Raw genomic sequence first — 223678 nt, 5'->3', positions numbered from 1 at the left:
TACTGTTCGATCCGCATCAGGTAGACATCGTCGATCCCACGGGCATCGCGTTCCTCCAGCAGGTCAAAATAGACCTTGCCGGAACACATCACGACCCGCTTGATCTTGTCGTCCTTGACCAGCTTGGTGTCCGAATTGCCGTGCTGTGCGTCGTCCCACAGCACCCGGTGGAAGCTGGAACCGGTGGTGAACTCTTCCGCCTTGCTGACCGCCAGTTTGTGGCGCAGCAACGATTTCGGCGTCACCAGGATCAGCGGTTTGCGGAAGGTGCGGTGCAGCTGGCGGCGCAGGATGTGGAAGTAATTCGCAGGCGTCGTACAGTTCGCCACGATCCAGTTGTCCTGACCGCACATCTGCAGGAACCGCTCCAGTCGTGCGGACGAGTGTTCGGGCCCTTGCCCCTCAAACCCGTGCGGCAGCAGGCAGACCAGACCGGACATGCGCAGCCATTTGCTTTCGCCAGAACTGATGAACTGATCGAACATGATCTGGGCCCCGTTGGCGAAATCGCCGAACTGCGCCTCCCACAGGGTCAGCGCGTTGGGCTCCGCCAGCGAGTAGCCGTATTCGAATCCCAGCACCGCATATTCGCTGAGCATCGAGTCGATGACTTCGTAATGCGACTGCCCTTTGCGGACGTTGTTCAGCGGGTAATAGCGTTCCTCGGTTTCCTGATGCACAAAGCCGGAATGGCGCTGGCTGAAGGTGCCGCGCGTTGCGTCCTGCCCAGACAAGCGCACCGGATAGCCCTCGGTCAGCAGGGACCCGAAGGCCAGCGCCTCGCCGGTGGCCCAGTCGAACCCGGTGCCGCTGTCAAACATCTTTTTCTTGTGGTCCAGCAGCCGCGCCACGGTCTTGTGCACCGCGATATCCGCCGGCGCGTGGGTCAGGGCATTGCCGATCTCGGCCAGCGTTTCCGGAGTGATCGCGGTGTCGCCGCGCACATATTCCTCTTTGCTTTTGTCCATGTGGGACCAGCGCCCGTCCAGCCAGTCAGCCTTGTTGGGCTTATAGTCCTTGCCGGCCTCGAACTCGTCATTCAGATGCGCCTGGAAGGCGGCCTTCATGTCCTCGATCTCGCCTTCGGGGATCAGCCCGTCTTTGACCAGACGCTCGGTATAGAGGCTCAGCGTGGTCTTATGGGTCTTGATCTTCTTGTACATGATCGGGTTGGTGAACATGGGCTCGTCGCCCTCGTTATGCCCGAACCGGCGATAGCAGAAAATGTCGATGACCACGTCCTTGTGGAACTTCTGGCGGAACTCGGTCGCTACTTTGGCGGCATGTGTCACAGCCTCAGGATCGTCACCGTTCACGTGGAAAATCGGGGCCTCGACCATCAGCGCGATGTCCGTGGGATAGGGGCTGGAGCGGCTGAAATGCGGTGCGGTGGTGAAACCGATCTGGTTGTTGACCACGATATGCATGGTGCCACCGGTCTTGTGCCCGCGCAGCCCGCTCAGGCCGAACCCTTCAGCCACTACGCCCTGACCGGCAAAGGCCGCGTCACCGTGCAGCAGAATGCCCATCACAGCGGTGCGGTCCTCGTCCTTCAACTGATCTTGCTTGGCGCGGACCTTGCCCAGCACGACAGGGTTCACCGCCTCAAGGTGGCTTGGGTTCGCGGTCAGCGACAGATGCACGCTGTTGCCATCAAACTCACGGTCGCTGGAGGCGCCGAGGTGATATTTCACGTCGCCCGAACCGTCCACATCCTCGGGCTTGAAACTGCCGCCCTGGAATTCGTTGAAGATGGCGCGATAGGGCTTGCGCATCACATTGGCCAGAATGTTCAGACGACCCCGGTGCGGCATGCCGATCACGATGTCCCGCACACCCAGCGCACCACCGCGTTTGATGATCTGCTCCATCGCGGGGATCAGGGCCTCACCCCCGTCCAGACCAAACCGCTTGGTGCCCATATACTTGACGTGCAGGAATTTTTCGAAGCCTTCCGCCTCGACCATCTTGTTCAGGATCGCCTTGCGGCCCTCCTTGGTGAACTGGATTTCCTTGCCATAGCCTTCGATCCGCTCTTTCAGCCACGCGGCCTGCTCGGGATTCGAGATATGCATGTATTGCAGCGCGAAGGTGCCGCAATAGGTTCGCTTCACGATATCGACGATCTGCCGCATTGAGGCCATCTGCAGCCCCAGCACGTTGTCGATAAAGATCGGCCGGTCCATATCGGCGTCGGTGAACCCGTAGGTCTTTGGGTCCAGTTCAGGGTGCGTACTGGCCGCGCGCATGCCCAGCGGGTCCAGATTGGCGGCCAGATGGCCCCGGATGCGGTAAGCCCGGATCAGCATCAGCGCCCGCAGGCTGTCCAGCACTGCGCGCTTGATCTGGTCGTCGCTGACCTCGACGCCCTTGGCGGCAGCCTTGTCCTTGATCTTCTTGCCCGCTGCCTTGGCGTCGATCTCGGCCCATTCCCCGGTCAGCGCTCCGGTCAGATCATCCGCTGGCATCGGTGGCCAGTCGGTCCGCGCCCAGGACGGGCCTTCGGCCTCGCGCTGGATGTCGGGTGCGGCATCACCCATGGCCCGGAAAAACTCGGCCCAGGCGGCGTCTACGGCACCGGGGTCCCTGGTGTACTGGGCGTAAAGCTGCTCCAGATATTCGGCATTATGCCCCTGCATAAAGCTTGAGGCATGAAAGGCAGAGTTGGGCGTGTGTTCGGTCATTGGGCTACCTCATATGGGTTGGGACCGTATTGGTTGGTGCCTGGCTGGCTGGGGCGGGCCAGCCACCACAGAACCAGGAGGGGCGACACAAACAGGACAAGCAGTGTCGGAATGACGATCAGCAGCGTGGCGCGGGTGAACAGGATGTCCAGATTGCCGCCATGCTGGAAATGGGACGCAAGGCCGATGCCAAAGATCAGGACCGCGCCGGCCCCGACGATCAGCAGGATCGGCAGCAGAGCATAAAGCCCGCTGCGCCCGGTATCATGCATCCGCCGCCACGCGACGGCCAGATGCGGGAGGAACACGATCAGGGTCACAATGCTCTGCACAGGTGCCGCGGACGTGGCGGTGACGGATTTCACCTCATCGCTCTGGCTGACCGAGACTTGTGTGAAGAACCGCGCGTCGATGACCCCGGCGATAAAGCTCCAGATCACGACGAACAGAAAAAAGAACCAGTATTCGGGCCGCGAGGCACGACCCGAGAAGGTGAGGAACTTGGAGAAACAGGTACGGATGGCGTCAGAGAAGGTCATAGTTTGGCCTCCAAAGGGTTTGGTCCGTACTCATTTATTCCGGGTTCTGATGGAGTCGTTCCCCACAAGATGATTACGAGAAGTGCAAGCAATGAAAGTATGAGCTGTGGCACGCCCAAAAAGAACGCAACTATCAGTGCCAAGGGAATTGAGATCATGCCCAGAAAACCCGCGAAAAACGTCAAAGCAGGTCCGAAGAAAAAAGCTAGGAAAAGTGCCAGCAAAGCGTACCAGGCAGGAAAACCGATATCATGTACTCTGCGCAATAAAACTGAGGAGAAAGGGATAAGTAGCACAAGGGAAACAACGAGGCTCAGTAGTCCCGGGCCGTAGTGGATCACCGTAGAAACTTCACGAGATTTTTCGCCAGTGAACAAGTCAGTAGTAATGGTTTCACGTTTGTACGCTATTGGATCAAGGACGAATAAATCGAAAGCTATGGTGCCCACCAATACAACCAGTATCGGCACCGCATACTTCCAGTAGTCCGAGCGGGATGCCCGCCCGGAAAAAGTAAGTAGGTGTGCAACGCTGGCTTTCATAGCTTTCGACGACTTCGATTACCCAATCGCTTCCAGCACAGCCTCACCCAGCTGCGCCGGGCTTTCGGCTACGACAATACCGGCCGAGCGCATGGCTTCGATCTTGTCCTCGGCACCGCCCTTGCCACCGGCGACAATTGCGCCCGCGTGGCCCATGCGGCGGCCCGGAGGGGCTGTGCGGCCAGCGATGAAACCGGCGGTCGGCTTTTTGCGGCCTTTCTTGGCCTCATCCGCCAGGAACTGCGCGGCTTCTTCTTCGGCCGAGCCGCCGATTTCACCGATCATGATGATCGACTCGGTCTCGTCATCGGCCAGGAACCATTCCAGCACGTCGATATGTTCGGTCCCCTTGATCGGGTCGCCGCCGATGCCGACGCAGGTGGACTGGCCCAGACCCACATCGGTGGTCTGTTTGACGGCCTCATAAGTCAGAGTGCCCGAACGGGACACAACGCCGACCGAGCCGCGCTTGTGGATGTGGCCCGGCATGATGCCTATCTTGCAGGCGTCGGGCGTGATGACACCGGGGCAGTTCGGGCCGATCAGGCGCGAGCTTGAGCCTTCCAGCGCGCGTTTCACCTTCATCATGTCCAGAACCGGGATGCCTTCGGTGATGCAGACGATCACTTCCATCTCGGCATCGATCGCTTCGAGGATCGAGTCCGCCGCGAAGGGCGGCGGTACATAGATCACCGAAGCGTTGGCTTCGGTCACATGCTTGGCCTCGTGGACCGAGTTGAATACGGGCAAGCCCAGATGCTCCATCCCGCCTTTGCCGGGGGTCACGCCACCGACCATCTTGGTGCCATAAGCGATGGCTTGTTCGCTGTGGAATGTGCCCTGCGAGCCGGTAAAGCCCTGACAGATCACTTTGGTATTTTCGTCGATGAGGACTGCCATTTTAGGAGTCTCCTGAATTTGCCGCGCCGTGAGCGCGAGTGTTAAGCCTCCGAGGCGATAACCGCCCCTCCAAGTTTTTTTCCTTCGGCTTTGCCGCCATGGGAGTGATGCAAACGAATGACTTTAAATCGTTCCGCGCCATTTGATTGGACAAACACGGATTCGACTTTGGCACGGCGCATGGATTTTTCGATTTCGGCCATCGCATCCTTCCAGTGATCGAAGAATCCCAAGTCGCGGTAGAGGTTGCCGGATTGCCTGATCAGCGCTGCCGAAACAGGACCATCTTTCAAAGTGCAAACTTCACGCATTTGGGAAACGTAAATTGTGTCTGTTCGATTTGGATCGGCCAGCCGGTTTTCCTTCACCACAAAGACCACAATGACCAATGCTGCGAAAGCTAACAGGGCGATGGCTTCTCCCACTCCCATGTTGGATTAACCCTTAACCGCCTTCACGATCTTCTCGGCACCGTCTTTCAGGTTGTCCGCCGCGATCACGTCCAGGCCCGACGTATTGATGATCTCTTTGCCTTTCTCGACATTCGTGCCTTCCAGACGCACGACCAGCGGAACCTGCAGGCCGACCTCTTTCACCGCGGCCACAACGCCCTCGGCGATGACGTCACAGCGCATGATGCCGCCGAAGATGTTGACCAGAATGCCTTTGACCTGCGGGTCCGAGGTGATGATCTTGAAGGCCTCGGTCACTTTCTCTTTGGTCGCACCGCCACCTACGTCAAGAAAGTTGGCAGGCTCAGCCCCATAGAGCTTGATGATGTCCATCGTCGCCATCGCCAGACCGGCGCCGTTGACCATACAGCCGATCTCACCATCCAGCGCGATGTAGTTCAGGTCGTATTTGGAGGCTTCCAGTTCCTTGGGATCTTCCTCGGTCGTGTCCCGCAGTTCGGCGATGTCGGGGTGGCGGTAGACCGCGTTGCCATCAAAACCGACCTTGGCGTCCAGCACTTTCAGGTCGCCCTTGTCCGAGATGATCAGCGGGTTGATCTCCAGCATCTCCATGTCCTTCTCGACGAAGGCGTTATAGAGCTGGCTCATCAGCTTGACGCATTGCTTGACTTGCGCGCCTTCCAGGCCCAGCGAGAAGGCGATGCGGCGGCCGTGATAGGGCTGATAACCCGTCGCGGGATCGACCGAGAAGGACAGGATTTTCTCGGGCGTGGCTGCGGCCACCTCTTCGATGTCCATGCCGCCCTCGGTCGAGCAGACAAAGGAAATGCGGCTGGTCTGGCGGTCCACCAGCAGCGCCAGGTAGAGTTCGCGTTCGATGCCGGACCCGGCCTCGATATAGATGCGGTTGACCTGCTTGCCCGCGGGGCCGGTCTGGTGGGTAACCAGCGTGCGGCCCAGCATCTTCTTGGCTTCCTCGGCCGCTTCCTCGACCGATTTGGTCAGACGGACGCCGCCCTTTTCACCGGCGTCGACCTCTTTGAACGAGCCCTTGCCGCGGCCACCCGCGTGGATCTGTGCTTTGACAACCCACAGAGGGCCGTCCAGTTCACCGGCTGCGGTTTTGGCTTCCTCGGCGCGCAGAACCGCGCGACCTTCGGAGACCGGAGCGCCATAGCTGCGAAGAAGCGCTTTGGCCTGATATTCGTGAATGTTCATCGAAACTGTCCCGTCTGACTACGATTACATCGTTATAGGGGGGTCTAGGGGACAAGGTTAAAGGCTTTTTTGATGATCGGCGGGTTTTTCACGAAGATTTTCAGTATTTGTGATCACAGCTTTTTGGGGTGTGATCACAAAAACGACGGGCGTTCCGGCTTGATTCGATCATTCACCGGCAGGGGCACAAAAGACATTCAAATAAGGCGTTTGCGACGTTTGCGCCAACATCCGCGACCCGGATCGCACTGAAACAGGGCGAAGGGCAAAAGAAAACCGGCCCGCAACGGGGCCGGTTCAATAACTTCGGCGCGAAACGTTTAGCCGAGCGAGCTGTCGATGCCCTTGCACGCCTCAATCAGGCCCTTCACGGCATTGACCGAGTTGTCGAAACCGGCCTGCTCCTCTTCGTTCAGGGTGATGTTGACGATCTTTTCGATGCCGCCGGCGCCGATCACCGTGGGCACGCCCACATACATGCCGCTTACACCCAGCTCGCCATCGCAGTAGGCGGCGCAGGGCAGGACGCGCTTTTGGTCTTTCAGATAGGCTTCGGCCATTTCGATGGCCGAGGTGGCCGGCGCGTAATAGGCCGAGCCGGTTTTCAACAGGCCGACGATCTCGGCGCCACCGTCACGGGTGCGCTGCACGATTGCGTCCAGTTTGTCCTGCGTGGTCCAGCCCATTTCGACCAGATCGGGCAGCGGGATGCCGGCAACGGTCGAATAGCGCACTGACGGCACCATGGTGTCGCCATGGCCACCCAGCACAAAGGCGGTAACGTCACGCATCGACACTTCGAACTCTTCCGCCAGGAAGTGGCGGAAACGGGCCGAATCCAGAATGCCCGCCATGCCGCAGACCTTGTTGTGCGGCAGGCCCGAGAATTCACGCAGCGCCCAGACCATCGCGTCCAGCGGATTGGTGATGCAGATGACGAACGCATCGGGTGCGTTGGCGGCGATGCCTTCGCCGACCGATTTCATGACCTTCAGGTTGATGCCCAGCAGGTCGTCGCGGCTCATGCCCGGCTTGCGGGGCACACCGGCGGTCACGATGCAGACATCCGCGCCTGCGATATCGGTATAGGACTGGGTGCCCTTCAGCGTGGCGTCGAACCCTTCGGCGGGACCCGATTCAGCGATGTCCAGCGCCTTGCCTTCCGGGATGCCTTCGGCGATGTCGAACAGAACGACGTCACCAAGTTCTTTCATTGCTGCGAGGTGGGCGAGCGTGCCGCCGATCTGACCTGCGCCGATCAGCGCGATCTTGGGTCTGGCCATTTGGAATATCTCCGGTCGGTTTTGAAATCGCGGTTTTGCTAGTCCTTTAAGCCGCATCGCGCAAGGGTCCTGCAACGCGGCATGCGACCGCATACCGTTTGCAACGGTAACGGTGATTGCGCTAAACGGCCTGAGAGACAAGCCTAAAAGCCGGACGTTGCATGTTCGAACTGAACCTGATGTTTTTTGCCGTGGCGATCCCGGCCGTGATCTTTGCGGGTATCTCGAAGGGCGGGTTCGGCTCGGGCGTGGCGTTTGCGTCTTCGTCGATTCTGGCTCTGATCCTAAACCCCGGTCAGGCGCTGGCGCTGATGTTGCCGATCCTGATGGTGATTGATGTAGCCACCCTTGGCCCCTACTGGAAACGCTGGAGCTGGCCGGATTCGCGCCTGCTGATCCTGGGTGCCGTTCCGGGGGTTGCACTGGGGGCCTGGCTGTACCGCGCCACGGATGACGATCTGCTGCGGCTTCTGATCGGAGGAATATCGGTCGGATTCGTGATCTGGCACGTGGCACAGACCCGGGGTTGGGTGCGCGGATTTACCACCCGTCTGCCGCCTCCGGCCGGGCTGTTTGCCGGGCTGGTCGCGGGGTTCACCAGTTTTGTAAGCCATGCAGGCGGCCCGCCTGCCGCCGTTTACCTGTTGTCACAACGCCTGACGAAGACCGAGTTTCAGGCGAGTACCGTTTTGGTCTTCTGGGTCGTGAATGTCGCGAAATTTGTGCCTTACGCCTATCTGGGTCTGTTCACATGGCACACAGCCCTGGCGGATCTGCTGTTGACCCCGTTCGCGATCCTGGGCGCGTGGCTGGGCGTCCGGGCGCATTTCATGCTGTCCGAACGCCTGTTCTTTGCCATTGCCTATGTGCTGCTGACCCTGACCGGTAGCAAGCTGATCTGGGATGCGCTGACCTAAGCATTGGGCGGCAGCGCCTCGGCCATGTCCTCATAAGCCTGTCCCGAGGCGACAAGGCAGGTCATCCCGTCGGGCAGAGTCACCGTGATCGTCCAACTGCCGCTTTGGTCCGAGGCGTACACCTCCATCACCGCGCCCTGACGCGCGATGCCGATGCCCCGGCGCGTTTCGCCATAGGTTTCAGCCAGCCGCTTCACCACATCCGCACGTGGGGCGCAGGTTCGGGCGTGCACCTGCTGCGCGGCCAGAACCATGATCCCCAGGCCCATCGTCATCTTGAAAAACGTCTTTTTCATCCGCGCATCCTTTCCGATTCCATCTGGCCATCAGGGTGCGGGCCGCGGACCGAAATCCCGTTAAGGCAACGCGCGTTGCGTCCTGAATTGGGTGAATGCTGCGCTGCGGCGATTTTGCGCTTGAACTTTCCGGTAAAAAATGCCCCATTCCGCGCAATAATATTTCAAAGGGAAAGATCAATGGACCCCCGTCAGCGCCCCTATCGTTCGGTTCTCTATATCCCCGGTTCCAAGGACCGGGCGCTGGACAAGGCCCGCACCTTGCCGGTGGATGCGATCATCTTTGACCTGGAAGATGCGGTTGCGGCAGACGAAAAGGACAACGCCCGCGAAACGCTCAAGGCGGCGCTGGCCGCTGGGGGTTACGGGGCGCGGGTCAGGATTGTGCGCATCAACGGGCTGGACACCGAATGGGGGCGCGCAGATGCCGAGGCCGTGCGCGGGATGGACGCCGATGTGGTTTTGCTGCCCAAAGTGAACTCTGCGGCTGATGTGGATGCGCTGGCCGCGATCACTGGCGATACCCCGATCTGGGCGATGATGGAAACCCCGCGCGGGATGCTGAACGCCGCCGAGATTGCCGCGCATCCGCTGATGGCGGGTTTTGTCATGGGCACCAACGATCTGGCCAAGGAATTGCAGACCCGGTTTCGCCCTGATCGCCTGCCGTTGATGACCTCGCTGGGTCTGTGTTTGCTGGCCGCCAAGGCCGAAGGGTTGATCATCGTCGATGGTGTCTACAACGCCTTCAAGGATAGCGACGGTCTTGCCGCTGAATGCGCGCAGGGTCGTGATATGGGGTTCGACGGCAAAACCCTGATCCACCCTGCGCAGATTGACATCACCAATACAGCCTTTGCGCCATCCGACGCCGAGATCGACCTTGCCAGGCGCCAGATCGCCGCCTTTGAAGAGGTCGAGGCGCAAGGGCAGGGGGTCGCAGTTGTCGACGGCAAGATTGTCGAAAACCTGCACGTTGCAACGGCCCGCGAAATTCTGGCAAAAGCAGAGGCGATTACAGCTTTGCAAGCGGGGTAAGCCAGCATGGGCTTTGTTCTTCTGATTTTGGGTGTGGCGCTGTGGTGGGCCGCACATCTGTTCAAACGCGTGATGCCCGAGCGGCGTGCCGCTATGGGCGACGCGGGCAAGGGCGCGGTTGCGCTGTCGCTGGTGGTTGCGATTTTGCTGATGATTTTCGGCTATCGCAGCGCGGATTCCTTCGATACGATCAACTTCCCTCCGGCCCTGCAGCACATCAACAATCTGCTGGTTCTGATCGCGATCTGGATGATGAGCCCCGCCGGAACCAAGGGACGTATCCTGAACGGTATGCGCCATCCGATGCTGCTTGGGTTTGCGCTTTGGGCCTTTGCGCATTTGCTGGTCAATTACGATCCGGCCTCGCTTATCCTGTTTGGCGGTTTGCTGGCCTGGGCCGTGGTGGAAATGATCACGATCAACCGCTCGGAACCCGACTGGACACCCGGCGCGCCCGGAACCTATGGCAAGGACGCCATGTTCTTCGTGGGGTCGATCGTTCTGTTGGGCGTCATCGGGTATATCCACGGGCTGGTCGGCCCGTCGCCGTTCCCCTCGTAAGGAACTGACAACATGACACAACTCTACCGTCTGCTGACCGAAGAGGACACATCCGCCTTCTGTCACAAAGTGTCGGATGCGCTGGCAAAAGGGTGGTCGCTTTATGGCGATCCGTCCTATGCCTATGACGCCGCCAGTGGTGTGATGCGCTGTGCGCAGGCCGTGACCAAAGAGGTTGAGGCCGAGTATTCCCCTGAAATGAAACTGGGACAGCAATAATGGCAAAAACCAATCCCGGCCGCTTTTTCGAGGATTACACCGTCGGTCAGGTGCTGCATCACGCGGTGCCGCGCACCGTGACCAACGGAGAGCGGGCGTTGTACCATGCGCTCTATCCGGCACGGCATGCGCTGTATTCCTCGGACGCGTTCGCCCGGAATTGCGGCCTGCCGCATAGTCCAATCGACGATCTTGCGGCCTTCCACGTGGTCTTTGGCAAGACCGTGCCGGATATCTCGCTGAACGCGGTGGCCAATCTGGGTTATGCCGAGGGGCGCTGGCTGAAGCCGGTTTATCCCGGTGATACGCTGCGATCCGAATCCGAAGTGATCGGTCTCAAGCAGAATTCCAACGGCAAGACCGGCGTGGTTTGGGTGCGCACCCGTGGTCTGAACCAGCGCGACGAGGTTGTGATCGAATACGTGCGCTGGGTGATGGTGCGCAAATCGAACCCCGACGCCCCGGCACCGGCAACGGTCATGCCTGATTTGAATCCGGCGCTCGACCCGCAGGATTTGGTGGTGCCAGAAGGGTTGAACTTTTCGGAATACGATTTTGTCCAGTCTGGCGAGGCGCATCGTCTGGGCGATTACGAAATCGGGGAAACCATCGACCATGTCGATGGCGTCACCGTGGAAGAGGCCGAGCATATGCTGGCCACGCGCCTGTGGCAGAACACGGCCAAGGTGCATTTCGACCTGACCTTCCGCCCCGACGGGCGGCTGATCTATGGCGGTCACGTGATCTCGATGGCGCGCGCGCTGTCGTTCAACGGCCTAGCAAACGCACAAATGATCGTGGGGCTGAACGGTGGCGCCCATGCGAACCCGTGTTTTGCAGGCGATACCATCAAAGCCTGGTCCGAGGTTCTGGACAAGGCCGAGACCGCCGTGCCCGGCGTTGGTGCCATTCGTCTGCGGTTGGTGGCCATCAAGGGCGGCGAGCCGTTTTCGCTGAAGAATGCGGATGGCCGATACATGCCTAACGTGTTGCTGGACCTTGATTATTGGGCCTTGATGCCGATTTGATAACCGTCGGTGACATTCATTTGAACGCAGCCTGCCACATTCATGCTAGGCTGTGCTCATGGTCCTGCTTCGCTCTGCCGTCACTTGCCTGTTTCTGACCCCGCCCGCCATGGCGTGCGACCTTGCACTGGCCTTGGCGGTGGATGTGTCTGGCTCCGTCGATTCGACGGAATACCGAATCCAGATGGACGGTCTGGCCTCCGGTTTGCGCGACCCGGTGGTGTCCGAAGCGCTGTTGCGCGGGCAGGCGCGTCTGATGTTGGTGCAATGGACCGGATCGTCGCGGCAGAAGGTCACGATTCCCTGGACCCATATCGACAGTTTCGACACGCTGGATCGTTTTGCCGATCAGGTTGCCGCTGACCCAAGGGTCTGGCGCAACTTCTCCACGGCCATCGGCGAAGCGCTGGAAATGACCATGTCCAGTTTTGATGCCGTCGCCGAGTGCAAGCGCCACCTGATCGACATCTCGGGCGACGGGGTATCGAATGAAGGGGTGGAGCCGTCCGAAGTGCACGGTGTTCTGCGGACCCGGGGGGTGACCGTGAACGCCATCGCCATCGAAGAAAGCGAACCTGACCTGACCGCTTATTTCTTTGAAAACGTGATCGTGGGCGAGGGCGCATTTGTGGTTTCGGCCACAGGATTTGCCGACTATCCAGAGCGCATCCGCAAAAAGCTGTTGCGCGAAGTCACCCAGCAAACAGCCGGCATAGACTAGCCTTGCCAGAGATTCGGTGCTGTCGGCGCTAACACCGCGGCGGCGCATTTTCTTTTGTGATCACGACAATATTTTGTGTGATCACATTCAGGCAATATCCGGGATTTTGCGCCAATTATTGGCTTTTTTGCAATTGCAGCACGTGACAGAGGGGCAAAAACAAGTAAAACCTTCGGAAGCCAACCGAAAAGGAGCCGCCATGGCCGATGTCAATCGGGGCAACCGCCCGTTATCGCCGCACCTGTCGATCTACCGTCCACAGCTGACCTCGGTCACGTCCATCCTGACGCGGATCACCGGAAACGCGCTGATCGTAGCAGCCCTGCTGATCGTCTGGTGGTTTCTGGCCGCAGCGACGTCACCAGAGGCTTTCGATCGCGCGAACTGGTGGCTGACCTCGGTACTGGGCGATCTGGTGATGGCGTTTTCGCTTTGGGGTCTGTGGTATCACACGCTGGCCGGTGTCCGACATCTGATCTGGGACAATGCGGTCGGGCTGGATTTGCCCACCGCGGAAAAGCTGGGCTGGGCGGTTGTGATCGGTTCAGTCCTTCTGACCCTGATCACCCTGCTGATCGTTGCGTGAAGGAGGCCTGACATGCGTTTTCTGACAGACCGCAAACGCGCGACCGGCCTGGGTTCGGCCAAGGCGGGAACGGCTCATTTCTGGCGGATGAAGGTCAGTTCGGTGGCTTTGCTGATCCTCGTTCCGCTGTTCATCTTCACATTCGGCCCGGTTCTGGGTCAGCCCTATGACGTGGTGCTGGACTATTACGCGCGCCCGTTCCCGGCCATTGTTGCCGCGCTGACGCTGGTGATCGGATTCAAGCACTTTGCCGAGGGCGCTCAGGTTATGCTTGAGGACTATGTCCACGGCACCATGGAAAAGGTGCTGATCATCCTCACCACCTGTCTGTCTTACGGTGCGGCAGCGGCTGGCCTGTTCGCCATCGCGCGCATCGCCCTTTAATTCCCGGAGCTGAAAGAAATGGCTGCATACGAATACGAAACGCATGAATATGACGTGGTCGTTGTCGGCGCCGGCGGGGCGGGTCTGCGGGCCACGCTGGGCATGGCGGAACAGGGGCTGCGCACTGCCTGTGTGACCAAGGTTTTCCCGACGCGTTCGCACACCGTCGCTGCACAGGGCGGTATCGCCGCATCGCTGTCGAACATGGGCCCCGACCACTGGCAGTGGCACATGTACGACACCGTCAAGGGCTCGGACTGGCTGGGGGACACCGACGCGATGGAATACCTCGCGCGGGAAGCTCCCAAGGCCGTTTACGAGCTGGAACACTATGGCGTGCCCTTTAGCCGGACCGAGGAAGGCAAGATCTATCAGCGCCCCTTTGGCGGCCACACGACCGAGTTCGGCGAAGGCCCCGCGGTACAGCGCACCTGCGCCGCTGCGGACCGAACCGGCCATGCGATCCTGCACACGCTGTACGGTCAGTCGCTGAAGAACAACGCTGAGTTCTACATCGAATATTTCGCCATCGACCTGATCATGTCCGAGGACGGACAGTGTCAGGGCGTCGTCTGCTGGAAGCTGGACGACGGCACGATGCATGTCTTCAACGCCAAGATGGTGGTTCTGGCCACCGGCGGGTATGGCCGGGCGTATTTCAGCGCGACCTCGGCCCATACTTGCACCGGCGACGGCGGCGGCATGGTGGCCCGTGCGGGTCTGGCGCTGCAGGATATGGAATTCGTGCAGTTTCACCCGACCGGCATCTATGGCTCGGGCTGCCTGATCACCGAAGGCGCGCGGGGTGAGGGCGGATACCTGACCAACTCGGAAGGTGAGCGGTTCATGGAGCGTTATGCGCCCCAGTACAAGGACCTGGCGCCACGCGATTATGTCTCGCGCTCGATGACCATGGAAATCCGCGAAGGGCGCGGCCATGGCGACGACGGCGACCACATCCACCTGAACCTCAGCCACCTGCCGGCTGAGGCGCTGGCGGAGCGTTTGCCGGGCATTTCCGAATCCGCGCGCGTGTTTGCCGGGGTGGACGTGACGAAAGAGCCGATCCCGGTTCTGCCGACAGTTCATTACAATATGGGCGGTATCCCGACGAACTATTGGGGTGAGGTACTGAACCCGACCGCCGACAACCCGACCGCAGTGGTGCCGGGGCTGATGGCCGTGGGCGAGGCCGGATGTGCTTCGGTGCATGGCGCAAACCGTCTGGGCTCCAACTCGCTGATCGACCTCGTGGTGTTTGGACGCGCGGCGGCAATCCGCGCGGGCAAGGTCGTGGATGCGGACGCGGCGAATCCGGTACTGAACCAGGTCTCGGTTGACAAGGCGTTTGATCGGTTCGATGCAGTCCGCAATGCCAGCGGCGCGGTTCCGACCGCCGATCTGCGGCTTGAGATGCAGAAGACCATGCAAGAGGACGCGGCCGTGTTCCGGACCGCCAAGACCATGGCCGAAGGCGTCGAAAAGATGACCGCAATTGCCGCCAAGATGGATGACCTGAAAGTGTCTGACCGGTCGCTGGTCTGGAACAGTGACCTGATGGAAACGCTGGAACTGACCAACCTGATGCCCAGTGCGCTGGCCACCATCGTCGGTGCCGAGGCACGCAAGGAATCCCGCGGTGCCCACGCGCATGAGGATTTCACCGAACGCGATGACGAAAACTGGCGTGTCCATACCGTCTCACGGGTCGAAGGCAACACGGTTGAACTCAGCTATCGCCCTGTGATCACGGATCCGCTGACAACAGAAGACGAAGGCGGCATCAGCCTGCAGAAGATTGCGCCAAAGGCGCGAACGTTCTGATCAATTCCGCAGGCCATTTTTTTGGAAATGGCCTGCGTTCGTTAGACTGTGATTGCCTGCGAAATTCCTGATACAATTACGCTGTGATATAGGTGTGAATGTAATCCTGTGCATCTGCTTCGGAAATCGCTTTCCGCTGGGCCAGAATATCAAGAATTTTGATGCTCACATCTGTGAAGCAAAATACACCCTCGGACAATATGGCCATACGTTTCAGCTCGACAGTGCCGATCTTCTCTGGCTCAGATAAGTCCCGAAGGTAAACGATGTCACCGTCCAGCATTTGCGAGGGTTTGAAATCTGTCAGCAGGCCGGACCATTTCGATACTACCAAACGATTTTCGATATGGGCGAAGCTGTGCGGAACCAGCCCAAAGTTTCTTAAGGACATATCTATTTCACCGAAACCGGGTTGATCTTCATAAAGCGGAAAGAACGAAACCTCGGTTTGTACTGCAACGACATTTTTGAGGGTAGCTTTTCCTGACCCGAATACGGACAGCTCGGCACCCTGAATATCGATTTTCAGAAAATCCACCCGACCGAGATCCTGAATTTCATCCAGTTTTTGAGTCTGGATTTCCATCGTACCAATTTGCCGGGCCGCTCTGCGCAACCCTCTCAGGTGTCGCAGCGTTGCATCACGGAGGCGCAGTAGCGACGTCAGGCCAGACCCTTTGTAGATGTTCAGGGTTGCCGGCCCTCCGTCGCCGACAGCAGTATTGAAATACTGCTCGTTCGGTCCTTTTTTCCGGATCAGGTCGTGCATGGTTTCTTCTTGCGGCTCAAAACCGATGACATCGCAGTTTCCCGAGGCAAGAAGATCTCGATAGGGCGCGTCATGACGCATCGGATTGGCGCCAACATCGGCGACACGAACCAAATCGGGAAGGTCAAGAAGATTATAGAGAGACGAGATTCTGGAATTACGTTCCTGGTTCACCGACAAGCTCCTTCAGGGTGTTGGCGAGCATTTGGCTAACGTTCTCAGGGTGCCGCTCGATGGCAAAATCGAAACAGGCCTGCCGTTTTTCGGACAGTTCCTTATCGGTCATCTGCATCACGTGACGCAGCATTCGTATCAGACCCCGTGCGGTATGAGGTTCGTAAAGCAGATCATGGCAAGCCTCAGGTGTGGTGTCCCGATGCGCGGCCGTGTCCGGAGCTATGATTGGCAGCCCGAAACTGAGGGCCAGCATGGCGGTGCCGGACGTGAAAGTTGTCGTCGATGGCAGGACATAGGCATGCGCGTCGGAAAATACGGCAGGTATGTCCTGATCCGGGATGCGGTCGGGGGTGACAGTGACCTTCGGGTTGCTCTGCATCTGGCGCATCAGGTGGCGCCCGGGCCAGAACACCCGGCCAACCACCGACAAATGAAAGTCATAACCCCGGTTCACCAGCTTTTTTGCGGCGTGTTCCAGCCGCTCAAGCTCGCGGTTTCCGCGCATGGTTCCAAAGGTCAGGAACCGGGTAAAATCGCGATGCGCCATTGGGCGATTGATCGTTGACTCTTCGGGCTCATAGACACCCAGATAGCTGGGATGCGGGATCAGCCGGATTTTATCCGGGTCTGCGCCATAAACCTCGATCATATGCTGCCGGGCGTGCGGCGTGTGCACATGAATCAGATCGACCAGATCGGAAAGCTGCTGCCGAACGGCGCGAAAGCCGTCGCTCTGGCTGGTCCGGGAATGTGCGAACCGATTGTGAATGGTCCAGATGACGCGCCCGCCCTGATCCTGAAACCCCTTCAGCTGGTCCCGCGCACGCAGAAACCCCTGATCCGGCGGTGCGCCATCTTCATCCGGTATGCGAAAAAGCCGGTCGTCCCAATGGAGGTGAACTATGTCATTCTCGGACCGGAACTCAGGTCTTCCAAAGCTGTTGATTTCCGCGTTTCGCGCCGCCGCCAGCGTGAATTCCGGCGCGCAGGACATGTACATCATGTTCTGATACGGGTTTTTTGTGCCGTAGGGGATGTTGACGACTTTGCTTGGCATTCACTGTCCTGAAACCGGCCCAATCTGATTTCGATCGGGCAAGGTGGGCTCCCATTACGCGGTGGGTTCGTGAAGGGGATTTTGCCCAATTTTCTTGACTGTTTTCAAGGTAAAACGGTTGGCTTCCGGGGTCTCAGCGTGTATCCATTTACGGGAATTTAGCGAGGTCGGAAATGGTACAACTCACCCTGCCAAAAAATTCCCGGATCACCACCGGTAAAACCTGGCCCAAGCCGGAAGGTGCCAGCAACGTTCGCAAGTTTCAGATCTATCGCTGGAACCCCGACGATGGGCAGAATCCCCGGGTGGATACCTATTTCGTTGATATGGACAATTGCGGTCCGATGGTTCTGGACGCGCTGATCAAGATCAAGAACGAGATCGATCCGACCCTGACCTTCCGCCGGTCCTGCCGCGAAGGCATCTGCGGGTCCTGCGCGATGAATATCGACGGGATCAACACGCTGGCCTGTATCTACGGCATGGATGAGATCAAGGGTGATGTGAAGATTTACCCGTTGCCGCACATGCCGGTCGTCAAGGACCTGATCCCCGACCTGACCCATTTCTACGCGCAGCACGCCAGCATCATGCCGTGGCTGGAAACCAAGACCAACCGGCCGGCGAAGGAATGGAAGCAGTCCATCGAAGACCGTAAGAAGCTGGATGGTCTCTATGAATGCGTGATGTGCGCCAGCTGTTCGACGTCGTGCCCCAGCTACTGGTGGAACGGCGACCGCTATCTTGGCCCCGCCGCGTTGCTGCATGCTTACCGCTGGATCATCGACAGCCGGGACGAGGCCACGGGTGAGCGTCTGGACGATCTGGAAGATCCGTTCAAACTGTACCGCTGCCACACGATCATGAACTGTGCAAAGACCTGCCCGAAGGGATTGAATCCGGCCAAGGCGATTGCAGAGATCAAGAAGATGATGGTCGAACGGGCGGTCTGATCGCCGGGCTTTGCAACCAGCGCATAGCGTGAATGCGGAAAAATGCCATGCGCTGATCCCTGTTCGGACCTATCTTTCGGACAGGGAGGGGTGATGAAACCGAAACGGAATCGCTCCGATGCAGGCACGAAATTCTGAAAACAAAACACCTGCGGCTGAAGCCCTTGAACTGCTGGAACAGGCATGGGCCTATTACAGCCCGGAACAAAAGCGGCCGACCACGCAGCGCGAACCCGACTTGTTCGAATACGCAAACGCCGCCTGATCCGACCTTCCGAATCTTGCAAATCCGAACCAAAGCGGGCAATGCATCGGCATGCCCGTTTTGTTGCTCATACTGGCCGCCGGAGTGTTCGCCTTTTTTCTGTGGCGGGCGCGTTCATCGTCCTTGACCCGGGATTGCCGCTGGCGGCAACACCGAAAGGAAGGGGTCTGGGTCTGCGCCTTTTGCGGGGCGCAGCAGGAAGGGGCCGATACACCGACCCGCTGCCTGCGCAGCCCCTAAGGGCGACGCCCTCAATCAGCTTTTAGGCGGCCTCCGAAAAGGCCGCGTGCAGTGCGATTTCGACCATATCGCCAAAACTGCTCTCGCGCTCGGATGACGGCAAAGCCTCGCCGGTCAGCAAATGGTCGGAGACAGTGAGCACGGCCAGAGCCCGACACTTGTGACGCGCCGCCAGAATGTAAAGCTCGGCGGCTTCCATCTCGACCCCAAGAATTCCGTGCCGGACCATCTGTTCATTCAAATCCGGACGCTCATCATAGAATACATCGGACGAGTAGATCCCGCCGACATGCGTGGGTGTTCCTTTGGCCGCCGCGGCCCGAGCAGCGGCCTGCAGCAAGCCCCAATCGGCGCAGGGGGCAAAGTTCATCTCCTTCATGATGCCGCGTGACGGTGTGCTGAGCGTTGTTGATGTCATCGCCAGAATGACATCGCGGACCTTGATGCTGTCCTGCATTCCACCGCAGGACCCGATGCGAATCAGAGTCTTCGCCCCGAAATCCCGGATCAGTTCGTTGGCATAAATCGACAGGGACGGCATGCCCATGCCGCTGCCCTGAATTGTAACCGGATTTCCCTTCCAGATTCCGGTAAAACCCAGCATTCCGCGCACGTTATTGACCAGTTTTGGCTGGTCCAAAAACGTCTCTGCCGCCCATTTTGCCCGATACGGATCACCGGGCATCAATACGGTTTCGGCGATATCGCCTTTTTCGGCGCCAATATGAATTGTCATTTCGAAACCAATTCCTGTCAGATTTCCAAATCAGAAATATCCGCGCCCGATTGCAGAGCATCGTGAATCCACTGCGGTTTGCGTCCGCGCCCTGACCAGGTCTGTTCCGGGTTCGCGGGGTTTCTGTATTTCGCACTTGTTTTCAAACCCTTAGGGCCTTTGGTGCCTTCGCTCGACAATTCGGAAAGCGAGTACCCGAATTCAGCGGCCGCTTTTTCTGCCGCTTTCAAAGCTTCCTTACGCTCTCGTTTTTCGGCGCTTCTCAGCGCCCTTTCAACCTGATCGCGCAATTCAAGAAGTTCTTTGCGCGACATTTTGTCTAGGTTGATCGCCATTTTATTCTCCAATTCGAAATTTGACATCGGCGGACGCGTCTTCACCGTAATTCTAATTTCGGCAATTATCTATCCCTTTCGTTAAAGGAATAGAGGCAGAGAAATCAATTGATCGTGCGAAAGTTACTCCGCCGCGAGGGTCTGCGGATCAACCAGCGTGACGATATCCCCCATGATCGCGTTCAGTTCAAAATTCTTGGGGGTATAAATTTTGGAAACACCCATCGCCTTCAGCTTGGCTGCGTCGTCGTCCGGGATGATGCCGCCGACAACCACCGGGACGTTGTCCAGCCCGGCCTCGCGCAGGCGGGTCATGACATCCTGCACCAGCGGGACGTGGCTGCCCGACAGGATCGACAGGCCAATCACATGCGCCTTGTCCTCGATTGCGGCGGTCACGATTTCCTCGGGCGTCAGGCGAATTCCCTCGTAACTGATGTCCATGCCGCAGTCGCGGGCGCGAAAGGCGATCTGCTCGGCACCGTTGGAATGCCCGTCCAGACCGGGCTTGCCGACCAGGAACTTCAGGCGGCGGCCCAGCTTGTCGCTGACCGCGTCCACCGCTGCACGCAGGTCGTCCAGACCTTCGGTTTTGTTCGATACCGAGCCGGACACGCCGGTCGGGCCGCGATAGGTGCCGTAGACCTTGCGCATTTCCTCTGCCCATTCACCGGTAGTGACGCCGGCCTTTGCCGCGGCGATTGAGGGTTCCATCACATTGGCCCCAGATTGCGCCGCCTGCCGTAGCGCGGCCAGAGCCGCTGATACGGCTGCGTGGTCGCGTTCCGCACGCCATGCGTTCAGCCGGTCGATCTGTTCCTGCTCTACCGCCGGATCGACGACCATGATGCCGCCGTCCTCGGTCTGCAATGGCGAAGCTTCGCCATCTGCCCATTTGTTTACGCCAACTACAACGGTTTCGTTCCGCTCAATCCGGTTCAGGCGTTCGGCGTTTGAATCGACCAGACGAGATTTCATGTATTCGATCGAGGCGACCGCGCCCCCCATCGAATCCAGATTTGCCAGTTCGGCGCGGGCGCCCATTTTCAGTTCTTCGACCTTGGCGTCCACAGCCGGATTGCCGTCGAACAGATCTCCATATTCCAGCAGGTCGGTTTCATAAGCCAGAATCTGCTGCATCCGCATCGACCACTGCTGATCCCACGGGCGCGGTAGGCCGAGCGCCTCGTTCCAGGCGGGCAATTGGACAGCCCGGGCGCGCGCCTTTTTCGACAGGGTCACGGCCAGCATCTCGATCAGGATACGGTAGACGTTGTTTTCCGGCTGCTGTTCGGTCAGGCCGAGCGAATTCACCTGAACGCCATATCGGAATCGACGGAATTTCGGGTTTTCCACGCCGTAGCGCTGTTGTAGGATTTCATCCCAAAGGTCGACAAATGCGCGCATTTTGCACATTTCGGTAACAAACCGAATGCCCGCGTTCACGAAGAACGAAATCCGCCCGCAAAGGGCTGGAAAATCCTCAGCCGGGACGCGGGGGCGCAATTCGTCCAGAACGGCAATGGCGGTGGCCAGCGCATAGGCCAGTTCCTGTTCAGGCGTCGCACCGGCCTCTTGCAGGTGATAGGAACACACGTTCATCGGGTTCCATTTCGGCACGTTGGAATAGCAATACTCGGCCACATCCGCGATCATCTTCAGCGACGGTTTCGGCGGGCAGACATAGGTACCTCGGCTCAGGTATTCCTTGATCAGATCGTTCTGAACCGTGCCCTGCAGCTTGGAGATATCCGCGCCCTGTTCTTCCGCCACAGCGATATAAAGCGCCAGCAGCCAGGGCGCTGTCGCGTTGATCGTCATGGAAGTGTTCATCTGTTCCAGCGGAATTTGATCGAACAGAACCCGCATGTCGCCCAGATGCCCGATCGGCACACCGACTTTGCCCACCTCGCCGCGCGCCAGCGTGTGATCGCTGTCATAACCCGTTTGCGTCGGCAGATCGAACGCCACGGACAGCCCGGTCTGCCCCTTGGCCAGATTGCCCCGGTACAGCGCGTTCGAGGCTTTGGCGGTGGAATGACCGGCATAGGTTCGGATGAGCCAGGGGCGATCTTTCTGCGTCTGCGTCATGGCGGAGCCTCGTGTTTCGAGTGGGCAACAAAATTACGTACAGGGGTTCTAAAGCGCAATTTTTGGGACATGTCAATTCGCTGCGTCGCGGCATAGTGGGTTCTTCTGTTTGTAGGACGAAACGTTTGGTGGCAGGGTGCGGGGCATGACCCAGACCGTGGAGCTTCCGCTGTGGCTGTTTTTGCTGATCGTGGTGTTTGCCGCGGTCACATTTGCCTCGCATTTCCTGTTTCCTTCGGTGAGATGGTTTTTCCGCCGGCGCCTTGAACGCGCGGTGAAGCGCCTGAACACTCGCCTGCAGCGGCCGATTCAGCCTTTCAAACTGGCGCGGCGTCACGACATGATCCAGCGGCTGATCTATGATCCGCAGGTCGGACAGGCCGTACAGGCCCACGCGCAGGAGACCGGAATTCCCGAGGCGGTCGCCTTTGAGCAGGCCCGGCGTTACGCCCGCGAGATTGTGCCATCCTTTTCCGCAGTGGCCTATTTCAGTATCGCAATCCGGTTGGCCCGGATGCTGAGCAATGCGTTTTATGACGTGCGGCTGAGTTACAAGGACGAGGACGCGCTGAAGGGCATCGACCCGGACGCGACGGTCGTTTTTGTCATGAACCACCGCAGCAACATGGATTACGTTCTGGTTACTTATCTGGCCGCACAGCAATCCGCCCTGTCTTACGCGGTGGGCGAATGGGCCCGAGTCTGGCCGCTCAGCCGCCTGATAAGGGCCATGGGGGCTTATTTCATCCGGCGCAAGTCAGGCAGTGATCTGTATCGTCAGGTCCTGGCGTGTTACGTCCGCCACGCGACCGAGGCAGGCGTGACACAGGCAATGTTCCCCGAAGGCGGGCTGAGCCTGACCGGGGCGTTGGGGCGACCGAAACTGGGCCTGCTGAAATATATCATCGACGGCACCGCGCAGGATGGGCAGGATGTTGTGTTCGTTCCGGTCGCGCTGAATTATGACCGCGTGCTGGAAGACACGATTCTGACCAAGGCCGCGCTGGGAACGCAAAGACGGTTTCGCGCCCGTATCGGGGTCATCACCAGATGGATCCTCAAGCAGATCGCGCGACGGCTGGTCGGGCGGTACAAACGGTTTGGGATGGCCTCGGTCCGGTACGGTCAGCCGATTTCGCTGCAGACTTTCCGCAAAGCGCATGAGAAGGACCTGATGACAGACCTGGCCAGGGATCTGATGGCCGGGATCGCGGCGGAAATTCCACTTGTGCCAGGTCCTGCGGCATGCTGGCTGCTGCGCGAAAAGGGGGAAATGCCCGAAGCGGAGGCTGTTGAGGTGATCGCCAATCTGATGCGACGTGACGGAATTTCCACAACCCCGGACCGCGAACCTGTCCGGGCCGCCATAGATCAGCTGGTCGAGCGTCGCATTCTGAACCGCAGCGGCGGAGTATTATCCCTGTCAGGTCAAAGGGTTGATCTGCTAGATTTTTACGCAGCCTCGGCGCCGCTGAACGCAAAGCAGGTCATTGCTGCGACTGCGAAAGAAATTTCTGCATCCGCAGGGTCATAAAATTACAAAATGACGGCGAAATCTATTGCAATATTTCTTTTAGCCCAATATCTCATCCTTAATGCAAGCGATTCTGCATCGCGGCAAAGGTTTAAGAGACAAGGAGGCCAACATGGCTTTGGACACCGACAGCGGCATCGCGTCGTACGAGGCACCGGAAAAAGACCTCTATGAAATGGGTGAAATCCCTCCGATGGGGTTCGTCCCCAAGAAAATGTACGCCTGGGCCATCCGCAAAGAGCGTCACGGCGAACCCAACACGGCCATGCAGCTGGAAGTGGTGGATGTACCCAAGCTGGACAGCCACGAAGTGCTGGTTCTGGTGATGGCGGCCGGCGTCAACTACAACGGCGTCTGGGCGTCGCTGGGCAAGCCGATCAGCCCGTTTGATGGCCACGGTCAGCCGTTCCACATCGCCGGTTCCGACGCATCGGGCATCGTTTGGGCGGTTGGCGACAAGGTGCGCCGCTGGAAAGTCGGCGATGAGGTTGTGATCCATTGCAACCAGGACGACGGCGACGACGAGGCCTGCAACGGTGGCGACCCGATGTATTCGGACAGCCAGCGGATCTGGGGCTATGAGACGCCGGATGGCTCGTTTGCCCAGTTTACCAATGTGCAGGCGCAGCAGCTGATGCCGCGCCCCAAGCACCTGACTTGGGAAGAAAGCGCCTGCTACACGCTGACGCTGGCCACCGCCTACCGGATGCTGTTCGGGCACGAGCCGCATGACCTGAAGCCGGGTCAGAACGTTCTGGTCTGGGGCGCGTCGGGCGGTCTGGGGTCTTATGCGATCCAGCTCATCAACACCGCGGGTGCAAATGCGATTGGCGTGATCTCGGACGAAAGCAAGCGCGACTTCGTCATGGGACTGGGCGCAAAAGGCGTCATCAACCGCAAGGATTTCAACTGCTGGGGTCAATTGCCCACGGTCAACACGCCGGAATACGCCGAGTGGTTCAATGAGGCCCGCAAGTTCGGCAAGGCCATCTGGGACATCACCGGCAAGGGCGTGAATGTCGACTTGGTGTTCGAACACCCCGGCGAAAGCACTTTCCCGGTGTCCACGTTTGTGGTGAAAAAGGGCGGCATGGTTGTGATCTGCGCGGGCACCACCGGCTATAACCTGACCTTCGACGTGCGCTATATGTGGATGCACCAGAAACGCCTGCAGGGCTCGCATTTTGCCCACCTCAAACAGGCATCCGCCGCGAACCAGTTGATGGTCGAGCGCCGTCTGGATCCCTGCATGTCCGAGGTGTTTTCCTGGAGCGACCTGCCCGAGGCGCATATGAAGATGATGCGGAACGAACATAAGCCCGGCAATATGTCGGTTCTGGTTCAGGCCCCGCGGACGGGAATGCGCACTTTGGAAGAGGTTCTGGACGCGCGCGGGTAATTCACCAGAAAAAATGATCCAGCGCCCGCGAATCGCCCTGTCGGTTCGCGGGCGCTAAGTTTTTGGCGGCGATGTTAAATTTTTCAATGGGTTACAGATCGCACCCCCGCTGTTTTTGGGGAGTAGAAACCAGTGAATAGGCTAAAAAATACCTTACATGCTATGGTTGTGTTAACCCTTCGTTAACCGTTTCGGAGAGACCCTGATGGCGCAGAATGAGTGGATACTGGACGTTTTGTCGGACCTCAACGCCTTCGCTGTTGAGAACGGTTTGATCGCGCTCGCCGAGCAGCTGGATGACACCAAGCTGATCGCCGCCGCCGAGATTGCGTCCATGCAGACTGAGGTACGGGCGCCCGCGGATGGGAATAAATCTCGATATGGGCCAGGTCCTGGAGGACTTGGAAAACACCAGCACGCTTGACGAATTAAGCGACGTTGCGGTCCGGTTGCGGGATCGGCTGCAAATTGAACATCTGATTTACCATTGGGTCGACGGTGCCGGCGATCAATACGGCTATACGACCTATCCCGACGCCTGGGCCGCACGTTATCAGGAAAGAAATTACCACCGAATTGATCCGGTCATATTGGGGTGTTTCCAACGGTTCCACCCGGTGGATTGGAAAACGCTGGACTGGTCCGGCAAAGTGGCGAAAGCCTTCTTGCAGGACGCCCGCAGCCACGGGGTCGGCAATCAGGGGTATTCAATCCCGATCCGCGGGCCGAAAGGACAGTTTGCGCTGTTCACGGTCAATCATTCCTGCGACGACGCCAATTGGCAGAAGTTCATCGAAGCGTATGGGCGCGAGTTGATCCTGATCGCCCATTTCTTCAACCGAAAGGCCCTGGAATTCGAAAGCAACCGGCAACCGGACGCCGCGCGTGGTTTGTCCCCGCGAGAGGTGGACGCCATCACCCTGCTGGCCCTTGGTTATAGCCGGGCGCAAGTGGCGCATTCTCTGTCGATCTCGGAACATACGCTACGGGTCTATATCGAAAGCGCCCGCGCTAAACTTGGGGCGCAGAATACCACCCATGCCATCGCCACGGCGTTGAGCAGAGGATTAATAGTGGTTTAAGGCCCGCGCGCCCTCCGAACCGGAAATTAACCATGACTTTGTACCCCCTTCGTTCCTGCACAGGACGACAAGGGGAAAAAAGTCATGTTGCGCTATCTTTATGCCGACGAGCTGCACAAGTATCCGGAATTGGCCAAGGGGATGTTCCGCGACCGCGCGGACCAGTTCAAAACCCGACTGGGATGGGATGTTCACGTCAATGACAGGGGAGAGGAACGGGATCAGTATGACGATCTCAACCCCCTGTATGTCATTTGGGAGGAAGAGGATGGCAGCCACGGCGGGTCCATGCGCATTCTGCCGACCACCGGCCCAGTTATGGTAAACGAGGTGTTCGGGCACCTGACCGGCGGCCGTCCGATCCATAGCCCGCTGATCTGGGAAGTGACCCGGTTCTGCCTGTCGCGCCGGGCGAGCCCGCACACGGCCGGAGCCATCATGCTGAGCGGCGGTGAGGTGATGGAGGGGTTCGGCTTGACCCATATTGCCGGGGTGTTCGACTCACGGATGATCCGGATTTACCGCCTAATCGGGTCGTCGCCGGTTGTTTTGGGCACCGAAGGGGCGGGGCGCGATCAGATTTCGGTCGGGTTGTGGCCTTATTCGGCCGACGATTGCAACCGCGTGGCTGAACGCGCCGGCATCCCGCGTGAGCTGTCCCGCCTGTGGTTCAAAACAGCGTTTGGGACGGGGCGGCAGCACCGGTTCGCCCTGTCCGCGTAATCGTCGGAAAACAAAAATCCATATCTGGTGATAGCTGGCGCGGCCCTGTAGGGTCGCGCCATGTCATTGCCCCCAGTCACCTTCTCCGATGATCAGGCCGCCGCGTATGACAGCATCGCCGAGATGCTGAAAACGGCCGGTGTCGATCTGGACGACGATGCCCTGCTGAAACTGCCGGGCAACGGAAAATCCGGCGTTATGGCGGTGATCGGCAAGGCGGGGTCGGGCAAAACACTATTGCTGGCGGAATTGTACAAGGCGCTGGCCGAAACCGGCGTTCAGATCGTTTCCGGCGATTTTGAAAGCCGCAAAGCGCGGGAAAAGCGCAGCCTGGCCATCCTTGCCCCCACCAACAAGGCCGCCAGTGTTCTGCGCCTGCGGGGCGTGCCGGCGACGACCATTCACCGCATCCTCTATACCCCGGTCTATGACCCGGAATACGAACGGATCGCCGAATGGCTGGCCGGCAATGATGAGCGCCCCGAGATCGATGGCCTGACGGACGAGGCGCTGGATCGTGCGGCTGCGTTTTATCAAAATAACAAGTCGATCCCCGGTGCCTTGGCCGCTGCCGGGCTGCGCGGATCGGATTTCATCACCGGCTGGAAACGCCGGGATGAGCCGCTGGACATCGGGTTCGTCGACGAAGCCTCGATGCTGGATGACCGGCAATTCGAAGACCTGCAGGAGATCTTTCCGACCCTCCTTTTGTTCGGTGATCCGGCGCAGCTGGCCCCGGTCAATCAGTCGGGCAGCATGGTGTTCGACGGGCTACCCGAACCGCGCAAACAGGTATTGCACCGGGTCCACCGACAGGAGGCCGACAACCCGATTCTGGATCTGGCCCATGCTCTGGCCGATCCGCAGATGGGGTTCGAGGATTTCGAACGTCTGGTCGAGCAGACCGCGCGACAGGACGACCGCGTCATCTGGGGGCAGCGGGTCGAGGTTGATCTGATGGCCCGCAGCCCGGTTCTGGTCTGGCGCAACGCCACGCGTATCCGCCTGATCCAAGCCTTCCGACAGGTGCATGGCGCGCCGGAAACCGAATTGCTGGAAGGCGAGCCGCTGATCTGTGATGGCATTGAACTGCCACTGAAGCACCGCAAGAAACGTCTGGACCTTGAGGCGCGCGGGCTGATCAAGGGCGCGCAGGTCATCTATCTGGGGCCGGGGCGCAAGCCGGGTTTTTCACGCCTGCACGTGATGGGGGCCGAAGACCCGCAAGTCAGCGCCGCGTCCATCGTCAAAATTGAAAAACCGGATGAGGAAGAGCCTTTCATTCCCTATGCCGCACGCATGGGCGCGACCTTTCTGCACGGCGCCGCGGTGACCATTCACAAGGCGCAGGGTTCGCAATGGGACACGGTTCAGGTCTTTGCGCCGGACATTTACGCCGCCGCTCGGATGGGCCGGACCGAGGCGGGGCAGCCGCTGTGGAAACGCCTGGCCTATGTGGCCATCACACGCGCGCAGGAACGTCTGATCTGGGTGGTTCGTAATCGGCTGGCCAAGCCCACCCATCCGCTGCGCGTGGACGATCTGCGGGCAGCGCCGGTGGCCTCGCTGACATTGGAGGCGGAGGAGATATGAATTCCATCATCGTAACCGGCGCAAGCTCCGGCATCGGAAAGGCCACGGCAGAGCTGTTTTTGTCCGAGGGCTGGACGGTGGGTTTGCTGGCCCGCAGCGCCGACAGGCTGCATCAGATGGCATCCGGCCACGAAAACGCAATCGTATTGGTCGCGGATGTGACCGATGCGGATGCGGTTCAGACCGCCTTCGCGACGTTTCAGGATCATACGGGCCGACTGGATGTTCTGTTCAACAATGCAGGCATTTTCGCGCCTGGCGGCACGATTGACGAGATCGCGCTAGAGGCTTGGTATCAGAGCGTCAACGTGAACCTGAACGGCATGTTCCTGTGCGCACGAGCGGCGTTTCGCGCCATGCGGCACCAATCACCGCAGGGCGGGCGGATCATCAACAACGGATCGATTGCCGCGCATGTGCCGCGTCCCAATTCGGTCCACTATTCAGCAACGAAACATGCGATAACCGGCCTGACCCGCAGCCTGTCTCTGGATGGGCGCGATTTTGGGATTGCCTGCGGCCAGATTGATATCGGCAACGCCCGAACGCAGATGGTTCAGGGGCTGGTGGACGCGGCAACCGCCGCCGGGCAGCAACCTGATCCGACCATGGCTGTTGAAGATGCGGCGCGTTCGGTGCTGCACATGGCCAGCCTGCCGCCGGAAGCCAACGTACAGTTCATGACCATTATGGCGACCACGATGCCCTATATAGGCCGGGGTTAGCGATCAGTTTTCGCGCAACAGGCGGAACGCGGTCGATGCGCCCCATCCGGCCGCAATTGCAATGACCAGCGACATGAGCCCGTACCAGACCGGTTGCTGACGCGACATGTTGTAAAGGAACCGCTCCAACCCGACCTTGCGCACGTCGATTGTGGTCTGGAACTGCGATATGACCTCACCGCCACGGGTCAGGAATATCCGGGCGACATAGTCACCCTCGGTCAGGTCGGCGGGCATTTCGATCGAGGTGCGGAACAAGGTCTGTTCGTCCACGGCCACCGTGTCCTCGCGGATCGAGTAGAGCCCCTCGTCTTCGCGGATACGCACAACGGCATCGGCAAAATCCTGTGCGCCGCGGATATGCATGGCCGCGCCAACCGAACGGATCGCCCGCTCGATCGAGATCCGGTTTCGCAGGTCTTCGGTGTCGGTCAGGATATCGTCCAGCGGCGCGCTGGTCGCCACCGCGTAGAAGCTGGGGGCGAGGTCGACCAGAACGCTGTCGGTATTGACCCAGATGCCCAGCTTTCGCGACTTGCGCCGGACGGTCACCGGGCTGGACGGTCCGGCCACGGCCACGATCACCTCAAGCGGCGGCCCGGACGGGATTGGCGTTTCGCGTTTCACCGCGCCAAAGATCAGGATTTCCGAGCCGTCGAAATTGGCGGTGATGGCAACCCGATCCTGGCTGAGGCCCAGAACGACCTGTTCTTCCTCGGCCAGCGCCGGGGTGCAGCACAAAAGCAATATCAGAAGCAGACGTCTCAGCATGGTCAGTGCCCCCCGCCATTGCCAAGCGAGTAGAGTTCCGACGGTTCCAGCAAAAGGTCGAGGGCGAGCTTACCGCAGACCACCAGCACGAGCGCGGCCAGCAATACCCGCAATTGCTCGGCCGGCATCCGTGAACCGATCACGGTTCCGATCTGGGCCCCGACAACACCGCCGACCAGCAACAGAACGGCCAGAACGATATCGACCGTATAGTTGGTGGTGGCATGCAACATGGTGGTAAAGGCGGTCACGAAGATGATCTGGAACAGCGACGTACCCACCACGACCTTGGTGGGCATGCCCAGCAGATAGATCATCGCGGGCACCATGATGAAGCCGCCGCCGACACCCATGATGGCCGACAAGACCCCAACGCAAAGCCCGACCAGCATCGGCGGCAGAACCGAGATATAAAGGCCCGACGTGCGAAAACGCATCTTGAACGGCATCGCATGAACCCAACCGCGCTGGCGGCGTGGTGCCGGCCCCGTGCCCGGCCTTTTGGACTTGCGCAGGGCATTCAGGCTTTCGACAAACATCAGGCTGCCGACGACGCCAAGAAAGACGACATAGCACAGCGTCACCAACAGATCGACCTGACCCAGGCTTTTGAGGTAATTGAACACCACGACCCCAAGCGCCGCGCCGATCAGGCCGCCGCTTAGAAGGACCGTCCCCATTTTGAAATCAACGGTCTTTCGTCGGAAATGCGCCAGAACGCCCGAAAAGGACGAGGCCACGATCTGATTGGCTTCGGTCGCAACGGCGACAGCAGGCGGAATGCCGATGAAAAACAGCAGTGGTGTCATCAGGAACCCGCCACCGACGCCGAACATGCCTGACAGGATACCGACCATCCCACCCAGCCCCAGCAGAAGAAAGGCGTTCACAGAGACTTCGGCGATAGGAAGGTAAATCTGCATATTGAATTACCGGATGAGGCTGGCCGGAACGCGCAAAGCGCACCGCCCGGCCCCATGACATAGTGGTGAGGCTTTGATGTGGCGCGCGGGCGAAATACCCTGTGGCCGCATGGCGAAAATCGATCTGCCTTGCAGGGCGCGCGCAGTGCCGCGGGCAGTCAGATCAGGCTTGTCAATGAAATGCGCCCCGTATCCGGGGCGGTCCTGTGCTGCGATCACCCTGACTCGGGTTGGCCTTTGGCCGGCTATCACAGGAAACACATTCATACCTCTTTAGAACGGTTGCGGCATGCAAAATCAACTCTGCATGCCGCTCTGCAGCGAACAGGACTGAAATCAGTCTGAAACTGGACCTATCAGCGTTCTTTCACATAGGGCTCGCCCCCGGCGCGCGGCGGGATTGCCTTGCCCACGAAGCCGGCCAGAATGACGACGGTCAGGATATAGGGCAGGGCGTCCATGACCTGCACCGGGATCACCACACCGCCCAGATCGATGTTCTGGAAACGCAGCGCGACTGCCTGCAGCAGACCGAACAGCAGACAGGCCCACATCGCATGCCACGGCCGCCATTTCGCAAAGATCAGCGCGGCCAGCGCGATGAACCCGCGTCCAGCGGTCATGTCTTTGACGAAACCCGCCTGCAGCGCGGTCGCCAGATAAGCCCCGGCGACACCGCAGAGTATGCCGCAGATCGCAACAGCGGCAAAGCGCAGGCCCACAACCGATACGCCCGCGGTATCCACTGCGGCGGGGTTTTCACCCACGGCGCGCAGGCGCAGGCCGAACCGCGTCCGGTACAGGATCCACCAGGTCGCCGGAACCATCAGGAACGCGATGTAAACAAGGATGGAGTGACCCGAAAGCAACTCGGAATAAATCGGCCCTATGACCGGCACACCGCTTAACGCTTCAGCGAAGGGAAAGTTGATCGGCGTGAACCGTCCGCCGCCAAACAGCGATGGCGTGCGGCCGCCCTGCTGGAACCAGCTTTGCGCCACCAGAACCGTCATGCCGGCCGCCAGAAAGTTGATGGCGACGCCCGAGATCAGCTGATTGCCCCGGAACGTGATCGAGGCCAGACCATGCAGCCCGGAAAGCAGCAGGGACGAGGCGATCCCGGCCAGAAGACCCAGCCAAACCGACCCGGTCACCGCCGCGACGGCTGCCGAGAAAAAGGCGGCCATCAGCATCTTGCCTTCAAGCCCGATGTCGAAAATACCGGCCCGTTCCGAATAAAGCCCCGCAAGGCAGGCCAGAAGCAGCGGCGTGGCCAGACGGATGGTCGAATCGAGGACCTGAATGAGTGTTACGAAGAACTCCATCACTCTGCCCCCTTCCGCAGGTTGAGGAACAGTCTCTCAAGCGGCATCCGCACCATGTTGTCCAGCGCCCCTGTAAACAGGATCACCAGCGCCTGAATGACGACGATCAGCTCGCGCGGGATTGATGTCCACAGCGCCAGTTCAGCGCCGCCCTGATAGAGGAAGCCGAACAGGATCGCCGCCAGGAATACGCCGAACGGATGGGACCGGCCCATCAGCGCCACGGCGATGCCGATAAAGCCCGCACCTTCGGTGGAGTTCAGAACCAGCCGCTCTGCCTCGCCCATCACATTGTTGATCGCCATCAGACCGGCCAGCGCGCCCGAAATCAGCATTGCGATGATGGTGATGCGGACCGGAGAGATGCCGGCATAGACCGCACCGGTTTCGGAAAGGCCGTATGCACGGATTTCATAGCCCAGCCGCGTCCGCCAGATCAGAGCCCATACGATGACGCAGGCCAGAATGGCCACAAAGAAAGAGATATTGGCCGGCGCGCCGCGGAACACCGCATTTTCGGCGGTCGAGAACATCGACTGGAAGGTCGGCAGATGTACGGTTTCGGCGAAACGCGCCGTTGCCGGGTCCTGTGACCCCTGCGGACGCATCACGTTAACCAGCATGTAGTTCAGAAGCGCCGCGGCAATAAAGTTGAACATGATCGTTGTGATCACGATATGGCTGCCGCGCTTGGCCTGCAGATAGGCCGGGATCGCAGCCCAGGCCGCGCCGAACAGCATCGAGGCCGCACAGGCAGCCAGCAGGGCGATGCTCCAATGCGGCCACGGCACGTACAGACAGACGATGGCGACGCCAAGGCCACCCAGCATCGCCTGACCTTCACCGCCGATGTTGAACAGCCGGGCGTGAAACGCCACCGCCACCGCCAGCCCGGTGAACATGAAATTGGTCGCGTAATAGAGCGTATAGCCCCAGCCATAGGTCGACCCCAGCGCGCCCGTCACCATCAGGTTTACGGCTTCGGCCGGGTTTTCACCGATGGCGAGGATGACCAGCGCCGATAGAATTGCGGCCAGTATCAGACTGATCAGCGGGATCAGAACGACATCGGCCCATTTGGGCATTTTATCCATGGTTCACGCGGCCTCTCCCGCAACGCCGGCCATCAGCAGGCCCAGTTCTTTTTCATCTGTCTCATGGGGCAGGCGCTCGCCCATGATATGTCCGTCAAACATCACCGCGATCCGGTCGGAGAGCGAGAAGATCTCCTCTAACTCGACCGAGACCAGCAGGATCGCCTTGCCCTGATCGCGCAGGGCGACGATCTGCTTGTGAATGAATTCGATCGCACCGATATCCACGCCCCGGGTCGGTTGCCCGACCAGCAACAGATCGGGGTTACGCTCGATCTCGCGCGCGACAACGATTTTCTGCTGGTTGCCGCCGGAAAAGTTCTTGGCGGCCAGCCAGCCATCGGGCGGGCGCACGTCGAATTTTTCGATCTTGGCCTCGGTGTCTGCGCGCAGCGCCGCGTTGTCCATGAAAATGCCACGCTTATAGGCGGGATCCCGATGATAGCCGAAGGCCACGTTTTCCCAGGCGTGGAAATCCATGATCAGACCTTCGCGCTGCCGGTCTTCCGGCACATGTGCGATATGCTGCGCGCGCCGGGCCTGGCCATCTGAACCAGGACCGCTAAGCGCCAGTGGCGCGCCGTTCAGCCGGATCATTCCCTGTCCGGGACGCATCCCGCCCAGAACCTCCAGCAGTTCCGACTGGCCGTTGCCGGCAACACCGGCAATACCGACGATCTCACCCGCGCGCACAGTCAGGTCGATGCCCTTGACCCGTTCGACACCAGCATCGTCCGAAACCCGCAGGTTTTCGATTTCCAGAATGGGCTTGCCTGGCTGGGCGGGCACTTTGTCGACCTGCAACAGAACCTTGCGGCCCACCATCAGTTCGGCCAGTTCCTGCGGGTTGGTTTCAGTCGTCTTAACGGTCGCGGTCATCTGACCCCGGCGCATCACCGATACCGTGTCCGTGGCGTCCATGATTTCCCGCAGTTTGTGGGTGATCAGGATGATGGTTTTTCCTTCGGCGCGCAGACGGCCGAGGATGCGGAACAGCTGATCGGCCTCGGCCGGGGTCAGCACGCCGGTGGGTTCGTCCAGAATCAGAATCTCGGCCCGCCGGTACAGCGCCTTGAGAATTTCGACACGCTGCTGCATGCCCACGCCAATCTCGTCGATTCGCATGTCGGGATCGACGAACAGCTCGTATTCCTCTTCCAGCGCTTTCAGTTCCTTGCGCGCCTTGGCCAGAGACGGGGCCAACAGGCCGCCATCTTCCGCACCCAGAACGATATTTTCCAGAACGGTGAAGTTTTCGACCAGCTTAAAGTGCTGAAACACCATCCCGATGCCCGCGGCGATGGCCGCCTGGCTGTCGGGGATGTCAGTCTTTGATCCGTTGATCCAGATCTCACCCTTATCGGCTTTGTAGAAGCCGTAGAGAATGCTCATCAGCGTGGATTTGCCCGCACCGTTCTCTCCGATGATCCCGTGGATCGTGCCGGGGGCGACGCTGATGGAAATGTCTTTGTTGGCCTGAACCGGCCCAAAGGCTTTGGAGATCCCTTTGAGCTCAATGGCGGGGACGGTCATGTCTTGTCCTCAATTGCCGAAAGGGCCGCCCGGTCCAAGGCCGGAACGGCAAAGTGGATGCGGGGCGGGGGCATTCCCCCGTCCCGCGGGATATCAGAACTGCAGTGCGGGGCAGCTGTCGTTCTCGTAGTAGCTGACAACCGCGACATTGCCGTCGATGATGTCCTGACGCGCCTTGTCGATCGCGCCTTTCATGTCGTCGGTCACCAGGGTTGCGTTGTTGTCGTCCATTGCGACGCCCACGCCCTCTTCGGCCAGACCCATGGCGAATACCCCGGTCTCAAGGTTTTCGCCTGCGCTCATGGCGTCATAGACGGCAACGTCCACGCGCTTCAGCATCGAGGTCAGTACCTTGCCCGGGTGCAGGTGGTTCTGGTTGCTGTCCACGCCGATCGACAGGATGCCCTCGTCGGCCGCGGTTTGCAGAACACCCACGCCAGTGCCGCCTGCGGCCGCATAGATCACGTCAGCGCCCTGGCTGATCTGGGCCTTGGTCAGTTCGGACCCTTTCACCGGGTCGTTCCACGCGGCCGGGGTGGTCCCGGTCATGTTGGCAACAACGTTGATGTCTGGGTTCACGGCCTTGGCGCCCTGCGCATAGCCGCAGCCAAAGTGGCGGATCAGCGGAATGTCCATGCCGCCGATAAAGCCCACGGTGCCCGATTCCGACGCCATGGCGGCCATCATGCCGACCAGATACGAGCCTTCGTGCTCGGCAAAGCTGACCTGGCGGATGTTCGGCGCGTCCAGCCAGTTCACGTCAACGGCGACGAACTTGGTGTCGGGATAGTCGCCCGCAACAGCCGAGAGCGGGTCAGCCATCGCGAAACCCATGGTGATGATGGGGTTGGCACCTGCTTCGGCAAAACGGCGCAGCGCCTGTTCGCGCTGGGCTTCGGACTGCAATTCGATCTCACGGTACGTTCCGCCGGTCTCGTCGGCCCAGCGCTGCGCACCGTTATGCGCGGCCTCGTTGAACGATTTGTCGAACTTGCCGCCCAGATCAAAGATCAGGGCCGGTTCGGCCATCGCCGCACCCGCAGTCAAAGCGACAGCGGCGGCGGCACCCATCAAGGATTTCATCAGGGTCATTTCATACTCCCGTTGGTTATTGTCGGTCGAGGCCAAGATAGCCCCGTTTACCCACTGTGAGCGAGCATAACTGTTGTGATGGCGGGAATTAAGGCTGTTTGCAACAGCCGTGGTCAACAGATTTTTGACCAAATGGTCGAAAAAAATTCGGAATTATGGCCTGCTCAGGGTGCACTCCATGGTGATCGCGTCGATTTTTTCAGTATTTTCATGCAGATAGTAACCCTTTCGCAAACCGCAGGGTCTATAGCCACATAGTTCGTACAGCGCGATGGCAGGGCGGTTGTCTGCCGCCACGTCCAGAAAAGCCCGGGCCGCGCCCAGGCGAACCGCCCTTGCGTGCCAATCCTGCATGACCTGTCGCGCCAGCCCGCGACGCTGAAACGCCGGACGGGTCGCGATGGTCAGCAACTCGGCCTCATCAGCGATTACCTGAAAGACGGCAAATGATTGCGTGTTGCCAACGACATGCGTGAACTGGTTGCTCAGCAATCCGGCGAATTCGTCAGCGGTCCAGGGGCGCGACCGGCTGAACGCTGCCTGGTGAATGCTGGCGAGGTCCTGTGGTGTCATTCGTCCAGCAAGACCGGAGGTGCGTCTTTGGACGGGGCCGCGTCCGCGGGGCGGACATACAGCGGTGCAGGGGCCTCGGTCGTTGTCCGCCATCTTTGCGCCGTCAGACGTGCGATTGCGCGCACCTGCGCGTCGGGGTCATCGTTCAGGATCAGGGACCCAAGTGATTCTGCCTGTTCCTTCGCCATCAGTGCCGGTTTTTGACCGGGCATCGCAACATAGACCTGGTCGCGCGGGGCGCGGATTGCCGGCAATCCGTCACCGGTCTCAGCCAATGCGTCAAAGCCGGTAACACCCACGGCGGGTACGCCAAGCCCCAGCGCCAGTCCGCGCGCGGCCGAAACCGAGATACGGATGCCCGTGAAGTTGCCGGGCCCGATGCCGACGCCAATCGCCGACAGGTCGCGCCACGTAAATCCTGCCTGTGCCAGGATTTCTTCAAGCAGGGGCATCAGGCGCTCGGCCTGGCCGCGTGTCATTTCTTCGGTGCAGGAAGCGAGGATCGTGTCGCCACGCAGCAAAGCGGCCGCGCAATGCGCGGCCGATGTGTCAAATGCCAGAATGACCGGGTCAGACGGCAACGGGGCGAACCTCGGTCACTTCGGGAATGTAGTGGCGCAGCAGATTCTCGATCCCCATCTTCAGGGTCAGCGTCGAGGACGGGCAGCCCGCGCAGGCGCCTTGCATATGCAGATAGACAACGCCGCGGTCGAATCCGTGGAACGTGATGTCGCCACCGTCCTGAGCCACTGCCGGACGTACACGGCTGTCCAGCAGGTCTTTGATCTGGTTGACGATTTCAGCGTCTTCGCCGGTGTGTTCAGCGTGGCCCGAGGCCGTCGTGGCATCCGCGCCCATGACCGGCTGGCCGGACTGGTAATGTTCCATCACCGCACCCAGGATCGCCGGTTTGATATGGTCCCACTGGATGTCGTCGGCTTTGGTCACGGTCACGAAGTCGTTGCCAAAGAACACACCGGTCACGCCGTTCACCGCGAAAATCCGCTTGGCCAAAGGCGATTTTTCCCCGGCCTCCGCCGTTGGGAAATCAGCCGTGCCTGCCTCCAGCACGGTCTGGCCGGGCAGGAATTTCAGGGTTGCAGGGTTCGGCGTGGATTCGGTCTGGATGAACATGTCACGGCTCCGTTTCAGTTGCCTCTGATATGCGGGTCCGCGCGGGTGAAGTCAAGATTTGGAACCGTTCTAAATATCCGCCGCCAGCCGCATCGCCTCATCCAGACGGTCATCACCCCAGAACAGTTCATCCCCGACAAGGAAACTGGGCGCGCCGAACAGTCCCTTGGCCTGCGCCGTCTTTGTCTGTTCGATCAAAGCAGCCTTGATTTCAGGATCCTGTGTGCGCGTCAGTGTCGCAGCAGGCAAATTGACCCCGGAGAGGCAATCGATCAGCACCTTGTCATCCGAAATGTTCAGCCCATCGACGAATTCCGCGGCGTAGACGGCGCGCACAAAAGCCGCCCTTTGGGCCTGCGCTTCGATTGCCAGAACCAGTCGCGCGGCCTTCAACCCGTTCTGCGGGAACGGATCGGGCCGGGTGAAGGTCAGGCCGCGCTGGTCCGACAACCGCTCCATGTCGCGCCACATATAGCGCCCTTTGGCCGGGTAGAGGTTAAACGGCGAGTTGTCCCACCCCTGGGCGGCAAAGATCGGCCCCAGCAAAAAGGGGTGCCATTCCACCAAAACCCCGTGCTGCGCGGCCAGATCCTCGATGCGCATGGCGCTGAGATAGGAATAGGTCGAGGCGAATTCGAACCAGAACTGGATTTTGCGTGGCATCGCGGCGGCTCAGGTGATTTCTTCCAGCTTTTCCTTGCTCAGATCACCGGGCACGATGGTGATCGGAATGGGCAGGCTGCCGGAATTCTTGGTCAGCTGGGTCACCAGCGGCCCGGGGCCTTTCTTTTCGACGCCCGCACCCAATACAAGCACGCCGATCTCAGGGTCGGACTGGACATGTTCGATGATCTGCGGAACCGGGTCGCCTTCGCGAATGGCCAGTTCGGGGTCGACATTCTGCTTGTCGCGCATCCATTTTGCAAAAACCTCGTAATGGGCATGGATACGTTCGCGCGCCTCTTCCCGCATCACTTCGGCCACGCCGATCCAGTGGTTGAACTCATCCGGCGGGATGACCGACAGGATCGTCACGCCACCACCAGTATGGGCGGCACGCATGGCGGCAAAGCGCATGGCGTTCAGGCATTCGCGGCTGTCATCCAGAACGACTAGGAACTTGCGCATGGGGTGTCCTCATTCATTTCGGGCGATCATGCCCGACCAAATCCGTGCTGGCAACACGGGCATTTCCTAGCGGGTGCTGGTGGCCCAGTCCCAATACAGTTCGCGCGCGCGGCGGGCCACCGGACCGACCTGATACTGTGTGTCTTCCAGCGCCGTGACGGGGGTGATCTTGCTCATGTTTCCGGTCATGAAAACCTCGTCCGCTGCGTGGAAGTCGTCGAAGCCGAGGACCGATTCATGGACGGTCACGCCGTCCGCGCGCAGGTTGTCGATATGCCGGGCGCGGGTGATGCCGGCCAGAAAGGTGCCGTTCGGGGTCGGTGTGAACACCTCGCCGTCGCGGACCAAGAAGATATTGGCGGTTGCCGTTTCCGCCACATGGCCAAGCGCATCCGCCACCAAAGCGTTGGAAAAGCCTCTGGCGCGGACCTCTTGCAGCATGCGCGCGTTATTGGGGTACAGACACCCGGCCTTGGCGTTGACGACCGAAGATTCCAGAACCGGACGGCGAAACCGGGTCAGGCCCAGCGTGGCCGAGGCGGTTTCGGGCGCCATCGGGATTTCTTCCAGGCAGATGGCAAATCCGGTGCTGTTTTCCTGCGGCACAATGGCGGTCGCATCGCCGTCGATTCCCCAGTACATCGGGCGAATATAGACGGCGGCATCCGGGCCATAGGCGTCAAGCCCTTCGCGGACAAGTTCGACCATCTGTTCGGTTGTAACGCCGGGCGTCAGCATCAGCGCCTCGGCTGATCTGTTGACCCGGGCGCAGTGGGCTTCCAGATCGGGGGCCATTCCGTCGAAATACCGCGCGCCGTCAAAAACCGACGAACCCAGCCACGCCCCATGATCGGCAGCCCGCATGATCGGGGCATCCCCGTCATGCCATTGACCCTCGAAATAGGTGCGGATGTTTTTCCCGACTGCCATGACGCCCTCCCAAGCTTTGGGCAAACCTAGGAAGAGCTTGCGGCGACGTCCAGCGTAATCAGCCCTGTTTCGCGCCGACCATGCCGACGATGTCGTAGGCCTGTTGCAGGATAGGTGCCGCGATCGCGCGAGCCCGTTCCGCGCCGCGCGCCAGAATCTGCTCGATCTCTGCCTGTTCGCCCATCAGGCGGGCCATTTCAGACGAGATCGGCGACAGTTTCGCCACCGCCAGTTCCGCGAGCATCGGCTTGAACTCACCGAATTGCTTTCCGCCGACCTCGGCCAGCACCTGCTCGGCTGTCTGATCACTGAGCGCGGCGTAGATGTTCACCAGGTTGCGCGCTTCTGGGCGTTCGGCCAGACCATCGATTCCCGAAGGCAGCGCATCCGGGTCGGTCTTGGCCTTGCGGATTTTCTTGGCGATCTCGTCGGCATCGTCGGTCATGTTGATCCGGGTCATGTCGGACGGGTCCGAAGACGACATCTTGCGCGTCCCGTCGCGCAGGTTCATCACGCGCGGCGCGGGGCCTCCGATGACCGGTTCCGTCACCGGAAAGAAGTCCACGCCGTAATCGTGGTTGAACTTGATGGCAATGTCGCGGGTCAGCTCAAGGTGCTGTTTCTGGTCTTCGCCCACCGGCACATGGGTCGCGTGATAGGTCAGAATGTCCGCCGCCATCAGCGCCGGGTAGGCAAACAGCCCCAGCGAGGCGTTCTGTGCATTCTTGCCTGCCTTATCCTTGAACTGCGTCATCCGCTGCATCCAGCCCATCCGGGCGATGCAGTTGAAGATCCAGGCCAGCTGCGTGTGTTCTGCCACCTGGCTTTGGTTGAACAGGATCGATTTCTCGGGGTCCAGACCGGCGGCGATGAAACCCGCGCAGACCTCGCGCGTCTTTTCACGCAGGCGGGCCGGGTCCTGCCAGACGGTGATCGCGTGCAGGTCAACCATGCAATAGATGGTCTCGAACTCAGGGCCCTGCATATCCACAAACCGCTTGAGCGCACCAAGGTAGTTGCCAAGGTGCAGGTTTCCCGACGGCTGGATGCCGGAAAACACGCGCGGTGTGAACTGGGTCTCGGTCATCGAAGGGAACTCCCGTCTGGAAAAATCAGCCCCCGTCGCTTACCCATGAGGCCACGGGACGTCAACAGCCGCAAAGGGCCAGCCCAATGAGCAGTGAGCATTATACACCCGCCGTGAACCCATTGCCGCCTGTGGTCGTGGCTTTGGCGTTGTTCATCATGGGGGTCGAACTAGCGTTTACGCTGGGCGCGCGCGGGCTGGTCGGTGGCCCGACGGCCGTTGGCTGGCGGCTGGACGCGTTGCAGAGCTACGCGTTTTCGCCCGACATCTTCGACTGGATGGTGCAGAACGGCCGCTGGCCGTTTGAACATGTCGTCCGTTTCGTGACCTATCCGTTTGTTTCCGGCACATTCACGCAGGCGGTTTTTGTCTGTGTCTTTCTGTTGGCCATGGGCAAGATGGTGGCCGAGGTCTTTGGCGGCTGGCAGATGCTGGTGATCTTCGTGCTGTCCGGCATTGGCGGGGCGCTGGCCTATGCGCTGTTGCTGGACCCGAACTATCCGCTGGTCGGTGGGTTTCCACCGGTTTACGGGCTGATCGGCGCGTTTACCTGGTTGTTATGGCGCAAATTGTCGCTGGTGGGTGAAAACCAGTCCCGGGCCTTCAGCCTGATCGCCGTGCTGATGGGCATTCAGTTGTTGTTTGGCCTGCTGTTTGGAGGCACCTCCGACTGGGTGGCCGATCTGGGCGGGTTCGCCACCGGGTTCGGCCTGTCGTTCTTTCTGGCTCCGGGCGGCTGGGCGCGGATCGTCGGGCGCATTCGCCGCGACTGATCACGAGCGGCGCAGCGCCTTCTTGAACTCAGAGATTTCGAAGGCGCCCAGCAGATGACCCAGAAAGAAATAGGTGGCTGCTGCGACCTTGATCAGAAGGATCAGCGCCAGATAGCGCCACCCTGACATCTGGAAAGCCCAGCCAAACAGGTGAATGGCGGCGTAAAGGACAACGCCCATCCCCAGTGACGCCGCCACGATACGCCAGGCCCGGCGTTTGAACCGGTCATCAAAACGGGCCTCTTCGCCCATGCGCCGCGCGCCGATTATCAACAGCCCGACCATGGCCCAGCCGGCAGCCGAGGCCGCAATGGCCGGCGCTATCCACCCCACCAGCGGATAGAGACCAAACGCCAGCCCTGCATTCACGATCATGGCGACGACTGCATAGTGAAAGGGCGAGCGCGTATCCTCGCGTGCGAAAAACAGCGGCTGCAACAGCTTTTGCAGCATGAAGGCGGGCAGCCCGATGCCATAGATCGCCACCGCCAATGCAGTGGACGTGGTGTCTGCGGCGCTGAACTGGCCGCGTTCGAACAGGACCGAAACCAGCGGATTGGGCAGGACCACGAAAGCGACGGTCGAGGGGATTGTCAGCAACAACGTGAATTCACCGGCGCGGGAAAACGCGTTGCGGGCACCGTCCTTGTCCCCGGCCCGCAGGCGGCGCGACAGGTCGGGCAGCAGCACGATGCCAACGGCAATGCCCACGACACCGAGGGGAAGCTGATACAGCCGGTCCGCCGCGAACAGCCAGCTGACGGCCTTTTCGGTTTTCGAGGCCACCAGCTGCCCAACGACCAGATTGACTTGCGTGACGCCCATAGCCAGCGCCGCCGGAACGGCAATACGCACCATGCGGCGCATCTCGGGGCTGAGCCTTGGCAGGCCAGGGCGGATGCGAACACCCGCGCGTTCGGTCGCCACCCAGACCAGCGCCAGCTGCGCCACACCGGCCAGCGGGATAACAGCGATCAGCCAGCGGATCACCTCGCCCCCCGCTGCGGCCCCGGCGATCAGAGCCGTACAGGCGAAGATATTCAGCAAGACCGGCGCGGCGGCCGCGGCTGCAAAGCGTCCGGTGGCGTTCAGAACGCCCGAGAACAGCGCCGCCAGCGACATGAACAGGATGTAGGGGAAGACCACATAGCCGTAGTCCACAGCCAGATCGAACCGTTCGTCGCCATAGAACCCCTCGGCTGTGATCCAAACCAGCGCGGGCATGAACACCATTGCCAGACCGACCAGCACAAGTACGGCCACAGCCAGCAGGTTAAAGGCGTCCTGCGCAAACCCTTCCGCGCTTTCGCCCCCTTCCAGCCGTTTAGAGAACATCGGCACAAAGGCCGCATTGAACGCGCCTTCGGCAAAGAAGCGGCGGAACATATTGGGCAGTCGGAAGGCCGCGACAAACGCGTCCATCACCGGCCCCGGTCCGATATAGGCGGTCAGGAGTATTTCGCGCAGGAATCCCAATATCCGGCTTGCCAGAGTCCAGAACCCGACCGTGAACAGACCGGAAAAGAGCTTTATCTGTTTCATGAGGCCGCGCGCTTGGCGCCATCGGTAATGGCCTTTCGCAACTTGGCCTCAAGCGCGCGCTGCTTGCTTTCGGAATGGTATTTCAGACCGAACATATCCTTGACATAGAAGGTATCGACCACCTGTTCGCCATAAGTCGCGATCACCGCGTTGGCGATATAGACGTTTCCGGCGGCCAGTGTCCTGGCAAGGTCATAAAGCAGCCCCGGACGGTCGCGTGTATCAACCTCGATGATCGTATAGATCTCGGACCCGTCATTGTCGAAGATGATGTGGGTCGGCACGTTGAAGGCACGTTCGCGTTTCTTGATCTTGTCGCGCGATTTCAGCGCGTCGCGCGCCACGACCTCGCCCTTCAGCGTCTTGTGGATCATCTGCGTCAGACGGGGCAGGCGGCTGGCCTCGAACGGGTGGCCTTCGGCATCCTGTATCCAGAACGCGTCGGTCACAAAGCCGTCCTTGGTGGTGTAGCTGCGCGCATCGACCACGTTGGCCCCGACCAGGGCAAGCGCCCCGGCGATGCGGGCGAAGATCCCCGGGTGGTCGGCCATGGCGAAACAGGCGCGGGTGGCATCGCGATCCTCGTCCGGATGCAGGCGGATCTCCATCGCGCCGGGGTCGCCGTTGCGGTCCAGTTCCAGCAGCATTTCGGCAAATTCGACATGGGTCGCGATATTCAGGCCCTGCCAGTACGGATCGTAATGGCGGCCCGTTTCGGTCTTCAGATCGGCCTTGGACCAGCTTCCCAGTTCGGCGCGCAGCGCCTTCTTGGCCTCGGCCCCGCGATTGGCGCGGTTGAGGTCCTCCATCCCGGTTTCAAGCGCCCGCTTGGTTTCGGCATGCAGCGCGCGCAACAAGGTGGCTTTCCAGTTGTTCCAGGTATCCGGCCCGACGCCGCGGATATCGCAAACCGTCAGAACCGTCAGCAAGTCCAGCCGTTTGACGGTCTTCACCGCTTTGGCGAAGTCGCGCACCGTGCGCGGGTCCGAAATATCGCGCTTTTGCGCCATGTCGGACATCAGCAGGTGATAACGCACCAGCCATTCCACGGTCTCTGCATCGGCCCTGTTCAGTCCAAGCCGGGGCGCAACCTTGCGCGCGATCTGCGCGCCCAGGATCGAGTGATCCTCGGGCCGCCCCTTGGCAATGTCATGCAGCAGCAGCGCCACATACAGAACCTTGCGGTTGACGCCGCCTTTCAGGATCGACGACGCCAAGGGCAGCGCCTCGACCAGTTCCCCGCGTTCGATCTGCGCCAGGTTGACGATGCACTGAATGGTATGCTCGTCCACCGTATAGCTGTGATACATGTTGAACTGCATCATCGCGACGATGTGTTCAAATTCCGGCAGAAAGGCCGACAGCACACCCAGTTCATTCATTCGGCGCAGGGCGCGTTCGGGGTTGCCGTGTTTCAGCATCAGATCAAGGAAGATGCGTTGCGCTTCCTTGTCCTCGCGCATGTCCTCGTCGATCAGGTTCAGATTGGCGCTGACCAGCCGCATCGCATCCGGGTGAATCAGCATGCCGGTGCGCAACCCCTCTTCGAAAAGGCGCAGCAGGTTCAGCTTGTCGGCCAGAAACCTGTCGGGGTCGGCCACGTCCAGACGGCCATGCACGACCCCGTATCCGGCCTTGACCCGCGGACGGCGGCGGAAGATGCGCTCCAGCAGCGCGGCCCCTTTCATATGGGACGCTTCCAGCTTGGTCAGAAAGATCCGCGTCAGCTCGCCAACGCGCGTTGCCTCGCGGAAATAGCGCTGCATGAACACTTCGACCGCGCGGCGCCCGGCGCGGTCTTCGTATCCCATCCGGTCGGCCACCTCGACCTGCAGATCAAAAGTCAGTTGCTCGGTTGCCCGCCCCGTCACCAGATGCAGATGCGAGCGGACGGCCCAGAGAAAATCCTCAGCCTGCACGAAAGTGCTGAACTCATCCGGCGTGAACAGGCCCAGCGGTACCAGTTCGGCTACGTCCTGAACGCTATAGATATATTTCGCAATCCAGTAGAGCGATTGCAGGTCGCGCAGCCCGCCCTTGCCTTCCTTGACGTTGGGCTCGACCATATAGCGCTGGCCCTGTTTCAGATGGCGCTCGTCCCGTTCCTGAAGTTTGGCTTCGATAAACTGACGCTCGCTGCCGGTGAACAGATCGGCCTTCAGGCGGGTCTCCAACTCGGTCGACAGATCGGTGTCACCGGCCAGATAGCGCTGCTCCAGCATTGCGGTGCGGATGGTAAAATCATCGGTGCCCAGGCGCAGGCAGTCCCTGATCGTGCGGGAAGAATGACCGACCTTCAGCCGCAGATCCCATAGGATATACAGCATGGATTCGATCACGCTCTCGGCCCAGGCGGTGATCTTGTAGGGGGTCAGGAACAGCAGATCGACATCCGAAGACGGGGCCATCTCGCCACGGCCGTAACCGCCCACCGCCAGCACGGCGATCTTTTCGCCCTGCGTCGGCGAGGCCAGTGGGTGCAGAACTTCGCTGGACACCTGCATGGCGGTACAGACCAGCCCATCGGTCAGATAGGTGTAGGAGTGGGTCAGCGGCCGCGCGTCAAAGGGCCGTACGGCAAAAGCGTCGGCAATGGCCTGACGCCCAGCCTTCTGCGCATCCCGAAGAATGCGCACGGTCTCATTGCGGCGCGCGGCATTGTCCGCGCTCTTGTCAAAGGCTTCCGCCAGTTGCGCCATGACGGCGGTGCTGTCGAATATTTCGTCCGCCGGGCAAATCAGTTCGCCCCGTGGGACGAGCGTCAGCGCCGGACGATCAGAAACCGGCGCCAGAGAAGCTTTGTGGGGCAGGGTCAATCACTACTACCTGTTTATTCTGGATCGTGGCCACAGCCAGACCGCGTTCGTTGGTACCGTTCGAGCGCAGACGGAAAATACCGCCGACGCCCTGGAAACCGGCATTCTGTGTCAGCGCCGAGGCGGTCAGCGCATCCGCCTTGCCCTGGCTGACCAAGGCGCCGATCGCCGCGATACCGTCATAGGCCAGACCACTGATCGGGTGCGGCGCTTCGCCATAAGTGTTGTTGTACCGCTGGCGGTAGGCCTGCGCCTTGGACGGATCCGGCAGCGCGAACCACCCGCCCTGCACGCCCGGCAGATCCAACGTCTGAGGCGGAATGTCCCAGCGCGTCAATCCGATGTATTGGGTTGTGGCCGGGGACACTCCGGCTTCGGGCAGCAACTGCGAATACAACGGCAGCGCACCGGCTGTTGTTGCCGTCAGGAACAGCGCATCCGCGCCCGAGGAATCCACGGTGGCCTTGATCGTCGGAACCGAGTTGATCACGCCTTGCTGGGACCGGTCATACCCGACAGAGCCCGCATTATTCACCCGGCTGCTGCTCAGCGCGGTTGCGATTGCGGACTGACCAAGTTGCCCGGCCGCGTCATTGCTGTGCACGATGACCATCCCGGTCTTGCCCCGTGAACCGGCAAAGCTGACCAGCCGGTTGGCGGTGTTGCCAAATGTGGGGCCCAGCACGAACACGTTGCCGCCGGCAATGCTGGTGTTGTTCGAAAAGGACAGGACGTTGACGTTGTTGCTCAGAACGGCAAGACCGGCAGAGTTGGCCGCCTGCGCGTAGACCGGGCCAAGAATGATCTTTGCCCCGTCAGCCACCGCCTGCTGTGCAACCGCAGCCGCTGTGTTCGAACTGCCGCGCGTATCATAAACCCGAAGGTCGATCTGTACGTTCTGCAGATCGGTCATCGCCAGACGGGCCGCGTTTTCAAGGCTCCGCGCCAGCGCCGCATCGCCGGAATTTCCTGATCCTGCTGGCACCAGCAGGGCGACAGGAACCGGTTTGGACGTGTTGATCGACGGCCCTCCGCCCAACCCACCGGGTTCACAAGCGGCCAGCAATGCAGCGGTGGCCAGTATGGCGGCGGTTTTCGCTAATTTGCGAACGGGCTTGCAAACGGTAAACATCTGAATGAAAACTCCCTGTCCCGGCGGTTTGAGGTACCACCAATCTATTGCGCCGCGATAATAAACGTCACGCAGTGAGGGTCCAGCTTTGAATTTCCAAAAAGTCAGATTGGGCACCGGTCTGTATTTTGTCGCCACTCCAATCGGGACGGCGCGCGATATCACGCTCAGGGCGCTGGACGTGCTGGCCTCGGCTGACGTTATCGCCGCCGAAGATACGCGCAGCCTGCGTCGGTTGATGGAGATACACGGCGTCCCGCTGGAAGGGCGGCGCATTCTGGCCTATCACGACCACAGTGGCGCCGGCGCGCGCGGGAAAATCCTGGATGCGTTGCAAGAGGGCAAGTCGGTGGCCTACGCCTCCGAAGCTGGCATGCCGCTGATCGCCGATCCGGGCTATGATCTGGGGCGGCAGGCGGCCGAGGCCGGGCATATGGTGACCTGCGCACCCGGTCCATCGGCGGCGTTGATGGCGCTGACGCTGGCGGGTCTTCCGACGGATGCATTCTTTTTTGCAGGCTTTCTGCCCAACGCATCCGGCGCGCGCCGGTCAAGGATCGAAGCCCTGCGGGACGTTCTCGGTACGCTGGTGTTCTACGAATCCCCGAAACGCGTGGCGGCCTGCCTGTCTGACCTGGCGGAGGTGTTGGGCGAAGACCGTCAGGCCGCGATGTGCCGCGAGTTGACGAAGAAATTCGAAGAGGTGCGGCGCGGGACGCTGAAAGAACTGGCCGCGGATCTGCAGGGGCAATCGGTCAAAGGTGAAATCGTCCTGCTGGTGGATCGGGGACATTCGGAATCCGTTAACGAATCTGACATAGAAGAAGCATTGAAACAGGCGCTTGAGACCCATTCGGTTCGGGACGCCGCTGATCTGGTGTCCCGGATGTACAAGCTGCCGCGCCGCCCGATCTATCAGAAGGCACTTAAACTGGGAAAAGGATGACATGACCGCACGATCCGTCCGAAGTTCGGTTTCCTATCACGCCGGACAGGCGGCAGAGTTGCGGGTCGCTTCCGAATATGAACGACGCGGATATTCCATCGCGCATCGCCGCTGGCGCGGCCCGGGTGGAGAGATTGACCTGATTGCCCGCAATGCCGATGGGCTTGTTTTTGTCGAGGTCAAGAAAAGCTCGGGCTTCGACGCGGCTGCGGCCCGGATCAGCCGCCGTCAGATGGACCGGATCTGTGCCTCTGCCGCGCAGTTTCTGGAGACGGAACCGCGTGGGCAACTGACAGATGTGCGCTTTGACGCGGCGCTGGTGGATGCTTCGGGTGCCGTTCAAATCATCAAAAACGCCTTCGGTCTGGCCTGACCCCCATTGAACACCCGGTCCCGCTGCGCCATGTATCTGGCGTGAAACTGAGGGACTCGCCATGAAAATCGCCTTTCAGATGGACCCGATCGGGGCCGTGGATATCAACGCCGACAGCTCGTTCCGTCTGGCCGAAGAGGCGCAGGCGCGCGGGCATACGCTGTTTTTCTACAGCCCGGATCAGCTGGCCTATCAGGAAGGGCGGATCACCGCGCGCGGTCATGACATGGCCGTTCAGCGCGTGCCGGGAAACCCGGCAGAGCTGGGTCCGGAACGTGATGTCGATCTGGCCGAATTCGACGTGGTCTGGCTGCGCCAGGACCCGCCGTTCGACATGCATTACATCACGTCGACCCACCTTCTGGACCGTCTGAACGGGCAGACGCTTGTGGTCAATGATCCGTTCTGGGTGCGGAACTACCCCGAGAAGCTGCTGGTTCTGGATTTCCCGGATTTGACCCCGCCGACAACGATTGCGCGTGACCTGCAAACGATCAAGGCGTTCAAGGAAAAGCACGGCGACATCATCCTCAAGCCGCTTTATGGCAATGGCGGGGCCGGGGTGTTCCGGCTGGACGCGAATGACCGCAACCTGACCTCGTTGCACGAGTTGTTTACCGGCTTTTCCCGCGAACCCCTGATCGTGCAGAAATTCCTGCCCGACGTCAGCAACGGCGACAAGCGCGTGATCCTGGTCGACGGAGAAGCGGTCGGTGCGATCAACCGGGTTCCCGCACTGGGCGAGACACGTTCGAACATGCATGTCGGTGGCCGCCCTGAAAAGATCGGCCTGTCCGACCGCGATCTGGAGATTTGCGCGGCCATCGGACCGTTGCTCAGAGAGAAAGGCCAGGTGTTCGTGGGGATCGATGTGATCGGGGATTACCTGACCGAAATCAACGTGACCTCGCCCACAGGCATTCAGGAACTGGAGCGGTTCGACGGTGTAAACGTCGCTGAAAAAATCTGGCAGGCGATTGAGGCCAAGCTCTAGGTCGCAACCCTGGCGCTGATGCGATAGCTCAGCGCCTCGGCCACGTGTGGGCGCCGGACATCTTGCGCACCGTCCAGATCGGCGATTGTGCGCGCCACGCGTAAAATGCGGTGAAAGGCGCGGGCGGACAGGCCGAACCGTTCGGCGGCTTTCAACAAAAGCTCTTTGCCCTCAGCATCCGGGGCGGCGATCTCTTCCAGCATCGTGCCTTCGACATCGGCGTTCTGGCGGGTTTCGGGCGTGTCCCGGAACCGCCGGGTCTGAACGGCGCGGGCTTGCTCGACGCGGGCGGCAACAGTGGCCGAACTGTCACCGGACGGCGGCAGGTCGAGGTCGGTAAAACCGACCGGAGGCACCTCGATCCGTATGTCAAACCGATCCATCAAAGGGCCTGATATGCGGCCCAGATAATCCTCGCCACACACGGGCGCGCGGGAACAGGCGCGGGCGGGGTCGGTCAGATAGCCGCACTTGCAGGGATTGGCCGCGGCCACCAGCATGAAGCGGCAGGGATATTTCACATGGGCATTTGCACGCGCGACCATGACTTCGCCGGTTTCAATCGGCTGGCGCAGGGTTTCCAGAACGGTGCGCGGAAATTCGGGAAACTCGTCCATGAACAGAACCCCGTTATGGGCCAGCGAAATCTCGCCCGGCTTGGCCCCTTTGCCACCGCCGACAATGGCCGCCATCGAGGCGGTATGGTGCGGTTCGCGAAACGGGCGGCTGCGGCTGATGCCGCCTTCATCCAGCAAGCCGCACAGCGACTGTATCATCGAGGTTTCAAGCGCCTCTGTCGCAGTCAGCGGCGGCAGCAGACCCGGAAGCCGCGCAGCCAGCATGGATTTGCCGGATCCGGGCGTACCGATCATGATCAGATGGTGCCGGCCGGCGGCCGCGATTTCCAGGGCGCGTTTGGCGCGTTCCTGTCCTTTAACGTCGCGCAGATCGCGCGCGCTGGGCGCCAGAGTCACTTCGCCCGGTTGCGCCGCGGGCAGGGGCGACTGGCCCGAGAAATGGCGCACCACATCACCCAGCGATCCGGCACCGATCACCTGCGTTGCGTCGACCCAGGCGGCCTCGGCGCTTGAGCCCTGGGGGCACAGCAGCGCGCGATCCTCGGCGGCTGCGGTCATGGCGGCAGGGAGGGCGCCGACCACCGGCACCAGAGAACCATCCAGCGACAACTCGCCCAGCGACACTGCGCCCTCGGCGGCATCGGGCGGTATGATCTCCAACGCGGACAAAAGCGCGACGGCGATGGGCAGGTCGAAATGGCTGCCCTCTTTCGGCAGGTCTGCAGGGGACAGGTTGATGGTGATCCGTTTGGACGGCAGCGCGATGGCCATGGAGCTAAGCGCGCTGCGCACCCGGTCGCGCGCCTCGGACACGGCTTTGTCGGGCAGGCCGACGATGGAAAAGGCCGGCAGGCCCGGCGAGACGGCGCATTGCACCTCGACCGGGCGGGCATCAACCCCTTGGAAAGCGACAGTGTGGGCGCGGGCAACCATGAAGGACCTTTTTGGTTAACAGGTCGTTGCTGCCACGGCTGCGGTTTAGGAATCGTTAACGGCGCGGGTCATTGCGGTGAATTTCGGCCAGGCACCCGGATCGGCAACTGTCTTGTCGCGGCAGAATCGATTGCAAAACCCCCAGCGTTGACCATTCAGTTCCAGGAAATGGGTTACCGGCCTGCCGGAATAGGGGCAGGTTTCATTGATCGACGGCCCGCCCTCCACTGGTCTTGCGTCCGGGTTTCCACCGATGGGCCATGGGTTCGACGGCAAGTCCAGCGCGTAGGGAAACGGGTCGTAAGCGACAGTCAGCCCCATCGCGCGCCATTGCCGGACCGGCGTGTCGGACAGCAATTCCAGACAATAGTCCCGATTGGCCTCGGACACGGGCAAATCATAGCCGGCGATCCGCGCGGCGACCGGCGTATAGAAAACATCTGCCAGTGAATACGCGCCGAACAGCGGGCCAGAGGCTGCGCCGGACAGGTTGCGGGCATGGGCCCACAAGGTCTCGATCCGGTCCAGATCGGCACGTGTTTCGGGCGAAGGCTCAAACCCCTGCCAGCCGTGTTTCAGTTGCATCGGGCATTGGCCCCGCAACGCGGTAAAACCCGCCACCATCTCGGCACAGAGCCACCGTGCCGTTGCCCGGGCCGACGGATCCGCAGGCCACAGCCCGGCCTCGGGGTGGCGCTCGGCCAATGTCTCGGCCATGGCAAGGCTTTCACCCACCACGGTACCATCGGGCAGGCGCAGGGCCGGAACAAGGCGCGCCGGGGCAAGGGGCTGCATATCGTCGGCCATGGTACCGGAATAGAGGCCGATCATGTGACTGCAGTACGGCAGGCCGAACTTTTCCAGCATCAGCCAGCCGCGCATGGACCAACTGGAAAACAGGTGGTCTCCGATAAACAAATCATAGGTCATTGCAGAACGATGCCGCGCCGGCGCAATTCAGTAAATCAGTGATTTGTGCTGGGTCTGATCACGGACGGTGATTGATGCGGCCCACCGCCCAGCCTTGGCCCAGGCGGATGATTTCCGTGACCGAGAGGTTGTCGATCCGATGGCTGAACGCTTCCTGCGCATCGACGCCCAGCGCGCGTTGCACCTGTGTCAGGATCACGCCGAAATGGGCCACGATGACCAGGTCGCGCCCGGAATGCTGCGCGATCAGCCCGTCGATCACGGCATCGACACGCGCCCGCACCTCGTTCCAGCTTTCTCCGTCCGGGGGGCGGACGTCTCCTGGATTGTCCCAATAGGCAAAGGCGAGGTCGGGGTCTTCGGCCTCGATCTCTTTGAACGCGCGCAGTTCCCAGGCGCCGAAGTTGATCTCGCGCAGATCGGGATGATGGGGCAGGCGCCGGCGTGCGCCCTGGATGGCCGTGGCGGTGTCTGCGGCGCGGGACAGGTCGGAGGAGATCACGACCGCATCGCGCGGTAGATGGTCGTGCAGGCGCGCAATCGCTGCCCGATCACTGAGATCCGCGGGCAGATCGGACCACCCAACCATGGTTTTCGCGTGGGTCGGCCCGTGGCGAACCAGATGCAGGCGGGTCACGGCAATTGCCCCTTCAGAACCAGCGGCAATCCGGCGGTCACCTGCACCACCAGATCGGCCTGAGCGGCCAGTGCAATGTTCAGCCGTCCCTGCGCTTCACGGAATTGGCGCGACAGGGCGTTCTCAGGTACGATTCCATATCCGACCTCGTTCGAGACGATGACCACCGGTGCCCGGCAATCCCGCAGATCCTGCAACAATTCTGCTTGCGCCCGGTCCAGATCGTTTTCGGCCAGTAGGTGATTGGTCAGCCACATGGTCGCGCAGTCGATCAGACAGATATCGTCCGGTGTCAGATCGCCCAAAGCCGGGCCAAGGTTCAGGGGTGCCTCGACGGTTATCCAGCCTGCGCCGCGCTGGGCGATGTGGTGTTGCACCTTTTGACGCATCTCATCATCAAACACTTGTGATGTCGCAAGGTAAACGCGGTTTTTATTTGTTGAAACAATGAGTTGTTCGGCGAATGCCGACTTTCCCGAAGCCGCGCCGCCCAACACAAAGGTTAAATCCGGTCTCACTATAATTACCTTTCAGGTGATCCACCCGGTTTTGTTCTGCGTATCGACCCTAGGTCGGCAAGGCAAGCCCGGGCCGCGCCTGTGAAAAGGGGAGATTTCCATGGCACTGGACAACGCAAAAGATTTTTCGATGTCCCGGCAAGCGATGAAGGCCGAACTTCTGGACGCGGAAACTGAATTGCAACTGGCTTACGCGTGGCGGGATGACCGGGACGAACAGGCGCTGCACCGTCTGATCACCGCCTATATGCGGCTGGCGATTTCCATGGCCGCCAAGTTCAAACGCTATGGTGCCCCGATGAACGACCTGATCCAGGAGGCCGGGCTGGGGCTGATGAAAGCTGCGGACAAATTCGACCCCGACCGCGGCGTGCGCTTTTCGACCTATGCCGTCTGGTGGATCAAGGCGAGCATTCAAGATTACGTGATGCGCAACTGGTCGATGGTGCGCACCGGATCGACCTCCTCTCAGAAATCCCTGTTTTTCAACATGCGCCGCGTTCAGGCGCGGCTGGAGCGCGAGGCCGCGACCGAAGGGATGGAACTGGATCGCCATCAGTTGCACCAAAGGATCGCCGCCGAGATCGGAGTCCCTCTGCGCGATGTCGAGATGATGGAAGGGCGGCTTTCGGGGTCCGATTTCTCGCTGAACGCAGTGCAATCGGCGGATGAAGACGGGCGCGAGTGGATCGACGCGCTGGAGGATGAGCGTGAACAGGCCGCTCAGGTGGTCGAGAACAGCCATGACACGGAACAGCTGCGCCAGTGGCTGGTGACGGCCATGCAGGCGCTGAACGATCGTGAGCGTTTTATCGTGCGGGAACGCAAACTGCGCGAGCCGGCTCGGACCCTGGAAAGCCTGGGTCACGAACTGGGGTTGTCAAAGGAACGCGTGCGGCAACTGGAGGCGGCAGCCTTCGTGAAGATGCGCAAGAACCTTGAAGCGCAATCGCGCGAGGTGCAACACTTCATCGCATGAAACCGATTGCGATTCTGCTGTGTACACTGGCGGTTATGGCCGGTCCCGGTCGGGCCGGCGATCTGATTCCGGACGATATTGCGGATGCGATGAAATCCGCAGATGTCGTAATTCTGGGCGAAATTCACGACAATCCCGATCACCACCTTGTTCAGGCAGAGGCCGTGACCCTCGTAAACCCCTCTGCTGTCGTGTGGGAAATGGTGACCGAAGAAGGCGCGCAACGTCTGGCGGACAAAGCGGTCTCGAACCCCGAAGAATTGTCCAGAATTCTGCGCTGGCTTGCATCGGGCTGGCCGCCGCTCAGCATGTATTACCCGATCTTTCAGGCTTCGGCAGCGCCGGTCTATGGTGCCATGGTTCCGCGCTCGGCCGCGCGCGCTGCGATGGAACGCGGTGCGGCAACTGCGTTGGGTGCAGATGCGGCGCGCTATGGTCTGACTGTTCCGTTGCCGGCGGCGGAACAAGCCGCGCGCGAAGCTGATCAGCTTACCGCGCATTGCGATGCGATCCCCGACAGCGCGCTGCCGCAGCTGGTCGCGATTCAGCGGTTGCGCGATGCGGTGCTGACCCGGGCGATTCTGCGAGCGCAGGAGGAAACCGGCGGGCCGGTGGCGGTGATCACCGGTAATGGCCATGCCCGCAAGGACCGGGGCATCCCAACCTTTCTGGCCCGCCTGCGCCCGGGGTTGAAGGTATTTGTTCTGGGCCAGTCCGAAGATGGCGTCGTGGACGGGGAATTCGATGCCGTGATCGACAGCCCGGCGATTGAACGCGAAGACCCCTGTCTGGCTTTTGAAACTCAGAATTAACCGCTGGAACTGACGGGCGGCCTTGCCTAATGTCGGGGCCGACCGGGACGGGAAGGGCAACACATGCTGGCATCGAAACGCATTCTGCTGATCATCGGTGGTGGGATCGCAGCCTATAAGTCACTCGATCTGATCCGGCGTCTAAAGGAGCGCGGCGCGGCGGTAACGCCAGTGCTGACCCGTGCCGCCGAGGAATTCGTGACGCCCCTATCGGTGTCGGCTCTGGCCGGCGAAAAGGTTTATCGGGATCTGTTTGACCTGACCGATGAGGCCGAAATGGGCCATATTCAGCTTTCACGCTCGGCCGACCTGATCGTTGTTGCCCCGGCGACGGCCGACCTCATGGGCAAGATGACCGCGGGGCTGGCCAATGATCTGGCCTCAACCCTGCTGATGGCAACCGATACGCCGGTTCTGTGCGCGCCCGCGATGAATGTGCGGATGTGGGATCACCCCGCGACAAGGCGCAATCTGAAGCAATTGCAGGCTGATGGTGTCCGGTTTGTCGGCCCCAATGAGGGCGATATGGCCTGCGGCGAATACGGCCCGGGGCGCATGTCGGAACCGCTGGAGATCGTTGCCGCGATCAAAGCGGAACTGGGCGCCGGGCCGCTGAGCGGAAAACGTATTCTGGTGACGTCCGGCCCGACCCATGAACCGATCGACCCGGTGCGCTACATTGCCAACCGGTCCTCGGGCGCGCAGGGGGGGGCGATTGCGCGCGCATTGTCCGCGCTGGGCGCTGAGGTGGTCTTTGTGACCGGGCCGGCGGACGTTCCCCCACCTGAGGGCGTGCAGGTCGTGCCGGTCGAGACCGCGCAACAAATGTCGGACGCTGTGGATGCGGCACTGCCGGTCGACGCGGGCGTATTTGCTGCGGCGGTCGCGGATTGGCGCGTGGCAAGCGCGTCGGACAAGAAACTGAAGAAAAGCCGCGATGGCCTGCCTGTGCTGGAATTTGCCGAGAATCCCGACATCCTCAAGCGTGTTGCACGGATGGAGGCCGGACGGCCCGCTCTGGTCGTGGGCTTTGCCGCCGAGACGGACAATGTGATCGACCACGCAACCGCAAAACGGGCGCGCAAGGGTTGCGATTGGATCGTTGCCAATGATGTCAGCCCCGCGACCGGCATTATGGGCGGGTCCGAGAACGCGGTGACCCTGATCTCGGATGCCGGGGCCGAGGAGTGGCCGCGTATGGGCAAGGATGCGGTGGCGGAACGTCTGGCGCGCAAGATCGCCGACGCGTTGAGCAGCTAGAAAGAGGTTCGGTGATGGTAGCTATCCGGGTGATCCGCGAAGACGGGGCTGATCTGTCAGTGCCCTTGCCCTCGTACGAAACGCATGGGGCCGCCGGTGCGGATGTGCGCGCAAATCTGCCGGATGGCGTCCCGGTCACGTTGGAACCCGGTCAGCGCGCCCTGGTGCCGACCGGATTGCGGATCGAAATTCCGCAAGGGTTCGAAGTGCAGGTTCGCCCCCGGTCCGGGCTTGCGCTGAAACACGGCATCACCCTGCCCAACACACCCGGCACAATCGACAGCGATTATCGCGGTCCGCTGGGTGTGATCGTCCTGAACGCGGGACAGGAACGGTTCGAAATCACCCATGGGGAACGCATTGCCCAACTGGTCGTTGCACCTGTTGTCCAGGCCAAATTCGAACCTGTGGACGCGCTGAGTGATACCGATCGCGGCGCAGGCGGGTTCGGTTCGACCGGGCGCGGCTGATGCTGTTGGTTCTGATCCTGGCCGCGGCCTTGTGGGGCATCGGTTACGTGGCCGGTGTGTCCCGAAACGCCCGCATGACGTCTGTCGGGGTGCTGTTGCTGGGCGTCATCACCGCACAACTGGTTCTGCCTGACGGGCACCCGTTGCGGACAGCCACGGGCGGGTCCGCCGCGATGTGGCTGATATTGGGTGGCTCGGCCCTGCTGGTTCTGGTTTATGGAAGGGTGCTGAAGGCGCTGCGAAATCGTGCGGCGACCGGCCGTGCGAAGGAGCCCGCGATGCCGTCCGACCAATTCTCGGAAACCGAACTGGAACGTTATGCCCGCCACATCGTCCTGCGTGAACTGGGCGGGCCGGGTCAGAAAAGGATGAAACAGGCCCGCGTACTGATCATCGGCGCGGGCGGACTGGGTGCGCCGGCGTTGCAATATCTGGCCGCCGCCGGTGTCGGAATGATCGGCGTGATCGACGATGACGAGGTCGAGAATGCCAATCTGCAGCGGCAGGTGATCCACCGCGACGCCGATATCGGCATGCCCAAGGTTTTTTCGGCGCAACAGGCCATGCAGGCCCAGAACCCAAATGTCGTGGTTCTGCCCTATCACCGTCGCCTGACCGAAGAGATCGCGGCGGACCTGTTTGCTGATTTTGATCTGATCCTTGATGGCACCGACAATTTTGACACCCGGTACCTGGCGAACCGAACCGCGGTTGCGCTAGGCAAGCCGCTGATCTCGGGCGCGTTGTCGCAATGGGAAGGCCAGCTAAGCGTTTTTGACCCGGCTAAAGGTGCCCCCTGTTATCAATGCGTATTCCCCGAGGCTCCGGCGCCCGGACTGGCCCCGTCCTGTGCCGAGGCTGGCGTGATCGGCCCGCTTCCCGGGGTGGTCGGTTCGATGATGGCCGTTGAAGCAATCAAGGTGATCACCGGGGCCGGGCAGCCGCTGCGTGGCGAGATGCTGATTTACGACGCGCTTTATGGCGAAAGCCGCAAGATCACCATGTCGCGGCGCGCCGATTGTCCGATCTGTGGCTAAAACCGGGGCGCTTCGCATCAAGGCGCGCCTGTTCCCAAATTGTGGTCAAAGGAGACCCGAATGACCAATCCGATCCTGTCCGACTGGACCACGCCCTTCGAAATCGCACCCTTTGCCAATATTTCGGATGATGACTTCGCCCCGGCGCTGGAACAGGCGATGAAAGCGCATAACACCCAGATTGACGCTATAGCCGGAAACGAAGAAGCGCCCAGCTTCGCCAACACGATCGAAGCGCTCGAAGCTGCGGGTGCGCAGATGGACCGGGTCCTTTCGGTCTTCTTTACCGTTGCCGGGGCGGACAGCAACCCTGCGCGAGAAGAACTGCAACGGGATTTCTCGCCCAAATTGGCGGCGCATTACGCGGGTATATCGGCAAATAAGGTTCTGTTTCAGCGCGTGGCCGATCTTTGGGCACGCCGGGGCGGTCTGGGCCTGAGCCCGGAACAGGCGCGCGTTCTGATGCTGACTCACCGGGGGTTCGTGCGTGCGGGTGCGGCATTGCAGGGGGACGACGATGCCCGAATGCAGGATATCAAGGCGCGGCTGGCGTCCTTGGGCACGTCATTTACCCAGAACCTTCTGGCGGACGAGCGAAACTGGTTCATGGAACTGGCCGAAGACGACCTGACCGGTCTGCCGGATTTCGTTGTGAATGCGGCCTGTGCTGCGGGACAGGAAAAGGGCGCGGACGGTCCGGTCGTGACGCTGTCGCGGTCTCTGATCGTCCCGTTCCTTCAATTCTCGCCACGCAGGGACCTACGCGAAAAGGCTTACCGCGCATGGTCGGCGCGCGGGGCCAATGGCGGTGAGACGGACAACCGCAACATCGCGACCGAGATCCTGCAACTGCGCGAGGAACGGGCCAAACTGTTGGGTTATGACAGCTTTGCCGCGTTCAAGCTGGAAACCGAAATGGCGAAAACGCCGGATCGGGTGCGTGAACTGCTGATGCAGGTTTGGGAGCCCGCCAGGGCGCGCGCGGAGGCGGATGCCGAAACCCTGACCCGGATGATGCAGGAGGATGGGGTCAACGGCCCGCTGGAGGCATGGGATTGGCGCTACTATGCCGAGAAACGCCGCAAGGCCGAACATGATCTGGATGAGGCCGCGCTGAAGCCGTATCTGCAACTGGACCGCATGATCGAGGCGTCATTCGCCTGCGCCAACCGCCTGTTCGGGCTGGAATTCGCCCCGCTGGACGTACCACTCTATCACCCTGATTGCCGGGCGTGGGAGGTCACCCGCAACGGGCAGCATGTCGCGGTGTTCATCGGTGACTATTTTGCACGCGGATCGAAGCGTTCGGGCGCATGGTGCAGCGCAATGCGGGGGCAGGCGAGGTTTCCCAAAGTGCGGGCCCCGATCGTGATCAACGTCTGCAACTTCGCCAAGGGTGATCCGGCGCTGCTGTCCTATGACGATGCGCGCACCCTGTTCCATGAATTCGGTCACGCCCTGCATCAGATGCTGTCCAATGTGACCTATGAAAGCATCTCGGGCACAAGCGTCGCGCGGGACTTCGTCGAATTGCCCAGCCAGCTTTACGAACACTGGCTGGAAGTGCCCGAGGTTCTGGCCGAATTTGCCACCCATGCCGAAACCGGGGCGCCGATGCCGCAAGAGATGTTGGACAAGGTGCTGAAGGCCGCGAATTTCGATCAGGGGTTTCAGACGGTGGAATACGTCGCCTCGGCTCTGGTTGATCTGGCGTTTCACGATGGTGCCGCGCCTGCCGATCCGATGGCGAAACAAGCCGCGGTACTGACCGAGATCGGAATGCCGCACGCCATCGGCATGCGTCACGCCACCCCGCATTTCGCGCATGTGTTTTCAGGCGACGGCTATAGCGCGGGGTATTACTCGTACATGTGGTCCGAAGTTATGGATGCCGACGCATTTGCTTCCTTTGAAGAAGCCGGAGGCGCCTTTGACCCCGAACGCGCCAAGGCGCTGGAGCAAAACATCCTGTCCACCGGCGGATCGCGCGAGGCGGAAGAGCTTTATCTGGCATTCCGTGGCCGTTTGCCGGGGGTTGAGGCTTTGCTGAAAGGCCGCGGCCTGATCGCTGCGTGACTCAGTAGCCCAAGGCGCGGTCGACGAGGTGCAGGAAGGGCTCACCCGCCTCACCCCGGCGGATGTTCTCGCAAATCACCTGCGCTGCCGTTTCGGGCCGGGTTTCCGAGGCGATATGCGGGGTCACTGTCACGTTGGGGTGCGTCCAATAAGGGTGCCCGGGCGGCAGCGGCTCCTGTCGGAATACATCCAGCGTGGCATGGCCGACCTGACCCGCATTCAGCGCATCCAGCAATGCGTCATCGTCGATCAGCGGCCCGCGACCGGGATTGATGACGCGCGCGCCACGGGGCAGCAAGCGCAGGGTTTCCGCGTTCAGGGTGTTTTCCGTCGCCGGTGTGTCCGGCAGCAACAGCACAACAATTTCGGCCTTGGACAGCGCCTCCCGCAGCCCCTCTGCGCCATGCAGACAGGTGACGCCGGGGATATTCTTGGCCGAGCGGCTCCAGCCGGTGACGTTGAAATTCAGGGCCGTCAGCGCGTGCGCGGCGGCCTCGCCCAATGCGCCCAGACCCAGGATGCAGACAGTGCGTTCCGGGGCCAGCGGCGGGGCGTCCGGCGTCCAGACGCCGTCCTGACCGGTGATATGCCGGTCCATCCCCAGGTGATAGCGCAGAACGTGGCCGACCACCCATTCCGTCATGCCTTGTGTCAGGCCGTGGTCCACCATTCGCGCCAGCGGCACGGTCAGCGTTCTGTTCCCTGCAATGCTTTCAACCCCGGCCCACAGGCTCAGAACCGCCTTCAGCCGGGAAAACGGGGTGAAATCCAGCAGGCCGCCATTCGGGGCATAGACCACATAATCGACCTGATCCGGAGCAAAATCAGTGGCAAGCTGAAAGTCCAGACCCGCCTTGGTCAGGCCATCGGACAACAAGGGTTCATACACGGGCCACAGGGCAGAGCGCGCGGAAAACAGGATGTTCACGGGCATTTGTGGCCTTTCGGATCAGCGGGGGCGGTGGATATGGGCGCTCTGGACTATGCCAAAGGCGGCCATCAGGACCAGCATGGCCGAACCGCCATAGCTGACCATGGGCAGCGGTACGCCCACGACCGGGGCAAGCCCCATCACCATCGACATGTTGACGGCAAAGAACAGGAAAAAGTTCAGCGCGATGCCCAGCGTGACCAGCGACGAAAATCGGTCTTTGGTCGAAAGCGCTGTCACGAGGCAGAAAATCAGGATCAGACCATACAGGGTCAGCAGGGTGATGCCGCCGACAAATCCGAATTCTTCAGCCAGCGTGGTGAAGATGAAATCGGTGTGCTTTTCGGGCAGGAAGTTCAGTCGCGATTGCGTGCCCTGCATGAACCCTCGCCCGTTCCAGCCACCGGACCCCAGCGCGATCTTGGACTGGGTGATGTGATACCCCGCGCCCAGCGGATCGGTCGAGGGGTCAAGGAAGGTGTCGATGCGGCGGAACTGGTAATCCTTCAGCAACTGCCACTCTGTGCCTCGGCTGTTGAACACGGTTGCCACAAGCCCGACGCCCGCCGCGATCACAGCGGCGAAATAGGCCCAGTGGACGCCGGCCAGAAACATCAGCCCCCCGCCCGCGGCTAGCAACAGGATCGAGGTGCCAAGGTCGGGCTGTCGCAGAACCATGAAAGTCGGGATCAGGATCAGGATGACCGGGATTATGACCCAGAGCGGCCGGGACGTCTTGTGCGACGGCAGCCAGTCGTAATAAGCCGCCAGCAGCATGACCAGCGTTACCTTCATCAGTTCCGAAGGTTGCAGTCGCATGAAGCCAAGGTCGATCCAGCGCTGCGCCCCCATTCCGACCGTGCCGAACAACTCAACAAAGACCAGCAGGGCGATTGAAACGAGATAGGCCAGAACCGACATATTGCGCCAGAACCAGATCGGCACCAGTGCCACGATGAACATCACGGTCAGGCCCAGACCAAAGCGCTCCATCTGCGGCTCGGCCCAAGGGGTCCAGGACCCGCCCGCCACGGAATACAGCATCAGGAACCCGGCGCTGGCCACGCTGATCAGCAGCAGGGTCAGCGGCCAGTTCATATACAGGAATTTGCGGAACCCCGACGGCGTGGATTTGACGGCATATTCAAGATAGCTCATGCGCGGTCCTTCTCGGTCGGGCGCGCTTTGGGCCGGCGGTCACCTTCCAGCCGTTTCTGTTGTTCCTTGATGCGCTCGCGGTCGGCGACCGGATAAGCCTCAAGCGGCGGAGTTCCGTCGTAGAGTGCCTGCAACATGATATCCCGCGCAACCGGCGCGGCGGCCTTGGAACCGCCGCCGCCATGTTCCACAACCACGGCCACGGCGTATTTGGGATTTTCATAGGGGGCAAAGCTGACAAACAGCGCATGGTCGCGGCGCTCCCACGGCAGGTCTTCGTTGCGGATCACCCCGGCGGCCCGTTCGGCCTTGGTGATGTTGCGCACCTGACTGGTGCCGGTCTTGCCCGCCATGCGGAATTCATCGGCGATGATGCGGCTGCGATAAGCCGTGCCGCGCCGGTCGTTCGAGACCGAGAACATCGCCTTGCGCACGTGCTCCAGATTGTTGCGGTTCACCGCCAGAGGCTCGCCCGCGCCCGACGGCTGTTCAACTCCGTTCACCGACCGCACCAGACGCGGCGTCACCGCCCGCCCGGTAGCGATGCGCGCGGTCATCACCGCCAGTTGCAGCGGCGATGCCAGCATGAAACCCTGTCCGATCGAGGCATTCGCCGTGTCGCCTACCAGCCAGTCCTCGCCGTGAACACGTTGTTTCCACGCCTGGTTGGGGGCCAGTCCGGCCGCGACTGCGGACATCGGGATATCGTGTTTTACGCCCAGCCCGAAGGTGCGCGCCATGTCGGATATCTTGTCGATGCCTGTGCGCAAGGCAACATCGTAATAGTACACATCGCAGCTGCGTTTCAGCGACAGCCCAAGATCCACCGTGCCGTGACCGCCGCGCTTCCAGCAGTGGAACCGGCGGCTGCCGACTTTCAGGTGACCCGGGCAGTAAACCGTATTGCCGGGCCCGATCACGCCAGCCTCAAGCGCGGCCATGGCGGTGATCATCTTGAAGGTCGAGCCGGGCGGATAAGTACCTTGTACGGTCTTGTTGGCCAGCGGGCGGTAATTGTCCTGAGTCAGCGTCCGGTAGTCGGCCACAGAGATGCCGCGCACAAACAGATTCGGATCAAAACTGGGCGCCGAGCTGATCGCCCGGATGTCGCCTGTTTCGCAATCGATGACCACCGCCGCGGCGCTTTCACCGGCCAGCCGGGCCTGCGCGTATTGCTGCAGGTCCGCGTCGACCGACAATTGCAAATCAGCCCCGGCGGTGCCCTCCTGCCGGTCCAGTTCCCGCATCACCCGCCCGGTGGCATTGACTTCGACCCGTTTGGCCCCGGCCTTGCCGCGCAGGGAAATTTCCTGCTTGGCTTCCAGTCCGACCTTGCCGATTTGGAACCGGGGGATGCGAAGCACCGGTTCGGGGTCCTCGATCTGGCTGAGATCGTAGTCGCTGACCGGGCCGACATACCCGACCACATGGGCAAAGTCCTCGTACCGGGGATACTGGCGCGTCATGCCCACTTCGGGGGTCACGCCGGGCAGGGCAGGGGCGTTGACGGCAACTTTCGAAATATGTTCCCACGTGACCTGATCAGCCAGTGTCACGGGCAGGAACGGTGCCGAGCGGCGCATTTCTGCCTTGGCGCGTTCGATCTCATCCTCGGTCAGCGGGATCAGATCCGAGAGCTTGGCGATAACCTTGTCTACGTCGCCCGCATCCTCGCGCACCATGACGATCCGGTAAGAGGGCGAGTTCTGACCGATGATTTCGCCATTGCGGTCGTAAATTCGTCCGCGCGTTGGCGGGATCAGGCGGATATTGATCCGGTTTTCCTCGGCCAGCAGGCGGTATTCGTCGGCCTGATCCACCTGCATGAACCGCATGCGGGCGGCCAGACCCCCGATGAAGGCGGCCTGAAGCCCGCCGAGTATCAGCGCCCTGCGTGGCAGGCGTTTATAGGCGAGGCCTTGGGATTTGGGTTTGCGCTGCTTCATGACCGCGCTCCGAACGGGCTGGTTTCAGCTGCGGATACCCGCCGGACCCCTAATCCGTTCTGGCTGAGCAGAACGATCAGGGGATATACTGCAATCGTCAGAACCACTTGTATCACCACCGGTCCCAATGCCGCCTGTTGCACCGACAGAATAGCAAGAATGATGCGGTTCAACATAAAAACTGCCGTGATCACCACCGCAACGCTGGACCATTCGCCGACAAATCCAGAATCCCGCATTCCCGGCGCCGCTGAACGAAGATAGGCGGCGCCAAGAACCACCAGCGCGGCCAGCAGTCCCGGCGGCCGCTGCAGCAGCAGATCGGCCATCAGCATGACAACCGCCACAAGCAGGGTCGGAACAAATTCCGGCCGCCGCAGGATCCAGGCAAAAGTCAGGGCAATCAGCAGGTCCGGAAATGGCCAGCGGTCGGGCGCAGTATCCAGTGGCAACAGATGCAGGAACATGATCAGGGCCGCCAGACACAGATAAAGCCCGCGCTTGGACCAAAGCTGCGAGGTCGCGCTATCCATCGCCAACCTCCACCGGGGTCAGGGCGGCGGCAGGTTGTCTGGGGCCGACAATGTTGCCCGGATCCCGGATCGGCGGGGCCGACTGGTAACGCAGGACCCTGAGAAATTCCAGGCGTTCGAAATCGGCCGACAGGCGAACGCGCAGGCGGCCACCGGGGTCGGCCGTGATCTGGCCGATCAGCAGGCCGGCGGGAAACACGCCCCCGTCGCCCGATGTCACCACCCGGTCGCCGGGGCGCACCAGTTCACGGTTCTCTAGAAACTCCACCGCCGGGGCCGGCGTGTTGTCTCCCTTGATCAGAGCGGTCTGGCCCGAGGGCTGAATGGTCGCCGGGATCGCGCTGGACGCGTCGGTCATCAGGATCACCCGCGCGGTATCCGGACCCACCCCGGAAATGCGTCCGACCACACCGATCCCGTCCATCGTCGCCCAGCCATCGGTGATACCGTCGCGTTCACCCACATTCAGCAGTACCGACTGCCGGAAGGGCGATCCGCTGTCGGCCATGACGACGCCGGTGATATAGGTCAGGCGCGGATCAAGCCGGACGTTGTTCAGATCCAGCAGGCGGGCGTTTTCCTGCTCCAACTGCAGCGCGGCCTCTTTCCAGGCGCGCATCAGGCGCAATTCGCTGCGCAATTCCTGGTTCTGTTCACTCAGGCGCTGATAACTTTGAAAATCCCGCACCAGATTGACGACAGCGGTGACCGGCACCATGGCCCATTCCATCGAAGGCACGACCCGGTCCACCACCTGCGCGCGAAACCGTTCGACGCGCGGGCTGTCGATGCGCCAGACCAAAAAGATTGCCAGAAGACACAGAACGACAATCCCCAACAGCAGCCGGCGCAGGGGGGTGGTGTATTCGTCGCGCTGTGATCGGTCCTTTGCCACAGGACTCCTTCCCGTGCTGCTCGCGCCCGATTTTACCCTATTTCACAAGGGTGCGCGCCTTAGCTTTCGTAGTCAATCGCGTGGCGCAGTTGTTTTTCGTATTCCAGCGCTTTGCCGGTACCCAAAGCCACACAATTGAGGCTTTCATCGGCGATCGACACGGCCAGCCCGGTCTGTTCGCGCAGGGCGAGGTCCAGGTCACCCAGCAGCGCGCCGCCACCGGTCAGCATCACGCCCCGGTCGACAATGTCGGCGGCCAGATCGGGCGGAGTGGTTTCCAGCGCGGTCATCACCGCCTCGCAAATCTGCTGGACAGGTTCCGACAGAGCCTCGGCCACCTGGGCCTGACTGATCTCGATTTCCTTGGGCACACCGTTCAGCAGGTCGCGACCGCGGATATGCATCGACTGGCCGCGGCCGTCGTCGGGCATGCGCGCGGTGCCGATGGTGGTTTTGATCCGTTCGGCGGTGGATTCACCGACCAGCAGGTTCTGCTGGCGGCGCAGGTACGAGATGATCGCCTCATCCATCCGGTCTCCGCCGACACGGACCGAGCGGGCGTATACGATGTCGCCCAGCGACAGAACCGCCACTTCGGTGGTACCGCCGCCGATATCGACGACCATGTTGCCTGTCGGGTCGGTGATCGGCATGCCGGCGCCAATGGCCGCCGCAATCGGTTCGGCAATCAGGCCCGCGCGGCGCGCGCCTGCGGATAGAACCGACTGTCGGATTGCCCGTTTCTCAACGGGTGTCGCGCCGTGCGGGACGCAGACGATGATCTTGGGTTTCGAAAAGGTCGAGCGCTTGTGCACCTTGCGGATGAAATGCTTGATCATTTCCTCGGCGGTATCGAAATCGGCAATAACGCCTTCGCGCATCGGGCGGATCGCTTCGATCGAGCCCGGGGTCCGGCCCAGCATCAGCTTGGCGTCTTCGCCCACGGCCAGCACTTTTTTCACACCGTCCTTGACGTGATAGGCCACTACCGACGGTTCAGACAGTATCACGCCGCGCCCTTTGACATAAACCAGCGTGTTCGCTGTCCCAAGGTCAATGGCCATGTCCGCAGTGAACAGGCCGCCCAGATTGCCAAAGATTCCCATGTTTTCACTGATCCCGTTCGTCAGAATTTCAACTGCCCGCGACTCGACGGTTCCGGGACGGATGTCTTATAGGGTGCCATCTCGCCCGGTAAAAGGGCTGATTCCGCGTCAATCAGCACCTTTCCGCCTTATTGACAGGGACTTTAGAAGGCAAAATGCTCTCATATCAACACATTTACCACGCCGGGAATCTGGCTGATGTGCAAAAGCACGCATTATTGGCGTGGATGCTGGAATATCTGACCCGCAAAGATAAGCCCCTGACCTATCTTGAAACCCATTCCGGGCGCGGCCTTTACCATCTGGACGCCGTCGAAGCCCTGCGAACCGGTGAGGCCGCCGCCGGAATAGGGCGGGCCCGCAAGGAGGACTGGTTTGACGCGACACACCCCCTTTCGCGGGCGCTGGCCGGGGTTCAGGAGCGTTACGGCGCTGATGCATATGCCGGGTCGCCCCTGATCGCGGCTGGCCTGCTGCGGGATGGCGACAGCCTGCATTTTGCCGAGTTGCACCCGCAGGAACACGGGGCGCTGTCTGGCGCACTCTCAGGCACTGGCGCGAAGGTCTACAAACAGGATGGATATGAGCTGGCGCAATCCCTTTTGCCCCCGGCGCCAAGGCGCGGGATGGTCCTGATCGACCCGAGTTATGAAGTGAAATCGGAATATGGCCGCCTGCCCGGAATCGTCGCCAGCCTGCATCGCAAGTGGAACGTAGGGGTAATTGCCGTTTGGTATCCGATTCTGGCAGACGGGCGGCACCGGGAAATGATCTCGGCGCTTAAGGGGCAGAATCTGCCGAAATCCATCTGTCATGAGGTGGAATTCGCACCGGCAAGAAAAGGTCACGGGATGATCGGATCAGGCATGTTCATCGCGAACGCGCCCTATGGCATCGCGGAAGAAACCGACCGTTTGTCGGACATCTTCGCGCGCCTCTGAGACGTGAGCATCTGATGGGCGCAGGTCGGCGAATGCTCCCGCCTCGGTTGCCAGCATCAGAGATGCAGCCGCCCGAGTTGGGCCCGGCAGCGCGCCTGCGCGCTGCCGGGCCCAATGCCGCTAGGGTGTTCGGCGCAGCCGGACAGCTGCGGGTGCGGGAGCCCGTTTGCCCCTAACCGGTCAGGTCAGATCCTTATAGCTGATCTCACGCGTGTCAGCCCCGGGTCCGGCTTTTTCGCGGCGCATGATCAGCCGGTTCAGCGCGTGAATATAGGCTTTGGCCGACGCCACCACGGTATCGGTATTCGCGGACTGGCCCGTGGCGATCATGCCGTCCTCTTCCAGCCGCACCGAAACGGTGGCCTGAGCGTCGGTGCCTTCGGTCACTGCGTGAACCTGATACAATTGCAGCCGCGCCGTGTTGGGATGGATCGTCCGGATCGCCTTGAAGGTGGCATCCACCGGACCGTCACCATGCTCAGTCGCGATGACATCCTTGCCATCCACTTCCAGTTCAACGGTCGATTCCGCCTGCCCGCCGGTGCCGCAGGTCACCTTCATCGAGACCAGTTGCAGGTGATCGTCCGCATCGTCCAGCGTCATCAACGCGATCAGGTCGTCGTCGAACACCTCTTTCTTGCGGTCGGCCAGATCCTTGAACCGCACGAAAATGTCCTTGAGCTGATTGTCACCCACCTCATAGCCCAGCGTTTCGAGCTTGTCGCGCAATGCGGCCCGGCCCGAGTGTTTGCCCAAGGGCAGCGAGGTGCCGGACAGGCCGATATCTTCGGGGCGCATGATCTCGAAATTCTCGCGGTTCTTCAGCATGCCGTCCTGATGAATGCCGCTTTCATGGGCAAAGGCGTTTTTGCCGACGATTGCCTTGTTGAACTGCACGTTGAAGCCCGACACCGTCGCAACCCGGCGCGAGATATGCATGATCTTGGTGGTGTCGATGCCAGTGTTCCAGGGCATGATGTCGTTGCGGGTGCGCAGCGCCATCACCACCTCTTCCAGCGCGGTGTTGCCCGCGCGTTCGCCCAGACCGTTGATGGTGCATTCGATCTGCCGTGCGCCACCTGCGACGGCCGCCAGAGAGTTCGCGGTCGCCATGCCAAGGTCGTTGTGGCAATGGGTCGCAAACACCACCTCATCAGCGCCTGGTACGGTCTCGATCAGGCGCTTGATCAGGTCCGCGGATTCAACCGGGGCGGTGTACCCCACCGTGTCGGGGATGTTGATCGTCGTGGCACCCGCCTTGATCGCAATCTCAATCACGCGGCACAGGTAATCCCATTCCGTGCGGGTCGCGTCCATCGGCGACCATTGCACGTTTTCGCACAGGTTGCGCGCATGGCTGACCGTTTCGTGGATCTTCTCGGCCATCTCGTCTTGCGTGAGGTTGGGGATGGCGCGGTGCAGCGGTGAGGTGCCGATAAAGGTGTGAATCCGGTTCTTCCCGGCGTGCTTCACCGCCTCCCAACAGCGGTCGATATCGGCGAAATTGGCGCGGGCCAGACCGCAGATCCGGCTGTTTTTGGCGCGCTGCGCGATTTCGGTGACGGCCTTGAAGTCGCCCTCGGACGCGATGGGGAAACCGGCTTCGATGATGTCGACGCCCATCTCGTCCAGCAGCTCGGCGATCTCCAGCTTTTCGTCATGGGTCATGGTTGCGCCGGGGCTCTGCTCGCCGTCGCGCAAAGTGGTATCGAAGATCAAGACGCGGTCTTGGTCGGTCACGTTGGTCATGGGAATCTCTTTCTTGTCTGTCCTAAAGCCTATGGCGCGCGGGCGTCCTCCTCTGAGCGGGCGCGCCGAATGGCACGCTCAGAGGCGGATTAGGATCAGTAGGCCACGCAGAGACGCACCGCGAAGGGCGGCGTCGGCAAAAGGGATATCTGCGCGGTTGATCATAGGACGGAAGTTATACAGAGCTTGCCTGGAATGAAAAGACCAATTTGACCCTTTGCGGCGGGCGGCTAGGTGATCGGATATGGACAAGGCATTGATTATTGGCGCGTCAGGCGGAGTCGGGCAGGCCGTTTGCCGGCAGTTGGAATGCCAGGGAGTGGTGGTGACAGCATTGTCCCGTTCAGCCGACGGGTTTGAACTGACCGACCCGGAGGGTGTGAACCGTGCGCTTGATGCAATCTCCGACCGGTTCGACCTGATCCTGATCGCCTCGGGGGCCCTGGAAATCGACGGTGCGGCACCGGAAAAGACGATTCGGGCCGTTTCGGCGCAGGCGATGATGGATCAGTTCGCATTGAACGCCGTCGGGCCGGCTCTGGTCCTGGCCCATGCCGCGCGCCTGCTGCCGCGGGACCGGCGTGCCGTGTTTGCGGTGCTTTCAGCCCGCGTCGGGTCGATCGGGGACAATCGTCTGGGCGGCTGGGTCAGCTACCGTGCGGCAAAGGCGGCAGTTAACCAGATTGTTCGGACCAGTGCGATTGAACTGGCACGGACACATGCCCGGGCGATCTGCGTGGCGCTGCATCCCGGTACGGTGAGAACCGAATTTACCCGAAAATACCTTGGCCGCCATCCGGCGGTTTCACCGGATGAGGCCGCTGCAAACCTGTTGACCGTCACGAAGGGTCTGTCCCCTGAAGACAGCGGCGGGTTCTTCGACTGGGCCGGAAACCCGGTGCCCTGGTGACGCGTCCCGCCTAGCCGTCCGAGTTTGTCGCTTCGGGTACCACCGCCTCAGGAGAAGAGTCCGTTGCGTCTTCGTTTGGCGTTGCCAGTTCGCCGTTCTGCCAAAGCCCGGATTCTTCGGTGCCGTTGGCATAGCGCATGGTACCGTCCCCGTGGCGCTTGTTGTCCAGAAACCCGCCTTCATAGACGTCGCCGGTTGCAAAGGTCGCGACACCGGTGCCGCTGATTTTACCGCTGACCCAGCCGCCGGTATATGTGAAGCCGGTCGGCATGGTGATGGTGCCCTGACCGTGGCGCTGGCCGTTCTCGAAATCGCCGTCATAGACGGTACCGTCCGGAAAGCTGGCCTTGCCTTTGCCCTGACGGACACCGTCGGCCCACTCGCCCTCGTACAGGTATCCGTTGGCAAAGGTCAGAACGCCGGTGCCGTGGCTGAGACCGTTTTTGAACTGGCCAGTGTAAACGACGCCGTTGGGGTAGGTGGCGGTGCCGCGACCCTCGAAGATTCCGGCAATCCAGTCGCCGTCATAGATGATGCCGTCGGCAAAGGTGTGCATGCCCCTGCCATGGGGCAGGTCGGCGCTGAAATCGCCAACATAGGTCGAACCGTCGGGATAGGTCAGTTCGCCGAACCCTTCGATCTGACCGTCCGCCCACTGGCCGGAGTAATCAAACCCGTCGGTGCCCAGAAAGCGCCCTGTGCCGTGGCGGCGGTCGTCCGAATATTCGCCTTCGTAAATCGCGCCATTGGCATAGGTCGCCTTGCCTTGACCCTGACGGCGCCCATCGACAAGCTCACCTTCGTAGAGATCGCCGTTGGCCTGAAGCAAGCGGCCTGTTCCGGTGACCTGATCGCGGGTCCAGGTGCCGGTATACACCTGACCGTCCGCCGAGGTCTGAGTGCCCTGACCGTGACGCTGGCCATTTTCGATATCGCCTTCGTAAACGCTGCCCTGCGCCGTGGTTATCTTGCCTTTGCCCTGTTTAACGCCGTCGACCCAATCCCCGTCATAGCTATAGCCCGAAGGATCGGTCATCACGCCCTTTCCGTGATAACGGGCATCCTTGAAGCCGCCTTCATAGCGCGCGCCATTGGCATAGGTGGCAACACCCTGCCCGTTGATCGACCCGTTGGCCCATTCCCCTTCGTAGCTGCCGCCATCCGGGTACACGATCTTGCCACGCCCTTCGGGCTGACCCTTGGCAAAGGTCCCTTCATAGATCGAGCCATTGACGTACCGGGCGATACCCTTGCCCTGAATCTCGCCCTCGACCCATTCGCCCTCATACTGGAACCCATTGGGCAGGCGATAGCTGCCGGTTCCGTGGCGCAGGCCGTTTTCGAACGTGCCTTCATACACGCCGCCCACATCGTCATCCGCGACAATCACCTGCCCGTCCTGCGCCGCGGCACCCGCGGCGATCAGCGCCAATGTTGTTGCAGCAATTGAAGTGCGGAAAACGTTCATGGTCGTTCCTGACTGCCCGGTTTTGATCCCTTTTTCGCAAAACTAAGGTACCGAAGGGGGCAGAGCAACGGGTTTTGCCGCATTTGCCTTTTACTCGCGCAATGATCTGCTAAATGGCATTAGGACCGACGAGGGCAAGAGGGCAGCATGGCCGACCGTTTCCGCATCACTCTGGCGCAACTCAACCCTGTTGTGGGGGATATCGACGGCAACGCGGCGCAGGCGATGGCCGCGTGGGAAGAGGCGCGGGCAGCCGGGGCCGATCTGGTGGCGTTTCCCGAGATGTTCATCACCGGCTACAACACTCAGGATCTGGTGATGAAGCCGGTCTTCTACCGGGCTGCGATGGCGGCGGTCGAAGCGCTGGCGGCGCGGTGCGCCGAGGGTCCGGCGATAGCCATTGGCGGACCCTGGACCGAAGATGGCAACCTTTTCAACGCCTACCTGATCCTCAAGGGCGGGCGGATCGGCAGCAAGGCGCTGAAACATCATCTGCCCAACGAGACGGTGTTCGACGAAGTGCGCCTGTATGATGCCGGTCCTTTGGGCGGGCCGTATTCGGTTGGCAATACGCGTATCGGCAGCCCGATCTGCGAGGACAGCTGGCACCCGGATGTGGCCGAAACGCTTGAGGAAACCGGAGCCGAATTTCTGCTGATCCCCAATGGCTCGCCCTATTTCCGCAACAAATACGACGTGCGCCTGAACCATATGGTGGCCCGCGTGGTCGAAACCGGCCTGCCGCTGATTTACCTCAACATGGTCGGTGGTCAGGACGATCAGGTGTTCGACGGCGCGACCTTTGGCCTGAACCCGGGCGGAGAGCTGGCGTTCAGGATGCCGGTATTTGACGAGGCAATCACGCATATCGATCTGGAACGCGGCGATGACGGCTGGCGTATCGTGCCCGCCGAAATCGTGCCGCAACCCGATGAGTGGGAGCAGGATTATCGCGCGATGGTTCAATCCCTGCGCGACTACATGGACAAGACCGGGTTCAAGAAGGTGTTGCTGGGTCTGTCCGGCGGCGTCGATTCCGCCCTTGTCGCCGCCATTGCGGTTGATGCCCTTGGTGCGGATAACGTCCGATGCGTGATGCTGCCGTCTGAATACACCAGCCAGGCTTCACTGGACGATGCCGAAGCTGTCGCCAGGGCGCTGGGGGTTCATTATGACTATGTTCCGATCTCGGACAGCCGGGCGGCGGTAACCCAGACATTGGCGTCACTGTTTGCCGGGCGCAATGAGGACCTGACCGAAGAGAACATCCAATCGCGCCTGCGTGGATTGCTGTTGATGGCGATCTCGAACAAGTTCGGCGAAATGCTGCTGACCACCGGCAACAAGTCCGAAGTCGCGGTGGGATATGCCACGATTTATGGCGACATGAACGGCGGCTATAACCCCATCAAGGATCTCTACAAGACGCGGGTGTTCGAGACCTGCCGCTGGCGCAACGCCAATCACCGAAGCTGGATGGCGGGCCCCGCAGGTGAGGTGATCCGCCCCTCGATCATCGACAAACCGCCCAGCGCGGAATTGCGCGAGGATCAGAAGGACAGCGACAGCCTGCCGGATTACCCTGTACTGGACGCCATTCTGACCATTCTGGTGGATCAGGACGGTTCGATTGCGGATTGCGTGGCGGCCGGGTTCGACGAGGCCGAGGCGCGCCGGGTCGAGAACCTGATCTATGTCAGCGAATACAAGCGTTTTCAGTCCGCGCCCGGTACCCGCCTGACCAGTCGGGCATTTTGGCTGGATCGCAGGTATCCAATCGTCAATCGGTGGCGCGACCGCGACTGATCAGAACGAAAAGTGCCATATTCTCCGGCTGCGCTGTTTCTAAAGACTGACCAGTGATTAGTTGGGATTTGCCATTGTTTCGGCATTCAACGTCAATGACGTCTTTTCACGGCCTCAATGCGGCTGACGGCTTGATGGCGCGACATTTTTTTGCCACATTTTAGCTTAATTGACGCCCCATATGGGGCAGTGCGTTACAGCTTCTGGTTCGGGGCAATGTCGGAACCTAAACGACGGAACCAAACGTGGCGCATCCGGTGTTAAATGTCTGAGTTAACGATTTGGTGTTATTATGTACGAGGGATATGACAAACCGCTTCACCCGCCGCTGCAATGGAAAACGATGGAGTCCGAGGGGCGTGCGTTGGATGAGGCAAAGCTGGATTCGGCGATTGCCGATTTGCTGAGCGAAGAGGATCCGGACGAGCCTGAACCTGCAGCCGTGGCGCCTGTTACTCCGGCGGTGTTTCCTGAACTGCCCCGGCAAGAGGCGATGGACGAAGAGGACCTGCCGAAAGACTCCGGGCTGGCGGCCACACTGCGACAGAAATGGGCCGAGCTGCGCGGCGCAGCCTGAATCTCCGTTATTCAGAATGGAACAGCGCGACCTTTAGGGCGCGCCTTTGGCGATATAGCCACATCTTCTGAATATCGTCACCAGAGTGCAGATCGCATGTTGCCTGCGCGCCGGTCTCGCGCCTTCATTGCTGCCAAGGTAATGAAGCAAAGAGCGGTTGATGCCCGGCCCGAAACCAACCCCCGTTGAACCGGATCTTTCCCTGCCCAAAATTGTTGATGTTGTCGTCATAGGCGGCGGAATCATCGGTGCGGCCACCGCCCTGGAACTGTCTGAGCGGGGGTTGACCGTACTGTTGTGCGAGAAGGGTCAGATTGGGGGCGAGCAGAGCTCTCGCAACTGGGGGTGGGTGCGTCTGGGAATGCGCGACCCGCGGGAAATCCCGCTAATGGCCGAGGCGCTGAGTATTTGGCAGGGGCTGGACCAGCGCATCGGGCGCAGAACGGGTTACACCCGCTCGGGCATATTGTTTGGCGCTTCTACCGACAGGGACAGGGCCAAACTTGATCGTTGGCTGCGGAATGTGGACGGGATGCAAACCGGTGCTAAAATCGTATCTGGGTCCGAGTTGGAGGCATTGATCCCGGACAACCGTACCGGCCTCAAGTCCGCCCTGCACATGCCCCGGGACGGTCGTGCAGAACCACAATGGGCGGCCCCGGCGATTGCCGAGGCGGCACGCGACAGAGGTGCCGTTCTGATGACTAATTGCGCTGTGCGCAGTTTGGATATCCAGAATGACCGCATCGCCGGGGTGTTCACGGAACGCGGCCGTGTCACCTGCGATCGGGTGGTCCTGGCGGGTGGAGCCTGGTCTCGCCTGTTCGCCGGAAACGCGGGGATCGACCTGCCCCAACTGAAAGTGCTGAACACGGTGTTGCGCTCCTCACCCGCCGAAGGGCCGGAGACAGCCCTTTGGTCAGATGATTTTGCCATAAGAAAACGGGATGACGGCGGTTATACCATCGCCTCGGGGCACGGGAATGTCGTTGATATCGTTCCGGACAGTTTTCGGCTTTGCCTTCAGTTCCTGCCGGCCTTTTCGCAGGAGTGGAAATCCCTGCGGTTCCGGCTGTCGCGGCGCTGGGCGGAAGAGGCAGGGCAAGATCGAAGGTGGCTGCCCACCGATGTTACGCCATTTGAACATTGCCGCGTTCTTGATCCCGAACCGTCGCAAAAATTGCTGCGGCGGGCGTGGCGGCAGGCGCGGCGCGGTTTGCCGGTGCTTGAAAACGCCGAGATCGTGCAAAGCTGGGCAGGCCTGATTGACGTCACGCCGGACGCGATCCCGGTGATTTCCGGCGTGGATCATATTAAGGGCATGTTCATCGCAACCGGGTTTTCCGGCCACGGCTTTGGGATCGCCCCAGGCGCGGGCCGGTTGATGGCGGATCTGGTCACGGGAACTGCGCCGTGTGTCGATCCGGCCGCCTTCCGACTGTCGCGTTTTTCGGACGGCTCGAAAGTGCGGCCGGACGCGGGTTTCTGAGCTCGTCAGCCCATCATCTGATAGCTGACCGGAACAAAGCGGAAGCCGTCACCGCGGGTCTCCACGAAACCGGCTGCGGGGAAGGGCATGTGATATCCGATCATCGGCACTTTGTCGGCGGCCAGCATCCCCAGCACGTTGCGCCGGGATGCGGTGGCGGCGGCCTTGTCCATGTCGAACCGCACCTCCCATTCCGGATGCGCGAACGACCAGACATAGTGATTGGCCAGATCCGCCGTCAGAACCAGCCGCTGTCCGTTGCTTTCAAGGTGATAAACCGTATGCCCGGGCGTGTGCCCATAAGCGGCCACAGCAGTGATTCCCGGTGCCACAGTGCCGCCATCTTCGACAAATGTCATTTTCTCGGCCAGCGGAGTAACCTTGGCTGCGACCAGATCGCCGACGCGGTTGCCTGCATCCTGTGCCGCCCAGAAATCATACTCAGGCGATGCGGTCACATAGCGCGCATTCGCGAAGGTTGGCGCGTCATTTGTAGTCATGCCGCCAATGTGGTCGGGATGCATGTGGGTGATGACGACCACGTCGATCTGGTCCGGGGATACGCCAGCGTCCGCCAGCGCGGCCTGAATTCCGCCTTGCCCCAGCCCGGTGTCGAACAGGACCAGTTCGGACCCGGTATGAACCAGCGTGGGCGTGAAGAAGAATTGCGCGACATCCGGTGAGATGAAGTTGTCCGCCGAAACCCGGGCAAAGTCCTCGTCCGAGGCGCCCCCGCCAAAGATCTCCTTTGCGCCGTCGCGCGGCAGGCTGCCATCCAGCAACGTGGTGACGGTGAAATCGCCCAAGGTGAAGGATTTGGCGATGGTCGAATTGGCCTTGGCTTCGGCTCCGGCCGCCAGAACCGGCGAAGCTGCTGTGGCAAACGGTAATGCCGCAGCGGTTCCCAGTGCCGCACGGCGTGTCAGTTTCATAGTCATTTTGGTTCTCCCTGTCAGAACACACTTGCAAGACGTAGGTCGGCGCGAGTCTCTTACCAGTTATACCCTCTTGAAACGGGCTGCGTGGATGAACATTCCGTGTTAATTCTTGTCTATGGCCCGATCCGGAAACAAGACAGTTCCCACCGGACAAAGCGTGGATGACTTTCTGACGGCTGTCCAGCCGGCGGGGAAGGCCGCCGACGCGCGGAGGTTGGATACCCTATTTCGAGAGGTGACGGGGTTTTCCCCTGTGATGTGGGGGCCTTCAATCGTGGGCTACGGGCGCTATCACTATCGCTACAAATCCGGGCGCGAGGGCGAGTTTCTGGCGACGGGATTTTCTCCGCGAAAGACTGCGCTGTCGATTTACATCATGCCCGGCTATGCGGATTTCGCGGATATCCTGAGCCGGCTGGGCAAGCACAAGCTGGGTAAGTCCTGCCTGTATGTGAACAAGCTGGCGGATATCGAACTGGACGTCTTGTCGGAACTGATCCGCGCCGGGCTGAAAGACCTTGATCGGCACTGGCCGGTCGAGCCGAGTTGAAACCCCTGCTGGACAAAATCGCGCCTTTGTGACAAGAGCCGCGCCAACAGGAGAACTCCATGACCACCACCCGTTTTGCCCCGTCGCCCACCGGTTACATCCATGTGGGCAACCTGCGCACCGCCCTGATGAACTATCTGATCGCCCGCAAGGCGGGCGGCACGTTCATCCTGCGCATTGACGACACCGATCCCGAGCGGTCGAAAGAAGAATATGTCGACGCCATCAAGCAGGATATGGAGTGGCTGGGCCTGCACTGGGACCGGATCGAGCGTCAGTCGGACAGGCTGGACCGCTATGCCGAGGCCGCTGACAAGCTGCGTGAAATGGGCCGCTTCTATGAGGCGTTCGAGACGCCGACCGAGCTGGACCTCAAGCGCAAGAAGCAACTGAACATGGGCAAACCACCGGTCTATGACCGCGCGGCGCTGAACCTCAGCGATGCCGAGAAAGAGGCCCTGCGCGCCGAGCGTGGCAATGGCGTCTGGCGTTTCAAGCTGGATCATGAGCGGATCGAGTGGACCGATGGAATTCTGGGCGACATTTCTATCGACGCGGCATCAGTATCCGATCCGGTGCTGATCCGGGGCGATGGTCAGGTTCTTTATACGATTGCGTCTGTGGTTGACGATACCGAAATGGGCGTGACCGACGTCGTGCGCGGCTCGGACCACGTGACCAACACGGCAACGCAGATTCAGATCATCGAAGCGCTGGGCGGTCAGTGTCCGCGCTTCGCCCACCATTCTCTGCTGACGGGTCCACAGGGAGAGGCGCTGTCGAAACGTTTGGGCACTCTGGCCTTGCGCGATCTGCGTGAACAGGGTGTGCAGCCGATGGCATTGCTGAGCCTGATGGCGCGTCTTGGGTCGTCTGATCCGGTTGAGCAGCGTGCGGACATGGCCGAGCTGATCGAAGGATTCGATGTCAGCCGTTTCGGCGCGGCGCCGACCAAGTTCGACGTTCAGGACCTGTTCCCGCTAACCGCGAAACACCTACAATCGCTGTCTCTGGCGGAGGTGTCCGAGGCGGTGTCCGAGGCGGGTGTGCCTGCGGATCTGGCCGAGCCGTTCTGGGCGATGGCACGCGAGAACATCACCACTCTGGGTGACCTCAAAGGCTGGTGGGAACTGTGCCGCGACGGTGCCGAACCCCTGATCGCCGAAGAGGATCGCGACTTCATCGCTGAGGCTGTGGCTCTGTTACCCGAAGGCCCGTTCGACGGCGAGACCTGGGGCAAATGGACGAGCGCGGTGAAAGAGGCAACCGGGCGAAAAGGCAAGGGCCTGTTCATGCCGCTGCGCAAGGCGCTGACCGGTATGGAGCGCGGACCCGAAATGGCAGCCCTGCTGCCGCTGTTGCAGGTTATCCGCGCCCGGGACTGACCGGCACAACATCAGATTTGGAACAGGCGGGGCCCGGTAGCCCCGCCTTTTTCTATGCAGTCAGCACAAAGCGCGCCGAGATACGGCGCAGACGGTCATCGACGAATTCCGTCTCGGTGGGTTTGAGTTGTTGGTGACGCGGGTATCGGGGTTCCGCGCGGTCATTCAGGATCGGGGCGTCCCAGCCATCGGTGGTGGCAAAGAACCGATCCGCACCGCTGGGTCCGAAGGCGCGCAGATAGCCCTGCACGACCACGTCGATGTAACTCAGCAACAGCGGGTGGCGGTCGGTCGGTTCGGTATGTCTGCCCTGCGGAACTGCATACACCGCAATCTCGACCTCATGCGTCAGGGGATGGGTCACCTCTTGCGTTGCGGCGATGCGGTCATAGGCCCATTCCCGTTCGTCCAGCGCCGCCCAGTCGTTTTTGGGGACATGGGCAATCATGCCGTCGATCTCGGACTCTGCGTCCGGAACCGCCGTCAGAAAGGCGACCGGGCGCAGGTCGGTGTGACGCCACGCGCGCCGCCATCCCTTCAGTCGCGCGGGGCGCGGGTCGGGAAAATCATGGGTCGAGAGGTTCACCAGGCTGCCATAGCCAAAGAAATAAGGGTCTGCCATGCGCAACCGCGTCCTTTTGTGACGATTGATGTATGTCAAACCGCTTTTTTGCCGGACATGCAATAAGGTCGCATCTTGAAATTTGGGAGGTCTCGATGAGGATTACCAAACGGACAAATATTGCGGTGCGTTTGCTGATGTATTGCGCCGCGCATCAGGATCGGCTGGTGACGAAATCCGAGATAGCCGATGTGTGCAACATTTCGGAAAACCATCTGGCTCAGGTGATCAACCAACTGAGCCAGTTGAACTATCTCAGTACCCAACGGGGTCGCAACGGCGGCATGACGTTGGCGCGGCCCGCTGATCAGATCCGCATCGGGTCGGTTTTCCGGCATGTCGAGGGCAATTTGCCTATAGCCGAGTGCTTTGCGGATGCGGATAACACCTGCCCGCTGACGGATGCCTGCCGTTTGCGGCTGGCGCTGCGGGACGCAGCCGAAGTGTTCTATGCCTCGCTGGACGAAATCACGCTGGATGCTCTGGTCTGCGACAACGATCAGCTTTTGCGGATTCTGCAACCGGTCGCCTGCACACGCTCGGCCTAGTCGCTTGCACGCAGAATGCGGGCCGGCCGAACGGCCAGCGGGCGCAGCGCGAACAGCAGTCCGGCACCCAGTGTCACCAGGATACCGGCCAGAACGATGCCAAGGGCCGAGGGCCAGATGATCGCAAACTGCGTGTCGAAGATATAAGTGGCCACGGCCCACCCGCCCAGAATACCGGTCAGCAGCGCCACGCATCCGGCTGCGGCACCCAGAAGGATCGCGCGCAGCGCGAAGCTGAGCAAAATTCGCCGCCTGTCCGCCCCCAGCGTTTTCAGGATCGACGCTTCGTACCGGCGTGCAGGCTCACCTGCGGCGGCGGCACCGATCAGAACCAGAAACCCGGTCAGCAGGGAAACACCCGCACCATAAGTTGTTGCTGCCGCCAGACCGGCCAGCAATCCGGATACCCGGTCAATCGCGTCCCGCACGCGGATCGCGGTTATGTTCGGAAACCGGCCCGCAAGGTCCCGCAGAATTGCCGCCTCGGCCTGTTCTTCGGCATAGACGGTTGCGATGAAACTGTGCGGGGCACCGGCCAGAGCAGACGGGTTCATCGACATGATGAACCCCATCCCGGCAGTCGAAAAGTCGACCTCGCGCAGGGATGTGAGTTCGGCGGTGATATCGCGCCCCAGAATGTTCACGGTCAGCTCATCGCCCAGCTTCAGGCCCATTTCCTCCGCCTCTTCCGCGGCGAAGCTGACCTGTGGTGTGCCGGAGTACTCTTCGGACCACCACGCACCCGCCGTGATGCGGGCATTGTCCGGGGGCAGGGCAGAATAGGTAACGCCGCGATCCCCGTCCAGAACCCAATGGTCGCCGGCCACGTCCCGCGCCGGCTGACCGTTGATCCGGGTGATGATGCCGCGCAGCATCGGTGCGCTCTCGATCCGGCTGACTGCCGGGTCGGATTCAAGCCTTTCGGTGAAGCCGGGCATCTGGTCCTTCTGAATATCGACGAAGAAATAGGATGGGGCGACATCGGGCAGGTTCCCGGAAATCGCGTTGCGCAAGGTTCCGTCGATCTGACCGACCGCCGCCAGAACCGAAAGCCCCAGCCCCAGAGACAACACCACCGAAGCCGCGCCTTCCTTTGGATCGGAAATGGCCGACACCGCCCATCGCAGCGCAGGACGCCCACGCGTTGACGGCGCGATTGCGCGGGCCAGCCGGCGGATGGCAAATGCCGACAGGGACAGCAACAGCAAAGCCCCGGCCAACCCGCCACTGGTCCACAGCGTCAGCCGGGTCGAGCCGCTGAACCACGCCGCCGCAGCGACCAGCAAGGTCAACCCAAGGGCTGTCGCGGCAACATAGATGCCTCTTGGAACAGACCGTGCGGATGTCAGCGCGTCGCGGAACAGGGTCGCTGCGCGAACCTCTTCGGTCCGGGCGAGGGGCCAGAGCGTGAACAGAAACGCCGTGAGAACGCCGTAAATGGCGGCTTCGGCCAAAGGACGGGGGTATAGCGTAAAAACTGCCGGTACGGGCAGTTGTGCTTCGATCAGCGGGGCCAGCAGCAGGGGCAAAATTCCGCCAAGGGCGAGGCCGATAAGGATGCCTGTTGCCGACAGAATGCCGATCTGAATCAGATAGGTCTGAAAAATCGTCGCCCTGTCCGCACCCAAGGTCCGCAACGTCGCGATGGTTTCGGTCTTCTGCGACAGATAGGCTCGGACCGCTGCCGACACGCCAATACCCCCGACCGCCAGACCAGACAGCCCAACCAGGACAAGAAAGGCACTGAGACGGGTGACAAACTCGGCTATACCGGGCGCGCCGTTACGGGCGTCGGTCCAGCGCATGCCAGTGCCGTCAAAACTCTGTTCCGCCTCGGATGACAATCTTTGCAGATCGGCACCCGGGGCAAGATCCAGACGGTATTTGGTGGAAAACAGCGTTCCCGGCGCCAAAAGGCCGGAAGCCTCAAGATCGTTGGTCCGGACCAGAGTACGCGGGCCCAATCCGAAACCGTCCGCGGCCCCGTCCGGTTCGTGTATCAGCGCTGCGGTCAGCACAAACTCTTGTTCCCCAAGGGAAAAGCGGTCGCCAACTGAAAGGTCCAGCCGGTCTATCAAGGTGGGGTCCATTACCGCGCCCGGCAGACCCTGCGCCCCGTCAAAAGCAGTGGAAAGCGGTTGTTCGGGGCTCAGTTCGACCGTTCCCAGCAAGGGATAGGTGTCATCGACGGATTTCACCTGTGTCAGTGCGCGTTCGGGCTGTCCATCCTTGAGGGCAACCGCCATCGAGCGGAAATCGACCACTTCGGAGACGTCCTCGGCGGTGTCTTCCATCCATTCGCGTTCCTCTGCGGTGGCAAAACGGTAGGTAAATTCCAACTGCGCGTCACCGCCCAGCAGAGACGCCCCCTCTTGCGTCAGCCCGGTTTGGATCGCGGTGCGAACCGATCCGACAGCGGCGATGGCTGCAACGCCCAGTGCAAGGCAGGCAAGCAGAACGCGAAAGCCGCGCAAACCGCCCCGCAATTCCCGGCGGGCCAGCCGCCCGGCCAGACGCAGGCTCATTCCGCCGCCTCTTGTTGGGTGTCATCCGAAATCCGCCCGTCCCGCAACCGGACCACCCGATCACATCGCTGGGCCAGGCGGTGGCTGTGGGTCACCAGAACCAGTGTCGCGCCATGCCTGTCGCGGAGACCGAACAGCAGATCGACAATGGCGGCTCCGTTGGTTTCGTCCAGATTTCCGGTCGGCTCATCCGCCAGCAGGATCTGCGGCCTTGGGGCCGAGGCGCGGGCCAGCGCCACCCGTTGCTGTTCGCCGCCGGACAATTGTGCGGGATAGTGATCCTGACGATGTGAAAGACCCACGGACTCCAGTTCCGTACGGGCGCGTTCAAACGCGTCCCCGTGCCCGGCCAGTTCCAGCGGGGTGGCAACATTTTCCAGCGCGGTCATGGTGGGAATCAGGTGAAAGTTCTGAAACACCACCCCCATCGCATTGCGTCTGAACCGGGCAAGCGCATCTTCGTCCATGTCGGTCAGGTCGTGGCCAAGGGCCGTGATCCTGCCACCTGTCGCCTGCTCCAAGCCGCCCATCAACATCAGCAGCGAAGATTTGCCGGACCCCGACGGCCCCACAAGCCCCAGCGTTTCACCTTTCGCGACATTCAGGTTGATGTCATGCAGGATATTCACCCGACCGGCATTGCCATCCAGCGACAAAGCGGCATTTTGGAGTGAAAGAACGGGTGTTGTCATAGGTCTATCCAAGCAGGAGCGGTCATTTGGGATATGGAGCAGTTCAGGTCTTGCGCAAGTCTTGGCTGGCGGTGCCGTTCGTGTTCTGCGGCTTTGCGGCCACAGCCGAGCAGGTTGTGATCGCGGCACTGGGGGATTCGCTGACGCAGGGATACGGATTGCCGGAACAGGATGGGTTCGTCCCCCAGATGGGCCGCTGGCTGGATGAAAACGGGGCGGAGGTGCGTTTGATCAATGCTGGGGTGTCGGGCGACACCACTGCGGGCGGGGCGGCCCGGATTGACTGGACCCTGACACCGGATATCGACGGGCTGATCGTCGCGCTGGGTGGGAACGACCTGCTGCGCGGCATTGATCCGGCTGTGTCGCGCGCAAACCTCGACGCGATCATCCAGGCCGCGCAGGCTTCGGATGTAAAAGTCCTGCTGGTCGGCATGCAGGCACCCGGGAATTACGGGGCAGGATACAAAAAGGCCTTTGACGCGATGTATCCGGATTTGGCGCGGCAGTACGAGACGGAATTCGCCCCCAGCTTTTTCTCAGGGCTGGCGGTAGGGGATGATCCGGATGCGGCCCGTCAATATATGCAACCAGACGGTATTCACCCGAACGCGCAAGGCGTGGCCCTGATTGTTCAGAATCTGGGCCCTTATGTTCTGAACCTGATAGAGGCTGCGGGGCAGTGATCACACAACGGTAACAACCGTTCCGATCGGCACCCGTTCATAAAGGTCGATGACATGCGAATTCAGCATCCGGATGCAGCCGTTTGATGCCGCGTGCCCGATGGTTTGCGGCTGAGTGGTGCCATGAATGCGGAAATACGTGTCGACACCGTTTTGAAACAGATACAGTGCGCGCGCACCCAGCGGGTTGTCGTCGCCGCCGGGCTGGACATAGTCGTTGTCCTTGAACCGGGCATAGGTGACGGGTTCCCGCTCGATCATTTCGTCAGTGGGGCGCCAGGTGGGCCATTCTTTCTTGACGTCGATCGTGGCGGTGCCGGTGAATTCCAGCCCGGCCTTTCCGACACCGCAGCCATAGCGGATCGCCTTGCGCGGCTCGGTCACGAAATACAGATAAAATGATCGCGGTACCACAAGCAACTGACCGGGCAGAAACTGCTTTTTGATCCGTACGAATTGTGGCGTGGGATCGTATTCGACAGCTTTCTTCTTAGCTATCGCAACGCCGGGCACAAGGCTCGCTGCTGCGGTTGCTGACAGGAATGTTCGGCGTGTGAGCATTGTGGGTCTCTTCAATACAACAGAAAAATCATAACCATAATGTCGGAATGATAACCGATCTGGTCAATCACCCGAGAAAAGTAACCCAAATGTGATGTAATCAACGGGACACACTGCCGCGCGTACTATGGCGGGCAATATCGTGTTTCAACAAAAAGGGTGGAGGAACCTCCACCCTTTCAACAGCTTAGGAAAGCTGGATGTTGTCGGCGCTTTCGCGGCCATCACGACCCGAGCGCAGTTCGTACGTGACTTTCTGGTTGTCGGCCAGGCCGGTGAGGCCCGACCGCTCAACGGCCGAAATATGTACGAAGATGTCTTTGCCGCCATCTTCGGGTGCGATAAAGCCGTAGCCTTTGGTGGTGTTGAACCATTTTACGGTGCCTGCGGGCATATCCGTTGTCTCCTAATTGGTGCTGCCCACGGGGTTGCGGCAGCCTGGCGTCGTCGTCCGGATCGAGAGACTGAGCGCCGGTGAAGGAGACAGCAGGTCGAAATAGAAAAACGTAAGCGCATCGCATATGGCATTGCCCGGGCTTGGAAACAAGAGTGTTTGCCAGCCCGGGTACCCCAATCGGCGCTTTTTCGTTCAAGGGTCAGAAGCCCCAGTAATCCACAATCGGCTTGAGAATGCGGTTCAGCTCATCCGCGGTTTCAGGTTTCAATTCGTTCTTCCACTGCCCGCTTTTGCCAGAACGTTTATGTTCAAGCTTTGGCGCGCCTTCACGAATTGGGCTTGCAAAATTGGCCAGTTTTTCAAGGCTTTCCGCGCTGAGCTCGATCTTCAGGTAGTCCGCGACCTTGCGCAGGAAGACGTCCGTCTCCTGAGAAAACTCGTTGTAACTTAAAATCAGCGCGTCGGGGACGGATTCTGCCAATTCCTGATATTCGGTGAACATCGGCACAATCCATTCTTGTGCTCTGCGCAAGACATACGCATCTATCCCTTCTACGGCGAGCTTCTCGCGTTGATCCAAAAACCGTTCACGCGCCTTCGAGTTCAAAGGTTCCGGGTGAGTGAAAGCCCATGAGTAGTAAGACGAAACCAGGACGTCTCGCGGGTCCCTGAAGAAGAACAGATGCTTAAAATTTTCTCTTCCGGGAAATTCAACCGGGAACCTTAAGGGCCCGTAGATTTCCCCGTATACGCGGAAAAGCACATCGTAATTGTCGGGCAAGAATTTTCTGATGTGTACGCCTGCCGAGTCAACCTGATCCCCTAGTTCCCAATAGGCGCTTGCGAAATTGTATGTTTCATAGTCACTTTGCCCCGCCAGTTCATCGAGCAGCACGGAAACAAATGTAGACGCGCATTTATGTGTGGTGAAGAAAAGTACGGATTGGCGTGACTTGGAACGTTCGTTCGCTTCAAGCACCCGTTTTTTGGCAGCGTCAAACAAGCCGACCTCGGGTTGCGAAACCATTGGCGGCTCAGAAACGGGTTTCTGGCTTACGTGTTTTTTTCCACCCAGCTTTTCGACCAGCTTTTTCACAGTTAACCTCGTATTTTTGGTGGGCCCGATCGGTTACTTGGTTCTATGACAGACCCACTGAATGGTGTTCATTGTGCTTTTCAGAACTTTGCAAAATATCTTTCAATTGTTTCGCCGGTTCGCACTGTTTTGACTTTAGGCGAAACGAACCTCGTGTTTCGCCTAGGTATTTGGGTTTGCGCGTCTTACTGCTCACAGATGTCCTCGAATGTGTATCCAAAGTACTCGATGTCATCCGCGAACATCTCGGAAACCAAGTCCCGGGTTTCCTTTGAGTAGAAATCCTGAAAGTTAGATTTCTGCGGTCGGGCGCTATTGATTTTCAGGGTTCCAAGCTCAGGACAGCCAATTCGCTCGCCTATTTCTGCAAGATCCTTTTCGCGATCTTCAAACCTGACGATTTTGTCGACGATGATTTCACCGTTTTCGTCAGTGATGAAGTCAAGATTGGACAGGCTGAGGGGGCGGTAGGTGAAAATCGTCGAACCCGGTGAGTTGCGTTCCTGGTGGATGAGCTTCACGAATTCGTCGAACGATCTTCCGTCCACCCCCGACGTGTTTTTCTGTAAATACATGTACAGAGAAAACATTCGTTCCCAGGGATTGCGAACCACGGTGAAAGTGAAAATCTCACTCCACAACCTGCTGCCGAGAATCTCCCGCATCTCGGTTGCGCACAGGTGATCGTCGAAAATCTGTTCGGTCGCCCTGTCCTTTTCGGGGATGTTGAGCTTGCCATGACCAATGCCAAACCTGTGGCCCAGTTGCGCACGAATTGACGAGGAAGAAGTTCGCGGGATATCGACAAACCAGAACCCGGTTTTTCGAATTTCATGCCGACCGGAAGCGAGCTTTATGCGGCGACTGATGGATCCCTTGTAACGGGTGAAAGCCCGGGCAAGGTCGGGCGCCAGAAGGTTGCGGACGTTCCGAAAGTCATCGGAGCGCTTTCCCATCCATCTTTTAGCCGCCCTAATCATCCGTTCGACCCTTCGCGAATGCTGTACATGGCATAGCCTTCTTCCGCTTATCAAAAAGCGTCAACGCATAGTCGTCATTGGCTATACATGCCGCTGCCGTCATCGTGCAAACTTCTTATGCTTTAACCGCTTCGGTTCAAGGGCGTCGGGGCCAAGGCGGCGTTTTTTGTCCTCTTCGTAGTCCTCGAAATTGCCCTCGAACCATTCTACATGGGCATCACCCTCGAAAGCCAGGATATGCGTGCAGATGCGGTCAAGGAAGAAGCGGTCGTGGCTGATGACCACGGCGCAGCCGGCGAAATCGACCAGGGCGTCTTCCAGTGCGCGCAGGGTTTCGACGTCTAGGTCGTTGGTCGGTTCGTCGAGCAGCAGTACGTTGCCGCCCTCTTTCAGCAGGCGGGCCATGTGGACGCGATTGCGCTCACCGCCTGAGAGCAGCGAGACCTTTTTCTGCTGATCTCCGCCCTTGAAGTTGAAGGACGAGCAATAGGCGCGGGAATTGACCTGCGCGTCGCCTAGCTGGATGATCTCGGCGCCGCCGGTGATCGCCTCCCACACGGTGTCGTTGTCTTTCAGGTCGTCGCGGGACTGGTCGACATAAGACAGCTCGACCGTGTCGCCCAGCGTTATGGAGCCGCTGTCGGGCTGTTCCTGGCCGGTGAGCATCTTGAAGAGCGTCGATTTACCTGCGCCGTTGGGGCCGATGACGCCGACGATGCCGCCCGGGGGCAGGGCGAAGTCCAGACCTTCGATCAGTTGCTTGTCACCCATGTGTTTCGACAGGCCCTCGACCTCGATCACTTTGCCGCCAAGGCGCTGGCCGTTCGGGATGACGATCTGGGCGCGGGTCAGCTTTTCGCGCTCGGACTGCTCGGCCAGCTCGTTATAGGCGTTGATCCGGGCCTTGGATTTGGCCTGACGGGCCTTCTGGCCCTGACGCATCCATTCCAGTTCGCGCTGCAGGGTCTTCTGCTTGGACTTGTCCTCGCGGGCTTCCTGCTCTAGCCGTTTGGCCTTTTGTTCCAGCCATGCGGAATAGTTGCCCTCGTAGGGGATACCGCGGCCCCGGTCGAGTTCGAGAATCCAGCCGGTGATGTCATCCAGGAAATAGCGGTCATGGGTGACGATCAGGATGGTGCCCTTGTAGTCGATCAGGTGCTGTTGCAGCCAGGCGATGGTTTCGGCGTCGAGGTGGTTGGTCGGTTCGTCCAAAAGCAGCATGTCGGGCGCTTCGAGCAGCAGTTTGCAGAGCGCCACACGGCGTTTCTCACCACCCGAGAGGTTGGCGATGTTGGCATCGTCCGGCGGGCAGCGCAGCGCCTCCATCGAGACGTCGATCTGGCTGTCGAGATCCCACAGGTTTTCCGCGTCGATCGCGTCCTGCAGGGTGGTCATTTCCTCCATCAGCTCGTCCGAGTAGTTCTCGGCGATCTCCATGGCGATTTCGTTGAAGCGGTCGACCTTGGCCTTTTTCGCGGCCACGCCCAGCATGACGTTTTCGCGCACGGTGAGCGATTCATCCAGCTTCGGTTCCTGCGGCAGGTATCCGACCTTGGCACCCTCAGCGGCCCAGGCCTCGCCGGTGAAGTCCTTGTCAAGACCCGCCATGATCTTCATCAGCGTCGATTTACCCGCGCCATTAACGCCGACGACACCAATTTTCACGCCGGGCAGAAAGCTCAGGTGGATGTTTTCAAAACACTTTTTGCCACCGGGATAGGTCTTGGAGACACCCTGCATGTGGTAGACATATTGATAGGCGGCCATGTCGTGTCCTTTGGCTCGGGGGAAATCGGGTTGGGACGCTTGATATCCAAGCGGGGCGGGCGGGGCAAGCTGGTGGTTTTGTGAATTTTCGGCGCGGACTGTCCGCGCTAGACTGCAATCATTTGGCAAGAGGCATGGTTTGTCTGAACTGGCACAGTTGATTGCAGGTTGGGCCAAGCCCGGCCGTCTGGCGTGGATCGGCGCGCGTCCGGCGCGACGGTCAGATATGATCGTTCTGGATAAGGCCGACGTCACCGATACCGGGCTGGAAGGTGATCGCAGTCGCGCCGGCAAGCGGGCGGTAACTTTGATTCAGAAGGAGCATCTGGCGGCCATTGCATCCTTTATGGGGCTTGGGTCCGTGAAGCCTGAGTTGTTGCGGCGCAATCTGGTCGTTTCGGGGATCAATCTTGCCGCACTCAAAGGGCGTGAGGTTCGCGTTGGAGGTGCCGTTCTGCGTCTTACGATCATCTGCGCGCCGTGCAGCCGGATGGAAGAGGTGCTGGGCCGGGGCGGATATTCTGCGGTGCGGCGGCATGGCGGCTGGTGCGCCGAGGTGGTGCAACCCGGTCAGGTTCGGCTGGGCGACGTGGTGCAACCTGTTGATTGACAACGCGCCGCAGTTCTGAACAACAGCAAAGGATGTTGCGAAGCGCCATACCATTTGCAAGGCCGGGGCAGGTCATCGGGCTGTTCGGGGGGTCCTTTGACCCTCCGCATCAGGGTCATGTGCATGTGACGCGTGAGGCGATGAAGGCGTTCGGGCTGGATCGGGTATGGTGGCTGGTTTCCCCGGGCAATCCGTTGAAACAACGCGGTCCCGCGCCGCTGCATCGGCGGATTGAGACGGCGAGAACCGTCATGCGCCATCCGCGTGTTGAGGTAACGGGTATCGAAACGCTGACTGGTACGCGGGCGACGGCGGACACTCTGATTGCGCTGCAACGACTTTATCCCAGGGTCAATTTCGTGTGGCTGATGGGGGCGGACAATCTGGCCCAATTCCACCTGTGGAAAGACTGGCGTTTGATCATGGATCGCGTACCGGTGGGTGTCGTCGCGCGCCCCGGCGACAGGATATCCGCCCGCATGTCGCCCGCAGCACGTATCTACGCGAGGTATCGCATTGACGGGCAGGCCCGTCATTTGCTGGGGCGGGCGCAGGCTCCGGCCTGGTGTTTTGTCAACGTGCCGATGGTTGATGTCAGCTCGACCGCGATCCGGACGCGCGGCGAATGGAACGACAGAGTGTTGCCTGAATAGCCCCCATGGGCGCATAATCGCTTTCAGTGGTTGTTTGGCTGTGATCTCTGGGATTTTAATTGACCCATGGTTGATCGTTTTTCGCGACGTCTATTTCTTTCCGGGCTTGGGGCCTCGATTATTGCGGGTCCGGCTGTGGCCGATGCTCCGTTGCAATCATTGCGCCCGCAGCTTCGCGGGCCACTGCCAAGCGGGGCCGAACGGCTGATACAAGCCGCCCGTTTGCCGGGTGAGGTTGCGTTTGCGGTGGCGGATGTCGACACCGGCCTGCGGTTGGAGACTTACGGCGATGGGCAGGGCTTGCCCCCGGCCAGTGTCGCCAAGGCGCTGACGGCCCTTTACGCGCTGGATGTTCTGGGACCAGAGTATCGGTTCCGGACCGCCCTGCTGGCTGACGGCCCGGTTGAAAACGGTATTCTGAAGGGCGACCTGATCCTTGCCGGAGGTGGCGACCCGCTGTTGGATACCGATGCTCTGGCCACGATGGCTGCCAACCTGCGCGAAGCGGGCATCACCGAGGTTCGCGGTGCCTTCAAGGTTTATGACGGGGCACTTCCCTATGTTTTCAGCATTGATCCCGGACAGCCGGATCATCTTGGGTACAGCCCGGCCATCAGTGGAATATCGCTGAATTTCAACCGCGTGCATTTTGAGTGGAAGCGCGCAGCGGCCAGCTATGCCGTTTCGCTTGATGCGCGCAGCGCGCGCTATACGCCAGCTGTGGATATGGCGTCGATGCGGATCGAAAGCCGAAAGCTGCCGATTTACACCTATCAGCCAAGCGCCAGGCAGGATCGCTGGACTGTGGCCAAGGGGGCATTGGGCAATGGTGGCGCGCGGTGGTTGCCGGTTCGCAAGCCCGCGCTATACGCGGGCGACGTATTTCGCACATTGGCCCGGTCGAACGGGATCGTGTTGGGGCGCGTTCAGATTACGCGACAAACCCCGCGGGGCGCCGAACTGGTCGTGCACCAAAGCGACCCGCTGGACAGCATTTTGCGCGGCATGCTGAAATATTCAACCAACGTCACAGCGGAAATGGTTGGGATGGCGGCGTCCAAGGCCCGCGGCGCGCCGGTGCAAAACCTCGCCGATTCCGCAGCTGAAATGAACCGCTGGGCAACCGAGACTTATGGTGTGCAGGGAATTGCGATGGTGGATCATTCGGGTCTTGGCGATGCGTCGCGCATGATGCCCGGGGATCTGGTCACGGCGCTGGTAGCGGCGAATAAATCCGGCGCTTTGCGACCGTTGCTGAAACAGTTCAACCTTGTCGACAGCAAGGGCCGCCCCGTAAAGGATCACCCGATCAAAGTGAAAGCCAAAACGGGCACTCTGAACTTTGTTTCGGGTCTGGGCGGTTTCATAACCACACCAGATGGATCAGAGCTGGCCTTTGCCATTTTCACCGCCGATGTCGATCACCGCGCCACAATTCCGCGCGCGCATCGTGAGCGTCCCGAAGGCGCGCGCAGTTGGAACAGCAGGTCACGCAAACTGCAGCGCGCGTTGATCGAACGCTGGGGGATGCTGGCCGGCAGCTGACCTCAGGTTGTGTGGCGCGCCCGCGCGCCCCGTTCGATCGCAGCGGCATGCAGGCGGTCGATGTTCAGCTCATACCGGATTTCTTCCAGCAGACGCAGTTCGGTTTCCGCAAGCGATCCGTCTGCGGCCGCGACATCGCAGGCCAGCGCATAGGCGGTTTCATTCAGGCGCTCTGGCAGGTTGTCCCGGATCAGGCCGAACAGAGCATCCAGGCCATCCTCTTGTTCGAACAGATCAAACACGGTCTGCGACACTCGCCGCGTGCGGTCGATGTCATATGCGGCAAAAACCGGCAGCATGTTGACCGCGCCCTCGATCTTGACCAGTTCGGCCGTGCGGATGGTTTCATCCGAGGCCGAGACCGCAACCATGATCGCAACAAGGCAATCCTGTGGGGACATCGGGTGAGGTACTTGTTCGGTCATGGTGTCGTCCTGATTGGGCTGTTCTGAGCGCGCACGATAGGAGGGCGGAAGCGCAGGTTCAACGGATTTTGGTCCCCGTTCCCCTAAAGAATTGGCAGCGGTCCCCGCGTTTTTGTCTGACGCAGCACGAAATTGCTGCGCGTGTCACGCACGAGGCCGGATTTCAGAAGCCGCTGCATTATGAAATGCTCAAGCTCTTCCGGAGTTCTGGCATAGACCTTCAGAATGAAATCATGGTCACCGGTGATTGAGGCACATTCGACGATCTGTGGCTCGGTCTCGATCAGCCGCAGGAACGAGGTGATGCTGTCTTCCTGATGATCACGCAACGCGACGTGGACATAGGCAATCGCGTCAAGCCCGACCGCCTTGGCCCGGACCTGAGCGGTATAGCCCGAGATTACCCCGACGGCTTCGAGATCCCGGACGCGCCGCCAGCATTGCGAAGCTGACAGGCCGGTTTTGTCGGCAAGGTCCTGCATCGACAGGCGTCCGTCGGACTGAAGCTCCTGCAGAATTGCGATATCGGCGGGTTGAAGCGTTTGTTTCATGAAAGATGATCCTGCGACATATGTTTGCCAAAATTCGTCGAATTTAACGGCAATCCAAACCAAAATAACCGGAGTTTAAGGGTAAAATAATCCTCACGGAGGAAAACCTGATGCCAAAATCCAGCAAATACGTCGCCAAGGTGGCCGATGAACGCGGCCATATCACCTATACGCCGGAGGAGGATGCGGTCTGGGCCGATCTCTATGCTGCACAGAAGGACAACGTGCAACGCTATATGGCGCGCGACTATCTTGCCGGGTTGGAAAGGCTGGACCTTCCGAAAACAACCGTGCCGTCCTGCGCGGATATCTCGGAACGGCTGTTGGACATGACCGGATGGCGGGTTCAGCCGGTGCCCGCGCTGATCGGGTTCAAGACCTTCTTCGGCATGCTGGCGGACCGGGTGTTTCCGGCCGCGTCCTTTATCCGGTCGCGCGAGGATTTCGACTATATCGAAGAGCCCGATATCTTTCATGAGATTTTCGGCCACACCCCGTTGCTGAGCGATCCGCGTTTTGCCGCCTTCAGCCATGCCATCGGAAAGGCAGGCGTGCAGGCGGGGGACAAGGACTATGCCTGGCTGATCCGGCTTTATTGGTTCTCGATCGAATTCGGGTTGCGCCGTCAGGACGGCGAGATCAAGGCGCTGGGGTCCGGGCTGGCATCCTCGCCAACGGAACTGGTGTACGCGGTTGAAAGTGATATCCCCGACCGCGACCCGTTCGATATCATGACCATCCTGCGCACGCCCTACCGGATCGATATGCACCAGATGGGTTATTTCGTGTTAAATGATCCAGAGGAACTTTTTGCCGCTGCCGAGCGTGACCTGCTGGGGGATGTGCGCCGTGCGCAGTCCCTTGGGCTGCTGCCGAACAAGTTCCCGGAAAAAGCAACCGCGGCGGAGTGATTGGATTATGACATTATCTGGAGAAACCTGCAGCCTGTCGGACCGGACCTGCGTGCCCTGTTCCGGCGGTGTCCCGGCCCTGACCCGAGACGAGGCTGATACCCATATGGCCGAACTCGCATCCGACTGGGAACTGGACGCAGACGCAAAAACGCTGCACCGGCATTACAAATTCAAGGGGTTTGCCAAGGCGACATATCTTGCAAATCTCTGTGCCTGGCTGGCCGACCAGCAAGGGCATCACCCTGACGTTTCCTTCGGGTGGGGCTATGTGGATGTAAAGCTGACCACGCACGAAATTGGCGGGCTCAGCGAGAATGACTTTATCTGGGCGGCCAAGCTGGATCAGTTGACCGGCTGAACCCGTTTCCCGTCAGGAAAAACAACGCGCTTTATTGACTCATGCTGCACCGGCACAATAGGAGGGGTCGGTCGGTTGCATGGGGCGGCCGAAGCTGTTTTTCCCGATGGAGCTTTTCTCAAATGTCTGAACTGCGTGACACCGCTATGACGTCCAAGGCCTGGCCTTTTGAAGAGGCGCGCCGGTTGCTCAAACGCTATCAGAAGGCTACTCCGGAAAAGGGATATGTTCTGTTTCAGACCGGCTATGGCCCGTCGGGCCTGCCGCATATCGGGACGTTCGGCGAGGTCGCGCGAACCTCGATGGTGCGCCATGCTTTTGAGCAGATCAGCGACATCCCTACCAAGTTGATCTGTTTCTCGGATGACATGGACGGATTCCGCAAGGTGCCGACCAACGTACCGATGCAGGATGAGCTGAAAGAGGATCTGCACCTGCCACTGACCAAAGTGCGCGACCCGTTCGGGACGCATGAAGGCTTTGCGCAGCACAACAATGCGATGCTGTGCGAGTTTCTGGACAGTTTTGGGTTCGAATATGAATTCGCCTCGGCCACCGACTACTACACCGGTGGGCGGTTCGACGAGATGCTGCTGACCGCGCTGGAGCGGTTCGAAAAGATTCAGGAGATCATGCTGCCGACCCTCGGGTCCGAGCGGCGCGAGACCTATTCCTGTTTCCTGCCGATCAGCCCGAAAACCGGGCATGTGCTGCAGGTGCCGACGCTGGAGCGCAATGTCGAGAAGGGCACGATCGTCTATCAGGAACCGGATGGCGAGAAGGTTGAGATCCCGGTCACGGGCGGCAACGTCAAAATGCAGTGGAAACCGGACTGGGCGATGCGCTGGGCCGCGCTGGGCGTCGACTACGAGATGTCGGGCAAGGACCTGATCGACTCGGTCACGCAATCGTCGAAAATCTGCCGGGCGCTGGGCAAGCAGCCACCCGAAGCGCTGAGCTATGAGCTGTTCAACGACGAGCAGGGCCAGAAGATTTCCAAGTCCAAAGGCAATGGCCTGTCGATGGAGGAGTGGCTGACCTACGCCGCGCCCGAGAGCCTTTCTTATTTCATGTATCAGAAACCGAAAACGGCCAAGCGTCTGTATTTCGATGTGATCCCCAAGGCGGTGGACGAATATCACCAGCAGCTTCGGGCCTATCCGGGGCAGGAGCTGAAGGCTCAGCTGAACAATCCGGTCTGGCATATCCACGGTGGAGACGTTCCTGAATCCACGTTGATGGTGCCGTTCGCGATGCTGCTGAACCTGGCCTCTGTTTCCGGGGCCGAGAACAAAGAGGCGCTGTGGGGCTTTATCCGCCGTTATGCGCCTGAGGCGACCGCCGAAACGCATCCCGACCTGGACGATGCGGCCGGGTTTGCTGTGCGTTACTTCAACGACTTCGTCAAACCGACGCGTCAGCACCGCGCCCCGACCGATCAGGAACGCGAAGCGCTTGAGGCGCTCAAAACCGCACTTGAGGCTTATGACGGCCCGATCGAGGACGAGGCGCTGCAATCGGTGGTCTATTCCATCGGGCGTGAACGGTTCGACCCGATGCGCGGCTGGTTCACCGCCCTTTACGAAGTGTTGCTGGGCGCGTCGCAGGGCCCCCGTTTCGGCGGGTTCATTGCGCTTTACGGTGTGCCGGAAACGATCGCTTTGATCGACAAGGCGCTGGCTGGCGAACTGGCCTGATTTGACCTGATACCACGTGGGGCTACTCTTTCGGCAGGAGGTGGCCCCATGCGTCGAATTTTGTTAGCTGTGTTGTTCAGTGCCGGTCTGGTTACGGGCGCCTTTGCCCAGAATTCCGAGATAGAGGCCAATATCACCGCACAGATACAGGCCTTCAAGGCAGATGACTTCGCCACCGCCTTTACCTTTGCCAGCCCGAATATCCAGCGCCTGTTCCGCAATCCCGAGAATTTCGGAGCCATGGTTCGCAATGGCTATCCTATGGTCTGGCGCCCGGCGGATGTGCGGTTTCTTGAACTGCGCGAAATGGCCGGGTCGCTTTGGCAGAAAGTGATGATCGTCGATGGCGACGGGCGCGTGCATATTCTTGACTATGAAATGGTTCAGCTGGAAAACGACTGGAAGATCAACGGTGTGCAGTTGCTGCGCAATTCGGATCCTTCGGCCTGACGCAACACCACCGTTACGGTGATATGAGCGGCAATTAATCCCTTTTCGATACACAGGCTTTTGCGTTCGGGGCGACCCCGGACACTGAGTTTATGCCCGTGGTGACCGGCTGCGGCGCGATTGGGAAAGGGATTTCTATGAACAAGGCAATCACCGACGGTATCGTGTTCATGCCGCCTGCTTTCGCAAATGGACTGAACGTTTGGTCGAGCGGCGACGGAACGCCCGGCTCACCGACATATGACGGTTCGGGCACAGGGGCGTTTGTCCCGGCGGATGCGGATTTTGCCGGCTGTCTTGAGATCCTGAAGGTCAATGCCACGCAGCAATTGCGTTACATGGGGCAGACGCCGCTTTTGCCGGGCTGCTATTTGCAGATCAGGGCGCGGGTCAAGGCGATCAGCGGCCCTCTGCCCGAGGTGCGGATCGCCGGCTGGGCCGGCGGTGCCGGCGACGTGCAGGTGACAGGTGTTGCCGCGCAAGGTCCGGCCACGCAACTTTCCGGTTACGGAACCGTGCATGAGATCACCGCAATCGTTGGCACCGGCCAGCGCGATGGTGTTGATATGCCTTGGGGGGTCGAGGCGCTCTACGGGCATTTCGGTATTGATATCGACGGAGCGAACGGGGCTGTTATCAGGGTCGACGATATCGAGATTACCGACGTTACAGGGGTGTTCCTGCGCAATCTGATCAGCCTGGTCGACGTGCGCGATTTCGGTGCGGTCGGCGACGGGGTCGTTGACGACTCGGTAGCGTTTCAGGCCGCAGACCAGGCCGCGAACGGTCGGCGCGTTTTCGTGCCCGAGGGGACCTATTTGCTGTCGCAGAACATCACGATGTCGTCCGAGATCGAATTTGAAGGCACGGTTACGATGCCCGATGACAAGATGCTGATCCTGAGCAAGAATTTCGATCTGCCAGCCTATATTTCGGCCTTTGGTGACGAATCGCTGGCCTTCAAGAAGGCGTTTCAGGCACTGCTGAACAATTCGGATCATGAATCACTGAATCTGGGCGGGCGCAAGATTTCGGTCAGCGAGCCGATTGACATGGCGGCTGCGGTTCCGAACAAGCAAACCGGGTTTTCCACGCGCCGGGTCATTCGCAACGGGCAGTTCGACGTGCAAAGCAGCGCGGCCTGGGACACGGAAACGGTGAAATCCACGGCGACGTACAACACGTCGGACCCCACGCGCCTGGTTAACGTGGCAAACGTGGCCAATATCCCTGTTGGTGCGCTTGTGCAGGGCAGTGGCGTAGGGCGCGAGATCTACGTCCGTTCGAAAAACGAAGGCGCGGGTGAGATCACGCTGAACGCGCCGATCTACGACGCTGCGGGGACGCAGGTGTTCGACTTTGTTTCCTTCAAGTATTTGCTGGATTTCAGCGGCTTCAGCACCCTGCGCAAATTTGGCATGGAAGAGATCGAATTCCAGTGCAACGGCCGGTGCAGCGCGATCAGGCTGGCCCCTTCCGGTAGCACCTTTGCGGTAACGAACTGCTTTATCAGCAGACCCAAGGATCGGGGGGTAACCTCAATCGGGACCGGGTGTCAGGGCATGCTGATCGACAATTGCCAGTTCTTGTCGAGCGAGGAATCCTTCAACGTCTCGGACCGGGTTTCGATCGCACTGAACGCCACGGCCAACGATATCAAGCTGCGCCACAACCGGGCCGTTCGATTTCTGCACTTTGCGGTTCTGGGCGGGACCAACAACATGGTTCTGGGCAACCATTTTTTTCAGGGTGACAGCATTGCGCAGGGTATCCGCAGTGCCGGCCTGATCATGATCGGCACCTATAACAGTTCAACCATCGCAGAGAACTATGTCGACAACTGCTTTGTCGAGTGGACAAATGAGCGGGACGCCAATCCGGAATACACGGCCGGCTTTTCCTTTAGCGCCATGAGCATTACCGACAACATCTTTTATTCCAGCGAGGTCGCGCCCTGGTTCAGCTGTATCGTCATTCGTCCGCATGGGGCGGGGCATTTCTTGAATGGCGTGATCGTCACCGGGAACAAGTTCCGCTCGACCAACGGCAGCATCACCCGGGCCGAGCGGGTGGACACCAGCTTTGCCGATCTGGACAATAGCCGCCATCTGAACGTGACCTTCGAAAACAACACGTTCCACGGCGTATCCACCAAGGTCGCGAACCCGTTGCGGCTTCGGCACAGTCAGAGTTCAGCGGCCCAGGCCTGGACCATTGCCACGCAGGGGCGGCTGCCCTTTGGTGGAAGGGCCCGCAGTTGCGATGCAGCAACCGTTCTCGGGCCGCTGAGGAATACTTTGGGTTCCTTGGCCTACGCGGCCCCTTACGTCGAACTGGAGCAGGGCTCGATTGGCAACGCGATCCGTCTGCGCTGGCCCGAAGCCGTTCGCGGAGAGGTGTCCGCACTTATCCGGATGGAACGCTGATCGCGGTTCCATAGCGGATCAAAACTCGCTCCAAATTGCGACCTTGATGCCCGTGTCACTGCGGGCATCGTTGCGTTCAAGACCCAGCACCCAAGTTGTCGTGCTTTTCGGGGTTCGGATCATGACCGATGGCCGCGCTCGCCAGAAAAGCGACTTTCCCGGCGTATAGGATGTTTCGATCTGCAAAAGCGGGTTCAACAACCGCTGCGCGGACAGACCTGCGGTAATGTCCAGCTTTCGAAAAACGGCGTCATGGGTCCGAAACTCCAGCGCGCCGTCGACGGCGATCCAGCCATCGCCCCATCCGGTCCGAAGCCCTTTGCCATAGGATAAGGTTACGCGGTACATCGCCCAGGCGCGTCTTTGCCGGTGATGGGCGCCAGCCCCGAATTCGGCGGCAAAACGCCCCCAATCGCCATAATCCGCAAGAGGCACCCGGGCAAACAACAGCGCGTGGCCGTACAATTCGCGATTCTCTTCGAAATCGAATCCAACCGTCAGATTGGGTCGGTATCCCCACTCTCCGTAAAGGGAAGATTTGTAGTCATAACTGCCGTCGGAATCGCGGAATGCCGTCACGGACGCTGCTGAAAACGCGGCGCCCTTGTCCCGCAGCCACGCCCCGGACCAGGCCGGTGCGGCGGATAGCAATAGAACCAAAAGCGTGAAGACCCGGTACATGCGCGCAGCATCCGTCAGCATGGTTAACGGATGGTTAGTATTCTACTCATTTCAGACAACGCCGCCTCGGTCCGGGTAGCAAAGGAAACACACGACCTTTCCAAATCCTGTGTTAGGCTTGTGTAAGTTAAGGGAGAATCCAGATGCCGAAGATTTCCAAGACCGCAAGCGTCCAGACTGTCATCACCACATTCGAAATGACGCCAGGCACCTGCCATGATCTGCTTGAGGCGCTGACCGATGCCTATGGCGAGTTTATCTCAAAACAACCGGGGTTTGTTTCTGCGGGGCTGCACGTGAACGATGCGCAGACCCGGATCGCCAATTATTCTCAATGGGAACGTCGCGAGGATTTTCTGGCCATGCTGCGCACGCCGGAAATGCGCGACCGCAACCGCAAGATCAACGAGCTATGCAAAAGCTTTGAGCCGGTGATGTATGACGTGGCCGAAACCTTTGGAAGTTCCTGACCTAGATCAAAGCCTTGGAGCCCGGCGCATCGCAAGCTGATCAAAGGAAAACGGAGGTGCGCGCCATGTATCACAGTATTCTTGTTCCCATATCTTTTGACGCTGAACGGGACATTTCCGGCCCGCTGAAACTGGCCGGGATTCTGGCCACGCCGGACGCGAAAGTGACGTTGTTGCATGTGGTTGAGCACATTCCGAACTATGCGATCTCGTACATGCCGCCGGAATACCTGTCCGAAGCCCGCAAGGCGATCCAAAAGGAACTGGATGATCTGGCCGCGAAACTGCCCAATGCAATGGGCGTGGTAGTCGAAGGGCATTCCGGGCGCACGATTCTGGATTGGGCGGATGAGCATAAGCCGGATCTGATCATCATGGCATCGCACCGGCCGGGAATGCAGGATCTGCTTCTGGGATCAACCGCGAACCACGTCGTCCGCCACGCCGCCTGCGCGGTTCACGTGGTGCGCTGATCTGGTGCCAGATCGGCCGGAGATAGCCGCCACGCCTTGCCGAACCCGCCGTTCAGCAAGGCGTCTGCAACCTCAAACCGTACAAAACTGAAATCGGCAAAGTCGATATACAGCCGGGACTTCGGGCGCAGCGCCAGGTAGCGGGTGCGCAGCGCGTTGTGATCGTCGGTGTCACGGTCTACAAACTCGGCCTGCGCATGAAGCGTCAGGCGCGGATGCGTCAGCGGATCGCCGGTCTCTTTCGGCTCGCCGATCAACAACGCGCAGGCCGGGTCAGCCTGTAAAGCGTGGGTGTGATCTGACAGCGACGACACCAGCGAGATCATCTGCCCGCCTTGATCCGTGGCCAGAGCGATCCGGGTCACCGACGGCAATCCACAGCCCGGGCGCAGCACAGCCAGAGCGCCGTGAGTGGCCCCTTCGATCAAGCAGCGTGCCATTTCGCGCGCAGGGTCATCGGCGGAACGATAGGGGTCGGCTTTGCTCATGCTATTCCTGTGCGCTCTGGTTCAGGCGTTTCTGACAATAGCCCCATCGCCATTCCGCTGCGAGGGGGGCAGATCGCCGCGCAAACCAGGTAGATTGCCTGACTACCAGTCTCGGTTTTGCCACAAATCTGACGTATCCGGTGTGCATGTCGTTCAGGAACCTCCTGCCCAAACTCAATTCAGTTCCTTCCGGCGCTGCGGGTCGCCGTATGCGCGCCGACGCCCTGCGTAAACGGGCATTGTCGCCGGTACGGATTCTGATCATGGTCCTGATGCTGCCGCTGACGACGCTGGGCATTGCCGTAAGCGTCTATCTCCGCACTTCAGAATTCGAGCGTGAAGAAGCCGTGCTGCATCTGATTGCCCTGGCCGGATGCACGGCCGCGGAATCCGTTGTTTCGGGGCCATTCCTGGCCGGAGAGCCCGGATACCACCTACGCAACGATCCTGACGGGGACGGTATTGCGTGTGGAACACTTGTATCCGCGCCCATTGAAACAACCGCGGTACAACAGGTCGAACAGTCGAAAACGCGGTCGATCGGGAACGCCAAATTCGTGCGACCCTGATTGATACGCGGACGTGTGTGCTGTTCGATTGAGGGGTTTGGTGGCCGAGCCCGCCAATTGCGGCGTCGGCGGGAGTGGTGGAAATGTCAGGGGCGGATCATGCCGCCCCAAAACAAGAGTTTAGCCGTTAGTTCGCCCAGAACAGGCGATGGCCGGCGTTGTCAGGCGCTCATCTCTGCGGTCAGTTTCTGACGCAGAGTGTCTTTTTGGTTCGAAATTTTCCCCGGAATCAGGAACGCATCGACCAGCATCCAGATGGCGACGCCCAGCAGGAGGAAATATCCCACCAGCACAATCGCGGTCAAAACACCCAGGATCGTCAGAACCAGCATGATGATCCCGGACTTGTTTTCGCCGAGATAAAAACGATGGGCGCCGAGCATCCCAAAGCAGAACCACAGCAGGTAAGCCACAAAGATGTTCTTTGAATCGTTGGCAATTCTCTGTTCGATAAGCTGTTGCTTGTCCGTTGAAAGCGTCAATGTATGTCCCTTCTAGTCTTACTGCGCTTTTTCTGCGCGTTCTTGTGTGCTGGTAACGGTCCAAGGTGACGCAATCCGCGAAAAGCTTGATTGAAGCCCCGCGTTGTCCCCACCTCGTATCTGTCGCGCCAGTTCGCTGTGACAGAACTACGGAAGATAGAGGCAAAAAAATGTTCACAACATGTTAAGAAATGAGACTTAATCTCCGGTGCAGAAGGCTTCGAGTGATTTGTCTCGCTCGCGACGCCAGATCAACCCGGGCGACGCGGGACACCTTTCGCAAAGTTAGTGGCAGTCCAATCAGTCTGCGCGTTCACCTGACCTTCAGGGCAACCTTCAGGTCGTCAATGGCGTCGACCTGCGCCCGGGAAAGCCGTTCTCCGGCCAGCGGCGTCAGCATGTCCTGCAGCGTGCCCCAGGACTGCCCGCCATCGATTTTTCTGAGCCGGCGACCTAGGCGCGGAACCGCATCACCGGGCCCATTGCACTGCGTCATCAGCCAGCGCCCCAGAACTTCCATCTCGGTCGCTTCTTCTTCGGAACAGCGCAGTTTCGTGCGCAGAAGAACGTGCAGGCGCTGTCGTTGTTCGGACGTCGGCAGATCGTCAAGCTCGATGAAGGATTGGGCAATGGCGCAGATTGCGATCCGTTCGTCATCGATCCCTTCGACCGGATGGGCATTGGCCACACTGCGACACGCCAGCTTTCGGGGGGCGTTTTTCAATGTTGTTGCCATGTCTTGGGCAGTATTGATCGCTTCCCGGGGATTGTTGCGTATCCACCACCAGACGGCCCCGCCAATCGCGGTTAGAATGAGTATGAAAACGGGCAAGCCAATGAACTACTTCAAAAATTCTGACGCGATGATTTATCGCTTTGCGCTCAATTGCAACCATCAGTTGAGGTTCCCCGGTCATTTTTGACGGAACTGAGTTCCGCACAGTCGATTGGCGAAGCAGTAGCCGATCGGTGCCCAGCTAAAGCGTCTCTCTGACGCAATTTGCCTGCGCACGTCCCAAATTTTTTGGAACGTCAATTCTGTGATAAAATGACGCCTTCTCTATTTCAGGAGATTGTAATGACAAATTTTATTACCCCGAACATCGCTGCAGAACTCATTTCGCATGAAGGCATAGTTCGAGAAGCTTACCGCGACTCTGTCGGGGTTTGGACCTGGAGTATTGGTATTACGTCCGCTTCGGGTCACAAGGTTTGGCCGCGATATGTCGATAATCCGCAAACGCTCAGAAGATGTTTCGAGGTGTTCGAATGGGTGCTTCGAAACAATTACCTGCCTGCCGTACAGGAAGCGTTCATCGGGCACGCCCTTACTGAGGCTCAACTTGGCGGGGCATTATCGTTTCACTACAATACAGGCGGCATAAAAAAGGCGACCTGGGTCAAAAGGTGGAAAGCCGGAGACGTATCCGGTGCCAAATCCGCAATCATGAACTGGAAGAAACCCCCGGAAATCATACCCCGGCGCAGGAAAGAGCAGGCCTTGTTTTTTGACGGTGTTTGGTCAAACAATGGCACGGGAACCGAGTATCAGGTTCGAAAGCCGTCCTATTCGCCAAACTGGTCCAGCGCGACAAGCGTTTCAACGAAGGCCATACTCGACGATCTCTTCGGCTAAGTCAGTGACCTTTCTTCCGTCGCTTCACATTTCCACCCCGCTGCCCAGGCCTGCCAGCCGTTGAGCGACCGCGCGATTTCACCGCGTCTTCCGAGGCTTTCTCGACCGCCCATTGGCGCGCCATGGGGTCGTCGGCGACGGCCAGATCGACCGCTTCCAGACGTTTGATCTCATCCCGGATGTTGGCGGCCTCTTCGAATTCAAGGTTCTCGGCGGCCTTGCGCATCTTCTCGCGCAACCCGTCCAGATGGGCTTCCAAATTCGCGCCGTGCATCGGTTTGTCGATGGTGGCGGTGACGCGGTTCATGTCGACGTCGCCCTCGTAAAGACCGGCCAGAACGTCCTCGACATTCTTTTTCACCGTCTCCGGGGTGATGCCGTGTTCCTCGTTATAGGCAAGCTGTTTGGCGCGGCGGCGGTTGGTTTCCCCCAGCGCGCGTTCCATCGAGCCGGTGATCTTGTCGGCATACATGATCACCCGGCCATCGGCGTTGCGCGCGGCGCGGCCGATGGTCTGGATCAGGGAGGTTTCCGAGCGCAGGAAGCCCTCTTTATCCGCGTCCAGAATGGCGACCAGCCCGCATTCAGGGATGTCCAAGCCTTCTCGCAGCAGGTTGATGCCGACCAGCACGTCGAACGCGCCCAGCCGCAGATCGCGCAGGATTTCGATGCGTTCCAGCGTGTCGATGTCCGAGTGCATATAGCGAACTTTGATACCCTGTTCGTGCAGATATTCGGTCAGGTCTTCAGCCATGCGCTTGGTCAGTGTCGTGACCAGCGTGCGGAAACCGTTGGCGGCCACCTTGCGCACCTCATCCAGCAGGTCGTCCACCTGCATGGATACCGGGCGGATTTCGACCTCGGGGTCCAGCAGGCCGGTGGGGCGGATCACCTGTTCGGTGAAGATGCCGCCGGTCTGTTCGATCTCCCACTTTGCCGGGGTGGCCGAGACGAAGACGGATTGCGGGCGCATGGCGTCCCATTCCTCGAACTTGAGGGGGCGGTTATCCATGCAGGACGGCAAGCGGAACCCATGTTCGGCCAGCGTGAACTTGCGCCGGTAGTCGCCTCGATACATCCCGCCGATCTGCGGGACACTGACGTGGGATTCGTCGGCGAAAACGATGGCGTTGTCGGGTATGAATTCGAAAAGGGTCGGGGGCGGTTCCCCTGGCGCGCGACCGGTCAGATAGCGCGAATAGTTCTCGATCCCGTTGCAGACGCCGGTGGCCTCCAACATTTCCAGATCGAAGTTGGTGCGCTGTTCCAGGCGCTGGGCTTCCAGCAGTTTGCCCTCGCCGACCAGTTGATCCAGCCGGATACGCAGCTCCTTTTTGATCCCGATGATCGCCTGCTGCATTGTCGGCTTCGGCGTCACGTAGTGTGAGTTCGCATAGACACGCACTTGCTCCATCGTCGCGGCGCGTTCCCCAGTGAGAGGGTCGAATTCGGTGATGGTTTCCAATTCCTCGCCGAAGAACGAAAACTTCCAGGCGCGATCCTCAAGGTGGGCGGGCCAGATTTCCAAGGAATCTCCGCGTACCCGGAAAGACCCGCGCTGAAACGCCTGATCGTTGCGGCGGTATTGCTGGGCGACCAGATCAGCCATCACCTGCCGCTGGTCGTACTCCTTACCGACCTTCAGGTCCTGTGTCATCGCCCCGTAGGTTTCGACCGAGCCGATCCCGTAGATGCAGGACACCGAGGCGACAATGATAACGTCATCCCGCTCCAACAGCGCCCGCGTGGCCGAGTGGCGCATCCGGTCGATCTGTTCGTTGATCTGGGATTCCTTCTCGATATAGGTGTCCGAGCGCGGCACATAGGCCTCAGGCTGGTAGTAATCGTAGTAGGACACGAAATATTCGACCGAGTTTTCAGGGAAGAATCCCTTGAATTCCCCGTATAGCTGCGCGGCCAGCGTCTTGTTGGGTGCAAGTATGATCGCGGGGCGCTGGGTTTCTTCGATCACCTTGGCCATGGTGAAGGTTTTGCCGGTGCCGGTCGCGCCCAGCAGAACCTGATCGCGCTCGCCGTCGTTCACACCTCCGGCCAGTTCCTGAATTGCGGTCGGCTGGTCGCCGGCAGGCGCGAATTCGGTATGCATGACAAACTGTTTGCCGCCTTCCAGTTTCAGGCGCGCGCGGACGTCGTCGACGGTCAACTGGGTCTTGTCGGAATGGGCATAAGGCATGGGCTGGCTCCGGGTCAGGCCCTTACATTTGTTCTTATTTTGTCCAACTGCAAGGGCTGATCCGGTCCGGAAAGCTCAGATTCAGTAATAGGCGGGTTGCGCATCCGGAGCGTGATCCGAAATCACCTTGTCGGCCAGGGCCTTCAGGTTGCCGTTGAATACCTTGGACATCAACACTTTCATCAGGGTCTGCCCCAAAAGCCAGCCAAGGGGGCCATATTTCACAGCATATTCCATGCTCCAGATCACCCGGGTGCCAGCCCCGTCCAGCGGTTCAATAGCAATCGCTGCATGGGCCTCGGTCAGGGGCATCGCCGACATTTCGGACAGGCGCACGCTATAGCCCCGGTTGGGGTTCCACCTGGTGACCTCTTCGACCAAAGAGGTTCCATTCGCAAAATAACAACGCCGCTTTGACCCAACGCCATGAACGCCGTGGGTCAGGGCCTCTACCTGCGTGATCTGTGGGGCAATCTCGTCAACCTGCATAAACCGGCTGAGTACCGCCCAGATGGCTTCGGGGGTCGCGTTGATTTCGAGGGTTCGTTCAAAATGGTTCATCTGTTCAATCCTTTGGCTGATCTTTCGAAGATCATAAGCGAGGCCAATGACAGTTTCTGTCATCAGGCCGTTGTTGCATTCCGCGACAATTGTCATCTTGTCCCGGGCGGCGCTCTGGCGCATAAACAAGCCCAGCCAAGTGAGTACGGAGAGGCGACATGCGCGCACGGATTTACCAGCCTTCGCGAAATGCGATGACCTCGGGGATGGCCAAGACCCGCAAATGGGTTCTGGAATTTGCCCCGGCATCTGCGCGCGAGGTCGATCCGCTGATGGGCTGGACCTCATCCAATGACACGCAGACCCAGGTGCGCCTGAAATTCGACACCAAGGAAGAGGCGCTGGATTATGCCAAGGACAACGGCATTGACGCGCAGGTCAGCGAACCGCAGAAACGCAAGCCGAACCTGCGCGCGCGCGGGTATGGAGAGAATTTCGCCACCGATCGGCGCGGTCCCTGGACGCACTGAATGATCGAAATCCGCGAGGCTGATCCGACATCGGATGCGTTGCGCCCGGTGATCGACGCACATTTCGCCCATAGCGAAACGGCGGGACCCGCGGAAAGCAATCATACCCTGGATGCCGCCGCATTGGCCGGACCGGGCATTCGGTTCTGGGCCATGTATGTGCACGGAAACCCAGTTGGGTGCGGGGCGCTCAAGGTGCTGCCGGATGGTACGGCCGAGGTGAAATCGGTTCATATCCTGCCTGACGCACGGGGGCGTGGGCTGGCGCGGGTGATGATGACCCATCTGGCCGAAAAGGCGCGATCCGAAGGGGTGTCTGCACTGGTTCTGGAAACCGGGGCGGCGCATTTGCCCGAATATGACGCGGCCCGCAAACTCTATGAGGCTCTGGGCTATTCCTATTGCGGGCCGATCCACGGGTACAAAACTGATCCGAACAGCGCATTCATGCGCCTGGGCCTTGAACCCCTCCCATAGTAGCAACAGGAAGGGCGCTGCGGTCCTTTGGCGCAACAGGGTAGGTCAAAGGAACCCGACGGTTCGTAAGTGCAGCGTAAATGTCTGACTATGAAGAAAAAAATGATTGGTGAGGCGACCAGCATACTACCAAGTTGACTTATCTGCCGCCATTGTCCAATAACAGCGCAGAAGCGCCCACGTAATTCAACTGGATAGAATATCCGACTTCTAATCGGGCTGTTGGGGGTTCGAGTCCTCCCGTGGGCGCCATTTCCAGTTAAGTCTCAGAAATTTCCCGTAAAAGTGGAATACCAAGTCATACCAGATGGCAAACGAACAGTGGTTGCACTCATCAAGCCAATCTTGAGTGTGGATCAACCATGCGGCATTTTCAGCCAACAATGATCGCGGCGCTGGTCCAGGCATTGGTTTGGTTCTGCGTACCGATGGCTCACCACATGGCCGCATACACACAGTGCAACCAAGCGTCCCGAAAGGAATACACAGCATGATTGCCTATGTCACAATCGGTGTCGACGACATCTCTCTCGCGAAACGGTTTTATTCTGCGTTCCTGCCCGCGCTTGGATACGAGCTTGAGGAAAGCCCGGAAGGATTAAGCTGTGCGCTGCCCGTACAACCCGGCCAATCCGTTGCTCTGCCTGAGCTTTACGTAAAAGCACCATTCGATGGGCATCCCGCCTCGGCGGGCAATGGCACCATGATCGCATTCCAACTTCGCAGCCAACAGCAGGTCCGTGATCTGCACTCTGCAGCGCTTGCCGCAGGGGGATCTGACGAAGGTCAGCCGGGTTTCCGGGACTTATACGGCCCACGTTTTTACGTGGGCTATCTGCGGGACCCTCAAGGCAATAAGATTGCATTGTTTTCCAATGATCCAAGCGAACCTGGGCGGGATGGGTAGAGCGGATTAGCCGTCGCTGGACGCGTTACGTGCCCTCGGTTGGAACCGCATCTTCCTTGCAACAGCGACTCTTTAAGAAAAGCGAGTTGGCGCACGTGAGCTAAAAGGATCAATCAGTGCCCGCCCTCTGTCTGCTTGAATAGTACGTTGAGATTGCCAATCCACATTGATGCCGCCGCGGAAAAATCCACCGTAGCCAGTGCTTTGCGATACAGCTCTTGACGACGCCAGTTCTGCACGCAGACGATACTTTTTTCCACGCGCCTCAACCACTGCTTGATTTTTCGTCGCTTGTTCTGCACAACTATAGCGACACTGGCCAGAGCGCCATCTTGGCCGGTGTTCGGGAGGCCGGTGATTTCAGAATAGCGCCGATTTCGGGATTACATATGGTGGCGTTGATACCATTGGGAGATTAAGCATGAGTGTTGAAAACCTGAAGGAATATGCACGTCGTTGCGCCGCAGATCCTGAGTTGCGCGCCAAGGCCAAGGAAATCGGCGCCACGGATCTGGATGGGCAGATTGCTCATGCCGCTTCGATGGGTCTGGCCTGGACAAAGGAAGACATGCAAGCTTACCAGGAAGAGATTCAGGCCGATGGCGAGCTTGGCGAGGATGATCTGGAAAAAGTTGCCGGCGGCGTCGTGACAACCACCGCAGCCGCCGCAGCGGCTGTTGTGTCCGCAGCCGCCGCTGTGGTCGGGACCGCGACCGCGGTGACCTCGACAACAACCGGCAGCGGTTGGTAATAGACTGGCGCAGCCTTCGGGGCCTGCGCATTTTCAACGCGACCCTCCGGGCGGATGTTCGGAGGGTATTTTGTTAGGAAATAGCGAAACGATGCCGCGCTGGGAATTGCCTCGGCTCGCGCTAATCAAATCAGTCTGGCAAGATTCGGAAATCCAGTTTCGCCCGGTCAGACATGAGCAAAAGACCCTTTGATGCCACTCGCTGATTACGGAAAACTATATCTTACGCCGCTCGATCCGTCTTTGCGCGCGCCCCAATCCGATGCGGAAGCTATCGCGCAATGGCGCGAGGAACTCTCTCGTGGACAACGGCTGCGGGTACGGGGCAGCGGCCATAGTCTGAGCGGCGCAAGCCTGCCCAGAAGGGGCGAAACACTTTTCCTGACGCATGGCCTGAACCAGTTCGAAGTCGTGGAACCCGACCTGCTGCGGGTCGGCAGCGGTGCCATCATGTGGGATATCCGCGATTTCGCAGCGGCTCATGGGATGAGCTTGCCGGTCTTTAACGGTGGATGGGCAGGCCCGACACTAGGTGGCTATGTCAACGCCGGAGGCATGGGGCTGCGCGTGCCGCCTACCACGCGAGAGGCTGCAACGCGTCGCGAGTCGAATGACGGTTTTGTCTCTATCTCGGAAACACATGGCGGCTTTTGGGCTCATGTCGCGGCACTTACTCTGCTCGATGGCCGCGGAGAATTGCGAAGGCTGGCCCCGGAGGATTCAGATTTCCATTGGATTTTCGCGGCAATGGGTCAATTTGGTTTGATCCTGGACGTGACCCTTCGACTTCAGTCCGTTCCGGGCGAGAACAATCGGTTTTCTGTTGGCCAAAAGGGCAGAATACCGGTCACCAACCCGCTCAACCCCTCCGAAACAAACGACCTGCCGGGACCGGATGGCATCGACTGGCTCTATTGGTTCTCGGCCATGGTTCCGGTCGCCGACGAAGACCGGTTCTGGACGTTGCTCGGGGATTGGAGCAACCGACACTCCGCCACGCTGGAGCCCAGCGGTGGATGGGTCGGGCCGTCTCTGAATGGAGAGCCCATCGGCTTCCGGTACCTTGTGAAGCGACGCGCCCCGGTGCCGCCGCTACTGTACCCGCGGGATGAAGATTTCGTTCTAATGGGGGTGATGGCGCTGTGCCGTGGCATCGGCAGGCCAGAGGTGGAAGCCGCGCTTGTCGCAGCCGAGCAGGACTTTGTCTCGTCCGTTATTGATGAAGGCGGTCGTCTATACGTACAAGCCGAGAACCTGAGCCGGTCGCTGGACTATGCCGACTATTACGACGCAGAGACTTGGGCGACGTTTTGTGCTTTGAAGAAGAAGTATGATCCGCAAAGCCTTGTGAACATCGGAGAGATTCAGCGATCAAAACAGACGGAACCTGTTACCGTTGCTCAGATTCGCAGGCTTGCAGCCGCCACGCAGCGTGTTTTGAATACCTAGCCCGTCGGCCTGAGAGGCAAATATGGACGTAGCGCACACAGCAGATGTCGCGGTAATTGGCGGCGGTCCCGCAGGATCGGTGATGGCGGGTCTGTGCGCCAAGGCTGGTCTGTCTACCGTCCTGCTGGAAAGAGAGACCGGGCCGCGCTATCGCATCGGTGAATCGTTGCTGCCAGCCACACTGCGGCAGGTTTTGCCCCTGATCGGTGCCCAGGGCGCCGTTGACGCCCAAGACTATACGGTGAAGCGCGGGGCCACCTTTTGCTGGGGCGCTGACAAACAGGACATCTGGACCCTCGCCTTCGGCCCCGACCAGGCCGACGATCCGCCCCTGGCCCTCAACGTTGATCGTGCGAGTTTTGACGAAATCCTTCTGTCCAGCGCGCAGAATTGCGGCGCAACGCTCCTCAGGGGGTGTGACGCAATTTCCGTCGGTGACGGCGACGCGCAACAAGGCCGCAGCGTGACCTACACTCACCGGCAGAGCGCAAAGCAAGATGCGTTGCACGCAAGGTATGTCGTGAATGCCACGGGGCAGATGCGCCTGAACATCCCCGAGTTGGACAGGCGCCAACACTCGCACTTTTTTCGCAAAGTGGCGGTTTGGGGATACTGGACAGGCGGAGGGCGGCTTGACGCACCGCTGGACGGGAACGTGTTTTTCGAGACACTGGAAACCGAACATGGAACGGCTTGGGTCTGGTATATTCCGCTGCGAAACGGGCTGACCAGCGTGGGCGTGGTTGCCCCGCGCGACTGCCTGGCCCATCTTCGTGTAGACCCACGAGTAGGTTTGGCAAATTGGCTTTCGACCTGTCCACGGATAACCGAGCTGTTGCGCGACGCCTCACCGGCAGAGCAGGCCCCTTACGATCAGGTGAGCCTGTGCGCCGATTACTCTTATGCCTCCAACGCCTTCAGCGCGCCGGGCGTCGTGCAGATTGGCGATGCCGCCTGTTTTGTGGATGTGCTTCTGTCGTCAGGTGTGCATCTGGCCACCTACGGAGCGCTTCTTGCAGCACGTTCGATTAAGGCCACTCTGTCTGGCGCGATACCCGAAGATATCGCCATGGCCGAATACGAGAGCCGCCTGCGACAGGAATTTGCCGTGTTCTACGCCGGGCTTTCGGGTCTTTACGATATGGAAAAGCGGTCACAGGATTATGTCGGCTGGCTGCGCGGCTTGTTGCAAAACAGCAATGGGGTGCTCATGGAATGGGGGCATTCATCGGATAATCCCGGAGGGCTGAACGTGAGTGGCGCGTCCTGCTCCGATGCGGATCTGCACGCACGGGCACAGAGAAACCTGACCATGATGCGCGGGTACAATTCCTTCCAATTGGCTTACGATGGCCCGCCAAAGGCGACGCCGATTGCTGCTTTGCCCGCGATCCGCAATGTGTTGGCAATTGATGAGCATGGTGAATGGGTCATGCCCGAACATACGACGCGCGCACCCAGGCCGGTTACCTCGGTCACCTGAACCAAGCCCCCATCGGCGGGTAGGTGATGTGGGGGCCCGGACATTCACCGTGTGGGGTTAAACGTTTCAACCTGAAGTGGATATTGCTCAGGTCGGAAATAAAAAAGGGGCGGGTGTGCCCCGCCCCTTCGAACCGATTGTCTAATCAGATTACCAACCGCTGCCGCTGGTGGTAGTTGTAACTGCGGCAGCAGTGCCAACCACGGCGGTCGCTGCGCCGACAACGGCTGCTGCGGCCGCGGCGGTGGTGGTCACAACGCCACCGGCAACTTTTTCCAGATCATCTTCGCCAAGCTCGCCATCGGCCTGCATCTCTTCCTGGAAAGCAGCCATGTCTTCCTTGGTCCAGGTCAATCCCATGGATGCCGCATGCTCAATCTGGCCATCCAGATTGGTTGCGCCAATCTCTTTCGCCTTGGCCCGCAAGTCCGGATCGCTAGCACAGCGGCGTGCATATTCCTTAAGGTCTTCGACACTCATTGCATTGTCCCTTCTCTCGTTTTGCCACGGGTCAAATCAATGCTGGGTTTGCGACCGGTCGCACAACCAAACCAAATGGCTTTGTTTTTCTTTACACGAATAAATTGTACCGAGGACCCATCAAAAATCAAGCGCCGTAATTTGAAACCGGAATGAAATTGCCTGAGCTGCGGGATGTGCGAAGGAAAACCCCGCCCGCTGAATGCGCGGCAAACACGAGCATATTCGGCGGGCTTGGTTTACGTCGACATTTACGCTGTGCCTACCCCGAAGTCAGCGACGGCCCTTCGGTCACCAGAGAAACCACGTTGGCCGTCCTGTCGAGCCCGGCGCGAGCCCGCAGCGCTGAATCCGAGAGGATTTCCTGCAACCCCGCGAAGGCCGCCGCTCCGGATGGCTGGGTGAAAACCTGTGAAGATCGAAGGTCGTTCATTGCCTTTAGGGCTGCGGGGTCGGAAATGGCCATGGCGCTGAAAAGCCGCTCGTGCAGAAGGTTCCAGGCAACATTGGACGGTGTCTCACAGGCGAGGCAGTCCATCGAGGTTTTGGCGCCTTCGGGAACACTATTCAGTTTCCCAGCCTCCAGACTGGCGGCAACAGGCGCCACGTGAACAGGTTCAACGGTGATGATGCGCGGCATCTGTGGGCCTAACCTTGTGGCAAACCGCGCCGCCACACCGGCCGCCAACGCACCGACACCTGCCGGCATCAGGACATGTGTGGGAGGGGATGGCAATTGTTCAAGGATTTCATCCACGATCCGGCCATAGCCAAAAAGCGTCAGATAGGGGATCTCCTCACATCCGGGGCGACCTGTGTCGGAAAACTCGACAGCCCCGGTCTTATGCGCGTCGTCGGCCGCTGCGGCGATCGCCTGATCGTAGCCGCGCTCGACCGCCACGGTTTGCGCGCCAAACTGCCTGATCCGGTCAAAGTTCTCTTGTGGCACCGATGCAGGCAGATAGACGGTCGCGGCAACATCCAGACCCTGCGCGGCCCAGGCGACGGCGCGACCGTGATTGCCATCGGACGCGCAGACGAACCTGTCCGCATGTGCCAGATCCGGTTTTGCGGCCAAAACGCCAAGAACACCAAGCGCCTTGAAACACGACAGGCCCTCGTCGGCAAAGCGTTTGCCTTCATCCTTGATCCAGCAGCTTACACGCCCCTGACTGTTGCGCATGTCTTGGATCAAAGGGGTTACCGTCATGGCAGGATGATCTGCGATGTCGGAAAGGATGCGGTCGGATTGCGCGGCAAATTCCGCTCCGGGATGTGTGGGCGACCAATGGGCGTTCCGAAGGTAGGTGGTTGAAGAACCGATTGGCACAGTTGCACACTCCGTTGGGGTGATTTGAAATTTCTTCTAGCTGTCATTTGGGTGAAGCTATACAATCTAAGATAGAAGCAAGCACAAAATTGTGAATAATGCGCGCTGTTTGGCGGATGGATCAGAAGGTGACATTTCAGATGTTGAAAGCCGAAATCCAGCTCGCCAACACACTTTCGGCTGTGCCGGGCTTGCTGGACCAGCTGGATCAGGCCCTTGTGGCCATGGATGTGCCGGATGCCGATGCATTTCAGGTCAAGCTTGCACTGGAGGAACTGGTCACCAACGCCATAAACTATGGCTTTGATGAGGGGCAAACATCCGAGCTTGAGGTTGCCCTGCGGCGCCAGAACGGGGATCTCATCTGTGAGTTGAGAGATCATGGCCGGAAGTTCAATCCGCTGGACGTGGTCGAGCCGGACGTGACGCTGGATGTTGACCATCGCAAGGTCGGCGGGCTAGGCGTGTTTCTCGTTCGCCAGGTCATGGACGACGTAAGCTATGAAAGAGCCGGCAATATGAATGTGATGCGTCTGCGTAAAACGTTGGGCCGCGAGGGCGAATAGGAAGGCGAAGACAATTATGCGTGAGCTGGTTGGGAGCTTTGCAGCAAGGCTCATCGCCTATCTGGCGGTTGCATTTGCCATTGCTCTGGCTGCGGCGGTCGCACTGACGATGGCAAAGCTTTCTACCGCTTTGACTCAGGCAGTTGACGGGCGCTACAGAATTGTCGCGTCCGACCTGCGCGCCAATATCGAAACCGGGGTGAATTTTGGCCTTGGGGTCGAAGAGATCGTATCCAACGTATCGGCGCAGATCGAAGACAGGCTGGAGTCCGACGCCGAGGTTCTGGCCATCCGGCTGGTTGCCGAGAATGGGGAAGAGATCCTTTCCCGTCAGTCTCAGGCAGAAGGTCGGGAAGGGGCGCAGGCCACAGATATTGCAACAGTGTCAGAGCCGATCATCAACTCATTTGGCGCGGTGGTCGGGCGCGTTGAGGTGTCTTATGACCCGACAGGCGCACAGACTATTCTGGCCGAGTCCGCCCGCATCCTGTCCATGGAAGCCGCAGTGTTGCTTGCGGCCTGCATCGGCGTGATCGGAGTGGCCAGCCTGATGGCCGCGCGACGTATCGATCAAAGGCTGGACCGTCTGACAGCGCAGTTGGACAGCGGGATACCGTCTGATACAGCGCCTGAGGTGAGTGGCGATCAACTGGATCAGCTATCGCACAGCGCCATGAACGCCTACCGCACCAGCCAAACAGAACTGGATGATCTGGACACAGAATTACAGCGCTTGTCTCGCCCGTCGCAGACAGCCAAGCCGGGCAGGGGGTGACCTGATGGACCAGATGTCCAGACGTTTTGCCTTCTTTATTCTTTCGGTGGCGGTTTTATGTCTCGTTTTGTCCGTGGGCGCCTTGGGCCTGCGCTCAATCGGGTTGCTCGAACGCAATGTTCGACCCATTCTTGAAACCAACGCGCTGGTCGTTACCGAACGCGTGCGCGGGCGCATCGAAAGCGCCGTGGCGATGGGGATACCCTATGAAGGGCTGGCCAAGGTGGACGAGTATCTTGACCGCGCACTGGAAGGCAGCCATGGCATTTCCAGCATCGTTCTGACATCCCCCAGCGGCGTTGTGATGTATGCCTCGGGTCGGGCGCAGTCGAACCCGAACCAAACCGGAGCTGATACCGAAGCGTCGAACAGTTCGCAGCAGGCGGACCCCGATCGAATGCGGGACCGTGGCCTGCAGGTGTTGCCCGCCACGATGCAAAGCGAACTGCTGCGCTGGCTGTCGCCAGAGATGTCGAGCCTGGGCAGCTTCACACACGGTGATACCGACGGAAGCGGCGTCGTCGTGTTGCCGCTTGTGACCCTGGATGGAACAGAATTCGGGCAGATCGTCACCCGAATTGACGAAACATTTGTTGCGCAGCAACTGCTGGATGCTGCCGCCGATATCATGGTCATGGTCTTTGTGGCTGTCGTGCTGGCTGTCGAGATATTGCTGGTTGTAATGTCCGCCAGCATCAGCGGCCCGCTGGCCCAGGTGACCAGACTGCTCAATGCGCTGGTAGGCAAAGATTTTCGTCGGTTGGAAAAGCCGGCCGGCGGGGTATCCATGCGCCGCGCGATACGGGCAGGCAATGCGCTGCTTGAAACGTTGTCGACGCGGATGGCGGATCTGAAGGCGCGCATTGAAGCCGGGTTTGCCGACGCAGCCGATGCGGATCGGATGCGCACTCGCCTTAAGGCGGTTGGCGAGTTTGTGGAGGACGGGCGCAACAAGATTGGCACGGCTGCCCATCTGGCAGGTGTGCGCGGCGCCGCGTTCCTGTTTGTGATGACGGAAGAGCTGACGCGACCGTTTCTGCCGCAATTCATCTCGGAAGTGCTGGGCAGCGGACCCGCGCAGACGATCAACGGTACGGACAGCACCCTTCTGATCGCGGTTCCGATCTCGGCCTTCATGCTGGGGGCCGCGGTGGTCGGTACGCTTGCGGCAGGCTGGGCCGACAGGGTCGGGCGCAGGAATGGCTTTATGATTGGCGCTGCGCTGGCCAGCCTCGGTTTGGTGGCTACTGCATTTGCTCCCAGCCTGGCCACTCTGATTTTGGCCCGAACTGTTTCCGGGGTCGGGTATGCATTGTGCTTTTTGTCCTGCCAAGGACAGGTGATTGACCAGACCACCACGGCCAATCGCACACGCGGCATGTCTGTTTTTGTGGGTGGCATCATGGCGGCGGATGTCTGCGGGCCGGCGATTGGCGGCATTCTGGCCGAGCAGTTCGGTTTTCAACCCGCGCTTTTGGTTGCAGCAGGACTGGGCGTATTCAGCATATTGCTGGCGATGCGGTTGCTGGATGGCCGCAGCGATGCGGCGCAGTCCTACAAGTCGACGCATTTCGGGTTCGAACCCAAGATCGTCATTGAATGCATGAGCCAGCCGCGATTTGTGGTTGCCGCCCTGCTGGCGGCTTTGCCGGCTAAACTCCTGCTGTCAGGTTTCCTGTTCTTTCTGGTGCCCCTGCTTCTGACCGATATAGGGGCGACGAGCAATGAAATCGGCCGTATCACGATGCTATACGGGGCGTCGGCATTGATCCTCATGTCTCTGTTCTCCCGGCTGTGCGACCGGTTCGGGCTGCACGCCTTTATGGTAAGCGTCGGAGCCCTGTTGACGGGGTGGGGGTTAGTGCCCTTGGCCTATGGCGCAACCGTTTCGGCCGTCGCCTGGTCGGTCCTGATCCTTGGCATTGCGCAGGCCATGAGTATTTCGGCCCAGTCGGCCCTGTTTACGATCCTGGCGCAGCGCGAGATCGAGACATACGGGCCGGGTCGGGTCCTGGGTATCTATCGCATGACTGAACGGGTTGGGTCGGTCATCGGACCACTGCTTGCCGGTATCCTGTCGCAATATTGGGGTTTGGCAGGCGCGGCGGCAATTCTGGGCGGGTTGTCCGTGGTCACAGGCACCGGCTTTGCAGCCTTCTTCCTTGTTTCAGGCTTGCGGTCCGAGGATTACGACCTGAAGACACGCGGGGCGAGGGGGTACGATGTTGAGGCTGTGTAATCCCCGCGCCGCTTTCGCGCGCTGCTGTGCCCTGACGTTGGCGATGCTCTTTGGTGCCGGTAGCTTGCAGGCGCAGGAGCAGATGCCAGACCTTTGCGAACGTCCGCATGTGGATGGAGCGCCCCATATCGTGATGGTCCTGTGGCGTGGCCCGACCCCCGTTGAGCAAGGGGTTCAGGCCTATCTCGACAGCCGTGAGCTGACGTTCAACGTCACCTGCCTCAGTGCCAATCGCAACAGCTCGCGTTTCGCACGCCTTGTTCGGCAAGCAAAGGAGCTTGAGCCTGATCTGCTGTACACATGGGGGACATCGGCAACTTTGGCCGCGGTCGGAACCTATGAAGAGGACACGGCCGCGTTTCCGACATCGCAAACACCGGTTCTTTTCACGATGGTGTCTTATCCGGTTCAGTCCAAAGTCGTCCCCGATTTTGATGGCAGTGGGCGAAACCTGACAGGCAGTTCACATACGGTGCCGTTGGACTCGCAACTTAAGGCGATGCAGGCCTATCGCGAGGTGACCCGGATCGGGATGATCTTCAATCCACGCGAGGATAACTCGGTTCTGAACATGCACCAGATGCGGGCGCTTACCGAAGAAATCGGCATTGAGCTTGTGGCTATCCCGGTTCCTCTCAAAGAGCGGCAAGCCGAGACCCAGGGCGAAACCGGCGCGGAAGACGAGGCAAACACCAGCGAGGAGGACGTTTCCGAAGGTCAGCCTGACCCCGCGACCTTGCCGGAATTGATCGCCCGGATGGCTGCGCAGGACATCCAGTTTTTGTATATAGGTCCGGACAATTTCGTGGGCGCAAACCAGGAAACCATAATTGGCGAGGCCCTGTCATACGGAATCCCAAGCTTTACCGGAACAGAGCTTGAAATCCTTGAAGGGGATGCATTGGTCGGGCTGGTCACGCCCTATTACAATCTGGGCCTTCTCAACGGATCGCTGATCGAACGAATTCTTCTCGATGGTGAAGCGGCCGAGGAAATTCCAATCAGCACTCTGGCGCGGTTCACCTACATCGTGCGCATGAACGTGGCGCTGCGTATCGGAGTGTTCCCGCCCCTGGATATTTTGGAGTTTGCCCGCATCCTTGAAGGAGAGCCCGAATGATGGCCGCAGCATCCCATGGGCCGGCCAACGCAGACGGAGGTCAGGCGCCGTTACAAGGGGATTGGCCCGGTGCGCTGCCAAACGGTCTGGCACTTCGCAAAATGGATATCGGCGATCTGGACATGCTGACGGCATTGCATGCAAAGCTGCATCATCTGAGCGATCAGCAGCCTGCACCCTTCGTACGCGAAAAAGATGAATTCTTTGCCGAACACCTTACAAGCGCCGGGGAGGTCTGGGGCCTTTGGGAGCATGCCGGGCTCAGGCATCAGTTGGCCGGATATACCGTTGTGGGTTTGCCAACCGCGTCCGATCCGGCAAATTTTGGCCACGACCTGGGGATGGAGGACGCGGCACAGCTTGCCCTGGTTGCGCATTTGGACGGGACAGGCGTTTTGCCGCATCGGCGCGGGTTTGGCCTGCAACGCTATCTGACCGGGTATCGCATGGAGCGGGCGCGGGCATTGGGGCGCAAAACCATGATCTCGATGGCCTCGCCCCAAAACAGTTTTTCCTTGTCGAACCTGTTGCGCTGCGGCCTGACGGTTCAACGTTTGATCCGCAAATACGATGCCTTGCGATTTGTTCTGGTTCGGACCCTGCCAGACCAACCCGCATTTGCGGTTGACCGCCAACCGGTCCCGCTGATGGCAGACGCAGAAGAACATGAGCAACGCCTACGGGCAGGCTATGAAGGCGTCGCATTGAAAAATGTCGGCGGCACCCCGTCGCTCGTCTACGCAAAACGCGGGAAGGAGTCGGCCCGATGACGTCCGGCTCCGACACTGCGGCACTTGCACGGCTCAGCCTGCGCAGCCGGATCACCACGATTGTCTGTGTCGTGTTTCTGGTTCTCACGGCGCTTTTGCTTTTCGAGATGCACAGCCGCGAACGGGCAATGCAGACGCGGCTGGAAAATGCGCTGCTGACCAGTCTTCAACTCAATCTCGAAAGCCTGCAGGATGTCGAATTCCAGCGTGCGGAAGCCTATGCGCGCCGGTTTCAGGAGAACCGCGAGCTTGCTCAGGGACTGCTGGACGGGGACGCCGATCTGATCGAGTTGCAACTTGTGGAATTGCAGGCCGATCTTGACCCCACCGCCGCGCAATTTATCCGCTTCGATGGCACATATCTTGGCGGATCGGACAGTCCAATGGTCGAAACACCGATATTGCAAGCGAAGCATCTCGACCAGTTACGGGCCCAGGGGCGCGTAACCACAGGGCTGACCTTCGGGGCTGATGGATCTTTGGTCCATGTCGCCGCAGCCCCGCTGTTCTTGAAAGCGCGTCCGGTGGCGGCGGCCATCGTCGTCAGCCCTTTCCAGCGCACAACCGACAAGTTGGCCAAAGGGTTTGGTTCGCAGGTTCTGACCTTGTCGGCGGATGGAGACATCCTGCAAAGCAGCGGCTCGGCCATGATTGAAGAAGAGCGGGCCAACCTCGGTGCGCAGGCGACCCGGTCGGGCATCTCCCTTCTGGAAGATGGCAGCAGGTTTCTTCAAATCGCCAGCCTGCCAGTTCCCAGCGCGTTTCTGGACGCGCCACTGCACATTGTGGGTATTCAGGATGCCTCTGCCGCGCTGCGCGAAACAAGGATCGGGAACGCCATATCTGTACTGGCGCTCGCCAGTGGTCTCACGTTGTTTCTTGCGTTCATCAACTGGTCGCTCAGGCAATCGTTCTTTCCTTTGAATGCGGTGATCCGGTCGCTCAACGCGTTGTCCGAGGGCAAAACCGACCAGGCCGTGAACGTGCCGAAGACGGATGACGAAATTGGCCGGCTTGCCGGTACGTTCGAAGGTTTCCGGAAAGGCATGGAAGCCCGGACCGAGTTGGAACGGGTCAACCGTGAACTGGATGTGGCGACGCGCATTCAGCAGCAATGTCTTCCAACGACATTTCCCGAGTTGGCAGAGATGGACTTTGCCGCGGATATGGTGCCAATGCGCGAGGTTGGAGGGGACTTCTACGATGTGTTCGACTTGCCGTCCGGCAAGATCGGATGCGTGATCGCGGATGTTTCCGACAAAGGCATGGGTGCGGCCCTGTTCATGGCCATCTCGCGCACCGTGATGCGGGCAATTGCCGCGTCGGCTCAGGGGCCCGCGGACTGCGTGACCATGGTGAACAACTACCTTTGTGTCGACAATGACGCGATGCTGTTTGTCACCCTGTTCTATGTTGAAATCGACCCCCGGACTGGCGCGATGGTGTTTTGCAACGCCGGGCATAATCCGCCTGTCATTGTCGGCCCCGAAACCGAACCGCGTTACCTGAAGTCCGATCAGGGTCAGCCGGCGTTGGCGGTGTGGGAGGATTTCGATTATGAGGAAGAGACCGGCGTGCTTAAACCGGGACAGACCCTGTTTTGCTATACGGACGGCGTGACCGAGGCGATGTCGGCCGAACTGGAAGAATATGGCGAAGCACGTCTGCTGGAGGCGATGCGCCCGCTGATGGGGGCCACGCCCTCGGACCAGCTCAAAGCCGTCATGAAGTCGGTTTCGATCTTTACCGAAGGCGCTGATCCCAGTGACGATATCACCTGCCTGTCGATCGAATTCAAAGGCCAGGCGTCGCAGGGCGATGGTGCGGAGCAGGCGGCGTGAACGGCCCGTCTGACGGGAGATGGGTATGAGAACCATTGCAACCTGGCTGGTGCATGTTGTCCGCGCAACCCGCATCGGATGGAGTTTGCCCCCGGCTCTTGGGACCGGGCCGAAAGGCCAGCTTTTTGCCGGTTTGATGCAGGAACAGATAGCCGGGAAACTGTCGGCAGACCGGTTGCTCAGCTATGAAGCCGTTCGTGACACGGTGCGAGACGCGGTATCGGTGCTTCATCGCGAGGGAACCGAGGCTGCCGGTCAAGTCTTTGAAAAAGCACAGCGTTTGGCCGCACCATTTGCTGACGATCCCGAGCTGAACGCCCTTTCGCAAAGCTGGATCGAGCAGGCTATGGCTTTCCACGACGTTCGCCTTGGTGATTTGCAGTCCGCCGAGACCCGGCTTGAACAGGCGATGATCGCTGATACGCAGTTGGAGCAGGATTTCGGCTATGACCTGATGCATATCGGGCGCATTCACACGCTTCACCTTTGGGTGCGGGTTCAGGCGGCAAAGGACGATGTTTCGACGGCGCTCAAAGCGGCGGATGCAGTACTGATTTATCTGCATGGCGGCGGAGAGGATCTGCCGTTTGGTTCCGGGTGGTCTGCGGATCTGGCCGCGCGAATCCGGCCCGATCTTGCCGAGGCCATGACCTACAGGATCTGTAGTGAAATCGGTACCATCGTGCAGTCATTGCCTCAGGCTGAGGCGCAACAGCATGTGTTGGCGCTGCCGGGACTAAAACAGGTTGCGGAACTGGATGGCTACGGCGAAGTCGCCGTCTGGCGTCGCGCAAAACTGGCTTGGAGCCAAGGTCAGGTCTACGAGTTTTTTGAGGCGGTTGTGCCGGCTTTGATGACCGGGCGCGGTCAAACTTGCCTGTGGTACGCGATGGTGCTGGATGCGGTTTCGATTGCGAAAACGCTGAGAGAACAAAGCGGTCTTCTGTTTGCGGAAGACGTCGTGCATCGGGCCAAGGAAGACACGGCAGACCCGATAATCCTGCCCGGTTCAATTCGGGCTGCGTTGCGAAACTGCGATGCCGTGCCCCTTTCGGCCCCGCTGGTTGTGAATTGGCCGAAACGCCGGTTTCATTTGATGTGCATGGGACTGCCCAGGTCCGGAACGACATCGCTGTATACCCTCTTCCGTCCTATGCGTGCGGCAAACGAATATGCCGAGAAGGCAACGATCGAAGCCCTGACACGTCGGATGCCGGCTTCGGATCTGGCTTCGTTTCTGGCGCGGCGCGACCGGGAAAGCGCATTGGAGATGGATGCCGCCAGCTTCCTGCATCTTGCAGCGCCTGAGTTGGTGGCGCAATGTCCCGACGCCGGTTTTGTGCTGCCCATCAGGCCGCCTGCGGAGTGGTTTGAAAGCTATCTGAAAATGCTGCTGCGCTGGCATGACGGCTTTCAGGCCAAAGGCCGCACTCCGCCAGACTGGATGGAGGCGTATGGCCAGCTTCTGTTTGGCCATTTTGACTGGGCTGAAATTGCCTCGGAAGAGGCGCGGGCGCGGTTCATGCCGAAGGTTGCGGAACGGTTTCTTGGCCATTGGGCAAACGCCACGTTGCGCACGCTCGATGCTCTGCCGCCGCAACGCCGGCTGGTGTTGCACACCCATGATCTGGGCAGACGCCGAGGCGATCTGGCCCGATTGGCGGGCATATCCGAGGACCTCATCACAATGGAAAGCCATGCCAATATCAGCCCGTCCGGTCCGGACATTCTGCAAGGAATGTCCAGATCGGAACTGGCACTTATGGCGCAGGACATCTGCGGTGTCGCCTATTCCGCCGCCTGCGCCGAAGCCGATGCGCACCAGGTGACTGTTTAGAATATGACGGTGCAAGACTGCCAGATGCTCTCGGGCCGAGATCTTGTCTTTCTGGGACCATCCCTGTCCTTGCAAGAGGCGGCGGCGCTGCACCCCAAAGCCGTCTTCCGACCACCAATCAAGTTCGGCGATCTTTATGCCGTTCTTGCGCGCCCACCCGCCCGGGTTTTGATCATAGACGGTTATTTTCACGCTCAGACCCCGATCTGGCAGCGCGAAATCCTTTCGGCGCTTCAGGCGGGTATTGAGGTATTCGGGGCATCCAGCATGGGAGCGCTGCGGGCGCTGGAACTGGCGCCGTATGGCATGGTCGGGTTAGGAGAGGTCTTTCGGCTGTTCCAAAGTGGCGAGATCGAAGGGGATGACGAGGTGGCGTTAAGCCACGGTCCGGCCGAGATGGGGTATGTCGAGCTGTCCGTTCCATTGGTCGATCTGCGTTGGATCGTAGTTGAGTTGTTCGGAAGCGGCCCGCAGGCCGGTGAACTGATTGCACAGGTCAAGTCCTGGGGGCATGTGAACCGGACAGTGGATCGGATCGTCACAGCTGCCGACCGGTTGGGATTAAGCGGTGCGGAGTTGAAATGTGCGCTTGAGGACCGGACGCGATTGAAAACCCAGGACGCAAGGGCTGCGTTGGCGCTGTTGTCCGACAGCGGTTCTGCGGGCGGCAATGAGGTTGATCAATGGCCCGTCCCCAACCCAGCGCCGCTTGATGTTGAACCGCGGCTGTCGCGTTTTGTAACCGAGCCAGATGGCCAGCCGCTCTCGCTGAGAGCGCAGTTGCAGGCCCGCGCCGCACAACCCGGAGCCTTGTCGGATGCGTGGCGTCTGAGCCGACGTCGTTGGTTTCTTCAAGATTGGTGTGCGTTGGCAGGGCAAGGCCCGAGCGAGGCGGAGGTATCGCAATTTGCTGTTCAAACCGTAAGCGAACATGCGAAGGCTTGGGGGCAAACCCAGGAAAGCTGGCTGGCATTACATGGGCTGCGGCTTGAGGAGCTATCATCCGTTTTTCGGGGCGCTGCCACCAGTGCCTGGATCGCGCGGCGATCCCATCAGGAACTGAACGTCACGTGCCGATTCGGTCCGGACGTGCCTTCGGAAATGGCCGTTTTGCTTGACTGGGCGGCGCGCGCCGGCGTCACACCGCCTGAGGAAGTGGCGACTGAGGCAACCGCGATTGCCGTTTGGCTCGTGCAACACGGCCCGCTGTTCTTCGGAGCTGCGGACTGGCATGAGGACCTCGCCTTGCTTGATACGTCAATCGCTGAAAACCAGCTGTTCGCGCAGGCCGTGCCATGACCACCGAAACGCATGATCTAAGCGGATTGCAATTCGCGGATGGATTGTCGAGACAGTCCAGCCAACTGGACCAGATGCGTAAGTATTCGGTGGACGAAACCTGGACACGCATCCAGCCGGATCTGAAGTCATGCGGCGTGACCCGCGTGGCGCCCATTACGCAACTGGATGTTCTGGGTGTTCCCTCTTGGGTGGCTGTGCGCCCGGGCGGCATGGTGTTGCAGGTGTCCAATGGCAAGGGATTGTCCGACGCCGCCGCGTGTGTCTCGGCCGCTATGGAGGCCTGTGAGTTGCATCGGGCCGAAAACCCGTTGCCTGGTCGGATTTGGCAAGGCCCGGCCCAATCCCTTCCGAACGAGCGGAGCGGGGGTGCCAACCACATCCTGCGCCCGCATGAACTGCCGGGCATGTTGCAGCGATACTATGATGACCGGTTTGTGGGCGAATGGACCCTGGGTGTAAACCTGAGCAGCGGGCAGGCGTGTTTTGCGCCCTCCAGCGCCGTCTATTTCCTGCGCAGACCGGGCTACTACGAAACCAGTTCCAATGGTCTTGCCTCGGGGAATTCACTGGCCGAGGCTTACCTGCATGGGCTGTACGAAGTAATCGAACGCGACGCGATGTGCGCCGTGCGACAGAACGGCAAGCTGCTGCTGCGGCAGCGAGCGCAAATCATCGACACCGACAGCGTCGACGACCCGTTTGCACGGTTGATCCTGGATCGTTGTCGCGAAACGGGTTCTGAAATGCGGCTGTTCGCGCTTCCGGGTGCTGTCAATCTGCCGGTCATCTGGGCTGTTTTGTTGGATCAAGGCTCTGGTTCTGCCCGTTCGAGTTGCAATGTCGGGTGGGGATGCCATGCGCTGCCGCAGATCGCACTGCACCGAGCCATTACCGAGGCAGCCCAGTCCAGACTTGGCATGATCCATGGCGCCCGGGACGATATTCTGCGCAAACCCGTCCACGCAGTGACGGGTCCCGCGGCGAGCCCGGTCTTCGCGTTTTTTCGAAACCTGAAATCCGATACCTCCTGGGCCACAATTTCCAAAGCCCCGTACCTGAATCCAGGGTCTGGGCCGGACATCGCAATCAGAAGGATTGTTAAGGCGCTTGAGAATAATGGCCGGGGTCCGGTTTTCGGGTTCGATCTCAGCGATCCGGCGCATAATTTCTCTGCTGCTCGGATTTTGGCCCCGAAGCTCAAGTTCGACAAAACACTATTTTAGGTTGTATCGCGCGGAATAGTGCGAAACTATATTTGCAACGCGGTTCTTAGAGGAGCGATATCGTGACCAGCATGATCGAGACCGGGCGGGGAGAATCCACCGTAGAAATGCGCAACCGCAACCGATATGTCGACACGCTTAGCGATTTTTCGTCGGAAGAGATGGAAAGCCTCTGCCAGGTGAAGCGTTTCATCGAGTGCTATGAAGGCGATCGCGACTTCCGCAAAGCACTGGACGACGGCGGCAAATTCTCTGACGACCAGCGAAAGATGCTGAAAGATATCGGAGTGACCTTTGAACCCGAAGAGCTTGCCCTGCTGTGGGAGCAGCCGAGCTTCAGCGCCGAGTTCAGTCACCATGCGTTCCCGGTAGACAGTTTCGAAGAACTGCCGACTGACATTCACGAGACTCTGGCGGGTTATCCACGTTTGCGTGCGTGGTTTTTGTGGCGTTTCCGGCGCGAGAAGACGGGCTTTGTTCAAAAGAAGATGGTGCTTTCGACACCGTCGCTGAGCAGAGAGTACACGGTCTGGCGCGCACGACGTATCGCAACCACACGGAACGAACTTGGCAGCTACGGCTGGGATATCGATCATCCCTGCCATGCGGTTGAGATGGCCGTCGGGTGCTCGGTCGGCTGCCACTTCTGCGCGTTTGATGCACCGAAGCTGCAAACAGTCTACGACGTATCGGTTCCGGAAAACCGGGCAATGGTGGCAGGGGTCGCGCAAGGCATGGCTGACGTGCTGGGGTGGCCGGCCGCACATGGGATGCTCTACTGGAGCACGGAACCCCATGACAATCCGCATTACGTAAAACTGCTGGAGATCTGGCAATCGGTTACCGGCGCGTCCTTGTGCACTGCGACGGCCCGAGCCAAGGAAGACTGGGTCGGTGAACTGATCGGGCATTACAGCAAGGTTCCGGCACCGTGGCCACGTATCAGCGTCCTGTCACGCAACATCATGCGACGGCTGCACAAAACGTTTTCGCCTTCGGAAATGCGCGACACGATCCTTCTGATGCAGCAAGCTGATGCCGAGGTTTTCCGTGCCAAGGTGCCCGGCGGCCGCGAGCGTATGTTGCAACAACTGGTTGAATCGGACGACTTGCGCAATATCGACACGGACAATCCGCCGGAAGGATTTGACGTGCCCCAGGGATCGATCGCCTGTGTGTCTGGCCTGTTGGTCAACATGGTCAACCGGTCGGTTCAGTTGATCAGCCCCTGCTATACCACGCTGGAGAACCGCTATGGCTACCGCGTGTTCGACAAGGCGACATTTGAAGACGGAGAGGACTTCAAACGGGTTTTGGAGAAAATGGTGGCGCGGTCGATGGTGGCCGAGCCTTATCAGGAGATGCCCATAAAATGGCGCGACGACCTGAAGTTCGTCGAGCAGGAGGACGGGTTCACCTTGATTTCCCCGACCACCCGGCGCGATTTCCGCCGTGGAACGTTGCATCTGGTCACCGGCGCGCTGATTTCCGAAGGCACGCACAGCTATGGCGAAGTGTTTGATCATCTGTCCGACCATCCGGAAATCGGTCCGATGGCGGCGATGGCGATGCTCGAAAACCTATTTTTGGGTGGGTATCTCTGCGAAATGGCAATCACCAAGGATTACCGCGCCAGAAAAGAAGCGGAGAACCCCTCGCTGCGAGATGTCGAAATCGCGTAGCATTGCGATCAAATCAGAGATTGATCTGGCGGCTTTTTCGGCCGCCATTTCTTTGCAACCCGCCTATCTCCACCCGCCGCTGCCTTCGGCCTCGCCGCCTTGGGTCGGTGATTGATTGAAGGGCGGTCGCAGCACCCCGACATAGGCTTTGGCCTCAATAATCTCGGCTTCGACAATGACCAGTTTGACATGGTGCAGATTGCACGACAGGGCCGGATAGATCACTTGCGGCCCGTCAGGGGTCCAGGTCGGCAACGCATAATGTTCGAAAAACGGCAATTCCCGCAACGCGTCGATTTTTTTCGGGCGCGCCAGACCTGCGGATTGAAGCCGGTCGAAAGCAGCCTCCCATGGTTGTGTCGAGAACGCGTTTTCCTTGGCGTATAGTTCAATGCCCAGCTTGGGTCCGACACCATCGGGCATCAGGTCGATATTCAACGCAGGCTCGCCCAACGGGTCTATGTAGGTCCGCCATACGGTTTCGACTGTGCCTAAGTCCCCGGGCCAGCCGATCTGTTCAAGCCAGGCGATCGCGGCGTCGCAATCCAGGTTGGTCAGGCATAGCCGGGTGACCACGATATCCCGGGCCCCCATTACACCCATCTGAAAGACAGTGGCGCCTTCGGGAAGCGCTTTGGCAAACTTCGCCAAATGGCTCTTGTCAATATCCAGACCGAAGAACCGGTGTCCAAGTTCGGGCAGCGCGGCAAGAAGGGCGCGGTCGGTGCCCCTGGATTGTCTGTACGGCCCCCAAAACATGCAGGGCCTGTCAAGACAGCCTTCCAACTCCGACCCATCGGCGCTTGCGCTGTCCACTTCCAGCCAGACATTGCCAAGCATTGATTTCCACTGCGACCCATCGCGCCACTCCAGCGCGAAGTTAGACAGATCGCCCCAGAACGCGGACCGGTTCAAAACAGAAGCCCAAGGCGCTGACTCATCCCCCCCGGCAAGTGCACTGATGGATCCGTTGCCCTGAGCGATTTCCCAAAGAATGTCCGCGCGCGCGGCAAGCTCGCCCAATCGGAGTTCAAGACCCCAAAACGGTGCCATTTCCGCGGGCAGTTGATCGGCCACATGGCAGAGACGCGCCATGCCGGTTGCATCGACAAGTTCGGGTCGAATACGCGGCGCGATCAGTCGCAGCACGTCGCCGATGCTTTGGCAGCGCGGCGCCAGCGCCCTTTTTCCGGCGGACGCCGTCAGGATGTCGTCGCCGATTCTGGGTGACGTCGCAGAGTTGGAAGCGGTGGTCATATCCCGTTACCTCAGAACCATGTTGCGGGTCAGGAAATGCCCGTCGAATGTAATCGGAACCGCAGTCGCGGTCGAGATTACAGCAATGATATCATCCACCCGCCCTTCCACGGCATGGATATGCAAATGCGGTTGCGTCGAGTTGCCCGAGTTTCCGACGCGTCCCAACTCTTGCCCCGTGCTGACGCGGGTTCCCACATCGACGGACAAGCGTCCCGGTTGGAAATGGGCCAGCAGAACAGTGAGGCCGTCGCAGGCGAGCAGAGCAAAATTTCCGGCCGGTGCCTGTTGGTTCGAACCTCCAACAGGGGTTTCGGGCTGATCGTCACGTGTTGCAGTTATTTCTCCGTCACAGGGCGCGATCACGGGCATTCCGAAAACCGCGTAATCCTCAAGCTTTTCAGAGGAAAGGGTTTTGACGCTCTGGCCATCAGGCCAAAGAGCCACCAAATCTGCGGCGTATTTCTGGCTTGGCGTGGTAAAATGGTGGTTGAGGATGATCGATTGCCCGCCCTGCATGACGGCGACGCGATCACCGCCCAGCGGCATGGCCAGATCGACGGCGTTGGCGGGCACGCGTCCCGCTGTCAGGACTTGCTGGAGATAGAAGAGGAACAGGGCCGCTGGCAAAGCAAAGGCCACCAGCGAAATCCACCCGCCCCATTTGCCCGGGACAGATCGTGTCTTGGCGGGCTGACGGATCGGGCAGGACCAAAGCACCGAGGCAACTGCAAGCACAACCAGGATCCATCGCCATGACAATCCGATGGCCAACCAGATAACGCCACCGAGGACCATATAGGCCGACAAGCTCAACAGAAGGACTGACCGAACAATCCAATCTGCCCAACTGCGCGGTTGCCGAAAGGTCAGATCGATTGCGCACATAAGCGGAAGGCCGAAAGTCAGGATCAAGGCCAGCCACTGGCTCTGGATCATAGCAGTTGCCTCCGCGCCAGCGCGGCAAACGACCCATCGCGGGACATCAATTCGCTATAGCGGCCTTCTTCGATGATCTTGCCGCCTTCCAGCATGATGATCCGGTCCGCATTGACAATGGTCGTCAGGCGATGTGCGACGACGATCCGGGTCAGGTTCTGTTTGTCGAGGCTGGAGTTCACGATCGCCTGGGTCTTGTTGTCCAGCGCACTTGTGGCTTCGTCAAGGATCAGGATACGCGGTGTTTGCGCCATCGCGCGCGCGATCATCAACCGTTGCTTCTGACCGCCGGAAAACGTGCCTGCGCCTTCGGAAACCACAGTATGAAGCTTCATGGGCATGGCTTCGATGTCGTCTTCAAGCCCGGCTGCAATCGCGGCCTCCATCGCATCATCCTGTGTCAGCCGCGTCGACCCTACGATGTTCTCGAAAATCGTGCCTGAAGTGAGGCGGCTGCCCTGAAGCACCACGCCGATCTGACGGCGCACGGCGCCAAGGTTCAGCCCGTGCAAATCCTGCCCGTCAAAGTAGACGCCGCCGGCCTCGGCCTGTTCAAAACCAAGGATCAGGCGCAGGATTGTGGATTTCCCGGAACCGGACGCCCCGACAAAGGCGACAAACTCCCCGGGGCGGATTTTGATCGAGATGTTGTCCAGCACCGGAGGGCCTTCCGGATCATAGCGGAAGGTGACGTTTGACAGCTCAATCTGACCGGTCAGTTCCCCCGGGTCGATGGCGTCACTGCGTATCTCGGGCACAGCTTTGAGTATCGGGTCCGCGCGGCGATAGAGCGGGACGATTTCGATGATCTGCGAAGCGGCGGCGGCGAAAGCCATGACCGAGGCATTAAATTGCCCCAACGCCGCGTTGAAGGAAAGGAAATCACCAATGGTGAAGCTGGGACCGTCAAGGCTTGAGTCATTCAGTTGATAATAGACATAGGCAAAGATAGTGATCGAGGCCGCCACCGGAAACATCGCGTTGAACACCTCCTGTCCGGCGTTCAAACGGGATGCGGCGTAGGTGTGGCTTTTGGTTTTCTGGTAGAGTTTTGCCCAACGTGCAAAGGCGCGGCTTTCGCTGTTTGAACTTCTGAGCTTGCCAATACCCGCGAGGAACTGGAACACCTGACCTTCAATCTTGCCCATCGTTTCCAATGCAGCCTGTTTGTGCGGAATCATCGCCCACGTGAAAAATGCGGTCACAAGGATTACGATCAGGATCAGCCCTGTGGCGACCAGGGCAAGCTCCCACGAGTAATAGAACAACAGCGCAAAGGAAAAGAGCGAGAAAATCAGCGAAAACACGGATTGCAATGTGGCACCCGTCAGTACTTCGCGGATCGAGTTTATGCTGTTCGCCCGGTCGGCCAGATCACCGGACGTGTAGTCTCTGAAAAATCCCAAAGGCAGCGCAAGCAGCCTGTCCCAGACGGCGGATTGAATGCGGCCGTCCATCTTTCCGGTCACACGTAAAACGGTGAAGCCACGGGTTATATCAAAAATGAAGACGCCCAGGGCGGCCAGGATCAATGCACCGACTACTGCCGTGAAAGTATTGAGATCAGCGCGCGGGACCACGTCGGAGAACAGGTAGCCAATTGAAATCGGCACGGCGAGGCCGAGCAGCCCGGACAGCAATCCCAGGCACAGTACCAGCCACAATTCACGCCGCATGCCGCGCAAACCAAAGGAAAGAACTTCCTTTACATTCAGGCCCTTCAACGGGAAGGGCACATAGAACATGTAGGCAAATGCATTTAATTCGGCGGCGTTGCGCCGGGTCAGCTTGGTGCGCTTCCCGGACGCGGGATCTATCATGACGTAGTCGCCAGAGGCAGAGCCCGGCATGAGGGCGACAGGCTGTGTTTCGTCCTCGTCCAGATACCCGACCAGCGCCCCAGCATCCGATCGATGCCAATTGTCGCGCAGCGCGACGCGCCGCATACGCAACCCGGATGCGCGGGCATATTCCTTGAGCCGATCCACCCATTTGCGGTGTGTGCCGTGCTTTGGCTTTTTCGCCACCGTGCCCTGGCTGCGTACGACATGGGAAAACGCTGTGAACAGCAGGTCTTCGCCGGTGTCGATATCGCCGCGGATCTCGGCCTCGGTCTCCAGGTCCGGACGCAATACGCTGCCCAATGTGGCCAAAGCGCCTGTGAACCGGACTTGCCGCTGGCCGAAACGTGCCGCTCGTATTTCGGTCGCCTCTGCACGAGCCAGATCAATCTCTTCCTGGATGATCGGCAGGAAGTAGCGATGGAAATTGTCCATGGCTTCCCAGAGACCGCCCAGGAACAAAAGCGTTGGGGTATAGGCGCAGCTGATCGAACTGTCGGTTCCAAAGCTGATCCAGCTCTGATCCGTAATCGGAACCGCTACACCGCCTTGCTCCAATTGGCATTCGTCGCGGTCCAGAAATTTGGCTTCGCCATCATCCAGCGTACCCCAGACCACATCCTGAAACTGTGCGCAGGCATCAGTGCCCTCGGAAAAGGTCTGCGCCGGTTCCGCTTCCAGCACGAGTGCGTTGCGCGGAATTCGGTTCTGGACCATGGCGCGCGACAACAGCCCGACCCAGGTGTCGATCCAGTCCACGACGATAATGTCGAAGTCTTCCCCCTGAACATCTGCGGCATCGCCTTCGTAAAGCTGCGTGCCCATGGCCGCCACGGCCCGCAGCGCCAGGCGGTTGCCATTGGGCAGTTCAAGGCTGGGTACACCAAACAGCACCGCGCCGGGGCCGACATGCATGACGTGCCGTCCGGTGGAAACCACCTGATCTCCTGACATCTCGATTGCGTAGACGTCGATATATCCCACCAGCACGAGCCAGATTTTGGACGTGTCTTCGATCAGGAAGGGACGGTGCCCGCCCACCGCCATGCGCGTGCCGGTGATCTTGCCCAGCAGTTCCGCGTCAAAGGCGTCATGAGATTCGGTCTGGGCCATGTCTGTTTGTGTCATGTTCTCAAACCTCCTACTCAGCCTGCATCAGGCTGCGATAGGGCCCGTCCTGTTCAATCATCTCTTCATGAATGCCGCGCTGCACCACCGTTCCCTGGCTCAGCACGATAATTTCGTCGCTGTCCCGAACGGTCGAAAGCCGATGCGCCACAACCACGCTGGTGCATCCGCGCCGCCGGACATTGTCGTCGATCTGTTTTTCCACAATCGGATCAAGCGCAGCGGTAGCTTCGTCCAGCACGAGGATCGAAGGATTAACCGTCAGAGCGCGGGCGATTTCGATCCGCTGGCGTTGGCCGCCAGAAAAGTTCGAGCCCATCTCGGACACCTGTGTGTCATAACGCCCAGCGCGCGCTTCGATAATGTCCAGAATGGCGGCATCGCGCAGCGCGTTCACAATGTCACGCTCCTGCACCATTGCGTCCCACATCGACAGGTTGTCGCGCAGCGATCCTTCAAACAGGAAAATCTCCTGATCCACAGTCGAGAGAGATTGCGAAAATACCCGCTGCGGGATCTCGCTCAGGGGTTTGCCGTCGAACAGTATATCTCCGCTCCAGGGTGCGTAGAGCCCTGTGATTAACTTGGCCACCGTTGACTTACCGCTGCCGGACCCGCCGATCAGCGCCACGCGCTGTCCCGGTTCAATCACCAGCGACAGCCCGTTGATAAGAGGCGGTCCGGCCTTGGAATAGCCGAAAACAACGTCGCGCAATTCGATCCGCCCGTTCAGCTTCATAAGGGCGGCTTCGGCTGGTGTTCTTTCGTCATGCGAGCCGGACCGCGGATCAAGTTCGTGGTTTAGAACGTCATCAAGGCGCGCAAGGTCACCTTTGATTTCCTGCAGGCTGCCGGCAAGGTTAACCATTTGCTCGATGGGGCCGGTGAAGCTTCGCATCAGGCTCTGGAACGCGACAAGCATGCCGATGGTCATTGCCCCGTCCATGACCCGAAGCCCGCCGAGAAACAGGATCGCCACGGTGATCAAGGCCGACACCAATGTAGGCACCGATCCCAGGATCGTCGTAAAGAATGAAAACTCCTGCCGGGATGTCAGGTATTTCGCCTGATATCCGGACCATTTGGAAAAGAAGTCATCCTCTTGCCCCGATGATTTCAGAGTTTCCATAAGTTGAATGCCGGCGACCGACGTGCCCGCAAGCTTGCCCTGATCCTGCATCAGCCGTCGGCTGCCGTCTTCACGTACCCGATTGAGCAACCTGAGGACCAAAACGTTCAGCAGAGCGAGCCCGGCACCCACCATCGCCATGATCGGATCAAAGGCGAACATTACCGCCAGATAAAAGACAACCGTCGGAAGCGAGGCGAGATTGGTTGCCAGTGGCCCGGACAGCAATGTGGCCACGCGGTCATTTGCCGTTACGCGCGACAGGATGTCTCCGGCAAACCGCTGGTCGAAAAAGCCCTGGGGCAGGCGGAACACATGCCACAGAAAGGCCGATGCCTGCGTCAGGGCAATCTTGGTGTCCAGCCGCACCAGTGCAATTTGTTGAAGCCATGTCAGCGCACCGCGCATCAGCGCGGTAAGCGCCATCCCGATAAGCAGCGGCATGACCCAGTTGTCGAGATTCTGGATCAGAATTTCATCGACGAAGATTTTCGAGAAAACCGGGATGACCAGTCCCGGAATGACAAGGGACAAGCTGGTCAGCAAAACGAAGGTCACGGCGGCTTTGGAACTGCTCAGACGCCGGAAAAGACCGGCCAGATCCTTGGGGCGTTCACCGCCCTTCTGGAACTCCGGCCCCGGTTCGAAGGTGAGCACAACGCCCGTGTAACCTTCGTCGAATTCTTCAAAGCTCAGCGTGCGCGGACCCATCGCCGGGTCATTGATGTGGACTTTCTTTCCCCGGATGCCTTCCAGGACAACAAAGTGATTGAAGTTCCAGAAGACGATGCAGGGCATCTTGAGATCGAGCAGCTTGGGCAGGCTGTATTTATAGCCCTTTGCCGTCATGCCGTGCTCGCGCGCGGCCTTCAGTACGTTGGATGCCTTGGAGCCGTCACGGCTCACGCCGCATTCGGTCCGCAAACGCTCAAGCGGGACATAACGACCGTAATAGCGCAGGATCATGGCCAGAGCGGCGGCACCACATTCCACAGCTTCCATCTGAAGCACGGTCGGGACCGACTTTCGGCGTCCCTTTTTGCGGGCCGCTTCCTTGAAGGCCTGCAATTCCTTGTCGGCGCTCTGATCGTCTGAGGCGTTGGATTTGGGACCGTTAAACACGTCAGATCAAGCCTTGTGCAAAATATGAGTGCGGCGAGGGGAGGGTTGGCGGGGCACCTTACAGCCCCGTCCATTCACGCAGCAATGGGATCACCATTTCAATGGGGCGCTGGGTGCGCACGGTCACTTCCGCTTCGGTCAAGGTGCCGGAGCGAAGTTCCAGCCCGGCGCCCCTGTCCGACGTCCACGCATAGCCGGAAACCGAACCCGGGTCCCGCTCAAGCCGCACGATCGCCCTGTAGGGCGGGCCCGAGGCGGAAAACTGCCGCACAAGCTCGCTGTTGCGCAGCACCGCCATCATGCCATCAACGGTCGACGGAAACTCGGACACCTGTGTGACCTGACCGCGGATGGTTCCATATTCTTCACGGGCCGCTGTCAGCGGTGAAATCTGAACCGGCATGCCCGGTTCCACCGACTTGCCGTCGGATGGTCCGACATACAAAACCAGTTCAAGACTGTCGCCCAGTGTCTCAAAAGACAGTGCGGCTTCGCCACGGCCTAACAACTCGCCCGCCGTGGCCTGCAATTCGGTCACTCGACCGGCAGCAGGAGAAATGATGACCGAACCGCGCTGTAGCTGGCTTTCGATCGCGGCTTGCCGGCGCTCAGCTTCGGCAACCCGCTGCCGGGCCTGCTCAACACGCTCGTTACTGCTCACCAGGGCGTCGAAACGGCGTACTTCAATGTCGGACAATACCTGCCGCTGTTCACCCAACTCCTTGAGGATGGCATCTACGGCCAGCTGGCGTTCGAGAACTGCGTCATTGGTGGCGCGACCCCGTTCCAGAAGTTCCTCGAATTCCTCCAGACGCTCACGTGCGTTTTTCAGCCGTTCCTCGGCGACTGCGATCCGCTCATTGGTGGCGTCGATTTGTTCCTGAAGCGCATCGCTTTGCAACTCCGACTGCCGATTCACGTCTGCCTGGACACGCCCCAGTTCCGTCTTCGCCTCTTCGACGGTGGCCGTTATGTTATCCAGTTCGATCTGCAAATCCCGCTGCGAAAGGCGCGCGACGATCTGGTCCTTTTCGACCAGATCGTCGATCGAAACCTCCAGCCGTTCCACTATTCCGTCAGCCTGTGCCACGGCGTCAAAGACGCGACCGCCTTCGATGATCAGGATGCCGTCACCTTTTACGCGGGACGGGAGCGAGCCCAGAAAGCTCCAGGTGACCGCCGCGGCGAGCATCGCCATGAGCATCAGCATCGCGAGCCAGGATTTGCTGTCGGTTACCGGAATCAATCGGTCGAGCTGCTCCGGAGAGGCAAGTCGGTCCATCGCACTTTTGCGGAAGATATTCTTGCTCATCTCTCACGTCCCGACGTTTTTGCGGGCCTGTTTCCGGGTATCCGGTGGCTATCTGCCACGCTCCGGTTCAGTTGACCCTCTGATTGAATTGTCTGCGGTGAAACCCGTTCCGTCAAGAGGATCATGGGACACTGCGCCGGTGCTATCGACTTTTGAGTTCAACAGGTTCCTGATCTCCTGTCCCAAAACGGCACCGACAACTCTAAGTTGAGGTTCTGTCAGGGAATTTGTCTGGTTCTCGGCGAGCAGAGGCTTCGGCTCATGAAGGTCATGTTGATAGCGCTCGTTTGTTTCAATTCGCGAATTCAAGTGCTCCAGAGTCGGTGACAGCCTGTCAAGCATCGCGGTCTGAACACTTTTTGCAGGGTAGGCCGCGTGCGCGGCGACCTCGGGAAGTGCACTGCACAACGCGTCAGACAGGACGCGGCCGCGCCGGCCGATTTCCTTGTTCAACGCCAGTTGTATCACCGCTTCAGCACCGGTCAGGCTTCGATTGATTATTGGGGCCTTTGGCGCAACGAAATCGTCTGCAGCAAGGCCAAGCCAGTCTGCGAGGCGTTCAGTCAGATGCGCCTTATGGCGACTGTAGTTGAACAGATTGATTGATACGTTCGGCTGATCGCCGTATGCGCCCAGAAAACGCAGGACCAGATCGGGCACCGAGTAAAGGCCAAAGAAACGCTCCAACGAGGCGGTCCCGCCTGAACGTTTCACGTATTGCATCCACAGCGACGCCGCGTGCGAAACGGGGTCTCGGGTCGCAAGCAAAATGGAAACTTCGTCATAGCCGGCCTCGATGGCGAGTTGCACCAGGCGCTTTGGGTCCGAGGCCGTTGCCAGTTGCGGAAAGAACTCCTCGCTGGACAGGATAAGCCCGCAGTCGGGACGCGGGCGGTCACGAAGCAGGGTCCGCATCGCATCCGGGGATTGCGCCGCTACCAGGCCATTGCCCTGTCCTACTTCGGCGTTTTCCTCTTCGTTCTCCTGCCAGGACGGTGACGGGTATTCATATCCAGACCGAGCCAACACAGATCGGTTTTCCCTCAGAAGCGCCTGCAGAAAACTGGTGCCTGTCTTGGAGTGGCCTACATGCAGCAAGAGTCTTGACATGGAACCTTCTGAAATTGCTAAGAATGCCGGGTGGCGCCGTGCCCACAACGTCTCCGCGCCCGGAAGATACCGGGAAGTAAAGGTGATTTACGATGCTTGAGCAAGCACCCAACGCTTTGCGCGTCGCAGGTGTGACAGGGGCAGACGCAGAATGTCTTCTGGGGGCGCTTTCGCCACCTTTCGAAGGCCCGGACAAAGCTCCGAAATTCCCATTGCCGGATGAACCATTTGTGGAAGCGTGGGAGAGATATGCAAGCAGCCCGGACCTCTGGTTGACGCTGTCCCAATCGCTCCCGCATCTGCGCTTTGCGATTGCGGAAATGCAGGGCCGGAACCCCGCCTACCTCGCAGCGATCAAGCGCGGAGATATGTCTTTGGCTCCAGACCCCGGTGACGGCTTGCAACTGGAAGCGCCTCAGGCCCTGAACCTGACGTTTCATCAGACACCGGCCGGGCGTATTCCGGTTCTTGAGCCCGCCACGCGCGCGGATTTCGAGGCTCTCTTGCGCGCATTCCTGTATCGCTGCGAACCCGTTGCGGTGCCTCGCAGTATGGGGGCGGCCATGGTCGCAGGTTTCAACAACTGGGACCGGATAGCGCGGCTCAAGGCAGACTGGCTTGCCGACGGCAACGCAGAGTACGGCTGGACGGCGCATTTCAAGGCAAAGATTGTGCCCGATAAGTCGCTTTATCAGGATCGGTTCATAATCCTCTCACAAGGTACCTACAGCAACGTGACCTTCGATGACTTGCCCGGTGGTCAGGAAAAGGTTCTGGAGCAATCCCGGGTGATCCGGCTGGAACACGAATGTGCCCATTACTTTACGCGGCGCGTTTGCGGCCAAATGCGTAATGATCTGTATGACGAATTGCTGGCTGACTATGCCGGGCTTGTGGCCGCGACCGGCCAGTTCGATGCGGAGTTGTTTCTGACGATGATCGGGCTGACACCTGACCGGGCGCTTCAGTCTCAGGCCCGCGCCCGAATATACCTTGACGAAAACCTTACGCCCGCAGCCGAACGCGGCATGCTTCGACTTCTGGCCCACGCTGCATCGGCATTGGACAGGTTGCATCGGGACCATATCGTGCCGCGATTGGGCGCCTCTTCAGGCCTCGGGCCGGTTTTGCTGGCCCTTTCGGCGTTGTGCTTCGAGGATTTCGCAGCGGAAGACCTGGAACACCGGTTTCTCCGAGGCTTCGACCGGGCATGCGCCACATGAGGCCGCGTGGAAATGCTACGCGTTTGGCAAAGTTTTTTGCAACCTGGCGTGGTGGCATCAATTGACTTTCGGCCGGTTAGCCTGCCAGTTTAGCGCCAACCAAGACGAGCAGACAAAGCCCTTAGGCGACATAGGAGCGACCGATGGAGATTAATGTCATCCAGCACGACGGCTACGCACAGCTGATTGTTACTGGCCGTATCGACAGTTCAACCGCCCCTCAGTTCGAAGGAGCATTGATCGCTCAGCTCGACGGGGCGGCAACATCCACGCTTGTCGACATGACGGCCGTCGATTTCGTTAGCAGCGCCGGGTTGAGGGTGTTCCTGATGGGCGCAAAAAAAGTCAAGGGAACCGCTGTGCAAATGGTCCTTTGTGCGATGAATGACAACATTCGCAACGTCTTCAAAATGAGCGGGTTTGATCGCATTCTGGCGATTGCCGACAGCCTCGAAGACGGTGTGGGTCAAGTCAGCAGCTAAGGGGATTTGCGCGGCGATGTATTTCCCGCGCCCATTATTGGCAGCGCTTTCGAACGCTGTCCTTCCTCCGTTGATGGCAGCTCAGATCGTGTTTGCACCAAGCCTGGTCGCGCAATTCTCCGGCGTTCTGACTTTTGCCGCTTTTTGCCTGTTCTTCCAGATCATGCTGCCACGCACGCCACCCTGGGACAGGTGGATCGTGCTGATCAGTGCGGTCGCGATAGGTTTCGCCGTGTTTGCGCGATCCGATATTCCGGTAGGCCCATGGTCCGACGCATTTGTGGGGCTGTCGATCAGTCTGACAGTGGGTGTATTTTGCGTTCTTGTGACACGCCAACGCATTGCCAGTGCGACCGAATTGCAATTGCACAGCCCGATATCCGGAGGCCGATTTCTGGTGGTGCAAGGTGGCGCCAGCCGATTTTTGAACCATCACCTGAAATGCCTGCATGTTCCGGAGCTGCGCGGCCAGTCCTACGGGGTCGACATCGTCGCTGCTGGGCCGCTTGGTCTGCAAACGCGTAAGTTCTGGCCGCAAATCGTGGACGATTTCTGGATACACGGGCATCCGCTGCTCTCACCGGTTAACGGGCTGGTTAGCGCTGCAAGAGACGGGGCAGACGATCAGGTGCTGGGAAATTCGGATCAAGAAGCCCCCTTGGGAAACCATGTCTGCATTCAGTGTGACGACCCGGAATCTGGCAGGGTCGAGATCTGTCTGGCGCATCTCCGCAAAGGTAGCGTTGCGGTCGTCGAGGGGGAGGTTGTCAGGATCGGGCAGTTCGTAGGTGAAATTGGCAATTCGGGAAACTCTTCGGACCCGCATCTGCATATTCATGCGCACCGGCCCGACGGATCGGGCAACCCTCTGAGCGGAGAGCCGATTCCGATCAGGTTCCAGGGTGTCCGGGCTTTGCGGCGCAACCGTATTTTCACGGTTCCGGTTTATGGTTCCGAGCCACAATAGCGCAAACCCACGAGTAACAGAGGGTCACGTTCAAACCTTATTGGTAGATCCTTTGAAACGGTCTGACTCACAATTTTTAGAAAACGCACAAAATTTGGACAGGCTTTATCGCCTGCAATCTAAACGTCTGATTAAGTATCCGATAATTTTAGAGAGCTTTGGTGGCAGAGGTTCGTCTTGGACGCAAACCCCACACATTAACCCTCTGTAAAATAAAGTTTCCACGATCTTAGAGGGGTAAGCAGAAAGGTCAAATGTCGTAGCGGCATCCTGCCTCGCGATTGCGATCTAACGAGTTTGGCCTTCACCGATTTGCCCTAAATTGAAGGCCACGTAGTTGCGGCAAGGGGAAATGGCCTACATAGCCTCCAACGTGTGGGTGAGGCCGTTTCGGATGTGATCTTCCAACAGTCTCTTCGCCGTACCCGCGTCTCTGGCCAGCGCGGCATCGAACATGCCCTTGTGCTCCTTGACGGCTTCTTCGCCGCGATAGGTCAGCACGAGCATCTGATACCGCAGGTACTTGTCGTAGATGATCGAGTGCAGAGACAGAAGGTTCTTGGAGTTGCAGGCGGCGATCATTGCTTGGTGAAACTCCCAATCATATCTTTTCCAGGTCTCTTTCTCGGACTCGTCGCCCTTGAGAAGCTGCTGTTCCATCAGGTGCAGCTTGTGATGTGCAGCGACGAGGTTGCCTTCCCAATCCGTATCGCCATTTGCAATCGACAATTCCAATGCGTGGCATTCCAACAGGACGCGCAGTTCCGCTATCTCGGTCAGATCCTCGGGTGAGACCGGTGTGACCAGGAATCCCCGTTGCTCGGGAGCTTCGACAAATCCGTCGCTGGCGAGCCTGTTCAGCGTTTCACGCAGGGTCGAAAGGCTTGCTGAGTAGCGTTCCTTCAAGGCGTCCAGCTTCAGTTTGGAACCGGGCTGTAACTCTCCGAAGATGATATCCCGCTTGATGCGCTGATAGGTGCTTGCACCTATCGTGGACGGCTGTTTCGCCATGCGTTTCACCCGATATTCTCAGTTTCTTCCTTCAATTAGCATTTTTTGCAGGCACCAGCAATCCAAACAGAAATCTGGTAAAAAGAAAAATATCATACATTATTGCGGAATCGCGAAAACCCCAATACGGTCGCGGCCAAGTTGGGCAATGCAGCCCAGTCTCAATAATCGGTTTCGGGATTTTCCGGACCTTCCGGAAGGAAGCAAAGTGTCTAAGAACTTTCGCATAGCCATTGTCGGCATTGGCCTCGTTGGACGCCGCCACGCAGACGCTATCCGAGCGTTGCGCCATGTGGACCTTGTCACGGTGGTCGACCCCAGCGACGAAGGCCGTGCGTACGCCGTTGAGCACGGGGTCGCATGCTACGCGACCCTCGAGGAAATGTTTGCAAATCAAACGCTGGACGGAGCTGTGCTTGCGACCCCGACGACGCTTCATTTCGAACAAGGCCTCACATGTATTCGACATGGTTGTCCTGTTCTCGTCGAAAAACCGATCGCCGTGGAAGCCACCGCTGCACTGGAGCTTGTCCAAGAAGCGGAGAGGGCCAATGTGCCACTGATGGTCGGCCATCATCGTCGGCACAATCCTCTGATCAAGTCAGCTAAGGAAGCCATCGTCGATGGGAAGATTGGAGATGTGCGCGCTGTCCACGCGAATTGCTGGTTCTATAAGCCCGACGAATATTTTGATGCTGCGCCGTGGCGAAAGAAATCCGGGGCAGGACCCATTTCGGTCAATCTTGTCCATGATGTGGATCTTCTGCGGTATCTGGCCGGAGAGGTCGTGACCGTACAGGCGCAGTCGGCTGCATCGCAACGCGGTTATGACAACGAAGATGTCGCGGGCGCGCTGTTGACGTTTGAAAGCGGAGCGATTGGGACCATCAGTGTGTCCGACAGCATTGTCGCTCCGTGGAGTTGGGAGATGACGTCTCAGGAATATCCAATCTATCCGTCGACCACTGAGAGTAGCTATATGATAGGTGGCTCTCATGGGTCGTTGTCCGTCCCCGATCTTCGACTGTGGAGCTATCAGAGTGAGCAAAGGGATTGGTGGATTCCAATCTCGTCAACCGCGCTGAAGAAGGGTTCCTCTGACCCACTGGTCAATCAACTCAGGCACTTTGTCAAAGTTGCTCGGCACGAAGCAGATCCGATTGTGTCCGGCTGGGAAGGCTTCAGAACACTTCAAGTCATTGAAGCTATTCAGAATTCCTGCAGGACTGGCGAGACTGTCAGAGTAAGAAGTCTTCTTGAAATACAACAACAGAGACTGCAGGTATTAAAAAATATCTGATATTTTGCAAAAAATCTTGCAAAATGTCCAAAATAGGGCAAAACTCAGAATCGGAAAAATGCATCATGATGTCTCAGGGAGGAGCAAAGTGATTACCAAACTTACCCGCCGGGCTGCTGTATCAGCCTTGGTCGCAACCGGTGTTCTGTTCAGTGCAACAAGCGGCGCACTGGCGGAAGACAAAGTGCAACTTCGCCTCGCAACATCAGGATCGGAGACCGACCAGCGCTCGGTCGCTATGGCCGAGGTTTTCGCGCCCATGGTCGCTGATTTCGCAAGCTACGAGCCCAGCTATAATGGAACCATCTTCGCCCAAGGCACCGAGCTGGACGCCATCAGCCGGGGTAACCTGGAAATGTCGATCACCTCGGCGCAGGAACTGGCACAGTTCTTCCCCGAGTTTTCGATCTTTACCGCAGGCTATGTCCACCAGGACGCGGCGCATCAGGTGGCTGTCTTCAACGATCCCTTGATGGATGCCTTTAAGCAGAAGGCCGAAGAAGAGTTGGGCGTCAAATTGTTGTCGGTCATGTACCTGGGTCGTCGTCAGGTGAACCTGCGTCAGCCCAAGGATGAGCTGACCGTCTCAACACCAGCCGATCTGGAAGGTGTGAACCTGCGGATGCCGGGCACAGATGCGTGGCAGTTCCTTGGCAAAGCTCTGGGTGCCGCCCCGACACCAATGGCGTTCTCGGAAGTTTATACCGCGCTTTCGACCGGGGCCGTAGACGGTCAGGACAACCCGCTGCCGACCGTTGTGGACGCGAAGTTCTACGAAGTGACCAACCAGATCGTTTTGACGTCTCATCTGGTTGACCTGAACTACATCGCAATCGGCAAAGAGGTCTGGGACGGCCTGACACCGGAACAGCAGGCCAAGGTTCAGGAAGCTGCCGACGCAGCCGCTGAAGCTGGCCGCCAGAAGCAGCTTCAGAAAGAAGAGGACCTTGTCAGCTTCCTCAAGGAGCAGGGCATGGAGGTCTATGAGCCCGACCTCGCGGCGTTCCGCGATCAGGTGCAATCGATGTATCTGGAAAGCGAATTCGCCGGAGCATGGCCCGACGGTGTCCTGGAACAGATCAACGCTCTGGGCAACTAAGCTCATCTACACAAGGGAGGGAGAACCACAATGAAAGGCTTCATAAAGGGGTTCTCCCGACTGACCGAAGCGATTGCCGGCGGGATGCTGGCGGCAATCTTCCTGATCTTCCTTCTGCAAATTCTTCTGCGATACTTCTTTACACCCGCTGGCTGGACACTGGAACTCATCGGCATTCTTTGGGTCTGGGTGATCTTCTTCAGCTGCGCCTTCATCGTGCGCGAACGGGACCATGTGAAGTTTGACATCATCTACCTTTCGGTGCCGATGCGCGTGCGTCAGGTCTTTGCCATGATCGCGGCAGCCGCCATCGTGGTGGGGATGCTCTACAGCTTCCTGCCGACATGGGACTACATCGACTGGATGAAAATCCGCAAAACCGCGACCATGCGAAACCCGTTCTCGGGCGAGAAGGTTCCCCTGCGGACCGTGTTTTCGATTTATGCGGTCTTCATGCTGGTTGTGGCCGCACGCTATGGCTGGCTGTTTTTCGATATCCTGCGCAACGGACCGCCAAAGACCGAGCTGGAACTGGTCGTTGGGTACAACGTGGTTGACGATCACCCCCGGGTTGACGGTGAAGACGACGAGGACGCAAGCAAATGAGTTTTGAACTTCTTTCCTGCCTGCTCGCTCTCTTTCTTCTGGCAGGCATCGGGACCCCTATCGGCTATTCCATCCTCTTGGCCTCATTAGTGTACCTGGGCACGGCCGGACTGGACGTCGCCCTCGCGGGCGAGAAGATCCTGCAAGGCTTCTACAAAAGCACGATCCTGCTTGCCGTGCCTTTGTTCATCGTCGCCGCCAATATCATGAACGCGGGGTCGATCACCGACCGGCTGCTGAACTTCTGCGTCGCTGCTGTCGGGCGATTCAAGGGCGGCCTCGGGCACGTCAACGTGGTGGCGTCTCTGATCTTCTCGGGGATGTCCGGCTCGGCTGTCGCGGATGCTGCCGGGATCGGCAAGATCATCATTGAGATGATGACCAAGGATGGCCGCTACAGCCGAGGTTATGCGGCTGCGATTACCGCGGCGTCGGCGACGATCGGCCCGATCATTCCGCCCTCGATCCCGATGGTGTTGTACGCGCTCGTTTCCAAGGCCTCTATCGGGTCGCTGTTCCTGGCCGGTATTCTGCCGGGCCTGATCATGGGCGTCGTCCTCATGGCGATGAACTACTATTTGGCCGGAAAGCGGAACTTTGCATTGGAAGAACCTGTTCCGTTGCGCGAGTTGCCGGCTAAAACCGCCAACGCGTTTCCGGCACTGCTGATGCCCGCAATCCTACTGTACGGCATATATGGCGGCGTCACTACTCCGACTGAGGCTGCAGCCGTGGCTGCATTCTACGCCCTGCTACTGGCAGCGCTGTTCTACCGCGCGCTGACCTTCCGTGGCCTTTATCAAGTGTTCGTCGACAGTGCGCGCTCTTCCGCGGCCGTCGGGGTGGTCATTGGTGGCGCGTTCATTCTGAACTTCATCGTCATTCAGGAACAAATCCCACAGTCGATCTCAGCGCTGCTCGAAGGGTCGGATGTCAGCCCAATCGTCTTCCTGATCCTCGTAAACCTGCTGATCCTCGCGCTGGGATGCGTATTGGACGCAACGACGATCATTCTGGTGATCGTGCCCCTGTTCATTCCAACCTGCGAAGCGCTTGGGATTGATCTGGTGCATTTCGGAGTATTGGTCGTCGTGAACTCGATGATCGGCCTGATCACGCCGCCCTATGGCATTCTGCTCTTTGTGATCAACGCCGTGACCGACATTCCGCTGCGCGAAATCATCTCGGAAATCTGGGCCTTCCTCGCGGTTCTCATCTTCGCCCTGGTGATCATGATGCTGATGCCGGATCTGGTCCTGTGGTTGCCGCGTATGTTTGGATATCAGGGATAATGTGTCTCTCGATTTCGACAACGTCGATCCCCGGCGATCTGGCCGAAAAACTGAGTGCTATCGCCGAAGCGGGATTCGTGGGGGTCGAATTACACGAACCGGATTTGACCGCTTTTGACGGGCCGCCATCGCAAATTCGGAACCTTGCATCAGATCTCGGCCTTAAGATTTGCCTGCTGCAACCCTTCCATAACCTTGAAGGCCAGTCCGGCGGTGGACGGGAGCGCGCCTTTGATCGGCTGAAACGCAAACTCGACCTGATGAGCGAACTAGGAACGGAATTGCTGCTCATTGGGTCCGCGTTCGAGGTCGATGCCGCTGCGACCGAAGAACAGGTAATCGCGGACCTTAGCGAGGCGGCCCAGATCGCGAAAGAGATGGGATTGCGTCTGGCCTATATGGGCTTGCCATGGTCAGATCTTATTCACTCGGATGAACAGGCGTTAGGTGTCGTTGAAGCTGTCAACAGCCCTCATCTGGGGTTGGCTTTGAATTCATTCTTCTCGCTTGCAGACGGGTCCAAACCCGCCCGCCTTCGGGACATTCCCGGAGAGCAGCTGTTCCATGTGCAACTGTCCGATGCACCCCGGCTTGAGATGGACATACGTCGTCTCAAACGGCACTTCGGGCTTCTGCCGGGGCTTGGGTCGCTGAACCTTGCGGGCTTCGTGCGGGTGTTATCCCGCGCCGGGTACAAGGGGCCTTGGTCCATTGCGCGCGTCAACGAAGCAGCTCCTCAACCCGGTGGCCGAACGCTGGCCCGAGACAGCTATAGGTCACTGGTGAACCTCCTGGATGAGGTATCCCGGACCGAGCCGGGAACCGATTTCGGCATCCCGGACCTGCCCGAACGCGTCTATGCGTCGGGCTTTGAGTTCGTCGAATTTACAGCCGACGAAACAAGCGGTGCGCAGCTGGCAGACATGCTGTCAGCAATGAGTTTTCGAATGGAGCGAAAGCATGTGAGCAAGTCCGTCGAGTTGTGGCGGCAGGGCGCTATTAACATCGTTGTGAATACCGAAAAGGAAGGTTTTGCCCATTCGGCGTTCCTCGGTCACGGCCCCTCCGTTTGTGACATGGGATTGCGTGTCAAAGATGCGGATCAGACGGTTCAGCGGGCGACCGCGTTGGGCGCGCCGGATTTCTCACAGCCGGTAGGGACCGGGGAGTTGGACATCCCGGCCATCCGAGGTGTCGGCGGCAACGTCGTCCATTTCATCGATGAGAAGTCCGATCTGCATCGGGTCTGGGACATCGAGTTCGAGCCAGTCGCAAAAACCAAAGCGACCCAGCCCGCCGGTCTGCGCCGAATCGACCATCTGGCACAGACGATGCGTCACGATGAGATGCAAAGCTGGCTGCTCTACTACATTTCGACTTTTGAGATGGCAAAATCTCCTATCGTGAACGTCGCCGACCCGTCCGGTGTCGTGCAAAGCCAGGCTATCGAAAGTCCAGAAGGCGAAGTGCGCCTGAACCTGAACGGGGCCGTTGGGCGTAGAACACTGGCAGCGTCATTCCTTGAAGATGGGTTTGGGGCCGGTGTTCAGCACATCGCCTTCCAGTCGGACGATATTTTTGAAACGTCGGATCAGTTGCGCAAATCAGGCTTTCCCAGTTTGACGATCTCGGAAAACTACTACGCCGATCTGCAAGCGACCTTCGGATTGGATGACGATCTGATCGCCCAACTGCGCCGGGGTAACATTCTCTACGATCGGGCAGCGGGTGCCGAGTATTTTCAAATCTACAGCCGCCCGATCTTCAACGGCTTTTTCTTTGAAATTGTTGAGCGCCGAACTGGTTACGCCGGTTATGGCGCGCGAAACGCGCCCATTCGCCTTGCCGCGCAAAGCAAAACCCAGACGGTGAAAGAGGTGCAAATGCAATGACTGCGCAGATGACAAGCGATGAGCGCGCCGTTCGCCAATGGTGGCGCACCTCCATCATCGACATGAAGCCCGGCCAGATCGCTTTTCGTGGCAACGCCATAGAGGATCTGATCGGGAACGTATCTTTCCCGCAGATGATCTGGCTGATGGTGCGGGGCGATCTGCCCAGCGACGCGCAAGCGCGTTTGTTTGAGGCTGCTTTGGTCGCAGGCGTGGATCACGGTCCGCAGGCTCCCTCAATCGCGGCTGCGCGTATGGCCGCCACCTGCGGGGTTGGTCTCAATAATGCGATGGCTACTGCGGTGAACATGCTGGGCGACGTACACGGTGGGGCAGGGGAGCAATGCGCCGAGCTTTATTTTGATATCTCGGAACGCATGGATGCTGGGGCATCGCTCAATAATGCTGTTCAGGACGGTCTGGACAGCTGGCGCGAGACCTACGGCAAGATCGTCTCGGGCTTTGGCCACCGTTTTCATAAGCCCGTTGATCCACGTGCACCACGATTGTTGCAACTTGTTCGTGATGCGGCGACAGAAGGTACAGTTTCTGGCCGGTTTGCCGATATCGGAGAAGAGGTTCAGGCCGCGCTCGGTCGTCAACGCGGCGGTCGGCCAATTGCCATGAATATCGACGGCGCAACAGCCGTGATCTTCTGCGAACTTGGCTTTCCAGCGCCCTTGTCGCGGGGGCTATTCTGCCTGTCCCGCTCGGTTGGAATACTCGCCCACGCCTGGGAACAGATGGGCCAGGGCGGCCGCAACAAAGGGCCAATGCCCCCGAACTACTTACCCCTCTACGAAGACAGGAATGATGACACGTGAAACATCGAAATCCTTCCGGGTCGGCCTTATCGGCTGTGGTCGTATCAGCGATATCTATCTAAAAACACTATCCAAATTCTCAAACGTCGAGGTCGTGGCCTGCGCAAGCCTTGATCCTTCGGAAAGCCGCGTCAAGGCGGATCAATACGGCATCGCCAAGGCCTGCACGCCAGATGATGTATTTGAAGATCCGACGATTGAATGCGTTCTGAACCTGACAATTCCAGCCGCCCATGCCGAGATCAGCCTGCGCGCTTTGGAGGCGGGCAAGCACGTCTATTCCGAAAAGCCACTGGTCATGAATCGAACAGATGGAAAGACGATCCTGCACACAGCCTCCGAAAAGGGGCTGCTGGTCGGTTGTGCGCCTGACACGTTTCTGGGCGGTCGTTGGCAGACCGTTCGGCGTTTGATCGATGAAGGCGCTATCGGGAAGCCAACAGGGGTTTTTGCCCATGTCGGGACCCACGGGACGGAGCGCCACCATCCCAACCCGGATTTCTACTATAAGGCGGGTGGTGGGCCATTGCTGGACCTTGGGCCGTACTACCTGACCGCCATGATCTGCTGCCTTGGTCCCGTTGACCGGGTCGCCGGAATGGCTCGGCGCACGTTCGACAAAAGGATGATCGAAAACGGCCCTCGCAACGGCGAATGGATGGATGTCGAGGTCGACACGCACTCCCTAAGCCTGCTGCAGTTCTCTTCCGGAGCTATAGGGTCGATGACCATGAGCTTCGACGTCTGGGACAGCGAAACTCCGCGGTTCGAAATCTACGGTGAAAACGGCACCATCAGCATTCCTGATCCTGACCCGGTTCATGGTGCCAATATCTTTCAAGGGGATGTCTGGTTGAAAACGCGGGACACCTCGCGCTGGTCCCATCAACCTCGTCCAGCCGGTCGCGAAGACTGGCAGGTGATCGAAAACAAACACGGGTTCAATGAAGACAGCCGCGGGCTCGGCCTTTTGGATCTGGCTCTGGCGGCACAAGAAGGACGCCAACCGCGTGCAAGTGGAGCGCTTGCCTACCACGTTTTCGAGGTCATGGACGCGATCGAACGGGCACCGAAATTTGGCGCCTATCAGACGATAGAAAGCCGCTGCGCGGCTCCGGAGCCTTTGCCGGTCGATTTCCTTAACGATGAGCGGAAGGAATTGGTTCATGCCGATTGAGACACTCGACTTTGCTCAGCCATTCTTTCGCGTCCAGCACATAACTGACGAGCGCAGAATTTCTATCGAGGGTCGCGCCATCGTCCTTAACCTTGGGGGGCGAAATCTCTCTGTCGAGGATCAGACCGTTGCACCGCTTTCGTCGGTGATCGTACAGAACAGCACCGTCCAAAACGTGGAACGGGCGGTCATTGTCCATGGCTTCGACGCCCACGCCGATAACAATGCGCTGTTCGCATGGGTGAAAGATGCATGGCCATCTGCTTTTGATGTTCGCCAAGAGGAGCGTCTGCGCGGTGTCAGCCACTACATGTCGCCAAAGGTCTTCGTGGGTAACGTCGGACTGACCATGTACCATTCCGGCTCGGTCCCACTGAATGTCGGGTTGCATAAGGATCATCCATTCTGCCCGGTGCCGGGGTTCCGCGAAGTGCATACGCAAATCGTTGGCTTTGGCAAAATGCAGCAATGCCGCGAACGGGACGTTGAAACCCTTTATCTCGAAGAATTCATGGCCCCGGGCGCGACGCACAAGCCGATGTATGACGCCAAAGGCAACTATCCCTGGCATCAATACGAGACGATTACCCCCAGCATCTTCATGGCGGTGGAAATATTACCCGAGGGCGTACGGGCCCCGGACATGGAGGTTCAGAATGGCTGAGAGACTTTTACCCGAAAATCTGAACTTTGACGGACCTTTCCCCCGGTTGTCTCGCCGTTTGCGGCTGGGCGTTGTTGGCGGCGGACGTATCTCTGTCACGCAGGCAACGGCCGCGCGGATGACCGACCGGTGGGAGGTCACCGCAGGATCGCTCAGTTCTGACGCCGCGAAAAGCAAGGCGCGCGGTGCCGAGTGGTTCCTGCCGACCGACCGGTGCTACGCGTCGTTCGAGGAGATGGCACAGGCCGAGGCGGCACGCCCGGATGGCGTAGATGCCGTTATGATCACTACCCCGAACCACGTTCATTTTGAAGCTTCCAAAGCGTTTCTGGAGGCAGGCATTGATGTACTGTGCGACAAGCCCCTGACCAACGAAGTTGCCGAGGCAGAGGGGCTTGAGGAGATTACGGCGCGCACGGGACACATCTTTGCTGTCGGCTATGCGATGTCGTGTTTTCCAGTAATCCGTCAGGCTAAACAAATCGTGGCGGAAGGCGGCATCGGTAAAATCAACCAAGTCCATGTCGAGTTCATGCAAGACTGGATGACGCCCGAAGATGTGGCTGATGCGCCTCATGTAAAGTGGCGGCTGGACCCAATGATTTCTGGCCCGACCAGCTGTGTCGGCGATATCGGCACCCATGCCGCGCATCTCGCAAGTTTTGTCTCGGGCTTGCCGATGACCGACCTGAGGGCCGAGTTCCATGTTTGCGGCGCGCCAAAGCCTTTGGAAGACACGGTATTCATGTTCACCCGCTATCAAAACGAGGTTCCGGGAACCCTGATGGCAACGCGTCTTGCCCCCGGAAACCGGGGCGGGTTGCGGTTGCGCATATTCGGGAGCGAAGGAGGTCTCGAGTGGGATTTGGAGAAGTCCGAGCAGCTGAAGTTCAATCGGTTTGGTGAACCGGATCGTATCATCAGCCGAGGTAACGGGCATGGCATCGGCCCCAGTGCAGAACGACTGATCCGTACCGCGCGGGGTTTCCCAGAGGGGATTATCGAAGCCTGGGCCAACTTATATACTGAATTTGCGATGGGGGTGGCTGCCCGCCGGGATGGTGTAGTGGCCCCGCCCGATTGGCTTTCCTATCCCAGTGTCGATCAAGGTGCAGACGGCGTGCGTTTCATTGATGCCTCCGTGCGCTCTCACCAGTCCGCAGGTGATTGGGTCACAATTTAAAATACAAAGCCGAGCAGTTGGAAAACGCCCGTGGCATCGCCCGGGCGTTTCTATTTTCAGTGCAGCATTCGGAGTTGATAATTTAAAAAATATCAGATATTTTTTACTACGTGTGATGAATTTGAGATTCGCAGACACGTGGAGCTGTCTTTCATGGTGAAACCCGAAGAGGCTGGCGCAAGCCCCTCTCTCTATTCCTTGGCGCATCTGACGCTGATTGGCTGTACGCCGCCCGAGCTGGTCTATATCGCCGCGCGGGCCGGTTACGATGCCGTCAGTCCCCGCTTCATTCCGATGCATGTGCACGGTGAATTCACTCAATCTCCAATCGACAAGGCACAGGTGCAAGCCACCAAAACTGCTCTCTCTACCACTGGCTTGAAAGTTCTTGATGTCGAACTTGCACGCATCACGGAAGATGTCGATCCGCGCAGTTTTGAACCTTCTCTTGAGATCGGTGGGGAATTGGGCGCTAAACGCATGATCATGAGCGCGTGGACAAACACCCGCGATGATCGTGATTTTCTGATCGACGTCTATTCCGAGACCTGCGAGTTGGCAGCACCCTATGGGCTGACGGTCGATTTGGAGTTTCCAAGTTTTTCACGCCTGCGCACTCTGGATGAAGCGCTGGATATTGTCCGCGCCTCTGATCAGCCGAATGGCGGTATTCTGGTCGATACGCTTTATCTGCACCTTAGCCGTGTAGATTTGGGAGAGCTGTTGCACGTCCCCTCTGACCTGTTTCACTTCCTGCATATCTCTGACTGTCTGCCCGGCATCGCCGATACGCGTGAGGGCATGATCCAACTGGCCCGTGATGCGCGGCTCTATCCCGGCGAGGGCTGGATCGACTTCACTGGCATCATCGAACGGATGCCACCCGTCGACTATTCCATCGAACTGCCCAACCAAAGCCGCGTTGCCGAGTTGGGATATGAAGAACACGCGCGTCGCTGTCTCAGCCACGCCAAGCGGACATTCGGCGCGGCGCGGTCACAGCGTCGTATGCCCGATGCAGCCATTCTAAAACACCAAGAGGATCATCATGGGCAAAGAGCTCACTGAAAACGACCGCAACATGGCGGGTGATATGCTGGCACGTGCCCGCGCGGCCATGGCCGAAATCGAGGATTGGGATCAGGACAGGCTGGACCGACTGTCTCAGGCCATCGCGTGGTATGCGGGGAACGAGAAGACCTTCACGCGTCTGGCTCAGCAAGGCGTGGACGAGAGCGGCATCGGAGATCGCGAAGGGCGCCCTGCGAAGCGTTTCAAGATTCACATGGTGCTGCGTGATGTCCTGCGCACTCCATCGACCGGTATCGTCGAGGTTGATGAGGAAAAGGGCCTGGTAAAATATGCAAAGCCTGCCGGCGTGATCGCATCCCTGATCCCCATGACCAACCCGGCGATGACGCCACCGGTGACCGGCGTTTCCGCCGCCAACGCCCGGAATGCGGTCATCTTCAGCCCGCATCCGCGCACCGCCCATACCACCTATGAAATGGTCGAGGTCATGCGCGCAGCCTGTCAAGCAGCAGGCGCGCCCGAAGACCTGTTTCAATCCATTCGCAAACCGTCGATCCCGCTCACCCAGCACCTCATGGAGATTTGTGACCTGACGCTGGCGACGGGTGGCAAGCCGATGGTCAAAGCGGCGTACAGTTCAGGGCGCCCGGCCTATGGCGTCGGCGCAGGCAATTCGTCCATCGTCATCGATGAGACCGCAGATCTGGACATCGCCGCACAGAACACACGAATTTCTAAGACCTCTGACTTTGGATCTGGCTGCTCGGCCGACGGCAATATCATCATCCAGCGCTCGGTTTACGACGATATGGTCAAGGCACTTCAAGCCGAAGGTGGTTACCTGTGTTCTGACGAAGAGAAGGCCATGCTCGAAGCGGCCATGTGGGACGTAAAGGGCAACCGTACGTTCCCGACCATCGCCTGTCCGCCGCAGCAAACGGCCAAGGTCGCCGGGTTCTCGATCCCGGAAGATCGCAAGTTCCTGATGGTTGAAAATCAGGGGCAAATCGGGCCGCAGCACAAGTTTTCCAAGGAAAAACTGACCACGCTAATGGCGCTTTATCACTTCGACACGTTCGATGACGCGCTGGAAACGGTCAGCCAGATCTACGACACCGGAGGCAAGGGCCATTCCTGCGGCATCTACAGCCACAATGACGATCACATCGATCGGTTGGCGCGTCTGGCTCCGGTCAGCCGTATGATGGTGCGACAGCCTCAGTCCAAGGCCAATGCGGGTGCCTGGACCAATGGCATGCCTATGACCAGCAGCCTGGGCTGCGGCATCTGGGGCGGCAACATAACCAATGAAAACGTCACTATGAAACATATGATGAACTACACCTGGGTCAGCCGCCCGATCCCCGAGGATCGCCCCTCGGAGCCGGACCTGTTCGGTGAGTTCTACGGACAGGAGGTCGCGTGATGGACGGAGCGAAACTGGACGGCAAAACCGTTGCCGAACATATCGTCGACTTTCTCGAACGCCGTGAGGTCAAGCATGTATTCGGCCTGTGCGGGCACACGAACATCGCGGTTCTGGCTGCGCTGGCCGAAAGTCCCATCGATTTCGTCACCGTGCGGCATGAACAGATCGCCAGCCACGCGGCGGACGCCTATGCCCGGGTGACAGGCAAGGCCTCGGTGGTGTTGTCCCATCTCTCCCCGGGACTGACCAATTGCGCCACCGGGGTCGCCAATGCCGCATTGGATTGTATCCCGATGGTGGTGATCGCGGGAGACATTCCGACGCATTACTATGGCAAGCATCCGCATCAGGAGGTGAACCTGCACGCAGACGCGGCCCAGTGGGAGATCTATCGCCCCTTTGTTAAACGCGCTTGGCGGGTGGATCGCGCGGACCTGATGGCCGAAATTCTGGAAAAGGCGTTTCATCTGGCTGAAACCGGCCAACCCGGCCCCGTGTTGGTCAACGTCCCCATGGACATCTTTTCCGAGGTCATCCCCGCGGACAGCTTCGACCGCATCCGCGACAACACGCGCGCGCTCAAGAAACCGTCCATCGACGACGAAACCGCGCGCGAGATTGTCGAAGCGTTGGCGAAGGCCGAAAACCCGGTCGCTTATGTCGGGGGCGGTATCCTGTTGGCGCAAGCCAGCGAGGAGTTGCGCGAATTCGTCGAACATATGGGCCTGCCCGTCGCACATTCTTTGATGGGCAAAGGTGCGTTGCGTGACGACCATCCGCTTGTGCTGGGAATGACTGGCTTTTGGGGCACCGAACTGGTCAACCAGTCCTGTCTGAATGCGGATTACATCTTTGCAGTGGGCACCCGGTTCAAGGAGGCCGATTGCTCCAGTTGGTATCCAGGCTACACGTTCAACATTCCCGGTTCCAAGGTCATTCACATCGACATCGAGCCGCAGGAGATCGGCCGCAACTATCCCACCGAGATCGGCGTCGTTGCGGACGCCAAGGCCGCGTTGCGTGTCCTCAACCGGGTTGTCCGTGAGATGTATCCGGACGGTTTCAACCGCCCCGCGCTGGAAAAGCGGATCAAGGATTTCCGGACAGAATTCAAAACACGCAACGTGGAAATGGCGACCTCTTCGGCCTTTCCAATGATGCCCGAGCGTATTCTGGCAGATACCCGCAAGGCACTGCCCGAGGATGCCATTATCACCACAGACGTTGGCTGGAACAAGAACGGTGTCGGGCAACAGTTCGACATTTTGACGCCTGGTTCAATCCTGACCCCGGGCGGGTTCGCGACGATGGGTTTCGGCCCTCCGGGCGCGATCGGCGCGAAACTGGCAGCCCCGGATCGCGTGGTGCTTAGCCTCGTTGGCGATGGCGGGTTTGGTCAAAACCCGTCAATGCTGGCAACAGCAGTCGAACTTGATCTGGGTATCATCTGGCTGGTTATGAACAACAACGCCTTCGGAACGATCGCAGGGCTGCAAAAGGCGCATTACGGTCTGACCTATGGAACCACGTTCCCCGGTTCAGCCGCCGCACCCGCAAACGGCCCGGGCTATGCCGACATAGCGCGAGCCTACGGCGCGGAAGGGCACAGACTCAGCGCTGCCGACGAGTTGTTGCCCGCATTGGAAGCGGCAATCGCCAGTGGCAAGCCAACCGTGCTCGATGTGCCAATGATCAACAACCCGACGCCGACTACCGGACATTGGAACATATTGGACATATACTCACCAGACAAAGAGGTTTCCCACGTCGCTACTTAAAGGCAATGAGCGTGGTAAGCCGCGCCATTAGTCCGCCGTCACTTAGTTTTTTTACGATCGGCAGAACTGCCGCGTTGCGGCGGGCTGAAGAACCTCGTTCCAGAATTCTACGTGCACTCAGCATAAGCCAACAAGAGTATATAACACAGCAGCGTTAAACCCTTTTGGGAGGGCAGATAAAAGTTGGCTGTTACATTCGGAATTGGGCGGAAAGCAGTCGTTCGTTGGGTCGCTTCTTGCTGTCGCGCAGACTCGCAAATGCGGATGGGGTGGATGGCTCCTGCTCCGCTGGCATCGCAATGTGCCAAGGTGCAGCTGCTAACGACTGCTAGGAATGGAGCCACCCAATGCAGGTTACAAAAGTCGGCCTGGATCTGGCCAAGAACATCTTTCAGGTGCAGGGGATCTCAAAGGATGGAACGGTTGCGTTCGGCAATTCGCTTATCGCGACCGTTCCGTTTTCATGGGTCTTGCACTCGCTGATCTTGATCCAGCCCGCGGATGTCCGGCTTTGCATCTTGGGGCCTTCCGAATTGTCGTGACGTTTCAGCCGCTGCGCCAACCACTCTTCTTCACGACCGACTGCATCTGTGATCACGTTGAGCGGCAGCGCTTTTCGAACAACCTGTTCAAAAGTCATCCCTGATTTGACCAGATCTTCATGTCCCGGATACAGCATCTTTCGATACGTCTCATTCGCCAACATCAAACGACCATAGGAATCGTATAGTGCAAAGCCTTCCAGAATGGTGGCTATGGCATCAACGATCCGGTCCAGCGCCTGTTCCGGTGCGGATTGTTCCACTGGCTTGCCAAGGACAGCTACAGAGCAGAGGGCCATAGCGCGTTGAGCAAAATCAATGGCGTCCTTGGTGAAACCCGCAGAGTGGCCGGAGCGGAAAGTGATGGCACCCACAGCCCGACGAAGAGCTTTTGTTGGCATCGCCAAAACCGCGGCCCGGGTTGAGGATCCATCTGCGCTTTTGTCATTCTGCATGTCGCGAAACAGTCGCAGGGATCCGCTCACTTAGACCTCGCCGACTTAGCCATGCGATCCCGGGACAAGTGTGTTGTTCCAAACAACCCGATCATTTTGAGAGTCCTGCAATGCATTTTCATAGTAGAAAGCCCCGCCAGCGCTAAGCATCGCCAAATTGCATTCATCAAAATTCAGAACTGCTTTCAGTCTGTTGACGATCATAAAGAGCAAATGATCGGGATCTGAAATCTCAGCTGACAAAGACGCAAATTCTTCAAGCAAAGCCCATTTCGATCCAACCGGTTTTGACACACGGCGATCATCGGATCGGTTCATTTAGCGCTCTCCATGTGGCGAGACCACTTCGCCCAACCGGCCATATTTGTTGTTTGAGTTCATTTTCATCTATGTTGAACGCACGCGATCTTTTTCTCGGTTGGGGGGCAACCAATGACTACATCGCACACAGGGTATCTGCTGATTGCTGACATTACCGGCTACACACAGTTCCTGACATCTTCGGAAATAGACCATGCCAATCCTATCCTGCAATCGCTGCTGGCCGCTCTGATTGAGCAGGTCGGAGATCCGCTGCACTTCTGGAAAACCGAAGGCGATGCCGTTCTGGCCTATTCGACACGACAGGATTTCCCGTCAGGAGAGACATTTCTGACCATCTGCGAAAACCTCTACAACGCGTTTACCCTCAGACGGGCAGGACATAATCGCCAACACGACATGCCCGTGCCGCGCTTGTGCCAATGTTGGCAATCTGGATCTCAAGATCATTGCCCATCACGGTCAATTCGATGAAATGCAATTGGGCCCTACTAAAGACATCTCCGGTGCAGACGTCATTCTTGTCCACAGACTGACCAAGACCGATGTGGCCGAGCGCACGGGTATTGGCAGCTACGCCTTATTTAGCGAAGCGGCCGCAGAAGCCATGGACATCAGCGACATAATGGAGCCCTTTTCGCAGGATCTCGAACGTTTTGGTGAAGTCCGCATGAAGGTTCACGATTTGGCCAGATCATGGGAAAAGATGCGTGCTGACCGCCAACGCGATTTTCTCGAAGAAGAGGATGGCGTGTGGACGCTGCGCTATCATATTGACGCGCCCGTTGGGATCGTCTGGGAGGCACTTGTCGCGCCCGAACAAAAACTGAAGTGGATGAATCGCGTCAGCGATATCAAGATGGAAAACCCCTTGGGACGTCTTGGTCCAGGGTCGGGCTATCATTGCGCGCACGAAATGGCGCAATTCTTCTATCGTGTCACAGATTGGGAGCCCTTCGACTATTTTTCGACGCGCATTCTTGACCCTGCGCGCCCGGACGTGAGCTGCCCTGAGACATACCATCTGACAGAAACAAATACGGGCACCGAGTTGCGCTACACGATGGGTATGGCAACCGATGCCGATGGTACGCGTTCGGAAATTTCCGAACAGGAAGGCTCCGCGTTTTTGGCGGAATTCTGGGCCGTATCTTTTGCCGACATGAATGAGCAACTCAGTCAGTCCAAATAGCCCATGCGGCTCTACGTCGACCGGTAGGCTGACTGTTAGGAGAACCCAGATCCACGAAGTAAGCTGTGGAAAGAAACAACAAATATGACCGTCAGGTCATCCTCGACACCTACGTGTCGAAGTTCCAGATGTCGCGCTGTACCTTCCAGCCGGCGTCGCCTTTTCGGAAGTAGAGAACGTACTTCCCAGCAAGTTTTTGCCCTCCCATAAAACCCGTCAGAGTTCCCATAGTAATGGCACAATCCCCGCTGAGATGGGCATCGGTCAGATTGGCCACAACATCACTCAGGCCGCCGTCATCGCTGCCTGCCAATACTCCCGAATGGCTGCATGTCCTGTCATTATCGGTGCTCCCGGCGGCATGGCCGCGCCATCTTCCGCATAGGGTGCCGTCGCCTTGCTTGCATCCTTTGCCTCCCGAATTTTCCGATTTCTGCGTTCAAACTATCACAGAAGTTTGAGTTGATGGTTGTCCTCGGTGCTCATCCGGCGGTTTCGAAATCAACGTGAATGTGGTTGCCATCGATATCGCGAAGATTGACCTGCACCAGCGCCATCCCCGGTACTGGATCAACTGAGTGGTCAATGCCCATTCTATTTAAGCTGCCGACGAATTCTTCGAAGCCTTCCGCTTGAAACGCAAAGTGTTCCAGAGATGGATCACCGCCAACAGCGGGTTCATCCTCTACTCCGACTAAGTGCACCACCGCCGTGTCGTTCAAATATAGCCAAGCCCCCGGAAAGCTGAAATTTGGTCGTTTTCCTGGGTGCAAACCCAGAACTTTGCCATACCACGCAACCATATCTTCGAGGTTCGCGGTGCGTACATTTACGTGGTCAAACGCTACTAAGGTCATGCTTGGCTCCTAACGGTTTACAACGCCAAATGGCGCTCAGAATTGTGTCTTACTTTCTGACCAAAACCACACCTACCCCACTGGTCGTGTCACTGGCCTCAATTCTAGTGGTTGTTGCGTGCGACACGACGGAACATTTAGCTGCAGGTTTCGTCCGATCTATTGAGTCATCGCTATTCAATGTCGCAACGATGCGTTTTCGCATATATCATAATGCTTTCTTTGAGGTTCCTTAACGACGCCTCATCGTCAAAGTTGAAGTGCATCCCAGGATAGAACACTGTGACCTGACCAAAGTTAGAATGATCCTTTCGTGTGCTCAAACCCAACTCCAATAAACCAGATTCCTGCACTTCTTCCTGCAACCAAGGGACGGGGCGAACTTGATAAAAGGGATGCTCAAATGGCCAAATCTGCCCATTTAACCGGCGGTCAACTTCTATTGCAAAGTCCTGTACTTTTCTAAATTCCTCAACATACCAATCCTTCATTGCAATCCTGAATTCATAGAGTGTTCTTCCACGAATTCGGATGTTCCGAATTTTTGACTCCTGGAAATTTGCAAACGAATTCAAATTGATAGTATCGGTGAAGTAGTAGTAGCCATTATTCTCATCCGTAGGAGTGACATGGCGAGAGTACTCGATGGTGCAGTCATCGACTTTGACGTCTTCCATACCCATTTCTCGCAATACGTCAGCGACTGCCTGGGCGCTGTCAGACTTCGCATGGCTTGGGAGGAAGGAAAGCGACGCAATGGTCAGCGCCCCTGAAACGAAGGTAGTGTAACGCGCCAAAAACAATCCTGCTCTGGAGGTCTTTTTAAAGCCGCGCTGACGCATTATTTGGTTTCCGTTTTTGCCAGTGCCACACCCGGCCCTTTTGCCGCGTCTGCCTCTGACAGAAACTGAATACCGTGCGCCTCAAGGGTTGTTTGAATTCGCTCAGCCGTCGATAGCTGAATGCCCCCTCGTTCCGTCTCAAATCTTGTGATTGTGGCCGGGGCCGTCTTAGCCATTTCAGCCAGTTCGCGCACTCCCACCCTTAGTGCTGCTCTGGCCATTCTCAACTGCTCTGGGGTCATTATTATATCCCTGACATAAAAAGTCATAACCTGGTGTTGATTTGGGTGTGCCATTACTCTAAAAACTTATCACAAGGACATAAGAAAGCAACACACAGCGACAAGTAAGGTTTTCACCATGTATGACCTTCAGCACATTATGAACCGCGCTTGGGTCATTATGGCAGGGCGCAAGTTTCGTCAGGTTATCTGGCGCAAAGCACTGTGGCAGGCGTGGGCCGAAGCGAAGGACGCAGTACGCCGCGCCAGCATGCCAAAGGTGATGCAGTATCAAAAGCGCCGCGTGCAGCCATTGAGACGCGCGCACGCCGCCATCCTCACCTTCTGCCCGTCTGGGATACCGAGTCACAAGCCCCGCGCTCTGTGAACTTCGCAACCGTTTCCCTCATCGCCGCAGACGGCCACGTTCACCTTTTCACCCAATGGGCACGGGGAATGGATGTTCTACGGCCACGCAGGACCGAACGGGCAGCTTATTGATAGCTGATGGCTGATTGACTTGCGAGCGGTCAGGTCCTCGCTAATCCGGCACGGGACGGCTGGCGTACACCTTCTGATGGGCGACAAGTGCAACTCGGATGGAACGTGTTTCAAGTGGTTCGATATCAGGCCTTTTCCAAAGGAGCCGCGGTTGATTTTGGCAAATGGCTAAACGCCACCGTTCCACAAGGTTTAACCAAAGTTAATGTATTCTTCAGAAGTGCTTGTAGTCCGCTACCCATCTAGCTGTTCATGAAGACATATTCAGTGAGGAGTAATTCAAATGGCTTATGCGGATACAGCGATTCAAACCGGCTTTCTTTCGCGGTTGTTTTCAACCCCAGAAGAAAGAAGGGCCAAGCGTGAAAAACGTGCAGAGTACAACACAAAGCGGCGCGAACTGATGAGGATGCCGGATCGAGAGTTGCTCGACCTCGGTTACTGCCGCATTGACCTAGAGCAAAAACTGCATCGCCAGTATTTTGGAGACTGACGAACCACTTCAGTTGTCAGCAGAAAGCCATCCCTTAAAGCGGGTGGCCTTTCTGGTTGGAAATGTCTGGTTTGAGCCCAAAGGTACAGCTGTCACTCGCAGCTCTGATGTCTGCTGTTGAGCATTTGGCTATAGCTGACATTTGCACGAGCGCAGAGTTCCGTTGCATTGTCCTGCTGAGCCAACCTTGGCTTAACTTGCGGGTTGGGCTTGGGCCGGTTGTTGCGTCACCCGTTTGCGTTGACCTACAAACTTTGCGGTGGCTTCGGATTCTTCGTCCTCGCAGTTAATGCAAACGGGATCGTTGGATTTTATGCGTCGTCAGAATACAGGGATACAACCGCGTTGGCATTCGGGCCATTGTTTTACTGAAAGCGGCGATACAACGCTCTGCATTGGTGCATTAGTTTTGTGCCTGGACCGTTTTCTAACTGGGTTTAACAGTGAAAACTAACTGACGGGCAGGTATCCGGATAGACATGGCATGATAGATGCCTAGCTGTGTTTCTCAATGCACGATCCGAATCCGGGGCAGCGTGTCGAAATCAAGAGTTTTGTCCCCCATATGTCCCCCTGAGCTGAGAATCCAAATTACTTTAGGAGCTAGAAGGTTCTCAGTTCTCTCGTATATTTTTGATAAATATATAGGATTTTTGGTAGCGGAGGAGGGACTTGAACCCCCGACACGCGGATTATGATTCCGCTGCTCTAACCAACTGAGCTACTCCGCCACGAGTGAGAGGCGATTTAAGCGAGGGGGTGAGGAGGGTCAAGAGGGAAAACACGGTCCGGCCGGGATTCTTTTTTGCTCCGGATCATCCCGTCTCTGCTGCGGGGTCAGGCTCAGCAACTGCTTTGTCGGCGATCCGGCGGATGAAGGCGGCGCAGGTGTCCGGGGCGGTGATCGGTATCATGTGGCCAAGACCTTCGATCTGCTCGTCGGAGAGGCCAAACCGTGTCATGGGTGCGCCCTGTGCGAAGGGCGAAAGGATCGCATCCTGCGCGCCGTACAGAATGCCTCCGGGGACAGTCAGGTCGCCATAGCGCGCCATCTGGGCCTCGATGCTGTCATCGACGCCCACAACGTCCTGCGAACCTGTGATGAAGGCCGACGGGCGCAATCCCAGCGCGCCGCCGGCACGGTCCAGAAAATCCGCAGGGGCGGGCTCGGGATCAAACACGGTGTTCAGCGCGTGGGGGGCGGTCTTTGCGGCCAGCGGTACGGCGATCGTGTTGCCGATCAAATTGCGCAGCCACTCTGTCCGGATTTCCAGCGGTTTGAATACCTGCGGCGTGCTTGGCAGTTTTTGGGTCAAGGGAGCCAGTAGCGCCAGCGCCCTAATTCTGTCGGGATAGTCCAGCGCCATGGCCAGGGACACTGCCCCGCCCAAAGAGTGGCCGACCAGAACGGCATTGGTAACACCTTTTGCGTCCAGAAACTCCTGAATCATGCGCGCCTGTTCCGCCAACCTGCCCAGATCGGCGCTGTCGCGGGTCGAATATCCGCAACCCGGCCGGTCGATGGCGAGAACGTGATAGTCATCGGCCAGCAGATCCACCAACGCGTAGGTGAAATGCTGTAATTGCCCGGTCAGCCCGTGGATCATGACGATGGTCTGATTGGACGGATCGCCCTTTTCCACATGGTGAATACTGCCGCCGCGCACAGGGATGATCTTTCCAAGTTGCGGCACCCGCTCGTGGCCCTGCCTTGTCAGGTTTCGGGTCCACAGATTCATGCCGATCAGGAAGGCGGCGATCAGAATGGCGATAATCAGGATTGTGGTCATCTCAGCGGTCTCCGCCTTTGGGTGGGGCAGGGTGGTATTGTTCCATCCCGGATTGGGCCATGCGCCTTTCATACTCTGATACGGTGCCCGGCCAAAGCGTTGTGTTTCGGCCGTTTGCGTCCTGATACCAGGATGTGCAGCCACCGGCCTGCCAGACACTGTCGGTATGGCGATCCTGCATCTCTTGTGTAAAGGCGGCCTGTCTTGCGGCGTCGGGTGTGATAGCCCGAACGCCCTGGCGGCGCATCTGATCCAGTACGCGGCCAATATGGCGCACCTGGGCTTCGATCATCAGCACGACCGAATTGTGGCCCAGACCGGTATGCGGGCCCAGCAGAATGAAGAAGTTCGGGAACCCGGCAACAGCCGTGCCCAGGTTGGCCTGCATCCCGTCGGCCCATGCTGTGCGCAGGGTCAGGCCGTCGGCACCGGTGATGTCCAGCCGCTCAACCGCGTCGGTGACGTGAAAGCCGGTGCCCCAGATCAGAATATCGGCCTGTATCTCGCTGCCATCGGTCGCGATGATCCGGTCGCCGTCAATCGACGTCACGCCATGCGGGATCACGGTCACGTTGTCCCGGGCCAGTGCCGGATACCAGTCATTCGAGCTGAGGATCCGTTTGCAGCCGATCCTGTAATCGGGGGTGAGGATCTGGCGTTCGGTCGGGTCGCTGATCGCCTTCTCCAGCGACTTGCGCCACATTTTCATGGCAAAGTTCACCATGCGCTTTTCGCCGCGGAACACGCGGTGCCGGTATTCGAAGATCATGTAGATCAGCTTGCGCCGAATACGGGGCAACAGGGGAACCCGCCGGTAGAGGCTGCGCTCCCATGCGGCAATCGGGCCGTCCGGCCGGGGCAGAACATAGGGCGCTGAACGCTGAAAAATCGTGACATGGGCGGCGGTCTCCGCAATCTCGGGCACGAATTGAACAGCGGATGCACCAGTGCCGACTACAGCGATCCGTTTATCAGCCAGCTCGATGTCGTGATCCCAATCGGCGGAATGGAAGCAGGGGCCGGGAAAGCTGTCTGCTCCGGGGATATCGGGAATGCTGGGCAGATGCAGTGCGCCTATTGCCGAGACCAGAAATCGCGCCGACCAGCGGTTTCCGTCCTCGGTTTCCACCCGCCAGCGGTCGCCATCCCAGCAGGCGGACTTTAGCTGTTGGTGAAAATGGCACAGATCGTATAGCCCCTCGTCACGGCAGACCTTTTGCAGATATGCCTGAATTTCCGGTCCACCGGCATAGGCGCGGCTCCAGTCCGGGTTGAGGTGGGTAGCCATGGAATACAGATGCGATGGGATATCGCAGGCCACGCCCGGATAGGTGTTTTCGCGCCACGTTCCACCGATATCGCCTGCTTTTTCAAGGATGGCTATGTCGCTGAATCCGCGCTTGCGGGCCTCGATCGCCATGGTCAAACCGGAAAATCCGGCGCCGACGATCAGCATGTCCGTGCTGTGTTCCATGCACCCGCCCCTCCCAAAGCGCGTGTTCGGTTCCGGTCAGGATAAAAGCAGAGAGGGGCGGATGAACAGCCTCCCGTAAGGTCAGGTGCCGATCATGGTTGGATCAGCCGCGCAGGATTTCTCCTTTCGGGTCAAACGGGGGTTCATGCAGGATGGTGGCCCTGTGCGGGCGGCCCAGCACCATCACCTCGACTTCATCCCCCGGTTCTGCGCCGGATACATAGCCAAGCGCCAGCGACATGCCGACGGTATATCCATAGGTCCCCGAGGTGACCCGTCCGATCCCGTTGCCGTTCCTGAAGATCGGCTCGCCCCCGGTTGCGTCCGCGTTGGACGCGGCTGTGTCTTCGTCATCCAGATGCAGCAGAACCAGATGTTCGCGAGCGGGAGCGTCAAGAACCGATTTGGCGGCGTCTTTGTTCAGGAAATCCTTGCCGAACTTGCACATCCGGTCCAGCCCCACCTCATGCGGCCAGTATTCGGGGCTGTATTCACGGCTCCACGAGCCATAGCCTTTTTCCACGCGCAGCGACATCAGTGCGCGGCTGCCCACGGGGCCTGCGCCGAACTCTTTGCCGGTCTCGATCAGCGCGTCATACAAGCGGGCCTGATCTTCGGTGGCGCAATGCACCTCCCACCCCAGATCGCCGGTGAACGAGACGCGCAGGGCCAATACCTGAATTCCGGCCAGCTCGATCATGGCGGATCGCATGAAGGGGAAATCCTCGGTGGCCAGCGACGTATTTGTCAGGCGCTGAAGAATCTCGCGGGACTTCGGACCAGCTACGTTAAAGCCGCACATGCCCTGCGTCCGGGTTTCAAAACTTGTGCCCGCGGGCAGGGGCACTTGTTTGAAAAAGCGCTTGTGATAGCGTTCGGCCATGCCCGATCCGATGATCCAGAATTCATCCTCGGCCACGCGGGTAACGGTGAAATCCCCTGCGATGCCCCCACGTTTCGAGATCAGAGGTGTCAGGCAGGACCGCCCGACCGCTTTGGGTATGGTGTTGGCAAAAACGGCATTCAGCCAATTCTCAGCCTCCGGACCCTTGCAGACATACTTGGCAAAGTTCGAAATATCGATGATGCCTGCGCGTTCCCGCAGCATCCGGCATTCATCGCCCACCGGCCCCCACCAGTTTTGCCGGGTGAAGCCGTTGGTTTCGACCACACCCGGCGCGTCGGCAAACCACAGCGGATGTTCCCAGCCTGCGTTCAGGCCAAACACAGCCCCCATATTCGCCTGTTTTTCATAGACGGGGCGGGTGCGGGCCGGGCGGCCCGCGCTTCGCTCCTCATTGGGGAAGTGGATGGCAAAGCGGTGCGCGTACTGGTCCTGAACGCGGGCCATGGTGAACTCTTTCGTGGCCCAGGCGTCAAACCGTGCCATGTCCCAGGCGAACATGTCGTACTGGGTCTCGCCTTCAATGATCCACTGCGCCGCCATCAGACCCATGCCCCCAGATTGCGAGAAGCCGGGGATGATGCCGTTGCAGCAGAAATAACCCTCAACCTCGGGTACTGGCCCCATCAGAACGTTGGAGTCGGGCGACCAGATCATCGGCCCGTTGATAACCCGCTTGATCCCGGCCTCACCGACGGCAGGAAGACGTTCGATGGCGTTCATCATGTTCTCTTCGATCCGTTCCAGATCGTCAGGGAACAGGTCATGCGCGAAATCCAGCGGCGTGCCGTCCTCGGCCCAGAACTTCATGTCCTTCTCATAAGCGCCGACCAGCAGGCCCTGGCCCTCCTGCCGCAGGTAGTATTCTCCATCGCGGTCACTGACCGAGGGCAGGCGGGTGCCATGTGCGGTCACGTCGGCCATGGCCTCGGTCACAAAATACTGATGCTCGGTCGGTTGCAGAGGCAGCTCGATCCCGGCCAACTTGGCCACTTCACGACCCCACAACCCGGCGGCATTCACAACCCAGGGCGTGCGGATGTCGCCCTTTGGCGTTCGGACGATCCATGTGCCGTCTTCCTGCTGATCGGTTGCGGTCACGGGGGTAAAGCGGTGAATTTCCGCCCCGCGCTGCCGCGCGCCCACCGCATAGGCATTGGTCACGCCAGAAGGGTCCACATTGCCGCCGTCGGGTTCATACATCACGCAGCGGATGCCGTCATAGTTGACCAGCGGGTGCAGGCGCCGTGCCTCGTCGATGCTGATTTCATAGAAATTCATACCATAGAGCCTGGCCTTGGCGGCCTGCAGCTTCAGCTGATGTTCGCGCTCTTCGGTCTGGGCCAGATACAGCGAGCCGGGCTGGAACACGCCGCAGCTTTGGCCGGTTTCGGCCTCAAGCTCTTTGTACAGGTTCATCGTATAGTGCTGAATGCGGCTGATATTGGTGCTGTCATGCAGCCCGTGGATGTTCGCTGCCGCGTGCCAGGTGGAGCCCGACGTCAGTTCGTCCCGCTCCAGCAGCACCACATCCGTCCATCCCAGCTTGGTCAAATGATAGAGGATCGAGCACCCGATCACCCCGCCGCCGATCACCACCGCCTGTGCATTCGTTTTCATGGCCCTGCCGTCTCAAAGTTGGTTCCCGCGCCATGTGTCACCAACGGCGCGGGGCGGGCAACGGACATAAATTTCACGCTGGGTTGAGTGAATTTAACCCGAGACTAATCTCAGAATTTCAACCGGTGTGCACGGCCATATTCAACCAGTCTGGCGTTCAGGCGGTCGGCCTCGGGCGCGCCGGATTCCAGTGCGAAAACAAAGGCATGGGTCAGATAGAAACAGGCCGCGTCGATATCCTGCGCCGCTTCGCTTTCATCTGCGGCTAGTGTGTAATAGCGGATCAGGGCCGCATGATCCTTGCGGTCATGGGCCTCAAGCAGCAGGCGATCCAACTCGTCTTTGTTCATTGGCTTTCCTGTTCGAACCGGCCAGCTGGGACTGGCCGGTTAATTGACTTATTCGGCGCGACCGTTTTCGATCTGCGTAGCGACCCAATGGTGGAAATTATGCGTCGGCCCGTCCATCGCCGGCGAAAAGCGTCCGCCATCGAACAGCATTCCGTGCCGCCCCTTCTGCATACCCTCGACCACGAACACGTCCTCTTCGAACACGGTCTTCCACAGTTGCGCGTTCGAGGCGCGCAACCCGTCATGCTGAGGCGTATCTTCGACGCTTTTGGCGTAATAGAGCTCGATATGCTCAACGGTGTTTTCCTGATCCACCGGTTCCAGCACAATGGCAAAAGCATGGTCGCGCTGCACGCCCAGCAGGACGTTCGGATAGAGCGCGACATATTCCGCGCCTTCGTTCCATTGGTCGCTCAGCCCTTCGAAATCCGGAAAGGTCGCGCCGTCCTGATCTGTCAGCTGACGGTAGACCAGCGAACCCTGACCGGAATAATGTCCGCGGGCTTCGATGTTATAGTGATCCTCCAGCCGGGAATAGCTGTTCAGGCCGGGATGAACCCAGGGCAGGTGGTAGCTTTCGCAATAATTCTCGACCGCCAGCTTCCAGTTGGTCTTGACCTCCAGCTTGAACGAGGACGTCTCGCCGCCGTGATGCACGGGCTGGTCGAATTCCTTCCAGCGCTCAAGCAGGGCACCATGGGCGTCTTCGAACTCGGGGGCGTTGCCGTCGACATTCACAAAGATCACATCGCGCCAGACGTAAGAGCGCACCCGCACCAGCCCAAGATCCTCGCGTTTGACATCCTCATGTTTGTTCTGGCCGGGGCCGCCCACATGCGGGGTCGCGCGCAGCTCGCCCTTCAGGCTGTAACACCAGCTATGATAGGGGCAGCGGATGGCGCCGCCGATCTTGCGCGGCGTATCGACCAGGATCATGCCGCGGTGGCGACAGGTGTTCTGAAAAACACCAACTTCACCATCACGGTCACGAACGATCAACAGAGGCATGCCCAGAAAATCCACCGGTCTGGCGTCGCCTTCTTCTGGGACGTCCTTGCCAAACCCGATCCCGGACCAGTTGGCATACAGCACCGATCGTTTTTCCTCGGCAAAAATGGCCGGGTCGATATAATGCTCATTCGGCAGGCCGTTGGCGACATTGACATCGGCCAGAACGGATGACAGCGCGCTGTGCTTGTTCATCGGGCTCTCCTGAGGGTTTGCTGGAAGCGTCATATTCCTATTGGCGGATGGAACTGGCTCCTCTCAATATCAGAAAACTTCATCAGAGGGTGATTTCACCTAAACCGAAGTGGTCTGAACCTCTTGCAATATCCACGTTTTCAGGGCGCGGGCGCTGTCTGACAGTTCGTCATCCGGGCGACCGACCAGATAGAACTGATTGGGCGCGGTCAGCTGGTGTGGGCCTATTGTCACCAGCTTTCCCGATTTCAGCATGGGCCGGATCAGGCGTTGCCAGCCCAGCACAAGCCCCGCGCCCTTGCGGGCGAGTTGCAGCGCGACCGAGTAGCTGTTGACGCGGGATTCGATCGGGATGGTGCCGTTGTAGCCCAACTGCTGAAACCATTCGGGCCAGGTGGTCCAGGTGCGATCTTCCGACTCCAGGTGGATCAGGCGTTCGGCCGCCAGCTCTTTCAGGCTGGCACCCTGCAACCGTTCCGCCACCTCGGGGCTGGCGACCGGGATCAAGTGATCGCGAAACAGGGGGGTGTGGGTCAGGTTCGGGTCGCTGTCCTGCCCGTAGCGGATAAAGAAATCCACTTCGGGACGATCCCGGAACGGGCGGTCCTGCGAAAGTTGATCCACATTGACCTCGGGCATGTCCCGCCAGAACCGGATCACCGCCGGGGACAGCCACAGGGCCGCCACCGCCGTCGTCGACCCGACCGTGACTTTGCCGCCCGACTTGCGGTCGCGGATCATGGCCAGCACTTTCGAAATGCGCCCGAAGGACGAAGACAGTGCCTCGAACAGGGCCTTGCCGTCCTCGGTCAGGTCAACACCGCGGTGCTTGCGCTCGAACAGGACGGTTTCCAGGTCGCCCTCAAGCGCTTTGATTTGATGACTTACCGCGCCCGGTGTGACGGACAGTTCTTCGGCGGCGTTTTTGAAGCTGAGGTGCCGGGCCGCGGCTTCAAATGCTGACAGCGTGGTCAGCGGCGGTAGCTTGTAATGGCGTCTGGACATGATGCGTTGGAATCGTTGCCTGGTTTGAGTTTAGCTGGCTTCACCTGATTATGATTTTTTTTGAGGGTGACGGCCAGAGCACGTTAAGCAAAAGGTGTTTTTGGTGATCACCTTTCCCCCAGAGGTCGTCAAATCGGGTCAATATGTCGGTTCTGGCCGAATTAGCGACAGGAAGGCCCTGTAGTCAAGCAGACCAAGAGACGTTGGACTCCATTGGGGAACGGGTGGCTGTCTGAGGCCCGGATCAGGGTTCGCCAGAGGCACCTGGCCTTGCAGACGAACCGGAGGCACCGACGAAAAAGCGGATGGAGGCGCTTTTGCAAAAAAACCGGGTATTGACGCCGTTTCCGGCCTCAGCCCCGGGTCAGTTGAATGTCACGCAACTCAGACATTTGGGCATTGACCGTAAATCCGTCAGACCGCCCCTGCGTGATACGAGGAAAACAAGACCGGTTCGGTGGCGCTACTGATGTGCTGACGGGCCCAAAAAAGAAAAATGGACGGCACCCGATTTACGACGGGTCTGTCAAAATCATACGACAACACGGAGGAGAAAATGTCGTTACCAGAACCCTTCACGGACGTTGAGATAGAAACGGCCGACGCCGGTTTCTACGAAAACTACAGTGTTCCGATTGCATTGATCAGTAAGGCCATCATGGTTGCGCTGGTGTTGTGGGCACTGGTCTTCCCGGCCAATGCCAACAGCACCCTCGGCAGCCTGAACAGCCAGCTTCTGGAAGTGTTCAACAGCTTCTACGTTGTCATCGTGGGCCTGTTCTTCTTCTTCCTGGCGGTTGTCGCCATTATCCCGTCCACCGGTCGCCGGATCATGGGAACACCGGGCGAAAAGCCCGAGTTTTCGAACTTTTCCTGGTTCTCGATGATGTTCGGTGCCGGTCTGGGTGTGGGCCTGATGGTCTTTGCCACAGCCGAGCCGCTGGGCCTGTGGGGGTCCAATCCCGTCGTCGTTTCGGGCTCGGTCGAGGGCAACACGCCCGAGGCGCTGCAATCAGCCTATCGATTCACTTACCTGCATTACGGCTTTCACGCCTGGGCGATCTATGTGGTGACCGGTCTGTCGCTGGCCTATTACGCCTATACGCGGAACATGCCCCTGACCATCCGCTCGGCTCTGACACCGCTGTTCGGTCGTTTCGTCAACGGCTTTTTCGGCCATGTGGTCGATGTTCTGGGCGTTGTTGCAACGATCCTCGGTGTGTCGGTCACCATCGGGTACGGTGTCAGCCAGTTCATTGACGGCCTGTATGCCATCACCGGGATGGAGTGGGTCATGGATCTGGGCGGCGAAGTTCCGACCCCCAGCAAGGTGGGCCTGATCTCGGGTCTGGTCGTCATCATGAGCCTGTCGATCATCTCGGCGGTGTCGGGTGTCGGCCGCGGCGTCAAGTACCTGTCGAACCTGAACCTGGTGCTGTCGATCATTCTTCTGGGTACATTTGTTGTGTTCGGTTCCTTCGTCTTTGCCATGACCACTTATGGCACGGCGATGGTGGACTATATCCTGCACTTCATCTCGCTCAGCTTCGGCGCCTATGGTCCGCTGTCGGTCGAAGCCTTTGCCGCGGCTCTGCCCGCAGAAGCTCAGGCCCATGCCGCCGACCTTATGGGCGGTGCCACCAACGCATGGGGCAGCTTCGACGGCTTCAAGAGCGGGCTGGAAGGCGCCGCTGCCGAGCTGGACGAAGCAACGCTGGCCGCAGCCTACGCCGCAGGCGAACAGGGTCGTCAGTTCGGCTGGCAGGCCGGCTGGACCACCTTCTACTGGGCCTGGTGGATCGCGTTCTCGCCCTTCGTGGGCCTGTTCCTGGCGCGCATCTCCAAAGGTCGTTCCGTGCGCGAGTTCATTCTGGGCTGTGTTTTTGCACCGGCGCTGGTCTGCTTTGCATGGATGACCATTCTGGGCGGTACCGCGATTGATCTGGAACTGGCAGGTGCCGCCGAAGGCGCGATCATCGGGGCCTCGAACACCAACAAGCTGTTCGTGACCCTGTCTTACATGATCGACGGTGGGCTGTTGTCCATGCTGAACGTCATGTGCGTGATCCTGATCATGACCTTCCTGGTAACCTCGGCGGACTCGGGCATTCTGGTGATGAACACCATCATGTCGGGCGGCAGCCAGGAAACCGGTGTCAAGCACCGCATCATCTGGGGTGTGATCCTGACCGCCGTGATCGGTGCGCTGATCCTGGCAGCGGGTGAGAACAACCCGATGGATGCGCTGCGCAATGCGATGATCATCGGTGCGCTGCCCTTTACCATGGTGATGGGTCTGATGTGCATCGCGCTGGGCAAGGCGCTGTTCCGCGACAGCCAGCGGGACAAACACGGTGTCACAACACAGGCCGCTGAATAAGCGGGCCACCAGATGCGAAACTCAACGCCGCCCCCACCGGGGCGGCGTTTTTCGTTCCGAAAACAGTGTCGCTTCCTGCAAACAGATATCGCAATCGGTGAGGCGCGAACGCGCCGAATCCCCCAATTTGGAAAACAAGATTGGAGGATTGCCCCGTGAACATTCGTACCGCGACCCGCTCGGGCGGGCGTTCAGCCCGGCGCGCCATGCGCACCGCCCCGAACTTTGAAATGCTGCCCGGTCTGACCCGAGGCATTCCCTTGTGCGAGGTGATGGAGGGCAGCCAGGTCGAACGCATCGACAACGCCTCGATGGACATACTGGAGAATGTCGGCGTTCAGTTTCGTGACCTCATCGCACTGGAAGACTGGAAGAAAGCCGGCGCCAAGGTCGAGGGCGAACTGGTCTATCTGGATCGCGGTTTGGTGCGCGAGCTGATCGCCACGATTCCCAGCGATTTCACCTATCATGCGCGCGATCCGAAAAAGAACGTCCGGCTGGGTGGCAGACATTCAATCTTTGTACCGATGACCGGCGCGCCCTTCCTGCGCGATCTGGACGACGTGCGCCGGAATCCGACGCTGGATGATCTGGCCATGTTCCACAAGCTGAGCCACATGATGCCCGCGTTGCATTCTTCGGCGCATCACATCGTGGAGCCGTACGATCACCCGATCAGCCAGCGGCATCTGCGCATCACCTATTCGTCGATGAAGCACTCGGACAAGACGTTCATGGGTATGACCACCAGCCCCAAGAACGCCGAGGATGTGATGGAGATGTGCGCGATCCTGTTCGGCGAGGATTTCCTTGAGGATCACCCCGTCACCACCGGTAACTGCAACGGCAACTCACCGCTTGTATGGGACGAGACGATGCTGGGCGCGATGCGGGCCTTCTGCCGCCGCAATCAGCCAGTGCTGTGCTCGCCCTTCGTGCTGGGCGGGGCGAACACACCCGCCAGCGTTCCGGCTACCGTCGCGCAGTTGAATGCCGAGGCGCTGAGTGCGCTGGCTTATACGCAGGTGATCCGCAAAGGCGCGCCCGCGATTTACGGCCATTACCTGTCGACGGTGTCGATGAAATCGGGTGCGCCAATGGCCGGTACGCCTGAGATCAGCCTGATGAACTTCATGATCGGCCAGATGGCGCGGCATTACGACGTGCCGTGGCGCACCTCGAACACATTGGGCGGCGCCAAGACATTCGACGCGCAGGCGGGGTATGAATCTGCAACCACGTTGCAGGCGGTGATCCATGCCGGGGCCAACTATATCTGGCATAGCGCCGGCTGGAATGAGGCCGGAATGCACTGTTCCGTTGCAAAGTTCATCGTCGATGCCGAACAATGCGCGATGGCCTATCGCATGGCCGAAGGACCAAAATGGCATGATTTCGATCAGGCCCTCGCGGCGGTGCCGGATGTCGGTCCCGGCGGGCATTATCTGGGTCACCCACATACGCAGGACAACTTCCAGAACGCGTTCTTCATGCCAGAGCTGTTTGACAACAATTCCATCGAACAATGGGCGGCAGAGGGCGAGGTTGAGATTACCGAACGCGCCCTGAAGCGTGCCAGGGCTTTGCTGGCTGAATACCAAGAACCCAAGCTGGACGAGGACCGGAACGAGGCGCTGCTGGATTACATCGCCCGGCGCGAGCGCGAAATCCCGGCGGCGGACGAATTGAACCAAAGCTACTAAGATCATCTCCCCCGAAACTCACCCGCCCGGACCATCGGGCGGGCTTTTTCAACCCGGCCGGAGGAACCATGGAACTTCAGGGAAAGGCAGCCCTGGTAACAGGCGCTGCGGGTGGAATTGGGGCTGCAATCGTCCAGCGTTTGCGGCAAGCGGGCGCACGTGTCGCAGCCGCCGACCGGGCGGTCGAAGGGATCAGCGCCGAGGCGCATTTGCCCGGTGATCTGCTGGACGGGTCTTATGCTGATGCGCTGCCCGGGATCGCCGCGGATGCGCTGGGCGGTCTGGATATCGTCATCAACAACGCGGGTGTCATCACGCGCGGCCCGGTCACCGAAACGTCGGATCAGGACTGGGCGCTGTCGCTGGGCGTGAATGTCGAGGCGCCGTTCCGTATATGCCGGGCCTCAATCCCGATCATGGCGGCCGGGGGCGGCGCCATTGTCAACACAGCGTCCTGCTGGGGGTTGCGGCCCGGACCCAATCACGCGGTTTATTGCATGACGAAAGCGGCCATTGCCTCGCTGACTCAATGCATGGGAATGGATCATGCGCATCAGGGCATCCGCATCAATGCCGTCTGTCCGAACGAGGTGAATACACCGATGCTGCGCTCGGGCTTTGCCAAGCGCGGGTTCGATCCTGATACTGCCGTGGTCGAACTGGGCCAGTCCGTGCCGCTGGGCCGAATCGCCGAACCCGAGGACATCGCTGATGTAGTGATGTTTCTTGTTTCGGACGCGGCGCGCTATGTCTGCGGTGCGTTGCTGGAAGTGAACGGAGGCAAGCCAGTGTCATGACCCGGTTCAACGGAAAATCCGCTCTGGTCACAGGCGGGCGCCGCGGCATCGGGCGCGCCATCGCCGAACGGCTGCGCCGGGATGGTGCGCGGGTATTCACAGCACAACGCGGGCCGGATCCCGAGTTCGAAGGGATCGAAGCTGATTTCAGCGTCTCCGACAGCCCGCAGGCTGTGATTGATCAGGTCATCGACAGGGCGGGGCGCCTGGATATCCTGATCAACAATGCGGGCATGATGCAGGAGGCTTCGGTCGAAGAGATGAGCCTAGATGACTGGCAGCGCAACCTGACCGTCAACCTGACCGCTCCGTTCCTTCTGACAAAAGCGGCATTGCCGCACTTGCGGAAAACCCGCGGGGCCATCGTTAACACCGGGTCCATCGAAGGTCTGGGCAGCAATCCCGGCCACGCTGCCTATTGCGCGTCCAAGGCCGGGTTGCACGGGCTGACCCGCGCCTTGGCTGTGGATCATGGGGCCGAAGGTATCCGTTGCAATGCCGTCGCGCCGGGCTGGATCGACACCGAACTGAACGTGGATTTCATCGCCTCAATGCCGGACCCTGCGGCCTTTCATGAGGATATCAAACGTATCCACCCTATCGCCCGCACCGGCGCGCCCGAAGAAGTTGCGGCGCTGGTTGCTTTCCTTGCGTCTGACGATGCCAGTTTCATAACAGGGCAGGTTTTTACGGTCGATGGCGGCCGCATGGCCAGGCTGAGCCTGCCGTGATCATTCATCCCGTGCGCGCCATTCCTTCCAGCGCAGCACGGCATTCGCGCCGATTTCCCGGAAGGGCTGCGGGGGCAGGCGCTTGGGTTGATCTTCGGCCTCGAAATGCCGGGTGATGTCCGAACTGTGGCCACAGGCCCGTTCCGCCGCTGCGATCCCGGTCAGGGTTCCGCGAGCCGTGCCCAGCCCGTTCTGGACGCAACCGGAATAAACGCCGGGCTCGATCTCACGCGCGACCGAGACGCCGTTAAGGCTCAGGCACAGATGACCGGCCCAGTGATATTGCATCTTTAACCCGGCAAGCTGCGGAAAGCGCTGGTCGAACTTGCGTTGCATCACCCGTGACGCCCGCGCCAGATCGCGCCGGGATGCCGCCATGCCCGGGCGCAGCGCAGCGCAGGTACGGGTGATGATGCGGTTGCCGCCCTGACCGGTATCAACGCGCCGCATTGTGGTGCCCATCGGATCGGATGGGGTAACGCCCCAGCGCGACTGCCCGCCCAACCGGGCCAGCGCGTCCGGGTCCAGTTCGGGCGTCATCGCCGCGAACAGGAAAAGCTGCATCAGGCGGTCCTGCTCGATACCGAAACTTTCAAGGTGACCGTTGACCGTGAGTATGACTGCCCCCGTGCTTAACGCGCCGCGCGCGGTTCGGACCTGCCAGGCACCGCCCTGCTGGTCGAACCCGGTTACGGCCGAGTTTTCAAACAGCGAAACGCCGTCCGCGACCAACCCGGCGGCCAGCCCGCGAATGTATCCGGCCGGCTGCAACATCACAGTACCGGGGGTGTAGAGGCCCGATCTGTAATGCCGGGACCCCGTCAGATCCAGCATCTGCTGCGGGTCCAGCATTTCGCTGGTCTCGCCCAAGTCGGTCAGGTGCTGCGCATAGCTGACATTGTGCGCGTGGCCTGCAGCGCTGGCCGCGCCGTTCACCTTGCCCGCCGGGTCAAAGAAATTCGGGTCGATGCGGTATTGCTCGACTGCCGCGCGTGCAAAGGCAATTGCCTGCCGGTTCAACGCGATGATTGCCCTGTCATCGCCCGCGCCGGCGTAATCCGACGATGACAGGTCATGAGGCAGGTCAATCATGAAACCCGAGTTCCGCCCTGCTGCACCCTCGGCCACGCGACCGGCCTCCAGCACAACCACAGTTGCGTCAGGCTGCAACTGCAACAGCCGACGCGCCGCTGACAGACCGGCGAACCCGGCCCCGACGATGACGACATCGGCCGTCAGATCACGATCCAGAACCTGCGCGGGCTGTGGATCGCCCAGAATGGCGCTCCACGCGGCCGGTCCGCGATGGACGGGCAGGGTTCTGGCGGCGTAAGGGCTCAATCGACGGCCTCATCCGTGTCATCGGCCAGATCAATCCAGATGGTCTTTAACTGGGTGTATTGATCATGCGCATGGACCGAGTTGTCGCGCCCGCCAAAGCCCGATTGCTTGTAACCGCCAAACGGCGTCGTGATATCGCCCTCGCCAAAGCTGTTGACTGTCACGGTGCCCGCCCGGATCGCCCGCGCGCCGCGGATGGCGCGTTTTGCATTGGCGGTGAAGATCGACGCGCAAAGGCCGTAATCCGTGTCATTGGCGATCTTGATGGCCTCGTCGAAACCCGAAACTTCGATCACCGACAGGACCGGGCCGAAGATTTCCTCGCGGGCGAGGGTGGCGTCATTGCCGGGCACTTCGACCACTGTGGCTTCGACAAAGCCTTTCTCGGCCTTGCCGCCAATCACCACATTCTCGGCCTGCTCCAGATAGCCGCAGACCTTGTTGTAATGGCCTTCGCTGACCAGAGCACCCATGCGGGTTTCGGGGTCCAGCGGGTCGCCGACGTTCCACTGTTTTGCGTGATGCGCGATGCGGTTCAGCAGTTCGGCTTTCACATCCTTGTGCACGATCAGGCGGGACGAGGCCGAGCAGTTCTCACCCATGTTCCAGAACGCGCCATTGACCACATGCGCCGCCACGCGGTCCAGGTTTTCGGCGTCGTCCATCACGATGGCCGGGTTCTTGCCGCCCATCTCCAGCACGACCTCCTTGGCGTTGCTTTCCGCCGAATAAGTCAGGAACCGCTTGCCGGTGACCGTCGACCCGGTGAAGGACACCATGTCGACATCCATGTGCCGCCCGATGGGCTCGCCGACTGCGGCTCCGCCACCGGGGACAATGTTCAACACCCCGCGCGGCAGACCGGCCTCCATCGCCAGTTCGGCCAGACGCAGAGCGGTCAGCGTGGTTTCAGCCGCAGGCTTCACCACGACCGAGCAGCCCGCTGCCAAAGCTGGCCCGATCTTCCACGCCAGCATCAGCAGGGGAAAGTTCCATGGCAACACGAGCCCGACAACACCAATCGGTTCACGCACCACCATGGCGATGTGATCGTCACTGGTGGGAGAGACCTGATCGTAAATCTTGTCGATCGCTTCGGCGTGCCATTTCAGGCAATGGATCGTTTCGGGTACATCGACGGTTTCGCAGTCATAGATCGTCTTGCCGCTGTCGAGGCTCTCCATCACCGCCAAATCGCGGGCGTTGCGGGTCATCAATTTGCACAGCCGGATCAGCACGTCCTTTCGGTCTGACGGGTGCAGTTTCGACCACCGGCCATCGTCAAACGCCTCGCGCGCCTTTTCGACGGCGAAATCCACATCCGCCGCGCCGCAGGCCGCGATATCAGCCAGCTTTTCGCCCGTTGCCGGATTCACTGTCTCGAAGGTCTCGCCCGAGATCGCCGGGCGGAACGCTCCGTCGATGAAGGCTCCGGTCGGCAGGGTCAGGCCCGCAGCGATGGATTTGTATTCGTCCTGTGTCAGCAGTTCCATTGCTCAGCCCTCCGCCACGATGTCTGCGATTTTCTTCTTCAGCACGCGCGTCACCTGTTCCAGCGCCCGCTTGTCTTCCTTGTTCAGACCCTTCAACGGAGCCCGCATGGCACCCGCGTCGATCCCGTTCATAGTGACGCCATGCTTGATGGTCTGGATAAACTTGCCGCCCTGTTCCAGCACCCGCATCAGCGGCATCATCGCCGACATGATCCGGCGGCCCTTGGCAAAGTTACCCTCGATCACGCAAGCCTGATACAGCGCGACATGTTCGGCTGGCAGGAAGTTCGACCCGCCGCAGACCCAGAAAGGGGCGCCCCAGGCAAAGAACTCCAGAGCCTGATCGTCCATGCCGCAGCCCAGCTGGATATGCGGATAATCCCGCGCCAGCAGATGAACCCGGTTGATGTCACCCGAGCTTTCCTTGATGCCGCAGAAATTCCGGCTGCGGCCCACGCGGTCGAGGAATTCCGCGCCCATCATCGTGCCAGTGCGGTGCGGGTAGTTATACAGCATCACCGGCAGATCGGCCGCCTTGTCGATGGCCAGTGCGTTCAGCGCGTTTTCCCGGTCGGTCGGCACCGAATAGGGCGGGCTGGCCAGCAGGACGGCGTCCGCCCCGATCTCTCGCGCGCCCGAAGCAAGCGCAATCGAATCCGGCGTCAGCATCGCGCCGGTTCCGACCACCAAGGGCAACCGCCCTTGCAGCTGTTTATGCGTGAAGCGCGCCAGTTCCAGCCGTTCTTCGACGGTCTGGGCGTAATTCTCACCGGTCGACCCGCCCGAGATCAACCCGTGCACGCCGTTTTCGATCAGGTATTCGATCACCTGCGCCAGAGCATCCCAGTTCACGCTGCCATCGTCGTGATAGGGCGTGACCACAGGGGTATAGATCCCCTCAAATCTGAATATCGGGTTCATTCCGTCCTCATGCAGGTTTCGAAAGGGGCAAGACGCCCATCGGGACATCCAGCGCGTCGGGCATCACGAACAGTTCGATCTGATCGCGCGACAGGTTCCAGTGATCCTCGGCCAGCTGCGCCGCCGCGGCATCGTCGCGCGCCTCGATGGCGGCGATGATTGCGTCATGCTGGCGGCTGGCTTCGGACAGGTTGTCGGACATCGCGGCCGTTTGCGGGCGGTAAAAGGTCATCCCGATTCGCGCATGATCGATCAGCAGCCGGTTGAACGAGGGCAGCAGGTAGACATTGCCCGACATCTCTCCGGTCACGTCGTGAAAGCGGTTATTGGCCAGCGCGCGGTCTTCGGCCGACCCGGATCGCAACGCCGCCTTGAACGCCTGTTGGGCATCCTTCAGGGCATCTATCTGGGCGGTGCGGGCGTTCAGGGCCGCCAGTCTCAGGATCGCGCCATAGACCATGGGCGCGGCCAGAAAGAAATCGCGCAGCGTGGTATAGGACATTTCGGATACCCGGGCACTGCGATTGGTACGCAGGTCCAGATAGCCTTCGCCGGCCAGTTGCCGGAACACTTCCCGCAGCGGGGTGCGCGACAGGCCAAAGGCGTCGGACAGATGCGCCTCGTCCAGATCCGCGCCGGGTTGCAGGCGCAGGGTCAGAATGGACACCTTCAGATTTTCTCTCAACTCGGCTTTGCGTGATTTGGCTTCGTCCCTCATCCAGTCCCCCTTTCTGCTTCGACGCGAATCGCATCACGGTTTCCTCGCTGTCTCTGTATTCTATAAAAATACAACTTGTATACAGAGAAAAATCGTGCAGCATAGCCCATCGACTGAGACTCGGGCGCCGGACGCCAAGCAAACGGAAATTCACATGCCCCAAACCCGGCACATAACCTTCATTCTGATCGAAGAGTTCTCGCACCTCGCCTTCTCCTGCGCGGTCGAGCCGTTGCGGATCGCAAATCTGGTGAGCGGTGAGGAACTTTACGACTGGTCTTTCATCTCGGAACATGGCGCGCATGCCGTTTGCTCCAACGGGTCGGTCACGCTGGTGCATGGCGGTGTGAACGACTTGCCAAAAACCGATCAACTGTTTGTTCTGTCCGGGATCCATATGCGCAACCACGTCACCCGCCCGCTGTTGGCGACCTTGCGGCGCGAACGCGCCCGCGGGACTGCCATTGGCGCGTTGTGCTCCGGGGCGTGGTTGCTGGCCGAAGCGGGGTTTCTGGACGGGATGCAAGCGGCGATCCACTGGGAATACCACGATGCTTTCATGGAAGCATTTCCCGAAGTGAACCTTGTGCGCAGTGTCTTTGTTGCGGAAGAAAAGCACATCACGGCCTCGGGCGGTACGGCCACAGCGGACCTGATGCTGCATCTGATTGAACGCGATCACGGCGAGGAACTGTCGGTCGCTGTGGCGGATCAGATGGTCTATAACGCCGTGCGCAACGCAACCGCCAAACAGCGTGTCTCGTTGCAGTCGCGAAACGGGATGCGCAACGCCCATCTGGCCAAGGCCATCCACATCATGCAGGATTGTATCGAAGCCCCGGTATCCCCGTCGCAAATCGCTGAAGACCTCGGGATTTCCACGCGTCAGTTGGAACGGCTGTTCGGCAAATACCTCAATACTTCGCCCAAGAAATACTTCATGGAACTACGGCTGGAGCGGGCGCAGAAGCTGCTGTTGCAGACCGAAGCGTCGGTGACCGAGGTTGCCATGGCCTGCGGATTTGAAAATCCCGGCCATTTTTCGCGCGTGTATCGATCCAGTTTCGGGGTCACGCCGCACGCGCAGAAAAACAAGATCGACTGAGAGAATGCGGCGGGGGGAGCATCTCTGGCCAACGGCGAGCCCGGCTTGGTCAGGTGCTCACCCCCTGGTCCCGCTCGTACCCCCTCGTTAAAATTGAAACTAGTAAACTGATCAGCAGGATTGAGTATTCATAGATGCTGAAATGGGCATAAGTATTACAAGATCGTGTCAGATATATGTGCGTTCCGTTAGAAATCGCGATGCCTGCCGCATTTCGCCGTGACGCGGAAAACCCGCAAAGGACTGTTTTCTGATCCCTGCAGGGCGCTTATGTTTGCGTTAAATTCTACTTTGTGGCATTTATTAATTGCCAGTAAGTGGACAGATTTGGCAAAAAATGGCGATTAATCACAATCGATTTTCCTTGAAAGTTTCCATGTCCTCGTCAGGAGTTAACGACGGAGGACAATTATGAATCTGGGAAACCACGAAGCCGCAGTGGCCTTTGCGCCGCGTGTGATTTCCGTCGCCAGACGCGAGCGTCAGATTTGTGAAGCCTCCAAAGCTGCCGAGACTGCATTCGGGCAGATCGCCCGCACGGCAACCAGTGGCGCCGGAGTAAATGGCGAATTACAGAATCGCGTCTTTTCGATCTTCCGCTGGTACTTTCTGTCCGCATTCTGCACACGCCTGCTGACAGACACCGCGCATCGGCTGGATCACCAGACATTGCAGGTTTCGGTGGACATCTTCAGCGCCGTTCGGATGGTCCTGCCGGCGACCGAAGTCGAAAACTGCATGGCTCTGGTCGGTGCCGAGCGGACTTGCCCGACGCTGGTGCGGGCCAATGACATTGGCGGTCGTGGCCACATGGTCGGATGGGTCGCCGCCGGTCTGGTCGAACGGGGCAGAGATTTCCCAGCCGAGATCCAGAATGCGCTGGCGGGCGCGCTGGCCGCGTCCGCGCGGATAAACTGAACGAACGGTACCGGAAACGGCGTCGTCGATCGAACAGTTTACACAGACACATTTCCCTGCGTACGATCCGGATGAATTCATCCGATTGTTTTACCAAGGGTTTGAAGTCATGACAGAAACGCTGGACCTGCATAAATTCGAGAACCTGAGTCCTTTTGAGATCAAAGACGAACTGATCAAGCTGGCGCAGAAAGAATCCCGGCGCACGACACTGCCCTATCTCAATGCGGGGCGCGGCAATCCCAACTGGATCGCCACCAATGCCCGAGAGGCGTTCTTTCTGCTGGGCCAGTTCGCAATGACCGAAGCGCAACGACATCGCAATGAGCCGCAGGTTGGTCTGGCCGGGATGCCGCAGGGGCCGGGATGTTACGAACGGCTCAAGATCTATTGCGCTGCCTCAGATGGTCAGAACGGCCCTCCGGGCGCGGATACGCTGGCCGCTGCGGTAGATTTTGCGATCGGGAAATTTGGTTTTGACGCGGATGAGTTTGTGCTGGAACTGACCGACGGCATCGTCGGCGATCATTATCCGATGCCGGACCGGTGCCTGCAACATAACGAAACGATCGTGCACGAATACCTGATGTGGGCCATGTGCGCGGGTCACCGGCCGGATGCTAAATTCGACATCTATGCCGTCGAAGGCGGAACTGCCGCGATGTGCTACATCTTCAAGGCACTCAAGAACCAGCGGCTGTTGAACGCGGGGGATACCATTGCCCTTGGAACGCCGATCTTCACACCTTATCTGGAAATGCCGGTGCTTGAGGATTACGCGCTGAATGTCGTGGACGTGTCTTCGGAAGAAGAAGACCATTTCCAGCTCACCGATGACGACCTCGAAAAACTGGCCGACCCGAAAGTCAAAGCGCTGTTTCTGGTCAACCCGGGCAACCCCTCCTCGGTCGCCATCAGCCCCGAAGTTCTGGCCCGCCTGGTCGAATTCGTCAAAACCCGCCGGCCGGATCTGATTATCCTCACGGATGACGTGTACGGCACCTTCGTTCCGAATTTTCAGTCGGTGATGGGCCACCTGCCCGAGAATACGATCGGGGTCTATTCCTATTCCAAGTATTTCGGCTGCACCGGTTGGCGATTGGGCGCTATTCTGGTTGCCCAAGATAACATCTTCGACAAGATGATCGCCGACGCGCCGGAAGAGACCAAGGCCCTGGTCAACGCGCGCTATGCACCGCTGACACCGGACCCGTCCTCTTTTAAGTTCATCGACCGGATAGTGGCCGACAGCCGTGACGTGGCCCTGAACCACACCGCCGGGCTGTCGCTGCCCCAACAGGTGATGATGACCCTGTTTTCGCTGGTCGAGATGATGGACGAGAACAAAAGCTATCAGGCGTTCTGCTGCGGCATCCTGAAACACCGGTTTGACGAGATGGTCGAAGGTATGGGCATCGATGTGCCCGACAACCCGCTTTACGACCGGTATTACGGCATCATCGACTTTGAGTTCTGGCTGCGCAAATACGTGGGTGAGGAAGTGGTCGGCTGGATCAAGGAAAACGTCCACCCGCTGGATATCTCGTTCAAGCTGGCGCGGGATCACGGAATCGTATTGCTGAACGGGTCAGGCTTTGATGCGCCAAACTGGTCGGCGCGCGTGTCGTTCGCCAATCTGGATGACAGCGCCTATCGCCAGATCGGGCGCGCGGTGCGGGCGGTGGCCATCGGTTATGTGCAGGCCTATCGCGCCTCGAAGGGTCTACCCCTGCACGGTTGAGTGAGCGGGCGGGGACGGGGGAAGCCTATGCAACTGATCGGCTCGATATTCGGTGCCCATCCCGAACTAGCTCTGTTCTGCAGCCTCGCCCTTGGCTATGCGATCGGTAAAATCACGATCGGCTCGTTCACGGTCGGGTCGGTGGCAGGGTGCCTGTTGGCGGGGGTTCTGGTCGGCCAGACCGGCGTAGTCATATCCGATGAGCTCAAGCAGACGTTCTTCATGCTGTTCCTGTTTTCCATCGGATACCGCACCGGGCCGCAATTCTTCCGATCCCTGAACCTTGGCGCGTTGCCGCAGATCGCAATCACCGCGCTGCTTTGCGTCGTGGCCCTTGTGGTTGCCGCCCTGCTTGCGCCGGTGATGGGTCTGTCGGTGGGAATCGCCGCAGGGCTTCTGGCGGGTGGTGTCACCGAAAGCGCAACGCTTGGCGTGGCCATCGACGCCTTTGCCAAGACAGGCGCCGATCAGGCGGCGCAGCAGATTTTCGATGGCGAAATCGCCACCGGGTTTGCGGTGGCTTATTTTGTCGGGGTCATTGCCACGATCTTTTTCCACACGCAGATTGCCCCAAGGTTTTACGGCCGGTCCCTGCAAGAAGCCTGCGCAGAGTATGAGGCCGAACTGGACAGCGACGACGCCCCGATGGTGTCCGAACACCGCGACTTCGAGGCGCGCGCCTATCGTATCAACCCGGAATTCGCGGGCCATACCATTGCCGAGCTTGAGGCCCACGTTCCGCCGCATGTCCGCGCGTTTTTCGACCGCGTGCGCCGGGGGGACAAGATCCTGCCCACCTCGCGGGACATGGTGCTGCAACCCGGTGACATTGCCGCCATCGCCGGGCTGCGATCCTACCTGATCGACCATACCGGTGTTCTGGGCGAGGAGGTCGAAGACCCCGAACTGCTGGACCTGCCGGTTGAAACCAGCGACATCGTCGTGACCAACAGCGAAGTGGTCAATCAAACCCTGGCCGACTTTTCTGCCCGGCCTGAGGCGCGCACCGTCTTTCTGCGCGGGATCATGCGCAGCGGCGAGCGTCTGCCGATCTTCCGCGGCGTGACCCTGCACAAGGGCGACGTGCTGACCGTTTCAGGCACCCGCAGCCATATCGAAGACGCCGCGGCACGGCTGGGTTATCTGGATCGCGAAACCAACAAGACGGACATGGTCTTTGTCGCCTTTTTCATCCTGATCGGCGGATTGATCGGCATTCCAGCCCTGAAATACGGCGCGGTTGAACTGGGTCTGGGTACGTCCGTCGGTGTGCTGCTGGGCGGTCTGGTGGCGGGCTGGCTGCGCTCGGTCCGCAGGACGTTTGGTTTTGTGCCCGAAGCGACATTGTGGATCTTCGATTCAGTCGGCCTGTGCGTGTTCGTGGCTTGCGTCGGCATCACCTCGGGGCCCAGTTTTGTGACCGGAGTGCTGGAAAGCGGGCCATCCCTGATCCTGGGGTCGTTGGCCATCGTGATACTGGCCCACGGTACGGCCGTGTTCGTCGGCCACAAGCTATTTGGTATCAACGAGGGCGTGCTGGCCGGAACCTGCTGCGGGGCAGGGACGTCCGCCCCCGCCCTTGCCGCCGTTCAGGAGGCAGCGCAAAGCCAGGTGCCCACATTGGGGTACGGGCTCGGCTACGCGGTGGGGAACGTGTTGCTCGCCCTCTGGGGCTCGGTCATCGTTCTGCTGCTGGTCTAGGCCGCTTCACGGCACGAATGCCACAACCAGCGGGCCCCAAAGCGTGAGGAAAATATTGGCCACTGCGTAGGTCATGGTGAATGCCGGCGTCGGGGTCGAGTTGCCAGCTTTCTCCAGCAGGGTGGCAAAGCCCGGATTGCCCGAGCGCGAGCCGGTGACAACCGCGCAGGCCTCGACCGGATTGCGGATGCGCAGGGCGAAGTAGTTGATCGGAAACTGCACGATCATCGGCATCATCGTGACCACCACACCCAGCAACAGCAGCGTGATTCCATATTGCTGAATTGCCTCAAGCGCGGGTTTGCCCGCGTTCAGGCCGACAACCCCGACGAATACCGCAAGTCCGAAGCTTTGCAGAAAATTCGCGGCCCCGCGGTTGATGCCACCGATTTTTGGTCGCCGGATCCGTAGATACCCGATGATCAGACCCGTCACGAGGCAACCCAGGCCCGAACCAAGCGCCACCTTGGTGCCAGCAATGACAAAGCTAATTTCACCGATCAGGTAGCCGACCGCCACCCCGATCCCAAGGGCAATGAAATTGGTGACCGAGGCGGAAGGCGGCACGTAGCCCGCCACTTTCGAAACCCGGTTCAGATCGTCCTTGTGACCCACAATGCTGACTTCGTCACCGGCGTGGATTTCAGTATTGTGCAGGACCGGTACGTCATGCCCCATACGGGTAATTTTCGAGATATGTACGCCCCGACGCTGATCGGCGGTCAGTGCCTTGCGCAACTCCGCAAGTGTTTTGCCCGTCAGCTTTCGGTTGGTGATGACGACATTGCGGCGTTCTTCCACGATGGTCAGTTCCGGCGGGTATTCTCCGATCTCGCCGCTGGCCGTGCCCTGAAACCGCGTCAGCGCCGCGACAAGTCCGGAAACCACGATTACATCGCCTTCGCTGATCACCGTGTCCGGTGTCGGATCGATCGGTGCCCCGGCGTGCAGCAGTCGCTCAACCACGATGTCGCCGTCGTAACTGCCCTCGATGTTTGATACCGACTGACCGATGATCGCCGCGCCATTCAGCACCTGATAAGCACGGGCCTCGAAGCGGTTCATCGGAAGGAATTCTCCTTCCTCAAGTTTGCGACCGCCACCGCTGAGCTTTTGCGCAAGCTTGATGGCTTCCTGCCGCAAATCGCAACGCATGATGATCGGTATGATGCTGACCGCCAGAATCGGACCGATCGAGCCAAAGATGTAGGTCACAGAATAGCCAACCGCGATGTTGGTCTTGAGCTTTTCAGCCTCATCCGCCGCCAGCCCCAGCAGATCGATGGCGTTTCCGGCGGTGCCGATAATGGCCGATTGCGTCAGGCCCCCCGCGGCAAGTCCCGCGGCCAGCCCCTTGTCGAGCCCCGCCAGGCGGGCAACGACGATGACAAAGAATAAGCCCCACAACGTCATCATGAACGCCGCCAGCAACTTGGTCAGCGCGGTTCGGTTCAACGCCGCAAAAAACTGCGGCCCGCCATTATAGCCGACCATGAAAATAAAGAGGGAAAAGAAGATGTTCTGAACATCCGTGCTCAAGTTGATCCCACCGATCTGGCCGACCACAACAGCGACCAGCAAGGTGCCGGCAATGCCGCCGAGCTCAAACTTGCCGACGCGGAATTTGCCGACGCCGTACCCGAGGCCCAGACAAAGAAAAAGCGCCATGATCGGAAAGGCACGAAGCTGTTCAGTAATCAATTCCATCATCAAATCCCCAGGTTGTAAATCCGGAATGAGCCACGCCAAAAACGACACCTCAGGGCGCTGATAATGCTCAGAAAAACTGTTCACCCTATGCGTGTTGGCGTCAGGTAAGCACCACGGTTGGATTCTGTCAAATCGGGGCGTGCTAGATTGACTGGCCGATCTGCGCGCAAAACGGCTTTTCAAGGGCCGAAAGGATTCACCTATCAGAACATTGACGGAAGGACTTGAGCGTTTGCGAAAGGATGGAGCGATAACTGAATTTCGCCTGTATCATGGAGGTGTTGGACACCAAGCACTCCGATCACAAGGCAGTCAGTAATGAGGCGGGTGTCGGGGCATTCCTGATCAGCCTGCCAGCCGCCGATCAGGTGATCGCTGACCGCAGACGGATGTCGGCCAGGTTGCGGAGACCTTGAAAGACCCGTTGATACAACCCTGTCCCCCCGGCAGAAAGTCTCGCAGGAAACCGGTGCAAAACGCCGGGTACTGGAACAATCGACGCGACCGTATCGAGATCATGCTCGGCTGATTGAAGGATTGGCGTCAAGCAACAACTTAACACGACAGATGTCCGAAATTGTTCTTTCCGATCATCGTCTTCGCAGCCGTCATTTCCCAGCTCTGAACTCTATTAGCCTGATACTAAACGCCATCAATCGTCACGCAAAGTGGTTGCGGTCCTCTCATGATTGCGGTTGTGGACCGCAAGGCCGGGGGCATGATCGAGAACGCCAGCAGCCTTGCGTCAGGCCACGATCAGCAACAGGCAGCCGTGCTCTGAAAATATGTCGGGGTGTTCGGTGTTGGCTGCTGCAAGCTGTCCATCGCCGGGTCCGAAACTTGTCCCGTCCATGGAAAACTCACCTTCCAGCACAAAAACCTGCTCTACAGACTTATGATAGTGAGCAGGAATGCGCGCGCCGGGTTCACATCGCACCAGATACATCTGCACACCATCCGGTCTGGTGGAAATTACCTTTTTCCAGACACCTTCCGGGCGGGCCTGCCAGTTGCCGTCATTTGCACGAATAGCAGCAATTCCTGGTGCGGCCTGCTCTGCGTCAATTGCTGCATCAATCCGACCCCACAAACTGTCCGAAGGCGCAGATTCGTGAGCCAATTGAGCGAACAGGTCGAACCCTTCCGTCTGCTCGATATCGCTCTCGGTCAGACGGGGAGTTGTTCCTGGGATAGTATCCCTACTTTTCATATCAGAACTGGTCTTTCGGTGAGTTTCGTTTTTGTCGCGCGCAGTCATTTCAGGGCCTCGCGCAAATCGGCCATTCCACGTGTCATCCAACTTTTTATCGTTCCCAGAGGCGTGTCCAACATTTCAGCAAGTTCCGATTGCGTATATCCGCGAAAATAGCTGAGCAGCAGAACCTTGCGATATTCAGGTTTCAGTGTTGTCAGCGCCCGGCGCACGTCCATGGATTCGACGCGCTCACGCTCTGCCGGGGCAATATCGACCATATCCGGGACGTCATCTGTGAACGTCACAAAGCCGCGAACATGGTCTGCACGCAAACGATCAATTGCCTTGTTGCGTGCGATTGCTGCAATCCAAGCGGGCGCATTGGAATGGGGCAGGTCATTTGCTGCTGTTCGACGCCATATCTGAACGTAAATCTCCTGGGCGACTTCCTCGGCCTTTCCACGATCGCGCAGGATAGTCAGCACTATGCCAAACACTCTGTGCGAAGTCATGTCATAGACCTGTCGAAAGGCCGACCGGTCGCCCTGGCTACATCTGTCAAGTAGCCTCGCCAGCACCTGAGAGGTTGACTCTGTTTGAGCTTGAGTCATTGAGGGCCGTTTTTCTGTCGTGGGTTCTAGAAATGCCAGTGTCGCCACTAGTATGGACCTTGTTGCAATGGTTTCTACCAGACAGACGTGCCGTGCTATGGTTCCGGATGCGAACCCGTCCTATTCACGTCGTGGTTTGAGCAGGCCCTTCGTGCAACCGGACGATGCGCCGGGACGTCTTTGGCTATCGAACGATGCTCATTTCGGGATATTCAACCATGTTTAAGAAATTCGCCAAGGCCAGTCTGGTCCCATTCGGGGTGCTGTTTGCGCTGATCATACTTGAGCTGATCGCGATTGCCATAATCCTCCCCAATTCAGCACGCGCTCATGAGGCGGCACCAAGCGAGATTGTGCTTCGCCAGCTCACCGCAGGGTCCATTTCGGTCAGTGTTGCGTTGGATCCCACTGTGTCGGGCGCGGTGACGAACCACCGGTCCGATCACTCTGAAGACAGCGATCTGGAAGACCTGACAACCATTGGTGCCAGGGTACTGAACTCACTGAAGTTGACCGCTTCGGGAACGTCCGCTGAACTGAAGTCTGTGGGCATCGAGCAAGCTTCGGCGTCAAGGCCCAATTTTCTGATGACAGCCGACATCCCATTGGACGCGACCACGTTGAGCATTTCTCCGGGTGCGTTTGTCGGTGACAGCATCATCCGATACGTACAATCCGAAACGCAATCTGTTCCAAAATTTGTGACCGGCGCGTCAACCGAAACATTCACGTTTGCTGGCTCAGAGGATACGTCACTGGGTAAGGTCGTGGCGAACTATCTGCACGCCGGAATAATTCACATCGTTCCGAAAGGTCTGGATCACATCCTGTTTGTTGTGGGACTCTTTTTGCTCACCCCTGCCGTTCGCCCGCTTTTGTTGCAAGTGAGCCTTTTTACGGCTGCTCATACATTGACGTTGGCATTGGGCGCGTCGGGATTGATCTTTGTGCCAGGGATTATCGTCGAGCCACTGATTGCAGCTTCGATCGTTTTCGTCGCTGCCGAGAATATTATGACCAAGGACCTGTCGCGCTGGCGTCCGTTGGTTGTGTTTGCATTCGGTCTGATGCACGGCCTGGGGTTTGCAGGTGTTATGACCGAATTTGGCTTGCCCGAAAGCCATTTTCTTGCCGGGCTTGTTGCCTTCAATATCGGTGTGGAACTGGGTCAGATTTTCGTTTTGGCGGTTTGTTTTGGCGCTGTCGGGCTGTGGTTTGCGCACAAGGCGTGGTATCGCATAGGCATCAGCATCCCGGCTTCCGTTCTGGTCGCGACGACTGGCGCGGTCTGGACGGTCCAGCGCTTGGGAGACGTGCTGTGAACGGATTGCTAAAAGCCATCTTTATCGCGGGACTCTTTGTCGGCCCTGTGTTTGCCAATGCACAATTCTCGCAACCGTTCAGCAAATCGGAACTGGAAAGCATTGTCCGTATTCTGGTCGACAGCGGCCGTCTGAAGGAAACAACCCGAATTGCGCGCGTTGCCATCGCAACTGCAGGAAAGGGAAATCCGGCAAGGCAGGCCAGCGTAAGTTTGGTTGAACCGGGCGGCAGTTTCGATGTGCTGCTGGACGTTGGCACCGAAAGCCTTCTGAAATGGGAACCCGTTCGCAACGGGCGCGCACCCGTGCTCAGTGAAGAATGGGCCCGCGCAAGCGCGCATCTAAAGATGCATCCCGAATGGCAGAACGCCATGGCGCTGCGTGGATACACATCAACAGATGATATCTTTTGCGAGTCGCTGTCGGCGGGGTATTTTCCGAAAACGCCATCGGTGAACCGTCGCGTTATTAAAATGCCTTGCTACGATGTTTCCGCCTCCACAACGAACATCTACGGTCGGCCAATCGAGGGGCTGATCGCGACCGTTGACGCCTGGACCGGTGAAGTGTTGGAGCTTCTCGATGAGGGTGCCACGCCAGTGCCGGAACCGGCGCTGCAGCCACCTGTTGCCGAGGGTCTGCCTGAACTTGCCGGACCCGGAGATTTCCGCCTTGAAAACAACCGAATTTCCTTCGGCGCGTGGGACCTGAATGTTCGGCTCGATGATCAGTTCGGACTGATCGTGTCTGACGCAGGTTTCACACACAACAACCAGCGCCGGTCGATCCTGTCTGAAGGCCATATTTCCGAGATGTTTGTTCCCTATATGGACCCGAAAGAAAGCTGGGCGTTCCGCACTTATCTTGATGCCGGCGAGTTTGGCCTCGGGACGCTTACATCGCCGCTGCTGCGCGGAACCGACTGCCCGCAGGAGGCTTCGTTTCTCACGACGTTGACCCTGTCGCCCCTTGGTAGAGTGATGGGAAAACCAGACGCGATCTGTGTATTCACTCGGGATCTTGCCGGGCCTCTGTGGCGTCATTACGAGGCGCTCAACGGGTTGCACACAGGACTGGCCGGTCGGGAACTTGTCGTTCGCTCTATCGCCAGTATCGCGCATTACGACTATGTAATGGACTGGGTGTTCCGTCCGCAGGGGGAAATAGAAATTCGGATTGGCGCAACTGGGATCGACGCGGTCAAAGCCGTAAAACCCGAGGAGCCTGACGATCCTCACGGGCGTTTGGTCACCCGCCAGCTTAGCGCGGTTTATCATGACCACTTTTTCTCTCTGCGGTTGGATCTGGATATCGATGGTGCGGAAAATCGTCTTGTGCGGGAACACGTGCGTCAGGAAACGGAACGGAACGGTCCGAGTGAACGCAGTTACTGGGTCCTTGAGCCAGAAGTAGTTGAAACCGAAGGACCCCTGCAGGTCGCAGAACCGGGTGTCTGGCGGATTGAATCCCTGTCCCGGCAAAACGCCACCGGCGCTGCGACGGCGTATCAGTTGATGACCGAAGGGACCGTGTCGCTTTTGGCGGTCGATGACTTTCCGCAACGACGCGGCGCGTTTTCCGGCAGTCCGCTTTGGGTGACCCGCTATTCGCCCGGTGAACGAGCGGCCGCCGGCCGCTATCCCAACCAGTCACCAGGCGGCGCAGGCCTTCCTCTATTTGCCAACGGTGAAAATACTGAAGCCGCTGATCTTATCCTGTGGCCCACAATAGGGTTCAGGCACATCACACGACCGGAAGACTGGCCCGTTTTGTCTACAGTCTGGAAATCAGTTCGGCTGCGCCCATACGGTTTTTTTGACGGCAATCCTACAGTTCGACATGATGCGCCTGCAGACTGATCACTGGAACTGACTAATAAGCCAGAGCGGCCAGCGGGCCGCTCTGGCTCTGTCGTCAGTTTTTGTTGTTGCCGTTACCTGTCACCGGGTCGACGGCGTTGTCTGAGCCGCGACCGGATGCCTGTTCACCGCGCGCGCCCTTGCTTGTTACAGATGAGATGCCAGGCCCTTCGATCGAAGATACGGTCTCGGAAGTGCTGTCGGGCGAGGTGCCGTCGGCGGCACCCTGGTCATGTGCTTTCGCAAATGCCGCACCAGACATAAGGGTGAAGGCAAAAACAGCCGACGTCAGTTGAGTTGCAGTTTTCATACGTGTTGTTCCTTTACGGTTTTTTAGCGACCCGAACGCCTTGGCACTCATCACCAAATCACTCATCCGCGCGGGTCGATACCTGCAAAGACGGGACAGGTTTTCCCCCGGTTTCAGCCTCCTGGTCACGTTCAGTCACAGGAGTTTGACGCTGGATTTGCATCCGGAACCGGGCCCCGCGCGACACTTCCAATGAGAAGCTGAATAAAAGAGGGAAACCGAATGGAACTGTTGAGAACGTTTTTTTTCGCAATCATTTTTGCAGGGTCAGCAATCAACCCGGCAGGTGCTCATGAGTTTTGGATCGAAGGGACGGTTTTGCCTTTTGTCAAACCCTCAGCGGTCAGCCTTGATCTGAAAGTCGGTCAAAATTTGAAAGGGCAGTCCCTGCCTTTCATCCCAGCGCACATTGTTAGTTTCCGGCAGTTGGACGGAGAGCGACAAGTCATCACGGGCCAGATTGGTTCAATCCCAGCCGCCACCCTGTCCTTTGATGCTGATAACGGGTTTGCGGCATTTGTCGAAATGAAGCCGCGCTTTGTCGAACACACCGACTGGAAAGCATTCCTGCAATATCTCGATATGGAGGGTTTGGTTGGAATTGAGGCACGGCATATTGCGCGCGGTCTGCCCTTGTCCGGCTTCACTGAGAGCTACGCCCGCCATGCAAAAGTGCTGTTCCTGGGAAGGAACTTTGGTACGCAACTTCCGGGCCACCGCGCGGGAGCGCCGATTGAGATCGAGATCACGTCCGTCGAAGAAACAAATGGGCACGAGGTTCTGTTGCGCGGAGCATTGCTGATTGGCGGTGAACCGGAATCGGGCCGACAGGTTACGGTATTCGAGCGGATCGGTGGCACCGTTCGGACATACTCTGTTCGCACAGACCAGTTGGGCAAGTTTCAGGTCTCGGTTTCCAAAGACGCAGAATTGCTCTTCAACTCTGTGCTTCTGACTGAAGGCAAGCGAGCTGACGTCGCCTGGCATAGCGATTGGGCGTCACTGTCCGTCTATTTGAGACAGGACCCGTTTGTTCCTGCAAATTAAGCGGAAGACAGATACCCGCCGATCCCCGAGGCGCTTTCTCCAGGCTCCAAACTAAATTAGGTCGATCCGAATTTTCGCCGGGCGCTTGGCGCGTTCCTCCGGCGGCAGATCAGATTTTTTGAAATATTTCTTGCAACCGGTTGCAAAGCGAAACATTGTGGCGCAAAATACAGAAGTTGGGAGAACCGCATGCTCAGAATCGGATTGCTAGGTGCCGGGCGCATTGGCCGCGTTCACGCACAGGCTATAACCGCGCATCCTCAAAGCCGGCTCTGCGCGGTGTCCGACGCGATTTCCGAAGCGGCGGAAAGCCTTGCTGCCGAACATGGCGCGACGGCGCGCGAATCCCAGGATATTCTGGCCGACACGTCAATCGATGCGGTATTGATTGCGACGCCGACGGACACCCATTCGGACCTGATCGAAACGGCCACGCGGGCCGGCAAGGCGGTTTTGTGTGAAAAACCGGTCGATCTTGACCTGGACCGAGCTGTTTCCTGCAAGGCGGTGGCCGATGAAACCGGTCGTCCGGTCATGGTGGGGTTCAACCGTCGATTTGACCCCAGCTTTTCCGCACTGAAATCGGCCGCGGACCGAGATGAGATTGGCGCGGCGGAAATGCTGTCGATCACATCCTTCGATCCCGCGCCGCCGCCGGTCAGCTATATCAGGGTTTCGGGTGGTCTGTTCCGGGACATGATGATCCACGATTTTGACATGGCCAATTTTCTGATGGGCAGGTTGCCGGTGCGGATATCCGCCGTTGGAGCATCCATTGTCGACCCTGAGATCGGCCGCGCAGGGGATGTTGATACCGCTGTGGTTACAATGACTTATGACGACGGTCGGATCGCCGTGATCAAAAATTCCAGACGCGCAGTCTACGGGTATGACCAGCGGATCGAGCTTTTGGGATCGGGTGGGCTTTTGCAGGCCCATAACGTGCTTGAAAATGCGGTGGTCAAATCGACCGAACAGGGTGTGATCGGGGCGAAGCCAACGTATTTCTTCCTGGAACGTTATATGCCCGCCTACCGCGCGGAGTGGGATGCATTTGTACAGGCGGTGCTGGCCGGAACGGAAATGCCGGTAACGCTGGAAGACGGCATTGCCGCGCTTGCAATGGCCGAGGCCGCGACCCGCTCAGCCCAGTCCGGAAACCCGGTTGCGATGGCTGAAGTTTTGAAACCGGTTGCAAAATGAGCGGATATACGGAAACTGGAGAAAGCTCCGCCACGATCCGGAGCGGAGGAGATTCGGTCGATCCGAATGATTGGGGCCAAGACCCCGACAACAAGACAAACTGTTCTAATGGGAGGAAACCAAATGAATAAGTTCGTTAAAGGCGCACTGGCTGCGGGTGCAATGGCCCTGGCCACACCTGCTTTTGCGCAGGAAATTGTGGTTGTGTCGCACGGTCAGGCGAATGACGCGTTCTGGAACGTTGTCAAAAACGGCGTCGAACAGGCCGGCAAGGATGTCGGCGTGAACGTGGAATACCGCGCGCCCGAAACCTTTGACATGGTGGCCATGTCACAGCTGATCGACGCCGCCGTGAACCAGGAGCCCGACGGCCTGATCGTCTCGATCCCCGATGCGGATGCGCTGGGGCCATCAATTGAGCGCGCTGTGGCTGCCGGAATTCCGGTGATCTCGATCAACTCGGGCTCGGACGTGTCCAAGGATCTGGGTGCTCTGCTGCATGTCGGACAGGATGAATTTGACGCCGGCAAGGCCGCGGGTGAAGAACTGGCCTCGATGGGCGGCAGCACTGCGATCTGTGTGAACCACGAGGTGGGCAACGTCGCACTGGACCTGCGCTGCGCCGGTTTCGCCGAGGGTTTTGGCGGCAATGTCGAGGTGCTTCCAACTTCGAACGACCCGTCGGAGATCGAGTCGAAAGTGGCCGCTGCTCTGGCCGCCAACGAAGCCATCGACACCGTCATGGCGCTGGGCGCCAGCTCGGCGGGTGAGCCCACCGTTGCGGCCGTCAAGGGGTCGGGTCGTGACGTGAACGTCGCCTCGTTCGACCTGTCGGCTAACTTCCTGCAGTCGATCGCGGATGGTGACGCGGCCTTTGCCATCGACCAGCAGCAGTACCTGCAGGGCTACCTGTCGGTGAACTTCATGGGTTTGCACGCCAAATACGGCCTGATGCCCGGCGGCAACGTGCCTTCCGGTCCGAACCTGGTCACTCAGGACAAGGCCGCTCAGGTGATCGACCTGTCTTCGCAGGGTATCCGTTAATCACACGGGACACTGAAATCTGAAACGGCGCGATGGGCGCCGTTTCAACCGAATTGGGAGGGAAACATGAGCCAGTCAGCGCAAGTTGCAGCGGACGAAAGGGTCAAGAAGGAACCTTTCTTGACCAAGCTAATGAAGCGCCCCGAACTGGGGGCCATGGCCGGTGTCGTTCTGGTCTTCATCTTCTTCGCGATCACCGCGGACGACTCGATGTTTACTCTGGCCGGGGTCATGAACTTCATGACGCCTGCGGCGCAGCTTGGCATTCTGGCTATCGGGGCTGCTTTGCTGATGATCGGTGGTGAGTTCGATCTGTCGATTGGTTCCATGGTCGCGTTTTCGGGGCTGTTCTTCGGCGTCTGCGTGGTCACCTGGCAACTGCCGCTGATTGCGGCGATCCCGATGACATTTGTGTTTGCCGCCATGGTCGGTGCGATCAACGGCAATATCGTGATCCGCTCGGGTCTGCCGTCCTTTATCGTGACGCTGGCCTTTCTGTTCATCCTGCGGGGTCTGTCGCTGGTTGGTCTGAAGATGGCGACCAGTGGATCGACCCAGTTGCGCGGTGTGCGGGATGCGGTCGAAAACGACTGGCTTGCCCCTTTCTTCTCGGGTGAAGCTTTTGGCAGCCTGTTCAGTTCGCTGGCTGAAAGCGGCGTCATCGACACATTCAAGAGCGGTGCGCCCAAGGTTCCCGGTATCCCGGTTGAAATTCTGTGGTTCATCGTGCTGGCGCTGGCTGCGACCTATGTGTTGCTGCGCACCCCGGCCGGGAACTGGATTTTCGCATCGGGCGGCGACAAGACCGCCGCGTCAAACTCGGGTGTGCCGGTGAACCGCGTCAAGGTCTCGCTGTTCATGCTGACGGCCTGCTGTGCCGCGCTGGTGGCGATCATAACGGTTATGGATGCGGGCTCGACCGATGCGCGCCGCGGCTTCCAGAAGGAATTCGAGGCGATCATCGCCGCGGTGATCGGTGGCTGTCTGCTAACCGGCGGCTATGGTTCGGCTATCGGGGCGTTCTTCGGTTCGATCATCTTTGGTATGGTTGTCATCGGCCTGACCTATACCGACTTCGATCAGGACTGGTTCCAGGTCTTCCTGGGCGCCATGCTGCTGATCGCCGTTCTGTTCAACAACGCGATCCGTAAACGCGTAACGGGGGAGCGCTGATATGACCGAAGATACCAAGTTCCACCACGGAGATACCGCCACCGACGCTGCACCTATCGTCGAGATGAAAGATATCGAAAAGCACTTTGGCAACATCATCGCGCTGGCCGGTGTCAGCTTTGATGTGAAGCCGGGCGAGTGTCATTGTCTGCTGGGTGACAACGGCGCGGGCAAGTCGACCTTCATCAAGACCATGTCGGGGGTGCATAAACCCACCAAAGGCGAGATATATTTCGAAGGTAAACCGCTGCATTTCGACACGCCCCGCGATGCGATGGAAGCCGGTATTGCGACCGTGTTTCAGGACCTGGCGATGATCCCGCTGATGAGCGTGACACGCAACTTCTTCATGGGGCGCGAGCCGACCAAGGGAAAGGGGCTGTTGAAACGGTTCGATGTGGAACAGGCCAACGAGGTTTGCATGGAAGAGATGCGCAAGATGGGCATCAACCTGCGCGGACCGGATCAGGCAGTCGGCACTCTGTCGGGTGGCGAACGTCAGACCGTGGCCATTGCCCGTGCGGTCTATTTCGGTGCTAAGATCCTGATCCTTGACGAACCGACATCGGCGCTTGGCGTGCGTCAGACGTCGAACGTTCTGGCCACCATCGACCGGGTGCGCAGTCAGGGCGTCGGCGTGGTCTTTATCAGTCACAACGTCCGTCACGCGCTGGCGGTTGGGGATCGCTTTACCGTGCTGAACCGGGGCAAGACATTGGGAACGGCCAAGCGCGGCGAGATCACCCCCGAGGAACTGCAGGATCTGATGGCGGGCGGTCAGGAAATGGCGGAACTGGAAGGATCGTTGGGCGGAACGGTGTAAACCCGTTCCGTTCCGCGTGACGTCCGCCGGACAATTCTGAATCTTTAAAACTCAATACCAATGGACCGGCCGGGTGGCCTTGGGTTGAAAGGGATCACAATGGGCAAGACAATCCGACTGACCGCAGCGCAAGCTCTGGTCCGCTATCTGGGTGCGCAGATGAACGAGGCCGGAGAGCCCTACATCGCCGGTGTCTGGGCCATCTTCGGCCATGGCAACGTGGCCGGGCTGGGCGAGGCGCTGCATGGCGTGAAAGACAGCCTGCCGACCTATCGCGGCCATAACGAGCAGACCATGGCGCATTGCGCGATCGCCTATGCCAAGCAGATGCGCAGGACACGCGCGATGGCGGTGACCTCGTCGATCGGGCCGGGGGCGACCAATATGGTAACGGCTGCTGCGCTGGCGCATGTGAACCGCCTGCCGGTTCTGTTGCTGCCGGGCGATGTCTTTGCCACCCGCGGGCCCGACCCGGTGTTGCAGCAGATCGAGAATTTCGGCGATGGCACGGTCAGCGCCAATGACTGCTTCCGCCCGGTCAGCCGCTATTTTGACCGCATTACCCGGCCTGAACACCTGCTGACGGCCTTGCCGCGCGCCTTCCGCACCATGACGGACCCAGCCGATTGCGGCCCGGTGACGCTGGCCTTCTGTCAGGATGTGCAGGCCGAAGCCTATGACTATCCCGAAAGCTTCTTCGAGCCGCGCGTCTGGTATCAGCGCCGCATTCGTCCGGATGAGAATGAACTGGCGCGCGCCGTCGCTGCGATCAAAGCGGCCAAGCGGCCCGTCATCGTGGCCGGGGGTGGTGTGCACTATTCAGGCGCGACGGATGCGCTGCAAAGTTTCGTCGAGACCCACAATATCCCGGTTACCGAGACGCAGGCGGGCAAGTCGGCGCTGGCCTGGGATCACCCCCTGAACCTGGGCCCGGTTGGCGTGACCGGAGGCGAGCCCGCGAATTCAACCTGCGCCGAGGCTGATCTGGTTCTGGCGGTCGGCACGCGGTTGCAGGATTTCACCACCGGATCGTGGGGGCTGTTTTCCAACCCGGAACGCGAAATGATCTGCCTAAATACCGCCGCCTATGACGCCGAGAAACACGGCGCAATGCCGCTGCAATCCGACGCGCGCGTGGGGTTTGAGGAACTGGGCGCAGCTCTGCAAGGTTACCGCGCCGACCCGGTCGCCGATACGCTGAAGCCCGAGTGGTACGGCAAGGTCGACAAGCTGACCGACGCGCCGGGTGACGGCAACGCTCTGCCAACCGATATGCAGGTGGTGGGTGCCGTGCAGCGTGCCGCACATGACGGCACGGTTGTGATGTGCGCGGCGGGCACCATGCCCGGCGAGCTTCACAAGCTGTGGAAAGCGCCACGCCCCGGGGCCTATCACATGGAATATGGTTTCAGTTGCATGGGCTACGAAATCGCCGGTGCCATGGGCATCAAGATGGCGCAGCCCGACCGAGACGTGATCTGCTTTACCGGCGACGGCACCTATATGATGGCCAATTCGGAAATGGCGACCGCCACCATGATGGGCGTGTCATTCACTGTGGTCATCACCGACAACCGCGGCTTTGGCTGCATCAACCGCCTGCAAATGGGCACCGGCGGGGCCGAATTCAACAACCTGCTGGATCACGCCGTGCATCAGAACCCTTCGGCCATCGACTTTGCCGCCCATGCAGCGGCGATGGGCGCAACCTCGGTCAAAGTCGGCTCAATCGACGAATTGGAGGGCGCATTGGCCAAACGTGGCGACATTACGGGCCCTTATGTGGTGGTCATCGACACCGATCCGTACCCCTCGACAGAATATGGCGGCACGTGGTGGGAAGTGGCGGTGCCCGAGGTCAGCACCCGCCCCGAAGTGAATGAAAAGCGGGCGGCCTATGAAGTCGCCATTAAGGAAAGAAACACTAAATGAGCGTGAAAATCGGAATCTCTCCGATCGCCTGGCAGAATGACGATCTGCCGGACCTGACGGCGGCCTACACCATGGAACAGGCGCTGAAAGAGGCGCGCGAGATTGGCTATACCGGCGTCGAGCGCGGTCAGCGGATGCCTGGCGACACCGAGGGGCTGCGGGCCTATCTGGACGGCAATGACATCGCGTTGTGCGGCGGCTGGTGCTCGGGCGCGTCGCTGGTCAACGATTTTGCCACCGAACGCGACGCCGTGCGCGAACAGGTCGAGCAGTTCGTGGCGCTGAACAGCCCCTGCATCGTCTACGCCGAATGTTCCAACACCGTGCAGGGGCAGATCGGGACGCCGGTCAACAACCGCCCCAAACTGTCCAAGGACGAAGTACTGGCTTACGCAGCCCGGATCACCGAACTGGCCAAATGGATGGCCGATCTTGGTATGCCGATGGCCTATCACCATCACATGGGCACGATCATCGAGACTGAAGAGGACGTGAACTGGCTGATGGAAGGCTCGGGCCCCGAAGTAAAGCTGTGTTTCGACACCGGCCACCTGCTGTTTGGCGGTGGCGATGTCATGGCCACCCTGAACCGGTGGGGAGACCGGGTGCATCACGTGCACTTCAAGGATATCCGCCCCGCAGTGGTTCAGGACACGCGCGAGAATAACCGCAGTTTTCTGGATGCCGTGATTGACGGTGCCTTTACGGTCCCCAGCGATGGCTGCATTGATTTTCAGGCCGTCGCGAACGCGCTCAGGGCGATGGATTACGAAGGCTGGATCGTGGTCGAGGCCGAACAGGACCCCGCCAAGGCGCCGCCCTATGAATATTCCAAAATGGGATACGAGCATATCGTCGATGTCTGCGGGCAGGCGGGATTGGAGATCAGCGGGTAACAAACCGCCCAAAAGGGCAGCACCAACGCCATGAGAAAGGAGAACATCATGGTAAGTCAGGAACTTGGATATGTCGGATATTTTGACCGGGAATCCTGTGATCTGGATGAATTCAAGGTGCTGACCTCGCAGAGCCTGAAGGCTGATGACGTGCCCCGTGCCGCCGCAATTGAACAGAACGTGCCCGTCTATGACATGCACGCCCTGCGCCCGGCGCTGAAAGGCGCGGACCGGCGCCGCGATCTGATGGCGGAATGGGGTCGCGTACTGAACAGCTCGGCCGGGGTGATCGCGCTGAAAGGGGCTTACGCAGACATTTCGGTCATCGACCGGGCCACTGACGTGTTTCGCCGAATCATCGACGAAGAACGCCGGGGCGGAGCGGGGGAAGGCGATCATTTCGCAGCCTCTGGTGCCAACGACCGGGTTTGGAATGCGTTGCAGAAACAATGCCTGCGCGATCCCGAAGGCTTTGCGCTCTATTTTGGCAACACGGCGATTGCAGCCGCCTGCGAGGCGTGGCTGGGCCCCAATTATCAGGTCACCGCGCAGATCAATCAGGTGCGCCCCGGCGGCAAGGCGCAGCAGGCGCACCGGGATTACCATCTGGGCTTTCAGACCGCGGAAAATGCAGCCCGTTACCCGGCGCATGCGCATCTGGTGACGGCAACGCTGACCTTGCAGGGGGCCGTCGCCCATTGTGACATGCCGGTGGAAAGCGGGCCGACAAAATTGCTGCCGTTTTCGCAGCTCTACCCGGCCGGGTATCTGGCGTTTCACGACCCCGGCCACAGGGACCATTTCGAAGCGTCCTACATCCAGTTGCCTCTGGAAAAAGGCGATGCGGTGTTCTTCAACCCGGCCCTGTTCCATGCGGCGGGCGAGAACCGCAGCACGGATATTCACCGGATGGCCAACCTGTTGCAGATCTCATCGGCCTTTGGGCGCGCGATGGAGGCGATCGACCGCCAGGCCATGGTCCTGGCGGTGTTCCCGCAGCTGGTCGCGTTGAAACAACGGGGCGATCTGACCGGGGCTGAGCTGAACGCGGCGATTGCCGCCACGGCCGAGGGCTACCCGTTCCCGACCAATCTGGACACCGATCCTCCGGTTGGGGGCAACGCGCCGGCAAGTCAGGCCGACATTCTGCATCGCGCGGTGTCCGAGGGCTGGCGCGCGGCGGAACTGGCCGACGCTCTGAAGGCCCTGAACACGCGGCAGGCCGCCTGACATTTGACCCGGGCGGGCCGATGTGCCCGCCCCTGAAGGAGACGACTGAATGGCAGACCTGCTCAAGAAACCGTTCGGAACCCGCGGCAAGGTGCATGACATTACGCCGGTCAGCGCCGGATGGCGCTATGTCGGGTTCGGCCTGTATCACCTGCGTGCCGGGGACAAGGCCGCCGAGGTGACCGGAGATCGCGAGGTTATTCTGGTCATGGTCGAAGGCAAGGCACGCATCACCGGGGCGGGTCAGGACTGGGGTATTCTGGGCGACCGGATGAACGTCTTCGAAAAGACGCCGCCGCATTGCCTTTACCTGCCGAACGGCACCGAGTGGGCGGCGGTGGCCGAAACGGACTGCGTTGTGGCGGTCTGTTCCGCGCCGGGCAAGGGCGGTCATTCGGCCCGCCGGATCGGACCCGACGGCATAACGCTGACCGAACGCGGCAAGGGCACCAACACCCGCCATATCAACAACATCGCGATGGAGGCCGAGGATTATGCCGACAGCCTTCTGGTGACCGAGGTGTTCACGCCGAACGGGCACTGGTCTTCGTATCCCAGCCACCGTCATGACGAGGATGACTATCCCCGCATCACCTATCTGGAAGAAACCTATTACCACCGCCTGAACCCGGCCTCCGGCTTTGGCATTCAGCGGGTCTATACCGACGACGGACAGCTGGATGAGACGATGGCGGTGTCAGATGGCGATGTTGTGACCGTCCCGCGTGGCCATCACCCTTGCGGTGCGCCATATGGGTTTGAGATGTATTATCTGAACGTCATGGCCGGGCCCTTGCGGAAATGGCGGTTCGTCCCGGCCCCCGAGGTCGAATGGATCATGGAGCGCGACAGTTGACACAGGATTTCGCCAGCTACCCCAGCCTCAGCGGCAAGACGGTCATTATCACGGGCGGCGCTGGTGGTATCGGTGCGCGCACGGTGCGCGCATTCGCGGATCAGGGCGCGAAGGTGGGGTTTCTGGATATCAATGCCGACGCAGGGCATGCGCTGTTGGCGGAACTGGATGGCCAGCACGCCTTTGCCCAGTGTGACTTGCGCGACATTGACGCGCTGCGCATGGCATTGGATCAACTGGCAGAGGAATTGGGACCCGCCCAGGTGCTGGTCAACAATGCAGCCCATGACGACCGCCACGACTGGCGCACGGTCACCCCGGACTATTGGGATGAGCGCATGGCCACCAATATCCGGCACATGTTCTTTACTATTCAGGCCCTCGCACCGGGGATGATCGAAGCCGGTGGCGGTTCCATCATCAATCTCGGCTCGAACTCGTGGTGGGAGGCCGGGGCAGGTTTTCCCGCCTATGCCACCGCCAAGTCGGCGGTCCACGGTCTGACCCGCACGATGGCCCGCGAACTGGGCGATCACCGCATCCGCGTAAACACCGTTGTTCCCGGCTGGATCATGACCGCCCGACAGAAGGACCTGTGGGTCACGCCCGAAGCGCTGGCCAAGCAGATCGACCGTCAGTGCCTGCCGGACCCGATTGACCCGATATATGTCGCGCGGATGGTTTTGTTTCTGGCCTCGGACGACGCCGCCATGTGCAGCGCGGGTAATTTCATGGTCGAAGGCGGGTCGATTTGAGACCCGATAGTTTCTGAATTCAGGAGGTCCGGAATGTCCGCACCCTTTCAACTTGCGGCCTGTGCCGAAACGCTGTGGCTGGACCGGCCGATAGACTGGCGCGTCGCGCGCCTGACCGAGATGGGCTTTGGTGTCGGATTGTGGAGCTGGCCTGACCTGGACCTTGCCAAGCTGGAAGCCATTGGGGCGAACTTCACCATCATGGACGGTTATGTTCAGGGGCGGCTGGCCGATGACGAGGGGGCCGCGATGCTGCTGGCCTCGGCTCGTGAAACAATCAAGGTTGGGAAGCGGCTGGGCGTGGATCGGCTGAACCTGCACGGTACCGGGCTGGGTGAAGGGGGGATTCCGATCTGGCAGCACGATGTTGTGACCGGTGAAATGTGGCTGAAGGCGCGGGATACGCTGAACCGCATCTGTGATCTGGCCGAGGAAGAAGGCGTGGTTTTCACGCTGGAGAACCTGAACCAGCTGGATCATCCCGGCTGCCCCTTCGGGTCCACGGCCGACGTATTGGCCTTGGTGTCGGCAATTGACCGGCCGCAACTGCGTATCAACCTGGACCTCTACCACACACAGATCGGAGAGGGGGACCTGATCCGCTGGTGCGACAAATGCCTGCCCTGGATCGGAGAGATTCAGGTTGCGGACAATCCCGGCCGGTGTGAGCCGGGAACCGGGGAAATCAACTATGCGGTAGTGGCCAGGGCGCTGTACGAGCTCGAATATCGCGGCCCTGTGGGGTTGGAGGCTTCTGCGTCCGGCGACCCAGAGGCTGCCCTTGAGGCGTTCCGGGCCGCCTTCACGATCTGATTTCTCAGCCGGGGTTCTGGTGTTGTGGCGGCGCCCCGAAGGCACGGATCACCGCGCGGGCGGCGGCCTCGACCGGATCGTGGGTTTCCTTCAGAATGGTCACCCGGTCAAATCGTTCCGGGTCGCGGTTGACCGCCTCGCGCAGCGCGCTGCCGAAGGCCATACGCAGTTCCGTTCCGATGTTGAACTTGCAGATCGAGGTCTCGCGCGCCAGCCGCGTGCGTTGCGCAACCGGTACGCCTGACCCGCCATGGATTACCAGGGGCACATCGGTTACGGCGTCGATCCGGCGGATGCGATCCTCATCCAGACCGCCCTCTCTGTTCTGCTGCAGATGGACGTTTCCGACCGATATGGCCATTGCGTCGACCCCGCTTTCGCGTGCGAAGCGGGCGGCCTCATCCGGGTCGGTCCCGCTGGAGCCCTCGCCACCGGAATAGCCCACGAACCCGATCTCACCCTCGCAGGAAATCCCGGCCTTATGCGCCATTTCGGCGATGGCCGCGGTCTCGTCGATATTCTGTTGCAGGGGTTTGCGCGACCCGTCGAACATGAGCGAGGTGAACCCGCCGTCGAGCGCGATTTTGCAATCCTCGAACGTATATCCGTGATCCAGATGGGCAACGACAGGCACGGAGGCGTTCTCGGCCAGATGCCGGAACATCTTGCCCAGTACCGGCAGCGGCGTGTGCTCGCGGCAACTTGGCCCGGCTTGCAGGATCACCGGCGCATTCTCGGCCTCTGCCGCCGCCACATAGGCGCGCATGTCCTCCCAGCCCAGCGTCACCAGCCCACCCACGGCATAGCCCTGCTTATACGCGGGGGTCAGGACGTCTTTCAGCGTGACAAGGGTCATTTGAACTTTGCAATCATGTCTTTGATGCCCGGGATCGTTTCGATCTGATAAGCATGGGTGGGTTGGAAATACTGCACCAGAGAGCGCTGCGTCAGACCGCCGAGAATGGTGAAGTAGTACATCTCGTATCCCGGCAGAACGCAGCACGGGTGATAGCCATTGTCGATGCAGATCGTCGATCCATCGACGATGTGATAGGCATCGCCGGGCTCGTTATCCTCACGCTGCAGCATCTGCAGGCCTGAGCCCCATTTGGGTCTGAATCGGAAATTATATGTCTCATCATGCCGGGATTCATCCGGCAGGCGGTTGGTGTCGTGTTTGTGGCTGGGGAAGCCGGACCAGCCGCCCTGACCGACGGTGAACAATTCGCTGACCAGCAGCCGGCCAACCTTATCGTGCTGTTTCTGGCCAAGGATATGCTTGATCTTTCGATGCGTCTTCGTGTCGTCACTGCCGTATTGCACCAGGTCATGTTCTCGCACATCGAAGGGCTCCAGCACCTTGTCAAACTTTGCCCCTGCAATGAACACCTCGGCCTCTTCCGACATGCAAACCAGCTGCGCCTTTGCGCCGACGGGAACATAGACGCCTTCGGGCTCGCCATCCCAGACATCTTCACCCCGGTTGCCCAGCCGGGGAAACGGCACGCCCTCGACCTCGACATCGACGCTGCCGGTGGCGGGTACGATGCAGGTCTCATATCCGGGCACCTGGTATTCGAATACCTCGCCCCGGCGCAGCTTGACGATATTGAAGTAATTCAACGGCACCGTCGGATCGTCCGCGTCGACGATGGGTTTGTTCTGATTTTCATAGGGCGCGATGTGCATGGGTCTCTCCTATGTCGTCGGGCCGGGGTGGGACGCCAGAAACGCGTCCAGTTCCGGGGTCGTGGGCATGGCCGGTGCGCAACCCGGTTGCGAGACCACGATGGATGCACAGGCCGAGCCGCGCAGCACCGCGTCTTCCAGCGAATGCCCGGCTGCGACGGATGCCAGCAACCCGGCCATGAAACTGTCGCCGGCACCGTTCGGCTTGACGGCAGTGACGGGGTAGATCCCGGTCCTGATTTCCTGACCGTCGGTCAGCGTCACCGCGCCTTTTTCGCCCAGCTTGTAGATGACGATCCGCCCGGGCTTCGCAGCCAGTTCCCGGGCCTTTTCGAACCCTTTTTCGATACCGCCGGCCATAAAGCCGAATTCCTCGTCATTCCCCACAATCAGATCGCTGGCCTCGCCCGCGCGGGACAGGACATCGGCCGCGACCTCTGGCGAAGGCCAGCTATAGGGGCGGTAGTCGATATCGAAAATGATCGGCAGACCCGCCGCGCGAGCATTGTCGAAAGCCCGGAATGTGGCGCTGCGCGAGGGTTCGGCGGCAAATACTGTTCCGGCTGAGATCACGGCTGAGAAGGCCGAATAGTCGACCTTGTCCATGTCTTCTTCGGTGACCTGAAAATCGACCGCGCCATTGCGGTAGATGACATTCTGGAAATTCTCGATCCGGCTTTCGTAAACGGCCAACGACATCCGGTATTCGCCGCCCAGTACCCGGATATTGGACGTGTCCACCCCATAGTGGCGCAGCCGGTTCAGGCAAAACCGCCCCACCGCGTCATCCGAGACCGAGGTGATCAATGCCGCCTGACTGCCCAGTTTGACCAAACCGGCACAGATATTGGCCGATGATCCGCCCAGATCGGCGTGGAATGTATCGGCGTCTTCGCTTTTGACGCCGACGGGGGCGGCAAACATGTCCATGCCTGCACGTCCGAATACCGCAAACCGGTTTCCTTTGATACCGTCGATCAAAGCGCTCACGTTATGTCCTCCGGCAAAAAGGGGCGTGCAAGGTGGTATGGACCTTGCGTTGTGTCGATTCACACGATACTGATTTTGCAACCGGTTGCAAATATATTGTTCGGAGCCGTGACAGATGCCGGAAATCGGAATTGGAATCGTTGGCGGCGGCTATATGGGCAAGGCCCATTCAGTTGCGATGTCGGCAGTGGGGGCGGTGTTCGATACCGCGCTGCGCCCGCGGCTTGAGATGATCTGCGCGGCAAGCCCTGAAAGCGCCGAACGGTATCGTGCTGCCTATGGGTTCCGGCGCGCGACCGGGGACTGGCGCGCGCTGGTCGGCGACCCCGCCGTCGAAGCCATCGTCATAGCGTCGCCACAGGGAACGCATCGTGAAATCGCCGAGGCCGCCCTTGCGCTGGGCAAGCCGGTGCTGTGCGAAAAACCGCTGGGCGCATCCATGGAGGACGGTCAGGCAATGGTGGATGCGGCCGACGCGGCCGGTGTGACCAACATGGTCGGCTTCAACTATGTCCGAACGCCGGCCACCCAGTTTGCCCGCCAGCTAATTGCCGATGGCGAACTGGGCGAAATCACCTGGTTTCGCGGCGAACATACCGAGGATTTCTATGCCGATCCCCAGGCTCCGGCCAGTTGGCGCACCACGGGGATGGCCAACGGCACCATGGGCGATCTTGCCCCACATATGGTCAACGGGGCTCTGGCGCTGATCGGGCCTGTTGCGGAAGTCATGGCCGAGGTCGAGACTGTTCACGGCACACGTCCCGGCGGCACCGTGACCAATGATGACCATGCGCAGATCATGTGCCGGTTTCAGAATGGCGCGATGGGCAACATCTATGTCAGCCGTATCTCGACCGGTCGAAAGATGGGCTACGCGTATGAAATCTCGGGCACGAAAGGCGCAATTCGCTTTGATCAGGAAGATCAGAACACCCTGTGGCTGTACCGGCGCGAAGGTCCCGAGGCGCAAAGAGGGTTCACCAAGATCCTGACCGGCCCGGCCCACCCGGATTATGAGCCGTTCTGTCAGGGCCCGGGGCACGGTACCGGGTATCAGGATCAGATCATCATCGAAGCCAAGGATTTCCTGCAGGCCATCCATACAGGACAGACGATCTGGCCGACCTTCCGCGACGGGCACGAGGTCAATCGCGTACTGGCTGCCGCTCTGGCCTCGTCCGAGCAGCGGTGTTGGCAAAAGGTCAGCGATTTCTAGGCGCTGCGCACAACTGAAAGACCGAAGAGAGACAAGAACCATGGCAAAGCTGAAATGGGGCATGATTGGTGGCGGCGAAGGCAGCCAGATCGGACCCGCCCACCGTTTGGGCGCGCTGGCGGACGGAATGTTCGAATTTGCTGCCGGCGCGCTGGACCATCGCGCCGATGTGGGGCGCGAATACGCCCAAAGACTGGGTGTCTCCGCCGACCGTGCCTATGGCAACTGGCAGGAAATGCTGTCAGGTGAGAAGGATCGCGCCGACCGTATCGATTTGGTGACGATCGCCACACCGAACGCAACGCATTTCGAAATCGCCAAAGCCTTTCTTGAGGCCGGCTTCAACGTTCTGTGCGAAAAGCCGATGACCATGACAGTGGACGAGGGCGAAGAGATCGTTCGCGTTGCCGAAGCCTCGGGCAAGATCTGCGCGGTCAATTACTGCTATTCTGCCTACCCGATGGTGCGGCAGGCGCGGGCGATGGTGCGCGCGGGGGATCTGGGCAAGGTCCGGCTGGTTGTGACCAACTTCAGCCACGGCCACCACGGCGATGCCACCGATGCCGACAACCCGCGGGTGCGCTGGCGCTACGAACCGGCGATGGCAGGGGTTTCCGGCCAGTTTGCCGATTGCGGGATACATGCGCTGCATATGGCCAGCTTTATCTGCGACGATGAGGTGAAATCGCTGTCCGCCGACATGGCCTCTACCATCGCAAGCCGCGAGTTGGAGGATGACGCGATGGTCAATTTCCGAATGGAGCGCGGCACGGTTGGCCGTTTGTGGACCTCGTCCGTCGCCATCGGGCGTCAGCACGGGTTCGACATTCAGGTATTCGGTGAAACGGGCGGGTTGCGCTGGGCGTCCGAGCATCCCAACCAGTTGGTCTATACCCCCGTGGGCGGGCGCACTCAGATCATCGAAAAGGGCGAAGGCGGTTTGCACGAAGAAACCCAGCGCCTGTCCCGCGTGGCTATCGCACATCCCGAAGGTTTTCCGCTGGCGGTGGCGAATATCTATTGCGATCTGGCAGACGCCATATTGGGTGAGGCACGGGACGGGCTGCCCACCCCGTCGGACGGGGTCCGCTCGATTGCCGCCGTGCACGCCGCCGTCGCGTCGTCCAGAAATGACGGCGCGTGGACAGACGCCCGCCCGCCGATGTTCCGCTGATCAGGGGCGGGGCCGCAACGTGCCCCGCTCGATCACTCGGCAGGGAAAAATCCGCGCTTCAGGATAGCGCTCCGGATCTTTCAGCATCTCTTCGACCAGATCGACCGACGAGGTGATGATCTGCTTGATCGGCTGGTGAATGGTGGTCAGATCGACGCTTTCCCAGCGTGACATTTCCATGTCGTTCAGGCCAATGATCCCGATATCCCGGCCCGGTTTCAGCCCGTGATCCGACAGTGCCGACAATGCGCCGATCGACAGGATGTCATCGCCGCAGAAATACCCTTCGGCCGGGGTACCCAGCAGCAGGCGCAGCATCTCGGCGCGCCCGGCCTCGAAGGAATAGTTGTCGGCAAAGGAATGCGTCACTTCTAGATCGGCATGCCGCTCGACCTCTTCCATGAAACCGCGATACCGGTCCATCGCCGAGGTGGCATCCCTGGGTCCGCCCAGATACCCGACGCGCCGATAGCCGCGGACCAGCAACTCGCGCGCGGCCATGCGCCCGCATTCGACATTGTCGATCCCCACGACATGCACCTCGGGCGACGTGGCAGAACGCCCGAACGTGTGCACCACCGGCACGCCTGCGTCGTGGAACGCCTTGGCAAAGCTGGGCGGCAGCGTGGATGAGGCCACGATGGCGGCATCCACCGAATACTGCCTGAGCATCCGAACCGAATTGGCGGGTTCGGTTTCATCGGTCAGGTTCACGATCAGCGGCCGCAACCCCCGTTCCTGCAGGGCGCGGGTGAACTGATCGAATACCTCAAGGAATATCGGGTTGTGAAAGTTGTTGGAGATCAACCCGATCAGCTTGGTGCGCCCGGTGGTAAGCGACGAGGCCAGCGCATTGGGACTATAGCCCAGCTGCTGAGCGGCCTTTTCGACCTTGCTGCGTGTCTTGGCGGAAACGGACGCGCCTTCGGTAAAGGTGCGCGAGACTGCCGAGCGCGAAACACCCGCCAGCGCGGCGACGTCTTTCAGGGTGACACTCATGGCTGGTACCCGCGAATGGGGGAATGGCGGAAAGGTGATAGCATGGGGGAGATACTATGCACCATTGCACCAGACTTGCAATCGGTTGCAATCAGCGGTGCTGGATGACGCCGGGTCCGTGGCAACACTGCGAAAGCGGGATGGTGGGTGATGAGAGACTCGAACTCCCGACATCTTCGGTGTAAACGAAGCGCTCTACCAACTGAGCTAATCACCCGTGACGGTGCATGTAGCCAAGCCTGCGCGCGGGCGCAAGAGGGTCCGGAAGAATTTCTTTTCCTAAAGGCGGATCAGTTTGCCATCTCGTTCAATGCGGCCAGCAACTGGGCCACTTCCTGCTCGGTATTGTAGTGGCACAGCGAAATCCGGATGCAGTCGCTCAGACCCAGCGGGGTCAGCACATTGCCGCTGTAATGGTCGGCTTTTCGGATATGGGTGCGGATGCCCTGTTCGTTCAGCCGGGTGACGACTTCGGCTGAAGGGACATCGCGCAGAACCACGGACACCAGCCCCTCGCGCGCCGGGTTGTCGGCCCCGGCCAGAATGCGCACGTGGTCCATGTCCCGCAGGCCGGGCAGATTGCCGGTGCCGTTGATCATCGCGTTGGTCAGATGGGTTTCATAGGCGTGAATTGCGCGCCCTGCGGCCTCGATTCGGGCCCGCCGGTCGGACGTGTCAGATACCTGCGTGCCAAGCCAGTCGAAATAGCGCACCACATCCGACATTGTGGCGTATGAGCCGGTGTCGCGGGTGCCGAACTCCCACCCGTCTGCGGGTGCATCGATCAGTCGATCATGGGGCAGGGCGGTCAGGCGGTCGGAAATCCAGGCGATGCCGTAGCCGTGACGCGAGAACACCTTGTAAGGTGAGATTGCATAGCCATCGACATCGTAGCTGTCGATATCCACCTGCCCATGGGCTGCGTGCTGAATGCCGTCGACGATGATGAGACAGTCGGGCGAAACCGCGCGAATGGCCTGCGCAATGGCAGCGACATCCATGCCCATCCCGGTCACCGGGGAAGCGTGCAGGATCGTGGCGACACACACATCCGGCGTCATGGCGGCACGATAGTCCTCGGCGGTGACCAGACCGGTTTCGTCATCATGTGGAACATTGACATAGTCCAGCCCGGCGATACCGGCCCAACGGCGCGCGGCGCTGCGGCTGGCCGGGTGCTCGATCGAGCTGCCGATGATCTTGCGACCCCTGGGCGCGTTCACGCAAGCCGTACGGATCATTCGGAACAACAGTTCGGTCCCGCTTTCGCCGACAAAAAACTGACCGGCCGAGGCATTCATGAAAACCGAAAGATCGGCCTTTGACGTGTTGATGATGTCGACAAGGGCATGGCTGGCAACGTTATCGCGTCCCTGATTGTCAGGGATGGCTGCAAACTTTGCCGAGGTTTCGACGACGGAATTCAACGTCAGCGCGCCGCCTGCGTTTTCGAAGAAAATGCGGGGTCCCTGAAACGGGCAGGCGTCGACATGGGCAAACCGGGCGCGGATGGCGTCGATCAGACCGGGTGTGTTTTGCAGCATTGTCAGCGTCCTGTTTCCTGGGTCACGGGCAGCATCCACGCGATGACAAACGGGATCAATGTCGTTTGCGACACGGGCGAAGGCTGAACTGACGGAAATGATCGTGAACCGGGTTAATGTCGTGCCTTTTCCGCATGCTGCGCCTGCGGGGTGCGGGAAAGGCGCTTGCGCGTGCCCCGTTGCCTCAGATATCCCCGGAAGGACTGTAATCTTCCAGGCGGGAGTACATATGATCCTGTCCCCTGTCCGCCGATTTCTGATCGCGGCTCTGGCTCTGGGTGTTTTGACGCTGGCTCCGATCCGGGCCGGAGCGGACGGGATTTTGGTGTTTGCCGCTGCGAGCCTGAAAAATGCGCTGGATCAAATCGCGCCGGTGTTCGAACAGCAGACGGGGCATGACGTCACCGTATCCTTTGCGGCCTCATCGGTTTTGGCGCGACAGATTCAGTTGGGCGCGCCTGCGGATCTGTTCATTTCGGCCAATGCGGACTGGATGGATGTGCTACAGAAGCATGGGTTGATTGACCCGGCGTCGCGCGTTGACTTGCTGGGAAACGGGCTGGTTCTGATTGGCGCGGAGGATCAGCCTGACATCGGAGACATGCGCGCGGATGTCGATCTGCCGGGGTTGCTGGCTGGCGGCCATCTGGCGATGGCTCTGGTCGATGCCGTTCCGGCGGGAATTTATGGCAAGGCTGCACTACAAAACCTGGGGCTTTGGGGCGATGTGAAGGATCACGTCGCGCAAACCGACAATGTGCGCGCGGCACTGGCTCTGGTTGCCACCGGAGCAGCCCCATTGGGGGTCGTGTATCGGTCTGACGCGATGGCGGAAAACAGGGTAAAGGTCGTCGCCGCATTCCCTTCTGATCTGCATCCGCCAATTGTCTATCCGGCCGCGGTGACAGGTGCCGGTGCCGCCGGCGCGTCGGAGTTCCTGAATTATCTTCAGTCGGATTTGGCCCGGTCCGTGTTTGCAGAGCAGGGTTTTTCCCTGCCGGGCAGCTAACCGGGTGGGTTGGCTGGGACCAGCGGAACTGGAAGCGCTGAGGCTGTCCCTGCGCGTGTCGTTCTGGGCGACATTGGTGACGCTGCCCTTTGGTATTTTCGTCGCTTACGCGCTGGCACGCTGGCGATTTCCCGGTCGACAGCTTCTGAATGGGCTTGTGCATTTGCCGCTGATCCTGCCTCCGGTTGTGACCGGATATCTGCTGCTGCTGACCTTTGGCATTCAGGGACCGCTGGGCAGGTTGCTGGCCGAATTCGGCATCGTCGTGGCCTTTCGCTGGACGGGCGCGGCGCTGGCGGCGGGGATCATGGCCTTCCCGCTGATGGTGCGCGCCATCCGCCTGTCGATTGAGGCCGTGGACCCCAAACTGGAACAGGCCGGCGCGACGCTTGGGGCATCACGCCCGTTTGTCTTTGCAACCATAACCCTGCCGATGATCCTGCCAGGGGTGGTCGCCGGGTCCATCCTCGCCTTTGCCAAAGCGATGGGCGAGTTCGGTGCAACCATCACATTTGTGTCGAACATACCGGGACAGACGCAAACGCTGCCCTCGGCGGTCTACGCATTCCTGCAGGTGCCGGGGGGCGAAGGCGCGGCAACCCGACTGGTGGTGATTTCAATCGTGATCGCCATGGGGGCGTTGTTGCTGTCGGAATACGTCGGTCGGCGCGCCGCCGCGCGGGTAGCCGGATCATGAGCCTGTCCGTCCATCTGCGGCACGATCTGCCCGATATGACGCTGGACCTCAGCTTTGAGGCTCCGGCAGGGGTCACGGTTCTGTTCGGGCGGTCGGGGTCCGGCAAAACCACGGTGGTCAACGCGGTAGCCGGGCTGTTGCGACCCACATCCGGGCGTGTGGCCGTAAACGGCTGGAAGCTGTTCGATACCCAGGAAAACCTGTGGCTGCCGCCCCATCGGCGGCGGCTTGGGTACATTTTTCAGGAAGGCCGCCTGTTTCCGCATCTGACGGTTCGCCAAAATCTCTCCTATGGGCGCTGGTTCGCCCCCAAAGGCACGCGCCGCGAAAACCCCGACAAGGTGATTGACATGTTGGGTATCGGCCACCTGCTGGACCGTCGCCCGGCCGGGCTTTCGGGGGGCGAGAAACAACGCGTGGCCATTGGTCGGGCGCTTTTGGCCAGCCCGCGTCTGATCCTGGCGGACGAGCCGCTGGCGGCGCTGGACGACGCCCGTAAGGCTGAAATTCTGCCCTATTTCGAACGGTTGCGGGATGAGGTCTCGGTCCCCATCCTGTACGTCACCCATGCCGCCGCCGAGGTCGCCCGGCTGGCGACGTCAGTTGTTGCGCTGCAGGACGGTAAAGTGGTGCGGCACGGACTGGCGTCCGAGGTGATGGCCGACCCGTCGGTGGCCCCCGCCGGTGTGCGGGCAGTGGGTGCGGTTTTGCAGGTCCGGGTCCGCAAGCATCACGCCGATGGGCTGACCGAACTGGATGCCGGCGGCGAAAGCCTGTTCCTGCCAAGGGTGCCGCATCAGATCGGTGAGGACCTTCGGATTCGGATCCCTGCGCAAGAGGTTATCCTGTCGAGCAAAAGGCCCGAAGGCCTTTCGGCCCTGAACATGTTGGGGGGCACTGTGGAAACGATCCGCGCGGGCGAGGGCCCCGGGGCCATCGTCTCGGTGAAAACCCCCGCCGGGTCGGTTCTGGCCCGCGTCACCCGCCGCTCGGTTGCGGCGCTGGAATTGGAGCCGGGCAAACCCTGTTTTGCGGTGATCAAAACAGTCGCGCTGGCGCCGCAGGATGTCGGCGGGCGTGTGAACGCGCCCTAAACCAGAGCGCGCGCTTCGAATTCGCGCAGGATCATCCGGGCGGCACGACCGAACCCCGCCCCTGTTGGCGTGGCGGTGTCGGGGAATATCGCAGCCAGTTCCTGCAACGCGTCCGAAGACAGGGTGTAGAGGGATTCCTCGCCCAGAAACAAGCTCTCTGCCGGTGCGCCCTCGGCCGTCAGGATTTCGTGGTTGTCGAGCAGAATATGAAAATACTCCACCGGTTCATCCGACATCTCAACATCGATGCCCGGCCACGAACACAGGTGTTTGGCTGCGACAAGGGCCTCGCGCGCGCCGAACAGAAGTTCGACTTTGGGACCCCGGACCAGAACCCGGTGCTGTTGAGAGACGAGCAGATCACGGCAGGGTGTATTCGGACCCAAACTTCCGGCGCTGATCCTGACGGGGCGCATCGCTGGATTGTCCCGTAATCGATCCGGCGGCAGGGCGCTGCTTTCGATCCATCGGATCGGTTGCGGGCCGTGATCCTGCGTGTGGACATTTTCGCCCGCGGCCAGCGTCTCGATTGGCCGCGCGCCGTTGTCCGTGTCAATCAGAGTGCCGGCTGTAAAACAGACCCCTTCGATGGTGATGGTGACGGGCTGAGAGAGGTTGAACGGCAGCGTACCAAAGGGAAAGGCAACCGTTCCGGTGACCTGAACCGTGAATGTGTCGATGGCTATATCTCCGCTGTCGAGGCTGTCGAAGAAGACCGGATCGACGGTATAGGTCCATTCGCCGGTATTCGGATCGACAGAGGCGGTGCCGAAGGCCGGCGGGGACGAAATAACCCAGGTCTGCGACGTGATGGTGCCCGGTGTATCGACGTCCAGATCGCCGGTCGCCATATTCGGCGGGTTGCCGGTGACCAGACCTGTTGTGTCGCCCGCGATAGATGCCATGTCACATACCCTCCTTCTGCAGGGCCTGTTCGAATTCCTGTTTGCGGTACAGGCGCATATGCACATCGCCCGCATCATCGCGGGTCCACTCGACGATCCGGTTTCGGGTCATGTCGCTGTCCATGCGGTTTGTTCGCACGCGGGGATGCGGGATTTGATCCTTCAGAAGTTCCACGATCTGATTGGTCTGACCGAAAGGGGCAACCAGATCCACGATCCAGAATGACGATCCGCTGGTGAAATCCGTGTCGGTCAGGGGTGTTTCCTGCACTGCATATCGGTGTTCCGCCTCGGCGCTGAGGCCCGCAAATGTCACAAAGCCGCGGGGAAAGCCGTTCTGGCGAAAGATGTGATACTGTCCCAGCCGGAACGGAGTTTCAAACGCGTACAGGACCTGTCCCAGACTGCGGTCCCGGTGCGTCCGGGTTAGCGAGGCAAGATAGAACATCGCGCCGAAATCCGCATATTTGTCGGGCGGGAAGTCGAACCAGTCTTTTGGGAATGCCTTGCTCAATACAAACCCCGTTCAATTCAGACATCCGGATTCTAACCTCTAAAGTTTTGAAATGATACTGTTTTGACCTCGGATTCCCCCACGGCGGGCCGGGTTGCAGTCCAACGTCACGGGGCGCGAACTTTACTCGTTCGGCACGACGACTATGATCCTTGTCAGGTTTGGTTTGTTTCTAGGGATTTATTGCCATGCGGTACTGGAGGTTGTGGGGCGCACTCGCGCTGGTTGTGTTGCCGGGATTGGCGCAGGCCGTCGGGTTCGGCGTTGGCCTGAACCCTGCATTTCGCACAACGGTCACCCCGCTGAACGGCGGAATATATCAGGTGTCCACCAGCGGCACCTCGGCTGCGGTCGCCTATTGGTGTGGTATCGGTGACTTTGCCATCCGCACCCTGCGCACGCAGGCGACACAGCGCATCTACATCACCAAGGCGTATGAGAAGCAAACGCGGACGGTGCAGTTTTCCCTGACCGCACCCGAAGGTGTAGACACCACGCCGGGCTATTCCGTCACCGTCAAGCGCGTCGGCGAGAACATGACGGCCGGTTCCGCGCAGGGCTACTGCTTTGACAATTTCATGGATTTCGGATTCTGAGGGCGGCTCAGACCCATTTTGCCATCGGCGGCAGGCTCATCAGGACCGCGTCCGGGTCGTGACCGGTTTCCAGCCCGAACTTGGTGCCCCGGTCATAAACGAGGTTGTATTCGGCATATAGGCCGCGATGTACAAGTTGGGTGTTCTTGTCCTCATCGCTGAACGCCTGCACCCGGCGCTTTTCGACCAGCGGCAGAAATGCGGGCAGAAAAGCCCGGCCGATATCCTGCGTCAGCGCGAAATCGCGGGCCCAGTCGCCGGTACAATAGTCATCCATGAATATCCCGCCGACCCCCCGCGCGCGCTTGCGGTGGGGGATATAGAAATACTCGTCCGCCCAATCCTTCAGTCGCGGATAGTGCCCGGGCCCGTGCGGGTCCAGATGGGATTTCTGGGTGGCGTGAAAATGGGCTGTGTCGTCTTCGTATTCGATACAGGGGTTCAGGTCCGAACCGCCGCCGAACCACCAGGCATGCGGGGTCCAGAACATGCGGGTGTTCATATGAACCGCCGGGACGTGTGGGTTTTGCATATGCGCGACCAGCGAGATGCCCGAGGCCCAGAATTTGGGGTCTTCGGTCATGCCCGGAATCCCCTTGCGCGCGGCCATGGCCTGTTGCGCGCGTGCGCCCAGCGTACCGTATACGGTCGAGACATTGACGCCGACTTTCTCGAACACCCGACCGCCGCGCATCACCGACATCAGACCGCCGCCCGCATCCGTGCCGTCCTCGGACAGGCGCTTGGTATCCTTGATCTCGAACCGGCCCGGGCTGGTTTCCGCGAATGGTCCGGTGGTGTGGTTGTCTTCGAGGGATTCAAACGCCGCGACGATGTCGTCGCGCAACTGGCGGAACCAGGCGGATGCGGTGGATTTTTCTGTATCGAACATGAGGATCAGTGGGCCGGGGCTGCGACGGGGTCCAGCAGAGTGCGGCCGCCATCAATAGTCAGGATTTGTCCGGTGATGAACCCGGCCGCATCCGAGGCCAGATATTGCGCGGTTTCGGTGAGCTCGGAAGGCGCGGCAATCCGGGCCAGAGGCGTGTGCTTTTCGATATCGTCGCGGAAGCCGCGGTTTTCCTTCAGTGTCGATTGCAAGGATGCACTCATCACCGATCCAAGCGCAATGGAATTCACCCGGATACGATGGGGGGCAAAGGCGACAGCCAGTGAACGCGTCATCTGATCCAGCGCCGCCGTCGACACCGAATAGGCCATCAGATCGGGATGCGTGCGCCGCGCGGCAATCGAAGACAGGTTGATGATCGACCCGGCCGGATCCTCGTCATCATCGCCTGTCTGCTTGATCATCCGTTTGGCGACCAGCTGGCTCAGCCGCAGGGCGGGCATCAGGTTCTGGTTCAGCAGGGTGCGGACCGAGTCATCCTCGGTATCCAGGGGATCGGACGGGATGACCTGGCGCGAACCGTTGATCAGGATGTCGATCTGATCGAAGGCGTCTATGGTGGCCGACAACAGGTTGGCGATTGTCAGCTTTTCCCGCAGATCGCCGGCAAAGAATCGGATGTTGCTGTCATCGGCCTGCTCGCCCAGTTCCTCGGCCAGCCGCTTTTCGTCCATATCGGCGAACATCACATTGGCACCCGCGTCGGCAAAGTGCCGCCCAATGGCCAGACCGACGCCACTGGCGCCCCCTGTCACGATTGCGGTCTTGCCAGCTATGGAAAAGGACATGCGCTTCCTCCTGAATTGCGGCGCAGGTTAACCGGGATCATCGCCGAGGGCGAGAGGCGTGAAACACCTTGAAACGATTGTCGCCGGCCACCTCTTCCACGCGCGTGAAGGTCTCTGCAAGCGTGGACTCATAGGGCAGGTGGCGGTTGGCAACCATCCATAGGTCACCCTGTCGGGTGAGGTTTCTGGCCGCCGACGCGATAAAGCCTTGCCCCAACGCAGGATCGGCGCTGCGCGATGTGTGGAACGGTGGGTTCATCACGACCGTATCAACAGGGTCGGGCGCCCGCCATGTGACGGCATCGGCCCAGTGGAACAGGGCACGGGGATCGGTCACGTTCGCGCGGGCGCAGGTCAGCGCGATATGGTCCGCCTCGACCAGATGGATGGTTTTCAGGCCTGTGGTCTGCATAAGCCCCGCGGACAGAAACCCCCATCCGGCCCCTAAATCAGCGACCCGCGGGCCAATCTTGTCCGGCAATGCGCCAAGCAACAGGGCAGAGGCGGGATCGATTCCGTCCGCGGAAAACACACCCGGCGCGGTCAGGTACCCGTCCACCTTCTGACTTTCGGGCGCGGCCCAGTCGGAAAACGCAGCGCGATCGGACTGAAACCAGAATATCTTGCCATGAGCCTTGGAAATCGGCCCTTCAACTGCAACGCGCTTGCGGATGTCCTTAAGCACGCTGTCCACGCCATCGGTTTTTGCACCGCCCACCACAACCACACCGCTGGCGCGGCCGCAGGCCTGATACACCAGACTGCGGGCCAGAGCCTTTGCGCGGGGCAGGAACACGATGGCGTCCTGGCAGGCATCCTGAGCCTCGGGAACAACATCGAAACCCTGATTGGCAAAGTGATCGTGGAACGGTTTGAACGGCTGCACCACCTGTGTCTCATGAGGCAGAGCTGACAAGTCATGGGCCATCGTCGGCGCCATAACCGTCAGCGGTTGCGACAACGTCAGGCCGCTTTGCAGGGCAAGATCAAGGCGAGGGGACATAAGCGTTTTCGGTCAGAGCGGCGCGGTCTTACTCTTCCCGTTCCATAGTGCATTGCAGGGGGTGCTGGTGCCTGCGGGCGAAATCCATGACCTGGCCCACCTTGGTCTCGGCGATCTCGTGGCTGAAGACACCGACGACGGCCACGCCTTTCTTGTGGACGGTCAGCATGATCTCGAACGCCTGCGCGTGGGTCATGCCAAAGAACCGCTCCAGCACATGCACGACGAACTCCATCGGCGTGTAGTCGTCGTTCAGCAGCAGAACCTTGTACAGCGGCGGACGCTTGGTCTTGGGGCGCGTCTGTACAAGAACGGACGACTCGGGGTCGTCGTCCGGCTCGTCAGACATCATCCATTGGTGTTCCAGCATCGCGTTCTACTATCCGATTCAGGCTTCGGTTTGTTTGTGCGGTTATATAACGTCACAAGGGCCGGAGAAAAGAGCCAGCAGGACGTATTCGACATGGACCAAAATCTTACCACAATCGGCTTCGATGCGGACGATACCCTGTGGCATAACGAGCGGTTTTTTCAGCTGACTCAGACTTATTTCACCGAATTGCTGGCCGATCACGCCGACCGGGACCACCTGCTGGAACGTCTGCTGGCCGCTGAAAAACGCAACATCCGGCATTACGGCTACGGAATCAAAGGATTTACCCTGTCGATGATCGAAACCGCGATCGAGGTGACAGAGAACCGCGTTCCAGCCGCTGTAATTCGACGGCTGATCGAGGCCGGGCAGGAAATGCTGGCCCATCCGATCGAGTTGCTGCCCCATGCGCGCGAGGCGATCGAAAGCGTGGCAGCGACTCATCAGGTGGTTCTGATCACCAAGGGCGACCTGATCGATCAGGAGCGGAAGCTGGCGCAATCAGGGCTGGGAGAGCTGTTCGATGCGGTCGAGATCGTGTCGGAAAAGTCGCCGGAAACCTATCGTGAGATATTTGCCAGCCATGGTCAGGGGCCCGCACATGCGATGATGGTGGGAAATTCGATGCGCTCGGACGTGGTCGCACCGATCCGGGCCGGGTGCTGGGGTGTTTATGTGCCGCATGGGCTGGTCTGGGAAGTCGAACACGCGGAAACCCCTGTGGATAACCCGCGTTACAAAGAGCTGCGGGATCTGAGCGGGCTTTCGGATCTTGTCCGCGCGCTGAGTTGATGTTGCCATTTGGCCGCAGTCTCGGAATTTCGCGCCGATTCGACGACACAGTCTTGCCAGTATTGCGCATTTAGTGGCCGCCGCGCTGGAACGGACAATATATTGTGGTGGGTCAAGGTGATAACGAAACCGCAAAAACACGAGCTTTCGGTTTATTTCAAAGGGGCGCTGTGCTAGCCTGACAGATAATAAAATAAATGGTTGCCGACCGGGAAAACCCGGCGGCCTGAGGTAGACAGAGGCAAAGATCGTGCAGGTTCGGCGGACAGTTCCGGCCCGGATGGGCTTAATCCTTATGGCGTTGATATGGCTGCTTTCCTTTGCGCCTGTGCAAGGGGTCGCGGCACCGTATGCGGCGATGGTGATCGACGCCCGCACCGGTGAAGTGCTGCACTCGCGCAATGCCGACACCCGGCTGCACCCGGCCTCGCTGACCAAGATGATGACGCTTTATATTGCGTTTGAAGCGGTGAGGAACGGAGAGATCGACCTGGATACTCAGGTGCGCATCACCAAAAAGGCCGCCTCCGAGCCGCCGTCAAAACTGGGGTTGCGATCCGGCCAAAGGATTGCATTCCGTTATCTGATCCGGGCGGCGGCGGTAAAATCGGCCAATGATGCCGCCACTGCCATTGGAATCGCGATCAGCGGGTCCGAGGCGGCGTTTGCCCGTCGCATGACACGCACCGCCAAAGCCATGGGCATGAGCCGGACGACTTTCAAGAACGCCCATGGGCTGACGGAATCGGGCCACCTGTCGACCGCGAGGGACATGACCACACTGGGCCGTCATCTGCTGTATGATTATCCGCAGTACTACAACCTGTTCTCGCGCCAGTCGACGCATGCGGGGATCAAGACGGTTCCCAACACGAACCGTCGCCTGTTGGCTGCTTACAGGGGCGCGGACGGGATCAAGACGGGATACACTCGTGCGGCCGGTTTCAACCTGGTTGCGTCTGCCAAACGCAAGGACGAACGCATCATTGCCACGGTCTTTGGTGGCAAGTCCGGCGCGTCGCGCAATGCACGCGTGGCCGAGCTGCTGGATATGGGCTTTCGTCGTGCCCCCTCGCGGGCACCGATCCGCAAACCAGCCCGCCCGGCCTATGCCGGAAATTCCGGGCTGGGCGCCACGATTGCCGCTCTGACCGTTGCGCCGAAATCCAGCCTGCGCCCGGTGCTGCGACCGGGGCCGGGTGCCGCGGTGCAAGTCGCGGGCACCGTTGCCGAAACCGCCGCCAAGAACGGTGCGCGCATTCAGGATGGAATTGCAGCCGCAATTGCCGCGGCGGATATCCAGTCACCCACCGACGACACGACGCGGCCTGCTGCTCGTCCCGGGGATCTTGTTCTGGCCTCGACCGATCCTGTCGTACAACCCGAGCCAGAGCAGGAAATCGTCACCCGGCTGTCCACATCCGGCGGGCATCTGTGGGGCGTCAATGTCGGCCGCTATACCACCCGATACGAGGCGGAAAAGGTTTTGCTGAAAACCGCCCTGTCGGAAATGACCACTCTGGAAGGCACGCTGCGCAAGGTGAACCAAAGCTCGCGCGGCTTTGATGCGACGTTTCAGGGCATGACCCGCGAACAGGCCGATCTGGCCTGCCGCAGGCTACAGGCCCGGAACGTCACATGTTTCATGATCGGGCCGTCATAAGACCCGACATGCTCTCTCCTGGCTGGATTTGGCTGCGGGGTCACCCGCAGCCTTTTTTGTCAGTCGAAGACGTGGCCGTGCTGGTATTGTTCATCCTGCCCGGCGGCGGCCGTCAAGGCCGCTACGTTGTCCTTGGTAAAGAACCCGTCATAGTGGTGGCAGCGCTCGATATATTCCGTGATCAGCAGCGTGTTCTTTGAGTGTTTCGAGAAGATCTGTTTCAGGTTCGGATCGTCTTTGCACTCGCCCACCACATGGGCCAGGAACGGCACGCCCTTGTCTTTCAGCGTGTTGACCACGAAATCCACGTTCTTTTCGCCCGCGTTGTGATCGCCATCCTGAATTTCAACTGCCATGTGGTGCAGGCGGCGGCCGAAATTGCGTACGAAATCCTCGGTCGGCATCGGCAGCTTGGCGAATGAATTCACGAAAGAAGGCGTGTTGTTGGCTGTGAAAACCTTGGCTGGCGATTTCTTGTCGTCATCCACATTGGCGTTCCGGTTTACATTGGTCGACGAGTTCATGTCGAAGATGTTGTACGCCCCCCAGAAGTAATAGGGCACCATGGTCAGGAACTCGAGGATCGCGTCCTCGCGCTCGCCGGCCAGGACGCGGGTGGCAAGGTGATCGATGCCCAGCATCAGAGGCGCGATCTTGCTGTCGGCGCCAAACGCAGCGGCCTGTTCCAGCTGCGCCTGTTCCGCATCGCTTAGCAAGACCCGATCACCAAGGCCCAGACTGTCGGGGTCGTTGAAATCCAGCGTGGAATACCCCACCCGGTTGCAGGTGAAATCTGACGGCGTTGTAAAGCAAAACCCATCCAGCGTGTAGAAGGGGTTTTCGGCGTCACCGCTGTATTCGAACCGGATGTTCTGACCTTCGAGCGTCTTGCAGAGGGTTTTGAGTTCCGTCGCACCGTAAATCTCGCCGACATAGCGGGTTTGCGGGGTACTGCGGGCCAGCGGGTACATCCGGTTGATGCGCGGAATGAAGTCTTCGAAACTTGGGCTCAGCGGGGCCATCACGATCAGCGCGGGATAGTCCGGATGCGAATGCAGGATCGAAAATTTGTGGGTTTGCCCCAGATATGTGGCCGTGTGGCGATAGGGGGTCATGACATAGAGTTCGATCAGGGTGTCGAACAGCGCGGTGGTTTCCACCTGAAGAACGATTGCCCGCATCGCGCCGACCTGATCGGCAATTCCGGAACTGTCACGCCGTTCGTAAATCATCGGCAAGTATTCATTGAAAAAGTCCGAGTTTTTCTTGTCGCCCCGGGGTTCATAAGACATCAGATCGAAAGACATTAACTTACCTCCTTGCGTGTGCCCGATTGCGATCGGGCACGGCGCTGCCTGGATTTGTAGTATTCAGAACATGCACTTGCCGGCATGCTAGGGACTGAAATCCGCGCGGGCAACAGTAAGAAAGTGGGCCGCCGACCTTACGCCGGGATGGCTATCGGATGAATTTTGTCACCTCGACACCGCCGTCTATCAGGTTTTGGCGCACCGACCGGGCGATCTGAACCGCAGTTGACCCGTCACCATGCAGGCAGATCGTGTCGATCGAGGTCTCCAGCCGCTGGCCGGATTCGGTGATGATGGCCCCTTCGCGGACCATGTTCAGAATACGGGGGCCGGCAATGTCCGGGTCATGGATGACGGCGCCCGGCAGGCTGCGATCGATAAGTGTGCCGTCATCATTATAGGCGCGGTCGGCAAAAATCTCGCCGACCCAATTGCAGCCCAGCTCGCGCACCGCCTTTTCCTGTTTGGTGACAGCCAGAACCATGATGATGATGTCGGGGTCCACATCCAGCGCGCCCTGATAGCAGGCCCGCGCCATGTCTATATCGACCGAACACATATTGGCTAGCGCGCCATGCAGTTTCAGGTGTCGCACTTGCGCGCCAACCGCGTTGGCCATCCCCATTGCCGCGCCCAGCTGATAGCGCACCAGATTGCGTAGGGTCGCGTGGGGCACATTCATGTTGCGACGGCCAAAACCCTGCAGGTCGGGAAAGCCGGGATGCGCACCGATGCCGACGCCGTTTTCAGCAGCCAGAGCCATCGTCTGCGCCATCACATCCGGGTCACCTGCGTGAAAGCCGCAGGCGATATTGGCCGAAGTGATAATCTTCAGCAGGCTGTCATCGTCCCCCATCTTCCAGGGACCAAAGCTTTCCCCCATATCGGCATTCAGATCGACGCTGGGCATTGGCAGCACTCCTTAGTCAGTGGCAGAGATCATTCCGCCGATCAATTGGTAGGACAACAGGTCCGGGATGTCATGCGGGTCGCGCACCAGCGGTTCCACCCGCGACCGCATCCGCGACAGGTCCGCCACGAAGGCAGCCTGCAGGGCGATGGCCTCTTCCATCGTCACGAACGAAAACCGAACCAGCCCGCCTGCCGGGGTCTGTGCCGCGCGCGGCAAGTCGCAAGGCAGGACAGTGGCGATGCGGGGGTAGCCTCCGGTGGTTTGACATTCGGGCAGCAGGATAAAGGGGTTTCCGGTGCCGGTCATCTGAATGTCACCGGGCGTTATGACTTCGGACAGAATGTTCAACTGCCCTTTGGCGGCGAACCCTGCACCATTGCTGTCCAACTGCATTCCCATCCGGTTGGCCCGCGCGCCGCGGCGAAATTCGGTTTGGCCAAAGCGGTCCAGCGTTTCCTGATCGAACAGTGCGGACTGAAAGCTGGCCACCACGCGCAGGGTTCCTCCGGCAAACCGCTCATCAGGGCGCAGTTTCGCGCCGACATCACCCGTGTCGGGCGCGGACGGCAATATATCTCCGGCTTGCACGGCGCGCCCGACATTCGCAGTCAGATGGGCCGAGCGAGATCCCAGCACCATTGGCGTTTCGATTCCGCCACCAAGATGCAGGTAACCGTAATTCCCCTGCTTGACCGCCCCGATGGTCAGCTGTTGCCCGGTCATAAGGGAATGAGAGGCATTCCAGACCACAGGAACATCGTCGACGCTGGCCTGCATCGGGGCACCCGTCAGGGCAATGCGCACGGGTTGCGTGGCTTCGAATACACCGCCCATGCCCGCCATTTCCAATGCCGCGCAATCCGGGCTCTGCCCCAACAAGGCCGCTCCTTCATGCAGGGCCAGTTGATCTGCGGCGCCTGATCGCGACAGACCCTGATCCAGATATCCGCTGCGACCTTGATCCTGTATTGTGCAGGCAGGACCGATACTGATCACGCGCAGGCTCATCCCGGGATCTCCTCGCAGGTCGCCCCGCCCGAACCATCGGTGGCGGTCGCACGGATTTCCTCCAGTTCCTCTTCCGAGACCGGCAGAAACTGCATTTCATCGCCGGGGCGCAGCGCAAAGCTTTGCAGGGCTTCGGGCCGGAAACAGCGAAAAGCGGTCTGACCGACATGACGCCATCCGGTCGGGGTCGGGCCCGAAAACAGCACAAACTGAGAAATGGCCAGTACCAACGCGCCCTCCGGCACCATCGGTGTAAGTTCACTAAGGCGCGGAATATTGAACTCGGGTCCCAACGGCCCGAGATAGGGCTGCCCCGGGGCAAAGCCGATGGTCAGAACCCGAACGCGCGTTTCGCTCAGGCGCCGTATTACGTCGTCAGTGGTCAGCCCCGCCGCGGAGGCCGCCTCATCCAGTTGCGGGGCAAGAACGCCCCCATATACAGTTGGCACCCGCCACAGTCTGCGCCCGCCCGGCAGTGGCGTTTGATACCAGTTCTGTTGCCGCAGCACCTGTTCAATCCGTGCATGGAGTTCGGCATGAGGCAGGCTCAGGGGGTCGAACCGCACATAGGCAGAGGCCAGCGAGGCGGACGTCTCGATCACGCCCTTCCACTTTAGTGATTCGATTGCATTGCGAAATGCCAGCGCCGCCCGGTTCGAGGGTTCCGCCATCGTGTCGGCAAACGAGATCAACAGGCCGTCCAGGCCAACCGTTCGGATGCAAGGGAAAGGGTCAGCGTGCGTTAAGTTCATGTCACAGTGCGGGCGTATCTTTCTGCTGACCTGACCGTATTAAGGGTTAATGCGCAAGGCCCGGGATTCGGTTAGTGCCGAATTTGATGCCTGACGCGTGGGGCGAGTCCCGAAAACCGGGCCAAAACTGAACCGGCCGGGGCGTCCGACTCGGTTTGTTCTTGTGGGCGCATCTGACAAACGCACTATATATAGGGTAATCGTGTATCGGATCGGATGCTATCAGAATGTCCGGAACCCCTCATCGACATGTAGACAGCATTTTGGGAGCGTCAGGGAGATTGGTAACCAACTGACAAAAAAAAGAAAAATAAGAAAAAGCAAAAAAATCGCGCAGGATGTAATTTTCCACTTGCGGCTAGTGTTGGTTATACTTAGAACCCCCTTCACCGGCGCTGGTGAGGCGCTGGGTTTGCATCGGATGGACGGTGCTGACGGATCGGAAAGACGGTTGAGACGCTTGGGAGAGACC

General features: G+C 59.5%; 214 protein-coding genes and 3 tRNA genes (1 of these 217 cut by a window edge). 114 read left to right on the top strand and 103 right to left on the bottom strand.

The annotated features are described in order from the left end of the window. The 7 genes from ACR0D8_RS16315 to mdh form a co-directional block, all read right to left on the bottom strand. Positions 1-2684, bottom strand: partial view of a 2-oxoglutarate dehydrogenase E1 component gene (locus ACR0D8_RS16315; protein ID WP_475154561.1) — the 5' portion only. It extends 274 nt beyond the left edge of the window; the window shows 2684 of its 2958 coding nt (coding positions 1-2684); the start codon lies at positions 2682-2684; its stop codon lies beyond the left edge, outside the window. Further along, on the bottom strand, positions 2681-3223 hold the full coding sequence (locus tag ACR0D8_RS16310) for a DUF805 domain-containing protein (RefSeq protein WP_480648071.1): 543 nt from the start codon (positions 3221-3223) through the stop codon (positions 2681-2683). Before ACR0D8_RS16310 ends, ACR0D8_RS16315 begins: the two co-directional genes overlap by 4 nt. After that, entirely contained in the window at positions 3220-3765 is a 546-nt protein-coding gene (locus tag ACR0D8_RS16305) for a DUF805 domain-containing protein (protein ID WP_480648069.1), read from the bottom strand. The genes ACR0D8_RS16310 and ACR0D8_RS16305 overlap by 4 nt, the downstream gene beginning before the upstream one ends. A gap of 18 nt (positions 3766-3783) precedes the next feature. After that, complete coding sequence (sucD, locus tag ACR0D8_RS16300) at positions 3784-4665, bottom strand: succinate--CoA ligase subunit alpha (RefSeq protein ID WP_117870362.1); 882 nt, start codon at positions 4663-4665, stop codon at positions 3784-3786. 41 nt (positions 4666-4706) lie between these two features. Continuing rightward, positions 4707-5096 (bottom strand): hypothetical protein, encoded by a 390-nt coding sequence (locus tag ACR0D8_RS16295; protein ID WP_480648067.1) that lies wholly within the window; start codon positions 5094-5096, stop codon positions 4707-4709. Between the two features lie 6 nt (positions 5097-5102). Then, positions 5103-6296: an ADP-forming succinate--CoA ligase subunit beta gene (gene sucC / locus ACR0D8_RS16290; RefSeq protein ID WP_475154551.1), complete on the bottom strand. Its 1194-nt coding sequence runs from the start codon at positions 6294-6296 to the stop codon at positions 5103-5105. A 320-nt stretch (positions 6297-6616) separates the two neighbouring features. Continuing rightward, the gene (gene mdh / locus ACR0D8_RS16285; RefSeq protein WP_480648065.1) at positions 6617-7579 is read right to left on the bottom strand and encodes a malate dehydrogenase; all 963 of its coding nucleotides are present in this window, start codon (positions 7577-7579) and stop codon (positions 6617-6619) included. A 161-nt stretch (positions 7580-7740) separates the two neighbouring features. On the opposite strand from mdh, the gene ACR0D8_RS16280 reads away from it, so the two are divergent. Next, positions 7741-8496: a sulfite exporter TauE/SafE family protein gene (locus ACR0D8_RS16280; RefSeq protein WP_480648063.1), complete on the top strand. Its 756-nt coding sequence runs from the start codon at positions 7741-7743 to the stop codon at positions 8494-8496. Here the strand turns inward: ACR0D8_RS16280 and ACR0D8_RS16275 are convergent. Continuing rightward, entirely contained in the window at positions 8493-8792 is a 300-nt protein-coding gene (locus ACR0D8_RS16275) for a hypothetical protein (RefSeq protein WP_475154535.1), read from the bottom strand. The two genes, ACR0D8_RS16280 and ACR0D8_RS16275, sit on opposite strands and share 4 nt — an antisense overlap. A 180-nt stretch (positions 8793-8972) precedes the next feature. Between ACR0D8_RS16275 and ACR0D8_RS16270 the strand changes: the two genes are divergently transcribed. From ACR0D8_RS16270 to sdhA, 8 genes are all read left to right on the top strand, one after another. Beyond that, positions 8973-9830 (top strand): HpcH/HpaI aldolase/citrate lyase family protein, encoded by an 858-nt coding sequence (locus tag ACR0D8_RS16270; RefSeq protein ID WP_480648061.1) that lies wholly within the window; start codon positions 8973-8975, stop codon positions 9828-9830. A 6-nt stretch (positions 9831-9836) separates the two neighbouring features. Continuing rightward, a complete protein-coding gene (locus ACR0D8_RS16265; protein ID WP_475154530.1) occupies positions 9837-10391 on the top strand; it encodes an NnrU family protein in 555 nt (184 codons plus the stop codon). A gap of 12 nt (positions 10392-10403) precedes the next feature. Next, entirely contained in the window at positions 10404-10610 is a 207-nt protein-coding gene (locus ACR0D8_RS16260) for a DUF1737 domain-containing protein (RefSeq protein WP_480648059.1), read from the top strand. Then, positions 10610-11638 (top strand): MaoC family dehydratase, encoded by a 1029-nt coding sequence (locus tag ACR0D8_RS16255; RefSeq protein WP_480648057.1) that lies wholly within the window; start codon positions 10610-10612, stop codon positions 11636-11638. The genes ACR0D8_RS16260 and ACR0D8_RS16255 overlap by 1 nt, the downstream gene beginning before the upstream one ends. 58 nt (positions 11639-11696) lie before the next feature. After that, positions 11697-12359, top strand: a complete 663-nt coding sequence (locus ACR0D8_RS16250) for a DUF1194 domain-containing protein (RefSeq protein WP_480648055.1) — start codon at positions 11697-11699, stop codon at positions 12357-12359. A gap of 199 nt (positions 12360-12558) precedes the next feature. Further along, a complete protein-coding gene (sdhC, locus tag ACR0D8_RS16245) occupies positions 12559-12945 on the top strand; it encodes a succinate dehydrogenase, cytochrome b556 subunit (protein ID WP_475154510.1) in 387 nt (128 codons plus the stop codon). A 12-nt stretch (positions 12946-12957) separates the two neighbouring features. Then, positions 12958-13329: a succinate dehydrogenase, hydrophobic membrane anchor protein gene (gene sdhD, locus ACR0D8_RS16240; protein WP_475154504.1), complete on the top strand. Its 372-nt coding sequence runs from the start codon at positions 12958-12960 to the stop codon at positions 13327-13329. An 18-nt stretch (positions 13330-13347) separates the two neighbouring features. Continuing rightward, entirely contained in the window at positions 13348-15153 is a 1806-nt protein-coding gene (gene sdhA, locus ACR0D8_RS16235) for a succinate dehydrogenase flavoprotein subunit (protein WP_480648053.1), read from the top strand. A gap of 76 nt (positions 15154-15229) precedes the next feature. Here sdhA and ACR0D8_RS16230 read toward each other — a convergent pair whose 3' ends face one another. Together ACR0D8_RS16230 and ACR0D8_RS16225 are read right to left on the bottom strand one after the other, a co-directional pair. Continuing rightward, the gene (locus ACR0D8_RS16230; protein ID WP_480648051.1) at positions 15230-16096 is read right to left on the bottom strand and encodes an FkbM family methyltransferase; all 867 of its coding nucleotides are present in this window, start codon (positions 16094-16096) and stop codon (positions 15230-15232) included. Further along, complete coding sequence (locus ACR0D8_RS16225) at positions 16080-17156, bottom strand: glycosyltransferase family 4 protein (protein WP_480648049.1); 1077 nt, start codon at positions 17154-17156, stop codon at positions 16080-16082. The genes ACR0D8_RS16230 and ACR0D8_RS16225 overlap by 17 nt, the downstream gene beginning before the upstream one ends. A 173-nt stretch (positions 17157-17329) precedes the next feature. Here ACR0D8_RS16225 and ACR0D8_RS16220 point away from each other — a divergent pair, with 173 nt between their 5' ends. Together ACR0D8_RS16220 and ACR0D8_RS16215 are read left to right on the top strand one after the other, a co-directional pair. Next, complete coding sequence (locus ACR0D8_RS16220) at positions 17330-18109, top strand: succinate dehydrogenase iron-sulfur subunit (protein ID WP_475154491.1); 780 nt, start codon at positions 17330-17332, stop codon at positions 18107-18109. 118 nt (positions 18110-18227) lie between these two features. After that, positions 18228-18374 carry a hypothetical protein gene (locus ACR0D8_RS16215; RefSeq protein ID WP_480648047.1) on the top strand — a complete coding sequence of 49 codons (147 nt, stop codon included), beginning with the start codon at positions 18228-18230 and terminating at the stop codon, positions 18372-18374. A 262-nt stretch (positions 18375-18636) separates the two neighbouring features. Here ACR0D8_RS16215 and deoD read toward each other — a convergent pair whose 3' ends face one another. The 3 genes from deoD to ACR0D8_RS16200 all read right to left on the bottom strand — a co-directional run bounded on the left by deoD (position 18637) and on the right by ACR0D8_RS16200 (position 21776). Next, positions 18637-19350: a purine-nucleoside phosphorylase gene (gene deoD / locus ACR0D8_RS16210; RefSeq protein ID WP_480648045.1), complete on the bottom strand. Its 714-nt coding sequence runs from the start codon at positions 19348-19350 to the stop codon at positions 18637-18639. Between the two features lie 17 nt (positions 19351-19367). After that, entirely contained in the window at positions 19368-19685 is a 318-nt protein-coding gene (locus ACR0D8_RS16205; protein WP_480648266.1) for an H-NS histone family protein, read from the bottom strand. 123 nt (positions 19686-19808) lie between these two features. After that, a complete protein-coding gene (locus tag ACR0D8_RS16200) occupies positions 19809-21776 on the bottom strand; it encodes a methylmalonyl-CoA mutase family protein (RefSeq protein ID WP_480648043.1) in 1968 nt (655 codons plus the stop codon). A gap of 145 nt (positions 21777-21921) precedes the next feature. Here ACR0D8_RS16200 and ACR0D8_RS16195 point away from each other — a divergent pair, with 145 nt between their 5' ends. The 7 genes from ACR0D8_RS16195 to ACR0D8_RS16165 all read left to right on the top strand — a co-directional run bounded on the left by ACR0D8_RS16195 (position 21922) and on the right by ACR0D8_RS16165 (position 28832). Next, complete coding sequence (locus ACR0D8_RS16195) at positions 21922-23310, top strand: 1-acyl-sn-glycerol-3-phosphate acyltransferase (protein WP_480648041.1); 1389 nt, start codon at positions 21922-21924, stop codon at positions 23308-23310. A gap of 112 nt (positions 23311-23422) precedes the next feature. Further along, positions 23423-24709: a crotonyl-CoA carboxylase/reductase gene (gene ccrA / locus ACR0D8_RS16190; protein WP_480648040.1), complete on the top strand. Its 1287-nt coding sequence runs from the start codon at positions 23423-23425 to the stop codon at positions 24707-24709. A gap of 205 nt (positions 24710-24914) precedes the next feature. Next, positions 24915-25133, top strand: coding sequence for a hypothetical protein (locus tag ACR0D8_RS16185; RefSeq protein WP_475154463.1), 219 nt, complete (start codon positions 24915-24917; stop codon positions 25131-25133). Further along, on the top strand, positions 25090-25791 hold the full coding sequence (locus ACR0D8_RS16180) for a helix-turn-helix transcriptional regulator (RefSeq protein ID WP_480648039.1): 702 nt from the start codon (positions 25090-25092) through the stop codon (positions 25789-25791). The genes ACR0D8_RS16185 and ACR0D8_RS16180 overlap by 44 nt, the downstream gene beginning before the upstream one ends. Before the next feature lie 84 nt (positions 25792-25875). After that, entirely contained in the window at positions 25876-26514 is a 639-nt protein-coding gene (locus ACR0D8_RS16175) for an acyl-homoserine-lactone synthase (protein ID WP_480648037.1), read from the top strand. Positions 26515-26574: 60 nt separating this feature from the next. Next, positions 26575-28107, top strand: a complete 1533-nt coding sequence (locus ACR0D8_RS16170; RefSeq protein WP_480648035.1) for an ATP-dependent DNA helicase — start codon at positions 26575-26577, stop codon at positions 28105-28107. Next, on the top strand, positions 28104-28832 hold the full coding sequence (locus tag ACR0D8_RS16165; RefSeq protein ID WP_480648033.1) for an SDR family oxidoreductase: 729 nt from the start codon (positions 28104-28106) through the stop codon (positions 28830-28832). The genes ACR0D8_RS16170 and ACR0D8_RS16165 overlap by 4 nt, the downstream gene beginning before the upstream one ends. A 3-nt stretch (positions 28833-28835) precedes the next feature. Here the strand turns inward: ACR0D8_RS16165 and ACR0D8_RS16160 are convergent, their stop codons facing one another. The 13 genes from ACR0D8_RS16160 to trpS all read right to left on the bottom strand — a co-directional run bounded on the left by ACR0D8_RS16160 (position 28836) and on the right by trpS (position 40422). Next, complete coding sequence (locus ACR0D8_RS16160) at positions 28836-29603, bottom strand: TIGR02186 family protein (protein WP_480648031.1); 768 nt, start codon at positions 29601-29603, stop codon at positions 28836-28838. Between the two features lie 2 nt (positions 29604-29605). Beyond that, positions 29606-30526: a sulfite exporter TauE/SafE family protein gene (locus ACR0D8_RS16155; RefSeq protein ID WP_475154451.1), complete on the bottom strand. Its 921-nt coding sequence runs from the start codon at positions 30524-30526 to the stop codon at positions 29606-29608. A gap of 356 nt (positions 30527-30882) precedes the next feature. Continuing rightward, positions 30883-31851, bottom strand: a complete 969-nt coding sequence (locus ACR0D8_RS16150; RefSeq protein ID WP_480648029.1) for an ABC transporter permease — start codon at positions 31849-31851, stop codon at positions 30883-30885. Then, on the bottom strand, positions 31851-32945 hold the full coding sequence (locus tag ACR0D8_RS16145) for an ABC transporter permease (RefSeq protein WP_480648027.1): 1095 nt from the start codon (positions 32943-32945) through the stop codon (positions 31851-31853). The genes ACR0D8_RS16150 and ACR0D8_RS16145 overlap by 1 nt, the downstream gene beginning before the upstream one ends. Positions 32946-32948: 3 nt before the next feature. Further along, positions 32949-34478, bottom strand: a complete 1530-nt coding sequence (locus ACR0D8_RS16140; protein WP_480648025.1) for an ABC transporter ATP-binding protein — start codon at positions 34476-34478, stop codon at positions 32949-32951. Positions 34479-34571: 93 nt separating this feature from the next. After that, on the bottom strand, positions 34572-35570 hold the full coding sequence (locus ACR0D8_RS16135) for a BMP family lipoprotein (protein ID WP_475154442.1): 999 nt from the start codon (positions 35568-35570) through the stop codon (positions 34572-34574). A gap of 153 nt (positions 35571-35723) precedes the next feature. Further along, the gene (locus ACR0D8_RS16130; protein WP_480648023.1) at positions 35724-36143 is read right to left on the bottom strand and encodes a GNAT family N-acetyltransferase; all 420 of its coding nucleotides are present in this window, start codon (positions 36141-36143) and stop codon (positions 35724-35726) included. Then, positions 36140-36724, bottom strand: a complete 585-nt coding sequence (gene tsaB / locus ACR0D8_RS16125) for a tRNA (adenosine(37)-N6)-threonylcarbamoyltransferase complex dimerization subunit type 1 TsaB (protein ID WP_480648021.1) — start codon at positions 36722-36724, stop codon at positions 36140-36142. Before tsaB ends, ACR0D8_RS16130 begins: the two co-directional genes overlap by 4 nt. After that, the gene (locus tag ACR0D8_RS16120; RefSeq protein ID WP_475154430.1) at positions 36714-37277 is read right to left on the bottom strand and encodes a NifU family protein; all 564 of its coding nucleotides are present in this window, start codon (positions 37275-37277) and stop codon (positions 36714-36716) included. Before ACR0D8_RS16120 ends, tsaB begins: the two co-directional genes overlap by 11 nt. 69 nt (positions 37278-37346) lie before the next feature. Continuing rightward, complete coding sequence (locus ACR0D8_RS16115; RefSeq protein WP_480648019.1) at positions 37347-37940, bottom strand: DsbA family protein; 594 nt, start codon at positions 37938-37940, stop codon at positions 37347-37349. 9 nt (positions 37941-37949) lie between these two features. After that, positions 37950-38405, bottom strand: a complete 456-nt coding sequence (locus ACR0D8_RS16110; RefSeq protein ID WP_475154425.1) for a universal stress protein — start codon at positions 38403-38405, stop codon at positions 37950-37952. Between the two features lie 66 nt (positions 38406-38471). Beyond that, entirely contained in the window at positions 38472-39335 is an 864-nt protein-coding gene (locus ACR0D8_RS16105; protein WP_480648017.1) for a branched-chain amino acid aminotransferase, read from the bottom strand. A 58-nt stretch (positions 39336-39393) separates the two neighbouring features. Then, positions 39394-40422: a tryptophan--tRNA ligase gene (trpS, locus tag ACR0D8_RS16100; RefSeq protein WP_480648015.1), complete on the bottom strand. Its 1029-nt coding sequence runs from the start codon at positions 40420-40422 to the stop codon at positions 39394-39396. Between the two features lie 86 nt (positions 40423-40508). Here trpS and ACR0D8_RS16095 point away from each other — a divergent pair, with 86 nt between their 5' ends. Beyond that, positions 40509-41195, top strand: a complete 687-nt coding sequence (locus ACR0D8_RS16095) for a rhomboid family intramembrane serine protease (protein WP_480648013.1) — start codon at positions 40509-40511, stop codon at positions 41193-41195. Here ACR0D8_RS16095 and murJ read toward each other — a convergent pair whose 3' ends face one another. From murJ to ACR0D8_RS16080, 3 genes are read right to left on the bottom strand one after another with little or no spacing between them, the layout of a single operon-like run. Continuing rightward, complete coding sequence (murJ, locus tag ACR0D8_RS16090) at positions 41196-42737, bottom strand: murein biosynthesis integral membrane protein MurJ (protein WP_480648011.1); 1542 nt, start codon at positions 42735-42737, stop codon at positions 41196-41198. After that, positions 42734-45553 (bottom strand): [protein-PII] uridylyltransferase, encoded by a 2820-nt coding sequence (locus ACR0D8_RS16085; RefSeq protein WP_480648009.1) that lies wholly within the window; start codon positions 45551-45553, stop codon positions 42734-42736. The genes murJ and ACR0D8_RS16085 overlap by 4 nt, the downstream gene beginning before the upstream one ends. Next, the gene (locus ACR0D8_RS16080) at positions 45513-46685 is read right to left on the bottom strand and encodes a penicillin-binding protein activator (RefSeq protein ID WP_480648007.1); all 1173 of its coding nucleotides are present in this window, start codon (positions 46683-46685) and stop codon (positions 45513-45515) included. Before ACR0D8_RS16080 ends, ACR0D8_RS16085 begins: the two co-directional genes overlap by 41 nt. Before the next feature lie 88 nt (positions 46686-46773). Here ACR0D8_RS16080 and rsmI point away from each other — a divergent pair, with 88 nt between their 5' ends. From rsmI to gshB, 3 genes are all read left to right on the top strand, one after another. Continuing rightward, complete coding sequence (rsmI, locus tag ACR0D8_RS16075) at positions 46774-47631, top strand: 16S rRNA (cytidine(1402)-2'-O)-methyltransferase (RefSeq protein ID WP_480648005.1); 858 nt, start codon at positions 46774-46776, stop codon at positions 47629-47631. Between the two features lies 1 nt (position 47632). Further along, positions 47633-48004 carry a YraN family protein gene (locus ACR0D8_RS16070; RefSeq protein WP_480648003.1) on the top strand — a complete coding sequence of 124 codons (372 nt, stop codon included), beginning with the start codon at positions 47633-47635 and terminating at the stop codon, positions 48002-48004. Positions 48005-48065: 61 nt separating this feature from the next. Next, complete coding sequence (gene gshB, locus ACR0D8_RS16065) at positions 48066-48998, top strand: glutathione synthase (RefSeq protein ID WP_480648001.1); 933 nt, start codon at positions 48066-48068, stop codon at positions 48996-48998. On the opposite strand, the gene ACR0D8_RS16060 is transcribed toward gshB, so the two are convergent. From ACR0D8_RS16060 to cobU, 4 genes are read right to left on the bottom strand one after another with little or no spacing between them, the layout of a single operon-like run. Further along, positions 48995-50509, bottom strand: a complete 1515-nt coding sequence (locus ACR0D8_RS16060; RefSeq protein ID WP_480647999.1) for a YifB family Mg chelatase-like AAA ATPase — start codon at positions 50507-50509, stop codon at positions 48995-48997. The two genes, gshB and ACR0D8_RS16060, sit on opposite strands and share 4 nt — an antisense overlap. 45 nt (positions 50510-50554) lie before the next feature. Next, positions 50555-51439 (bottom strand): glutathione S-transferase N-terminal domain-containing protein, encoded by an 885-nt coding sequence (locus ACR0D8_RS16055; protein WP_480647997.1) that lies wholly within the window; start codon positions 51437-51439, stop codon positions 50555-50557. 58 nt (positions 51440-51497) lie between these two features. Then, on the bottom strand, positions 51498-52076 hold the full coding sequence (locus ACR0D8_RS16050; RefSeq protein ID WP_480647995.1) for a histidine phosphatase family protein: 579 nt from the start codon (positions 52074-52076) through the stop codon (positions 51498-51500). Beyond that, positions 52073-52573, bottom strand: coding sequence for a bifunctional adenosylcobinamide kinase/adenosylcobinamide-phosphate guanylyltransferase (gene cobU, locus ACR0D8_RS16045; protein ID WP_480648264.1), 501 nt, complete (start codon positions 52571-52573; stop codon positions 52073-52075). Before cobU ends, ACR0D8_RS16050 begins: the two co-directional genes overlap by 4 nt. Before the next feature lie 121 nt (positions 52574-52694). On the opposite strand from cobU, the gene ACR0D8_RS16040 reads away from it, so the two are divergent. The 6 genes from ACR0D8_RS16040 to ACR0D8_RS16015 all read left to right on the top strand — a co-directional run bounded on the left by ACR0D8_RS16040 (position 52695) and on the right by ACR0D8_RS16015 (position 59228). Continuing rightward, positions 52695-53573, top strand: a complete 879-nt coding sequence (locus ACR0D8_RS16040) for an RNA polymerase factor sigma-32 (RefSeq protein WP_475154381.1) — start codon at positions 52695-52697, stop codon at positions 53571-53573. Next, positions 53570-54385 carry a ChaN family lipoprotein gene (locus ACR0D8_RS16035; RefSeq protein WP_480647993.1) on the top strand — a complete coding sequence of 272 codons (816 nt, stop codon included), beginning with the start codon at positions 53570-53572 and terminating at the stop codon, positions 54383-54385. Before ACR0D8_RS16040 ends, ACR0D8_RS16035 begins: the two co-directional genes overlap by 4 nt. A gap of 63 nt (positions 54386-54448) precedes the next feature. Beyond that, complete coding sequence (gene coaBC / locus ACR0D8_RS16030) at positions 54449-55645, top strand: bifunctional phosphopantothenoylcysteine decarboxylase/phosphopantothenate--cysteine ligase CoaBC (RefSeq protein ID WP_480647991.1); 1197 nt, start codon at positions 54449-54451, stop codon at positions 55643-55645. A gap of 14 nt (positions 55646-55659) precedes the next feature. Next, positions 55660-56115, top strand: a complete 456-nt coding sequence (gene dut / locus ACR0D8_RS16025) for a dUTP diphosphatase (RefSeq protein ID WP_480648262.1) — start codon at positions 55660-55662, stop codon at positions 56113-56115. Beyond that, a complete protein-coding gene (locus tag ACR0D8_RS16020; protein ID WP_480647990.1) occupies positions 56115-57152 on the top strand; it encodes a HesA/MoeB/ThiF family protein in 1038 nt (345 codons plus the stop codon). The genes dut and ACR0D8_RS16020 overlap by 1 nt, the downstream gene beginning before the upstream one ends. Before the next feature lie 60 nt (positions 57153-57212). Beyond that, positions 57213-59228 carry a M3 family metallopeptidase gene (locus ACR0D8_RS16015; RefSeq protein WP_480647988.1) on the top strand — a complete coding sequence of 672 codons (2016 nt, stop codon included), beginning with the start codon at positions 57213-57215 and terminating at the stop codon, positions 59226-59228. Position 59229: 1 nt separating this feature from the next. On the opposite strand, the gene ACR0D8_RS16010 is transcribed toward ACR0D8_RS16015, so the two are convergent. The 6 genes from ACR0D8_RS16010 to ACR0D8_RS15985 are packed head-to-tail and all read right to left on the bottom strand — an operon-like array spanning position 59230 to position 65797. Further along, positions 59230-60162 (bottom strand): 2-hydroxyacid dehydrogenase, encoded by a 933-nt coding sequence (locus ACR0D8_RS16010; RefSeq protein WP_480647986.1) that lies wholly within the window; start codon positions 60160-60162, stop codon positions 59230-59232. A gap of 15 nt (positions 60163-60177) precedes the next feature. Then, the gene (rodA, locus tag ACR0D8_RS16005; RefSeq protein ID WP_475154366.1) at positions 60178-61317 is read right to left on the bottom strand and encodes a rod shape-determining protein RodA; all 1140 of its coding nucleotides are present in this window, start codon (positions 61315-61317) and stop codon (positions 60178-60180) included. Further along, on the bottom strand, positions 61314-63263 hold the full coding sequence (gene mrdA / locus ACR0D8_RS16000) for a penicillin-binding protein 2 (RefSeq protein WP_480647984.1): 1950 nt from the start codon (positions 63261-63263) through the stop codon (positions 61314-61316). The genes rodA and mrdA overlap by 4 nt, the downstream gene beginning before the upstream one ends. After that, positions 63260-63796: a rod shape-determining protein MreD gene (locus tag ACR0D8_RS15995; protein WP_480647982.1), complete on the bottom strand. Its 537-nt coding sequence runs from the start codon at positions 63794-63796 to the stop codon at positions 63260-63262. Before ACR0D8_RS15995 ends, mrdA begins: the two co-directional genes overlap by 4 nt. After that, positions 63789-64691 (bottom strand): rod shape-determining protein MreC, encoded by a 903-nt coding sequence (gene mreC / locus ACR0D8_RS15990; protein ID WP_475154358.1) that lies wholly within the window; start codon positions 64689-64691, stop codon positions 63789-63791. Before mreC ends, ACR0D8_RS15995 begins: the two co-directional genes overlap by 8 nt. A gap of 59 nt (positions 64692-64750) precedes the next feature. After that, positions 64751-65797, bottom strand: a complete 1047-nt coding sequence (locus ACR0D8_RS15985) for a rod shape-determining protein (protein ID WP_039523195.1) — start codon at positions 65795-65797, stop codon at positions 64751-64753. A 155-nt stretch (positions 65798-65952) separates the two neighbouring features. Between ACR0D8_RS15985 and ACR0D8_RS15980 the strand changes: the two genes are divergently transcribed. Then, positions 65953-66738 (top strand): 23S rRNA (adenine(2030)-N(6))-methyltransferase RlmJ, encoded by a 786-nt coding sequence (locus ACR0D8_RS15980; RefSeq protein ID WP_480647980.1) that lies wholly within the window; start codon positions 65953-65955, stop codon positions 66736-66738. Positions 66739-66918: 180 nt separating this feature from the next. Here ACR0D8_RS15980 and ACR0D8_RS15975 read toward each other — a convergent pair whose 3' ends face one another. After that, complete coding sequence (locus ACR0D8_RS15975; protein WP_480647978.1) at positions 66919-68487, bottom strand: 2-isopropylmalate synthase; 1569 nt, start codon at positions 68485-68487, stop codon at positions 66919-66921. Positions 68488-68731: 244 nt separating this feature from the next. Between ACR0D8_RS15975 and ACR0D8_RS15970 the strand changes: the two genes are divergently transcribed. Next, the gene (locus ACR0D8_RS15970; protein ID WP_480647977.1) at positions 68732-69397 is read left to right on the top strand and encodes an SDR family NAD(P)-dependent oxidoreductase; all 666 of its coding nucleotides are present in this window, start codon (positions 68732-68734) and stop codon (positions 69395-69397) included. Positions 69398-69407: 10 nt separating this feature from the next. Here ACR0D8_RS15970 and ACR0D8_RS15965 read toward each other — a convergent pair whose 3' ends face one another. Beyond that, a complete protein-coding gene (locus ACR0D8_RS15965) occupies positions 69408-70865 on the bottom strand; it encodes an MORN repeat-containing protein (RefSeq protein WP_480647975.1) in 1458 nt (485 codons plus the stop codon). 147 nt (positions 70866-71012) lie between these two features. Here ACR0D8_RS15965 and ACR0D8_RS15960 point away from each other — a divergent pair, with 147 nt between their 5' ends. From ACR0D8_RS15960 to ACR0D8_RS15950, 3 genes are all read left to right on the top strand, one after another. Further along, positions 71013-72671, top strand: a complete 1659-nt coding sequence (locus tag ACR0D8_RS15960) for an NAD+ synthase (RefSeq protein WP_480647973.1) — start codon at positions 71013-71015, stop codon at positions 72669-72671. Positions 72672-72963: 292 nt separating this feature from the next. Then, positions 72964-73248: a hypothetical protein gene (locus tag ACR0D8_RS15955; protein WP_475154343.1), complete on the top strand. Its 285-nt coding sequence runs from the start codon at positions 72964-72966 to the stop codon at positions 73246-73248. Between the two features lie 160 nt (positions 73249-73408). Continuing rightward, positions 73409-74737, top strand: coding sequence for an NAD(P)/FAD-dependent oxidoreductase (locus ACR0D8_RS15950; protein WP_480647971.1), 1329 nt, complete (start codon positions 73409-73411; stop codon positions 74735-74737). 5 nt (positions 74738-74742) lie between these two features. On the opposite strand, the gene ACR0D8_RS15945 is transcribed toward ACR0D8_RS15950, so the two are convergent. Then, entirely contained in the window at positions 74743-75675 is a 933-nt protein-coding gene (locus ACR0D8_RS15945; RefSeq protein ID WP_480647969.1) for an MBL fold metallo-hydrolase, read from the bottom strand. Positions 75676-75790: 115 nt separating this feature from the next. On the opposite strand from ACR0D8_RS15945, the gene ACR0D8_RS15940 reads away from it, so the two are divergent. Further along, on the top strand, positions 75791-76225 hold the full coding sequence (locus ACR0D8_RS15940; protein WP_480647967.1) for a DUF1801 domain-containing protein: 435 nt from the start codon (positions 75791-75793) through the stop codon (positions 76223-76225). Positions 76226-76284: 59 nt separating this feature from the next. Then, positions 76285-77610 carry a glutamate--tRNA ligase gene (gltX, locus tag ACR0D8_RS15935; RefSeq protein WP_480647965.1) on the top strand — a complete coding sequence of 442 codons (1326 nt, stop codon included), beginning with the start codon at positions 76285-76287 and terminating at the stop codon, positions 77608-77610. 52 nt (positions 77611-77662) lie between these two features. Here the strand turns inward: gltX and ACR0D8_RS15930 are convergent, their stop codons facing one another. Further along, entirely contained in the window at positions 77663-78232 is a 570-nt protein-coding gene (locus ACR0D8_RS15930) for a gamma-glutamylcyclotransferase family protein (protein WP_475154320.1), read from the bottom strand. Positions 78233-78327: 95 nt separating this feature from the next. On the opposite strand from ACR0D8_RS15930, the gene ACR0D8_RS15925 reads away from it, so the two are divergent. Next, positions 78328-78780, top strand: a complete 453-nt coding sequence (locus ACR0D8_RS15925; RefSeq protein WP_480647963.1) for an RrF2 family transcriptional regulator — start codon at positions 78328-78330, stop codon at positions 78778-78780. Here ACR0D8_RS15925 and ACR0D8_RS15920 read toward each other — a convergent pair. Next, positions 78777-81305: an ABC transporter permease gene (locus ACR0D8_RS15920; protein ID WP_480647961.1), complete on the bottom strand. Its 2529-nt coding sequence runs from the start codon at positions 81303-81305 to the stop codon at positions 78777-78779. The two genes, ACR0D8_RS15925 and ACR0D8_RS15920, sit on opposite strands and share 4 nt — an antisense overlap. Further along, positions 81302-81997: an ABC transporter ATP-binding protein gene (locus ACR0D8_RS15915; protein ID WP_480647959.1), complete on the bottom strand. Its 696-nt coding sequence runs from the start codon at positions 81995-81997 to the stop codon at positions 81302-81304. Before ACR0D8_RS15915 ends, ACR0D8_RS15920 begins: the two co-directional genes overlap by 4 nt. Before the next feature lie 50 nt (positions 81998-82047). Here ACR0D8_RS15915 and ACR0D8_RS15910 point away from each other — a divergent pair, with 50 nt between their 5' ends. Beyond that, positions 82048-82683 carry an arylesterase gene (locus tag ACR0D8_RS15910; RefSeq protein WP_480647957.1) on the top strand — a complete coding sequence of 212 codons (636 nt, stop codon included), beginning with the start codon at positions 82048-82050 and terminating at the stop codon, positions 82681-82683. Here the strand turns inward: ACR0D8_RS15910 and ACR0D8_RS15905 are convergent, their stop codons facing one another. From ACR0D8_RS15905 to ettA, 5 genes are all read right to left on the bottom strand, one after another. After that, positions 82684-83244 (bottom strand): L,D-transpeptidase, encoded by a 561-nt coding sequence (locus tag ACR0D8_RS15905; protein ID WP_480647956.1) that lies wholly within the window; start codon positions 83242-83244, stop codon positions 82684-82686. It abuts the gene before it with no gap. 187 nt (positions 83245-83431) lie between these two features. Beyond that, positions 83432-83638 carry a cold-shock protein gene (locus tag ACR0D8_RS15900; protein WP_475154304.1) on the bottom strand — a complete coding sequence of 69 codons (207 nt, stop codon included), beginning with the start codon at positions 83636-83638 and terminating at the stop codon, positions 83432-83434. 202 nt (positions 83639-83840) lie between these two features. Then, positions 83841-84737, bottom strand: a complete 897-nt coding sequence (locus tag ACR0D8_RS15895; RefSeq protein WP_480647954.1) for a sulfotransferase domain-containing protein — start codon at positions 84735-84737, stop codon at positions 83841-83843. A 185-nt stretch (positions 84738-84922) separates the two neighbouring features. After that, on the bottom strand, positions 84923-85693 hold the full coding sequence (locus ACR0D8_RS15890) for a sulfotransferase family 2 domain-containing protein (protein ID WP_480647953.1): 771 nt from the start codon (positions 85691-85693) through the stop codon (positions 84923-84925). Positions 85694-85816: 123 nt separating this feature from the next. After that, positions 85817-87484, bottom strand: a complete 1668-nt coding sequence (gene ettA, locus ACR0D8_RS15885) for an energy-dependent translational throttle protein EttA (protein WP_480647951.1) — start codon at positions 87482-87484, stop codon at positions 85817-85819. A 139-nt stretch (positions 87485-87623) separates the two neighbouring features. Between ettA and ACR0D8_RS15880 the strand changes: the two genes are divergently transcribed. The 3 genes from ACR0D8_RS15880 (at position 87624) to dacB (ending at position 90292) form a co-directional block, all read left to right on the top strand. Continuing rightward, complete coding sequence (locus ACR0D8_RS15880) at positions 87624-88094, top strand: MOSC domain-containing protein (RefSeq protein WP_480647950.1); 471 nt, start codon at positions 87624-87626, stop codon at positions 88092-88094. A gap of 32 nt (positions 88095-88126) precedes the next feature. Continuing rightward, entirely contained in the window at positions 88127-88747 is a 621-nt protein-coding gene (locus tag ACR0D8_RS15875; RefSeq protein ID WP_480647948.1) for a nicotinate-nucleotide adenylyltransferase, read from the top strand. A 66-nt stretch (positions 88748-88813) separates the two neighbouring features. Beyond that, on the top strand, positions 88814-90292 hold the full coding sequence (gene dacB, locus ACR0D8_RS15870; protein ID WP_480647946.1) for a D-alanyl-D-alanine carboxypeptidase/D-alanyl-D-alanine endopeptidase: 1479 nt from the start codon (positions 88814-88816) through the stop codon (positions 90290-90292). A gap of 2 nt (positions 90293-90294) precedes the next feature. On the opposite strand, the gene ACR0D8_RS15865 is transcribed toward dacB, so the two are convergent. After that, positions 90295-90717 (bottom strand): tellurite resistance TerB family protein, encoded by a 423-nt coding sequence (locus tag ACR0D8_RS15865; protein ID WP_475154275.1) that lies wholly within the window; start codon positions 90715-90717, stop codon positions 90295-90297. Positions 90718-90800: 83 nt separating this feature from the next. Next, complete coding sequence (locus tag ACR0D8_RS15860; RefSeq protein WP_480647944.1) at positions 90801-91268, bottom strand: Lrp/AsnC family transcriptional regulator; 468 nt, start codon at positions 91266-91268, stop codon at positions 90801-90803. 110 nt (positions 91269-91378) lie between these two features. On the opposite strand from ACR0D8_RS15860, the gene phhA reads away from it, so the two are divergent. The 5 genes from phhA to ACR0D8_RS15835 all read left to right on the top strand — a co-directional run bounded on the left by phhA (position 91379) and on the right by ACR0D8_RS15835 (position 97113). Further along, on the top strand, positions 91379-92179 hold the full coding sequence (phhA, locus tag ACR0D8_RS15855; protein WP_480647942.1) for a phenylalanine 4-monooxygenase: 801 nt from the start codon (positions 91379-91381) through the stop codon (positions 92177-92179). A gap of 7 nt (positions 92180-92186) precedes the next feature. Then, positions 92187-92540 carry a 4a-hydroxytetrahydrobiopterin dehydratase gene (locus tag ACR0D8_RS15850; RefSeq protein ID WP_475154258.1) on the top strand — a complete coding sequence of 118 codons (354 nt, stop codon included), beginning with the start codon at positions 92187-92189 and terminating at the stop codon, positions 92538-92540. Between the two features lie 122 nt (positions 92541-92662). Then, a complete protein-coding gene (locus ACR0D8_RS15845; RefSeq protein ID WP_480647940.1) occupies positions 92663-94237 on the top strand; it encodes a lysine--tRNA ligase in 1575 nt (524 codons plus the stop codon). Positions 94238-94285: 48 nt separating this feature from the next. Continuing rightward, positions 94286-94687 (top strand): DUF4864 domain-containing protein, encoded by a 402-nt coding sequence (locus ACR0D8_RS15840; RefSeq protein ID WP_475154249.1) that lies wholly within the window; start codon positions 94286-94288, stop codon positions 94685-94687. Positions 94688-94824: 137 nt separating this feature from the next. Next, positions 94825-97113 (top strand): glycosyl hydrolase family 28-related protein, encoded by a 2289-nt coding sequence (locus ACR0D8_RS15835; RefSeq protein WP_480647938.1) that lies wholly within the window; start codon positions 94825-94827, stop codon positions 97111-97113. Positions 97114-97131: 18 nt separating this feature from the next. Here the strand turns inward: ACR0D8_RS15835 and ACR0D8_RS15830 are convergent, their stop codons facing one another. Further along, the gene (locus ACR0D8_RS15830; protein ID WP_480647936.1) at positions 97132-97794 is read right to left on the bottom strand and encodes a hypothetical protein; all 663 of its coding nucleotides are present in this window, start codon (positions 97792-97794) and stop codon (positions 97132-97134) included. A 143-nt stretch (positions 97795-97937) separates the two neighbouring features. Between ACR0D8_RS15830 and ACR0D8_RS15825 the strand changes: the two genes are divergently transcribed. Both ACR0D8_RS15825 and ACR0D8_RS15820 read left to right on the top strand, forming a co-directional pair. Further along, positions 97938-98264, top strand: a complete 327-nt coding sequence (locus tag ACR0D8_RS15825) for an antibiotic biosynthesis monooxygenase family protein (RefSeq protein ID WP_475154232.1) — start codon at positions 97938-97940, stop codon at positions 98262-98264. A gap of 65 nt (positions 98265-98329) precedes the next feature. Next, complete coding sequence (locus tag ACR0D8_RS15820; protein ID WP_480647934.1) at positions 98330-98737, top strand: universal stress protein; 408 nt, start codon at positions 98330-98332, stop codon at positions 98735-98737. Here ACR0D8_RS15820 and ACR0D8_RS15815 read toward each other — a convergent pair. Further along, the gene (locus tag ACR0D8_RS15815; RefSeq protein WP_480647932.1) at positions 98722-99225 is read right to left on the bottom strand and encodes a HugZ family pyridoxamine 5'-phosphate oxidase; all 504 of its coding nucleotides are present in this window, start codon (positions 99223-99225) and stop codon (positions 98722-98724) included. The two genes, ACR0D8_RS15820 and ACR0D8_RS15815, sit on opposite strands and share 16 nt — an antisense overlap. A gap of 209 nt (positions 99226-99434) precedes the next feature. Here ACR0D8_RS15815 and ACR0D8_RS15810 point away from each other — a divergent pair, with 209 nt between their 5' ends. Continuing rightward, a complete protein-coding gene (locus ACR0D8_RS15810) occupies positions 99435-99794 on the top strand; it encodes an excalibur calcium-binding domain-containing protein (protein ID WP_480647930.1) in 360 nt (119 codons plus the stop codon). A gap of 161 nt (positions 99795-99955) precedes the next feature. Here the strand turns inward: ACR0D8_RS15810 and ACR0D8_RS15805 are convergent, their stop codons facing one another. Together ACR0D8_RS15805 and ACR0D8_RS15800 are read right to left on the bottom strand one after the other, a co-directional pair. After that, positions 99956-100276 (bottom strand): TM2 domain-containing protein, encoded by a 321-nt coding sequence (locus ACR0D8_RS15805; protein ID WP_475154210.1) that lies wholly within the window; start codon positions 100274-100276, stop codon positions 99956-99958. A 313-nt stretch (positions 100277-100589) separates the two neighbouring features. Next, the gene (locus ACR0D8_RS15800; protein WP_480647928.1) at positions 100590-101000 is read right to left on the bottom strand and encodes a hypothetical protein; all 411 of its coding nucleotides are present in this window, start codon (positions 100998-101000) and stop codon (positions 100590-100592) included. A 354-nt stretch (positions 101001-101354) separates the two neighbouring features. Between ACR0D8_RS15800 and ACR0D8_RS15795 the strand changes: the two genes are divergently transcribed. Beyond that, positions 101355-101912, top strand: coding sequence for a lysozyme (locus ACR0D8_RS15795; protein ID WP_480647926.1), 558 nt, complete (start codon positions 101355-101357; stop codon positions 101910-101912). A gap of 1 nt (position 101913) precedes the next feature. Here the strand turns inward: ACR0D8_RS15795 and uvrB are convergent, their stop codons facing one another. Both uvrB and ACR0D8_RS15785 read right to left on the bottom strand, forming a co-directional pair. Further along, positions 101914-104106, bottom strand: coding sequence for an excinuclease ABC subunit UvrB (gene uvrB / locus ACR0D8_RS15790; protein WP_480647924.1), 2193 nt, complete (start codon positions 104104-104106; stop codon positions 101914-101916). An 81-nt stretch (positions 104107-104187) separates the two neighbouring features. After that, the gene (locus ACR0D8_RS15785; protein WP_480647922.1) at positions 104188-104790 is read right to left on the bottom strand and encodes an SRPBCC family protein; all 603 of its coding nucleotides are present in this window, start codon (positions 104788-104790) and stop codon (positions 104188-104190) included. A gap of 35 nt (positions 104791-104825) precedes the next feature. Between ACR0D8_RS15785 and ACR0D8_RS15780 the strand changes: the two genes are divergently transcribed. The 7 genes from ACR0D8_RS15780 to ACR0D8_RS15750 all read left to right on the top strand — a co-directional run bounded on the left by ACR0D8_RS15780 (position 104826) and on the right by ACR0D8_RS15750 (position 110204). After that, entirely contained in the window at positions 104826-105137 is a 312-nt protein-coding gene (locus tag ACR0D8_RS15780; RefSeq protein WP_475154186.1) for an ETC complex I subunit, read from the top strand. Continuing rightward, the gene (locus ACR0D8_RS15775) at positions 105138-105614 is read left to right on the top strand and encodes a GNAT family N-acetyltransferase (RefSeq protein WP_480647920.1); all 477 of its coding nucleotides are present in this window, start codon (positions 105138-105140) and stop codon (positions 105612-105614) included. 175 nt (positions 105615-105789) lie between these two features. Continuing rightward, positions 105790-105866: transfer RNA gene (locus ACR0D8_RS15770), tRNA-Arg, on the top strand. Positions 105867-106104: 238 nt separating this feature from the next. After that, positions 106105-106521, top strand: coding sequence for a VOC family protein (locus ACR0D8_RS15765; RefSeq protein ID WP_480647918.1), 417 nt, complete (start codon positions 106105-106107; stop codon positions 106519-106521). A 421-nt stretch (positions 106522-106942) separates the two neighbouring features. After that, positions 106943-107272, top strand: coding sequence for a Nif11-like leader peptide family RiPP precursor (locus tag ACR0D8_RS15760; protein WP_475157915.1), 330 nt, complete (start codon positions 106943-106945; stop codon positions 107270-107272). Positions 107273-107464: 192 nt separating this feature from the next. Beyond that, on the top strand, positions 107465-108721 hold the full coding sequence (locus ACR0D8_RS15755) for an FAD-binding oxidoreductase (protein ID WP_480647916.1): 1257 nt from the start codon (positions 107465-107467) through the stop codon (positions 108719-108721). Positions 108722-108743: 22 nt separating this feature from the next. Beyond that, positions 108744-110204 carry an NAD(P)/FAD-dependent oxidoreductase gene (locus tag ACR0D8_RS15750; RefSeq protein WP_480647914.1) on the top strand — a complete coding sequence of 487 codons (1461 nt, stop codon included), beginning with the start codon at positions 108744-108746 and terminating at the stop codon, positions 110202-110204. A 150-nt stretch (positions 110205-110354) separates the two neighbouring features. Here the strand turns inward: ACR0D8_RS15750 and ACR0D8_RS15745 are convergent, their stop codons facing one another. Both ACR0D8_RS15745 and ACR0D8_RS15740 read right to left on the bottom strand, forming a co-directional pair. Next, on the bottom strand, positions 110355-110684 hold the full coding sequence (locus ACR0D8_RS15745; RefSeq protein WP_475157918.1) for a Nif11-like leader peptide family RiPP precursor: 330 nt from the start codon (positions 110682-110684) through the stop codon (positions 110355-110357). Between the two features lie 262 nt (positions 110685-110946). Continuing rightward, positions 110947-112014, bottom strand: a complete 1068-nt coding sequence (locus ACR0D8_RS15740; RefSeq protein ID WP_480647911.1) for a pyridoxal-phosphate dependent enzyme — start codon at positions 112012-112014, stop codon at positions 110947-110949. Between the two features lie 140 nt (positions 112015-112154). On the opposite strand from ACR0D8_RS15740, the gene ACR0D8_RS15735 reads away from it, so the two are divergent. The 10 genes from ACR0D8_RS15735 (at position 112155) to ACR0D8_RS15690 (ending at position 125369) form a co-directional block, all read left to right on the top strand. Beyond that, positions 112155-112580, top strand: coding sequence for an ATP-binding protein (locus ACR0D8_RS15735; protein WP_480647910.1), 426 nt, complete (start codon positions 112155-112157; stop codon positions 112578-112580). Positions 112581-112596: 16 nt separating this feature from the next. Continuing rightward, the gene (locus tag ACR0D8_RS15730; protein ID WP_480647908.1) at positions 112597-113355 is read left to right on the top strand and encodes a hypothetical protein; all 759 of its coding nucleotides are present in this window, start codon (positions 112597-112599) and stop codon (positions 113353-113355) included. Between the two features lie 4 nt (positions 113356-113359). Next, positions 113360-115594, top strand: a complete 2235-nt coding sequence (locus ACR0D8_RS15725) for an MFS transporter (protein ID WP_480647906.1) — start codon at positions 113360-113362, stop codon at positions 115592-115594. Between the two features lie 82 nt (positions 115595-115676). Further along, positions 115677-116714 (top strand): ABC transporter substrate-binding protein, encoded by a 1038-nt coding sequence (locus ACR0D8_RS15720; protein WP_480647904.1) that lies wholly within the window; start codon positions 115677-115679, stop codon positions 116712-116714. Continuing rightward, positions 116711-117484 carry a hypothetical protein gene (locus tag ACR0D8_RS15715; protein WP_480647902.1) on the top strand — a complete coding sequence of 258 codons (774 nt, stop codon included), beginning with the start codon at positions 116711-116713 and terminating at the stop codon, positions 117482-117484. The genes ACR0D8_RS15720 and ACR0D8_RS15715 overlap by 4 nt, the downstream gene beginning before the upstream one ends. Next, entirely contained in the window at positions 117481-119325 is a 1845-nt protein-coding gene (locus tag ACR0D8_RS15710) for a SpoIIE family protein phosphatase (protein ID WP_480647900.1), read from the top strand. Before ACR0D8_RS15715 ends, ACR0D8_RS15710 begins: the two co-directional genes overlap by 4 nt. A gap of 25 nt (positions 119326-119350) precedes the next feature. Beyond that, positions 119351-121162 carry a sulfotransferase gene (locus ACR0D8_RS15705; RefSeq protein ID WP_480647898.1) on the top strand — a complete coding sequence of 604 codons (1812 nt, stop codon included), beginning with the start codon at positions 119351-119353 and terminating at the stop codon, positions 121160-121162. A gap of 3 nt (positions 121163-121165) precedes the next feature. Next, positions 121166-122461 carry a TfuA-like protein gene (locus ACR0D8_RS15700; RefSeq protein WP_480647896.1) on the top strand — a complete coding sequence of 432 codons (1296 nt, stop codon included), beginning with the start codon at positions 121166-121168 and terminating at the stop codon, positions 122459-122461. Next, a complete protein-coding gene (locus tag ACR0D8_RS15695) occupies positions 122458-123687 on the top strand; it encodes a YcaO-like family protein (RefSeq protein WP_480647894.1) in 1230 nt (409 codons plus the stop codon). The genes ACR0D8_RS15700 and ACR0D8_RS15695 overlap by 4 nt, the downstream gene beginning before the upstream one ends. A gap of 62 nt (positions 123688-123749) precedes the next feature. Further along, entirely contained in the window at positions 123750-125369 is a 1620-nt protein-coding gene (locus tag ACR0D8_RS15690; RefSeq protein WP_480647892.1) for a hypothetical protein, read from the top strand. 63 nt (positions 125370-125432) lie between these two features. Here ACR0D8_RS15690 and ACR0D8_RS15685 read toward each other — a convergent pair whose 3' ends face one another. From ACR0D8_RS15685 to ACR0D8_RS15660, 6 genes are read right to left on the bottom strand one after another with little or no spacing between them, the layout of a single operon-like run. Next, positions 125433-126626, bottom strand: coding sequence for a hypothetical protein (locus ACR0D8_RS15685; RefSeq protein ID WP_480647890.1), 1194 nt, complete (start codon positions 126624-126626; stop codon positions 125433-125435). A gap of 6 nt (positions 126627-126632) precedes the next feature. Next, positions 126633-127565 carry a M23 family metallopeptidase gene (locus ACR0D8_RS15680; RefSeq protein ID WP_480647888.1) on the bottom strand — a complete coding sequence of 311 codons (933 nt, stop codon included), beginning with the start codon at positions 127563-127565 and terminating at the stop codon, positions 126633-126635. Next, the gene (locus tag ACR0D8_RS15675) at positions 127562-130534 is read right to left on the bottom strand and encodes an NHLP bacteriocin export ABC transporter permease/ATPase subunit (RefSeq protein ID WP_480647886.1); all 2973 of its coding nucleotides are present in this window, start codon (positions 130532-130534) and stop codon (positions 127562-127564) included. Before ACR0D8_RS15675 ends, ACR0D8_RS15680 begins: the two co-directional genes overlap by 4 nt. 13 nt (positions 130535-130547) lie before the next feature. Next, positions 130548-132785, bottom strand: a complete 2238-nt coding sequence (locus ACR0D8_RS15670; protein WP_475157935.1) for an NHLP family bacteriocin export ABC transporter peptidase/permease/ATPase subunit — start codon at positions 132783-132785, stop codon at positions 130548-130550. A gap of 58 nt (positions 132786-132843) precedes the next feature. Then, the gene (locus tag ACR0D8_RS15665) at positions 132844-134097 is read right to left on the bottom strand and encodes an NHLP bacteriocin system secretion protein (RefSeq protein ID WP_480647884.1); all 1254 of its coding nucleotides are present in this window, start codon (positions 134095-134097) and stop codon (positions 132844-132846) included. Positions 134098-134145: 48 nt separating this feature from the next. Next, complete coding sequence (locus tag ACR0D8_RS15660) at positions 134146-135207, bottom strand: hypothetical protein (protein ID WP_480647883.1); 1062 nt, start codon at positions 135205-135207, stop codon at positions 134146-134148. Positions 135208-135299: 92 nt separating this feature from the next. On the opposite strand from ACR0D8_RS15660, the gene ACR0D8_RS15655 reads away from it, so the two are divergent. From ACR0D8_RS15655 to ACR0D8_RS15645, 3 genes are all read left to right on the top strand, one after another. Then, positions 135300-136430 (top strand): DUF7005 family protein, encoded by a 1131-nt coding sequence (locus ACR0D8_RS15655; protein WP_480647881.1) that lies wholly within the window; start codon positions 135300-135302, stop codon positions 136428-136430. 143 nt (positions 136431-136573) lie between these two features. Continuing rightward, positions 136574-136912 carry an STAS domain-containing protein gene (locus tag ACR0D8_RS15650; protein WP_475157939.1) on the top strand — a complete coding sequence of 113 codons (339 nt, stop codon included), beginning with the start codon at positions 136574-136576 and terminating at the stop codon, positions 136910-136912. Positions 136913-137000: 88 nt separating this feature from the next. Continuing rightward, positions 137001-137879: a M23 family metallopeptidase gene (locus tag ACR0D8_RS15645; protein ID WP_480647879.1), complete on the top strand. Its 879-nt coding sequence runs from the start codon at positions 137001-137003 to the stop codon at positions 137877-137879. 357 nt (positions 137880-138236) lie between these two features. Here ACR0D8_RS15645 and ACR0D8_RS15640 read toward each other — a convergent pair whose 3' ends face one another. Further along, positions 138237-138890 (bottom strand): GntR family transcriptional regulator, encoded by a 654-nt coding sequence (locus tag ACR0D8_RS15640; protein WP_475158319.1) that lies wholly within the window; start codon positions 138888-138890, stop codon positions 138237-138239. Positions 138891-139098: 208 nt separating this feature from the next. Between ACR0D8_RS15640 and ACR0D8_RS15635 the strand changes: the two genes are divergently transcribed. The 12 genes from ACR0D8_RS15635 (at position 139099) to ACR0D8_RS15580 (ending at position 153166) form a co-directional block, all read left to right on the top strand. After that, on the top strand, positions 139099-140190 hold the full coding sequence (locus ACR0D8_RS15635; RefSeq protein ID WP_480647876.1) for a Gfo/Idh/MocA family protein: 1092 nt from the start codon (positions 139099-139101) through the stop codon (positions 140188-140190). An 88-nt stretch (positions 140191-140278) separates the two neighbouring features. After that, entirely contained in the window at positions 140279-141289 is a 1011-nt protein-coding gene (gene dctP, locus ACR0D8_RS15630) for a TRAP transporter substrate-binding protein DctP (protein WP_475158323.1), read from the top strand. Between the two features lie 30 nt (positions 141290-141319). Beyond that, positions 141320-141895, top strand: coding sequence for a TRAP transporter small permease (locus ACR0D8_RS15625; protein ID WP_480647874.1), 576 nt, complete (start codon positions 141320-141322; stop codon positions 141893-141895). Then, complete coding sequence (locus ACR0D8_RS15620; RefSeq protein ID WP_170328647.1) at positions 141892-143187, top strand: TRAP transporter large permease; 1296 nt, start codon at positions 141892-141894, stop codon at positions 143185-143187. Before ACR0D8_RS15625 ends, ACR0D8_RS15620 begins: the two co-directional genes overlap by 4 nt. Beyond that, complete coding sequence (locus ACR0D8_RS15615) at positions 143187-145079, top strand: bifunctional sugar phosphate isomerase/epimerase/4-hydroxyphenylpyruvate dioxygenase family protein (RefSeq protein WP_480647872.1); 1893 nt, start codon at positions 143187-143189, stop codon at positions 145077-145079. Before ACR0D8_RS15620 ends, ACR0D8_RS15615 begins: the two co-directional genes overlap by 1 nt. Beyond that, the gene (locus ACR0D8_RS15610) at positions 145076-145903 is read left to right on the top strand and encodes a citryl-CoA lyase (RefSeq protein ID WP_480647870.1); all 828 of its coding nucleotides are present in this window, start codon (positions 145076-145078) and stop codon (positions 145901-145903) included. Before ACR0D8_RS15615 ends, ACR0D8_RS15610 begins: the two co-directional genes overlap by 4 nt. Beyond that, complete coding sequence (locus ACR0D8_RS15605) at positions 145893-147080, top strand: Gfo/Idh/MocA family protein (RefSeq protein WP_480647868.1); 1188 nt, start codon at positions 145893-145895, stop codon at positions 147078-147080. Before ACR0D8_RS15610 ends, ACR0D8_RS15605 begins: the two co-directional genes overlap by 11 nt. After that, on the top strand, positions 147070-147744 hold the full coding sequence (locus tag ACR0D8_RS15600) for a hypothetical protein (RefSeq protein WP_480647866.1): 675 nt from the start codon (positions 147070-147072) through the stop codon (positions 147742-147744). Before ACR0D8_RS15605 ends, ACR0D8_RS15600 begins: the two co-directional genes overlap by 11 nt. Beyond that, positions 147737-148927: a Gfo/Idh/MocA family protein gene (locus ACR0D8_RS15595; RefSeq protein ID WP_480647865.1), complete on the top strand. Its 1191-nt coding sequence runs from the start codon at positions 147737-147739 to the stop codon at positions 148925-148927. Before ACR0D8_RS15600 ends, ACR0D8_RS15595 begins: the two co-directional genes overlap by 8 nt. Before the next feature lie 153 nt (positions 148928-149080). Next, positions 149081-149995: a sugar phosphate isomerase/epimerase family protein gene (locus ACR0D8_RS15590; protein WP_480647863.1), complete on the top strand. Its 915-nt coding sequence runs from the start codon at positions 149081-149083 to the stop codon at positions 149993-149995. Further along, complete coding sequence (locus tag ACR0D8_RS15585) at positions 149976-151385, top strand: aldehyde dehydrogenase family protein (protein WP_480647861.1); 1410 nt, start codon at positions 149976-149978, stop codon at positions 151383-151385. The genes ACR0D8_RS15590 and ACR0D8_RS15585 overlap by 20 nt, the downstream gene beginning before the upstream one ends. Next, positions 151385-153166: a thiamine pyrophosphate-binding protein gene (locus tag ACR0D8_RS15580; protein ID WP_480647859.1), complete on the top strand. Its 1782-nt coding sequence runs from the start codon at positions 151385-151387 to the stop codon at positions 153164-153166. Before ACR0D8_RS15585 ends, ACR0D8_RS15580 begins: the two co-directional genes overlap by 1 nt. A gap of 391 nt (positions 153167-153557) precedes the next feature. Here the strand turns inward: ACR0D8_RS15580 and ACR0D8_RS15575 are convergent, their stop codons facing one another. Both ACR0D8_RS15575 and ACR0D8_RS15570 read right to left on the bottom strand, forming a co-directional pair. After that, a complete protein-coding gene (locus ACR0D8_RS15575; protein WP_480647857.1) occupies positions 153558-154163 on the bottom strand; it encodes a PAS-domain containing protein in 606 nt (201 codons plus the stop codon). Between the two features lie 45 nt (positions 154164-154208). Further along, positions 154209-154481 carry a hypothetical protein gene (locus ACR0D8_RS15570; protein ID WP_480647855.1) on the bottom strand — a complete coding sequence of 91 codons (273 nt, stop codon included), beginning with the start codon at positions 154479-154481 and terminating at the stop codon, positions 154209-154211. A 114-nt stretch (positions 154482-154595) separates the two neighbouring features. On the opposite strand from ACR0D8_RS15570, the gene ACR0D8_RS15565 reads away from it, so the two are divergent. Both ACR0D8_RS15565 and ACR0D8_RS15560 read left to right on the top strand, forming a co-directional pair. After that, entirely contained in the window at positions 154596-154958 is a 363-nt protein-coding gene (locus ACR0D8_RS15565) for a hypothetical protein (RefSeq protein ID WP_480647853.1), read from the top strand. After that, positions 154867-155676 (top strand): DUF2652 domain-containing protein, encoded by an 810-nt coding sequence (locus ACR0D8_RS15560; protein ID WP_480648260.1) that lies wholly within the window; start codon positions 154867-154869, stop codon positions 155674-155676. The genes ACR0D8_RS15565 and ACR0D8_RS15560 overlap by 92 nt, the downstream gene beginning before the upstream one ends. Positions 155677-155785: 109 nt before the next feature. Here ACR0D8_RS15560 and ACR0D8_RS15555 read toward each other — a convergent pair whose 3' ends face one another. From ACR0D8_RS15555 to ACR0D8_RS15545, 3 genes are all read right to left on the bottom strand, one after another. Continuing rightward, positions 155786-155989 (bottom strand): hypothetical protein, encoded by a 204-nt coding sequence (locus tag ACR0D8_RS15555; RefSeq protein ID WP_480647851.1) that lies wholly within the window; start codon positions 155987-155989, stop codon positions 155786-155788. Between the two features lie 169 nt (positions 155990-156158). Then, positions 156159-156533, bottom strand: coding sequence for a VOC family protein (locus tag ACR0D8_RS15550; protein WP_480647849.1), 375 nt, complete (start codon positions 156531-156533; stop codon positions 156159-156161). Between the two features lie 173 nt (positions 156534-156706). Further along, on the bottom strand, positions 156707-157375 hold the full coding sequence (locus ACR0D8_RS15545; RefSeq protein ID WP_480647847.1) for a hypothetical protein: 669 nt from the start codon (positions 157373-157375) through the stop codon (positions 156707-156709). 360 nt (positions 157376-157735) lie between these two features. Here ACR0D8_RS15545 and ACR0D8_RS15540 point away from each other — a divergent pair, with 360 nt between their 5' ends. Together ACR0D8_RS15540 and ACR0D8_RS15535 are read left to right on the top strand one after the other, a co-directional pair. Then, on the top strand, positions 157736-157984 hold the full coding sequence (locus ACR0D8_RS15540) for a hypothetical protein (protein WP_480647845.1): 249 nt from the start codon (positions 157736-157738) through the stop codon (positions 157982-157984). 396 nt (positions 157985-158380) lie between these two features. Beyond that, entirely contained in the window at positions 158381-158590 is a 210-nt protein-coding gene (locus tag ACR0D8_RS15535) for a YjiS-like domain-containing protein (RefSeq protein ID WP_480647843.1), read from the top strand. Between the two features lie 654 nt (positions 158591-159244). On the opposite strand, the gene ACR0D8_RS15530 is transcribed toward ACR0D8_RS15535, so the two are convergent. The 7 genes from ACR0D8_RS15530 to ACR0D8_RS15500 all read right to left on the bottom strand — a co-directional run bounded on the left by ACR0D8_RS15530 (position 159245) and on the right by ACR0D8_RS15500 (position 166936). After that, positions 159245-159321, bottom strand: a tRNA-Met gene (locus ACR0D8_RS15530). 84 nt (positions 159322-159405) lie between these two features. Further along, positions 159406-160380 carry an alpha/beta fold hydrolase gene (locus ACR0D8_RS15525; RefSeq protein WP_480647841.1) on the bottom strand — a complete coding sequence of 325 codons (975 nt, stop codon included), beginning with the start codon at positions 160378-160380 and terminating at the stop codon, positions 159406-159408. 1 nt (position 160381) lies between these two features. Then, entirely contained in the window at positions 160382-161854 is a 1473-nt protein-coding gene (locus tag ACR0D8_RS15520; protein ID WP_480647839.1) for a flavin-containing monooxygenase, read from the bottom strand. Between the two features lie 103 nt (positions 161855-161957). Further along, positions 161958-164378, bottom strand: a complete 2421-nt coding sequence (locus tag ACR0D8_RS15515; RefSeq protein WP_480647837.1) for a GcvT family protein — start codon at positions 164376-164378, stop codon at positions 161958-161960. A gap of 110 nt (positions 164379-164488) precedes the next feature. Then, positions 164489-164728 (bottom strand): hypothetical protein, encoded by a 240-nt coding sequence (locus ACR0D8_RS15510; RefSeq protein WP_480647835.1) that lies wholly within the window; start codon positions 164726-164728, stop codon positions 164489-164491. A gap of 48 nt (positions 164729-164776) precedes the next feature. Further along, positions 164777-165931, bottom strand: coding sequence for an aromatic ring-hydroxylating oxygenase subunit alpha (locus ACR0D8_RS15505; RefSeq protein WP_480647833.1), 1155 nt, complete (start codon positions 165929-165931; stop codon positions 164777-164779). Between the two features lie 99 nt (positions 165932-166030). Then, a complete protein-coding gene (locus ACR0D8_RS15500) occupies positions 166031-166936 on the bottom strand; it encodes a LysR substrate-binding domain-containing protein (RefSeq protein WP_480647831.1) in 906 nt (301 codons plus the stop codon). Positions 166937-167492: 556 nt separating this feature from the next. Here ACR0D8_RS15500 and ACR0D8_RS15495 point away from each other — a divergent pair. The 4 genes from ACR0D8_RS15495 (at position 167493) to ACR0D8_RS15480 (ending at position 172547) form a co-directional block, all read left to right on the top strand. After that, entirely contained in the window at positions 167493-169316 is a 1824-nt protein-coding gene (locus tag ACR0D8_RS15495; protein WP_475157970.1) for a BCCT family transporter, read from the top strand. A gap of 155 nt (positions 169317-169471) precedes the next feature. Further along, positions 169472-171019 (top strand): trimethylamine methyltransferase family protein, encoded by a 1548-nt coding sequence (locus ACR0D8_RS15490; RefSeq protein WP_480647829.1) that lies wholly within the window; start codon positions 169472-169474, stop codon positions 171017-171019. A 68-nt stretch (positions 171020-171087) separates the two neighbouring features. Then, entirely contained in the window at positions 171088-171816 is a 729-nt protein-coding gene (locus ACR0D8_RS15485) for an SDR family NAD(P)-dependent oxidoreductase (RefSeq protein WP_480647827.1), read from the top strand. Then, complete coding sequence (locus ACR0D8_RS15480) at positions 171813-172547, top strand: SDR family NAD(P)-dependent oxidoreductase (protein WP_480647825.1); 735 nt, start codon at positions 171813-171815, stop codon at positions 172545-172547. Before ACR0D8_RS15485 ends, ACR0D8_RS15480 begins: the two co-directional genes overlap by 4 nt. Here the strand turns inward: ACR0D8_RS15480 and ACR0D8_RS15475 are convergent, their stop codons facing one another. Genes ACR0D8_RS15475 through ACR0D8_RS15460 form a run of 4 tightly spaced genes read right to left on the bottom strand, consistent with a single transcriptional unit; the run spans position 172548 to position 177020 of the window. Then, positions 172548-173888, bottom strand: a complete 1341-nt coding sequence (locus tag ACR0D8_RS15475) for an NAD(P)/FAD-dependent oxidoreductase (protein ID WP_480647824.1) — start codon at positions 173886-173888, stop codon at positions 172548-172550. Next, the gene (locus tag ACR0D8_RS15470; protein ID WP_480647822.1) at positions 173885-175381 is read right to left on the bottom strand and encodes an aldehyde dehydrogenase; all 1497 of its coding nucleotides are present in this window, start codon (positions 175379-175381) and stop codon (positions 173885-173887) included. The genes ACR0D8_RS15475 and ACR0D8_RS15470 overlap by 4 nt, the downstream gene beginning before the upstream one ends. Before the next feature lie 3 nt (positions 175382-175384). Further along, positions 175385-176302 carry a dihydrodipicolinate synthase family protein gene (locus ACR0D8_RS15465; protein ID WP_480647820.1) on the bottom strand — a complete coding sequence of 306 codons (918 nt, stop codon included), beginning with the start codon at positions 176300-176302 and terminating at the stop codon, positions 175385-175387. Positions 176303-176309: 7 nt separating this feature from the next. Further along, positions 176310-177020 carry a GntR family transcriptional regulator gene (locus tag ACR0D8_RS15460; RefSeq protein ID WP_480647818.1) on the bottom strand — a complete coding sequence of 237 codons (711 nt, stop codon included), beginning with the start codon at positions 177018-177020 and terminating at the stop codon, positions 176310-176312. Between the two features lie 154 nt (positions 177021-177174). On the opposite strand from ACR0D8_RS15460, the gene ACR0D8_RS15455 reads away from it, so the two are divergent. The 4 genes from ACR0D8_RS15455 to ACR0D8_RS15440 all read left to right on the top strand — a co-directional run bounded on the left by ACR0D8_RS15455 (position 177175) and on the right by ACR0D8_RS15440 (position 182485). Further along, entirely contained in the window at positions 177175-178125 is a 951-nt protein-coding gene (locus ACR0D8_RS15455; RefSeq protein ID WP_475157992.1) for a GlxA family transcriptional regulator, read from the top strand. Between the two features lie 411 nt (positions 178126-178536). Beyond that, positions 178537-179043, top strand: coding sequence for a hypothetical protein (locus ACR0D8_RS15450; protein WP_480647816.1), 507 nt, complete (start codon positions 178537-178539; stop codon positions 179041-179043). A 109-nt stretch (positions 179044-179152) separates the two neighbouring features. After that, a complete protein-coding gene (locus tag ACR0D8_RS15445) occupies positions 179153-180784 on the top strand; it encodes a bifunctional aspartate transaminase/aspartate 4-decarboxylase (RefSeq protein WP_480647814.1) in 1632 nt (543 codons plus the stop codon). A 27-nt stretch (positions 180785-180811) separates the two neighbouring features. Further along, positions 180812-182485 (top strand): aspartate:alanine exchanger family transporter, encoded by a 1674-nt coding sequence (locus tag ACR0D8_RS15440; RefSeq protein WP_480647812.1) that lies wholly within the window; start codon positions 180812-180814, stop codon positions 182483-182485. Between the two features lie 6 nt (positions 182486-182491). On the opposite strand, the gene aspT is transcribed toward ACR0D8_RS15440, so the two are convergent. From aspT to ACR0D8_RS15425, 3 genes are all read right to left on the bottom strand, one after another. Further along, entirely contained in the window at positions 182492-184192 is a 1701-nt protein-coding gene (gene aspT / locus ACR0D8_RS15435) for an aspartate-alanine antiporter (RefSeq protein WP_480647810.1), read from the bottom strand. A 748-nt stretch (positions 184193-184940) separates the two neighbouring features. Beyond that, complete coding sequence (locus ACR0D8_RS15430; RefSeq protein ID WP_480647808.1) at positions 184941-185453, bottom strand: cupin domain-containing protein; 513 nt, start codon at positions 185451-185453, stop codon at positions 184941-184943. Continuing rightward, entirely contained in the window at positions 185450-186001 is a 552-nt protein-coding gene (locus tag ACR0D8_RS15425) for a sigma-70 family RNA polymerase sigma factor (RefSeq protein ID WP_480648258.1), read from the bottom strand. The genes ACR0D8_RS15430 and ACR0D8_RS15425 overlap by 4 nt, the downstream gene beginning before the upstream one ends. A 164-nt stretch (positions 186002-186165) precedes the next feature. Between ACR0D8_RS15425 and ACR0D8_RS15420 the strand changes: the two genes are divergently transcribed. Next, positions 186166-187323: a HupE/UreJ family protein gene (locus ACR0D8_RS15420; protein ID WP_480647806.1), complete on the top strand. Its 1158-nt coding sequence runs from the start codon at positions 186166-186168 to the stop codon at positions 187321-187323. Then, on the top strand, positions 187320-189182 hold the full coding sequence (locus tag ACR0D8_RS15415) for a copper amine oxidase (RefSeq protein ID WP_480647804.1): 1863 nt from the start codon (positions 187320-187322) through the stop codon (positions 189180-189182). The genes ACR0D8_RS15420 and ACR0D8_RS15415 overlap by 4 nt, the downstream gene beginning before the upstream one ends. Positions 189183-189237: 55 nt before the next feature. On the opposite strand, the gene ACR0D8_RS15410 is transcribed toward ACR0D8_RS15415, so the two are convergent. After that, positions 189238-189558, bottom strand: coding sequence for a hypothetical protein (locus ACR0D8_RS15410; RefSeq protein WP_480647802.1), 321 nt, complete (start codon positions 189556-189558; stop codon positions 189238-189240). 156 nt (positions 189559-189714) lie between these two features. Here ACR0D8_RS15410 and ACR0D8_RS15405 point away from each other — a divergent pair, with 156 nt between their 5' ends. The 11 genes from ACR0D8_RS15405 (at position 189715) to ACR0D8_RS15355 (ending at position 201264) form a co-directional block, all read left to right on the top strand. After that, entirely contained in the window at positions 189715-190539 is an 825-nt protein-coding gene (locus ACR0D8_RS15405) for a hypothetical protein (protein ID WP_480647801.1), read from the top strand. 189 nt (positions 190540-190728) lie between these two features. Then, positions 190729-191742 carry an inositol 2-dehydrogenase gene (iolG, locus tag ACR0D8_RS15400; protein WP_480647800.1) on the top strand — a complete coding sequence of 338 codons (1014 nt, stop codon included), beginning with the start codon at positions 190729-190731 and terminating at the stop codon, positions 191740-191742. 123 nt (positions 191743-191865) lie between these two features. Then, a complete protein-coding gene (locus ACR0D8_RS15395; RefSeq protein ID WP_475154173.1) occupies positions 191866-192786 on the top strand; it encodes a sugar ABC transporter substrate-binding protein in 921 nt (306 codons plus the stop codon). A gap of 66 nt (positions 192787-192852) precedes the next feature. Next, positions 192853-193959, top strand: a complete 1107-nt coding sequence (locus tag ACR0D8_RS15390; protein ID WP_475154168.1) for an ABC transporter permease — start codon at positions 192853-192855, stop codon at positions 193957-193959. 1 nt (position 193960) lies between these two features. Then, on the top strand, positions 193961-194782 hold the full coding sequence (locus ACR0D8_RS15385) for an ATP-binding cassette domain-containing protein (protein ID WP_475154165.1): 822 nt from the start codon (positions 193961-193963) through the stop codon (positions 194780-194782). Between the two features lie 99 nt (positions 194783-194881). Continuing rightward, on the top strand, positions 194882-196714 hold the full coding sequence (iolD, locus tag ACR0D8_RS15380; protein WP_480647799.1) for a 3D-(3,5/4)-trihydroxycyclohexane-1,2-dione acylhydrolase (decyclizing): 1833 nt from the start codon (positions 194882-194884) through the stop codon (positions 196712-196714). Beyond that, positions 196711-197610 carry a myo-inosose-2 dehydratase gene (iolE, locus tag ACR0D8_RS15375; protein WP_480647797.1) on the top strand — a complete coding sequence of 300 codons (900 nt, stop codon included), beginning with the start codon at positions 196711-196713 and terminating at the stop codon, positions 197608-197610. Before iolD ends, iolE begins: the two co-directional genes overlap by 4 nt. Positions 197611-197658: 48 nt before the next feature. After that, positions 197659-198840 carry a phytanoyl-CoA dioxygenase family protein gene (locus tag ACR0D8_RS15370; RefSeq protein WP_480647795.1) on the top strand — a complete coding sequence of 394 codons (1182 nt, stop codon included), beginning with the start codon at positions 197659-197661 and terminating at the stop codon, positions 198838-198840. A gap of 49 nt (positions 198841-198889) precedes the next feature. After that, a complete protein-coding gene (gene iolB, locus ACR0D8_RS15365) occupies positions 198890-199696 on the top strand; it encodes a 5-deoxy-glucuronate isomerase (protein WP_480647793.1) in 807 nt (268 codons plus the stop codon). After that, entirely contained in the window at positions 199693-200451 is a 759-nt protein-coding gene (locus ACR0D8_RS15360) for an SDR family NAD(P)-dependent oxidoreductase (protein WP_480647792.1), read from the top strand. Before iolB ends, ACR0D8_RS15360 begins: the two co-directional genes overlap by 4 nt. 33 nt (positions 200452-200484) lie before the next feature. Then, positions 200485-201264, top strand: a complete 780-nt coding sequence (locus tag ACR0D8_RS15355) for a TIM barrel protein (RefSeq protein ID WP_480647790.1) — start codon at positions 200485-200487, stop codon at positions 201262-201264. 4 nt (positions 201265-201268) lie between these two features. Here the strand turns inward: ACR0D8_RS15355 and ACR0D8_RS15350 are convergent, their stop codons facing one another. Genes ACR0D8_RS15350 through iolC form a run of 3 tightly spaced genes read right to left on the bottom strand, consistent with a single transcriptional unit; the run spans position 201269 to position 203943 of the window. Then, positions 201269-202120, bottom strand: a complete 852-nt coding sequence (locus ACR0D8_RS15350; protein ID WP_480647788.1) for a class II fructose-bisphosphate aldolase — start codon at positions 202118-202120, stop codon at positions 201269-201271. Next, positions 202117-202953 (bottom strand): 5-deoxy-glucuronate isomerase, encoded by an 837-nt coding sequence (locus ACR0D8_RS15345; RefSeq protein WP_480647786.1) that lies wholly within the window; start codon positions 202951-202953, stop codon positions 202117-202119. The genes ACR0D8_RS15350 and ACR0D8_RS15345 overlap by 4 nt, the downstream gene beginning before the upstream one ends. A gap of 9 nt (positions 202954-202962) precedes the next feature. Then, positions 202963-203943, bottom strand: coding sequence for a 5-dehydro-2-deoxygluconokinase (iolC, locus tag ACR0D8_RS15340; protein WP_480647784.1), 981 nt, complete (start codon positions 203941-203943; stop codon positions 202963-202965). Positions 203944-204058: 115 nt separating this feature from the next. On the opposite strand from iolC, the gene ACR0D8_RS15335 reads away from it, so the two are divergent. Next, positions 204059-205162 carry a Gfo/Idh/MocA family protein gene (locus tag ACR0D8_RS15335; protein WP_480647782.1) on the top strand — a complete coding sequence of 368 codons (1104 nt, stop codon included), beginning with the start codon at positions 204059-204061 and terminating at the stop codon, positions 205160-205162. 40 nt (positions 205163-205202) lie between these two features. Next, complete coding sequence (locus ACR0D8_RS15330) at positions 205203-206336, top strand: Gfo/Idh/MocA family protein (RefSeq protein ID WP_480647780.1); 1134 nt, start codon at positions 205203-205205, stop codon at positions 206334-206336. Here the strand turns inward: ACR0D8_RS15330 and ACR0D8_RS15325 are convergent, their stop codons facing one another. From ACR0D8_RS15325 to ACR0D8_RS15315, 3 genes are all read right to left on the bottom strand, one after another. After that, entirely contained in the window at positions 206337-207335 is a 999-nt protein-coding gene (locus ACR0D8_RS15325; RefSeq protein WP_480647778.1) for a LacI family DNA-binding transcriptional regulator, read from the bottom strand. Positions 207336-207476: 141 nt separating this feature from the next. Then, a tRNA-Val gene (locus ACR0D8_RS15320) sits at positions 207477-207552 on the bottom strand. 73 nt (positions 207553-207625) lie between these two features. Continuing rightward, on the bottom strand, positions 207626-208879 hold the full coding sequence (locus ACR0D8_RS15315) for an aminotransferase class V-fold PLP-dependent enzyme (RefSeq protein WP_480647776.1): 1254 nt from the start codon (positions 208877-208879) through the stop codon (positions 207626-207628). A gap of 229 nt (positions 208880-209108) precedes the next feature. On the opposite strand from ACR0D8_RS15315, the gene modA reads away from it, so the two are divergent. From modA to modC, 3 genes are read left to right on the top strand one after another with little or no spacing between them, the layout of a single operon-like run. Beyond that, positions 209109-209888, top strand: a complete 780-nt coding sequence (gene modA / locus ACR0D8_RS15310; RefSeq protein WP_480647774.1) for a molybdate ABC transporter substrate-binding protein — start codon at positions 209109-209111, stop codon at positions 209886-209888. A 4-nt stretch (positions 209889-209892) separates the two neighbouring features. Then, positions 209893-210585, top strand: coding sequence for a molybdate ABC transporter permease subunit (modB, locus tag ACR0D8_RS15305; protein ID WP_480647772.1), 693 nt, complete (start codon positions 209893-209895; stop codon positions 210583-210585). Continuing rightward, positions 210582-211679 (top strand): molybdenum ABC transporter ATP-binding protein, encoded by a 1098-nt coding sequence (gene modC, locus ACR0D8_RS15300; protein WP_480647770.1) that lies wholly within the window; start codon positions 210582-210584, stop codon positions 211677-211679. Before modB ends, modC begins: the two co-directional genes overlap by 4 nt. On the opposite strand, the gene ACR0D8_RS15295 is transcribed toward modC, so the two are convergent. After that, positions 211676-212584 (bottom strand): Hint domain-containing protein, encoded by a 909-nt coding sequence (locus ACR0D8_RS15295; protein WP_480647768.1) that lies wholly within the window; start codon positions 212582-212584, stop codon positions 211676-211678. The genes modC and ACR0D8_RS15295 overlap by 4 nt on opposite strands. A gap of 1 nt (position 212585) precedes the next feature. Then, positions 212586-213098, bottom strand: a complete 513-nt coding sequence (locus ACR0D8_RS15290; RefSeq protein WP_480647766.1) for a toxin-activating lysine-acyltransferase — start codon at positions 213096-213098, stop codon at positions 212586-212588. A gap of 188 nt (positions 213099-213286) precedes the next feature. Between ACR0D8_RS15290 and ACR0D8_RS15285 the strand changes: the two genes are divergently transcribed. Beyond that, a complete protein-coding gene (locus tag ACR0D8_RS15285) occupies positions 213287-213694 on the top strand; it encodes a hypothetical protein (RefSeq protein ID WP_480647765.1) in 408 nt (135 codons plus the stop codon). Between the two features lie 7 nt (positions 213695-213701). Here the strand turns inward: ACR0D8_RS15285 and hemF are convergent, their stop codons facing one another. From hemF to clpS, 4 genes are read right to left on the bottom strand one after another with little or no spacing between them, the layout of a single operon-like run. Beyond that, positions 213702-214586 (bottom strand): oxygen-dependent coproporphyrinogen oxidase, encoded by an 885-nt coding sequence (gene hemF / locus ACR0D8_RS15280; RefSeq protein ID WP_480647763.1) that lies wholly within the window; start codon positions 214584-214586, stop codon positions 213702-213704. 5 nt (positions 214587-214591) lie between these two features. Beyond that, on the bottom strand, positions 214592-215392 hold the full coding sequence (locus ACR0D8_RS15275) for an SDR family NAD(P)-dependent oxidoreductase (protein WP_480647761.1): 801 nt from the start codon (positions 215390-215392) through the stop codon (positions 214592-214594). Between the two features lie 37 nt (positions 215393-215429). Then, positions 215430-216395, bottom strand: a complete 966-nt coding sequence (locus tag ACR0D8_RS15270) for a class I SAM-dependent methyltransferase (protein ID WP_480647759.1) — start codon at positions 216393-216395, stop codon at positions 215430-215432. 28 nt (positions 216396-216423) lie between these two features. Next, on the bottom strand, positions 216424-216765 hold the full coding sequence (clpS, locus tag ACR0D8_RS15265; RefSeq protein WP_475153982.1) for an ATP-dependent Clp protease adapter ClpS: 342 nt from the start codon (positions 216763-216765) through the stop codon (positions 216424-216426). 93 nt (positions 216766-216858) lie between these two features. On the opposite strand from clpS, the gene ACR0D8_RS15260 reads away from it, so the two are divergent. Both ACR0D8_RS15260 and ACR0D8_RS15255 read left to right on the top strand, forming a co-directional pair. Next, entirely contained in the window at positions 216859-217560 is a 702-nt protein-coding gene (locus ACR0D8_RS15260) for an HAD family hydrolase (protein WP_480647757.1), read from the top strand. A 280-nt stretch (positions 217561-217840) separates the two neighbouring features. Then, positions 217841-219223 (top strand): D-alanyl-D-alanine carboxypeptidase family protein, encoded by a 1383-nt coding sequence (locus tag ACR0D8_RS15255; protein WP_480647755.1) that lies wholly within the window; start codon positions 217841-217843, stop codon positions 219221-219223. Positions 219224-219282: 59 nt separating this feature from the next. On the opposite strand, the gene ACR0D8_RS15250 is transcribed toward ACR0D8_RS15255, so the two are convergent. From ACR0D8_RS15250 to ACR0D8_RS15235, 4 genes are all read right to left on the bottom strand, one after another. Beyond that, on the bottom strand, positions 219283-220530 hold the full coding sequence (locus ACR0D8_RS15250) for a hypothetical protein (protein ID WP_480647754.1): 1248 nt from the start codon (positions 220528-220530) through the stop codon (positions 219283-219285). A 151-nt stretch (positions 220531-220681) separates the two neighbouring features. Further along, positions 220682-221443, bottom strand: a complete 762-nt coding sequence (locus ACR0D8_RS15245; protein ID WP_480647752.1) for a LamB/YcsF family protein — start codon at positions 221441-221443, stop codon at positions 220682-220684. A gap of 12 nt (positions 221444-221455) precedes the next feature. Then, positions 221456-222454 carry a 5-oxoprolinase subunit C family protein gene (locus ACR0D8_RS15240; RefSeq protein WP_480647750.1) on the bottom strand — a complete coding sequence of 333 codons (999 nt, stop codon included), beginning with the start codon at positions 222452-222454 and terminating at the stop codon, positions 221456-221458. Beyond that, positions 222451-223206 carry a 5-oxoprolinase subunit B family protein gene (locus ACR0D8_RS15235; protein ID WP_480647748.1) on the bottom strand — a complete coding sequence of 252 codons (756 nt, stop codon included), beginning with the start codon at positions 223204-223206 and terminating at the stop codon, positions 222451-222453. Before ACR0D8_RS15235 ends, ACR0D8_RS15240 begins: the two co-directional genes overlap by 4 nt. Positions 223207-223678 lie beyond the last annotated feature (472 nt).

The organism is Ruegeria sp. BG10, assembly GCF_056538575.1.
The sequence above is the reverse complement of the archived record's forward strand: the minus strand, read 5'-3'. Positions and strand labels throughout refer to the sequence as shown.

What these genes read in the sequence shown, in the direction of transcription:
- ACR0D8_RS16310 (WP_480648071.1), bottom strand. Translation starts at nt 3,223, where the DNA reads ATGACCTTCTCTGACGCCATCCGTACCTGTTTCTCCAAGTTCCTCACC.
- ACR0D8_RS16305 (WP_480648069.1), bottom strand. Translation starts at nt 3,765, where the DNA reads ATGAAAGCCAGCGTTGCACACCTACTTACTTTTTCCGGGCGGGCATCC.
- sucD (WP_117870362.1), bottom strand. Translation starts at nt 4,665, where the DNA reads ATGGCAGTCCTCATCGACGAAAATACCAAAGTGATCTGTCAGGGCTTT.
- ACR0D8_RS16295 (WP_480648067.1), bottom strand. Translation starts at nt 5,096, where the DNA reads ATGGGAGTGGGAGAAGCCATCGCCCTGTTAGCTTTCGCAGCATTGGTC.
- sucC (WP_475154551.1), bottom strand. Translation starts at nt 6,296, where the DNA reads ATGAACATTCACGAATATCAGGCCAAAGCGCTTCTTCGCAGCTATGGC.
- mdh (WP_480648065.1), bottom strand. Translation starts at nt 7,579, where the DNA reads ATGGCCAGACCCAAGATCGCGCTGATCGGCGCAGGTCAGATCGGCGGC.
- ACR0D8_RS16280 (WP_480648063.1), top strand. Translation starts at nt 7,741, where the DNA reads ATGTTCGAACTGAACCTGATGTTTTTTGCCGTGGCGATCCCGGCCGTG.
- ACR0D8_RS16275 (WP_475154535.1), bottom strand. Translation starts at nt 8,792, where the DNA reads ATGAAAAAGACGTTTTTCAAGATGACGATGGGCCTGGGGATCATGGTT.
- ACR0D8_RS16270 (WP_480648061.1), top strand. Translation starts at nt 8,973, where the DNA reads ATGGACCCCCGTCAGCGCCCCTATCGTTCGGTTCTCTATATCCCCGGT.
- ACR0D8_RS16265 (WP_475154530.1), top strand. Translation starts at nt 9,837, where the DNA reads ATGGGCTTTGTTCTTCTGATTTTGGGTGTGGCGCTGTGGTGGGCCGCA.
- ACR0D8_RS16260 (WP_480648059.1), top strand. Translation starts at nt 10,404, where the DNA reads ATGACACAACTCTACCGTCTGCTGACCGAAGAGGACACATCCGCCTTC.
- ACR0D8_RS16255 (WP_480648057.1), top strand. Translation starts at nt 10,610, where the DNA reads ATGGCAAAAACCAATCCCGGCCGCTTTTTCGAGGATTACACCGTCGGT.
- ACR0D8_RS16250 (WP_480648055.1), top strand. Translation starts at nt 11,697, where the DNA reads ATGGTCCTGCTTCGCTCTGCCGTCACTTGCCTGTTTCTGACCCCGCCC.
- sdhC (WP_475154510.1), top strand. Translation starts at nt 12,559, where the DNA reads ATGGCCGATGTCAATCGGGGCAACCGCCCGTTATCGCCGCACCTGTCG.
- sdhD (WP_475154504.1), top strand. Translation starts at nt 12,958, where the DNA reads ATGCGTTTTCTGACAGACCGCAAACGCGCGACCGGCCTGGGTTCGGCC.
- sdhA (WP_480648053.1), top strand. Translation starts at nt 13,348, where the DNA reads ATGGCTGCATACGAATACGAAACGCATGAATATGACGTGGTCGTTGTC.
- ACR0D8_RS16225 (WP_480648049.1), bottom strand. Translation starts at nt 17,156, where the DNA reads ATGCCAAGCAAAGTCGTCAACATCCCCTACGGCACAAAAAACCCGTAT.
- ACR0D8_RS16220 (WP_475154491.1), top strand. Translation starts at nt 17,330, where the DNA reads ATGGTACAACTCACCCTGCCAAAAAATTCCCGGATCACCACCGGTAAA.
- ACR0D8_RS16215 (WP_480648047.1), top strand. Translation starts at nt 18,228, where the DNA reads ATGCAGGCACGAAATTCTGAAAACAAAACACCTGCGGCTGAAGCCCTT.
- deoD (WP_480648045.1), bottom strand. Translation starts at nt 19,350, where the DNA reads ATGACAATTCATATTGGCGCCGAAAAAGGCGATATCGCCGAAACCGTA.
- ACR0D8_RS16205 (WP_480648266.1), bottom strand. Translation starts at nt 19,685, where the DNA reads ATGGCGATCAACCTAGACAAAATGTCGCGCAAAGAACTTCTTGAATTG.
- ACR0D8_RS16200 (WP_480648043.1), bottom strand. Translation starts at nt 21,776, where the DNA reads ATGACGCAGACGCAGAAAGATCGCCCCTGGCTCATCCGAACCTATGCC.
- ACR0D8_RS16195 (WP_480648041.1), top strand. Translation starts at nt 21,922, where the DNA reads ATGACCCAGACCGTGGAGCTTCCGCTGTGGCTGTTTTTGCTGATCGTG.
- ccrA (WP_480648040.1), top strand. Translation starts at nt 23,423, where the DNA reads ATGGCTTTGGACACCGACAGCGGCATCGCGTCGTACGAGGCACCGGAA.
- ACR0D8_RS16185 (WP_475154463.1), top strand. Translation starts at nt 24,915, where the DNA reads ATGGCGCAGAATGAGTGGATACTGGACGTTTTGTCGGACCTCAACGCC.
- ACR0D8_RS16180 (WP_480648039.1), top strand. Translation starts at nt 25,090, where the DNA reads ATGGGCCAGGTCCTGGAGGACTTGGAAAACACCAGCACGCTTGACGAA.
- ACR0D8_RS16175 (WP_480648037.1), top strand. Translation starts at nt 25,876, where the DNA reads ATGTTGCGCTATCTTTATGCCGACGAGCTGCACAAGTATCCGGAATTG.
- ACR0D8_RS16170 (WP_480648035.1), top strand. Translation starts at nt 26,575, where the DNA reads ATGTCATTGCCCCCAGTCACCTTCTCCGATGATCAGGCCGCCGCGTAT.
- ACR0D8_RS16165 (WP_480648033.1), top strand. Translation starts at nt 28,104, where the DNA reads ATGAATTCCATCATCGTAACCGGCGCAAGCTCCGGCATCGGAAAGGCC.
- ACR0D8_RS16160 (WP_480648031.1), bottom strand. Translation starts at nt 29,603, where the DNA reads ATGCTGAGACGTCTGCTTCTGATATTGCTTTTGTGCTGCACCCCGGCG.
- ACR0D8_RS16155 (WP_475154451.1), bottom strand. Translation starts at nt 30,526, where the DNA reads ATGCAGATTTACCTTCCTATCGCCGAAGTCTCTGTGAACGCCTTTCTT.
- ACR0D8_RS16150 (WP_480648029.1), bottom strand. Translation starts at nt 31,851, where the DNA reads ATGGAGTTCTTCGTAACACTCATTCAGGTCCTCGATTCGACCATCCGT.
- ACR0D8_RS16145 (WP_480648027.1), bottom strand. Translation starts at nt 32,945, where the DNA reads ATGGATAAAATGCCCAAATGGGCCGATGTCGTTCTGATCCCGCTGATC.
- ACR0D8_RS16140 (WP_480648025.1), bottom strand. Translation starts at nt 34,478, where the DNA reads ATGACCGTCCCCGCCATTGAGCTCAAAGGGATCTCCAAAGCCTTTGGG.
- ACR0D8_RS16135 (WP_475154442.1), bottom strand. Translation starts at nt 35,570, where the DNA reads ATGACCCTGATGAAATCCTTGATGGGTGCCGCCGCCGCTGTCGCTTTG.
- ACR0D8_RS16130 (WP_480648023.1), bottom strand. Translation starts at nt 36,143, where the DNA reads ATGACACCACAGGACCTCGCCAGCATTCACCAGGCAGCGTTCAGCCGG.
- ACR0D8_RS16120 (WP_475154430.1), bottom strand. Translation starts at nt 37,277, where the DNA reads ATGTTCATCCAGACCGAATCCACGCCGAACCCTGCAACCCTGAAATTC.
- ACR0D8_RS16115 (WP_480648019.1), bottom strand. Translation starts at nt 37,940, where the DNA reads ATGCCACGCAAAATCCAGTTCTGGTTCGAATTCGCCTCGACCTATTCC.
- ACR0D8_RS16110 (WP_475154425.1), bottom strand. Translation starts at nt 38,405, where the DNA reads ATGCGCAAGTTCCTAGTCGTTCTGGATGACAGCCGCGAATGCCTGAAC.
- ACR0D8_RS16105 (WP_480648017.1), bottom strand. Translation starts at nt 39,335, where the DNA reads ATGGCAGTCGGGAAAAACATCCGCACCTATTTCGAGGGTCAATGGCAT.
- trpS (WP_480648015.1), bottom strand. Translation starts at nt 40,422, where the DNA reads ATGACCGAGACCCAGTTCACACCGCGCGTGTTTTCCGGCATCCAGCCG.
- ACR0D8_RS16095 (WP_480648013.1), top strand. Translation starts at nt 40,509, where the DNA reads ATGAGCAGTGAGCATTATACACCCGCCGTGAACCCATTGCCGCCTGTG.
- murJ (WP_480648011.1), bottom strand. Translation starts at nt 42,737, where the DNA reads ATGAAACAGATAAAGCTCTTTTCCGGTCTGTTCACGGTCGGGTTCTGG.
- ACR0D8_RS16080 (WP_480648007.1), bottom strand. Translation starts at nt 46,685, where the DNA reads ATGTTTACCGTTTGCAAGCCCGTTCGCAAATTAGCGAAAACCGCCGCC.
- ACR0D8_RS16070 (WP_480648003.1), top strand. Translation starts at nt 47,633, where the DNA reads ATGACCGCACGATCCGTCCGAAGTTCGGTTTCCTATCACGCCGGACAG.
- gshB (WP_480648001.1), top strand. Translation starts at nt 48,066, where the DNA reads ATGAAAATCGCCTTTCAGATGGACCCGATCGGGGCCGTGGATATCAAC.
- ACR0D8_RS16060 (WP_480647999.1), bottom strand. Translation starts at nt 50,509, where the DNA reads ATGGTTGCCCGCGCCCACACTGTCGCTTTCCAAGGGGTTGATGCCCGC.
- ACR0D8_RS16055 (WP_480647997.1), bottom strand. Translation starts at nt 51,439, where the DNA reads ATGACCTATGATTTGTTTATCGGAGACCACCTGTTTTCCAGTTGGTCC.
- ACR0D8_RS16040 (WP_475154381.1), top strand. Translation starts at nt 52,695, where the DNA reads ATGGCACTGGACAACGCAAAAGATTTTTCGATGTCCCGGCAAGCGATG.
- ACR0D8_RS16035 (WP_480647993.1), top strand. Translation starts at nt 53,570, where the DNA reads ATGAAACCGATTGCGATTCTGCTGTGTACACTGGCGGTTATGGCCGGT.
- coaBC (WP_480647991.1), top strand. Translation starts at nt 54,449, where the DNA reads ATGCTGGCATCGAAACGCATTCTGCTGATCATCGGTGGTGGGATCGCA.
- dut (WP_480648262.1), top strand. Translation starts at nt 55,660, where the DNA reads ATGGTAGCTATCCGGGTGATCCGCGAAGACGGGGCTGATCTGTCAGTG.
- ACR0D8_RS16020 (WP_480647990.1), top strand. Translation starts at nt 56,115, where the DNA reads ATGCTGTTGGTTCTGATCCTGGCCGCGGCCTTGTGGGGCATCGGTTAC.
- ACR0D8_RS16015 (WP_480647988.1), top strand. Translation starts at nt 57,213, where the DNA reads ATGACCAATCCGATCCTGTCCGACTGGACCACGCCCTTCGAAATCGCA.
- ACR0D8_RS16010 (WP_480647986.1), bottom strand. Translation starts at nt 60,162, where the DNA reads ATGCCCGTGAACATCCTGTTTTCCGCGCGCTCTGCCCTGTGGCCCGTG.
- rodA (WP_475154366.1), bottom strand. Translation starts at nt 61,317, where the DNA reads ATGAGCTATCTTGAATATGCCGTCAAATCCACGCCGTCGGGGTTCCGC.
- mrdA (WP_480647984.1), bottom strand. Translation starts at nt 63,263, where the DNA reads ATGAAGCAGCGCAAACCCAAATCCCAAGGCCTCGCCTATAAACGCCTG.
- ACR0D8_RS15995 (WP_480647982.1), bottom strand. Translation starts at nt 63,796, where the DNA reads ATGGATAGCGCGACCTCGCAGCTTTGGTCCAAGCGCGGGCTTTATCTG.
- ACR0D8_RS15985 (WP_039523195.1), bottom strand. Translation starts at nt 65,797, where the DNA reads ATGGGAATCTTTGGCAATCTGGGCGGCCTGTTCACTGCGGACATGGCC.
- ACR0D8_RS15980 (WP_480647980.1), top strand. Translation starts at nt 65,953, where the DNA reads ATGCTCTCATATCAACACATTTACCACGCCGGGAATCTGGCTGATGTG.
- ACR0D8_RS15975 (WP_480647978.1), bottom strand. Translation starts at nt 68,487, where the DNA reads ATGACCAACGTGACCGACCAAGACCGCGTCTTGATCTTCGATACCACT.
- ACR0D8_RS15970 (WP_480647977.1), top strand. Translation starts at nt 68,732, where the DNA reads ATGGACAAGGCATTGATTATTGGCGCGTCAGGCGGAGTCGGGCAGGCC.
- ACR0D8_RS15965 (WP_480647975.1), bottom strand. Translation starts at nt 70,865, where the DNA reads ATGAACGTTTTCCGCACTTCAATTGCTGCAACAACATTGGCGCTGATC.
- ACR0D8_RS15960 (WP_480647973.1), top strand. Translation starts at nt 71,013, where the DNA reads ATGGCCGACCGTTTCCGCATCACTCTGGCGCAACTCAACCCTGTTGTG.
- ACR0D8_RS15955 (WP_475154343.1), top strand. Translation starts at nt 72,964, where the DNA reads ATGTACGAGGGATATGACAAACCGCTTCACCCGCCGCTGCAATGGAAA.
- ACR0D8_RS15950 (WP_480647971.1), top strand. Translation starts at nt 73,409, where the DNA reads ATGCCCGGCCCGAAACCAACCCCCGTTGAACCGGATCTTTCCCTGCCC.
- ACR0D8_RS15945 (WP_480647969.1), bottom strand. Translation starts at nt 75,675, where the DNA reads ATGACTATGAAACTGACACGCCGTGCGGCACTGGGAACCGCTGCGGCA.
- ACR0D8_RS15940 (WP_480647967.1), top strand. Translation starts at nt 75,791, where the DNA reads ATGGCCCGATCCGGAAACAAGACAGTTCCCACCGGACAAAGCGTGGAT.
- gltX (WP_480647965.1), top strand. Translation starts at nt 76,285, where the DNA reads ATGACCACCACCCGTTTTGCCCCGTCGCCCACCGGTTACATCCATGTG.
- ACR0D8_RS15930 (WP_475154320.1), bottom strand. Translation starts at nt 78,232, where the DNA reads ATGGCAGACCCTTATTTCTTTGGCTATGGCAGCCTGGTGAACCTCTCG.
- ACR0D8_RS15925 (WP_480647963.1), top strand. Translation starts at nt 78,328, where the DNA reads ATGAGGATTACCAAACGGACAAATATTGCGGTGCGTTTGCTGATGTAT.
- ACR0D8_RS15920 (WP_480647961.1), bottom strand. Translation starts at nt 81,305, where the DNA reads ATGAGCCTGCGTCTGGCCGGGCGGCTGGCCCGCCGGGAATTGCGGGGC.
- ACR0D8_RS15915 (WP_480647959.1), bottom strand. Translation starts at nt 81,997, where the DNA reads ATGACAACACCCGTTCTTTCACTCCAAAATGCCGCTTTGTCGCTGGAT.
- ACR0D8_RS15905 (WP_480647956.1), bottom strand. Translation starts at nt 83,244, where the DNA reads ATGCTCACACGCCGAACATTCCTGTCAGCAACCGCAGCAGCGAGCCTT.
- ACR0D8_RS15900 (WP_475154304.1), bottom strand. Translation starts at nt 83,638, where the DNA reads ATGCCCGCAGGCACCGTAAAATGGTTCAACACCACCAAAGGCTACGGC.
- ACR0D8_RS15890 (WP_480647953.1), bottom strand. Translation starts at nt 85,693, where the DNA reads ATGGGAAAGCGCTCCGATGACTTTCGGAACGTCCGCAACCTTCTGGCG.
- ettA (WP_480647951.1), bottom strand. Translation starts at nt 87,484, where the DNA reads ATGGCCGCCTATCAATATGTCTACCACATGCAGGGTGTCTCCAAGACC.
- ACR0D8_RS15875 (WP_480647948.1), top strand. Translation starts at nt 88,127, where the DNA reads ATGTTGCGAAGCGCCATACCATTTGCAAGGCCGGGGCAGGTCATCGGG.
- dacB (WP_480647946.1), top strand. Translation starts at nt 88,814, where the DNA reads ATGGTTGATCGTTTTTCGCGACGTCTATTTCTTTCCGGGCTTGGGGCC.
- ACR0D8_RS15865 (WP_475154275.1), bottom strand. Translation starts at nt 90,717, where the DNA reads ATGACCGAACAAGTACCTCACCCGATGTCCCCACAGGATTGCCTTGTT.
- ACR0D8_RS15860 (WP_480647944.1), bottom strand. Translation starts at nt 91,268, where the DNA reads ATGAAACAAACGCTTCAACCCGCCGATATCGCAATTCTGCAGGAGCTT.
- phhA (WP_480647942.1), top strand. Translation starts at nt 91,379, where the DNA reads ATGCCAAAATCCAGCAAATACGTCGCCAAGGTGGCCGATGAACGCGGC.
- ACR0D8_RS15850 (WP_475154258.1), top strand. Translation starts at nt 92,187, where the DNA reads ATGACATTATCTGGAGAAACCTGCAGCCTGTCGGACCGGACCTGCGTG.
- ACR0D8_RS15845 (WP_480647940.1), top strand. Translation starts at nt 92,663, where the DNA reads ATGTCTGAACTGCGTGACACCGCTATGACGTCCAAGGCCTGGCCTTTT.
- ACR0D8_RS15840 (WP_475154249.1), top strand. Translation starts at nt 94,286, where the DNA reads ATGCGTCGAATTTTGTTAGCTGTGTTGTTCAGTGCCGGTCTGGTTACG.
- ACR0D8_RS15835 (WP_480647938.1), top strand. Translation starts at nt 94,825, where the DNA reads ATGAACAAGGCAATCACCGACGGTATCGTGTTCATGCCGCCTGCTTTC.
- ACR0D8_RS15830 (WP_480647936.1), bottom strand. Translation starts at nt 97,794, where the DNA reads ATGTACCGGGTCTTCACGCTTTTGGTTCTATTGCTATCCGCCGCACCG.
- ACR0D8_RS15825 (WP_475154232.1), top strand. Translation starts at nt 97,938, where the DNA reads ATGCCGAAGATTTCCAAGACCGCAAGCGTCCAGACTGTCATCACCACA.
- ACR0D8_RS15820 (WP_480647934.1), top strand. Translation starts at nt 98,330, where the DNA reads ATGTATCACAGTATTCTTGTTCCCATATCTTTTGACGCTGAACGGGAC.
- ACR0D8_RS15815 (WP_480647932.1), bottom strand. Translation starts at nt 99,225, where the DNA reads ATGAGCAAAGCCGACCCCTATCGTTCCGCCGATGACCCTGCGCGCGAA.
- ACR0D8_RS15810 (WP_480647930.1), top strand. Translation starts at nt 99,435, where the DNA reads ATGCGCGCCGACGCCCTGCGTAAACGGGCATTGTCGCCGGTACGGATT.
- ACR0D8_RS15795 (WP_480647926.1), top strand. Translation starts at nt 101,355, where the DNA reads ATGACAAATTTTATTACCCCGAACATCGCTGCAGAACTCATTTCGCAT.
- uvrB (WP_480647924.1), bottom strand. Translation starts at nt 104,106, where the DNA reads ATGCCTTATGCCCATTCCGACAAGACCCAGTTGACCGTCGACGACGTC.
- ACR0D8_RS15785 (WP_480647922.1), bottom strand. Translation starts at nt 104,790, where the DNA reads ATGCGCCAGAGCGCCGCCCGGGACAAGATGACAATTGTCGCGGAATGC.
- ACR0D8_RS15780 (WP_475154186.1), top strand. Translation starts at nt 104,826, where the DNA reads ATGCGCGCACGGATTTACCAGCCTTCGCGAAATGCGATGACCTCGGGG.
- ACR0D8_RS15775 (WP_480647920.1), top strand. Translation starts at nt 105,138, where the DNA reads ATGATCGAAATCCGCGAGGCTGATCCGACATCGGATGCGTTGCGCCCG.
- ACR0D8_RS15765 (WP_480647918.1), top strand. Translation starts at nt 106,105, where the DNA reads ATGATTGCCTATGTCACAATCGGTGTCGACGACATCTCTCTCGCGAAA.
- ACR0D8_RS15760 (WP_475157915.1), top strand. Translation starts at nt 106,943, where the DNA reads ATGAGTGTTGAAAACCTGAAGGAATATGCACGTCGTTGCGCCGCAGAT.
- ACR0D8_RS15755 (WP_480647916.1), top strand. Translation starts at nt 107,465, where the DNA reads ATGCCACTCGCTGATTACGGAAAACTATATCTTACGCCGCTCGATCCG.
- ACR0D8_RS15750 (WP_480647914.1), top strand. Translation starts at nt 108,744, where the DNA reads ATGGACGTAGCGCACACAGCAGATGTCGCGGTAATTGGCGGCGGTCCC.
- ACR0D8_RS15745 (WP_475157918.1), bottom strand. Translation starts at nt 110,684, where the DNA reads ATGAGTGTCGAAGACCTTAAGGAATATGCACGCCGCTGTGCTAGCGAT.
- ACR0D8_RS15735 (WP_480647910.1), top strand. Translation starts at nt 112,155, where the DNA reads ATGTTGAAAGCCGAAATCCAGCTCGCCAACACACTTTCGGCTGTGCCG.
- ACR0D8_RS15730 (WP_480647908.1), top strand. Translation starts at nt 112,597, where the DNA reads ATGCGTGAGCTGGTTGGGAGCTTTGCAGCAAGGCTCATCGCCTATCTG.
- ACR0D8_RS15725 (WP_480647906.1), top strand. Translation starts at nt 113,360, where the DNA reads ATGGACCAGATGTCCAGACGTTTTGCCTTCTTTATTCTTTCGGTGGCG.
- ACR0D8_RS15720 (WP_480647904.1), top strand. Translation starts at nt 115,677, where the DNA reads ATGCCAGACCTTTGCGAACGTCCGCATGTGGATGGAGCGCCCCATATC.
- ACR0D8_RS15715 (WP_480647902.1), top strand. Translation starts at nt 116,711, where the DNA reads ATGATGGCCGCAGCATCCCATGGGCCGGCCAACGCAGACGGAGGTCAG.
- ACR0D8_RS15710 (WP_480647900.1), top strand. Translation starts at nt 117,481, where the DNA reads ATGACGTCCGGCTCCGACACTGCGGCACTTGCACGGCTCAGCCTGCGC.
- ACR0D8_RS15705 (WP_480647898.1), top strand. Translation starts at nt 119,351, where the DNA reads ATGAGAACCATTGCAACCTGGCTGGTGCATGTTGTCCGCGCAACCCGC.
- ACR0D8_RS15700 (WP_480647896.1), top strand. Translation starts at nt 121,166, where the DNA reads ATGACGGTGCAAGACTGCCAGATGCTCTCGGGCCGAGATCTTGTCTTT.
- ACR0D8_RS15695 (WP_480647894.1), top strand. Translation starts at nt 122,458, where the DNA reads ATGACCACCGAAACGCATGATCTAAGCGGATTGCAATTCGCGGATGGA.
- ACR0D8_RS15685 (WP_480647890.1), bottom strand. Translation starts at nt 126,626, where the DNA reads ATGACCACCGCTTCCAACTCTGCGACGTCACCCAGAATCGGCGACGAC.
- ACR0D8_RS15680 (WP_480647888.1), bottom strand. Translation starts at nt 127,565, where the DNA reads ATGATCCAGAGCCAGTGGCTGGCCTTGATCCTGACTTTCGGCCTTCCG.
- ACR0D8_RS15675 (WP_480647886.1), bottom strand. Translation starts at nt 130,534, where the DNA reads ATGACACAAACAGACATGGCCCAGACCGAATCTCATGACGCCTTTGAC.
- ACR0D8_RS15665 (WP_480647884.1), bottom strand. Translation starts at nt 134,097, where the DNA reads ATGAGCAAGAATATCTTCCGCAAAAGTGCGATGGACCGACTTGCCTCT.
- ACR0D8_RS15660 (WP_480647883.1), bottom strand. Translation starts at nt 135,207, where the DNA reads ATGTCAAGACTCTTGCTGCATGTAGGCCACTCCAAGACAGGCACCAGT.
- ACR0D8_RS15655 (WP_480647881.1), top strand. Translation starts at nt 135,300, where the DNA reads ATGCTTGAGCAAGCACCCAACGCTTTGCGCGTCGCAGGTGTGACAGGG.
- ACR0D8_RS15650 (WP_475157939.1), top strand. Translation starts at nt 136,574, where the DNA reads ATGGAGATTAATGTCATCCAGCACGACGGCTACGCACAGCTGATTGTT.
- ACR0D8_RS15640 (WP_475158319.1), bottom strand. Translation starts at nt 138,890, where the DNA reads ATGGCGAAACAGCCGTCCACGATAGGTGCAAGCACCTATCAGCGCATC.
- ACR0D8_RS15625 (WP_480647874.1), top strand. Translation starts at nt 141,320, where the DNA reads ATGAAAGGCTTCATAAAGGGGTTCTCCCGACTGACCGAAGCGATTGCC.
- ACR0D8_RS15620 (WP_170328647.1), top strand. Translation starts at nt 141,892, where the DNA reads ATGAGTTTTGAACTTCTTTCCTGCCTGCTCGCTCTCTTTCTTCTGGCA.
- ACR0D8_RS15615 (WP_480647872.1), top strand. Translation starts at nt 143,187, where the DNA reads ATGTGTCTCTCGATTTCGACAACGTCGATCCCCGGCGATCTGGCCGAA.
- ACR0D8_RS15610 (WP_480647870.1), top strand. Translation starts at nt 145,076, where the DNA reads ATGACTGCGCAGATGACAAGCGATGAGCGCGCCGTTCGCCAATGGTGG.
- ACR0D8_RS15605 (WP_480647868.1), top strand. Translation starts at nt 145,893, where the DNA reads ATGACACGTGAAACATCGAAATCCTTCCGGGTCGGCCTTATCGGCTGT.
- ACR0D8_RS15600 (WP_480647866.1), top strand. Translation starts at nt 147,070, where the DNA reads ATGCCGATTGAGACACTCGACTTTGCTCAGCCATTCTTTCGCGTCCAG.
- ACR0D8_RS15595 (WP_480647865.1), top strand. Translation starts at nt 147,737, where the DNA reads ATGGCTGAGAGACTTTTACCCGAAAATCTGAACTTTGACGGACCTTTC.
- ACR0D8_RS15590 (WP_480647863.1), top strand. Translation starts at nt 149,081, where the DNA reads ATGGTGAAACCCGAAGAGGCTGGCGCAAGCCCCTCTCTCTATTCCTTG.
- ACR0D8_RS15585 (WP_480647861.1), top strand. Translation starts at nt 149,976, where the DNA reads ATGGGCAAAGAGCTCACTGAAAACGACCGCAACATGGCGGGTGATATG.
- ACR0D8_RS15580 (WP_480647859.1), top strand. Translation starts at nt 151,385, where the DNA reads ATGGACGGAGCGAAACTGGACGGCAAAACCGTTGCCGAACATATCGTC.
- ACR0D8_RS15575 (WP_480647857.1), bottom strand. Translation starts at nt 154,163, where the DNA reads ATGCAGAATGACAAAAGCGCAGATGGATCCTCAACCCGGGCCGCGGTT.
- ACR0D8_RS15570 (WP_480647855.1), bottom strand. Translation starts at nt 154,481, where the DNA reads ATGAACCGATCCGATGATCGCCGTGTGTCAAAACCGGTTGGATCGAAA.
- ACR0D8_RS15565 (WP_480647853.1), top strand. Translation starts at nt 154,596, where the DNA reads ATGACTACATCGCACACAGGGTATCTGCTGATTGCTGACATTACCGGC.
- ACR0D8_RS15550 (WP_480647849.1), bottom strand. Translation starts at nt 156,533, where the DNA reads ATGACCTTAGTAGCGTTTGACCACGTAAATGTACGCACCGCGAACCTC.
- ACR0D8_RS15545 (WP_480647847.1), bottom strand. Translation starts at nt 157,375, where the DNA reads ATGCGTCAGCGCGGCTTTAAAAAGACCTCCAGAGCAGGATTGTTTTTG.
- ACR0D8_RS15540 (WP_480647845.1), top strand. Translation starts at nt 157,736, where the DNA reads ATGTATGACCTTCAGCACATTATGAACCGCGCTTGGGTCATTATGGCA.
- ACR0D8_RS15535 (WP_480647843.1), top strand. Translation starts at nt 158,381, where the DNA reads ATGGCTTATGCGGATACAGCGATTCAAACCGGCTTTCTTTCGCGGTTG.
- ACR0D8_RS15525 (WP_480647841.1), bottom strand. Translation starts at nt 160,380, where the DNA reads ATGACCACAATCCTGATTATCGCCATTCTGATCGCCGCCTTCCTGATC.
- ACR0D8_RS15520 (WP_480647839.1), bottom strand. Translation starts at nt 161,854, where the DNA reads ATGGAACACAGCACGGACATGCTGATCGTCGGCGCCGGATTTTCCGGT.
- ACR0D8_RS15515 (WP_480647837.1), bottom strand. Translation starts at nt 164,378, where the DNA reads ATGAAAACGAATGCACAGGCGGTGGTGATCGGCGGCGGGGTGATCGGG.
- ACR0D8_RS15510 (WP_480647835.1), bottom strand. Translation starts at nt 164,728, where the DNA reads ATGAACAAAGACGAGTTGGATCGCCTGCTGCTTGAGGCCCATGACCGC.
- ACR0D8_RS15505 (WP_480647833.1), bottom strand. Translation starts at nt 165,931, where the DNA reads ATGAACAAGCACAGCGCGCTGTCATCCGTTCTGGCCGATGTCAATGTC.
- ACR0D8_RS15500 (WP_480647831.1), bottom strand. Translation starts at nt 166,936, where the DNA reads ATGTCCAGACGCCATTACAAGCTACCGCCGCTGACCACGCTGTCAGCA.
- ACR0D8_RS15495 (WP_475157970.1), top strand. Translation starts at nt 167,493, where the DNA reads ATGTCGTTACCAGAACCCTTCACGGACGTTGAGATAGAAACGGCCGAC.
- ACR0D8_RS15485 (WP_480647827.1), top strand. Translation starts at nt 171,088, where the DNA reads ATGGAACTTCAGGGAAAGGCAGCCCTGGTAACAGGCGCTGCGGGTGGA.
- ACR0D8_RS15480 (WP_480647825.1), top strand. Translation starts at nt 171,813, where the DNA reads ATGACCCGGTTCAACGGAAAATCCGCTCTGGTCACAGGCGGGCGCCGC.
- ACR0D8_RS15470 (WP_480647822.1), bottom strand. Translation starts at nt 175,381, where the DNA reads ATGGAACTGCTGACACAGGACGAATACAAATCCATCGCTGCGGGCCTG.
- ACR0D8_RS15465 (WP_480647820.1), bottom strand. Translation starts at nt 176,302, where the DNA reads ATGAACCCGATATTCAGATTTGAGGGGATCTATACCCCTGTGGTCACG.
- ACR0D8_RS15460 (WP_480647818.1), bottom strand. Translation starts at nt 177,020, where the DNA reads ATGAGGGACGAAGCCAAATCACGCAAAGCCGAGTTGAGAGAAAATCTG.
- ACR0D8_RS15455 (WP_475157992.1), top strand. Translation starts at nt 177,175, where the DNA reads ATGCCCCAAACCCGGCACATAACCTTCATTCTGATCGAAGAGTTCTCG.
- ACR0D8_RS15450 (WP_480647816.1), top strand. Translation starts at nt 178,537, where the DNA reads ATGAATCTGGGAAACCACGAAGCCGCAGTGGCCTTTGCGCCGCGTGTG.
- ACR0D8_RS15445 (WP_480647814.1), top strand. Translation starts at nt 179,153, where the DNA reads ATGACAGAAACGCTGGACCTGCATAAATTCGAGAACCTGAGTCCTTTT.
- ACR0D8_RS15440 (WP_480647812.1), top strand. Translation starts at nt 180,812, where the DNA reads ATGCAACTGATCGGCTCGATATTCGGTGCCCATCCCGAACTAGCTCTG.
- aspT (WP_480647810.1), bottom strand. Translation starts at nt 184,192, where the DNA reads ATGGAATTGATTACTGAACAGCTTCGTGCCTTTCCGATCATGGCGCTT.
- ACR0D8_RS15430 (WP_480647808.1), bottom strand. Translation starts at nt 185,453, where the DNA reads ATGACTGCGCGCGACAAAAACGAAACTCACCGAAAGACCAGTTCTGAT.
- ACR0D8_RS15425 (WP_480648258.1), bottom strand. Translation starts at nt 186,001, where the DNA reads ATGACTCAAGCTCAAACAGAGTCAACCTCTCAGGTGCTGGCGAGGCTA.
- ACR0D8_RS15420 (WP_480647806.1), top strand. Translation starts at nt 186,166, where the DNA reads ATGCGCCGGGACGTCTTTGGCTATCGAACGATGCTCATTTCGGGATAT.
- ACR0D8_RS15410 (WP_480647802.1), bottom strand. Translation starts at nt 189,558, where the DNA reads ATGAGTGATTTGGTGATGAGTGCCAAGGCGTTCGGGTCGCTAAAAAAC.
- ACR0D8_RS15405 (WP_480647801.1), top strand. Translation starts at nt 189,715, where the DNA reads ATGGAACTGTTGAGAACGTTTTTTTTCGCAATCATTTTTGCAGGGTCA.
- iolG (WP_480647800.1), top strand. Translation starts at nt 190,729, where the DNA reads ATGCTCAGAATCGGATTGCTAGGTGCCGGGCGCATTGGCCGCGTTCAC.
- ACR0D8_RS15395 (WP_475154173.1), top strand. Translation starts at nt 191,866, where the DNA reads ATGAATAAGTTCGTTAAAGGCGCACTGGCTGCGGGTGCAATGGCCCTG.
- ACR0D8_RS15390 (WP_475154168.1), top strand. Translation starts at nt 192,853, where the DNA reads ATGAGCCAGTCAGCGCAAGTTGCAGCGGACGAAAGGGTCAAGAAGGAA.
- ACR0D8_RS15385 (WP_475154165.1), top strand. Translation starts at nt 193,961, where the DNA reads ATGACCGAAGATACCAAGTTCCACCACGGAGATACCGCCACCGACGCT.
- iolD (WP_480647799.1), top strand. Translation starts at nt 194,882, where the DNA reads ATGGGCAAGACAATCCGACTGACCGCAGCGCAAGCTCTGGTCCGCTAT.
- iolE (WP_480647797.1), top strand. Translation starts at nt 196,711, where the DNA reads ATGAGCGTGAAAATCGGAATCTCTCCGATCGCCTGGCAGAATGACGAT.
- ACR0D8_RS15370 (WP_480647795.1), top strand. Translation starts at nt 197,659, where the DNA reads ATGGTAAGTCAGGAACTTGGATATGTCGGATATTTTGACCGGGAATCC.
- iolB (WP_480647793.1), top strand. Translation starts at nt 198,890, where the DNA reads ATGGCAGACCTGCTCAAGAAACCGTTCGGAACCCGCGGCAAGGTGCAT.
- ACR0D8_RS15355 (WP_480647790.1), top strand. Translation starts at nt 200,485, where the DNA reads ATGTCCGCACCCTTTCAACTTGCGGCCTGTGCCGAAACGCTGTGGCTG.
- ACR0D8_RS15350 (WP_480647788.1), bottom strand. Translation starts at nt 202,120, where the DNA reads ATGACCCTTGTCACGCTGAAAGACGTCCTGACCCCCGCGTATAAGCAG.
- ACR0D8_RS15345 (WP_480647786.1), bottom strand. Translation starts at nt 202,953, where the DNA reads ATGCACATCGCGCCCTATGAAAATCAGAACAAACCCATCGTCGACGCG.
- ACR0D8_RS15335 (WP_480647782.1), top strand. Translation starts at nt 204,059, where the DNA reads ATGCCGGAAATCGGAATTGGAATCGTTGGCGGCGGCTATATGGGCAAG.
- ACR0D8_RS15330 (WP_480647780.1), top strand. Translation starts at nt 205,203, where the DNA reads ATGGCAAAGCTGAAATGGGGCATGATTGGTGGCGGCGAAGGCAGCCAG.
- ACR0D8_RS15325 (WP_480647778.1), bottom strand. Translation starts at nt 207,335, where the DNA reads ATGAGTGTCACCCTGAAAGACGTCGCCGCGCTGGCGGGTGTTTCGCGC.
- ACR0D8_RS15315 (WP_480647776.1), bottom strand. Translation starts at nt 208,879, where the DNA reads ATGCTGCAAAACACACCCGGTCTGATCGACGCCATCCGCGCCCGGTTT.
- modA (WP_480647774.1), top strand. Translation starts at nt 209,109, where the DNA reads ATGATCCTGTCCCCTGTCCGCCGATTTCTGATCGCGGCTCTGGCTCTG.
- modC (WP_480647770.1), top strand. Translation starts at nt 210,582, where the DNA reads ATGAGCCTGTCCGTCCATCTGCGGCACGATCTGCCCGATATGACGCTG.
- ACR0D8_RS15295 (WP_480647768.1), bottom strand. Translation starts at nt 212,584, where the DNA reads ATGGCATCTATCGCGGGCGACACAACAGGTCTGGTCACCGGCAACCCG.
- ACR0D8_RS15285 (WP_480647765.1), top strand. Translation starts at nt 213,287, where the DNA reads ATGCGGTACTGGAGGTTGTGGGGCGCACTCGCGCTGGTTGTGTTGCCG.
- hemF (WP_480647763.1), bottom strand. Translation starts at nt 214,586, where the DNA reads ATGTTCGATACAGAAAAATCCACCGCATCCGCCTGGTTCCGCCAGTTG.
- ACR0D8_RS15275 (WP_480647761.1), bottom strand. Translation starts at nt 215,392, where the DNA reads ATGTCCTTTTCCATAGCTGGCAAGACCGCAATCGTGACAGGGGGCGCC.
- ACR0D8_RS15270 (WP_480647759.1), bottom strand. Translation starts at nt 216,395, where the DNA reads ATGTCCCCTCGCCTTGATCTTGCCCTGCAAAGCGGCCTGACGTTGTCG.
- clpS (WP_475153982.1), bottom strand. Translation starts at nt 216,765, where the DNA reads ATGCTGGAACACCAATGGATGATGTCTGACGAGCCGGACGACGACCCC.
- ACR0D8_RS15260 (WP_480647757.1), top strand. Translation starts at nt 216,859, where the DNA reads ATGGACCAAAATCTTACCACAATCGGCTTCGATGCGGACGATACCCTG.
- ACR0D8_RS15255 (WP_480647755.1), top strand. Translation starts at nt 217,841, where the DNA reads ATGGGCTTAATCCTTATGGCGTTGATATGGCTGCTTTCCTTTGCGCCT.
- ACR0D8_RS15250 (WP_480647754.1), bottom strand. Translation starts at nt 220,530, where the DNA reads ATGTCTTTCGATCTGATGTCTTATGAACCCCGGGGCGACAAGAAAAAC.
- ACR0D8_RS15245 (WP_480647752.1), bottom strand. Translation starts at nt 221,443, where the DNA reads ATGCCCAGCGTCGATCTGAATGCCGATATGGGGGAAAGCTTTGGTCCC.
- ACR0D8_RS15240 (WP_480647750.1), bottom strand. Translation starts at nt 222,454, where the DNA reads ATGAGCCTGCGCGTGATCAGTATCGGTCCTGCCTGCACAATACAGGAT.
- ACR0D8_RS15235 (WP_480647748.1), bottom strand. Translation starts at nt 223,206, where the DNA reads ATGAACTTAACGCACGCTGACCCTTTCCCTTGCATCCGAACGGTTGGC.